The sequence below is a fragment of the Marinimicrobium alkaliphilum genome, from assembly GCF_003259155.1.
In the GTDB taxonomy this organism is placed as follows: domain Bacteria; phylum Pseudomonadota; class Gammaproteobacteria; order Pseudomonadales; family Cellvibrionaceae; genus Marinimicrobium_A; species Marinimicrobium_A alkaliphilum.
This window is the reverse complement of record NZ_QGMQ01000001.1, coordinates 575911-775393: the sequence shown is the minus strand read 5'-3', so window position 1 is coordinate 775393 and position 199483 is coordinate 575911. Positions and strand designations below refer to the sequence as shown.

The window sequence follows — 199483 nt, the reverse complement described above, 5'->3', positions numbered from 1 at the left end:
CCGGAAAGCGGCGCCGGGAGCGCCGATTGACAACGCAGTTGGCCCGCAGGGCCGAGCGCGGGAAGCGCGAGTCACCTGAACCGGGAACCGGTTCAAGGACGGAGCCAAGGGAGCTACGCAGTGCCGGGGTTCATTCGGAAATGCTGAAATTTGGTGCCCGGAGCCGGACTTGAACCGGCACGAACTTTCGTTCGAGGGATTTTAAATCCCTTGTGTCTACCAATTTCACCATCCGGGCCGGGGAGGAATAGGTGGAGGCGCGAGCCGGAATCGAACCGGCCTAGCTGGATTTGCAATCCAGAGCATAACCACTTTGCTATCGCGCCTTATTTGAGAGCGCGCATTCTAACGAAAAACTTTTGGAAATCCTAGCGGTGACGCTAAAAACCCGTGATAAATCGTAGGGCGCGCTCAAAAAGCCGTCAGCCTGGCTATTCGCCGTCCAGTTTGCTGCCGGCTTTCAGGTGTGGCCAGGCCGCTTTCAGGTACAAAATCATCGACCACAGGGTCAGTGCCGCCGCGCCCGCGAGGGCTACAAAGCCCAACAGCTGGAGTATCGCCAGATTGGTGAGCAGTACGATAATCGCGGTCATCTGCAGAGTGGTTTTGACTTTGCCGATATAGGACACCGCGACACTGGCGCTTTTACCCAGCGCCGCCATCCACTCGCGCAGCGCGGAAATGACAATCTCGCGCCCGACAATCACCGCCGCCGCCCCGGCAAACCAGGGTTTGTCGTGGTGCAGTCCCACCAGCAGCAACAGGGCAATAACCACCATCAACTTGTCGGCAACCGGATCCAGGAAGGCGCCAAACGCCGTGCTCTGATTATATTTGCGCGCCACATAGCCATCCAGCCAGTCAGTGATCGCGGCAATGCTAAATATTGCTGCGGCTGCCAGGTAGGCCCAGCTCACCGGAAGGTAGAAGACCACCACGAACAGAGGGATCAACACGATACGGATCAGTGTTAGCTGGTTGGCCAGGGTCAGAGTCATGTACAGCGGTCCCGGTTGTTGTGGCTGTGAACGTCAAGTCAGATTGCGGGGATGATACTACAGGACTCAGTCGTTGTGGAAAAACCCATGGATTTCCTCCGCCAGGTGCCGGCTGATGCCCTTGACCTTGGCCAGATCAGTGACGCTGGCGCGCTGGATCTCCTGCAGTCCGCCGAAGTGGCGCAGCAGCTCACGCCGCCGGGCGGCGCCCACGCCGGGCACATCCTCAAGCGTCGAGGTGCGGCGTTTTTTGTCCCGGCGCTGTTTGTGGCCGGTAATGGCAAACCGGTGCGCCTCATCGCGAATGTGTTGAATCAGATGCAGGGCCGAAGCGTCCGCCTTGAGGTTGATTTCGGCGCCGGTGTCAGCATTATACAGGGTTTCCAGACCCGCCTTACGGGTCGGCCCCTTCGCCACCCCGATGAGCAGAACACCGTTGACCCCGAGCTCTGCCAACACAGCCTCGGCCTTGCCCAATTGCCCCTTGCCACCATCGATCAGGAGAATGTCCGGCAGCTTGCCCTCACCTTTCTGCAGCCGGGTATAGCGCCGCTGCAGAGCCTGCTCCATGGCGGCATAGTCATCGCCGGGGGTAATGCCGTCGATATTAAAGCGCCGGTAATCGGACTTGAGCGGCCCCTGGGTATCAAACACCACACAAGAGGCCACCGTCAGTTCGCCGCTGCTGTGACTGATATCAAAACACTCCAGGCGTTGGGGCACTTCGTCCAGCCCCAGGGCCTCCTGGAGCGCCACAAACCGGTCGAGACTGCTCTTGCGGCTGCTGAGATACCCGGTCAGATTCTGCTGGGCGGCGGTGCGTGCCATCTCCAGCCAACTGGCCCGATGGGTGCGCACACTGTGGGTCACATGCACCTGGCGTCCCTGGGCCTGGTGCAAGGCATCGGCTATCACCTGGGCATCGCCGAGCGGATGACTGGTAATGATACTGCGGGGGATATCGCGCCCGGCACCCCCCAGATAGAATTGGGGTAAGAAGGCATCGAGCACTTCCGCCTCGGATTCCGCCAGCGACACTTTCGGGTAAAAACTGCGGCTGCCCAATATCCGCCCCTGGCGCACAAACAACATATGCACGCAGGCGATGCCCGCCTGAACCACGGCGGCAACCACATCCAGGTCACCGGTGCCCTCTTCCATCACCTGTTGCGACTGAATGGTGCGTAACGCGGTAATCTGATCGCGCAGCTGCGCCGCGCGCTCAAAGGCCAGATTGGCGGAGGCAGCCTCCATCTCATTGGCCAGCTCGCTCATCAGGGCATCGCTCTGCCCGGTGAGAAACATGCGCGTATGGCGCACGTCATCGGCGTAATCTTCCGGTGATATGAACTCAACACAAGGCGCCGTGCAGCGGTCGATCTGGTATTGCAGGCAGGGACGGGAGCGGTTGCGGAACACGCTGTCTTCGCACTGGCGCACCTTGAAGGTTTTCTGCAGAAAATTGAGGCTCTCGCGCACCGCACCCACATTGGGGAACGGCCCGAAAAATTCGCCCCGCTTTTTCTTCGCCCCCCGATGAAACGACAGGCGCGGATAAGGCTCGCCCGAGGACATGAAAATATAGGGGTAGGATTTGTCGTCGCGCAGCAGGATATTGTAGGGCGGCCGGTTGGCCTTGATCAGATTCTGTTCGAGAATCAGGGCCTCGGTTTCGCTCGCGGTAACCGTCACTTCAACATCGGCGATGCGACTGACCAGGGCCACCGTTTTGGGAGCCAGGCCGGTTTTGCGGAAGTAGCTCGCCAGGCGCTTCTTCAGGTTTTTGGCTTTGCCGATATAGAGAATATTGCCATCGGCGCCGAGCATCTGATAGATCCCCGGCTGCTGGGTTACGTTGGCGAGAAAGCGCGTCGGGTCAAAAGCGTCTGGGTCAGCGGAGTTACGCATAGAAAAAGGTCGCAGGCAGAACAGTCCCGCATTGTGACGGAAACCGCAAGGGAAGTGAAGACAGGCCGCCAGTCTTTGCGCATTGCCAGAATTGCCACTATTGTTAGGGTATGTTGATCACCAGTTTTCTCTTTTTTCTTCTGGTGTTCGTACTGATCGGAGCCCTGTCTGTCCTGGCCAGTAAGCGCACCACCGCCGACTATCTGACTGCGGGCCAGAGCATTAAACCGTGGTTGGTTGCACTGTCCGCCGTGGCCACCAATAACAGCGGCTATATGTTCACCGGCATGATCGGGTTTACCTACGTTAACGGCCTGTCCTCCATCTGGCTGATGATAGGCTGGATCTTCGGGGATTACATCGGCTCCCTCACCCTCTGGCGCTCGATTCGCGAAACCACCGGCAAGCGGAACCTGGACTCGTTCAGCGGTCTGATCAGCCGCTGGTGGGGTCAGAACTACAAACGTTTGCGCACCCTCAGCGGGTTGCTGATCCTCATTTTTCTCGGCGCCTACGCCGGCGCCCAGCTCAATGCCGGCAGCAAGGCCCTGCACGTGCTGCTGGATTGGGAGCTTTCCACCGGGGCCATCCTCGGGGCCGTGGTCGTATTGATCTACAGCTTCGCCGGCGGTATCCGCGCCTCCATCTGGACCGATGCCGCACAGTCGATGGTCATGGTCGTTGCCATGCCGCTGATGATGTGGATGGCCCTGGAACACATGGGCGGCTGGAGTCCGATGATGACATCGCTCCACGAGGTGGAAAACGGCTACATGAACTGGTTTCCCCCGGGGAGTACCTGGTACTCCGGCGCACTCTTCGTTCTGGGGTGGGTGTTTGCCGGTTTCGGGGTGGTCGGTCAGCCCCAGGTGATGGTCCGCTATATGAGCCTGACCGATGCCAGGTTGATCAATCAGGTCCGGGCCTACTACTACAGCTGGTTTATTTTTTTCTATGGCGCAACCATTGTCGTCGGCCTCCTGGCCCGACTGATCATCACCGACACGGATCAATTCGACAGTGAGCTTGCCCTGCCCACCATGGCGGTTGAATTGATGCCCGAGCTGTTGGCGGGGCTGGTGCTGGCGGGCCTGTTCGCCGCCACCATGTCAACCGCAGATTCGCTGGTCATCAGCTGTTCCGCGACCCTTTCACGAGACGTCCGCCCCGATAACCCGCTCAATTTTCTGTTCACTAAGTTTGCCACCTTCACCGTGGTGGCGGTGGCGCTGCTGATTGCGCTTTACGGGGAGGACAGCGTCTTCGAGTTGGTGATATTGGCTTGGGGACTGCTGGCCTCGGCCTTTGCACCTCTGCTGTTGATCTACCGATTCAACCGTCTGCCCACTGAAGGTCAATGCATCACCATCATGCTGGCGGGGGTGATTGCCTACCTGATCAGCCACTACACGGTAATCCAGGCGTACGTTTATGAGCTGATGCCCGCGATGCTGGTAGCGCTGGCCGTCTACGGGTTAATAGCCACCTTTGGCGGGGTGAAGGTCATGCGCGGGGAAACGGATTAAACCACCGCTTCGGGGTCGAGTACGTTGTGTTTGACCGCCAGGAGAGTCAGTTCAACATCACTGTTGATACCCAGCTTGTCGAATATCCGGTAGCGATAGCTGTTGACGGTTTTCGGGCTGACGCAGAAGGTATCGGCAATGTCCTGAGCGCGTTTACCGTTGGCAATCATCAGTGCCGTTTGCAGTTCGCGCTGGGAGAGCTTTTCAAAGGGCGATGCATCGGAACCACCCCCGCCGAAATTTTTGAGTGCCAACTGCTGGGCAATGCTGCTGCTCATATACAGCTCACCCGCCACCACTTTGTCGATGGCCTGGGTGATCTCCGTAAATTCTGCGCCCTTGGTGACGTAACCGACGGCACCGGCCTGCATCAGACGGGTGGGATACATATTGTCGTCGCAGGCGGTCACAGCCACAATTTTCATGGCCGGCTGAATCGCCAGCAACTTGCGCGTGGCTTCAAGCCCCCCCATACCCGGCATTTTGACATCCATCAGCACCACATCGGGCAGCAGCTCACGGGCCAGGCTCACCGCCTGCTCACCACTCTTGGCACTGCCTACCACGGCATAGCCCGGCACATCGGCAAGCATACGCACGATACCCATACGCACCAGGTCGTGGTCATCTACTACGAGAATCTTGGTCACGGCAGCCCCCAAATACTTGCTACGCTATTATAGAATTAACTTTTCTTAACATTCTAGTGACTTCCGGCTGTCGATGCCAGCAGATTAAACCGCCAGTGCCCTGCCCTTCAACCGGTGAATCTCATCACGCAGACGAGCGGCTTCCTCGAACTCCAAATCCTTGGCCGCCTGGAACATGGCCTGCTCAAGCTTTTCAAGCTGCTGCCAGACATCGCCACCGTCTTCAGGCTGTACAGCGTAGCGCCCCTTTCTTTCGGCCACGGCCGCCCGCCCCCTTCCATGGCGACCACCGCCAGCCCCCGGAATATGGGCACCTTCCATAATATCCGCGACCCGCTTTTTGATTCCGATGGGGGTCACATTGTGCTCTTCGTTGTGCGCCAGCTGCTTTTGCCGGCGCCGATCGGTTTCATCGATAGCCCGCTGCATAGAGCCGGTAATGCGGTCGGCGTAGAGAATGGCCTTGCCTTTGAGGTTGCGTGCCGCCCGACCAATGGTCTGAATCAACGATCGCTCGGAGCGCAAAAAGCCCTCTTTATCGGCATCGAGGATTGCCACCAGAGACACTTCCGGCATATCCAGCCCCTCGCGCAACAGGTTGATACCCACCAACACATCGAACTCCCCCATACGCAGGTCGCGGATGATCTCCACCCGCTCCACGGTGTCGATATCCGAGTGCAGATAGCGCACCCGGACCCCGTGCTCGCTCAGATAGTCGGTCAGGTCCTCTGCCATACGTTTGGTGAGCACCGTCACCAGAATGCGCTCGTCGGCGGAAGCGCGCAGCCGGATTTCCGAGAGCACGTCATCCACCTGGGTGCCCGCCGGGCGCACCTCGATTTCCGGATCGACCAGACCCGTCGGACGCACGACCTGTTCCACCACCTGACCGGCATGCTCCCCCTCGTACACGCCCGGCGTGGCCGAGACAAAGATCATCTGGGGTGCAATCCGTTCCCACTCATCGAAGCGCATGGGCCGGTTGTCGAGCGCCGAGGGCAAACGGAAACCGTATTCCACCAGGGTTTCCTTGCGCGAGCGGTCGCCTTTGTACATGGCCCCAATCTGCGGAATCGTGACGTGCGACTCGTCGATGACCAAGAGCGACTCCGGCGGCAAATAATCGAACAGGGTCGGCGGCGCCATACCCGGGTCGCGCCCGGACAGGTAGCGGGAGTAGTTTTCAATACCGTTGCAGTAACCCAGCTCCTGCATCATTTCCAGGTCATAGCGGGTGCGCTGCTCCAGGCGCTGGGCTTCCACCAGCTTGTCGTTGTCACGCAGCTGCTTCAGCCGCTCCTGCAGCTCCACCTTGATGTGTTCAATGGCGTCGAGAATCTGCTCGCGCGGGGTCACATAGTGGGATTTGGGGTATACAGTGAAGCGCGGCAGCTTGTGCCTTACCTCGCCGGTAAGCGGATCGAAGACACTGATCTGCTCGATTTCGTCGTCAAACAGCTCGACCCGCACCGCCTCTTCATCAGAGTCGGCCGGAAAGATATCGATCACATCGCCGCGCACCCGATAGGTGGCCCGGTGAAAATCCATGTCGTTGCGGGTGTACTGCAGCTCGGCCAGGCGGCGCAACAAGGTGCGCTGATCGACCCGTTCCCCGCGCACCAGGTGCAGCACCATCTTCAGGTAGGCTTCCGGGTCGCCCAGACCGTAGATGGACGATACCGTCGCCACCACAATCGCATCCTTGCGCTCCATCAGTGCCTTGGTGGCAGACAGGCGCATCTGCTCGATATGTTCGTTCACCGAGGCGTCTTTCTCGATAAAGGTATCCGACGAGGGCACGTAGGCCTCGGGCTGATAGTAATCGTAGTAGGAGACAAAATACTCGACCGCATTGTGCGGGAAGAACTCCTTGAACTCTCCATAGAGCTGAGCCGCAAGGGTTTTATTGTGTGCCATAATCAAAGTGGGACGCTGAACCGCCTCGATCACGTTGGCAATGGTGAAGGTTTTGCCTGAGCCGGTGACCCCCAGCAGGGTCTGGTGCGCCAGTCCGGCTTCGACGCCCTGGATCAACCCGGCGATGGCCTTGGGCTGATCCCCGGCAGGGTCAAATGGGCTGGCAACGGTAAACGGCTTGGACATACGGCAAAACTCCCCAAATACCTGAACGGCGCTAAGCCCCTAACCATACCATAAACCTGCGACTGACTGGCTAAAGGAGCCTGCCTGTGAGCCGAGAACTGACCCAGTGGCTGGCCGAAACCGGCCACGGGGATATCGTCGAGCGCCACCCGCTGTCGGGGGGCGACATCTGCCAGACCGAGCTGATTCGCACCAGTACGGGCGAAGACCTCTGCATCAAACAGGAACCCTCGGCCCCCGACCACTTCTTTGAGGCTGAGGCCACAGGCCTGCGCGCGATTGCCGCCACGGACTGCATTCGAGTACCGCAGGTTTACACCGTCACTCACAGTTTTATCGCGCTGGAATATATCGAGCCCAGTGGCACCGGCGGTCATTACTGGGAGCGGCTGGGCGAACAACTGGCGGCCCTTCACGCTCAGCCGGTACCAGGCTTCGGGTTCACGGGAGACAATTTTTGCGGGCGCACGCCTCAGCCCAACCCGCACACTCAGGATGGCTACCGTTTTTTTGCCGATTACCGGCTGCGCTACCAGGCCGGCATGGCACTGGAGTACGGTCGACTGAGCGAGGCGGAGGTCGAGGCCATCGAACGACTGTGCGAACGCCTGCCGTCATTGATCCCTGTGCAGCCCCCATCGCTGATCCACGGTGACCTCTGGGTGGGCAATATTCACAGCGACCCGGATGGCAACCCGGTGCTGATAGACCCGGCGGCCCACTGGGGCTGGGCCGAAGCAGAACTCGCCATGACCCGGCTGTTCGGCGGCTTCCACCCCCGCTTCTACCAGGCCTATCTGGCTCATCGCCCCTTGGCGCCGGATTGGGAGTCCCGTGTTCCGCTCTACAACCTCTACCACCTGCTCAATCATCTCAACCTGTTCGGCAGTAGCTACCACCCGCAGATCGTCAGCGTGTTAAACCGCTACACTCAGGTCTAGAGTCCAGCCACCTACACACCAGGAGCGTTCATGACCCAGTACCGCACCGAAACCGACAGCATGGGCGATGTCCAGGTCCCCCGAGACGCCCAATACGGGGCCCAAACCCAACGGGCCGTCGACAACTTCAAGCTCAGCGGCCAGCGTATGCCCCCGGGCTTTATTGCGGCGGTTGTGCAGATCAAAAAAGCCGCCGCCCAGGTGAACGCCGGCCTGGAACTGCTGGAGCCGCGCATCGCCGAAGCCATTGTCTGGGCTGCCGACTCGGTGCTGGCCGGGCGCCACGATGACCAGTTCCCCGTGGACGTGTTCCAGACCGGTTCCGGCACCAGCACCAACATGAACGTCAATGAGGTGCTCGCGCACCTGGCCAGCGGCCACGCCGGGCAACCGGTGAGCGCCAATGACCAGGTCAATATGAGCCAGAGCAGCAACGACACCATCCCTACGGCGATTCACCTGAGCGCGGCCCTGGCGCTCGAAAATGAACTTCAGCCGGCGTTGAAGTACCTTCAGGAAACCATTGAAAATAAAGCAGAATCTGTTGGCCATCAGGTCAAAACCGGACGCACTCATCTGATGGATGCCATGCCCGTAACCCTGGCTCAGGAGCTGGGTGGCTGGGCGGCGCAAATCGCCGACAACCGTACGCGCCTGAGCGCCCTCTTGCCGCAACTGCTGTGCCTCGCCCAAGGGGGCACCGCCGTGGGCACAGGTATCAATGCCCACCCGGCCTTTGCAGAGCGCTTTGCCCGGCAACTGAGCGAAAACTGCAAGCTGGCCCTCGCGCCCAACGATAACCTGTTTGCCGCTATCGCCAGCCAGGATACCGCTGTGGCCTTATCCGGCCACCTGAAAACCCTGGCGGTAAGCCTGATGAAAATCAGTAATGATCTGCGCTGGATGAATTCCGGCCCGCTCGCCGGGCTCGGCGAGATTGCCCTACCCGCTCTGCAGCCGGGCTCGTCAATCATGCCTGGCAAGGTCAACCCGGTTATTCCCGAGGCGGTCGCCATGACCGCCGCCCAGGTCATGGGCAACGACACGGCGATTACCGTCGCCGGTCAGTCCGGCAACTTCCAGCTGAATGTGATGCTACCGCTGGTGGCCCACAACCTGCTCCAGAGCGTCACCCTGCTGAGCAACGGCAGCCGGGCCCTGGCCGACAGCGCCATCGCCGGCTTTGAGGTCCGCACCGACAACCTCAACGCGCCGCTGGCGAAGAACCCGATTTTGGTCACCGCACTCAACCCGGTTATCGGCTATGCCAAAGCGGCCGCCATCGCCAAAAAAGCCTACAACGAAGGGCGTGCGATTGTCGAAGTGGCGGAAGAAGAGACCGACTTGAGCCGGGACGAGCTGGAGCGCCTGCTCGACCCGGCTCGACTTACCCGCGGCGGTATCCAGGAATAAACCGGCCGGTGGCGAGCAGCGCCAACAGGGCGAGAAACAGCACGTTGGTGCTGCCAGACGAGGATGAAGAGGGTTCATAGGTGGTGGGCATGGGGTCCAGATCAGCGGCGGTATCCGATGCGCCGTCGAGCACGACAATGGCGTTGACCATGACCAGATGCTCGTGGGTAATGGTGACCCCTTCCTCCAGCTCGTCATCACCGTAATCTCGCAAGGGCAAACTGTCGAACGGTACACCGGCGTTGACCAGATAAAGTTCGTTAATAGCCTCGAGAATTTCCAACCCCTCTTCGCTCACCTGACCAAACACGGTAAAACCTTCGTTCTGTCGGTCCAGGTTGGCGCTGTTGTTACCGAGATTAAAAAACCACTGCGAGGTGGCACTGTTGGGATTATTGCCCCGCTTGGCCATGGCGATGGTGCCTTTCTGATTCGACAGTAAGGGCTCGTTGACGACCGCTGGGCGAGCGTCTATCTCAGACACCTTGAGCGATTCCTCGGTATCCTGATCGTACAGATAGCCTCCGCCCTGAACAATAAATCCGGAGACGGAGCGATGGAAGAAACTTTCGGTGTAGGCCCCCTCCTCCACGTATTCGAGAAAGTTGCCCACGGTTTCCGGGGTGATTTCGTCAAACAGGTTGACCTCAAAGTCTCCAAGTACGGTTTGGAACTGAACAATGGTGGCATTGGCGGTCATCGCCACCAGTGACAGCACGCAGGCACCTGCCAAACGGGTTGTGATCTTCTTCATGGGTTAGCCCTTAAAAAAAAACGTTGATCCAGTGTTGCGCAGGCTAACAAATCCCCTCCCTCAAAGCTGTAAGTAATTGTACGCATTTGTCAGCGTTCCGCCGCGCTAATCGCGGCCTCGGTACGCTTTCGGGCCACCTCCACCAAGGCGCCAAACAGGCGCCGCTGACGGCGATTGAGAATCAGAAATTCCGGGTGCCACTGCACCCCAAGCAGAAAGGGGTAATCCGGTTGCTCCACCGACTGGACGATACCGTCGAGATCCCGACCAGTGACCATCAACCCTTCGCCCAACTGATCGATGCCCTGGTTGTGTAGACTGTTAATTTTGCAGCGCTCACAGTGCAGCAAACGCGCTAGCTTCGACGGCCCGCAAACCTTGAGGGTTTTCAGCGGCAGGATGGTCCAGCGATTCGAGGTCTTCTGGCGACGCGAGCGCAGTTCCTGAAACAGGCTTCCCCCCAGACGCACATTGAGCAGCTGTGCGCCCCGGCAAATACCCAGCAGCGGCAAGTGATGCTTTACCGCCCAATCGATGGCCTCGCTTTCGAAAGCGTCACGCTCCTGATCATAGCGCGGATGCACTTCCGGCTCCGCCGCGTAGAGCACCGGGTCGACATCGTGACCTCCGGTCACTACGATGCCGTCAAACTCACTGAAGTCCACCGGATCGCCGGGGCGCAACTGCACGGCCTTGGCCCCATACCAGCGGGTGACCAGCGCTACCAACAACCGGGGCATCAGAGCGCGCTTGCGCGGCCCGGTGATACCAATGACGGGCGTTACTTCAGCCATTGTTGCTCCAGGGTTTTGATCCATTGGGCAGAAAAATGCAGGGTTTGATCCAGGTGCTTGCTGTAGGCGGCGCAACAGCCTTGAAGGCGCGTCTTGTCTTCCGCCAAACGCTCTACCTCGACCCAGTCGTTCCACGCTTCGTAGAGCCCCCATCCGGGTTTTTCAATCTCGCAGTTGGGCAAGCGGTAGTGGAACGTTGGCCGGGCCTTGATAAGCGGGTCAGCGGCCTGGCGCCGGACCCGCTTATCATCCAGATGACTGAACAGCGGCAGCATATCCAGGGCCCGGTTTCGGGTCGGGTTGTCCGCCAGATAATCGTCGATAAGTCGTTCAAGGGTCGGGCTGTAATCGGGGTCGACCACCTGACGCACATAATCCGCAGGAAAAGGATCGACATAGGTGGTCAGGCGCCGGGTCAAGTTGACCTTGGCACGCTTGTGCAGCCAGTCGTAGAGGCACAGAAAGGCTTTCAGGTAATCCCTAATCGCCTCCGCCTTGAGTGAGGGCACCTCGGGGTTGAACTGCATTCCAAACGCATAGAGCATATTGCCCGCCGTCCCCAGGGCACCCTTTTCGCGCAGGCGCACAATAAGCCCCTCAACCTCGCCCAGACGACTGAGCGGCAGCGGCGGACTCACCACCTCGACCGGCACCAGCTGTTCCGCCCCCCAGTGCAACAGACTTTCAGCCGCCTCTTCCAGATCACTGATAAAGTCTTCCGGGTCGCGCTCCTCGCGGCCCATTTTTTTCAGTAAATCAAAATCCAGCTCAATGACCCAATCACCGGCCGGGTCACCACTCAGTACCCGCTCATAGCGACCTTTTTTACTTGCGTCCAACCCCAACTGGCGTGCCACGACGCGGGTGAGTTCATCCAATGATAACCCACTCATCTCCAATTCAATCCCGACCCGGCGTTCGGCGCCCTCTTCGGTCCGGCGCATCGGGGGCATTTGGAGTTCCTGCAAACCTGCTGCCATACTCAGTCCTGTACGTTTTTGCGGATTAACTATCATACACCACGGTTTCAAGGAGCCCCGTGTGCGACTCTCGAAACGCCTGACGGTCAGTCTCGTCATTCTAAGCCTAGCATTGATTTTAGCGGGTAACTGGTGGCGGGTCTTTATGAGCCCCTGGGGCTTTGACCATCCTGAGGATTTTATTCCCGTACAAAGCGACGAGCCACACAAGGTGTTTGTCTACGGCACCCTGACCTGGGCCCCGGTGCGCTGGCTCGTGACCGGGCGCGCCGGCAGCGCTGAACCGGCGGTACTCGACAACTATCGCCGCGATGGGCTGGATCTGACACCCGAGCCGGGCGCCAAAGTCGAAGGCTATATCCTGCGGGTCAGCAGCCGGGAGCTGCTGCGTCTGGACCGGTACGAACGCCTGGGTATCCGCTACAGCCGCGAGCCTGTCAGTTTGCGTGACCACAGCCTGGCGTGGGTCTATCGGCGTCTCGATCCGGACCTGGAAAGCGCGAGCGACTAGCCGCGGTTAGCCCGCAGCCAGCGCCCCTGGCTCTCGACAACCTCAAACCGCGCCCAGCGCTGAAACTCCGCACGCGAGCAGATACCGGTCGCATAAGCCCCATCGCCTGCCAGCACCTTGTAGATCAGCTGCTCCTGCTCAGGGTCATCGGTCACGGCGGCCGGCACATCAATCACTTGTCGAATGCTCCAGTACCGTCCAACCCGACCGTTGCTGTAACTGGCACCGGGTACAATCCCCTGCGGGTGCTCGCCGCTGACGCGGGCGTGTGCTTGCGCAGCGTGAAACAGCTCGACCAGATCCTCCGCGGTGATATCGAGATAGGAGTTGACCTCCGCCATCGCCGCTGCGAAGTCTTCGTGGGTAATCTGCTCTCCCGAGAGCGATTGTTCTGGCGCAGGGTGCACGCTCGCGCGACGGGCAAAATAGGCGGGATAGCGGCGCCAGGGGAACAAGCTGTTGAAAGCCGCGGCGACCAGCAAAATTGCCAGGATATTGAGTGCCAAAGGTGTCGCCAGAAACTGATAGCCGAGCGCGTGCACATCTGGCCCGCCAATCACTACCGTCAACGCCGTCGCCCCGCCGGGCGGGTGAATGCAACGCCCATAGTGCATCGCGGCGACCGCCAGGCCCACAGCCAGAGCCGGACTCCACGGCACATCGGGGAAAAGCTTCTGACAGCTGATCCCGACCGCCGCCGACAACAGATGGCCCATAGCAACCGACCACGGCTGAGACAGCTGACCGTGCGGCACCGCAAATACCAGCACCGCAGTGGCCCCCATAGACGCGACCATCAGCAAACTGCCCGTACTGTCGAGATACCAGCGCGACAGCCAGTAAACGGCGAGAATCCCAAGAGCCGCCCCCAGGGCCGAAATCAGTTTCTCGCCGTGACCCGTGGTGCTCGACTCCAAACCGAGCACGCTGCGCAGCCGCATTAACCAGTGGAGCATGGATCCTGTTCCTCACGCACTGCACCAAAGAAGTGCATCATCCTAGGCGCAGCCCGACAAAACTGCAACAGCGCTGCCGGGAGCCCGCGCTTTCAGGTAAAATGCCCACCGTTGTTTTTTTCCTGTCAATCAAGGCTGCCCATGCAATCCCAGGCTAATGCCATTACGCTGCCCTATCGACCCGACTCCCGGGACTGGTATGCCGCCCTGCGCCATCTGCCCCACCCGGTATGGCTGGACAGCGGTCGACCGGGCAGTAGCTATGGCCGTTACGACATTCTGGCGGCCGATCCGGAGCGCCTCCTGATTACCCGTGGCCCGTGTACCGAATTGCGCACACGTGGGCGCGCGACGAGCCAGACGCTGACCGGTGACCCTTTTGCGCTACTGCAGGCCCAGCTGCCGCCCCCCTGTGCCGGGCTGACCGAACTGCCCTTCTGCGGCGGAGCCATCGGGCTCTTCGGGTACGACCTCGGGCGGCACTTGGAGCGACTGCCTGATAAGGCTGTTCAGGATATTGATCAGCCGGATATGCAGGTAGGCATTTACCCTTGGGCAATCGTTCAGGATCACCGGGAAAAAGTTGCCTGGCTGGTGGCATTGCCAGGCACGGATGCGTCAGAAATCCGACGGTTCCACGACTTAAAACCCCTCTTAACTGATACCATAAATCCTTTTAATATCAGTGACTTTAAAAATAATATTAATGTCGAATATTACATGAAAAATATCGACCGTATCCGCGCCTACATTCACGCCGGAGACTGCTACCAAGTCAACTACGCCCAGCGCTTTAGCGCCCGCTTTGACGGCGACCCACTGACGGCTTTCCTGGCCTTGCGCGCCGCCTTACCCTCGCCTTTTTCGGGTTTTATGCCCCTCGATCAGGGCGCTGTGATCAGCCTATCACCTGAACGCTTTATCCAGTGCCGCGCCGGACAAGTGGAAACCCAGCCCATCAAGGGCACCCTGCCCCGAGGTAAAACCAGCGCCAGCGATCAGGCCAATGCCGAGTCTCTGCAGGCGAGCCTCAAGGACCGGGCGGAGAACCTGATGATCGTGGACCTGCTGCGCAACGACCTGAGCAAACACTGCCACACGGTACGCACACCCAGGCTGTTTGAGCTGCAAAGCTTTGCCAACGTCCACCACCTGGTGAGCACCGTCACCGGCGTGCTCAACCCGGGCGCGCAACCGCTGGACCTGTTGCGCGGCGCTTTTCCTGGCGGCTCCATCACTGGGGCACCCAAGATCCGCGCCATGGAAATCATCGAGGAGCTGGAGCCGACGCGGCGCCATGCCTACTGCGGTAGCCTGGGGTATCTGAGCGCCGACGGACAGATGGACACCAGCATCACCATCCGCACCCTGGTGTGTGACCGCGAGCGAATCCACTGTTGGGGCGGCGGCGGCATCGTCGCCGATTCCGTCGCCGAGCAGGAGTATCAGGAGAGCCTGGACAAGGTCTCCCTCCTGATGGACACCCTTACAAGCCTTCAGCCGGTATCCGGGTAACCTCCACATCTTCTTTGTTCGTGGTGTACGCCACGTAGATGACGCCCTGATGCACGTAGCTTTTGGGGTAACTGTAACCCTCGCGCTTGTAGCGTCCCGGGTAGCGCCAGGCTTGCATGTCTTCACCGCCAGCGCGTACCCAGTAGGCGCGATCAAAGGTATGACCGTCATCACTGAGGCTGATCACCAGGGGCAGTCGGTCGCGGCTATCGCGGGGATTATTGACCAGAAACACCCGCCCATCGGGCAGGTTGCCGGCGCTTTGCTTGGAGCGTGAGTCCGGGAAGTTGGTTTCCACCGGCTGGCTCCAGGTAGCGCCCAAATCGCGGCTTTCCGCCGCAAGAATCCGGTGGCTGCTGCCCTGATCGCGAAACACCATTACTATCGACTCATCTTCGCGCTGATACCAACTGGGCTCCAGCTCCCGACTTATTTCACCGTTGTGGGCCAGGTTCTCAAGCGCACCTGCACGCCAACCCCCAATCCCCAGCGGGTCATTGGTGTAGTAGGGTTTGAGAATCAGACCGGGCTGGGTGTGCACCGCCGTGAGAATACGGCCACAGGCCAGTGCTCGCATGTCCTGCTCAATAACGCCCAAGACGGGCTCGGCGTCAGCGCTCAACAGCGGGCGCGGCTCGCCCCAGTCGAGGCCATTCTCACTGAGCAGATACTCGGCGTGCCCGCCCCGGGGGGATTGATCGGCGGGCCAGATGTTGAGGTAGGCCACCAGGGTTTCACCGTCGCTCCACCAGCCGCCATTGGTGATTACCGTATCGGCTCGGGGGCCCGCCAACAAACGTGGCTCACTCCAGGTTTCGCCGCCGTCATCGCTGATCGCATAGCGCACCTCGGTTTCCGGCGCGTCCTCATCAGTGCGTGAACTCTGCCACTGCACGTACAGCCTGCCCCGAAAAGCGGTGAGCACCGCGCCGTGGTTATAGCGGTAATCGGACTCTCCCGGGCGGTAAACGGTGAACGTGCGCGCGCCAGGCGCAGCGCTGAGCCCCAGAGTGTCCGGTTGCTCCGGATCAAAAACGCCGGGCGCAAGACTCAGGGGTACCGGGTCCGCCGTGGCCAGGGGACCAGCCGTCGATAACAGCAAACACGCCAGCGCGCGTGAAAGAACGTTCATATACAATACAGCTCCTTGAAAGTTAAAACGGCAGTATAGCGGCACCGATAGCGCGGATGGATGCTTACAAACGCAAGTTTTTGCAAAGCCCACTGCCACAGACAGTGAATATCTGCTAATTTGACGCCGCTCGCGAACGCGAGTGACCGATACAATGGATAATAAGCCCTTTACGACAACAGGAGCCCCCATGTTGCAGACTCAATGGAAAGCCGCGGCCTTGGCCGGCCTGGTCACCCTTTTTAGCGCCTCAGCCGCACTTGCCGAACGCAGTGGCAGCGAGGTTTATCAACAATTCTGTGCCGCTTGCCACAACCCCGGCATTCTCAACGCCCCCAAACCCAACGACGCCGCCGATTGGCAGGATCGCCTGTCAGCAGGTAAGGACACCCTGCTCGCCAACACCATCAGCGGACTGCAAGCCATGCCCCCGCGCGGAGCTTGCGGCAACTGCAGCGATGCCGAACTCAAAGCCGCCATCGATCATATGGTCGGCGATCTCTGAGTCACCCCGCCGATCCGACGCCGGATCGGCTCCCCCCTGCCTACAGCAAATCCACTGGCCGAATACGACGCTCAAATTCCTCGGGCACCTGTGCGTGCGCCACACGCACGGCGGCACTGGCCTCGGCGGCCTGCGCCAGAGTCTGCTTCCGCAGGCGCTGAAGCTCCGCGAGCAATGCCTGCTCGTACTCATCGCGATTGAGCACCTCATCGGCGTAAATCAATGCCACCTCGGTAATAGCGATCGTAGCCACAAACACGGTACCAACACACACCGCGGCAGCCGGGCCCGTTGCCAGACAAGGCGTCGCAGCGGCAGCCCCAATACCCCGACTACCCGCGCGGGCGGCGGTACGGGAAGCCCCCGCAGCCCCTACCCTGACCGCCGCAGCCCGGGTCGCTCGGGCGGCCATCAAACGCTGGGCCACACCTGCCGACACCAGAAAACTGGCACCACCTGAGACGAATGCCCGATGGGCCGCTGCCTGAAACTCAAACATATCACCCTCGAACAACAGCGCCCGATTCAGGTCCAGCGTGACGCTCGCGTCCGTATCAGGTGCATCCTGACGAAACGGCGCCAGTTGTGTCTCGATCCAGTGCCGGGATTCGGAGGCATAGTCCCGTGCGACAGCCCGGTAGCCCTCCTCCACCTGATCCACAAGCCCCGCAACCTGCTGCTCCCAATGGTCGTCACCGCCCAGCAAACGCTCCCGATACACCGCGTCGGGGTAATCCCGCTCGCCAATACCGAGACGGGAAACGCCCCAGAGCGTCGCCCGGGTCACATTGCCGCGCACCGAATAATGCCAGTCCAGGTAATCGGGAATTCGCGCTTGCGCGGCGTCGTAGAGGGCATTGATAGAGCCCGCCAGCTCCTCGTCCAGGGCGGCGAGTTGCTGCTCGATAAAGTCGGGGTGATTCGCGGGGTTATCCTGCAGAATGCGCTGCAGTTCGGCTTCCGGCACGCGATAGTTCTGACCGTCCAGGGTGACCTGAATCATCGGCGGAAACAGCCAGCTGACGGGCCCCCGCCCCAGGCCCTCCCAGAACAATAGGCCCCCAAGCAGGAGCAGCAGCCCTACCAACAGGCGACGCCGCGCCCGGTAGCCACGGCGCGGGTCCGCTGAGTCAGTCTCGGTGTTCATGGCGGTGTCGGTCACGGTCATATACCCCAATGTAGCCCAACTGCAGGAGCAACAGCAGGGGCCAGATAAAGAGCCAATCTCTGAGGATCAGTATGCCCCAAATAAGCAATTTGAGTAACCAGATAGTATCGCGCGCAAGATTTTGCGCCAGCCAGTAGAGCGTGGTTTCCAATACCGTGAGTAATGCCAGAAGTTCCCCAAGCCACGGGCTATACACACTCACCTGACGGGTCGACCAAGCCAGCGCCGAGGCCAACTCAACCTCCTGCAGATCCGGCACCGGCGTGTAAAAACCCAGAATACCGATAGCGACCAGGACACCCATCCCCGTGCCCCAAAACAGCCATTGGGCCGTGATATAAACCAGAAAATAGCGCTGCACATGGTGTACCAGACGCCCGCGCACCAGTCCATGCAACTTCACCCAAAGCGGCGCCAATAGCAGCGCCAACCAAAACAACGCCACCGCTTCCATGCGTGCCAGTCCGGTCAGCAAGACCGCGCTCAACACCAACGCCAGCGAGAATCGCAGCAACAACATCAACACCCCACCCCGCAACCAGCGATACAGAGGGCTCCGAGGGCGAACAAAGGCCTTGAGCACGCCCCGACGCTTGCGCCGGGCCTTCCAAAGCAAGGGCACTGTGAGCGCTGCCGCCACCAACAACCAGAGCATAAGAACCCCAGCATTGGACACATCCGGGAGCAGACGAGCGGCCAACCCCAAAAACGCAATCAACGCCAGGGTGACCAACAGAAATGAAAGATCTTTCAGTGACCAGCGGGTCCAGAACACAAACGACACACCCAGCTCCTCGACAATATCGGGTCGCCACAGTATGCCATCAAGGGAAGGCTTGCAGGTAATAGCGGAGGTGCCCAGCGAATCGACAAGGCCGGGGGTCTACATCCGGGACCGTTTGCCGCACGACTGCATGGACGCAGGAGGTAGAGCGACGCAGGATGCCAAAGCCGAGGGATGCGGCAGTCGAGCCTACAGGGACGTATTCACGGCGTGTCCCGGATGTAGACCCCCGGCCTTGTCGATTCGCCCACTCCGAACCAAAAACTTAAAGACTCAATTCCCGATTACTGGCGGCGATAAACGCCTTTTTCAGGTCCTGGAAGTTATGGACGGCGGGAAATTGGGGGAACTCGTCGATGACGTTCTGCGGGGCATGAAACAGAATACCGGCATCCGCCTCACCCAACATGGTGGTGTCATTATAGGAGTCGCCCGCCGCGATAATGCGGTAGTACAGGGTTTTCAGAGCCAGCACCGACTGGCGCTTGGGATCGCGCTGGCGCAGGGTGTAATCGGTGACCTTGCCGCCCTCCCCGATCTCCAGACGGTGGCAGAACAGCGTCGGGAAACCCAGCTGACGCATCAGCGGCTGGGAGAATTCATAAAAAGTGTCCGACAGGATGATGACCTGGAAACGCTCCCGCAGCCAGTCCACAAACTCCCGTGCGCCGTCGAGCGGCTCCAGCGTAGCAATCACCTCCTGAATCTCGTTCAGGCCCAGGTTGTGCTCCTCCAGAATGCGCAGGCGCTGCTTCATCAGCACATCGTAGTCCGGAATATCCCGGGTGGTGGCTTTGAGCTCTTCAATGCCGGTTTTCTTCGCAAACTCAATCCAGATTTCCGGTACCAGAACCCCTTCCAGGTCAAGACAGGCTAGCTCCACTGTAAACCCCTTATATCGTCAGAATGTGAAAAATCGAACACCGTAAAATTGTTGAGCAATCTACCGCTTTCCCAAAGCGAAAGCAAACCGCTTGCACACCGGGTTTTCACGTGGAACATATAAGTACCTAAGGCACATTGGCTATTTTTTATTCATTAGCGCTATATTAAAAGAGGGCCGCAAATTGCTGATTTTTCTTAGTTTTTTGGCACATCTTGTGTCCCAGCGAAGAGTAAAACACCACAGGTTGTGCAAATTGCCGCCAAGCCGATGGATTTTTATTCAATGTTCCACGCGGGAGGGATGGCGCTTCTGTCGGATTACGCTTTCGACTAATCCGACCTACTGGGAGCATTGTGCCGTTGTTTTGGGGTTGGGTGGCGCTTTGTCGGATTACGCTGCGCTAATCCGACCTACTGGGGGCGTTGCCGTTATTTTGGGGGTGGTGCGTTTTGTCGGATTACGCCCTTTGGCCTGATCCGAGCTGCTGGGAGCATTGTGCCGTTGTTTGAGTAGGTCGGATTAGCGCAGCGTAATCCGACACCTGTGGCACCCCATCCTCCTGACAACGAACAACCGCCATCGGCTATAACCATATAACAGGACACTATTAGGCAGCGAATGTCCGATTCTGGTATTCTTCGCACCCTCCAATGAACCCCCAAAGGCGAGACTGTCTGCCATGAGCGAACTGCTGAACACTGTCGATCTGGATGCCAAACTCCAACAAGAAACGCCACAAGCCATTCTTCAATTCGCGTTGGACAATTTTGACAACCTCGCCCTGTCATTCAGCGGCGCCGAAGATGTCGTACTGATCGATATGGCACACCGGATTCGCCCCGATGTGAAGGCCTTCTGTCTCGATACCGGACGCCTGCATGCGGAAACCTACCGTTTTATCGAACGGGTACGGGAGCACTACGGCATTGAAATCGATATTCTGTTCCCCGATGCCGAGGCGGTACGCAAACTGACCACCGAAAAAGGTCTGTTCAGTTTTTACCGTGACAACCATCAGGAATGCTGCAGCATCCGCAAGATTACCCCGCTGCGCAAGAAACTGGTCACCCTCGACGCCTGGGTGACGGGCCAACGCCGGGATCAGAACCCGGGTACCCGCAGCGCCATTCCGGTCATCCAGGAAGACAAGCTGTTCGCTCGCCAGGGCGGAAGCCTGACCAAGTTCAACCCGCTGGCCAACTGGACCTCGGCCCAGGTGTGGGAGTATATCCGCGCGATGAATGTGCCTTATAATGAACTGCACGACCGCGGCTTTGTGTCCATCGGCTGCGAACCTTGCACCCGCCCCATCGGCCCAGGCCAACATGAGCGCGAGGGTCGCTGGTGGTGGGAAGAAGCCACAAAAAAGGAGTGCGGGCTGCACGCTCAAAACCTGAACGCGAAAGCCTGAGTCGCTCTGAACAACTGACGGGAACTGTTATGAAAATCACGCTGGTCAAAAAAATTCTGTCTGACGGATCACCCTGTAAGAAATGTGCCGATGTTCTGGACAAACTGGAAAGCTCAGGGCAGATGGCGCGCATTGATGAGGTGCTGGTAGCCGACGAGCGCGACCCCGAGAGTCCGGGCTTGAAGATCGCCGCTGAACACAGCGTCGATCGCGCACCCTTTTTTGTGGTGGAACGTGACGGCCAGGCACCAGAGATTTATACGGTGTATTTCAAGTTTGTCAAAGACGTGTTGGAGCAGGAAGAGGACGAGTCCGAGGCCTCGAAGGAGATTTTGCGGGACAATCCGGATCTGGACTTTTTATAAGTTCAGAGACAGGCGTTTTTTCTGGCTTGGCTGCCTCAGGTGTCGGATTACGCTGCGCTAATCCGACCTACTCAAACAATGCCACCATGTACCCAGTAGGTCGGATTAGCCGAAAGCGTAATCCGACAACCCGCACCCAAACCAAAAACACCGGCACAATGCCCCCAGTAGGTCGGATTAGCCGAAGGCGTAATCCGACAACCCGCACCCAAACCAAAACACCGGCACAATGCTCCCAGTAGGTCGGATTAGCCGAAGGCGTAATCCGACAACCCGCACCCCCGTTTGTCAGGTGTCCCCTACCGCAATCACTCCGGGTAATTCACGCCCGTGCCGCCCAGCCCGCAATAACCGCCCGGATTTTTGTGTAAATACTGCTGATGGTAATTTTCGGCATAGTAAAACGGGCCGGCACGCACAATCTCTGTGGTGATCTCCCCCAGACCGGCGGCTGTAAGCGCCGCCTGATAGCGGTCGCGACTGGCCTGCGCGAGTGCCAGGGACGCGTCATTATCCACATAAATGCCCGAGCGATACTGGGTTCCTGTGTCGTTGCCCTGGCGCATGCCCTGCGTAGGATTGTGTGCTGTCCAGAAGGTGGCGAGGATCGTTTCAAAGCTCACCTTCGCAGGATCGTACACCACGCGCACCACCTCATTATGCCCGGTCAGGCCGGAGCAGACTTCTTCGTAGGTCGGATTTGGGGTATAGCCACCACTGTAGCCCACGGCTGTTGTGTAGACGCCGGGCAAGGTCCAGAAACAACGCTCCGCCCCCCAAAAGCAGCCGAGCCCCACGATCACCTCGCGCATCTGTTCGGGAAAGGGTGGCTGGATCGGATGCCCCAGCAGCGCGTGCTCGTTGTGGACGGTGAGTGGCGCAGCCCGTCCAGGCAGCGCCTCCTCGGGCGAAGGCATCACTGTTTTGCGTCCCAGACCAAAAACCATGGACAACCTCCCAATAACATCAGAACCAACGGCTGTTGTTAAGCCGTGCCCACCAGGTCAGCAGCAACCTGTCTGCCGCCGCCTGAGCCGCAACACCCAGTTTTTCCGGCAGGGATTTTTTCACCACGTACTCGATCTCGTAAATGTCTGCGTCTTTGCTTTGATTCAATAAGTATTCATCACTGGTCTGCAAACCGTCAACCAGATTGACGTCTTGCGCTCGACGCCCGTACCAGACCTCACCGGTTGCCACCTTGTCGATGTCGACCGACGGACGGTGCTCACGCACAAACTCTTTAAACAGGACATGGGTATCTTCGAGGTCTTGGGTAAATTTTTCCCGCGCTTTGCGGGTATTCTCACCAAACATGGTGACGGTGCGCTTGTATTCACCCGCGGTGAACAACTCGAAATCGATGTCATTCTTTTTCAGCAACCGGTGAAAATTGGGTAACTGTGCCACAACGCCAATAGAACCCATCACGGCAAAAGGCGCCGCCAGGACTTTGTCCGCAACACACGCCATCATGTAGCCACCGCTCGCCGCCACTTTATCAACACAAGCCGTAAGCGGCACTTTTCGGTCAGCAATGCGCGCCAATTGACTGGACGCCAAACCGTAGCTGTGCACCATACCGCCACCACTTTCGAGACGCACGACGACTTCGTCATCAGACGTCGCGAGCGTGAGCACCGCCGTGACTTCCTCTCGCAATTGGTCGGTGGCCGAAGCCTTGATATCACCCTCAAAGTTCAACACAAAAACCCGCTTGCGGCCGGGCTTTGGGGGTGCTTCAGCATCCTCTTTGGCCATCTCCCGAGCGGCTTCCTTGGCTTTTTTCTTGCGCTCAGCCGCCTCTTTCTTCTCGTGCTTTTTCCGGGCTTTGTCTGCCAGCTTGCGGGCCTCGTCATCCAGAGTCGCGTGTTTGAGGGTGTCGCTCATATGTTCGTAGCGATCATTGAGTTTGGTTACCTCGATATGCCCGCGCTCCCCTTTCTTGCCTCGCTGACCCAGCGACACCATCAGGCTGACCACGACAAACACGGCCACCAGAAAGGTCGCCGTTTTGGCCAGAAAGAGGCCGTATTCACTGATAAATTCCAAAGTACTGTCTCCTAAATATCGCTATCGTTGGGTACCAGCCGACAGGTATCAATCGGCGAGCAGTGTTCGGGCTCGCTCGTTTAAACCGCGCGCCTCGAGCCCGGACGTATCCACCCGCACTTCGTACAGCGCACCATCGGCCATGGGCACAAAACTGACGCTGGCGGTACGCGCCTGCAGAACCGGCAAAAGCCAGGGGTAGCGCTCGAGCCATGCCCAAACATCGATACCGTACCCCGCTTGATCAAACCCGTAAAGCGTTCTTTGTTCGGTACGGTCCTGTGCCAGGGCGTAATACCGACCGCTGACCTGATTAAGCTGGTAGCCCGGATTGGCGCCGAGGCGTTCGAGGCTGCCGACCCATTGCACCAGACGTGCGTCCAGCTCCCATTGATCGCCGTGCAACTCAAACCGGTGCTCCTCTCCGGCGCGAGTATCCACCAGGGTCACACGAAAATGCTGCTCATCCACTCGCTCAAAGCCCAGGGTGGCAATCGCAGCCCCGGGTGAGGGCTGACGATAACCAAATAACGCCAGCGCTACCAGCGCTACCAGGAGCGCGCCCGCGAGCAGACCCAAGCCCGCGGTGCCTCGCACCCAGCCCCTGACCCAGGGCTGGCGCAAAAGGACCCGAACACCCGCAAATGCAATAACAGCGCACACAAGCAGGATAACGATTAACAACACGGAATAGATCATGAACACTTCCCCCTGTGATTCAAAGCCTCAAACGGCGGCATTGCACCGTTCGACAAAATCCCGAATCAACTGCCCCGAAAGCGTGGTCACAGGCGGCACATCGGGCAGCTGGTCAAAACGCCACCAACGGGCATCGACAATTTCCTCACCGTCTACGCAAATTTCACCACTGCGGTAGTCGGCGTGAAACCCGAGCATCAGCTGCCCGGGGAAAGGCCAGGACTGGCTGCCAAAATAACGCAACCGGTGCACCTTAAGCCCGACCTCTTCCATGACCTCCCGGCGCACCGTATCTTCCACCGCCTCCCCCGCTTCGATAAATCCCGCCAGCGCGGTGTACATCGGCCGCTGGCGCGCCCGCGCGTGAAGCGCCAAAAGGCACTCATCGCCACGGGTCACCAAGGTAATCATGCAGGGTGATAGACGTGGATAGTAGCGCTGCTCGCAAGCATCGCAGACTTTGGCGCGCTCGTCGGCAAGAGACCGGGTCGGCCGGCCACAGCGCCCGCAATAGCGATGATCGCGCTGCCATTGCGCCAACTGTAACGCGCGTCCGGCCAGACTGAAACAGGGATCGTCGAGTACGCCGAGCTGGGTGCGCAAGCCCAACCACTGGTAGCCGCTCAGCGCCAGCGCTTCATTGAGTACCCACACCCAACAGGGAGCGCCATCGAGGTAACCGACAAAATGCTCGTCGGTGACCGCCGCAGGCGGCACTGTCAGCTGCGCTTCGGGCACCGGCGCCCAGAGGCCCTGCTCCGGGCAGCATAGCAACCCTTCCGCAACCAACAGGTAGCGGGCGTCGACCCGAGACGAAGGCGGCAGGCTGGCGGCGATAAAACGACTCATTTAACCAGCCTGGTAGGCCTTGAAGCCCAGGGCTTCGAGACTTTCCTCGGCGATCTGAAGGGCTTTGTCGCTGTTCGAAACGCCGTTGCGCAGACTGTCCAGGTAGTGCTCAAGACTGATGACCGCATCGGCAAAAGTCTCCAGCCGGTGCTTTTCGGTGGCGGGCTGTTCGTTTTTGAGCAGGGCCTGATCGATAAACTGAATACTCTGATCGACGATATGGGCAGCGCGGGCGTAGTTCATCACCACCAGGCCACCCCTTACGCTGTTAAGCGTCGCATTGACATTCCGGATGTGACCCTTGTCGAACTGGCTCTCGACAAACGCATTCAGTGCTCGCTTGACCAGCACCAGACCGTTCTGCGCCTCTTCGAACACGACGCGCTGGGCCTCGGCCAGCTGGCTACTGCTGACCACCTCATCGCGGGAAATTGCATTGAGCGCGCGAATCTGATCGTCGCTCGGCTTGCTCCGGTGCAAACCGCCGATGGTGCTTTCGACATAGAGCAGACTGTCGGCGACTTCGAGCAGCTCCTCCGGCGCGACCGGCTCATCGCGCTGATGCCAGGCGAGAATCTTGGTCACCTCTTCATTCAGGCACTGACTGGGTGCGGACAGCCCTACAACCGAGAGAATCCCTGCCACTTTCTTCAGGGTATCCACAAGCTCCGGACTTTCTCGCAACATCTCGCTGCCGCCCTGCACGGCCCGTTCGAGAATCAGTTTGGCATTGCGCAGTTCACCGCGCAGCTCTTCACTCATTGAGGCAAAGGTATTGGCACTCGGGCCATTAAGGTGGCCCAGTTCGCGCGCCAACTCACCCTCAGTAAAAGGCAGTGCCGGCAATTCGTAAGCACTGATGACCGCTCCCGCCGTCGGGGACTCTGACCGCGACAAAGCAATGATATAGAGCAGCTCTTTAAGCAGATCCGGATCCGGCTCCGTATCCAGTTGTGCCTGACCGTCCTGCTGCAGCTGTTTGATTTTGCGGTCGAGTCGACCAATCAGACGCTTACGGCTATCGTTCAGGTCCATCTGCTCCGCGCGGATCACACTCAGCGCGACACTCGCGACCCACCAGAGATTGCCCGCCGGGCGCCCACCGGTGACCGAGGCCAAGCGTTCCAGCGCCCGCTCCATCATGCCCAACGCTGGCCGCAGCTGTGCGCCACGCAGAACCTGGACCAGACCCACCTGATACATATGTCGCAGGCGGCGCGTCAACGCGCCAAAATCCTCGCCCAACACGGCACTGCTCTGGCCCTTGCGCGGTCCCACCGACGGCAACTGGTAGTCAAAATAGTAACTCTCTGGCAGCGGCGGCGCCCGGCGCGCCTGGCGCAACTGGTTGATGTGGGGCAAAAGTACAACCGGCATGCTGCGCGCGCTCTGCAGGCAGTACTCAAAATAGCGGGGCAGAATGAAAAAAGCGGTGCTGATCAGCTCCAACTCTGAGTCAATGGAGTCATCACCCAGGGTAAATTCTGTGGTGTGCGCGACCAATTCATCCGCAAGCACATCGACACCACGCATTTGCAGCAAGCTGAGGGTGCCCTTGATCTGCTTGATGTAGTCGATACAAGCCTGGAGCAGCTCCGCATTGTTCCGATCGCGTGAGAACTGCTCAAGGCGGTTCGCTGCCTGCTCGATGGTTGCTACCAGCTCGTCCTGCACCAATTGCAGGGAGGCCAGGTTCAGGGGTTCTGCCATAGTCACTCTGAGACTCTCTTTGTGTTATATCCCGCTCTGGCGCCCAGTTTAACCGGTTGCGCGGCCCTGCGCTGCCAAGTGCTTCTCATTCATACCCTATTGCCACTGGCGCCAGACACACTCTCCACCAGCGGCCTTGTCCAGGGCATCAAGTTTACTTTGGTGCCGCGCCAGCTCCTCGGCGCTGGCGCGTACCACTGGCAGCGGCGCCCGATCCTGGGTCAAACGGCGAATCCGGTTGCCCCCACCCGTTTCGTCACCACTGTCACGCTCCTGCTGGCCACCGAGCGAAAGCGCGGTCTGGCCGCCGGTCATCAGCAGATAGACATCCGCCAGAATTTCGGCATCAAGCAAGGCCCCGTGCAGGTCCCGGTGCGAGTTATCGACGCCGTAGCGTTTACACAGGCTGTCGAGGTTGTTCTTCTGTCCCGGGTGTTTCTCCCGGGCCATCACCAGGCTGTCCACCACCGAGCAGCGGTCGGCAATACGGCCATGACGGCCGCCGAGCAGACTCAGCTCGTTATCCATAAAGCCCACATCGAAAGGCGCGTTGTGGATCACCAGCTGGGCACCGTCAATAAAAGCCAGAAATTCGTCGACAATGCGCGCAAATACCGGCTCGTTCACCAAGCGCTCATTGGTGATACCGTGCACCTCGATGGCCTCGGCCTCGATATCACGCTGCGGGTTGATGTACTGGTGGTAATGCCGCCCGGTCAACTTGCGATTGACCAGCTCGACACAGCCGATTTCAATAATTCTGTGGCCCTGCTGGGGATCCAGGCCTGTGGTTTCGGTATCCAGCACCACTTGTCGCATTAGTCACTATCCTCGCAATTCATCAATACCGCGGTTGGCAAGTTGATCCGCCAGCTCGTTCTCGCGGTGGCCGCTGTGTCCCTTCACCCACCGCCACTGTACCTGATGGCGGGCGTTCTCGGCATCCAGGCGCTGCCACAATTCGGCGTTTTTGACCGGTTTTTTCGCCGCTGTGCGCCAATTGTTACGCTTCCAGTTAACGAGCCACTCGGTAATGCCTTTACGCACATACTGGGAGTCCGTGGTCAGCACCACCTCGCAGGGCTCTCGCAAGGCACTCAGTCCCTCAATGGCCGCCTGTAACTCCATGCGGTTGTTGGTCGTCCCGGGTTCGCCACCGTAGAGCGATTTCTCTTCGCCATTGTAGCGCAGCAATGCACCCCAGCCACCCGGTCCCGGGTTACCCCGGCAGGCGCCATCGGTAAATATTTCAACTTTCTTCAAAGCCTTTCCTCTTGTAGCGATCATTGGCCGCCGACGCCTTGGGAGACCGCAATGGGCCCGCCGCCCCGAGGCCGTTGGCGACGCGGGTATCGCGCCACGCGGGCCGCAGCGGCGTCATGGCGCAGACATCTTTGCGCGCGACCACCTGGTAGAAGCCGCCGCCAGGCAGATGCAGCCTTTTACCCCAGCGATCCAACCATTGCAAATGGTTGAGGAATTTTTCATTGTTAACCGGCGGTCGGTAAAAGCCCCGCTCAAGGCTGACGAGATCCAGATCCAGCAGGGTCAGCCAGTCTTGCATGCGCCGCGGCCCCAGGGATTGGCGCCGCCACTGGGCGCTGCGACTGAACAACTGAGCGATACGCCCGCCCAGCCCCAGACTGCTGTAGGGGTTGCAGCCAATGATCACGAGATAGCCGTGGGGAATCAGCACCCGCTCCGCCTCGCGCAACAACTGGTGCGGGGTCGGGCTGTAGTCGAGTACATGGTGCAGAATAACCAGATCGACAGATTCGGACGGCAGCGGCAAGGCGTGGAAGTCCGCCTGCCCGGCAAGCCGACTCTGGCCGTTAAGTCCGCGGGGGCCCAAAGCAAAACGGTGTCCAATACGGCTACTTTCGCTCAGATCCAGGGACGGGCTGATACTCAGTTGCAACAGGTGGTAGCCGAACAGGTCTCGCAGCGCTGGCGCCAGCAGTGCCTGCTCCGCCTTGAGCAGCGCCTGCCCCAAGGGCGTTTGCAGCCAGGCATCGAGCTCAGCGACGGTTCGCGCCGGGGACAACACGCCAAACCGTCGTTGCCATTTGCGTTGCCAGTAGGTCAATGAACGCGGTGCAGCCATCCGCACTACCCTCCCATGCCAGCACGGCCGCGCCGTGACAGGTACCTTTTTGCTATCATGGCTCTAGTCTACATCATTCGCCTATGCAATCCCTCAACCAGAGGAGTCCCGAGTGTCTACCAGACCCCGGATCTACGCCCTGCCCGCCCTGGACAGCAATTACTTTTGGCTCCTGCAGCCCGACCCGGGCTCCCCCGACGCCTATATTATCGATCCGGGTGATGCCGAACCGGTGCTGACCGCCTTGACGCAAAGAGACCTGAAACTCAAAGGCATACTGATCACTCATCACCACTGGGATCACACCGACGGCTTGCCGGCCCTGCTGGCCCGCCACCCCGTGCCGGTCTGGGGGCCAGCGTCCGAACGCATCCCCCAGGTGACCCGCCCCCTCGCCGAGGGCGACCGGGTGGCGCTGCCGGGGATGCCTTTGACGGTGCTGGCGGTGCCCGGACACACCCTTGATCACATTGCCTACCTGCACCAACCCGCGCACGGGGCCGCTCAGCTGTTCTGCGGCGACGCCTTGTTTGCGGCCGGCTGTGGACGGATGTTCGAGGGCGAGCCCGCTCAGATGTTGAACTCCCTCGACAAGCTGGCCCAATTACCTGACGACACGCTGGTGTACTGCGCCCACGAATACACCCTCGCCAACCTGGACTTCGCCCGTACTGTCGAACCTGGCAACGACGCCATCAATGAGCGCTGCGTCACAGAAATGGCACGCCGACGGGAGGGTCAGGCAACCATACCGACTCGCGTAGGTCTTGAACGTCGCACCAACCCGTTTCTGCGTTGCCGGGAGCCGGCCGTGCAACGGGCTGCAGCAGACTACAGCGGCCAGGCGCTGCCGGATGCCGCCGCCGTGTTCGCCAGCCTGCGGCGCTGGAAGGACGGGCATAAGACTGGCACAGGATTCCTTGACCGCTACCCGCGCAATCCCTAGAATTCATACGCCTTTACGCACATTAATCGCAGCAGGACACCCGCAAGCCAATGACATCGCCAAAGTATGCCACCCTCGCCCTCGGGATCGCCCTGATCAGCGGCTGCAGCAGCCTGCAGCGCGACCCACAGATCAATCCCGACGCCCTCGATGCCCACCTGCTGATCGAACAGGCATACTGCCCTCTGGACGACGAGGAGCGGGCCAACTACGAGCTCGCGGGTGAAAACAACCTCTGGTGGCGCCTGCGCGCCGGGTATGGCTTCGACGACTACGACAACGACCGGATCGATACCTACCTGAGCTGGTATTCCCGCAATCAGCTGTACCTGGATCGGGTCACCGAGCGCGCGGGGCGCTACATGTATTACATCATCAGCGAGCTCGAAGCCAACGACATGCCCACCGAGCTGGCCCTGCTGCCCATCATTGAAAGTGCCTTTGATCCCTTCGCCTATTCCCATGGCCGGGCCTCCGGCATCTGGCAGTTCGTGCCCGCCACCGGGCGCCAATTTGGGCTCAAGCAAAACTGGTGGTATGACGGGCGCCGGGATATTGTCGCCTCGACCGACGCGGCCATCCGCTACCTGAAGTACCTGCACCAACGGTTTGACAACGATTGGCTGCTGGCCCTGGCGGCCTACAATACCGGCCAGGGCAACCTGCAACGGGCCATCAATCGCAACCGCCGCGAGGGACGCCCGACCGACTACTGGAACCTGCCCCTGCCCCGCGAAACCCGTAACTATGTACCACAACTGCTGGCCCTGGCCCAAGTGGTGGGCGATCCCGAAGCCTTCGGTGTGACCCTCAATCCGATCCCCAACCAACCGTTTTTCGCCCGAGTGGGCATCAACTCCCAGATTGATCTGGCTCAAGCTGCCGAGCTGGCCGAGATTGAGCTGGAAGACCTGTACCGCCTCAACCCGGCGTTCAATCGCTGGGCCACAGATCCCGAGGGCCCCCATGAGCTGCTGATCCCCCTGGCACAGGCCGAGACGTTCAGCGCAAAACTTGACGAACTCCCCAAAGACGGTCGCGTTGGCTGGGACCGCTATCGGGTGCGCGCGGGTGACACCCTGGGCGCTATCGCACGCCGCCACCGCACCAGCGTTTCCGCCCTACAGAGCACCAACAATCTGAATTCGCATATCATCCGCGAAGGCCAGACGTTATTGATCCCCACCGCCAGCCAACCCTCCAGCCACTACAGCTTGAGTGCCGACCAACGCCGCCAGCGCACCCAGGAGCGTTCCCAGGGTCGGGACGGCAGTCGCCGTGTGACCCACACTGTGCGCTCCGGAGACAGTTTCTGGCGCATTGCCAACCAGTATGGCGTGACCATTGGCGCCCTCACCAACTGGAACGGCATGGCGCCCAACGACACTATTCGCCCCGGCCAGGAACTGGTGGTCTGGACCCGCAACACCGAAGCCAGCGGCACTCAGGCCACCAACCGCGAGGGCATTGTGCGTCGGGTCAATTATCGGGTCCGGCGGGGCGATTCCCTGGCGCGGATAGCCAGTCGTTTCAATGTCAGTGTCCGGCAAATCGCAGATTGGAACTCGGTCAGCGCTGACGGCCTGATTCACCCTGGGCAGTCATTGACACTGTATGTGGATGTGACTCAATCGAACTGAGGATCGTGCGCGCCCCTTCAGCCCCACTGGGCCAAGGGTATAGAGGCAAGCAGCGACTGGGTATAGGGGTGCTCGGGTGCCGCAAACAGAGCCTCGGTGTCGGCAACCTCCACCAGTTGCCCGCGATGCATGACCGCCACCCGGTCGCAAATGTAACGAACCACCGCCAGATCGTGGGAAATAAACAACATGGTCAGGTGGTGTTTGCGACTGAGCGATAGCAGCAGATCCAGAATCTGCGCCTGAATGGTGACATCCAACGCCGACACAGGCTCATCCGCAACAATCAGCCTCGGCTGTAACGCAAGTGCCCGGGCAATGGCAATGCGCTGGCGCTGGCCCCCTGAAAACTCATGGGGATACTTACGCACAAACCGCCGATCCAGGCCCACGTCATCCATCAACTGATTGACCTGCTGCGCCAGGTTTTTCCGGCTCGCCAGACCGTGCACGCGCAACGGCTCCGCCAGCGTGTCGAACACCGTCATGCGCGGGTTGAGGGACGCGTAGGGATCCTGGAAAATCATCTGAACCTGTCGCCGCTGCTTTTTCAACGCTCCCCGAGGCAGCGCGCGGTAATCCACCCCATCGATAATCACCTCGCCGGACTGACTGTCCACCAGGCGAATCATACTCCGCCCCAGAGTAGACTTGCCCGAGCCCGACTCCCCCACCAGACCCAGAATTTCTCCTCGCGCTATCTCCAAGGAGACATCATCCACTGCCTTGAGCGGTTCCCCGCGCGGAGACAACAGGCCCTGCTGCGGGTAGAACCAGGTGCGCAGGTGATTGACCTTGACGAAGTTGTCGGTGGGATCCATCTCCGAAGGTACCGGCTTGGCCCCGGCGGGAATGGCACCAATCAGCTTGCGCGTATAAGGGTGGGCCTGAGCCGCAAACACACTCTTTGGCGTGCCCCGCTCCACCACCACGCCCTTCTCCATGATCAGCAACTCATCAGCCATTTGCGAGGCCACAGCCAGATCGTGGGTAATAAAAATGACCGCCAGACCATAGCTGGCCTGCAGGCTCTTGATCAGTGTCAGAATCTGCGCCTGTACCGTCACATCCAGCGCCGTCGTCGGCTCATCGGCAATCAGGATGTCCGGTTCGTTCACCAGTGCCATGGCAATCATGACCCGTTGGCGCATCCCGCCAGAGAATTCGTGCGGATAGGCATCAATACGCTCGGCGGCATCCTGAATACCTACCTCTTCCAGCATGGCCAGTGCTTTGACCCGGGCCGCCTTGCGAGACAGCCCCCGGTGCTCGCGCAGCGGCTCGATCAACTGCTCACCGATCCGCATATAAGGATTGAGCGAGGTCATGGGGTCCTGAAAAATCATGCCGATCCGTCGCCCGCGCACCGAGCGCAGAGCATGCTCACTCAGGCTCAAGAGGTCGCGCCCTTCAAGCAGCGCCCTTCCGCGTTCGATACGCCCGGGCGGGCAAGGAATCAAACCCAGAAGGCTGTAGCAGGACACGGATTTACCCGAACCTGACTCACCCACAATGCCCAGCACCTGACCGGGCATAAGCGTGAAACTCATATCGTCCACCGCTGTGGTGACCCCGTCGCGGCTGTGGAAAGCCACCCGGAGATTTTCAACCTGCAGTAGGGGCTGTTGCTCAGTCATCACTCAATCCTTGGAGGCGCGCGGGTCTAGCGCATCGCGCAACCCGTCGCCGAGAAAGTTTAACGCGAACAAGGTAACCGACAGGGTCAGTGCCGGATAGATCAGCAGCCAGGGATAAAGCTCCATATTTTCGACCCCGGCGGAAATCAACGAGCCCCAGGAACTTTGCGGTGGCTGAATCCCCAGGCCAAGAAAACTCAAAAAGGACTCCAATAAAATCACGCTGGGAATCGTCAACGTCGTGTACACAATAATGGGCCCCACCGCATTGGGAATCACATGGCGCCGAATAATTCGCCAACTGGACAGCCCCATAGCCACCGCGGCCTCAATATACTCCTGTCGGCGTACAGTGAGCACCTGGCCCCGCACAATGCGCGCCATGGTCAACCACTCGACGGCACCAATCACTAGAAACAGTAACAACAGGCTACTGCCGAAGATCACTGTCAACAAAATAATGAACACAGCGAACGGCAAACCGTAGAGGACATCGACAAAACGCATCATCGCGTTATCGACTCGCCCACCGAGGTAACCCGCCGTCGCGCCCCAGAGCACACCGATTAGCAGGGCGACCGCCGTGGCAATAAAGCCCACCATCAAGGAAATGCGGCTGCCGTAAAGAATGCGAGTGAACTGATCGCGTCCGAGGGTATCAGTGCCCAGCCAGTGGTCACTGGATGGCGGCGATGCCCCCAACAGCAAGTTCTGCTCCTGGTATTCATAGGGCGCAATCCAGGGCGTCAAGAGTGCCAGAAGTACCAGGCACAACAGAAACACAAGACTTACCATAGCCAGGTGATTTTTGCGCAACCGCCGCCAGGCGTCACGCATCAACGAACTGCCGGGCTCGGGCGTCAGAGATTCTTGCGCAACTGCGGATTCAGCCATACCAACACAACATCTGCGAGAAGGTTAAATAAAATGATCAAGGCGGACAGAAACACGGTAGTACCCAAAATCATGGTGTAGTCGCGATTAAAGGCCGCCTGAATATAAAAACGCCCAAGACCGGGAATCTGGAAAATGGTTTCCACAACGAAAGAACCCGCCAGCAAGCCCGCCAGCGCCGGCCCGAGAAAAGACACCACGGGCGCCACGCCTCCGCGCAGCGCGTGTACGCGCACGATACGCCAGGTGGACAAACCTTTGGCACGGGCCGTACGAATAAAATCCTGTGACAGGATATCGAGCATCCCCCCGCGGGTGATACGGGCGATGTAGGCGGCATAGGTGGAACCCAGGGTAATCGCTGGCAGGACCTTGTCTCCGGGGTTAATGCCCCACCCCGACACCGGCAGCCAACCCAACCAGATCCCGAACACCAGAATCAGCATGGGCCCCAATACAAACGAAGGCAGGCAAATGCCAATCATCGCAGCCGACATGGGGACATAATCCTGGGCACTATTGGGTCTGAGCGAAGCCAGTATGCCGGCGGGCATACCGACCAGCAGTGCAAACAGAATCGCGTACAGGCCCAACTCCAGGGTGATCGGAAAGCCCGCGCCGATCATTTCGTTGACCGAACGGCTGGCGTAGCGAAACGAGGGCCCAAAATCACCGCGGGCCAGATCACCGAGGTAGTCCACGTACTGGCGCCACAGGGGAGCGTCCAGATTGTATTGCGCGTTGAGGTTGGCTGTGACCTCGGCGGGCACATTGCGCTCCATATCGAAAGGCCCACCCGGGGCCAACCGCACCATAAAAAAGGTGATGGTCACCACCGCCAGCAACACGGGGATCGCCAACGCCAGGCGCTTGAGCAGATAGCGCCCCATGACTTACGGCTGTGCCTCGAGACGTACACCCTTGTAGGAGTAATGATCCATGGCGTTGCTGTGCCAGCCCTGCACCGACGGCGCAACCAGGTGGTTGCGATAATAAAAATAAATCGGAATGATGGGCACCTCCTCCATCAGAATCGCCTCGGCTTCCTGAAAATAGTTCAGGCGCTGCTGCTCATCATCCGCATTGGCTGCGCGTGCGATCAGCTCATCGTAGCGGGCATGAGACCAGCCAGTATCATTGTTGCCGCCGTCGGCAACAAACAAATCGAGAAAGGTATTCGGGTCATAGTAATCCCCTACCCAGCCGGCTCGGGCAATATCGTGCTCACCGGAGCGTTTGCTGGCCAGAAACACTCGCCAGTCCTGATTGCGCAAGTTGATGTCGATGCCGAGTTCGCGCTTCCACATTTGCTGAATCACCACCGCGATACGTTGGTGGCTTTCCATGGTGTTGTAGAGCAGTGTCAACGACGGAAAGTTCTGCCCGCCGGGGTAACCGGCCTCAGCCAACAACGCGCGCGCGCGCCCCGGGTCATAAGGCACTCTCGCCTCAGCTTCGTATCCCGCCGCGCCAGGCGGGGTCATATGAAAGGCCGGCGTCTGCCCGCCCTGCAACAATTGATCGGTAATCTGCTCGCGGTTGAGGGAGTAGGCCAGAGCCTGACGCACCCGCACATCATCGAGTGGCGGCTTTTGAGTGTTGAACTCGTAGTAATAGGTGGCATAGAAAGGAAAACTGCGCAGCGCCGGGTGATCCTGTCCCCGGTAGCGCGGAATCAGTTCCTCGGGCAAGGTGTTGGTGATATGCAACTGCCCTGCCCGATACATGCGCTCCTCAGTAGACGGCTGCTGCACTGGGTGAAAATGGATTTCGTTCAGGTGTACCGACTCGGCATCCCAGTAGCCGGGATTGCGCGCGACTACGACCACCTGATTAGGCACCCAGCGTTTGAGCACAAAGGGGCCGTTGCCCACAAAATTCTCTGGTCGGCTCCAACGACTGCCGCGCTGATCTTCACGGCCGTGAGCTTCAATGGTGGCCCGATGTACCGGATACATACTGTGATGATCAAGCAGCTCCAGAAAATAGGGTACTGGCCGGGTCAACTCGACTTTCAACTCACGCTCACCCAGCGCGCTGACACCAACCTCGCTGAAATCATCCAGCTCACCGCGATTAAACGCTTCCGCATTGCGTACACTGTAGAGTGAATAAGCGTACTGATTACCCAGGGCGGGCAACAATGCGCGGCGCCAGGACCACACGAAATCCTCGGCGGTGAGAGGATCGCCATTGGACCAGCGCGCATTCTCGCGCAACTGGAAACGGTAGGTCAGACCGTCCTCGGACACCTCCCAGGATTCCGCCGCTGCCGGAACGATGTCCAGGGTTTCCGGGTCCTTGCCCACCAAGCCCTCAAACAGCGCCACCTGGATATTGCGCTCGGGAATACCGGTAGTGGTATGCGGATCCACATCCGAGGGCTCGTCGCCGTTACCCATATGCAGGATCTGCTGCTCATTGCCCAGCTCCACCGGCGTTTTCTGGTCATCGGAACAGGCCGCCAGCCCCAGCACTACCAAAGTACTCAATACGCAAAAAAAGTAACGCTTAATCATGGCTCGGACCATCCTCCAACATCTCGGCAAACGCATCAAAACTGTAGGGGCGGCCCAGAAAATCCTCGACCAGATCAGCCGCGTCGCGGCTGCCGCCAGGTGCCAGTACCTTATCCCGGTAACGTTGTGCCACCTCGGTATTGAGCATACCGTGAGTCTTGAACTCGCTGAACTTATCCATGGCCATCACCAGTGACCACATATAGGTGTAGTAGATGGCGGAGTAGCCGTAAAGGTGCCCAAAGGTGGCGTGAAAATAAGTGTCATCCACATAGCGGAACGGTGAATACTCCGCCTGCAGATCGCGCGACATGGCTGTCAGATCCATCCCCTCGGGATCGCGATTATAGTAATTTAATGACAGGGCGGCGTAGAACATCTGGTGCTGCACCCAGAGTCCGCGACCAAAGTCACGCCCAGCATTCATACGCTCAACCAGGTCTGCCGGAATCACCTCTCCCTGTTCATTGCGTGCGAAGTTGCTCAAGGTTTCGCTGTCCCAGACCCATTCCTCCAGCATCTGGGACGGAGCCTCGACAAAATCCCATTCCGTACGAATACCCGACATACTCAGCCTGGGCTGGTGACCGCCAAAAATGGCGTGCAACAGGTGACCAAATTCGTGTAGGAAGGTCTTCACATCCGAGTGTTCCATATAGCCGGAACTGCCCTCCCCCCCCGGGAAGTTGCACACCAGCGCCACAAGCGGCAACTGACGACCTTCTACGCCACTGCGTTTGGTAAACGCCGCCGCATGGTTGAACTTGCCCGAGCGCGGGTGCATATCCAGGTAAAACTGCCCCAGTACCTGATCGCCGTCGCGAATCTCATAGGCACTGACTGACTCGTGCCAGGTGTCCGTCTCCCAGGGATGAATCGTCACCCCAAAGAGTGTTTCGGTCAGGTCAAAAATGCCCTGCTTGACCTTATCGTAATGGAAGTAGCCACGCAGCTCGCGCGAGTCGATATCGAACCTTTCCTGCTTGATCAGTTCTTCGAGATAGGTTTTCTGCCAGTCCTCGACTCGTTCTGCCTGTGGATCGATCTCGCGCAGACGCTCGAGCAGCACCTGGTAATCCCGTTGAGCGCGGGGCTCAGCGATTCCGCTGATACGGTCAATAAACGCCTGGGCATTCTCAGGCGTTTCGATCATCTTGTCTTCGGTAACATAGTGCGCATAGCTGTCATAGCCCAACAGCGTGGCCAACTCGTGACGGGCCGCGAACAGTTCACTTAGCACCTCATCGTTTTCCGGGTAAGCCCGCTGGCGGAACAGCAGGTACAGTTCACGGCGCAGCTCATCCTCCTCGGCATAACGCATCACGGGAAAGTAGTCGGGGTAATCGGTACTGACCACAACTTTGCCATCGTCGTTGAGGCGCGACTCGATGAAGTCCTCGGGCACACCGCTCAGGCGCTCCGGCTCAATCAGCAGCTGTCGGGTATCCTCGCGGATGTTGCGATTGAAATCTTGGCCCAGCTGGTTGATACGCTCGTTGAGCGCCCTGATTCTCTGGCGGGTAGTCTCGTCCCGATCAACACCGGAACGCTGATAGCCTTGGAGCATTTTCTCGACAAACCGGCGATCCAGCGTCGACAGCGGCTCAAGGTCAACCTGGCTCAGGCGCTGATAGAGGGGGCGCGATAAACTGATATCACTGCCCAGGGGCACGAGATTTTGTTGGCAGGCATCGGCAGCGGAACGCACTTGCTCATCGGGGTGGACGTTGCGCATCAGGCTGGAGCGCCCCGAGATGCGGTTGACCACGATATCCAAATCGTTAATGGCCTCCAGCAAGCCTAAATCACTGAGCGGCGTTTGCGGGTCTTCCAGTGCAGCAAGCTGCCCGCGCGCCAACACCAGGTCTGCCTCACACCGGGCGACAAACTCCTGTGCCTCAGCGTTCTCAAGGTCTGGCCACGAAAGCGCCTCAGGCGATGACTCACCCCTGGGCTGTTGTGCACAGCCCGCAGCCAATGCCAGCATCCCTGTCAAAACCAGCAACCTGGCCATTGGCCCCTTCCCGCTATTGGCAAACATTGTTGTTATCCCCTCAAAGCAAATATGTGACAGTTCGATCCGGTAAAAAGCTATTCTATGCACACTGGTTAAACTAACACAAGCACTCACAAAAAAGCCCCGCCAGCATGTTGCTGGCGGGGCTTTTGGGCGATCACTTGGGCCAACCCTTAGCGGCTGATTTCAACCCGTTCACGCAGCGCCGTCTGGAAGCTGCTGTAATCGGAAGAACCGACCTGACTGCTCAAGCGAGCACGCAGTGACTCGATCTCCTCAGGCTCACGCTCCTCCATCCGGCCGTCTTCCACAGCGGTCAACTCGATCACCGCGTAGTTGCCGCCGTTCAGGTGCTGACCGGCGACCGAGGGCGTTGCACTCGGCCGTGGCAAAGCGAAAGCATGGCGCAAGAGTGCACGTCCCGGCTCGCCGGCATCACGGGTCACACCGGAAACAGTGCGCACCTCCAGGCCCGCCTCTTCAGCGGCCTGTGCAAGGCTCTGACCGGACGCCAGAGCCTGTTTGAGGGCTTCGCCCCGGCTCGCCACCTGCTCGCGTACACGCTCGTCCCGAAGCATCTCCAGGGCCTGTTCACGCACGTCGTCCAGCGATTGCACATAGGAGTCCTGGAAGTCCGTCTTTTTAACCACAACAACGCGGTCCGGGCCAAGCTCGATGGCGTCGCTCGCCTCACCGTACTCCAGAACCACGTCCGAGAACGCGGCGTCGATCACCTGACGCTGCGCAGCCACGCCTTGACCACCTGAGCGCGGGAAAAGACCGGTATTGCCAACCTCAAGTCCCAATTCATCCGCCACCTCAGCCAGATCCTCGGCCACGTAGGCCAGATCGCGAAGGCGCTCCAGAAGCACAGCGAACTCACCTTCGGCACGAGCGCGACGCAGCTGGCGGGCGATACGCTCGCGCTGCTCTTCAAAACTGGGGGCTTCGCCACCGCGCTCGTCGAGCAGCTTGATCAGGTGGATGCCCGCTTCCGTGCTCACGGGCTCGGATACGTCGCCAACACTCAAGTCCGCCAGCGCAGATTCAAAGGCATCCGGGAACATGTCGCCCGCGGTATAGCCCAACTCGCCGCCCTGGTTGCGGCTGCCGGAATCCACTGAGTACTCAGCCGCCAAGGCGGCAAAATCCTCACCTTGCGCCAGCCGCTGGTAAAGCTCGTCGGCCAGCGCGCGATCGCCGTCATCCAGCAGGATGTGCGCAGCGTTGCGCTCGGCAGCACCGGCGTAGTTCGCGGCTTCTTGCTCATACTGCTCGCGGATCTGGCGCTCGGGAACATCCATGGTCGCGGCAATGTTCTCAACGCTCAGGTCGATATAATCAACGGCCACCCGCTCGGGCTGGGTAAAAACCTCAGGGCTGCCCTGGTAGAATGCTTCCAGCTCAGCGTCGGAAATCTCCAGGCTGGCACGAACCTCATCTCCCGCAATGGTCACGTAGCTGAAATCGCGGGTCTGGTAGTTCAGGGCAACAGCCCTTGCCAACTCGGCCTCAGTGATAAAGCTCGAGCCGGCGATACCGGCCACCAATTGCTCAATCAGAAGATCCTCACGCAGTGCTGCGCGATAAGTCGACGGGGTAAAGCCCTGGGCTCGCAGGATTTGCTGGAAGCGCTGGCTGTCAAAGCTGTCATCCTCACCCCGAAACATCGGCTCAGCCAGAATAATCTGGTTGACCTGATCATCGCTCACCGACATTCCCGCACTGCGCGCCGCCACGGCCATCGCCTTGCGCTGGATCAGGCTTTCGACAACCGGCTCCCGCAGGCGCTCATCAGAGAGAAACTCGGACGGCACAGAGTCGCCGTACATGTTGCGCAGCTGCTGGCGCTGCATATTTACGGCGCGATTGATATCAATCTCGCTGATGCGTTCACCGTCGACGCTGACCTCCACGCCCTCGCCACTGCTACCGCCCATGAAAAGGGCTTCCGAGCCGGATAACGCGAAAATAATAACGAGAAAACCGATCAAAAGGCCGGCCACCAGCCCTTTACTGTTTTCCCGGAGATTCTGCAACATGCTGCGCTCCTACCATCTACTGAGAGTCTTGTACCGGACCTGCGCCCGGGGATTTTATGATTCTTACAATCTAACGAAAAAAGGCGCACCATCAAGATGCGCCTTCATTAACACCGCTTGCTTGCCGACAGTCTCGCGCAGAGCCTGCGTCAGGTTTGCCGCGTCAATACGCTGCTTAGCTGTTTACGGCGTCTTTCAGCGCTTTACCTGCTTTGAAGCCAGGTACTTTAGCCGCAGGGATTTTGATCTCTGCGCCGGTTTGCGGGTTGCGACCGGTACGCGCGGCACGCTCTTTAACAGCAAAGGTACCAAAACCAACCAGTACAACCTGGTCACCACTTTTCAGGGCGCCGGTGATGTTGTCTACCATGGCGTCCAAGGCACGGCCAGCTGCCGCTTTCGGAATGTCTGCAGAAGCGGCGATGGCTTCGATAAGCTCGGATTTATTCACACTTTACCCCTTTTGATTTTCAGTTCAGAAATCGACGTAGTTTATTCTGTCAGTTGTTAAATTGGCCTCAACGCAGTAATGCGATCCGACCTATCGGTAATTTCTCCGGGTGCGCTAATTCTCCGGCGCCCCAGCAAGGCTGACGAATTGCGATTTATACCAACTGTGCATGGGCGGGTCAAGCAACCACTGAGGGTTTATGCCGCCTGGCGCCCGTTTTGGGCACTTTTTGACCATAAAATGCCCACCGGTTCACAATCCGCTCGCCGACGGCTCGGAATCACTGCAAAACAGGGGCCAATCACCGACACCCCTGAAACGCCCTTTAATGGGTGTTAATGCGTTTGTCATCCGCCCGTCTTTGTGCTTCCTGCTCCAACGCCTGATACTCCTCATCAGAGAGCGGTTTGGGCATATCCTGCAAGGCGACCTGCAGAACATCATCAATCCATTTGACCGGCTTGATGACCAGATCCTGTTTGATATTGTCGGGGATCTCTTTCAGGTCGCGCTCGTTGTCGGCTGGAATAATCACCGTTTTGATGCCGCCACGGTGTGCCGCGAGAAGCTTCTCTTTCAGCCCACCAATGCGCAACACCTCGCCCCGCAGGGTGATCTCGCCGGTCATGGCAACATCGGCCCGCACTGGAATTCGGGTGAGCACAGACACCAACGCGGTACACATACCAACACCCGCGCTCGGGCCGTCTTTGGGTGTGGCGCCCTCAGGCACATGAATGTGCAAATCGGTTTTTTCGTGATAATCCGGCGCGATACCGAGCACCTGGGCGCGCGAACGCACCACAGTCAAAGCCGCTTGAATTGACTCCTGCATTACATCGCCCAGCGAACCGGTTTTGATCACCCGGCCTTTACCTTTTACCGCCGAGGTTTCAATGGTCAGCAACTCGCCACCTACCTGGGTCCAGGCCAGGCCGGTCACCTGCCCTACCTGGTTGTTGACCTCCGCGCGCCCGAAATCGAACTTACGCACGCCCAGAAAATCTTCAATCAGCTCGCTGGTGATCTGATCCTTGGTCACGCGCTTGTCGCGCACATGGCGGGTAACCACCTTGCGGCACAGCTTGGCAATTTCCCGCTCCAGCCCGCGCACGCCCGCTTCACGGGTGTAATAACGGACGATGTCGAGCACCGCCTGATCATCCACTTTGAGCTCGTTTTCCTTCAAGCCATTGAGCCGCATCTGTTTCGGAACCAAGTAGCGTTTGGCGATATTGAGCTTCTCGTCCTCGGTATAACCCGGGATACGAATCACCTCCATTCGATCGAGCAGCGGTGCCGGAATATTCATGGAGTTGGAGGTGCACACAAACATCACATCCGACAGGTCGTAATCCACTTCCAGGTAGTGATCATTGAAGTGATTGTTCTGCTCCGGATCGAGCACTTCGAGCAGTGCCGACGCAGGGTCGCCACGATTGTCCATGCCCATTTTGTCAATCTCGTCGAGCAGGAACAACGGGTTTTTAACCCCGACCTTGGCCATTTTTTGCACCAGCTTGCCCGGCAGGGAGCCAATGTAGGTGCGGCGATGCCCGCGAATCTCAGCTTCGTCGCGCACACCGCCGAGGGCCATGCGCACAAATTGACGATTGGTTGCGCGTGCGATCGACTCACCCAAGGACGTTTTACCGACCCCCGGGGGGCCTACCAGACACAGGATCGGGCCCTTGATTTTCTTGACCCGTTTCTGCACGGCCAAGTATTCAAGAATGCGTTCTTTGACTTCGTCCAGACCGTAATGGTCTTTTTCCAGGACGCTCTCGGCGCGCACCAGGTCGTGGCGCACCTTACTGCGTTTTTTCCAGGGCACCTTGAGCATCCAGTCGATGTAGGCCCGCAGTACCGACGCCTCGGCCGACATGGGCGACATCATTTTAAGCTTGTTCAGCTCTGCCAGCGTTTTCTCTTCGGCATCCTTGGGCATACCGGCATCGGCAATTTTATGCTCGAGATCTTCGGCTTCGTTATGCTCGTCTCCCATCTCGCCAAGCTCTTTCTGAATCGCTTTCATTTGCTCGTTCAGATAGTACTCGCGCTGGCTTTTCTCCATCTGCTTTTTGACCCGGCCGCGAATTTTCTTCTCGACCTGGAACAAATCAATTTCCGCCTCAATCAAGCCCAGCAAGTGCTCGATGCGCGCACGCACATCGGTCATTTCCAACACGGCCTGTTTCTGCTGTAGCTCCAATGCCATGTGCGCGGCCATGGTATCCGCCAAACGACTCGGCTCATCGATTCCGGTAAGCGAATTCATAACCTCGCCGGGCACTTTTTTACTCAGGCCCACATACTCTTCGAACTGATTCATGGCAGACTGAACCAGAACCTCTGACTCCTTACCTTCAAGTGCCTCGTCGGGCATGGCGCTGGTTTGTGCGCGAAAATAGCCCTGGTCTTCCGTGATTTTTTCAATACGCGCACGCTCACCACCCTCGACCAACACTTTTACCGTGCCGTCGGGCAGCTTCAACAATTGCAGAACAGTCGCTACAGTGCCCACCGAAAACAGGTCTTTGGCACCAGGGTCATCTACCGATGGATTCTTTTGGGCCACCAGTAATACCTGCTTGTCAGTCGCCATGGCATTTTCCAACGCCGCTATCGACTTGTCCCGGCCGACAAACAACGGAATGACCATATGCGGATACACCACGACATCGCGCAGTGGCAGCAAAGGCAGCTCATTGGTGGCGGATACTGATACGTCTGTGTGATCCATTGATAAACCCTCGTTTCGCTATGTCTATAAGATTGGGGGCAGTAGGCGGGAATTACAAGCTGAAAGGCCCAAAAAAACGCAAAGAGCGCCCCGCGGGGCGCTCTTTGGTCACACGCTGGCCAAAAGGCTCAGGGTTTGATCGCTCAGTCTTCTTTCGCGACCTTGGCCGGCTTATCGTTGCTGGCGTAGACCAATAACGGCTCCGACTCACCCTTGATCACCGACTCGTCGATCACCACCTTGTTGACACCTTCCTCGGACGGGATGCGGTACATGGTTTCAAGCAGTACGCCCTCCAGGATGGAGCGCAGACCCCGAGCACCGGTTTTCCGATCCATCGCCTTTTGCGCCACAGCCTGCAGCGCGTCCGGCCGGAAGTCGATTTCAACGCCTTCCATCTCGAACAACCGACCGTACTGCTTGGTCAGCGCGTTCTTGGGCTGCGTCAAAATCTCGATCAGCGCTTCCTGATCCAGCTCATCCAACGTGGCAATCACCGGCAGGCGACCCACAAACTCGGGGATCAGACCATACCGGACCAAATCCTCGGCTTCCAGATCGTGCAGGGTGTCGCCCAAATTACGGTTCTCATCCTTGCTTTTGACTTCTGCGCCAAAACCGATGCCACCCTTTTCTGAGCGCTCACGAATGACCTTATCCAGTCCGGCAAAAGCCCCGCCACAAATGAACAGGATGCTCCCGGTATCCACCTGCAGGAATTCCTGCTGGGGATGCTTGCGCCCGCCCTGAGGGGGTACGGAAGCCACGGTGCCTTCGATCAGTTTGAGCAGTGCCTGCTGCACGCCCTCCCCGGACACATCACGCGTGATTGACGGGTTGTCAGACTTGCGCGAAATTTTGTCGATTTCATCAATATAAACAATGCCTTGCTGGGCCTTTTCGACGTCGTAATCACACTTCTGCAGAAGCTTCTGAATGATGTTTTCAACGTCTTCACCCACATAACCGGCTTCGGTCAGGGTGGTGGCATCGGCAATGGTAAAGGGCACGTCCAGCAGGCGCGCCAAGGTCTCGGCAAGCAGGGTTTTACCGCTACCGGTGGGACCGACCAGCAGAATGTTGCTTTTGCCCAGTTCCACCGGCTCTTTATCTTTACCCTTCGCTTTGTCCATACCGCGCAGGCGCTTGTAGTGGTTGTATACCGCTACCGCCAGGACTTTTTTGGCGCGCCGCTGACCAATAACATACTGATCCAGAATCGCGGCAATTTCGTGAGGTTTGGGCAGACGATCGGGCCCACCTTCACTGGCGCTTTCCTGGATTTCTTCGCGAATAATGTCATTACACAGGTCGACACATTCGTCACAAATAAACACCGACGGCCCGGCAATCAGCTTGCGCACTTCATGCTGGCTCTTGCCACAGAAGGAGCAATACAGCAGTTTGCCGTTTTTATCGCCGCTATCACTGGTGTGATCGGTCATTAAACCACTCCAAACATAAACATTCAGGGTACAAGATGGTGTCCTATACCCGTATTTTCAAGCACTGGTGTCCATTTTATCCGGATTTACCGGCCACCGACACCCCCGCATTCACCTTTGAGCGGGCTATTTCGCCGCCGCTGCCCGGCTCTCTACGACGGTGTCCACCAAACCATAGTCTCTGGCCTGTTGCGCACTCATGAAGTTGTCGCGCTCAGTATCCAGAGTGATCTTCTCGAGACTCTGACCCGTGTGGAAGGCCATCAGCTCATTGAGATGGGAGCGAATCTTCAGGATTTCCTGGGCATGAATATGAATATCCGATGCCTGGCCCTGAGCGCCACCACTGGGCTGATGAATCATCACCCGGGAGTTGGGCAGCGCAAAACGCTTCCCGCTGGCGCCTGCGGTCAGCAAAAACGCCCCCATGCTGCAAGCCTGACCGATACACATGGTGCTGACATCGGGCTTGATAAACTGCATGGTGTCGTAAATCGACATTCCTGCGGTCACGGAACCACCCGGCGAATTGATGTACAGGTGGATATCCTTGTCCGGATTTTCAGCTTCCAGAAACAGGAGCTGAGCCACCACCACATTAGCCATGTAATCTTCGACCGGCCCGGTCAGAAAGATCACCCGCTCTTTGAGCAAGCGAGAATAGATATCGTAGGAGCGCTCACCGCGGGCAGTCTGCTCAACCACCATCGGGATCAGGCCGCTATTGAAAACCTCGGGAGCTTGATTAGATGAATCATACGCCATACTGATCAATTATCCTTGTGCAAATTCGTCATCAGGAGTAACCAGATACGTGGTTCTCCTCGTTTGGGATCGCTTTAGGGGAGAGCTTAACCTGAGAATCAGCGTTATGCCAGTTTCACGGAAGATCAGGGGCGGGAAATGGCCGCGAAACAGACGTTTCGCGGCATTTTTGACCAAAACGGTCAGATTTAACCCTGCTGGGCCTTGGACTTGACCACGTCCTCGTAGGTGCTTTCTTCGTCGGTGACTTTCGCTTTCTCGACGATATACTCCACCACCTGATCTTCCAGGGCGGCGGACTCAATATTACCCAGCATCTGGCGATTGCTGTAGTAATAGTCGATCACCTCTTGCGGATCCTGATAGGTTGAAGCCATTTCTTCGACCATCTCGCGCACGCGCTCGGCATCCGGCTTGATCTCGGCGGTCTTGATGATCTCGCCCACGATCAGACCCAAGGCTACACGACGCTTGGCCTCTTCTTCAAACATGGTATCCGGCAGCAGGGACTTGACGTCAAAGTTCTGCTGCTGACCGCCAAAACGCTGCATCATCTGGTTGCGCAGGTTCTCGATCTCGGAACCGACCAACGCCTTGGGGATATCGGTCTCGTGAGACTCGACCAGTTTGTCCATCACCTGGGTCTTGACCTGAGCGCGCAGGGCGTTTTTCAGCTCGCGCTCCATATTGGCTTTCACTTCTTTACGGAAAGCGGTCTTACCGCCCTTTTCGATACCGAACTTGGCGTAGAACTCTTTGTTCAGCTCCGGCAACTCCTGCTCGGCCACTTCGCTCACCTTGATGGTGAACTCGGCTTTGGCGCCTTTCAGCTCCTCAGCCTGATAATCCTCGGGGAAGGTCACTTCGATCACTTTCTCGTCACCGGCCTTCATGCCCACAATGCCGTCTTCGAAGCCGGGAATCATGCTGCCAGAGCCCAGAACCAACTTGTGGTCTTCGCCCTTACCACCCTCAAACTCCTCGCCGTCTTTACGGCCGACAAAGTCGATGGTGACCTGATCGCCGTCGGCCGCTGCGCGCTCAACTGCTTTCCAGGTCGCCTGGTGTCTGCGCAACTCGTCGATCATGGTTTCGATATCGTCCTCGGTCACCTTGGCGGTTTTCCGGGTCAGTTCGTAGCCAGAGAAGTCGCCCAGCTCAACGCTCGGGTACACCTCAAAGGTCGCGATGTATTCCAGGTCCTTGCCTTCTTCTACCTGCTTGGGTTCGATCGAGGGCTGGCCGGCCGGCTTGACTGACTCTTTCTGCACGGCTTCGTAGAAGGACCGGCTGATCACTTCGCCCACCACTTCCTGGCGGACGCTGGCGCCGTAACGCTGCTTGACGACTTTCATGGGCACTTTGCCCTTGCGGAAGCCGTTGATGCGGATGTTTTTAGCCGCTTGCTGAAGGCGCTTCTGCACCTCGCCCTCAACCTGGTCCGCGGGAACTCCTACGGTCAGGCGACGCTCCAGACCAGACGTTGTTTCGATTGAAACCTGCATATTTTCCTCGTGACTATTCGAATGATGCGAATGATGTCGTTGCATCTACCGCCTCGGCTCGGGCCGAGACCTGAATAAATATGGTGCGGTCGGAGAGACTCGAACTCTCACACCTTACGGCACCAGAACCTAAATCTGGCGTGTCTACCAATTCCACCACGACCGCTCTTATCAAACCGTTTTGCGCCGGCATTTGCCGTTATAAAACCTGGCTAAGCTACTGTTTTTACAGAATTTTTCTGCAAAATCGTGGCGTCAGCTGCGTTTGGAGGCTGGAGATTGTGCCACAGTCAGGAGAGGTGTTCAACAAAAGCCGGTGACCGCCACCCCAGGCGAGGCGGCGGCTTCACTGGCCTGGCGAGGGTTTCAGCGTCAGTTAAGGCGTTCCAGCAGGGTACTGATCCCCTGCCCGTAGCCAATGCACATGGTGGCGACGCCCAGCGTCATATCCCGCTGGCCCATCACGGTCAACAGTGACCCGGTAATCCGGGTACCCGAACAGCCGAAGGGGTGGCCCAGGGCGATCGCCCCACCGTGAAGATTGACCTTGTCATCCATGGCGTCCAGCAGTTTAAGATCCTTGAGCACCGGCAGAGCCTGGGCGGCAAAAGCCTCGTTAAGTTCGACACAGTCAATATCGTTGATACTCAGTTTGTGTGCCTTGAGAACCCGCTCGGTGGACGGCACCGGGCCATAGCCCATGATTGAGGGGTCGACCCCGGCGACCGCCAGACCCACCACCCGCGCCACCGGTGTCAGGCCCAGGGCCTGTGCCCGCTCAGCCGACATCACCAGCATCGCCGAGGCACCGTCGGTGACCTGAGAAGAGGTTCCCGCAGTCACTTTGCCGTTTTTGGGATCGAATACCGGCTTCAGGGCCGCGAGTCCCTCCAGGGTGGTCTCCGGACGGATGGTTTCGTCGTCCGCCATCAACCCCGGCACCCCGTCGGCATCGTGCCCCAGCACCGGAATGATCTCCCCTTTGAATTCACCCCGCTCACGCGCCTTGGCCGCCAGCTGGTGTGAGCGGACGCTGAAGGCATCCATCTGCTCGCGCTCTATGCCGTGCAGGCGCGCCAGATACTCGGCGGTAATGCCCATATTACCGGCGGCCTTGGCCAGGCTCAGACCCAGACGCGGATTGGGGTCGATATTGTCGTACATGGGCAGGTGTCCCATGTGTTCGGATCCGCCAATCAGGTAGACATCACCCAGGCCCGCGCGGATATTGGCCGTGGCGATATGCAGCGCCGACATGGACGAACCACACAGACGATTGATGGTCTGGGCCGGCACGCTGTGAGGCAGGCCGGCACGCAACAGAATGTTGCGCGCGACGTTAAAGGCCTGCTCGCCCCGCTGCATCACACAACCCCAGATCAGGTCGTCAATCTCGTTCGGGTCGAGCGCCTCGTTGCGCGCCAGCAACCCCTGGATCAGTGCTGCGGCAAAGTCGTCGCCCCGGGTGTGGCGGTACATCCCCTGCTTGGCTCGCCCCATGGCAGTGCGGCCAAAGTCAACAATGACAGCATCTCTCGGGTCTAGACTCACAACTGCTCTCCTTCTTGTCCGGTGTGTGACAGGGCGTGAAAACGGTCGCCTTCGCGGGCCAGGCTTTTAAGCATAGCCGGCGGCTCGTAGAGCGGCCCGAGCCCTGCCAGGGTTGCGGCGCTGTCACACAGTGCCTGCGCCCCCTCGGTATCGGCCCAGTGCAGCAGGCCGCCCCTGAAAGGCGGAAAGCCCACGCCGTACACCAAGGCCATATCCGCCTCGGCGGCACTGGCAACGATGCCCTCCTCCAGGCAGCGCACCAACTCGGTCAGCATAGGCAGCAACATCCGCAGGACTATCTCTTCGTCGCTGGTCTCCGGGGCGCGGGTGACGTGAGGCTTGATCAGCTCGTGAGCACGTGCACTCGGGGTTTTGCGCGGCTTGCCCTTTTTGTCCTCTTCGTAATCGTAAAAGCCCGCCCCGTTTTTCTGGCCATAACGCTCGGCTTTGAACAGCGCCGCAATCGCCGACGTGTAGCCCTGGCGCATGCGCTCCGGGTAGCCCTCAGCCATGACCTCATGGGCGTGCACGGCCGTGTCGATACCCACCACATCGAGCAGATAGGCGGGCCCCATGGGCCAGCCCCAGCGCTCCATCACCTTGTCAATTCGCTCAAAATCCACACCGTCGCGCACCAGGAGCGAAAAACCTTCGAAATAGGGAAAAAGCACCCGGTTCACCAGAAATCCCGGGCAATCCTTGACCACCACGGGTTTTTTACCGAGTGCCAGGGCATAAGCCACCGTGCGCGCCACTGCGGCATCGCTGGTCTTGCGGCCGCGGATCACCTCCACCAACGGCATTACCGGCACCGGGTTAAAAAAGTGCATACCGCAAAAATTTTCCGGACGATTGAGCGCGCCTGCCAGGTGGTCGATGGAAATGGTTGAGGTGTTACTGGTGAGTACGGTATCGCCCGTCACCTGCTTTTCCGTTTCCGCCAATACCGAGCGTTTAACCTTGGCATTTTCAACCACCGCCTCGACCACCAGATCCACCTGATCAAAAGCATCGTAACTCAGCGCCGGCTTGATGCGGGTCAAACCCTCAGCTTGCTCGGCGGCAGACATCTTGCCCCGCTCGACCCGTTTACCGAACAGCTTGCGCGCTTCCTTCAGGCCCAGATCCAGGCCCTCCTGAGCAATGTCCTTCATGGTTACCGGAACCCCGCGCAGGGCCGACTGGTAGGCGATGCCGCCACCCATAATGCCCGCGCCCAACACCGCCGCACGCTCGACCTTGGCATCGGCTTTACCGGCCAAGCCTTTGGCTTTTTTCATCATGGCCTGATCATTGACGAATATACCCACCAACGCATGCGCGGTGCCGGTCACTGCCATATCGGCAAAGGTTTCCGCTTCCAGTGCCAGGGCGTCATCCCGGCCCTTATCCGCCGCCGCACGCATCACCTTGATCGCCGCCACCGGTGACGGGTAGTTCGGTCCAGCCTTGGCCGCGACAAAACCGATGGACGACTCGAACGCCAAGCCCGCCTCAATGGCGTTATGACGCAAGGGGGACGTTTTCGCCTGACGCCGAGCCCGATAATCCAGCTTGCCCTCAATACAATGGTGCAAGGTTTTGAGCGCCGCCTGGCGCAGCACATCGGGCTCGACCACAGCATCCACGACCCCGGCAGTGAGCGCCGCCTGCGCCTTATTGTCCTGACCCGAGGCGATCCATTCCACGGCGGTATCCAGCCCTGCCAGGCGCGGCAGGCGCACGGTCCCCCCCCAGCCTGGGAGAATACCGAGTTTGGTTTCGGGTAATCCGACATTGGCGTTAGTGTCCGCCACCCGAAAATCGCAGGCCAGACAAAACTCCATGCCGCCCCCAAGCGCGTGGCCGTTAATGGCCACGACCGTGGGCACTGGCAGATCTTCGAGGCGATTGAGATTGGTGTTATTGAGCTTGAGATAATCAATGACCGCTTGGCGGCCGCCGGCAAAAACACTGGAAAATTCGGTGATATCGGCACCGACGATAAAGGCCGCCTTGGCACTGGTCACCAAAAGCCCTTTAACCCCCGAGGCGCCGCCGAGTGCATCAAGCGCTTCGCCCAACTCCTTAACCGCCCGCTTATTGAATTTATTAACCGACTCGTTCTTGAGATCAACGATCAACTCGGCGATGCCGTCGTCATGCAGCGCCAGCTTAAAAGCGTTTCCTTGATAGATCATTGCGCGCCTCTTTAAGTAACTGCGTTAATGCCTGTTAGACAGAGTGTTGCTCTGCCTAACAGCATAGCCGCAATTTGCGCACGAAGGGAAATTATCCAGGGTGAATCAGCAGCAACCGCGCAGGCTCGGCGGACGCATTGAGACAGCGGTAAGCGGTACCCGGCCACAGACGTGCACCCTGCCCAGCCGAGAGCGTGCGCACCGTTTGCCCAAGGCTCAGGCGCAACTCACCCTCGAGCACCAGGACCAGCACCGATGGCATCCAGCGCGCCACGCATTCGCCCGAGTCCTGGCCCGGCGCAAACTGCCGCAGCTCGATACCGGGTCCGCACAGCGTGTCGGGGTTGGCCTCGGACAGGTCAAAAAAGTCGGGACCGCTCAGGGAATCAGAAAAAAAATGCGCCAGACTCATGGGCAGCGCTGCCAACAGTCGGCTGAGCATATCGACACTGGGACTGACGCGACCCTGCTCGATGTTGGACACACTGCTGTTGGGGACACCCGCGCGCCGGGCCAGCTCACGCTGAGAAAGGCCGGCGCGCTCGCGCACCTTGCGCAAGCGCTCGCCCAGCTCGGGCGATCCGTCCGCAGGCGCGGCTGGGGTCGATGAATACTCCATGCGCGCGCCGGTTAAAACGACGTCCGGCGGTAGTCGCGGTATTCAGGCTCCCAGAAGTTGCGCTCGATGGCTTCATCGATGACTGACTCCGGCACCGGCAGGGCCACACCCTCCTCCATGGCCTGAATAAACACCGCTCGGGCAATGGCTTTACTCACCGAACGAATGTCATTAAGCGGCGGCAACAGCGCGCCCTCCCCGGTTTGCACCATGGGGGACTGCGCCGCCAGCGCCTCACTCGCGGCCATCATCATCTTGTCGGTGATACGCTTGGCCTTCGCCGCTACAACACCCAGACCTACGCCGGGGAAGATATAGCTGTTGTTGCACTGGGCAATCTCGTGCCGCTGTCCGGCCATATCCACCGGATCAAAGGGACTACCGGTCGCCACGATCGCTTTGCCGCTGGTCCAACGCAAAATGTTGACCGGTTGTGCCTCCACCTGCGATGTCGGGTTAGACAAAGGCAGAATGATCGGCCGCTCGCAATGCAGCTGCATGGTTTCGACAACGGATTTACTGAACATACCCGGCTGACCAGAGACACCGACCAGCACCGTGGGCTTGGCATTGGCCACCACGTCCTGCAAACCGATGCCGCCATCGGCCTTGCTCAAGGTCCAGCTCTTCACCTCGGCATCGGTGCGACACAGCGGCTTCTGAAAACTGCGCACCCCGTCGGTGCTCGTGGTCAGCAGGCCACGGCTGTTAAGCAAATAAATGCGCGAACGCGCCTCGGCATCGCTCAAGCCCTCAGCCACCATATGCATGATCACCTGCTCGGCGATACCGCAGCCGGCGGAACCCGCCCCGGCAAACACCAGGCGCTGATCACCCAGGCGCTCGCCTTTGGCGTGACACGCGGCCAGGAGCGTGCCCACGGTAACCGCTGCGGTGCCCTGAATATCATCGTTAAAGCAGCAGAGCTGATCGCGGTAACGATCCAACAGCGGTGTTGCATTACCCTGAGCAAAGTCCTCAAACTGCAGCAGCGCGTCCGGCCAGCGCACCTTGACCGCCTGAATAAACTGATCGACAAAATCGTAGTACTCATCACCACTGATACGCTCGTGGCGCCAGCCCATATACATGGGGTCGTCGATCAGGTCCGGGTTGTTGGTCCCCACATCCAATACCACCGGCAAGGTGTAAGCCGGGCTGATGCCGCCACACGCGGTGTACAGAGCCAGCTTGCCGATGGGAATCCCCATACCGCCGATACCCTGGTCGCCCAAGCCCAGAATGCGCTCGCCGTCGGTCACCACGATCACTTTGACGTTCTGCTTAGTCGCGTTCTGCAGCATATCGTCGATGCGATCACGATCCGGGTGAGTAATGAACAAACCGCGTTTGCGCCGATAGATCTTCGAGAACTGCTGACAGGCCTGACCCACTGTCGGGGTGTAAATCAGCGGCATCACTTCCTGCAGGTGTTTGGTCACCAACCGAAAATACAGCGTCTCATTGGTGTCCTGAATATTGCGCAGGTATATGTGCTTGTCGATGTCGGTTTTGAACGACAGGAACTGCTCGTAAGCGCGCGCCTCCTGCTCATCGATAGTCTCAATCGCATAGGGCAACAAGCCTTCGAGATTGAACTGTTGACGTTCGGCGCGGCTGAAAGCGCTGCCTTTATTCAGGAGCGGCGCTTCAAGGAGCGCTGGCCCCGCAAAAGGGATATAAATCGGTCTTTTTTTCACAGTAATTCCATTCGCTTTTTACAAACTGATGACAATAAACGCTACATACTAACATAGACGACCGCGGGGCCACCTGCTAAGTTTAGACCTGACGCCGCGGCCGCGGCACCAGCCAGTTGACACACGAGCCCGCTATGATCCGGATTTCAAACCCCTTTTGGCGCACCTGTTTACTCCTGCCGGTGATCGCTCTGCTCGGTGCCTGCCAAAGCCCCGGCAATGAGCCCGACACCGAGGCTTGGGTAGCACACCTGGAAACCCGGACCGAGAACGGCTTTACCCGCTGCGAGAGTCCGCGGCCAGAAATGTGCACAATGATTTACCAGCCGGTATGCGGCCTGGTAGAAGATGACAAGGCGTGTCTGGAGCCACCCTGCAGCCCCTTCCAATATCGAACGCTGGGCAACAGCTGCTCAGCCTGCGGGTTGGACGAGGTGGTCGGTCATGTGGACGATGAATGCCCGGACGACCTGGGAACCCCGGAGACCTGACAGCCGCTCAGGACGACTGATCGGGTACCGCGCGCAGCAGAACCCGATCGGCTTCATCAAGCAACAGCAGTTGGCCCGCCTTGACCTCGGCGCGGTCAACCTGAATCAGACTTTCAAGGACCTGGGTTTCCTGTGTCATCAGATGCGGCAAGCACATCATTTTGGTGGCGCCTGGCGGCCCGAGCAGGCGCAGCTTGCCCTGGGCGTGCTCATACTCACCAAAAAACCGGTTGCAGCTGGCATTGCCGTTGACCTTGCCATTGTCGGAAAACTGAATCCGCGCAGGACTGTTCTGAACCACAGGCGAATCACCGATGCGGGTCACGCGCCACACCACAGCCTGCAACTCAGCGCTGCTGGCGGGCTCGGAGAGAATGGGGGGCAAACTGGTGGCACGCTGCGCTTCGGCCTGACAACCTGCTGCGAGCAGTGCCCAAAGGCAGATCAATAACGCGTTGAGAAGTTTCATAAGGCCCGAATCCGTGCTTATTATTGGGAGTTGCTACGGATTCAGAGCCCCGAGGTGGGAAAAAATTCCCCGGGGCCGATAAAATTGTTTAACGGCGCGGGGGGCCACCAGGGGGCAACCCGCCCGCACCGCCCATGCCACCGCCGGGCATCATGCCGCCCAGACCGCGCATCATCTTGTTCATACCACCGCCTTTCATCTTTTTCATCATCTTGGCCATTTGCTTATACTGCTTGAGCAAACGGTTGAGATCCTGAATCTGGGTGCCCGACCCCTGAGTAATCCGGCGCTTGCGCGAACCGTTAAGGTTGTCCGGGTTGCGCCGCTCATCCGGGGTCATGGAGTTGATCAAGGCTTCCATGGACTTGAACTGGTTGGTCATATTGGACTGCTGAGCGAGCTGGGCCACATTGCCCATGCCGGGCAACTTGTCGAGCATCTCCGTCATGCCGCCCATGCTTTGCATCTGCTGGAGCTGGTCGCGCAGATCCTCCAGATCAAAGCGCTGTCCTTTCTTGACCTTTTTGACCAGTCGATCGGCCTTGACCTTGTCGATTTTGCGCTCGGCATCCTCAATCAGCGAGAGCACGTCGCCCATGCCCAGAATGCGGGAGGCAATCCGGTCCGGGTGGAAAGCCTCAAGGGCATCGGTCTTCTCGCCCATACCCATAAATTTGATCGGCTTGCCGGTAATGTGGCGTACTGACAGCGCCGCACCACCGCGGGCATCGCCGTCGGCCTTGGTCAGTATCACCCCGGTGAGCGGCAGTGCATCGTTGAACGCCTTGGCGGTATTGACCGCATCCTGACCGATCATGGCGTCGATCACGAACAGGGTTTCCACGGGGTTAATCGCCTTGTGCAGCCCCTGGATTTCATCCATAAGTGCGTCGTCAATATGCAGCCGGCCGGCGGTATCGACGATCACCACATCGGCAAATTGGCGCTTGGCCTGATCAATCGCACCCTTGGCAATGACCTCAGGCTTCTGATCGGCACTGGACGGGAAAAACTCGACGCCCACCTCGCTCGCCAGGGTTTCCAACTGCTGAATCGCCGCCGGGCGGTAAATATCGGCACTGACCACCAGCACCTTTTTCTTTTCCCGCTCCTTCAGAAAGCGCGCCAGCTTCGCTACCGATGTGGTTTTACCCGCCCCTTGAAGGCCGGCCATCAAAATGACCGCAGGCGGCTTGGCCGCCAGGTTCAGGCCCTCGTTGGCCTCCCCCATCACGGACACCAGCTCCTGCTCGACCAACTTGATAAACTGCTGGCCCGGATTGAGCGCTTTGCTGATCTGCTGACCCAAGGCCTTGCTGCGTACCTGATCGACAAAGGCCTTGACCACCGGCAGTGCCACGTCGGCCTCCAGCAGCGCTTTGCGTACCTCGCGCAAGGTATCCTTGATATTGTCGTCGGTCAGCCGTGCTTTGCCCGTGACCTTGCGCAACGTCTGGGACAGGCGATCCGTTAAATTATCAAACATGAGGACTCTCGAGGCTAAATTGGGGTTGATGAAGCAAATAGTGGCCGGGATTATACCTTGAACGGCGGGGGCTCTAAACCCCCGCCGCACAGGTTATTCCGCCTGTGGCAACAGGAACTCTTCTCATTTTCCGCGCCTTGTGACACACTTCCGACCATGATTACCAGCGCTACGCCCACAAGGAAGCCATGACTCTTACCCTGATTGGCAGTTTGATCGCCATCCTCTTGTACGCCTCTGCCAGCGCCTATCTGGCCGTGAGGTTCTATCGCCAGCATCCGGCGCAACCGCCGCTCTCGCGCGTCATCGCCGCGCTCGCACTGATCGTGCACGGCGCTTCGATCTACGGCCTGAGTGTCGATGCGGAGGGTTTGCGCCTCGGCTTTTTCCAGTCGGCCTCGCTGATCTTCTGGGTCATCAACTGTGTGGTACTACTCAGCAGCCTGAAAAAGCCCCTGCACAACCTGTTTATCCCGCTGTTCGCATTCTCGGCACTGGCCGTCAGTGCCGCTCTGCTCGGGCGCGAGAGCGGGCGCCTACTGCCCTTCGATCTGGGCCTGTACAGCCATATTCTGCTATCGATTACCGCCTACAGCCTGCTCACCATCGCGACCCTGCAGGCCTTGATGCTGGCGTGGCAGCACTACCAACTCAAGCACAAGCACGCCACCGGTAAAGTCCGCCTGCTGCCGCCGCTGCAGACCATGGAAGCACTGCTATTCGAATTGCTCTGGGCCGGTCAGATCCTGCTGACACTCTCGATCCTTTCCGGTTTCTGGTTTCTGGACAACCTCTTCGGTCAGCACCTGGCCCACAAAAGCGTGTTTTCGATTGCCGCCTGGACGATCTACGCGGTCCTCCTCTGGGGCCGTCATCGGCTGGGCTGGCGCGGTTACACCGCAATCCGCTGGACCCTGGTGGGTTTCTCCCTCCTGATGCTCGCCTACTTCGGCAGCAAACTGGTTCTGGAACTGATTCTCGAACGCGCCTGACCGGCGCTAAATTCACCGGGCCGCTATTGATTAACCCCGCTTTCTGCTTCAAGATAAGCGGCCCGATCGCAACAGGGTATCTCCCGTCTTGAACGAGGCACCGCTAGAACTACTCTTCGCCATCGTGCTCGGCCTGCTATTTGTGTCCGCGTTTTTTTCCGGCTCAGAAACCGGCATGATGTCGCTCAACCGCTACCGGCTCAAACACCTGACCAATAAGGGCGACCGCAATGCACTGCGGGTTGCTGCCCTTCTGCGCCGCCCGGATCGCCTGCTCGGTCTGATCCTGATCGGCAACAACCTGGTCAACGTCTTCGCCGCCTCGGTGGCCACCATTATCGGCATGCGCCTCTTCGGTGATGCGGGGGTGGCCTTGGCAGGCATCTTACTGACCCTCGCCATGCTGGTGTTCGCTGAAGTGACCCCCAAAACCGTCGCTGCCCTGCACCCGGAACGGGTCGCCTTTGCCGCCAGCTGGGTGCTCCGGCCACTGTCATACGTGTTGCACCCCTTCGTACTGCTGGTCAATGGCATTTCCAATGGCATCACCAAATTGGTAGGCATCGATGCCAAGGCCCACAAACATGTGGAACACCTGGACCCGGATGAACTGCGCACGGTTGTCGACGAAGCCGGCGACCTGATACCCGACCAACACCAGGGCATGCTGCTGAACGTGCTCGACCTGGAAAAATCCACGGTCGAAGACATCATGATCCCGCGCAGCGAAGTCGTCGGGCTGAACCTGGAAGACAGCGTCAGCGAGTTACTTGAGCAGATTCGCACCAGTGAGTACACCCGCCTGCCGGTGTACGAAGGCGACCTCAACAATGTGGTGGGTCTACTGCACCTACGTAAGGCGGCGCGGATTATTCGCGGCGAGGATGACACGGTGACTCACCAGGCCATTCGCGAGGAAATCAGCGAGCCCTACTTTGTACCCGAGTCGACCAAACTGCACACCCAGCTGTTCAACTTCCAGCAACAGAAGTCGCGCATGGCGCTGGTGGTGGATGAATACGGTGAGGTGCAGGGCATCGTCACCCTGGAAGATTTGCTCGAAGAGATTGTCGGCGACTTTACCACTAACAGTGCCGAGGAGGATGCCGAAGACATTCTGCCCCAGGACGACGGCAGCTACCTGATTGACGGCGGGACCTTCATCCGCGACATCAATCGCGCCCTCAACTGGGAGCTGCCCACGGACGGTCCAAAAACCCTTAACGGGCTGGCCATGGAAATTCTGGAAAATATTCCCGACGGCAATATCGGCTTTATCGTGGCGGGCTACTATATCGAAACCACGGAAATTTCTGACAAGATGATCAGCTGGTTGAGGGTCTCCGTCACCGAGCGTGAACACGACCCCGACAACGAAGAAGACGGTTAAAGCTTATCCGACGAATCGCGGCTCCGCTGGCGCACCTTGTGCAGCAACCAACCGGCCAAAGCAGCGGCGCCGACGATGGTACCCAAGAGCACCACAGTGATCAGTAAGTACAGCCCCATATCCTGCCAGGACACACCCCAGCCCCAGAGGGCCAAGGCCAGAAAACCTGCGCAAGCCATCAAACTGACATTCGCGGCTCGGTGCTTACGATACCATCGGCTGAAAGACATAATACTCCGCTCGTTACCCGGTTACGCTCGGCGCCAAGTGGTTCCGCCGCGAGAATCTTCCAGCTCGACCCCCTGCTCAATCAAATACGCGCGAATCTCATCCGCGCGGGCGTAATTTTTGTCCGCTTTGGCTTGGACACGCTCGGCCAGCAGCTGTTCAATCGCATCCGCACTGATCGCGCCCTGCTCACCCGCCTGTAAAAACGCCACCGGGTCCGCTTGCAGAATACCGAGGATATTCCCCATGGCCTTGAGCGCCGCCGCATCAGCACGACTCTTTGCGGGATCGCCTTTACCCGCGTTGAGCTCGCGCACCAGATCGTACATGGCTGCCAGCGCAACCCGGGTATTGAAGTCATCGTTCATGGCCGCGACGAACTGCTGGTAGTGCGGATTACTTGCTAACGCCTCAAGCGGTGCCGGTTCGACGTCCGCGTAGTCGCGCAGCGCCCCGTAAAAACGCTCAAGCCCGGTGCGCGCCTCAATCAGGCTGTCTTCGGCGTAATTGATCGGGCTGCGATAGTGGCTGCCCACCAATAAAAAGCGCACCACCTCCGGGTGATACTTTTCCAGCACATCGCGAATGGTAAAAAAGTTGCCCAGGGACTTGGACATCTTTTCACCGTCCACGCGCACGGCACCGGCATGCATCCAGTAGTTCACGTAAGTGCAGCCGTTGGCCGCTTCGCTCTGGGCAATTTCGTTTTCGTGGTGGGGAAAGGGCAAGTCCGGGCCGCCACCGTGAATATCGAAGGTATTGCCCAGGCAGCACTTGCTCATGGCCGAGCACTCGATATGCCAACCCGGGCGCCCTGCGCCCCATGGCGAATCCCAGGCCACTTCACCCGGTTTCGCGCCCTTCCAGAGGGCGAAGTCACGGGGGTCTTCCTTCGCTTCGTCAACACCGATGCGCGCACCCGCCAGCAGCTCCTCCGGGTTCATACCGGAAAGCTGACCGTAGTGGGCAAAGCGTTTGACCCGGTAGTAGACATCGCCGTTGCTCGCAGCGTAAGCGTAGCCTTTCTCGATCAGGGTGTTCACCAACGCAAGAATATCGTCGATATGAGCCGTCGCACGCGGCTCCTGATCCGGACGAGCAATACCCAGACGAGCCTCGTCTTCGCGCATGGCGTCGATAAAGTACTCGGTCAGCTCTTCGTAGGGCACCTTGCGCTCATCGGCACGCTTGAGGATTTTGTCATCGATGTCAGTAATATTGCGGACGTAGTCTACCGCCCAGCCCTGACTGCGCAAAAACCGGGTGATCACATCAAACGCCACCAACACGCGACCGTGCCCCACGTGGCAATAATCGTAAACAGTAATGCCACACACATACAGCGCGATCTTGCCGGGTTGCAGCGGCTTAAAGGTTTCTTTCTTGCGCGTCAGCGTATTGTAAATCTGTAATGCCATAACTGATTCAGCTCTTATCCTTGATCCATTTTGGCCCAGCTGTCACGCAGGCCGATGGTGCGGTTGAACACCCAACGCGTGGGTGAGGCGTGCTTGCTGTCGAGGCAGAAGTAACCTTCCCGCTCAAACTGGAAGCGCTGCTCGCTGCTGGCCGCCGCCAAACTGATTTCCGCCTTACAGTTGCTCAGAATTTCGAGACTGTTGGGATTGATATGCTCAAGGAAATTGCGGCCACCGGCGTCCGGCGCCTCGTGTTCAAACAAGCGGTCGTAGAGGCGCACTTCGCAATCCAGGTTGTGCACCGCCGACACCCAGTGAATAACACCTTTAGGTTTGATGCCATCTTCCGGATCGTTGCCCACGGTGTTTTCGATCACCCGCGCGCGCACCTCAACGATTTCGCCCAGCTCGTTCTTGATCGCCTCGTCGGCTTCAATGACGTAAGCGTTGCGCAAACGTACGCGCTTGCCAATCACCAGGCGTTTGTATTTCTTGTTGGCTTCTTCGCGAAAATCCTCTACATCAATATACAGCTCGCGCGTGAAAGGTAATACGCGTTCGGTAAACTCTTCGCGGTTTGGATGGCCCGGGGCACGCATCTCTTCCACCTGCTCCTGCGGGTAGTTGGTCAGCACCACTTTCAACGGCCGCAATACACACATGGCCCGGGGCGCATTTTTATCGAGATCATCGCGAATGGCGTACTCGAGCATTCCCATATCCACCACACTGTCGGAGCGGGTCACGCCGATCATATCGCAAAACTGACGGATCGCGCTCGCCGTAAAGCCGCGCCGACGCAGCCCCGAGATTGTGGGCATACGCGGGTCGTTCCAGCCGTCCACATAAGCTTCATCCACCAGCTGCTTCAGCTTGCGTTTGCTGGTCACCGTGTAGTTGAGATTCAACCGGGCGAATTCGTACTGGCGCGGCTTGGCCGGCACCGGCAGGTTTTCGATAAACCAGTCGTATAACGGCCGATGATCCTCGAACTCCAGTGTGCAGATCGAGTGACTGATACCCTCAATCGCATCGCTCTGCCCGTGGGCAAAATCGTATGACGGGTAGATACACCAGGTATCACCGGTCTGGTGGTGGCGGGCTTTGCGAATGCGGTAGATGATCGGGTCACGCAGGTTGATATTGGGCGCCGCCATATCAATTTTGGCGCGCAACACACAGGCACCATCGGCGAACTCACCGGCGCGCATACGCGCGAACAGGTCCAGGTTTTCCTCGACGCTGCGTTCGCGATACGGACTGTTCTTGCCCGGCTCGGTGAGAGTGCCCCGGTGCTCGCGCGCCTGCTCGGCGCTCAACTCACACACATAGGCTTTACCCGCTTCAATGAGGTGTACCGCCCAAGCGTGAAGTTGCTCGAAGTAATCCGAGGTGTAGCGCACATTGCCCGCCCACTGAAAGCCCAGCCAGCTGACATCTTCCTTGATCGCATTGACGTACTCTTCGCTCTCTTTTTCCGGATTGGTATCATCAAAGCGCAGATGGCAGTCACCGCCAAACTCTTCGGCCATACCGAAGTTCAGACAGATGGACTTGGCGTGACCAATATGCAGGTAACCGTTGGGCTCGGGCGGAAAGCGGGTGACGATGTTATCGGCACGACCGGCTTGCAGGTCCTTGCGAATGATTTGCTGAATAAAATGGTCTGGTTTGCTGGCCGGCTTATCGGCCACCTTGGCGGACTGATGTTCACTCATGGGGCGATGCTATCCCGAATTCAGAGAGGTGACGAGGGCGCTGTGCTCAGCGCCCCGCGTAAAAGCCCGCTATTGTAACCAGTCGCCGACGCTTTTCCCAGTCGCCTATCCCTCAGGCTCGTCGCCGGCCTCGGCTTCCGGCGGCGCGGCATCCGGATCCAGGGTCGAACGATAGCCTTCGCGACGCTGCCGCTGGTAGCGATTGACCGCCCGGTTGTGGTCTTCCAGGGTATCCGAGAACACGTGGGTACCATCCCCGCGCGCGACAAAGTACAGGGCTGTGCCCTCGGAGGGGTTGAGTGCCGCCCAGAGCGCATCGCGTCCGGGCAGCGCGATCGGCGTGGGCGGCAAGCCCCGGATGGTATAGGTGTTATAGGGTGTCGGGCGACGCAGGTCCGCACGGGTGATGCGCCCCTGGTAGTCTTCGCCCATGCCATAGATGACCGTAGGGTCGGTTTGCAGGCGCATTCCCTGCTCCAGACGCCGCACAAATACCCCGGCAATGTCCTGGCGCTCCCAGGGGGCGCCGGTTTCGCGCTCGATAATCGAGGCCATGATCAGCGCTTCATAGGCGTTGTCGTAAGGTAGCCCCCCTGCCCGCTCATCCCAGAACTCGTCCACAAAACCACGCATTTGGCGGTGTGCCCGACGCAGAATATCGACATCAGTGGTACCGCGGGCAAACCGGTAAGTGTCCGGAAAAAACCAGCCTTCCGGATGCTCGATATCCAGATCGAGCAGTGCCAACTGCTCGTCCTCATCAAGCCCCGCCAGCAAGGGTCTGATGCTCGGCAGCGCATGCATTGCCGTCAGGGCCTGCTGAAAGGTCCAACCTTCAACCAGGGTCACGGTGTGCAGCACCACGTCCCCCTGCGCCAGCTTGTCGAGCAGCTGGCGCGGACTGGTATCGGCGCCGAATCGGTACTCCCCGGCCTGCACCCGCTCTACTCCCATCAAACGCGCGTATTCAATCAATAAGCGCGGATGATCGAGCACGCCTTCGCCCCCGAGGTCCCTCGCCAAATGGTGCAGGCTACGCCCCTGCGCCAACTCGTAGGTCATCCCCTCAGCCGGGAGGTTGAGGGGGCGGTCGACCCAGCGCCAGACATAGGCGACCCCCGCCAGCGCGACGATGATCGCGCACAGGGTCAGCGCCACAACGCCGTTGACAACATGTCTTACCATGATGATTACTTACCTCTACAACTCGTTTTATAACACGGTAACCCGCGGCTACAGCGCGGATGGCGCCAAATAATCCGCCTCGGGCACGCCTTGCGCCCACAGAGGCACCAGTGCTTGCGCCAAGGCTCGAGTCACCGGGCCAACCGGCCAGTGATAACGGCCCAGTCCCTGATCGTCAGCGTCGAGCGCCACCACGGCCTTGATCCCGTAACTACTGTTGCAGACCAGTACCTCATCGGCCTGGGCCAGCGCTTCCAGCCGTAAGGGCGCCTCGCTGACCGGCAACTGCAGCTCGGGCGCCAAGCGGGTAAGGATCAACTCCCGCATGACTCCGGCCACACCATTGCGATCCAACACCGGCGTAACCAGACGACCGGCGCGCACCGCAAACACGTTGCTCACGGTCGCCTCCACCAGTCGCTCATCCAGGTCCAGCAGCAACCCCTCACCGTAGGCGTTACCCTCCCACTCGGCGCGTGCCAACACGTGCTCGAGGCGATTGAGGTGCTTCAGGCCCGCCAATGCCGGTGAGACCGACAGACGCTGATGACACAGGTAGGTGGTGATGGCCTCCGGTTCCGCCGACTCCGCTCCGGGGGTTGTCGGGTAGACCAATATACACAGTGTGGGCTCGACCTGCTCCGGCAACCGATAACCGCGCCCGCCCGGCCCCCGGGTAAGAATGATTTTGACCGTCCCGTCGCTCACACCACTGGTTGCGGCCTGCACCAGGAGCGCATCGACGCAAGCCTGTACCCAGACAGTATCACAGGGGATTTTCAGCCGTTCGCAGGCACGCGCCAGACGCGACCGGTGCAGCGGCCAGAGAGGCACCTGTCCGGCGCGCAGGCGACAGGTCTCAAAGAGACCGTCACCATAGGCCAGGCCGCGCTCAAAGGGCGAGAGTGCGCCGTCGATACGGCCGTTAATGGACACCAGTGGTTGAATCGTCATAAGCCCCATTGTAACCAAAAACGCCGACCTGATACCTCAGGTCGGCGTTAGCGTCGACAGCGTGCGGATCAGGTCACCTTGCGGAACAGCAGTGAGCCGTTGGTACCGCCAAAGCCGAAGGAGTTGGACAAGACCGCGTCGATGGCCATCTCCTGGGCCGTATGGGGCACCAGGTTGACGCCCCGGCAGTCCTCATCGACGTTGTCCAGGTTGATGGTCGGCGGCGCGACCTGGTCGCGGATCGCGAGCACACTGAAGATCGCCTCCACCGCACCGGCGGCGCCCAGCAGGTGGCCAATCATGGACTTGGTAGAGCTCACCGCCACTTGATCCACGGCGCTGCCCATAATCGATTTCACCGCCTGACACTCGGCGCGGTCACCCGCCTGGGTCGAGGTACCGTGGGCATTGATGTAGTTGATCGCGTCCACCGGAATGCCCGCATCCTTGACCGCATTGCGCATGGAGGCCGCAGCGCCGGCGCCGTTTTCCGGCGGCGAGGTCATGTGGTAGGCGTCGCCGCTCATGCCAAAGCCCACCAATTCGGCGTAGATCTTGGCGCCGCGCGCCTTGGCGCGCTCGTATTCTTCAAGTACCAGCACACCCGCGCCGTCGCCCAGCACAAAGCCGTCCCGGTCCTTGTCCCAGGGGCGGCTCGCGGCCTTCGGGTCGTCGTTGCGTGTGGACAGTGCCCGTGCCGCGGCAAAGCCGCCCAGGCCCACCGGGGTGGTCGCCATTTCGGCACCGCCCGCGACCATGACATCGGCTTCGCCATGCATGATCATACGTGCGGCGAAACCAATGCTGTGGGTACCGGTAGTACAGGCCGTGGTAATGGCGATGTTCGGACCCTGCATCCCATACATGATCGACAGGTTACCGGCAATCATGTTGATAATGGCACCGGGCACAAAAAAGGGCGAAATCCGTCGCGGCCCCTTGGTATCAATCGTATGGGTTCCGTCTTCGATGGAGCCGATACCGCCAATACCTGAACCGATGGACAGACCCATGCGTGGGGCGTCTTCCTCGGTCACTTCCAGGCCGGCATCGCGAATGGCCTGGATACCGGCCACCATCCCGAACTGGATGAAGGGGTCCATCTTGCGCGCATCCTTGACCGGGTAGTAGCCCTCTACGGAAAAATCCTTCACCGAGGCACTGAACTGGGTGGTAAAGGCCGAGGCATCAAACTGCGTGATCGGTGCCATACCGCTCTTACCGTTAACAATACCGTCCCAGGTATCGGCAACGGTATTACCCAGTGCACTCACCATCCCCAAACCGGTTACCACAACTCTTCTACGCGACACGTCTGTTACTCCGCAACTATAAATAGCGACTATTGGCTGCCACTATGGGCCAATATCAACCAATAGCTGGGCTGAGTAGCACCCGGCCCAAAAGAAAAAGCCGTACTATTTCTCAATAATACGGCTTCGGGAAGTTTGGCAATCAGCTTGCCAGCAACTTACGCCAGATTGGCATTGATGTAATCGATGGCCAACTGAACGGTGGTGATCTTCTCGGCTTCTTCGTCCGGAATCTCGGTTTCAAACTCTTCTTCCAGAGCCATTACCAGCTCTACGGTATCCAGAGAATCGGCACCAAGGTCTTCAACAAAAGAAGCTTCGTTCTTAACTTCGTCTTCTTTTACACCCAGTTGCTCAGCAACGATTTTTTTAACGCGTTCTTCAATGCTGCTCATGACTTATATAAACTCCTAGTAGGTAGTATCGACGAGCCGTTCCCCGATCCGAGCCGGGTAAGGCTCCTGAACTTGCTACGGCCAAAATCGACGCGCATTTTACATCGAATTTAACCCGGTTGTAATGCGTCCAACCAAAAAACTTGGAAAGTTTCGCAAAAAACCAGCAAAAACAGGCACTTGCGATTGTTCAGCAAGCCCTTTCCAACACCCCGACAGCGCCTGCCGGGGCATCTCGGCCATCACGACATATACATGCCGCCATTGACCTGAATAGTTTCACCGCTGATGTAACCGCCGGCATCGCTGGCCAGAAAGACCACCACAGACGCAATTTCCTCCGGTTTACCCAGACGCCCTAAGGGAATCTTAGCCAATAACTGCGCTTTTTGCTCGTCCGGCAGCCCCTTGGTCATATCGGTATCGATAAAACCCGGTGCAACGGTGTTAACGGTGATATTACGCGAACCCACTTCAGCCGCAAGGGAGCGCGCAAACCCGGACACACCGGCTTTGGTGGCGGCGTAATTGGATTGGCCCGGATTGCCCATGGAACCCACCACCGAGCTGATATTGATGATGCGGCCCCAGCGGTTTTTCATCATGCCCCGCAGCACCGCTTTGCTCAAGCGGTAAATCGAGCTGAGATTGGTATTGATCACATCAAACCACTCATCTTCGCTCATGCGCATCAAAATATTGTCTTTGGTGATCCCGGCATTGTTAACCAGAATCTCGGGCGTTCCGAACTGCGCCTGAACCTCTTTCAGCAGTGCCGCGACCGAGTCAGCGTCGGTGACGTTGAGCACCATACCGACACCGGTAATGCCGTTTTCTTTCAGGCGCTCAGAAATTTTTTGTGCACCATTTTCACTGGTGGCCGTTCCAATGACCACAGCACCGGCTGCACCCAATTGATCCGCAATGGCGGCGCCGATACCACGACTGGCACCGGTCACAACAGCCACTTTGTTGTCCAATTTAAACATGACTTTTCCTCAAAGGATTTAGGCGTTTTCCAAAACCGCTTGCACCTCGTCCGCTGTTTCCATGGACAGAGCATTAAGACTTTTATCGATGCGCTTGGCCAAACCGGACAATACTTTTCCAGGGCCACACTCTACGGTAGTCGTCACGCCTTTAGCCTGCAAAGTTTGCACGCACTCGACCCAACGCACCGGGCTGTAAATCTGTTCAATCATCAGCGCCTTGATGGCCGCTGGATCCTGCTCCGTTTGGGCAGTCACATTGTGCACCACCGGCGTTTGCGGCGCCGAAAATTCGGTCGCTTCAATTTGTGCCGCCAGGTTATCCGCCGCCGGACGCATCAGTGCCGTATGGAAGGGCGCACTCACAGGCAAAGCCAGAGCGCGCTTGGCACCCGCTTCTTTGCACAGCGCAATGGCGCGATCAACTGCCGCCGCCGCCCCGGCAATCACCACTTGGCCGGGAGAGTTGAAGTTGACCGCAGAGACCACTTCACCTTCCGCCGCCTGCTCACAGGCCGAGACAATCTGCTCGTCGCTCAAACCGATAATAGCTGCCATAGCGCCCTTGCCAGCGGGCACAGCCTCCTGCATAAATTTGCCGCGCTGCTGCACCAGTTTCACGGCATCTTTGAACGCGACCACACCGGCGCACACCAACGCGGACCACTCGCCCAGGCTGTGCCCCGCCATCAGCGCCGGTTGCGCACCACCCTGAACTTGCCAGACGCGCCATACTGCAACGCTGGCAGTCAACAACAGGGGCTGGGTACGCTCGGTCAAATTGATCGCATCCTGGTCGCCATTCTGTACCAGATCCCACAAATCGTAACCCAGCACCTCGGAGGCCTCGGCAAAGGTCTCGGTGACCACCGGATAGTTCGCCGCAAGATCTGCGAGCATGCCAATTTTTTGGGAGCCCTGCCCCGGAAAAACAAAAGCAAGATTGTCTTGTGTCATATGTGCTCTTCTTTTGGTTTATCAACTAACGTATCGAAAATAGGTCGTCCGTTACGCGCTGTGCAAACGTTGCCGAATCAGCCCGGGCAGATCGCGCGCGACTTGCTCACGGGCCACTTGCAGCGCCTGGAAAAAACTGTCCGGGTCCGCACTGCCGTGACTTTTCACCACGGTGCGGCGCAAACCCAAAAAACTCGCGCCGTTGTAACTGCCCGGGTTCAGCTCTGCGCGCAATCGGCGCAATGCCGGGCGCAGGGCCAGCGCCAGCATACGGTAGATCCAGCGGCGGGAAAGATGGTGCTCCACCTTCCTGGCAATCAGCCGCGCCACACCTTCGCTTGCCTTGAGCGCGATATTGCCCGAGAGTCCATCGCACACCACCACATCCACGGCGCCACTATAAAGGCTATTAGCTTCAATATAGCCCGTATAATTCAATCGCGCATCAGCGCGCAACGCTCTGTCTGCGGCCTGCACCAACGGTGTACCCTTGCCGTTCTCAACCCCGATATTGAGCAGGGCCACCTTGGGCGATGTCACACCTGACGCCGCAGCAAGCACACTACCCATCAAGGCGAACTGATGCAACTGCTCGCAGGTGCACACCAGATTGGCGCCCAGATCAAGCATATAGCAATCGCCCACCTCGACTGGCATGGACTTGCAGATCGCCGGCCGGTCGACGCCGTCAAAGGTTTTCAGCAGATAGCGGCTCATGGCCGCCAGCGCGCCGGTGTTACCGGCACTGACACAGCCATCGGCCTCACCATCACGGACCAGCTCCAGGGAGCGCCACATGGACGAGCTGTGCTGATGACGCAGGGCGTAAAGGGGATCGGCATCCATCGCGACCACATCGGGTGCATGGACGATTCGCAAACGGGAAGGGAGAACAGCGCAATGGGGCTGAAGCTCTCGCTCAAGCAGGGCTTTATCGCCTACCAGGGAGATTTCAAGCAGCGGACAGGCGTCAACCGCCCGCAGCGCTGCCGGAATAGTACTGCGGGGACCGAAGTCCCCGCTCATAGCATCGATCGCTATGCGAATTGCTGCAGTCAAGAGGTCAGCATCCTGACCTGCCAGCGGCAGGAATGTTACTCGTCGTTGCCAGTATCCACGACCTTGCGGCCACGGTAAAAGCCATCGGCAGTCACGTGGTGACGCAGGTGCTTCTCACCGGTGGTGGAATCGACGGACAGAGTCGGTCCAGTCAGCGCGTCGTGTGAACGACGCATACCGCGTCTGGAACGGGTTTTCTTGCTTTTCTGAACGGCCATGATGTGCTCCTATACAAAGTAAGACTGAAGCCGGGGCGCCTCAGGATTTCGGCGAGCCCTTAAGTTGCTCCAGAATGTGAAACGGGTTCTTTTCCGACGCTTGCTCTACCACTGGCTCGCCACTACTGAACAGTGCATCGTCGATACACGGCTCCTCATGATAAGCCACGACAGGCATCGCCAATAACAATTCTTCTTCGACCACCACGTAAAGATCCGTCTGCCCTTCGCCCACTTGCCAGGGCTCCAGGTATTTGGGCAACGCCTTGGCCTGCTCTTCGGTCCAGACGATCGCCAGTGTGGTCTCGGCCTCGATAGGGACCGTTACCGACTCCAGGCAACGCTGGCACTCGAGATTGAGCTCGGCCGCAACATGGCTGGTCATCACGCGCTTGCCCTCTTCACTGAACCCGAACGCCAGGGTGACACGCACCGGGCTCTGGGCGCCGTCTACCACATCGGCAATCCGGGGCAGCTTCTCCACCGGAATAACACCGGTCAAGGTGATGCCCTGCTGCGCAAATTTGCGCGGGTCAGCCTGGCGCGGTAACAGCTTGTCAGAGGGGGTCTTCAACATAAGCGCGCAATAATAGGGATCTGCCCTGCATCTGTCAAAAGAAAAAACGCACAAACGCCGCTCAAATGGGCTTTTCCGCTAAAATACCGGCATTTGGTCGACTCGCGCCCCATTTGCCATAGGAGTTTTGCTTGTGCCGCTGATTCTCGCCTCCGGCTCCCCTTACCGCCGCCAGCTGCTGGAGCGTCTGGGACTGGCCTTCGAGTGCCACTCTCCGGACGTCGATGAGCGCCCCCAAGCCAGCGAAGCGCCGGACGCCCTCGCCCGCCGCCTGGCCGAGCGCAAGGCGCGGGCTCTCGCACCGCTTTACCCCGACAGCCTGATTATCGGCTCCGACCAGGTCGCCGCCCTGGATGACGGACGACCGCTGGGCAAACCCGGCTCACCTGAGCGGGCCCGGTCGCAACTGCGCGCCGCCCGCGGCCGCTGGCAGACGTTTTACACCGGTCTGTGCCTGCTGGACACCGGCAGGGACACTGCACACACCCTGTGCGAGACCTTCAAGGTCAAATTTCTGCCCCTGACTGACGCTCAAATCGACGCCTATATTGCGCGCGAGCAGCCCCTGGACTGTGCCGGCAGTTTTAAAGCAGAAGGTCTGGGAATTGCGCTGTTTGAGCGCATGGAAGGGCGCGACCCCAGCACCCTGATCGGATTGCCGCTGATCGCGCTGGTCGAGCTGTTGCGCCAGGCGGGTATCGACCCGCTTCTAGCTCCCTGAGCCGGCTAGCCGCTCCCAGGCCGCCAACTCAGCAAAGACATCCATACACAGGGCGGGCTCATAGGGTCTGAGCCGGTCGATATGGTGGGCCCCGTAGCTGACCGCAATCCGGGGCATCGCCACCCGGCGCGCCATATCCATATCGTATTCCGTATCACCCACCATCACCGCCTCGCCCGCGGGCCGACCAAAGTGCGCTAACAACTCCTCCAGCATCTGGGGCTGAGGCTTGGAAGCGGTTTCGTCCGCGCAGCGGGTCTCGTGGAAAAAGCCGTCCAGATCCAGCTGCGTCAGAATCCGGTCCAGGCCGCGCCGGCTCTTGCCGGTAGCCACCGCCAGGGTGTAGCCGTCATCACGCAGGCGGGTCAGGGTTTCCATGACGCCGGGGAAGAAGGCCGAAGGCCGGGCGGTGTCCTCGGTGACAAAATTGTGCGCGTAGCGCTCGCGCAGTGCACCCCAGGCCTCCGGGCCATGCTCGGGAAACAGCTCGGTGAGCGCCTCGGGCAGTCCCAGACCGATAATGTTGTGGACCTGATGGTCCTCGGGCACCCGCCACCCCAGATCCCGGGCCGACTGCTGCATCACCTGGGTGATCTTGCCGGTGGAATCGCTCAGGGTGCCATCCCAATCAAAAATCAATAACACATCTCACCTCAAAAACTTCGCCAACGCCGCTGCCAGATCCTCTGCCAAAGGCGCCTCCACCCAGGTCAGCTGCTCCTCGCCCGGCAGATAAAAGCCCAGCGCCGCCGCATGCAGAAACAAACGCTTGACCCCCTGGGACTTGAGGGCCCGATTGACCGCGTCATCACCGTACTTCTCATCCCCGGCCAGACTGTGCCCCACGTACTGCGCATGCACCCGAATCTGATGGGTGCGCCCGGTGATCGGTTGAGCCTCCACCAGGGTAAAGCCCGGATAGGCCTGCAACACCTTAAAGCGTGTCAGACTCGGCTTGCCCTCCGGATGCACCTTGACGATACGATCGCCGGCGGCCGTTTCCATGCGCTTGAGCGGCGCCTTGACCTGGGTCTTACGCGCAGGCCAGTCCCCGATCACCAGGGCCTGGTAATGCTTGCGAATGCCACTGGCATCCTTATTCCGGAACGCCGCCTGCAAATGGCGCAGCATACTGCGCTTCTTGGCCACCATGATGCAGCCCGAGGTATCCCGATCGAGCCGGTGCACCAACTCCAGAAACCGCGCCTCCGGGCGCATCTGTCGCAACACCTCAATCAACCCCAGGCTCACGCCACTGCCGCCGTGCACCGCCAGCCCCGGAGGCTTGTTGACGATCAGCAGACCGTCATTCTCAAACACAATGGCGTCCTGCAACTGCCGGGTCAGCTGGTCGCTGGGCTTGGCCGGCGGCGCCCGCTCAGGCAGACGCGCCGGCGGCACGCGCACCACATCGCCAGCCTGAAGCCGGTAGTCGGGCTTGATGCGACCTTTATTCACCCGCACCTCGCCCTTGCGCACCATATTATAGACGCGCGCCTTGGGCAGCCCCTTGAGACGGGCCATCAGAAAGTTGTCCAGGCGCTGCCCCGCCTGATCGGCGTCTATCTCCAGCCATTGCACCTGACTGATGGCGCCAGAGCTGGCGGGAGGCTTGGGGGCAGCACGGGACTTGGATGAATGCGGTCGGGATGTCATAGCCCGGCATGATACCGCAAAATACTCAGTGCCGGTGAGTCCGGTGTCGGGGAGCGGGTAGGCTCTTCCAGGACCGTCTGCCGGCTGGACGACCCACAGGGACCGGGTTCACGGCGTGTCCCGGAAAGGTATACCCGCTCCCGACGCCCCGCAAAAAACTCCGGCAGTGAGCGATAAATAGCCGAAAACATTGAAGATTCTTGGCTTAACTGCTATATTCCAGCGTGCTGGGACAGGCAGGTTTCCGGACAACGCGTGAAAGTAAGAGGCGTGTCGCTAGGAAATACCGCTGACAGCACCGAGGTTGCACCGATGAGTTATCCAAGCCGGGCACCTACCCAGAACTGACAAACGGTGTTATCGCAATGAAGCGCTAATACCCCTTTTGACGATTGTGCCCACAAGCCAGTAGCCAATCGCCAGTACTCTGTACGTGTTTTGTAGAATCGCTTTTAGGAGCTTGCGGTGCCCGCACGGTGCCCACTAGGCCAGGACGAAAGGCCGCGCACGGCGCTGATTCAAGCCCGACGCCGCCCCGCCTGTGAAGTCGTCAACCGACGCGCCCGCAAGATCAACCACCAACGCCCTGCCCCACACGCGGCAGCGCAAGGCGCCTCAGGGCGAGACTAAAGTGAAAAATGGGAACAGCATTGTCTAATCAGAGCCGACAAGACCACCTGCCACCGGGGGCGACTGTGCCTACCGGGCAGCGCCTGAGCCGATAACACTGCCCCGCCAACCGCTGGCGCGAGCGGATGATCGTAGCGCGCCAGTCCATACGGTTGCACAAAACACCGCAGTACCTGCCGATTGATTACCCGGCTGTTGGGCACCTTAACCAACAACTAGGTAACACATGAAAAGAATGCTTATCAATGCAACTCAGCCCGAAGAGTTGCGCGTTGCGCTGGTCGATGGCCAATGGCTGTACGACCTCGACATCGAAAACCGCAATCGCCAAACCAAAAAATCCAACATCTATAAAGGTCGCATCACCCGCGTCGAGCCCAGCCTCGAAGCCGCCTTCGTCGACTACGGCGCCGAGCGCCACGGCTTTTTGCCGCTCAAGGAAATCGCCCGCGAATACTTCTACAAGAACCCCGGTGAACTCGACGGCCGCCTGAAAATCAAGGACGTGGTCAAGGAAGGCACCGAGGTCATTGTCCAGGTCGACAAGGAAGAGCGCGGCAATAAAGGTGCCGCCCTCACCACCTTCGTCAGCCTCGCCGGACGCTACCTGGTCCTGATGCCCAACAACCCCCGTGCCGGCGGTATTTCCCGCCGTATTGAGGGCGAAGACCGCGCCGAGCTGCGCGACGCCCTGTCCGCCATTGAGATGCCCCAGGGCATGGGCGTGATCATTCGCACCGCCGGTGTCGGTCGCAGCGCCGAAGAACTGCAGTGGGACCTCAACTACCTGCTGCACCTGTGGAGCTCCATCGACGACGCCGCCAAGGACGCCAAAGCGCCCGCCTTCCTGTTCCAGGAAAGCAACGTCATCATCCGCGCCATCCGCGACTACCTGCGCCAGGACGTAGGCGAAGTGATCGTGGACAACAAAGAGGCCTACGACCTGGCCTCCACCTTTGTTGAGCAGGTCATGCCCAACTTCCGCAGCAAGGTCAAGCTGTACGAAGACGACATCCCCCTGTTCAATCGTTACCAGATCGAGAGCCAGATCGAGACCGCCTTCCAGCGCGAAGTCAAACTGCCCTCGGGCGGCTCCATTGTGATCGACGTCACCGAGGCTCTGGTGTCTATCGACATTAACTCCTCGCGCGCCACCAAGGGCAGCGACATCGAAGAAACCGCGCTGCAGACCAACGTGGAAGCGGCCGACGAAATCGCCCGCCAGCTGCGCCTGCGCGATATGGGCGGCTTGGTAGTCATCGACTTTATCGACATGCAGCCGGTGCGCAACCAGCGCGAAGTGGAAACCCGCATGCGCGACGCCCTGGCCATGGATCGTGCCCGGGTCCAGATTGGTCGCATCTCCCGTTTTGGTCTGCTGGAGATGTCCCGTCAGCGCCTGCGCCCGTCCCTCGGCGAAGTACACTCCAAGGTCTGCCCGCGCTGTAACGGCCAAGGCACCATTCGCGGTACCCGTTCACTCGCCCTGTCCATCCTGCGTCTGGTGGAAGAGGAAGCGCAGAAAGAGCGCAGCGCCGAGATCCGCGCCATTGCGCCGGTGACTGTGGCCACCTACCTGCTGAATGAAAAACGCAAAACCATTTCCAACATCGAGCAGCGCAACAAGACCCGTGTTGTGATCGTGCCCAATGCCGAAATGATGACCCCGCACTTTGAAGTCCAGCGCTTGCGTGACGACGACGAAGGCACCCTGGAAACCAGCTACAAAATTGTCGTGAGTCTGGACGAGCACACCGGTGAAGAAGTGGTTAACGACAGCAAACCGCTGCCGGTCGCTCAGCCGCTGGTTCAGCCTACGGCACCGACTCAGCCCGCGCCCGAGCCGACACCACCGAAACCGGAGCCCGGCCTGTTCTCGCGTCTTATAGCGGCAATCAAGGCGTTGTTCAAAAGCGAAGAAGAGGAAGCGCCCAAAAAACGCAACCAAAGCCGTCGCAACGAACGTGGCGGTCGCAACAGCGGCAACAACAATAGCCGTCGCCGTGGCGGCCGTCGCAACAACAGCGAAGGCCGCAACGACAACCGCAGCAATAAGCGCGACGACCAGAACACAGCCGACAACAAGGCCAACACTGAGAACAAAGGCAACGCAGACAACAAGGGCAATGCCGAGAACAAGGGCGACAAACCATCCGAAAACCGTGAAGGCGGCAATCGCCGTGGCGGACGCAATCGCCGCCGCGGTGGACGTCGTGACGGCAATGAGGCCAACCGCAACGAGCCGCGCGACAACAATCGCACGGATCAGCGCGACGAGCAGGAAAAGGACAAGCAGAAGCAGGTCGCTCAAGCCGACGAGCCTGCCGCGCAAAGTACGCCTGAAAGCAATGAACAAGAGCAAGGTGGAGACAACCAACCGCCAAAACGCCCGTCAGGTCGTAAGCCTCGCCAACGCCGTCGTCGTCGCGATCAAAGCGATGGCCGTGATCTGGAAAAGGTAGGCAACAAAGCAGCCGAAGCGGAGATTGAAGCGCAGGCACAGGAAGAAGCAACCAAAGCTGAGCAGCCCAAGGCTGAGACCGCACAAACGCCCCGGAGCGAGACCGCCGAAAGCGCCAAGCAGGCCGAGTCCAAGGCGGATTCCAAACCGGAGTCCAAGCCGAAAACCGAGCAGGCTTCAGAAGCTCGTCAGGCTCTGCCTCGGGTCAGTCAACGTCAGGTCAATGAGCCGCGCCGCGAGGCCGAAGCGAAGACCAGCGATGCAGCACCTGAGCAGCCCAAGGCGACAGAACCTGCTCCGGCGCAACCGGAAACCAGCGCGCCGGAAGTGAACAAGGACGCGCCGGTAGCCGACGCCGATGACGACAAAATCCGCGAAGCCAATGCCCAGGAGTTGCGCGCATTGGCCGAGCAGGTGAACCAGGCGATCAACGCTCAGCGCGAAACCATGGGAGACCCCGAGGCGGAAGAAGCCCCGGTAGTCCCCGCTGCCGATAGCGCTGCCGAGGTTCAAGCGGAGTCCGCTGTCGCCCGTGCCGCGCGACTGGCATCGCGCCCGGAAGCTGAAGATCAGGCCGAAGTGCAGCCTGAAGTCGAAGCCGAGCCCGAAGCGGATGCACAACCGAAAGCTCAGGCTGACGCGCAAGCGGATAGTGCTGTTGAAGCCGACGTCGAGGCAGAGCCCGTGGCCGAGCCTGAGGCAGACGTGGTCACGCCGACTCCGAAGGCGGCCCCGACAGCACCTCAAGCCAAGGTTGATGGCAAGGCGCCACGCGCCAGCAATGATCCACGCCTGGCCCCGAAACCGCTGAGCAAGGTCGAGATTGTCACCGAGACCCTCGAACGCCCTCAGGCGCAGGCACTGGACACCAGCCAGCCGCCCGCCGTTGAGTATCAGCCGCGCCCCGTCGCCCGGCCTACCAACGATCCGCGCAAGAAGAACGAAGAGGCTTGATTACCCGTTGATCAAGATGCTCAGGTAACGCACGAGCAGACCGAAAAAGGTGAATAAGATCGCGATTTTATTCACCTTTTCTCTTGTGCAACAGCCTGAGGCATGTATAATTTGCCCCGTTCGGAAGGGTGGCAGAGCGGTTGAATGCAGCGGTCTTGAAAACCGCCGTAGGTTAATAGCCTACCCAGGGTTCGAATCCCTGCCCTTCCGCCATACAGAAAACCGCCGCACGCGAGTGCGGCGGTTTTTTTATGCGCGAACTCTTGCCACAATGCCTGTCTAAGCCCCTGACGACCTTGGCTTTTCCCGGCCAGCTTAGGTATGATTAGCCCAGACATTGATACTCAAAACGGAGATTTGCCATGCAAGAACTCTACAACACACAGTCGGCCACCAGCGAGCAACAACTCGCGGTCAGTCGGGTGCTGCGCAACACCTACATGCTGTTGGCCATGACCCTGGCATTCAGCGCCGTCACCGCTGGTGCCGCCATGGCTATGAACGTCGGCTTCCTCGGCCTGTGGATGTTACTGCCCTACTTCGTTTGTCTGTTTATGGTCGAGAAAACCAAAAACAGCACCGCTGGCCTCTTCTGGGTCTTTGCCCTCACCGGTTGGCTCGGTTTCAGCATCGGCCCGATGATCAACTACGTCGCTGCCAACGCCGGCTATGAACCCATTATCATGGCACTGGGCGGTACCGCCCTGATTTTCTTCGCCATGTCCGGCTATGTGCTGACCACCCGCAAGGACTTGTCCTTTATGGGCGGCTTCCTGACCATTGGTATTCTGGTGGCCTTTATCGCCGCTATCGCCAACTACTTTTTCCAGATTCAGGGCATGTCACTGGCCATCAGCAGCATGTTCCTGCTGCTCGGTTCAGCCATCATCGCCTGGCAGACCAGCGCGATCATTCACGGCGGTGAGCGCAACTACATCTCCGCCACCGTGACTCTGTTCGTCATGCTGTACAACATCTTCTCCAGTCTGTTGCACCTGATCATGAGTTTCTCGCGCGACTGAGCCCGGGCAGCGCTTCAGACAGACCTGAAAGACAAGCCCCGCATCGTCGGGGCTTTTTTGTGGACCAGCCCATGAAATTTGCCATCGCCGTTCACGGCGCCCCCCATACCAGCCAGGCCAGTGCCAGCGCCTACCGGTTCGCCCGCGCCCTTCTTGACGAAGGCCACGAACTCTACCGGGTATTCTTTTACCGCGATGGCGTACACAACGGCAGTGCTCTGGCCGCACCACCCCAGGACGAACAGGACCTGACCGCAGACTGGCAGACACTGGCGCGCACCCACAACGTCGACTTGCTGGTCTGTATCGCCGCCGCCCTGCGCCGGGGCATACTCAATGCCGATGAAGCCGAGCGCTATGCCAAACCGGCCGCGAACCTCGCTCAGGGCTTTGAACTCGGCGGCCTGGGGCAACTGGTGGACGCCGCCGTGCACGTCGATCGCCTGATCACCTTTGGAGCCTGAGCCATGCGCCGTCAACTCCTGTTTATCAATCGTCATTCGCCCTACGGGGAGAGTGTCGCGCGCGACGCCCTCGACGCGGTAATGACCGCCGCCGCCTACGACCAGCACATCAGCCTGCTGTTTTTGGACGACGGGGTCTTCCAACTGCTCGTCGGACAGGCGCCCGGAAGTATCGCCCAAAAGAGCCTGGGAGCGAGCCTACCAGCCCTCCCCCTATACGAGGTTGAGGATATTTATGTACACTTGGGGTCTCTTCAAGCCCGTGGCCTGTCGCCCGAGGACCTGATTCTCGAGTCCGTGACCCTGCTTGACGACGCCGCCGTACAGGCGCTGAGGGCGCGTCAGGACCACATTCTGAGTTTTTGAAATGAGCACTTTACACACGGTCAACAAGTCGCCGTTCAACCACGCGACCCTGAGTCAGTGCGCACGCCTGTGCCACGATCAGGATGCCATTGTACTGCTCGAAGACGGTGTCTACGGTGCCCTCACCAGCTCCCCGTGCGCCACCGACCTGGCGAGCCTATTGGCCCGCGGCGTCGCCCTGTTCGCCCTGGAGTGTGACCTCAGGGCTCGCGGCCTGGAGGCTCGCTTGCTGCCCGGCATTCAGGTTACCGACGAGCGCGGCTTCGTACGCCTCAGCCTTGAGCACAAAACCTTGCAGAGTTGGTATTGAGCGTGGTGTTGATTGTGGATGCGCGCGAGATTGCCACCGACAAGGATGGCTATTTGAAGCGACTGGAGGACTGGGATCCCGAAGTTGCGGAGCAGTTGGCACGCGCGGAGGGCATTACCCTCAGTCCTGCCCATTGGGAAGTGATTACGCTGCTACAGGATTTTTACCGGGAGTTTGAAATCGCCCCGGCCATGCGTCCGCTGGTAAAGCGCACCCGGCAGGTCTTGGGGGACGACAAAGGCAACAGTATTTATTTACAGCAGCTGTTTCCCCCCAGCCCCGCGCGTATTGCCAGTAAAATTGCCGGGTTGCCGCGCCCGGCGAATTGTTTGTAGAACCGTTGGTTTTGCAGGGTCGGCGCGACAGGAGTCCATGGTGATGAGGCCGCTGCCTCAGGTGTCGGATTACGCTGCGCTAATCCGACCTACTGGATGCATTGTGCCATTGGTATGGCGGCGTGCTGCTTCTGTCGGATTACGCCCTGCGGGCTAATCCGACCTACTGGATGCATTGTGCCATTGGTCTGGCCTGATGGCATTTTCTGTCGGATTACGCTGCGCTAATCCGACCTACTGGGTGCATTGTGCCATTGTTCGAGTAGGTCGGATTAGCCGAAGGCGTAATCCGACAATGCGGCACCACACGCCCAAACGCGCGCCCGCTTCACCCAACCTAAACCTTCTTATTTCCGGGCGGAAAAATACCCGCGACTCAAACGCATCACCACCGGACTCAATAACAACAACGCGATCAGGTTGGGCAAGGCCATCAAACCATTAAGCGTATCCGCCAGCAACCAGACAAACTCCAGCGTCGCCAAAGCCCCGCCCATAATCGCCACCACCCACAACACCCGGAACGGTGTAATCGCCTTACGACCCACCAGATATTCCCAGCAGCGCTCGCCAAAATAACTCCACCCCAACAGCGTACTGAACGCAAACACCACCAGTGCCACCGTCATAATTTCCGCGCCCACCGAGGGCAGCGCCGCGCGGAATGCCATGGCCGTCAACTCGGCGCCACTGGCTCCAGAATCCCAGACACCGGATGCAATAATTGCAAGTGCAGTCATCGTGCAAACAACAATGGTATCGATAAAGGTACCGGTCATGCCGATCAGACCCGAGCGCACCGGGCTATTCGTAGTTCCTGCAGCCTGCGCAATACCTGCCGTACCGAGACCGGCTTCATTGGAAAAGATCCCCCGGGCGACCCCAAACTGGATCGCCACAATCACCGCAGCACCGGCAAAACCGCCGGTGGCGGCTGCGGGCGTAAAGGCATGGGTCACAATCAACGCCAGGGCCGACGGAATATTCTGCACAAAAATGCCCAACACCACGAGGGTCGCTGCCATATAGGCGAGGCACATAAACGGCACCAGCCAGGCCGCCACCTGACCGATCCGGCGAATGCCGCCCAGGATGACCAGGCCCACCAACACCGTTACCACTACACCGGTCAGCCACGGTGGAATAGCAAAGGTCGACGCCAGCGCGTCGGCCATGCTGTTGACCTGCACCATATTGCCGATCCCGAACCCGGCCAAACCGCCGAACACCGCAAACAGACCACCGAGCCATAGCCAGCGCCGCCCCAAACCATTCTTGATGGCGTACATGGGTCCACCCACCGGATCGCCCTCGGCGTTCTTCTCCCGGTAGTGCACCGCCAAAACCACCTCGGCATACTTGGTGGCCATACCCACCAGAGCGGTGCACCACATCCAGAAAATCGCCCCCGGGCCACCCCAGGTGATCGCCGTCGCCACACCCGCGATATTACCCGTGCCCACCGTTGCCGCGAGCGATGTCATCAGCGCCTGAAAGGGACTGATCGCACCCAGTTTGTCATCGTCCGCTTTGCGATCCTGCCAGACCAGGCTCAGCGCCAGCCACAGGCGCCGTAGCGATAAAAAGCGCAGTGCCAGGGTCAGAAACAGCCCCGTCCCCAGAATCATAATCAACATGGGTGGGCCCCAGACCCAACCATTGAGGGTCGACACCGCGTTATTCAGCCAGGCCATTTATCATCCTTTGTCGTTTAGAGGTAAACCTTAGCGACGCCACCAACCCAATGCGTCGGCCAGTTGTTCGCGCTGCGGAAACAACCCGAAGACGCCGCCGGTGTGCACAAACACCAGATGTTCAGCACCGCCAAAGCGTCCGGCCTTCAACTCCTGGAGCAACCCATGAAAGGCCTTACCGGTGTATACCGGATCGAGCACCAGGCCTTCGGTGCGCGCCAATAACGCGATAGTGTCAAAGACCTCGGGCTCGGCGAGCCCGTATCCCGGGCCAATGTAAGCGTCATTGATCTCAGGGTCCCGCCAACCGCCGTCGGGGGTGGCCGGTGTAAAACGGGCCTCCCAGGCCTCCACATCTTCCCGGTAGCGGCGCTGGAAGTATTTACGGTCATCACACACCGCCATACCCAGCACCGGCACATCGGGACAATAGACCTGGTGCCCCAGCGTCAGACCCGCGTGGGTGCCCCCTGAGCCTGTGGCGCAGATGACGGCGTCAGGCCTAAAGCCCGCCGCCCGGTAGTCCTCGGCCAGCTCGGCACTAGCGTTGATATAGCCCCACAGGCCCCAGGCGTCACTGGCGCCCGTCGGAATCACCCAGGCTTTACCGCCTTTCGCCTCGGTCTCCCTGGCAATGGCGGCCATACGCTCATCGCGCTCCAGGGCATAGCGTGCCGGGGCCAGACAATGGACCTGTGCCCCTGCGAGCTGACTGAGCAGCAGGTTGCCGTCCACCACGCCGCTCCGACGCAAGCCCCGTAACACCAGGTGTACCTTGAGCCCGAGCTGAGCGCCGAGCAGCGCCGTCGCTCGGCAATGGTTGGATTGCAGACCACCGCAGGTAATCAGGGTATCGCAGCCCTCAGCCAGCGCCTGAGCCAGTACGAATTCAAGTTTACGGACTTTGTTGCCGGACAAGAGCGAACCGGTCAGGTCATCGCGTTTAACCCAAAGTCGGGGACCACCGAGTTGGCTCGACAGACGTTCAAGGGGTTGCAAGGGGGTCGGCAATTGCGCGAAGGCGCGCCGGGGAGGCATTTCAAAGGGCGTTGGCGATGCACTGGATTCGACCATGATCACACACCGGAAAAGTTATCGCACCGCCCGCAGGCGGTGCTCTCGGCCAGCCAAAGCTGGCGCCTTATACAGACTTGATGGTGCCTTTGGGCAGTACCGCGTGTACGGCGACCTTCTGGAACTTGAGCTCAACATTGTTGCCCACGTCCAGAATGATGTAGTCCTCGTCCACCTTGGTGATTTTACCCAGCATACCACTGCTCATTACGATTTCGTCGCCCTTGTTCAGGGAGCCGACCAGCGCCTGGTGCTCTTTTTGACGCTTGCGCTGCGGACGGATAATAAAGAACCACATAAAGACAAACAGACCCACAAACATGATCACGGTGATCATCGGGTTGCCTTGGGGGGCGGCCCCGTCTTGTGCCATTGCAGCAGGAATCAAAAACTCCATCAATCTAACCTCTTGTCGTTAAGTCGCTTGTTACAGGGGGAATTGCAAACGCGTTTACTCTACCCTGTTTGGTCCGGGCAGGCAATCGAAAGACAGGCAGGAGAGTTCCGCAAGACATTGAATGCAGAGCTAAAAACGCTGACGGCCCATCAGGGCCGTCAGTGGGAAAGGATCAGGCGTAGTCGCGAAACAGCTTGCGAAACACACTCGGCGATAGGCCGGTCCAGCGCTTGAACGCATTGGTGAAACTGGTGCGATCGGAAAAATCCAGGGCCTTGGACACCGCATCGACACTCATATGCTGGTCAATCAGAAACTTGATCGCATAATGAAAGCGCAACGAGTCGCGCAACTGGGCAAAGTTCTCACCCTGTTGCTGCAAGCGGCGTTGCAGGGTGCGTTTGGACATGTCCATATCCTGGGCAATCACGTCGATCGCCAGGGACTGGGTGCCAATGCGCTTTTGCAGGGCTTCAAGCACGTCAGTACCCACACCGTCGGTGCGCGGTATCTCTGCCAACTCCACGTACTCGTGGTAGGAACGAATTCCCGGCGTTGCAAAGCTGTTTTCTGAAAATCCAGGATCCATATCCTGAATACGCTGTAATTGAATCATACAGGCCTCTCCTTATGCCAAAATAGGGCATGGTTTTGACTCGGTTAAAGAACTAACGCCGCCTCCGGCGACTCTTCATCTGAGTGGGCGATAACCCATACCTCAACACCCGCTCAGTCCCTCGCAATGCCAGCGCGCCCAAGAGCCCGTTAACATATAACGCCAAGTATAGGGTAATATGCGCCAGGATACAGGGGCGATTTTGTAAAAAAGTGTCCCACGTTACGACGAACATCACATTTTGAACAAAAAACCACTATACGCCGCTTCTCGGCAGGGCTAAAGGTTCTCTTTGATATAAGCAAGCACGTCCTGGTCATGGGTTTTGGTCTTAACCTTATCCATCACATGCTGCAACCGCCCTTCCTTGTCGATGATAAAGCTGGTGCGCAAAATCCCCATGAACTCACGCCCCATAAACTTCTTCAGGCCCCAGACCCCGTACTTTTCGGCCACCGCAAGATCCGGGTCGGACAGCAGGGTGAAATTCAGGTCCTGCTTGTCCGTAAACTTCTGCAGCTTGGCGGGCTCGTCCGGGCTGATCCCGAGAACCACCGTATTCAGGGCCTCGAACTCAGCTTTGGTGTCGCGAATACCGCAGGCCTGCACCGTGCAGCCGGGGGTAGAGGCCTTGGGGTAGAAGTAGACCACCACGTTCTTGCCCCGGAAGTCCTTCAGGCTCACCTTGTCGCCCTGCTGATCGTTGAGGGTGAAGGCCGGTGCCAGATTACCCACTTTCGGAAATGCCATAATCAGATAACTCCTTGAATGTGTTGATTTATACGCCGCAAGCACCCACGACAGATCAATCGCGATAGATTTTAAGCAGATCGCCGTAGTGATCCACGCGCCGATCCCGCAAATAGGGCCATATGCGCCGGACTTGCTCGCTCCGCGCCAGGTCGATGCTGACCACCTCGGTCACCTCAGACTCAGTGCCGGACTGGAACAGGAACTCACCCTGGGGCCCGGCCACAAAGCTCGTGCCCCAAAACTGGATACCCGCGCCGCCGTTGGGATCGGCCTCGTGCCCGACCCGGTTGACGCTGACCACGGGTACGCCGTTGGCAACGGCATGGGCACGCTGGATGGTCACCCAGGCATCGCGCTGGCGCGCCTGCTCCTCGGCGGTATCGTTGGGATCCCAACCGATCGCCGTCGGGTAAATCAGCAGCTCGGCGCCGGCCATGGCCATCAGGCGTGCACCTTCCGGAAACCACTGATCCCAACACACCAGCACTCCCAACTTGCCCACGGAGGTCTGGATCGGTTCAAAACCCAGGTCGCCGGGCGTGAAGTAGAACTTTTCATAAAACCCCGGATCGTCCGGAATATGCATTTTGCGGTACTTGCCCGCAATCTCACCGGTTTTTTCCAGCACCACCGCGGTGTTGTGGTAGAGCCCGGCGGCACGCTTCTCGAACAGGGAGGTGACGATCACCACCCCCAGCTCCTTCGCCAGCGCGCCCAGCTCATCGGTGCTGGGGCCGGGAATGGTCTCGGCCAGATCAAATTCATCGGTGGACTCGTGCTGGCAAAAGTACAGGCCCCGGTGCAGCTCCTGCAACACCACCAGGTCAGCGCCGTCGGCCGCGGCGGCGCGAATACCGGCGATGGATTTATCCAGATTGGCTCGGGTATCCGCCGTACAGGCGTGCTGAACCAGGCCCACAGTCAATTCAGTCATGGCGCGTAGAGAACTCCTTCAGGAATTTGCATGGTAGAACAGTGCAGGCTGCCGCCCTGCTCAATGAGCGTAGCACAGGGAATACCCAGGATCTCGTAGCCCGGGAAAGCTTGCGAGACCTGTTCCAAGGCATCATCGTCGCTCGGGCAGTCGTACAGCGGTACCAACACCGCACCGTTGATAATCAGAAAATTGGCGTAAGTGGCGGGCAGCCGTCCCCCGTCCTCCCGTTCACTCAGGTGAACGCCGGGCCAGGGCAGCGGCACCAGGGTATAGGGCTCGCCGTCAGCGTTGGTCATGGCCTTGAGCTCCTCTTCCATGGCGCTCAGCTCGGCATAGTGGCTGTCGTCCGGGTCATCGCACTGCACGTAGGCGATGACATTGCCCGGACACAGGCGCGCCAGGGTATCGATATGACTGTCAGTATCGTCCCCTTCCAGGTGCCCGTGGCGCAGCCAGTTGACTTTGCGGACGCCAAAAGCCGCCTTCAGCCGCGCTTCGATGGCTTCGCGGCTAAGTCCGGGGTTGCGATTGGGGTTGAGCAGGCAGACCTCGGTGGTAAGCAGGGTCCCCTGCCCGTCCACCTCGATGGACCCACCTTCAAGGACCCAGTCCTGCTCGGCCCGCTCGGCGCCCGGGAAGGCGCCCCGATCGGACAATTCGCCGGTGATGCGATTGTCCAGCTCAGCGGCAAACTTGCCCCCCCAGCCATTGAAACCAAAATCCAGCAAACGTGGACCGTCCGGCGTGAGCACCGTCAGCGGCCCGTGATCGCGCGCCCAGGTGTCGTTGCTCGGTACCGGATACAGGTGCACCGACTCCATGGGCACGGTCATGGCCTCCAGGCGTGCGCGAATGGCATCCTCCTCGCCCTCGGGCACGGCGAGGATCACATCCGCATAGTCGACAATCACCGTCACCAGTGCCTCGTACAGGGGCAGCACGTCGTCGAGCAGCCAGTCCCAATCGGTGCCAGCATGGGGCCAGGTCAGCAAAACCGCATCCTGGGGCTCCCACTCGGCGGGCAGGCGCTGAGCCGGGGTTTCGGCGGTAGCCGGTGGAGTCACCATCAATACAACCTCGTGCGGATAAAAGGCGGCATTATACAGGCAGATACCTCGCAATGTTCAGCGCATCGATTCGGGTTGGGGACAAATACCTCGTTGTGACTTCTCAGACACAGTAAGACCGTTATAATGGCCGCACACCCACCGCCCCGAACAGAGCTTCTATGATTCAGCTGATTGGTATCGCCCTACTGATATTCGCCTTCTTTATGGCGCGCCGTCGCTATTACAGCCTGCCGCCCAAGGAACGGCGGGCGTATCTGGTGCAATACGGGCTGATTGTCATCTTCCTGGTACTGGTCTTGCTGACCGCCACCGGACGCATCCACTGGATCGGCGCGGCCATCGGCGGCCTGCTCCTGTTTGTGAAAAGTAGCGCGGGCCTGCTGATGCAGCTTTACCCGCTGTGGCAGGCCCGGCGCCAGAAAAAACAGCAATCCGGTGCGGGCGGCAATGCCGTCGTCTCCAGCAGTACCCAGGAGGCCATGGATGTGTTGGGATTGAAAGGCAATATCAAGAACGGCGAAATCACCCGCGAGATGATCATCGACGCCCACCGCCGGTTGATGCAGAAGCTGCACCCCGATCGCGGCGGCAACGACTACCTGGCGGCAAAGATCAACGATGCCAAAGAGACGTTATTGAAGGCCGTTGAGGGCTAAACCCGCCTCGCCACCACATGCTGATAGCGCCCCAACGACCGGTAGGGCTCCTGATCCGAATACTCCACCTCCAGCGCCAGTAAATCCTCCGGGCTGCGCTCCAGAATCTCGCGCCCGGCGATGTAGTCGTGGAACACCCGCACGCCGCTGACACTCAACACCTCAAGCGGCTGTATCGCCAGCCAGCCCTGAACCTCAACCGGGTCGAGCGGATGCAAAGGCGTCAGGCTGCGTGGATCACCCCGGTAAGTCTTGCTCGCCACCTTGCGAAAATTGCCCCGCAACAAATTGCGGTACACCAGCGAATGGCGGTTATAGAAGGTCAACGACAGATAGCCGCCGGGGCACAGGTGGGGCATCAATGTCGGCAACAGGGTCTCAGGCTCCGCCAGCCACTCCATCAGCGCGTGTGCCAGCACCAGGTCAAAGGGCTGCGCGTCGGGCAGAAGCGTCCCCAACGATTGCACCGAACCGTGTACCAACTGGACCCGATCTTCCAGTCCTTCCTGAGCCACCTTGTCGGCGGCCAGGTCGAGCATCTTGCGGGAGATATCGCAGATCACCACCGAGTGTCCGGCCCGCGCCAGAGCCAAAGAAAATGCGCCCGAACCACCCCCAGCGTCCAGCACCCGCCAGGGGCGCGCAGGTACCGAGTCCGCAAAGGGCGTCACCGGCACCTGTCGGGCAAAATCCCGCTCCAGCACCGCCAGGCGAATCCGGCCCTTGAGCCCGCCGTAAATTTTGCGTTCAAAGCGCTCGGCCAGATCGTCAAAATTGCGATCCTGGGGAGACTCTGGAGGAACAACAGCCATGGCAACAACCCGCGAGAAAACGTGGCCCGGATTATCCCCAAAGGTCCGCACCCACACAAGCTATGGTAAGCTTCGGCCATGAGTCACGAGTGGCAGGTTTACATCATTCTCAGCAGCGACAATCAGCTCTACACCGGTATCACCACCGACATCGAGCGGCGCTGGCGCGAGCACACCCGGGGTAAGGCCGGCGCACGCTATTTTCGCGGGCGGACGCCAGCGCAGCTGTGCTACCTGGAAACCGGCCACGACCGGAGCAGCGCCAGCCAGCGGGAAGCCGCCATCAAGAAACTGAGCCGCGCACAGAAAAACACCCTGATTGCCAGCCGTCCGCGCCCGACCCAACCCGGGACGGCCGACATGCCCACCGCCGAGGCCGTGGCCGGGTGAGTCGCGCCCTCTGCCCGCGCTGCGAGCGCCCCGCCAAAACCTGCCTGTGCGACTGGATTACCTCAGCGGCCAATAAGGTGGAGTTGCTGATCATCCAGCACCCGCTGGAGACTCGCCAGGCGAAAAACACCGCCGCCCTGCTGCACCTGAGTCTGGCGCACAGTGAAGTACTGGTGGGAGAAGCCTTCGACCCGGACGCGCTCGCCGGGCACCTTGAGCGCGACGGGAAAACCAGCGTGCTCCTTTATCCGGGCGAACCGGAAGGATTGGATGGTTTGGGTGCCTCAGTGTCGGATTACGCGCTGCGCGCTAATCCGACCTACTCAAACATCGGCGCACCCTGTCGGATTACGCCTTCGGCTAATCCGACCTACTCGCACACTGGCACCCTGTTTCCAGTAGGTCGGATTAGCCCGCAGGGCGTAATCCGACAACCCGCATCCAACCCCAACACTGGCACCCCGTCCCCCGTAGGTCGGATTAGCCCAGAGGGCGTAATCCGACAAGACGCCGCCCATCTCCGCCTGGTGGTGCTCGATGCCACCTGGCGCAAAAGCCGCAAACTCTTGCACCTCAACCCGGCGCTAGGACGACTGCCCCGGCTCAGCCTCGAGCACACCCCGCCCTCGCGCTACCGCATCCGCAAGGCGCACCAGCCGAATCAGCTTTCCACTTTGGAGGCAAGTTGTTACGCTCTCTCTCTTTTGGAACAAGGCGCGGTGGATTACACGCCTTTGCTGGACCGGTTTGAGGATTACATGGCCCGCTTGGCGGGATTCGGGTTTGGTGGCGCCTCGGAAACCTAGGGTGCCTCATTGTCGGATTACGCCCTCTGGGCTAATCCGACCTACTGGGGACGATGTCCCCCTAACGGGCATTGGGTGCGCTTTGTCGGATTACGCTCCGCTAATCCGACCTACTGGAAACAGGGTGCCAGTGTGCGAGTAGGTCGGATTAGCGCGCAGCGCGTAATCCGACAATATGGCACCCAACCATCGCGAAGGCGATCACCGGGGCCAGGGTGGCGGACCGTCACGCCCGGGATGGGCGTGCAGAGCCCCAGGGAGGGGTTCACCGTGTCCGCCGCCCTGGCCCCGGTGATCGCCATGACCGATCGCGACGAACACACGAAACGACACCAACAACGCAGACAACCAAGAGACACTATGACCCACAACGCCTTCGAACACCTCCGCAGCCAACGCCTCGACGCCCTCAACCTCACCGTCGAAGAATACCGCCACAAAAAAACCGGCGCCCAGCACATTCACCTGGCGGCGGACAACGATGAAAACGTCTTTCTGGTGGCGCTGCGCACCGTGCCCCACGACCACACCGGCGTGGCTCACATCCTCGAACACACTGCCCTGTGCGGGAGCGAAAAATACCCAGTGCGCGATCCCTTCTTCATGATGATCCGCCGCTCGCTCAACACCTTTATGAACGCCTTTACCAGCTCTGACTGGACCGCCTACCCCTTTGCCAGCCAGAACCGCAAAGACTTCGACAACCTGCTCGACGTCTACCTGGACGCGGTCTTCTTTTCCAAACTGGACGAACTGGACTTCGCCCAGGAAGGCCATCGGGTCGACTTTGCCGAGCCCGGCAACCCGGACAGCCCACTGGTGTTCAAAGGCGTGGTCTACAACGAAATGAAAGGCGCCATGAGTTCCGTGAGCTCACAACTGTGGCAGGTCCTGAGCAAATACCTCTACCCCAACAGCACCTACCACTACAACAGTGGCGGCGAGCCGGAGCACATCCCGGACCTCACCTACGACCAACTGGTGGCTTTTTACAAAACCCACTACCACCCGAGCAACGCCATCTTCATGACCTACGGCGACATTCCCGCCGCCGAGCATCAGGCCAAGTTCGAAGCTCACGCCCTGCACCGCTTCGACGCCCTCGATCACCAGATCGGCGTTACCGAAGAGAAGCGCTACCACGCCCCGGTCTACGTCGAAGAAGCGTACCCGCTGGACGAGGGCGAAGACCCGGCGCGCAAAAGCCATCTGGTCATGGGCTGGCTGCTGGGCAAGTCCACGGATCTGGAAGGCAACCTGGCCGCCCAGCTGCTGGCCAACGTGCTCCTCGACAACAGCGCCTCACCGCTGCTGCAGGTCCTGGAAACCAGCGATCTGGGCCAGGCGCCCTCGCCCCTGTGCGGCATGGACGACTCCCAGTATGAGATGGCTTTTGTCTGCGGCCTGGAAGGCTGCCGGAAAGAGGACGCCGATGCGATCGAACAGCTGATCCTGGGCACGCTGCAGAAGGTCGCCGACGAAGGGGTACCCGCCGATCTGGTGGAAGCTGCCCTGCACCAGCTCGAACTGCAACAGCGGGAAATCACCGGCGACGGCTTCCCCTATGGCCTGCACCTGATCATGACCGGCCTTACCGCTGCCACCCATCGGGGCGATACCCTGGCCATCCTGGACCTGGACAGCGCCCTGGCAAGCCTGCGCGCCAAGGTCGAGGATCCGGACTACATCCAGCGTCTCACCCGCGAGCTGCTGCTCGACAACCCCCACCGGATACGGCTGACCCTGCGCCCGGATACCCACTTCAACGCCCACCGCGACCAGGCCGAACAGGACCGTCTGGCCGCCATCAAGGCGACCCTGAGCGATGCCGACAAGCAGCGCATCATCGAGCGCGCCGAGGCGCTGGATGCGCGCCAGAACCGCAAGGACGACGACAGCATTCTGCCCAAAGTGGGCCTTGAGGATATCCCGGCGCAACTGCACTACACCCCCGGCGAACAGACCGCGATCAACGGCTATCCCACCAGCCGCTATACCGCCGGCACCAACGGCCTGGCCTATCAACAGGTGATCTGCAAGCTGCCTGCGCTGGAGCCCGAGTTGCGCGCCCTGCTGCCGTTCTACAACCATTGCCTGACCGAGCTGGGGATTGGCGCCAAGGACTACCTCGCCACCCAACGCTGGCAAGCCAGCACCGTGGGCGCGCTCAGCGCCGCCACTGCCGTGCGCGGGGCGCCGGACGACGTTCAGGCGATCGATGCCTATATGACCCTGTCATCAAAAGCCCTGAGCCGCCAACAGGACGCCATGGACGACCTGATTCACGCCACCCTACACGACGTCCGCTTTGACGAACTCGACCGCATCCGCGAACTCATGGCCCAGACCCGGGCCCGGCGCGAGCAGAGCATCACCGGCGGCGGGCACGGCCTGGCCATGGGTGCCGCCAGTGCCGGTTTGGCCCCGGCCGCACGTCTGAGTCACGAGCTGGGCGGTCTGGCGGGCATTGCCGCGCTGAAAAAACTCGACGACAACCTGAGCGAGCGCAGCGCCCTGGCCCAGCTGGCGGAGGGCTTTGCCGAAATTCACCGGCGGGTACAGGCCGCGCCCAAGCAGTTCCTGCTGGTGGGCGAAGCCGCCACGCTGGAGGCCCACAGCCAGAGCCTCGCCGCTCGCTGGCAGGCACAAAGCCCCGCCAACGGCTTCGACCGCTTTGCCCTGGACCCGGTCCATGAACAGGTGCGCGAAGGCTGGTTGACCAACACCCAGGTCAACTTCTGCGCCAAGGCCTACCCCACCGTCCCCGGCGACCTCCCGGACGCGCCCGCCCTGAGCGTGCTCGGCGGCGTGCTGCGCAACGGCTTCCTCCATCGGGCGATTCGCGAACAGGGCGGTGCCTACGGCGGCGGTGCCAGTCAGGACAGCAATATCGCAGCCTTCCGTTTCTTCTCCTACCGTGACCCGCGCCTGAGCGAAACGCTGGACGACTTCGACCGGGCCATCGACTGGCTGCTGGGGGAGTCCCTGGACTGGCAGGCCGTGGAAGAGGCCATCCTGGGGGTGATCAGCAGCATCGATAAACCCGCCTCCCCGGCCGGCGAAGCCAAAAAGACCTTCCATGCTGAGTTGTTCCAGCGCACCCGCGCGCGGCGTGAGCGCTTCCGCGAAGGCGTGTTGCGCGTGACCCAGGCCGATCTGCGCCGGGTAGCAGAGACCTACCTGAAGCCCGAACAGGCCAGTATTGCGGTGGTGACGCACAGCGGCCAGAAAGCGGCCCTGACCGGGTTGGGGTTGGATATTCGCAGTTTATGACGTCAGAATCTGCGCTGAATCGTGGTTCTTTTGCGGAATAATCGGGTAAGATTCCGGGCGGACAAGAACACCCTGTTAGGCGATGGCGGTGCCTCAGGTGTCGGATTACGCCTTCGGCTAATCCGACCTACTCGGACAATGGCACGGTGTTTACAGTAGGTCGGATTAGCCTCAGGCGTAATCCGACAAAGCGGCACCCAACCCAAAACAATGGCACGGTGTCTACAGTAGGTCGGATTAGCCCGCAGGGCGTAATCCGACAAAGCGGCACCCAACCCAAAACGATGGCACGGTGTCTACAGTAGGTCGGATTAGCCCGAAGGGCGTAATCCGACGATGAGGCACCGAACCCAAAATCCGGCACCGGACGCCATCCGACTCACTTAAAAAACGGACTCTGCCCATAAAAATGGCAAAACGGCTATACACCTACAGCGCCGCCACCAACTCGGGACTGGCGCGCGATAACAACGAGGACACCTACCTGAGTGAGCCCGACCACGGCCTGTGGCTGGTGGCCGACGGCATGGGTGGCCACGAAGCCGGTGAAGTGGCCAGCGCCATCGTCCGTGACAGCTTTCGCGAGCGCGCCGGCGCCATCGGCAGCAACCAACTCGAAGCCCGTATCCACGCCGCACACCGCGCCATTCTCACAGCCGTCGACGCCGGTGAAGGCGCGCCGGGCATGGGTTCCACCCTGGTCCTCCTGACCAGCACGCGCACTGACTACCGGGTCTTCTGGGTCGGCGATAGCCGGGCTTATCTGTGGAGCCGGGGGGAAGACGGCGGTCAACTTGAACGCCTCACCCACGACCACTCCCACGTCCAGAAGCTGGTCGACTCGGGCGCGATCGACAGCGACGAAGCCCAACACCACCCGCAAAAAAACATCATCACCCAGTGCCTGGGGTTTGCCCTCCAACCCATCGATGTCGATCAGGTCGCGGGCGAATGGCGGGAGAACCAATGGATTCTCCTGTGCAGTGATGGCCTGACCGACGAACTCGACGACCGGGAAATGGCCGAAATCCTGTGCGCCAGTCGCAGCCCGAAAGCCGCGGTCGACAAACTCATGGGCGCCGCCCTGGCCAAGGGTGGGCGGGACAACATCACCCTGCAGATCGTCCAGTCCCCGCGCTACCGGCGCAGCCTGGCGAGCAGCCTCTGGCAGTGGCTGCCTCCCATCACCGGGCAGCGCTATCTGGACCTGGGCCTGAGTGCCCTGGCCTTGTTGTGCCTCGGGCTGGCCCTTTACTGGATCGGGAGCTGACGCCATGCAGATTCCCGGTTATCGCATCATTCGCAAAGTCGCCCAGGGCGGCATGTCCACCGTTTACCTGGCCATTCAGCTCAGCGTCGGGCGCGAGGTTGCACTCAAAGTCATGTCGCCGGTGCTCAACCGCGACCCGGTGTTCAGCGAGCGCTTTCAGCGCGAGGCCAATATCGTCGGCCAGCTCTCGCACCCCAATATCGTGTCCATCTACGATATCGGCTGCCACGAAAACCTCAACTACATCGCCATGGATTACCTGCCCGGTGGCTCGGCACACGACAAAATGGTCGAGGGTCTGAGTCCGCCGGACGTGCTGCGCATCATCCGGGAAGTGGCGGCGGCGCTCGATCATGCCCACGACAAAGGCTATATCCACCGGGATATCAAACCGGAAAACATCCTGTTCCGCGAAGACGGCTCCGCCGTGGTCACCGACTTTGGTGTCGCCAAGGCCATCAGCAGCGCCTCGCGCATGACCAATGCCGGCAGTGTTGTCGGCACGCCCCACTACATGAGCCCGGAACAGACCCGGGGCAAAACCCTGGACGGGCGCGCCGACATCTACAGCCTGGGCGTAGTGTTCTACGAAATGCTCACCGGCAGCGTGCCCTTTCACGCCGACGATGCCGTGGCCATTGCGATCAAACACCTGACCGCGCCTATTCCCAAGCTGCCGCCCCATTACGGCCGTTACCAGAAACTGCTCAACCAGCTGCTCGCCAAAGATCCGCACAAGCGCTTTCAGCGCGGCCGGCAGGTGGTGGCGGCCATCGACGACCTGTTGGGCAAAAGCCTGCCCGGAATGGCCACGCCCACCGGCGATCCAACCCAGGTCCAGATACTCTCGCTGTTCAAGGCCCTACTATCCGCCAGCTACATCGCGATCCGAATTCAGCTGGGCAAGGCGAGCCAGGCGGTATGGCAGTGGCTCAGTGCCTGGCGCTGGACACCTCAGCGCGGCATCTACCGCCGTCCACTGGTGAACGTCACCGAAATCACCGGCCGGGCCGTGACCGGCGAGCAGTGGCCTACCCTCGTGGCCACCCGTGTTCAGACCGCCGCACACTTCCGCCCCATGCGACCTCGCAGCCTGCGCCTGCCGGCTCGACTGTTGGTGTCAGTGCTGATTCTGGGAGCAGTCTGGAGCGCCCTAAGCTTGGCGATTTTTCAGGACAGGCTACCCGGGCAAGGCGAATTGCCTACAACACTGATTCAGGCAGGAAACAGTACCGGCGCCCTGATACAGCGTCTCACCCGGCGGACGCCCACCGAATCCGAGGCGCCTTGGGTGCCCCAGGCGCCCATTGTCGAATTGACGGCGCCCGAAGATGACCTCGACGTGTCGGTGGAGACCTTTGACGTTACCGCACAGGCCGAGACAGCCGCCGAACCAGACGAGGAATCGGTCCCGCTACCCCCGCGCTTTCCGTTGACGGTCAACCCGCAACCGGAAAACGCCCGCATCCGGATTCTGAATATTCGTCCGCCCTATTACCCGGGCATCGAATTGCTCCCCGGGCGCTACCATATTGAAGTGAGTCACGCGGGTTACGACACCCACACCCGCTGGGTCGAGCTGACACGCGAACCGCTCGAGTTAAGCGTGGACCTGCGGCGCACACCGCGCCCGGGCACCACCTTTTTTAATGCCCTGGACAGCGGCGGCCAGGGACCGGAGATGGTGATCATCCCCGCCGGGCAATTCACCATGGGCAGTGCCCGCACCACCCACACCAGTCCAGAGCGCGAGGTGCGTTTCGAGGAGCCCTTTGCCATCAGCCAATATGAAATCACTTTTGCAGACTACGCCCGCTTTGCCGAAGACACAGAGCGCGGCTTGCCGAGTGACAACCGCTGGGGTCACGGCAGCCGACCGGTCATCAATGTCAGCTGGAGCGATGCCAGCGCCTACGCCGCCTGGCTCGCCGAGCGTACCGGGCGCCGATACCGCCTGGCCACCGAGGCTGAGTGGGAGTACGCGGCACGCGCAGGCACACAAACGCTGTTCTGGTGGGGTGATGACGCCGAAGATGCGCGCGGACGCGCCAACTGCCGGCGCGGCTGCGACAGCGATCACGCCGGCTTTTTCGCCAGCCGCAGCGCACCGGTGGGCAGCTACCCGCCCAACCCGTTTGGCGTCTACGACACCGCGGGCAACCTCGGGGAGTGGGTACAGGATTGTTACCGGGATCACTTCCTGAACGCGCCGCGCGATGGCAGCGCGGTGAATGAAGAGGCCTGTTCGCACCGGGTAGTGCGCGGCGGTGGACTCAACAGCGGCACCGATGCGTTGATGTCCCACGTGCGCCGAGGCGAGAGCGTCGACAACGCACGTTCCAATATCGGTTTTCGGGTCGTCGTCGAGTTATATTGAGGGAAAACAATGACACGTTGATCGGTTTGGGCGCCTCACTGATCGACATCGGTGCGCCATTGTCGGATTACGCTGCGCTAGTCCGACCTACTCGAACAATGGCACGGAGTCTCCAGTAGGTCGGATTAGCCCGCAGGGCGTAATCCGACAGAAATGCACCAATCCCAAAACAACGGCATCTATCCCGCTAAAAATCCCGTCCCTGAATCCGCTCTGCCGCTTCCAACACAAACTCGCGGTACTGGGTTTCCTGGGTTTCACGCTCGCGGTCATATTGAACCTGTTCCTGCCGGCTCAACTGCTTCCAACCCTCCAGAAACGGAATGTGGCTGGTGGCTTCGGTCAACTGATAAAACGCCGAAAACTCCTCGCGCACCGGATCTTCCACACCCAGACTGTCGAGCAACACACTGATGCGAATGCTCGCCTCGGTGAGCGTCAGCTCCTCATCGTTACCGACCGCCCGAGCGAGAATCTGGATACTCTGATTCACCCGCGCCCGCTGCTCGCGCCCCGCCTTCGCCTGCTGTTCCTGAACCGCTTGATGCTGCTGGTTTTGCCGGTGCAATTTGTAATGCAGCCACCCGGCAACGCCCGCAAGCGCCAGGATAATGATGACAGCCAGAATGATCAGTGTGGTGGTTAAGGTCATGTTACCTCTCTTTGTGAATACAATTAGATACGCGGTGCCGCAGGTGTCGGATTACACCCGGCATAGGGCCGGTTCGGTGCCTCAGGTGTCGGATTACGCCTTCGGCTAATCCGACCTACTGGAGACTCCGTGCCGTTGTTTGGGGTTTGGTGCATTTCTGTCGGATTACGCCCTGCGGGCTAATCCGACCTACTGGAAACACCGTGCCATTGTTCATGCCGGATAAACCGTGCCATTGTTCGAGTAGGTCGGATTAGCGCAGCGTAATCCGACAATGAGGCACCCAACCCCTTCAGGCCGATGAACCCTCGCCATCGTCGTCATCCTGCCCGTCAATCAACAACACCTCATCGTCGATATCGTCGGCCACATCCAGCCGCTCCCGACCCAACGACTTTTTGGTCTTGGCGCCCAACTTGCGCAAATCATCCACGCGTTTGAATACGTTGCCCTTGCCGGTGCGCAAACGTTTGTGGGCCAGATCATAAGCATCCCGCGCCTTGTCAATCTGGGTCCCTACCGTTTCCAACGACTCCAACACCAACACAAACTGGTCGTGCAAACCGCCCGCCGTCCGGGCAATTTTTTCAGCGTTGCGGTTCTGCTTCTCGTAACGCCAGATATTCTCCACCGTACGCAAAATTGCCAACAGCGTGGTCGGGCTCGCCAGAATAATATGCCGGTCGTAAGCCTCCCGGTACAACTCCGGATCATGCTGCAATGCCAGCATAAAAGCCGCTTCAATGGGCACAAAGATAAATACGAAATCGAGGGTGCGCACGCCCTCAAGCTTCTCGTAACCCTTGATATTCAAGCCCTTGATATGGGCGCGCATGGACTGCACGTGCTGGTTCAGATACTGCTCGCGTTCGGCCGCGTCATCGCTCGAACAGAACTTCTCGTAATCCACCAACGACACCTTGGCGTCGATGATGATGTCCTTTTCCTCGGGCAGGCGCACAATCACATCGGGCATGCGCCTGCGCCCCGCTTCGTCCGACAGGCTCACCTGGGTGTCGTACTCGCGCCCCTTCTGCAGGCCCGACTGCTCCAGCAGCCGTTCCAGCACCACCTCGCCCCAGTTACCCTGGCTCTTGGTATTGCCCTTGAGCGCCTGGGCGAGATTGACCGCATCCTCGCCAATTTTCTGCGCCTGCTTCTGCAGCTCTTGCACCTGCCCGGACAGCCGGTTGCGCTCGGCGTTTTCCTTTTCGTAGACCTCCTCCACCTTGCGCCGAAAGTCCGTCAACTGGGTTTTGAGCGGGTCGAGGGTGGTTTCCAGCAGGCTCTTGCTGCTCTGGGAAAACTGTTGCTGTTTGTGTTCAAAAATCTTGTTGGCGACATTCTCAAAGTCCTTGGTCAACTCCGCGCGCGCATCGCGCAGAGTCGCCAACTGTTCCTGAAAGCGCTGGCCTTGCTCTTCCAGGCGGGTCTTGTAGGTCGCCACTTCCTGGCGACTGTCGCTGTGCTGGCCCTGAAGCGCGCGATACTCGCCCTGAGCCTGGGTCAGCTCCTCACGCAAACGCGCTGCCTGACTCTCGGCCGAGCGCTGTTCGTGCTCCAGGCGCGAGCGCTCCAGCGCCCAATCGTTGACCGCCTGTTGGTTCGCCGCCTCCAGTTCACGGGTGCGCTTGAGCACCGCGTCCTCGACCCGCCGCCGGTTGATCAGCGCCAGCGCACCGCCCCCCGCGAGCAAACCGCCCGCAAACACCAGAAGATAAAGCCATTCAGTCAACAAACGTCGATCCCTATTACCGGAAAATTCACACCGCTCAGGCGCGGCTGCTACAATGCCGCTCATTCTAGCATCAAATAAAAGGAGCCAGCAGGACCCGGGCATGACCAGCGAGCCGCGCAACCCGCGCATCCTCATTTTTGACTCCGGTGTCGGCGGCCTCAGTATCGCGCGCGAAGTGCGCGCACGCCTGCCGGGTTGCGATCTGATCTATGCCTCGGACAACGCCGCCTTCCCCTACGGCACCAAAACCGAAGATGAGCTGGTCAGCCGCGTGGACGCCGTGCTCAAGGCGCTTTTGGCACACTACCCCGCCGATATCGTCGTGGTCGCCTGCAACAGCGCCAGCACCCTGGCCCTGCCCCACATTCGGGCACACTTCAGCCAACCCATTGTGGGCGTGGTGCCCGCCATCAAGCCCGCCGCCGAGCGCAGTCAAAGCCGGGTGATCGGGCTGCTGGCAACGCCGGGCACCGTCAGCCGGGCCTACACCCGTGAGCTGATCGAGAGCTTCGCCAGTGAGTGCACCGTGATTTCCGTAGGCAGTAGCGAGTTGGTGACCCTGGCCGAACAGCAATTGCGCGGGCAGATACCCGGTCACGCCGCGATTCAGACAATTCTGGCGCCGTTCCGGGAGCACCCTCGAGGCCCCCTGATGGACACCCTGGTGCTCGCCTGCACCCATTTTCCGCTGTTGCGCGAGCAGATTGCCGCTAACCTCCCCGGGGGTGTGACCCTGATCGACTCGGGCGAAGCCATCGCCCGGCGCACCGGTTATTGGGTGGAGCAGCTGGGGCTGAATCCGGGCAGCACACCGGTGCAGCAGGTGGCGCTGTTTACCCGGGAGGATGCCGGTATCGAGCCCCTTAAGCCGGCCCTGGCAGCGTTTGGGTTTGAGCATGTGGATTACGTCGAGGTAGGATGGCATTGATCAGGTTGGGTGCCTTATTGTCGGATTGTATTGTTCCGGTTTGGGTGCCTCAGGTGTCGGATTACGCTGCGCTAATCCGACCTACTCGTACATTGGCACGCTGCTTCCAGTAGGTCGGATTAGGCGAAGCCGTAATCCGACAGAAGTGCACCAAGCGCCGAACACTGGCACGGCGTCTCCAGTAGGTCGGATTAGCCCGCAGGGCGTAATCCGACACCTGAGGCAGAGAATTCAAAACCCGCGGCACCCAACCAAAAACTCAACACCGGACACACACAACCATGCCCACGGCGCTTTTCGACATCACCGACCTGCAACCGGCCCTCGAACAGGGCGCCGAGATCGTGACCGCGAACGACCGCCTGCGTCGGCACATCCTCGCCAGTTGGAACCAGCACCAACAAGCGCGGGGCCTGTCCGCCTGGCGTGCGCCGCGCCTTGCGCCCCTCAACCGCTGGCTGGAAAACCACTGGCAACAACTGCTCGAACGGGGCTACCCGGGCTGCACCGGCATCATTGCCACCCGTCACCAACGCCAACTCATCTGGGAACAGATCATCGCCGACAGCCCGGACACCCAGGGCTTACTGCAACCGGAGCCGCTCGCGCAGCAGGCGGACGCCGCCCTGACCAGCCTGCAACTCTGGCGTATCGACCCCAAGAGCCTGCGCGACGACAGCTTTATCAACAGCAATACCCAGTGCTTCCTCAACTGGCTCGACGCCTTCGAAAAGCGTCTGCAGCTGCGCGGCATGATCACCCCGCAAACGGCCCAAGCCATCGTCGGTGACGCCTTTGCCGACGGCACCCTGCCCACTTACCCGATCCTGCACCTGGTGGGCTTTGACGACTTACCGCCGCTGCACCAGGCAATCCTTGAACAGGCCAGCGCACAACAGATCGAACATCGCGATGCCGGCGCACCGGACAACCAGTGTCGGCGCACCAGCGCCCCGGACAGCGACAGCGAAGTCCGCGCCGCCGCCCTCTGGGCCCTGGAACAACTGCAACGCCAACCAGAGGCCAGCATCGGCATCATCGTGCCCGACCTGGGTCAACGGCGCGATCAGATCGAACGCATTTTTTGCGAGGTCTTCGAGCCCGCCGCCGCGCTCCCGGATGTGCCCCGCTATACCTTGCCGTTCAACTTTTCCGCCGGTGTCCCGCTCGGCAACACCGCGCTGATTCACAGCGCCCTCGGTCTGCTCGGCTTGCTCAAAGACCACTGGCCCCTGGCGCACATATGCAGCCTGATGCACTCGCTCTTCTGGAGCGACGCCGACGCCGAGCTGACCCTGCGCACCGCGCTCACCAGTCGCCTGCGCGATCTGGGCAAATTTGAGATCAGCGGCAGCGACCTGCGCTATCACGCGCAACGGCTGTCCGAAGCGCTCTCCCCCGAGGATGCAGCGCCGATGGCTACGGATCTGGCGCGCCGCCTACAACACATCGACGAACAACGCCACCGCCTGCCCCGCAGTGCCAGCGCCCGTTACTGGGCCAGCGCATTCACGCACCACCTGACGTTGCTCGGCTGGCCCGGCAGCCGCCGCCCGGACAGTCAGGAATACCAACAACTGGGGCTCTGGTACGAACTGCTGGAGACCTTTGCCGGACTCGATGCCACCGGCAGCGATCTGACCCTCAGTCAGGCACTGCGCCAGCTCGCACAGCTGGCCGGTCAGACGCCTTTTCAGGCGCAGACGCCCGACTCACCGATCCAGATTCTCGGTGTACTCGAAGGCGCTGGCCTGCGCTTCAGCCACTGCTGGGTGCTCGGTCTGCACCATCGCCAATGGCCGCCGGTGCCGGCGCCCAACCCGCTGTTGCCGCTCGATCTGCAACGCCGGGAGCAGATGCCCCACGCCACCGCCGAGCGCGAACTCACCTTCGCCCGCAGCCTGACCGACAACTACCGCCGGTGTGCAACCGACGTGATTGTGAGCTCCCCCCACGGCGACGATCAGGGCGACGCCACGCCCAGCCCACTGATTCGCGCACTGCCGGAAACACCCATGGTCGAGCTACTGGGCGAACACAGCAGCGCCTTTGAGCGCTACCAACAGGCCTTGGCCGAGGCCCAAGAGCTCGAAGCTGTCCCCACCGCCAACGGGCCGCGCTTTATCAGCAGCGATAAAGCGCCGGGCGGCAGCAGCCTGTTCAAACAACAGGCCGCCTGCCCCTTCAACGCCTTCGCCCAATTGCGCCTCGGCGCGCGCCAACCGGACCCACCGGTCGCTGGGCTCTCGCCCGCCGAACGCGGTAGCATTCTGCACGAAGTGCTCGCCACCCTGTGGACGCAACTGCGCAACTCCGACACCCTGGCGGGCACCGACGACGACACGCTTGCAGACATGATTCGCACCGCCACGGCGGCCAGCGTTCAAACCGTACAACAGCGCCGCCCGCGCGAGCTGGGGCCGGTGTATTGCGCGTTGGAGCAGGAACGGCTGCAACGTATTATTGGCCGCTGGATGGCACTGGAGCGGGAACGTCCGGCGTTTGAAGTGATCGCAACAGAGAAGATCGACGTCGTGGAATTTGCGGGCCTCAAACTCAAGCTCATCATCGACCGCATCGACCGCCTGCCCAACGGCGAACTGCTGCTGATCGACTACAAAACCGGCGCTTCACTGTCCGCCAAACAATGGCACAGCGAACGCCCGGACGAGCCGCAACTGCCACTCTACGCCGTCACCCAGGGCACCGACGTGCACGCCATCGCCTTCGCACAACTCAACCCCAAGGCCCTGCAATGGATCGGCCTGGGCGACCTCCAGAGTCCCCTGCCCGGCCTCCACCCGCCAAGCACCGACTGGGATGAACAGCTGGGCGAATGGCAAAGCGTCCTGGAAAAACTTGCCCGGGATTTCATCGACGGCGACGCCCGCGTCGACTTCAAGGATGCCACCGCCCAGCGTTACAGCGAAGAGCTCTTACCCCTGAACCGCGCGCTGGAAAAACCCAAGGGGTCAGAGCCACTGGGTATCAAATGACTCGGCTCCCAATGACGCACATGCCCCGGTGGTTTTGCGTTAGCTACCTGCTGGTGGTCCTGGCACTGCCAAAGCGCCCCTGAAATACCTCGCCAACCGACTCGCGACCGCTTCGCTGGCCCCCCTGCCCGCCGACAAACACTCTTGACCTTCCCGCGGAGGAAAGCTTTAGCGTGGATGACGCTCGACAATCACACAAAAACTTTACACTGTAAACTTAACAGGGTTAATATTGCTTCGCTTGATGAAAGGAGACTCCTATGAAGCAGTTCATTCACTTTTGGGCACGGAGCGTTATTCGGGGCCGCTGGCTGGTACTCGGCCAGTCCGCCCTGCTCGCCGGACTGGCGTTGCTGCCAGCGCAGAATATCGGTTACGACAATTCCAACGAGAGCTATTTTGTTAAAGGCGACCCCAATCTGGCGGCCTTTGACCAGTTGCTGGATCTGTTTGGTGACGTCGAATACCTCTCCATCGGCATAGAAGCCCCGCGCGGGCAGCCGGATGTGTTCACCCCCGAGACACTGGCCGTGGTCGACAACCTGACCCGGTTTCTGGAAAACCGGCCGGAAGTTACCCAGGTACGCTCGCTCTCCAAGTACGAATACACCCATTCCGGCGACGGCATGCTCGCCACCGATCCACTGATTGAAGATCCCGGTGATCCGCACAGCCTGGCCAGCGCCCGGGAGCAGATTCCCCACGAGGCCATGGCCATGGGCTCGCTGATCACCGAGGACCTGCTCCACACCCAGGTGGTGGCACGGGTCCGCTATGAGGTGGGCGCCAGCGACATCAAAATGAGCCTGATGAGCGCCGTGCGCGAACATATCGCCGCGCAGGATTTTGACGCCCGGGGCTACCCCCTGCGCCTGAGTGGGCAGCCGGTATTCACCGAGCAGTTCGAAGTACTGACCAAGCGGGATCAACGCTGGATCAATCCCACCATGGCGCTGATCATGCTCGCCATCCTCTTCGCCAGCTTCCGTTCGTTCAGCGGCATGCTTCTGCCCTGGGCAGTGATCGGCACCGGCATCCTCTGGGTCAGTGGCCTACAGGGCCTTCTGGGATGGCCCCACACGGTGGTGGAATCAGCTCTGGTGCCGGCGCTGATCATTATCGGCGTCGGCATTTCCGTGCATGTGCTGGTGGAGTTCTACCACTTCCGCCACGCCGGCCAGGATCCCAAGGCCGCCGCCACCAGCGCTGTTGAGCACCTGTGGACACCGGCCTTCTACACGGCCCTGACCACCGCCGCCGGCTTTCTCGCGCTGGGCATCACCGAACTGGTGCCGGTTCGGCACTTTGCCTGGCTGGGCGCCATCGGTGCGCTGACGCTGTTCGTCCTGGCCATGACGCTACTTCCCGCCCTGCTCTCCTTTGTCTCGGCCTTTTCGGCGCGTACCGCCCGGGCCGTGGACAGCGGTCTGATCGCCCGCCTGACGCTACGCCTGCCGGCATTCACCCGACGCTGGTCCCGGCCGCTGACGCTCCTGGGCGGCGCACTCCTGGCCATCAGCCTGGCGCTGATTCCCCGGTTGAACGTGGACTCCAACTTCATTACCTATTTCAAGCAGGACAACCCCACCCGCGCCGACTTGGCGTACTTCGACCGACACTACAACGGTATTGATAATATCGACTTTGTCATCGACAGCGGCGAGGAGGGCGGCATTCACAACCCCGACTTTCTTGAAGACGTGGACAGGCTGCAAGCCTGGCTCGCACAACAGCCGGAAGCCGGTGCCATCAACTCGTTGATAGACGTTCACAAAGAAATCCATCAGGCCCTGCAGAACGACGACCCCCAGTGGTATCAACTGCCGGACTCACCGGAAATGGCCGCGCAATTTCTGTTGCTGTACGACAACACCGGGCCGGAGGAAGACCTGACCGACGCCAAAGATTTCTACGAACGCTACCTGCGGGTAGCAGTTCCCATTCGCAATATGTCGGCGAGTGAGACCCACGCACTGCTAGCCCGGATAGACACACACCTGGCGCAACACCACCCGGATCTGGCGGTGGACAAGACCGGCAGCCTGGTCATGTACAACGCTCAGGATGCCTATATCAATGCCGGCATGGTGCGCTCCTTTCTGATCGCACTGATCATCATCGGCGCCAGCTTTATGGTGCTGTTCCGCTCGATCAAATACGGATTGATTGCGCTGATTCCCAGCGTTGTGCCCATCCTGATGACCGGTGCGCTCCTGGTGGTGCTCGGCATCAACCTCAACCTGGGCACCCTGATCGTGGGCGCCATGACCATGGGCATTGCCGTGGACGATGCCATTCACGTGATGAACCGCTACCTGTTGGCACGCCGCCTCGGGGCCAACACCCACGCCGCCATCACCCGGGCCATGACCGAATCCGGTCGCGCCGTGGTGTTCACTTCCCTGGTGTTGGTGAGCGGCTTCAGTGTCATGTTACTGGGCTCCTTTATCCCCTACATCTACACCGGCCTGTTTGCCGCCACCATCATGGCCCTGGCCCTGCTGGGCGATCTGATTTTTCTGCCCGCCCTGCTCTACTGGATCGATGGCCGGAAAGCCGACAGGAACCTCACCGAATCGGAACTCACAACGCTGGAGGCACAACGCGTATGAACACTTTGCAACGTTTGGCATTCACCCTTGTACTGCTGTCGACTCCCCTGACCGCCGCTGTAGCCGATGAGCTCAGCGCCTATGACATCGTCAGGAAAATGGACCAACGCTACACCGGCGAGTCATCGCGCGCCGATGCCAAACTGATCCTGATTGATCGCCGGGATCGGGAACGAGTGCGGGATCTGCGCCTGTACTCGCTCGAGCAAGACGATATGGAAAAATCCATTGTGTTTTTCCGATCGCCGTCCGACGTTGCCGGCACCAGCTACATGAACTACGACTACGACGACGACCGCAGTGACGACTCCTGGCTCTACCTGCCCGCGCTCAGGCAAGTGCGGCGGGTAGCCTCCGGCGATCGATCCGGCTCATTTATGGGCAGTGACTTCAGCTACTCGGACATCAACGGCGTGACCATCGACTGGTACGACTACGAACTGCTTGATGCCGACGCCGAAGTCGGCGGCGAACCGGCCTGGCTGATCCAGTCCACACCCAAACCGGCATTCGCCGACAGGGTGCAGGAGGAAACCGGGTATGAGAAATCTCACCTCTGGATTCGCAAGGATAACTTTGTGCAGGTGCAGGGAAAAATCTGGGTCACGCGGGGCAACCGCATCAAATTTTTCAGCGCCACAGAGCTGAAAGAAATCGATGGCATCTGGACAGCCATGCGCCTGCAGATGATCACCACCCGCAACGGCGAACGGGAGCACGCCAGCGTCTTTGAGTTCAGCGAGGTGGTTTACAACGAGGACACCGACGAAAGTCTGTTTACCACTCAGGCAATGCAGCGGGGATTGTAAATGGCACGTGCATGGCTCCTTGGTTTGTTGATTCTCGTCGCCCTGCCCGCGCGCGCCGATGATTTTTTCGGCACGGTGGAAACCCGGGCCTCGGCCGAACCGGCATCGGACGATTCCCCCTGGCGTCACCGGGGTTGGTTGAACCAACGCATCGGCTACGGCTACCGGGCGCCCGCCGCACCGGTAGCCCGGGACGGCGCCGACCTGACCCGGGTGGAGACCGAAGTCTACAGTCAATGGGACTGGCGTCGCGGCCCCTGGCGTGCGCGTCTGTCCGGTACCCTTACCCAGGACTGGCTGCCGGACATGAACAGCGCCGGCCTCTGGTCCGGGTACGACTTTACCGATGAACAATCCAGTCAGCGCCGCTGGCGCGCGGAAATCTCGGACAGCTACCTGTCCTGGGAATCCGGTGACTGGTGGCTGCTGGGGGGTTACCAGACCCTCGCCTGGGGTGAGGCGGAAAGCCTGCGGGTCACCGATGTCCTGTCCCGCCGGGATCAGCGCTGGCCCGGCCAGGAGGAGCTGGACGACCTGCGCCAACCGGTGCCGGCAGTGCGCGCCACCTGGGGTGGACGCCTGGACCTGGTGCTATTGCCGGAAACGCCCCCGGACCGCCTGCCCGCGGCTGGCGATGAATTTGATCCCTACCTGGCTTGGCGCGATGCCGACACACCCACGCTCCACATGCGCCGGCGCCACGACGTCGGCTGGGCCCTGCGCTGGCAGACCCAAAGGCCCGGGTGGGACATGCAGTGGCTACTGGCGGAGGTGAACAGCGTCGACCGCTACCCCCATGTTCAGCGCCAGGAGGGAGACGAAACGGTGATTGAGCTGGCGCCCTGGCGCCAACAGGTGGCCGGACTGGCCCTGCAGACCACCCGGGGCGCCTGGGTACTGCGCACGGAGCAGGCCCTGCACCGCAAGCTGCCGCTGATGCCCGAGGACCCGACCGGGCGCTGGCCCGAGCACGACCAGTGGCGCGCCATGGTCTCCGCCGAGTACGCGGGCATCCGCGACCTGACCCTGACCCTGGAACTGAGCGAAAGCTACACCCGGGATCACAGCGCCGAACTCGCCCAGGATCAGTGGCAGACCGGCGCCAGCGCGCGGGTGCACTACACCCTGCTCAACGAACGCCTGGCCCTGACCGGCCAGGCCGTGCGCCTGCCCGGGGGCGAAGGCGAGGTGTTGCGCCTGTCGGCGGACTGGACCCTGTCGGACCGGCTCAGCCTGGGGGCGTCCTTGGTCGACTACTCGGCCCGTGCGGCGAGCGATCAGCTCTACCCCTATCGACACAATGACACCCTGTTGCTGTCGGTTCAGTGGAATCTGTAAGCGAACGCCAGCGTAGGCGGATCTGGTATAGTGTCGTCCATGACCGACTCGACACAAAAAACCGCCTACCATCACGGCAACCTGCGTGAAGCACTGCTGGACAGCGCCCTGCTGGCAGTGGAAAGCGGTGGGCTCGACAAGCTCAGCCTGCGCGGGCTGGCAAAGTCTGTGGGGGTTACACCCACGGCGGTATACAGTCACTTCAAGGACAAGAACGACCTGTTGATTGCCGTCCATACTGTCGGTTTCAAGCAACTACGGGAAGCCATGGAACAGTCATTGACCGCTTTGCCCAAGGCGGCGCGAGGGGAAGACAAAGTCCGTGCGTTGGGGCTGTCCTACATGCACTTTGCCCAGACGCAGCCACACCTGTTCGACGCCATGTTCTTCCGCCCACCGGACCTCTCCCAGGTCACCAAAGAGAAGATCGAAGAAGGCGTGGGCAGCGAGCGGTTGTTGCGGGACACACTGATCGAGATGCTGGAAGAATCCCAGGGCGCCCGCCTGAGCGATGCCCAGGCGGCAGTGGCTGCATTCAGCGCCTGGGCGCTGGTGCACGGGGTGAGTACCCTGCTGCGCAATGGCTGTGTGGACGCCGCCATTTTCTGTGAAAGCTGGCCGGAAGACTTCTCCGACCAACACCCTCAAAGCCGCCAAGCCGAGATCATTGAACAACTGTTAGATATCCAGATTGCCGGATTGAAGGCCAGTGTTCAGGCAATACGCAAAAACCCCTGATGCCCCCGGTCGGACTGAGCCTGGTGGCACAGGTCACGGCGCATATGATGCTGATCGTTCTGCCCGCGATCTTCAAAATCAGCTACCTGGTTCGGCTGACGGCCTTGAAACAGCTGGGGCTGCCCGTCAACTGAGAATCCCCAAAACGCACTGAAATCGTGCACAAATCGACCGACGAGCACGTATTGGGTGCTTCTTGGTGCGTTTTCACACCCGCAGGCCGCACTAACTTGGCGCAATAGCTGGCACCGGGATTGCAGGATACTTTGGCTGTGCAGACCAGGGGCGCCGAGTTGCTGCGCGCCCGAATGATCAACCAATGGAAACTGATTCTATGAGCACCGATATCCTGTCCCAGTTAACCGCAAAAGATATCATGCAAGGCGATTTGCTGACCGCCTACGAAGGCTGGACCATTCACCGCCTGGCGGAATTTTTTATCAATCGGCAGATTTCAGCCGCACCGGTCATCGCGTCGGATCACGAGCTGGTCGGCGTGGTCAGCGTCAGCGACGTGGTGCGCTTCAATACCATGGATGACGATCAGCGCAGTGACGCCCTGCGCAATCTGTACCGCGACAGCTGCGGCCAGGACATCAACGAATCGGATCTGCGCAACTGGGTCAAAGTCGCCGACCGCAACTGCACCGTGCATCAGATCATGATCCCCGAGGTCATTACCGTGGATGTGAATACCCCCCTCACCAAAGTGACCGACACTTTGGTGACACACCATATTCACCGGGTGTTTGTCACTGACGACAATAAAATTACCGGTGTGATTACCGCCATGGATATTCTCGGTGCGGTGCACTCCCGTATGGAACATTAAGCTCAGCCTTTTCAAGCCGTCGTAACAGTAAAAAATCTTCTCGGCTATTGTCCCGCTCGATCACATTCAGCGGGACCCCGTCGAATTGAACGTCAACAGCGCGTGAACCTGTTCACACTTTTCCCCTTGCCACAAAAAATCGATCGCCTGACCTTTCTTCTTGCGTATTAGTCTGCTATCACTTGACTATCCTATTCCACAATAAATTTTCAGACGACAACCTAAAAATCTAATAAATACTCAAGGAGGGGTTACCATGACCATTACACTATCCCAGCTAGGACAAGCTTCAGCCGACGACAATCAGATAAGTGAAACCGAGCTTCCGAACATGTTGACAGTAGGCGACTCTCTGATGTGGGGGCAAGGACTCAGCCCCGAGAATCGTTTTAGAGAGCTTGTCCGGCAAAGGCTATCTCAGGAGGGACAAACTGTCAGGGAGCTTTCTATGGCGAGATCCGGCGCCAAAATGCACCCGGCACTCCCCCCTGATACCGACGACCACAACCTGGCAGGAAGTGACAGTCAGATTGTGGGCTCCTTCGAAAACGGAACGATTTTACCAAAATACTCACCCGAAGCCTTTGCCCGGGAAATACCCCACCAGTCACTGTCAACTATCGAACAGCTCCGCACTGCCTACGCACTGCTCGGAGGAACAAATTCAGAAACCGGCGAAAATTCAATTCCCGCACTATCAGAAAGTGAGACTCCCAATAATATTCGTTGGATGTTGCTAAACGGTGGCATAAACGACTTTAACTTTAACAACCTCCTGGCCCCGGTGTTCATCGGTGATGCCTGGCACAATGACATCCTCGCAGGCTGGATCGCCTTCATCGAAGAAGAGGCCGCCAAGCTCGGTCCAAAGATGGAGGCAACCTTAAGAGAGGCCGCCACTCTTTTCCCCAATGCGACAATTGTCGTCAACGGTTATTTTCCAATATTCTCCGCGTTCTCCCTCGGGCACAAACTCGACTGGTACTCTGTGACCCTCGGCCATGCTGATAATTGGGGGGCTCAATGGACAGAACGACTGGCAACTAATCCGATCACAAAGCCAATGCTTATTGAGGTGTCCAATGCTTTTCGCTGGGCAAGCGACATTCATATTCAGAATGCTGTAGAAAAGGTCAACCAAGAAGTATCAGCCAGCGAATCAGAAGCACAGCAGCCTAGAATACTATTTGCCTACTCAAATATCGAAAAGCATCGGTGCCTGTTTGCGCCGAGGTCATGGCTTTGGGGTTTCGCTCGAAGACCAAGCCAAGTACTTGAAATCATTGATGTCATACGAAACCCACGACCTTTTAACCTGCTTCTTGAGGATCTTTTCCATATCGCGCCGAATCTTTTGCCGGAAGATGAAGTCATCCAGGAGAGAAGAGCTCAGTGTATCAACCAACTCGATGACAGCTTTGCAGATAGAATAATATGCCGACTCGCTTCACTCGGACACCCCAACAGGGGCGGCGCCCAAGGATATGCCAACTCGATCATCGAAACACTGGAAATGTTTGGCGCCATAAGCTCGGATCACCATCGATGCACGTTAGGTCATCGCCGGAGACGCAGAAGCTGCCGAAACTTCGCGAGCCGCCTCGGCCTTAGGCGCGTCGAAATAGAGGCAAATATGGGGCGGGCCTGCAGCTCTGGAACTCAAGCTATTTTTGGCGCAGCCACGTCTCACTGGAATGCGGCTATCGATCATGCGACGACGGTAGCGTCTAATCTCCAAGATGCAGCTGCATGCTTCGACGGCGCTGCCGGCTCCATGGCATCAGCGTCCCAGCAATTTTTTGCGAATGCCTCGAACAGATTCAGTAATGTCGCCGACAACCTGGGCGAAGCCGTGGAATGCTGGGATCAAACCGCGCTAGACATGCAAGCTTGCGACGACCAACGTGCCGGTGAAATCGCTCAGTGTGAGGCAAACCACCAGAATCGGTTGGATAATGAGTGCAACATTCAATGCAATAGTTTTACCAACTGCTCAGACTACGGTTTTATTCGCCGAGCTGCTTGCAGAACCGCCCGCGCGGGCTGCGTAGCCCTGGCGGCAACGGCCAGAGTCACGTGCAGGGCCGGGTCGGCGACACTCAGGGAGGCATGTAAAGCCGCAGCACATGCTAAAAGTGCTGTCTGCAAAGGCGCTGTTGCACTAAACAATACGGTTTGCACTGTAAGCCGTATTGGGGCGGCTATTGGAAATACATTCGCCGGCGCGGCGCAAGTGATAGTAGGTATCGGCGCAGGCATTGCCTCACTATCGTCAAATATTGGCTGCGCACTTGGTAATGTCGGTCGCGCGTTTGTCAATATCGGCCGCGGTATAGTTCGAGGGGCAATAGGAACACTGGTTGCCGCTGGCGCGGTGATATTCTTCGCAGGCTGCACAATCCTAAGGCGCGTAACCGCCTCACTGATCAATGGCATTCACAGGATTCTCGATTATGGATGCAGAATCGGTAATGGTGGAATATCCGGGCTTTGCTGGATAACCTCTATTTTTTCGCTCAGCAGTAGCGGGAACAGCAATGCCCGAGCATAGTACACACCATAGAATCGAGACCCCAAAAGATGTGGATGATTTTTTGGCATCCAGGCCGGACAGACTCATACGGATAGCCGCCCATTCCCCGCAAGATAGCGAAGGTGACCTTGCCGGTCTGGAATCAAAAATCAACCACCACCTCACTGCGTGCGGGTGTGAAGCCGCTACAGTAGCAGCAATTATTGGACTGGCGGCGTCTGTAGCCTGGCTCATGATTCGGCCCCAAGGCTTATGGCCGCTGGGCTTTAGGGATATCATGCTCCTGATCTCGGCGTTCGTTATTCCGGCAACTGCCACCAAAGGTCTTAGCAACCTGTGGCACCAGAGACAGGCAAAGCGGGCGCTTATTCAGCTCAAGTCACACTACAGGGAAACGAAAGTGACTAGTTGAGGACCTTTCTGCTATGATTCAAGCCATAGTCAACCAGCAAGGCCGCTCCTCTCAGTCATGACCATCGCCCCCGAAGAAGCGCTCCACGACCTCCCCCACGGACAGTTCCCGGCCGACAATCCGCCCGATGCAGCGGCGCGGCAGCGGGCGCTTGATCCGGCGAGGTCGTTTGCGGTGGCGGCGCCGGCGGGTTCGGGCAAAACCGGGCTGCTGACCCAGCGGGTGCTGACGCTGTTGGCCGGCTGCGAGCAGCCGGAGGAGGTGCTGGCGATCACCTTTACCCGCAAGGCAGCGGGTGAGATGCAGGAGCGCATCATGGAGGCCCTGCGCGAGGCCAGCGAAACACCGGAGCCGAGTGATCCGCACAAGCGGCGCACCTGGCGGCTCGCGAGCGCTGTGCTCAAGCGTGATGCCGAATGTCACTGGCAACTGTTGATGAGCCCGCAGCGATTGCGCATTCAGACCATCGACAGTCTGTGCCGCGCCATCACCAAACAACTGCCGCTGGAAAGCCAGCTCGGCGCCCAGCCGGATACCCTCGACAACCCGTCCCTGGCTTACCGCCAGGCGGTACACAACCTGTTTGCCCTGCTCGAAAGCGACGGTCAGATCAGCCGCGACCTGCAACACCTGCTGCGCCACCTCGACACCAATATGTCCGCCGCCGAAAAACTGCTGGTCAGCTTGCTCGCCAAACGTGATCAGTGGTTGGGCGTCATGTTGGAGGCCGGTCAACAGCACGCGCGCGAGTACCTGGAAGCGGTGCTAGAACAGGTGATTCACGAGCATCTGGACACCCTGGCCGAGAGCATCGGCCACCACGCCAGCGATCTGTGCCTGCTCGCCGATAAGGCCGCCGCCAATGTCCTGGAAGAAAATCCCGAGAGCGATATCCGCGGCCTTCACGGCATCACCGACTTACCCGAGCCAGGCCCCGACGGATTGCCGCTCTGGTGCGCACTGGCAAATCTGATGCTCACCGCCGGTGGCGACTGGCGCAAGCGGCTCACCAAGAACGAAGGTTTCCCCGCCGGCAAGGCCCATGCGCCGCTCAAGGAGGCTTACGCCCATCTGGTCGCGATACTACAGGAAGACGGCCCCGAAGATTTGACGCAACAGCTGCACGCCGTGCGCCAACTGCCTCCACCGACCTACACCGACGATCAGTGGCAACTGCTCGATTGTCTAACCCGCATCCTGCCGCACTTGGCCGCGCAACTGACGCTGGTGTTCAAACAACTGGGCGCGACTGACTACAGCGCCATCGCCCAGGCCGCCACCGCCGCCCTGGGCGATGAAGACAACCCCAGTGACATTGCGCTTAAACTGGATTACCGCATTCAACACATTCTCGTGGACGAATTTCAGGACACCGCCGCGCCGCAGTTGCGACTGCTGGAATTGCTCACCGCTGGCTGGCAACCGGGCGATGGTCGCACCCTGTTTATTGTCGGCGACGGAATGCAATCCTGTTACGGTTTTCGCGATGCCAACGTCGGCCTGTTTCTAGATGCGCGCCAGCACGGTATTGGCGAAGTGGCGCTCGAAGCGCTCGACCTGACCGTGAACTTCCGCTCCCAGGCCAATGTGGTGCGTTGGGTCAACGACGTTTTTCACGGGGCGTTTCCCTCGCGCGATGATATCGGTCGCGGCGCAGTGCGCTACTCGCCCTCGGTGGCCTTCAACCAACCGCTCGACGACGATGCGGTGCGCTGTTACGCCTGCCTGCATCAAAGTGAAGACGCCGAAGAGGACGCCGCGCACCCGGATGCCAGCCCCGACAGAACTCTGGCGCAACTGCGCGAAGCGGAAAGCGTCGCGCAGTTGGCAGAACAAGCTTTAGAAGAAGACCCAAACGGCAGTGTCGCCATTCTGGTGCGCGGGCGCAATCACCTCGCCCACGTCCTGCCCGCCCTCGCCCGGCGCCAACTGTTCTGGCAGGCCACCGACATCGACCCGCTCAGCAGCCGCATGGCCATCGTCGATGCCATGTCCCTGACTCGCGCCCTGCTCAACCCGGACGACCGCATCGCCTGGCTGTCCATTTTACGGGCGCCCTGGTGCGGCCTGGACCTTCACGATTTACACACGCTGGTGACCTTCGACCTGGGGGACGTCAGCCCGCGCTGTCAACGGGGCTGGCCCGTGATTTGGCAACAGCTACAGCACTGGCAAGCCATCGAGGGGTTGAGCGACGCCGGGCAAGCCTGTCTGCAGCGGTTGATGGCCGTGCTCACCCAGGCCTGGGGTGAACGTGCGCGCAAACCCTTGCGGCAATGGCTCGAGGGCGTCTGGCTGGCCCTGGGCGGCCCGGCATTGCTCACCGACGCCAGTGACCGCGCCAATATGCCCAGTTATTTCAATCTGCTTGAGCGCCACCAACTGGGCGGCGGCCTGCGCGATTGGGACAACTTTCAACGCGCAGTGGAGAGCCTGTTTGCAGCCCCGCGCTCCGACGCGGACCCGCGCTTGCAAGTAATGACCCTGCACAAATCCAAAGGCCTGGAATTTGATACCGTCATCATTCCCGGTCTGGATCGCGTCGGCATGAGTGACGACAGCGAACTTCTGCTCTGGCAACAGCGCGTCAGCGCCGGCGGCGAACGGCAACTGTTGTTGGGGCCGCTCGCGCCCACCGGCCAGGACAAGGACGCGCTCTACGGCTTTATGCGTAACGAAGCCAAGCTGCGCAATGCCTACGAAGCCACACGGCTTTTGTATGTGGGCTGTACCCGCGCCGTCAAACGCCTGCACCTGATCGGATGCCTGGGCGTGGACGCCAAAAAAGGCACGATCAAAGCGCCGGTACCGGCATCGCTGATGCGCACCATCTGGGATCAGATTGAAGACCGGATACTCCCACCACCCGCCGAAAATCCGACGCCCGTCATCGAGTCCGTAGACGACGATCAACGTCCGGGCTTGCAGCACCTGCTGCGCCTACCGCCCCACTGGCGTGCACCCTCACCGGAAAGCGTTGACACCCTCGCCGACTATCGCGGCAAAGAGCACGACGACGATGAAGAGAATATTCCCGAGCCGGAACCCCGAGCCAACCGCCTGGCGCGTCATACCGGCACGGTGTTGCACGGGCAACTGCAGCTGTTTACCGAAAAGGGAATCACAGAATGGCAACCGGACTGGGCTGAAAAGCAGCGCGATTTTTGGGCGCTTCAGTTGCGCCAGCACGGCTGGGAAGGAGAAGAACTGAACAAAGGGCTGGACAAAATCGCGGCCGGCCTGGAACTCACCCTCGCCGATGAACAGGGCCGCTGGCTACTGGATGGCAACCACCAGGACAGTCAGTGCGAGCTGGTGATTCACCACAGAATAGGCAAGGACGTGCGCGAGTCGATCATCGACCGGACCTTCATCGCCGATGGCGTTCGCTGGATTATTGATTACAAAAGCAGCCGCCCGGAAGAAGGCCAAGACCGCGCACAATTCCTCGCCCAGGAAATCGCCGAGTATCAGCCCCAGCTATCACGCTACGCCAAAGTGTTTCAGGCGCTGGAAGCCCTACCGATCAAAACCGCCCTGTATTTCCCGTTGCTGGAGGGGGATGAGCGGTTGGTGGAAGTGGCGGTCGCTGATTTGTAAGCGAGGCCCTTTGAAGGGGATTGGGTGCCTCACTGTCGGATTACGCCCTACGGGCTAATCCGACCTACACGATACAGCGCACCATTGCTCAAGTAGGTCGGATTAGGCGCAGCCGTAATCCGACAAAACCACACCAAACCCAACCCAACGCACCAATGCCCAAGTAGGTCGGATTAGGCGCAGCCGTAATCCGACAATACCGCACCAAACCCAATCCAACGAGCCAATGTTCATGTAGGTCGGATTAGCGAAGCGTAATCCGACACCTGAGGCACAAAACCCGCTAAAATCCCCCAACGACTTTTCATACCCAACCCCAAAGGACCCCCATGGCCCTGAAATCAACCATCCTCAAAGCCCGGCTCGATATCGCCGATATGGATCGCGGCTACTACCAGACCCATGACCTCACCCTGGCGCAACATCCCTCGGAGAACGACCGGCGGGTAATGGTCCGTCTATTGGCGTTTGCGCTTAACGCCTCGGAAGATCTCGCATTTACCAGCGGTTTGAGCGGAGACGATGAGGAGCCGGAGCTGGCAGACAAGGACCTGACCGGCGCCATTCGCCTATGGGTGGCGTTTGGGACGCCGGACGAAAAGTGGCTGCGTAAGGCCAGTCGACGGGCGGGACAGGTGAAGCTGTATACCTATGGCCAGAACTCAGTGCCGGTGTGGTGGCAACAGAATCGCGAATTATTGTCGCGCCTGAAGAACCTGGAAGTGTGGCAGTTACCGGAAGAACCGCTCGATGCCCTGGCGTTGTTGGTAAGCCGAAATATGCAGTTGCAGTTCAGTGTGAGTGATGGCGAGGTCTGGGTGTCCGGTGACGAGCACAGTGCCCCGATCGGCTTGGAGCAGTTGCAATAGAGGTATTGGTTGGATGGGTGCCGCTTTGTCGGATTACACGGCCTCTTGAAGGCTGGGTACCGTTTTTGTCGGATTACGCTTCGCTAATCCGACCTACTGGATGCAGCGTGCCATTGTTCATGTAGGTCGGATTAGCCCGAAGGGCGTAATCCGACACCTGAGGCACCAAACCCAAAATTTGCGTACCACATATCGAACTGCCCCACCGATCACTCCCTCCCAACCCCAACCAAATCCGGCACCCGACCACCCCAATCCACCGGATACACCCCCTCCCCCACCCACCGATGAAAACTGGAAAATGGCCAATCGGCCACCGCCTTCACCATTCCATGCTTCACCGGATTGAAATGCACATAATCCACATGTCGACGATAGTCGAGGTCATCGCGCAGGAAATGCTCCCAATACCTTTTCTGCCACAAGGCCTGGCCGTAAGCCTTTACAACATGCGACTTGATCAACCGCCAGCGTGTCGCGAAATTCGAATCACCTTCCGGCAAGGTCCAGATCGTATGCAGATGGTCCGGCAGCAACACCATCGCATCGATGTGAAATGGGCGATCCACTCGTACCGATGCGAGAGCCTCGCGCAGCAGGGTGCGAACCGGTTCAGTTGTCAGCACCGGTTGACGATCTCGGGTAACCAGAGTGAAGAAATAGGATGCACCGGGGTGGCGATAGCGCCGGTATTCCATAAACCCTCCGTGGTTTGGATAAACAACAAGTGCGGTATTCGTTGAGGCGAGTGCATCAATGGCAGTATTTGTTGAGCCGGTGCCTCAATGTCAGTATTCGTCGAGCCGGTACCTCAATGGCAGTATTCGCCGAACAGGGGTGCCTCAGGTGTCGGATTACGCTACGCTAATCCGACCTACTGGATGCATCGAACCCCTGTTCATGTAGGTCGGATTAGCGCAGCGTAATCCGACAAAGCGGCACCCAACCCAGTCCAGCGCGCCAACGCCCAAGTAGGTCGGATTAGCCCGAAGGGCGTAATCCGACAAAGCGGCACCCAACCCAGTCCAACGTGCCAACGCCCAAGTAGGTCGGATTAGTCCGAAGGGCGTAATCCGACAAAACGGCACCCAACCCAGTCCAGCGCGCCAACGCCCAAGTAGGTCGGATTAGCCCGAAGGGCGTAATCCGACAAAAACGCGACAAATCCAGCCTGAAAGCACCTAGCCAAAAAATAATACCCCCAACAATCCAACCGGTCAACGTGCCCAAATCCGCCACATCTGCTAAAATTCGGGCATCAATGCACACAATCCACAGGCAAACGAATGGCGAAAAAGAAACCCGAAGTCAGAATCAAAAGCTGGGGCATCTACACCCAGTGGGACCCAAGCTCAAAGGCTCTGCCGGAGATCGTTAAGGTCACCCGGGAAGTGCCCTGCGAGCTGGACATCGAATTCGGATATGTCGCCAACATCAAGAAGGCCAAAAACAAAAAAGTTCGCTACTGCATCTACCACCCGGATATTCCCGATGAAGAGGGCACGCCCCGGCCACCCTTTTGCGGCGAGGAATACATTCGTCAAAACGATTGGGATTTTTTTATTGGCGACACCATTTGGGCGCCGGTAGAAAACAAGCAGGGACCGTGGCGGATTACGTTGGAGATTGACGATCAGTTGGTGGCAGACGAAACGTTTATGGTACGGTTGTGAAATGGCACGCTGGATTGGATGGGGTACCGTTTTGTCGGATTACGGCTTCGCCTAATCCGACCTACACGAGCAATGGCACGATGTTTCCAGTAGGTCGGATTAGCCCGCAGGGCGTAATCCGACAAAACGCACCCACCCCAACCAACCGCACGATACACCCAGTAGGTCGGATTAGCCCGAAGGGCGTAATCCGACAAAACGCACCCACCCCAACCAACCGCACGATACACCCAGTAGGTCGGATTAGCCCGAAGGGCGTAATCCGACAAAACGCACCCACCCCAACCAAGCGCACGATACACCCAGTAGGTCGGATTAGCCCGAAGGGCGTAATCCGACACCTGAGGCACAAAGCCATCTACCCATTCCCTGGCAACACCACCTCAACCGATTTTCCCTGCTCCGCTGCCATTGCCTCAACAGCGGCTTTAAAACCTGCGCGAGCCCGGCGGTCGCCGTGTACGACGCGCACCTGCTTGGGCCAATGGCGCATGCGCCGGATAAAATTCAACAAATCCTGACGCCCGGCGTGGGCTGAATACCCGCCAATAGTCGTCACACCCGCACGAATGGTATAGCGCTGGCCATCCAGCTCAACCCAACCGCCGCGGGGACCATAGGTCTGAATCGCGCGGCCGGGTGTTCCCTGGGCCTGGTAGCCGACAAACAGCACATGGTGATGCTCATCTTCCAGCATCGCCTTCAGGTAGTTCACCACGCGACCGCCCGCCGCCATGCCGCTCGCGGCAATCACCACCGCCGGGCGCTGGGTACGCGCCAGGTACTCCACCGCACGCTCATGCTCTTCATGACTGTCCACGGTATAAAGGTTTTCAAAACTCAAGGGGTGCCGCCCCGCGCGCACCCGGCGCTGAGCTTCCGCATCCCAAAAGGGCTTAAGGTCCCGATACACTTGCGTGAAGCGTGACGCCAGCGGCGAATCGACGACGACTTCCAGATCCTGCCAGCGCGAACCACCCGAATGGATCAGCCCTTCCAGTTCATACAACAGTTCTTGCGTGCGCCCAATACTGAACGCCGGGATTACCACCGTACCCCCGTTGGCCAATGCGGACTCGATGGCGGCTTTTAACCGCAAGCGCCGATCGCGCCGACTCTCGTGATCACGATCGCCGTAGGTGCTTTCGATCACCAGGGTATCGGCTTGATAAGGCGCCACCGGTGCGGGCAACAGCGGCGCATAAGGCGCACCCAGGTCACCGGAAAACACGGCACGGTGAGTGGCCTTATCCGCCTTACGCAACAGATCGACTTCGACATAGGCCGAGCCCAGAATATGCCCCGCCCGCTTCAACTTGATCCGCACCCGCCAATCGGCATCATCAACCAGCGTGTACCACTGTTTATAGGGTACCGGCACCAACAGATCATGAACGCGATCCTGAAACTGTTCGATCAACCGGCGATCGCGGGTAAAGCCGATCTTCAGCGCATCTTCGATCACCAAAGGTAACAGGCGCGCGCTCGGCTCAGAACAGATAATCGGGCCATTAAAACCAGCCGCCATCAAATACGGCAAGCGCCCGATGTGGTCGATATGCACATGCGTAACCACCAATGCGAGGACATCCTCAAGCGGAAAACTCACTTGATGTTGAGCCAGTTCATCCGTGCCCGCATCCTCGCCCTGGAACAGACCGCAGTCGATCAACAGGGATGAGTCCGGCTGCCAGGTCAGACGGTGGCAACTACCGGTGACGCCGTCAGCGCCGCCGTGGTGGGTGAAGGTGGGCGAAAAGTCCATTGTGCTGTTACGGCCATTCGCCTAACAACAAGGGCTCCAACTTACCCGACCACGACGGCATATCGGTGTTGGCAGACACGCGGCTCGGTCGGGCGGCTTTGCTGTCATCTTTAATGACGCGCGCGCCCCATACCAGTTGATACAACCCGGTCAGAATTTCGGACGCCGCTCCGGCGCGCGAGAAGTGGATAAGGTCGTACGGATTTTCAACCACAAACGTCAGCGCGGCGCGTACAAACTTCGCGCGATCTTGCTTCGATGGTTTATCAGACGACAACAGCTTCAACACAGGCTCGAGGTGCGGACCGCACACACCAACACTCGGCGGTTGCCCTACCCGGCTGCGCTGCCAGCGTCCACGCGCCAGTGCGAGGTTGAATTCAAATTGGTGATAAAGGCCGCCGAGTTCTTCGGCCGACGCAATAAAGCAGGGAATGGCCTTGCCGGGTTTTCCGGTAAGAATCGCGCGGCAACCGGCGCGGAAAATGGAGGGAGATTCTTCGAGCTTTAACGCTTCCATCGCAACAGTCCTCTTGCATCCATGTTGGCCTCATGCCAACGGTTTGTTTTAAGGGCGCAATGGTATCACCGCGGCGCTGGAGCGCCAATATTCCGGTCGACCATAACCGGCTGAAAAAAGTGACAGAGGTCACAGTTTTGGAGTGCTTCGGAAGGATTGATAGCCCACTTCAGCTGGTTGCGTGCCTCATGTGTCGGATTACGCTGCGCTAATCCGACCTACTCGAACAACGGCATGCTGAATCGAGGGGGGTGCCGCTTTGTCGGATTACGGCTGCGCCTAATCCGACCTACTTGAGCAATGGCACGCTGTATCGAGGGGGTGCCGCTTTGTCGGATTACGGCTGCGCCTAATCCGACCTACTTGAGCAATGGCACGCTGCATCGGAGGGGGGTGCCGCTTTGTCGGATTACGGCTGCGTCTAATCCGACCTACTTGAGCAATGGCACGCTGTATCGGAGGGGGGTGCCGCTTTGCCGGATTACGGCTGCGCCTAATCCGACCTACTCGAACAACGGCATGCTGAATCGAGGGGGTGCCGCTTTGTCGGATTACGGCTGCGCCTAATCCGACCTACTCGACCAATGGCACGTTGTATCGCGTAGGTCGGATTAGCCCACAGGGCGTAATCCGACACCTGAGGCACCCAACCATACCGACTAGCACGACCAAAACCGTCTTGTTTCTGTCTAATCTATATGATAATTTCGATGCCTAGGGACGCATGCCACCTCTCGCTGTCAGGACGCATAGCCCGCCATTAAGAACAATCACACTAATTTTTTGGCGTAACGACCGATGATGATCTCAACCTCTGCCCGTTGGCTTGGCCTCGCCGGCCTGATCCTGTGTGTCTCACTGTTAACCGCCTGCGGTGGCGGAGGCGACGATACCCCGCCCAACACGCCCCCACCGACCACAGCGCCAACCAACGGCAATAGCGAAGACAATGACACCGATCCCGGCGACACCGACCCGGAAACCACGCCCCCGGAAGAAGAGCCTGAGCCCGAACCGGAACCTGAGCCGGAGCCGGAACCCGAAGACGTCGACCCCTCGCGTCAGGTCATCACCACGCTCAACCTCAACCCGGCGGACCTGACCCAGACCCTGGCGGACCCGCATCGGCGCTGGTTGTTTGTACTCTCGGCACACCACAAGCAGCTCGACATCATCGACATGATGACCGGTGATGACATCGCCCAACTCAGCTTCGAGGACACCCCGGAGCGGATGGCCATCAGCCCCAACGGCGAGCATTTTTACGTTGCCCATATCACCGATGACCACAGTTCCTACCGCTGGGAGGAAGACCAGCAAGGCTACATCACGCCAATTGACCTCAGCACCCTGGAAGCAGGCGACCCCCGCGAAGTCGATCTGGACCCTTTCGATATGGTCGCGCTCGACGATGGCAGCTATGTGGTCACCTCCGGCTCCGGCCAGTGGACCCGCATCAAACACTACAACCGCAATGGCACCACGCGTACCGAAGGCAGTGTCTACCAACGCTCCAGTCTGAGCCTGCACCCGAGTCAGCAAGCGGTCTACGTCGCCACCAACGGACTGTCGCCCTCCAAGTTCTATCGCACCAACCTCGGTGGCAGCCATTTGTCTGAGAACCGCAGCTCGCCCCACGGCGGCCCCTCGCGCGTCCAAGGCCGAGCCTGGCCGTCCACCAACGGCAGCTTTGCGCTCACCCGCGGCGGCGACGTCTTTAATGACAGCGACTTGCAGGTCAATCACAGCCTCACGGATTCCAACCAGCGTATCGAGCATGTGTTTAATGATGACTACCAGCGGGTCATGATTACCGTTACCTCGGACAATAAAATTATTGCCCTCAACGGCACTACCCTGCACCCCATCAGCACCATCGAGTTGATGGGCGACATCGAAAGCGCCTACCTGGCCGGACCCTACGCCTTTTATCTGACCAACATCGGCGAAGACCTGACCCTGATTCGCGAAGGTCACCCCTGCCCGGACTGCCGCAACAACACCGCCCCGCGCGCCAACTTCAGCATCAGTCCGGACGCACCCGATACCGGGACCACGGTAGTCCTCGATGCCAGCACCAGTACCGATGACGAAACCCCTGAGCAGCTACAATACCGCTGGGATCTCAACGGCGACGGTCAGTGGGACACGGCCTTCAGCAGCGACCCCCAACACCAGCACCGCTACGACATTCCCGGCCAATACCTGGTACGCGTTCAAGTGCGCGACCCGCAGGGACTGCGCCACGCCCACCCCCGCATCATTGACGTCGCCCAGGGCAGTGACAGCGGCACGCCTATCGACGACGCCGATGCAAGCCTGCTCGCCAGCATCGACCACACCCTGGCCGACCCCGACCGCGGCCTGCTCTACCAGGTCGACGAGAGCAACCAGCGCCTGTACTTCGTCAGCACCGAGAGCGGGCAGCCCGTCCACTATTTCAGCTTCAACCGCTACCCCGGGCGCATGGCGCTCAATCCCGAGGGCAACAAACTCTATCTGGCACTCAACCGGGAACCGCAAACGTCGTATCAATACGACAACCACCCCGGACACGTGGCCGTGTTCGACCTGGAGCAACGGGTGTACAACCAGACCATCAACACCGAGGTCAGCCCGTACGATCTGGTCGTTACCCGCAACAACAAGCTGATCGTATCCACCAGCCTCAGCTACGACGGGCAACTCATTGCCTACAACGCCACCAGCGGCGTTCGCCTGGGCGCGGTCAACGCGCAGGGCCGCAGCCGATTTGCGCTGCACCCGACGCTCGATCGCGTCTACGCCATACCCCGTAATGGTCACGACCGCATCAACATCTACAACGTGGGCGGTACCGGCATTACCCTGCAAAGCTCGAACCGCATCACAGACCTCGATATCAGCATCGGTGACCGACTCTGGTTTACCGCCGACGGCCGTCACCTGATCACCGAAGGCGGGCATTTTATCGACAGCAACACCCTCAGCCAGGCCGGGTTCGTGGGCCACAACTGGCACTACCTGGACGCGGTCATGATCGACTCCGAGCAAGGTGTATTCACCATCGTGCTCGACAATACCGCCATTACCTACAATGAAATCTCTCTGCAGGAAATCGCCCGCACAGAATTCACCGGCCTGATGAGTGGCTACTACCACAACGGCGCGCTCTACTATTACATCGACACCACCGAAGGGCCGACTCTGGTTCAGGGCAGCCACCCCTGCCCCACCTGCGCCAGTAATACCGCGCCTCAGGCGAGTTTTACCTACACACCCGCACCCGGAACCACCGCTGACACGCTCCACTTTGATGCCAGCGCGAGCACCGATGCCGAGGACGGCGATAGCCTGCTGTACCGCTGGGCCATCGACGGCCAGTGGTACACCGGATTCACCGACAACACCCTGTTCACCCATCGCTTCACCGTCGCCGGCAATTACCAGGTCAGCGTCCAGGTCAAAGACAGCGGTGGCCTGATCGGCGTTGACCAGAAAACCCTCACCCTCACGACCGGCACGGTCGATGCCACACCCGTCCTCGATGGAACCGAAGGCGTTCTCGATTTTGAATTCGCCGCGTTCACCGCCGATCTCGACAACGGCATACTCTACGCCGCCGACCGCAATCGCCAGCGGGTGTACGCCATCGATCTGCCCACGCGCACGGCCAGCCACTACTACGAGTTCACCGTGGCGCCCATAAGGCTTGCCCGCTCGGCCGATGGCGCAACGCTGTATGCACTGCTCAGTGACCAAGCGGCCGGCGGCTACAACGACGACGCCCGCTACTACATCGCGGTCATCGATCTGCTGACACAAGCCCACGTCGATACGGTGAGCATCGACTTTCCGGTCTTCAGCATTGAGGCGACCCACGATGGCCGCCTGGCAATGACCCAACAGATGCAATACCAGAGCAAGCTCGTGGTACTCGACCTGGCCACCGGCGATCGACAAACCGCCGACACAGTCCTGGGCCTTGGACACGTGCGCCGGCATCCGAGTGACGACACCCTGTATGTCAGCCACAACAGCAGTTACATCACCAGCCTCGAGCGCTTTCGACTCGAGAGCAACGGCTTGACCCGCCTCAACGCCGCGACGCCTTACGTCTCCACCGACGGCGTCAGCTGGTTCGCCGGCGCAGGTGACCGCCTCATTACCCGCTCGGGAAACATCTTCGACAGCGAACAGCTGACACTGGTGCGGCACTTACAGGAGACCCCGAACCCGCAGCGGATTGAGCACCTGAGCATCGACCCGGCACAAGGAGTTTTCTTTGCCACTTACCATGACTGGCGCATAGCGATTTACAACAGTGAAACCCTGGAGCTGATTGAAAGCGAAGCCTACCCCGCAGCCATCCGTGCGGCACTGCCCTATCAGGACCAGGTCTACTACATCCTGCCGAGTGACGGCTATACCGACATCCTCGCACTGCCTCACCCGTGCGCCGACTGCGGCAGCAACACACCGCCCCAGGCATCACTCAGCGTTGACGCCGGCCCCGGCACCACCGCCGAGGCTGTACACTTCGACGCTTCGGGCAGCACCGACGCCGAAGACGGCAGCGATCTCCAGTACCGCTGGGACATCGGCAACAACGGCGAATGGCTCGGTGCCTACACCACCAACGCTGAACTTGAGCACCGCTTCTTCTTACCCGGCACCTACGACGTCCGTTTGCGGGTCAAAGACAGTGGCGGCGCCATCGACGAGATCGTGCACACCCTGGACATTACCGAGGGAGCCTACGAGGGCGTCAGCGTTACCGATGCCACCTCCTATCAATTGGGGTTCAGCGTCGATGAAACCCTGGTCGACAGCACCCGCAACCAGCTCTTTGCCATCGACCGGCAACAACAGCGCCTGTACCGGATGAACCTGGACGACGGCCAGGTCGACCGTTACTACGACTTCCCGTATACACCGCACCGACTGGTGCTAGCCCCTGACGGCGACACCCTCTACCTGGCGCTGACCACAACCAGCGTCAACAACTACAGTTACTCGGGCTTTGAGAACGAGCACGGCTACATCGTCGCCCTCGATCTGGACAGCGGTGCCCAAGTCAAAACTCTGCTGATCGATATCAACCCCCATGACCTGGCTGTCACCGGCCCGGACACCTTCGTTGCCACCTCAGCCAATCGCGGGGTCAACGGTTTGAATACCTACGACATCAACACCGGCGCCAGGCTGAACAGCTTCCGAAACGAATGGGGCTTCCGGATTACCCTGATGCCAGACGGCAACTTTGGCTACGCCCTGAGCGACCGGTGGAATGAGCGCGCCCGCCTGACCCTCTCTGGCGGCCTGCTCTCCAGTGTCGAGCACTTCTACCACTACACGCCGGACATCCGCTTCGGCAGGCGACTCTGGGCGACGCCTGACGGCGCCTACCTGATCACCGGCGGTGGCGATGTCCTGTACAACGACCTCACCCTCGCGACTCCGTTGTTCGATCAGGACATCGAGCAGGTGGTATTTGCGCCGAACGGGGAAAGCATGGTGGTGCTGGGAAGTGATAACAAGATCTATCAGCTATCGGTGGGCAGTTGGGAAGAAACCGGAAAGGTTGAATCGGTGGTTAACCCGAAACACATCATCGACAATGGTACACCGATGGTCATCAAAGGCGGCGGAACGACGTTTACGTTGGAAGCGTTGGTGTTTTAAATCAATACAGCCGGTGGCGACATGGGTCGTTTACCGGTGTCGCCGATGGAAACATCGTGCCGCTTTGTCGGATTACGGCTTTGCCTAATCCGACCTACTCAAACATTGGCACGCTGAGCCCGACAAGAACAACGCCCGCTACGAACAATGCCACGATGCACCCACCTATTAACCGACAATTGTCAACATGGCTTTTCTATTAAGTCGTCAAAATCTATAGTCTTTAACTTTCTAATAGAATATTATCTAAGCTTGAGAACTACCTTATATTGATATAGCCTTATCGCTCTTGCAATCTGATAGCATTCATCCAGGGATGATTCGTACGACGGGTAAGCAGTTATCAAGGAAGAGCTCAGCCTGAAAAACATCTATTTCTAAGCACGCCCTTCCATGCCCCTCAAATTTATCCTCATCACCCGAGATGATTCCTATGCGAAAAGCAAGGTAGAAGGACATATCTTTAAACCGTATAGCGAAAGGCTTAGAAATGAAATACGCAAACTGGGTTATCACCCTGATTTTGACGAGCGCTGTCCTAGCGGCCTCGGCTAACGCGACAGTTACCGGCCATGTTAGAGCGCCTGATTCTTATAGTAGAAGTTACGCCATCAGCGGCTGGGCCTGCGAAATAGGCTCAAATCAATCTATCGACGTGCATATATACCTAGGAGGAGCGGCAGGAAGCGGGCAACTATTTAAAGTCGTGAAGGCAGATCGCTCCTCTGAGCCGGCAGTTGCAAATGCGTGTCAATCCAACGGCACAGCTTACCGCTACAGAGTTCCCATGAGCTATCAACAAGCGCTGGCACACAAAGGGAAACGAATATATGCTCACGGGATATCAAGGCCCGGGCAGCCAAACCCTCTACTTATTGGCTCAGGTGACTACCGAGTGCCCAACCCGCCCGCTCCTAATGTAATTGGGCACATTGAAGGAATTTATAGCTCCAATGGTCAATATTCTGTGCAAGGGTGGGCCTGCCAAGTAGGCAATCCAGACCCCATTGATGTCCACCTATTTGCGGGCGGACCAGTCGGAAGCGGTACCGTCCTTCGAAGCTCAAAAGCTAATCGCAGCTCTAACCAAGCTATTGCTAATGCCTGTTACACAAACTCGCGGAACTATAGATTTCGAATACCTGTCAGGGGAAGCGATATAGTCGACCACCACAACGAAAGAATCTATGTCCACGGAATATCCCAAAACGGAACACCCAACAATCTGCTAACACGCTCCGGAAATGAGCGCTTCCCCTCCGAAGTGAACCTTAGCGACCTGGTTGATCACAAGGGAAGTGGAAATATAATCATACCGCGAGAGCTAACTGTCATAATTGATCAGTCAGTGGATATTTCTCTGCTTAAGGTAGAAGGAAAACTCCTCTGCCGAAACAATGGAGAATACGAAATAAAAACAGAAGGCATTCTTGTCGAGGGAGCCAGTGCGAGACTCCAATGCGGTACAGAATCCTCTCCGTTCACAGGAAATCTAGATTTCATCTTCAAAGGCAAGAAATCGATAGACAATCTTTCGTCAAGCGGACACCACATGGGCAGTAAAGCTTTTGTGGCTCACAATGGTGGCACCATCAGACTTCACGGCGCACCGGGAAACGAAGGTTTTACTCACTTGGACCAAACCGCACGCCCCGGAGACAAAAGCATCTACCTAGATCGCGCCGTCTCGTGGAAACCCGGCGATACGATAGTCGTGACATCATCAAGCTTTGATCCAAAAGACGCGACAACCTTTACCATCAAGGCAATTTCAAATGGAGGACGGCGTATTGATCTTGAAGAAACGGTCGAGCACTTGCACTGGGGGGAGACAAAGTATTACCACAACGACAGAGGGAACAGCTGGACGCTTGACCAGCGAGCAAAAGTAGCGAACTTATCTCGCAACATATCAATCTCATCAGCAAACGATAGTCACGTTCAGAATAATTTCGGTGCCCACATGATGATCGCTGGGAACAACAGTAAAGCCTTCATCGATAATGTAGAGTTCAATCGTGTCGGCCAAATGGGGAAAATCGGAAAGTACCCTTTTCACTGGCATCTAATGGGAGATGTATCAGGTCAATTCATAAGAAACTCAAGTATTCACGACTCCTATCATCGCTGCTTAACAATTCATGGAACTCACCATGCCCGAGTAGAAGGAAACACATGTTATGACCACTATGGGCACGGATATTTCATGGAGCTCGGAAATGAAACACACAACATAATTCGCGGGAACATTGGAATACTGTCTAAACGCATTCCAGAAGAGGATGACGCCCTACTGATTAGTGAGCACCGAGGTGACAACTTTAGATACGCCGCACCCGCCACTTTCTGGGTAACAAATCCTGCCAACTATATCTATGACAATGTGGCAGCAGGGTCAGAAGGCACTGGATTCTGGATGTCATTCAAGAAAAGGATGCAGTGCAACGCTAGCGACTGTCTACACAGAGCTAGCGGAGGAAATACGTTTCCCGCCTACACTAACACTTTTCGATTTGATAACAATATCGCTCATAGTAGTAAAGTTGGCATCACTCACGATGGCGCCCATGAAGGCGCGCCAATCAGGGGGAGCGACCACAACCGACGTCTTGATGGAGTTGTTTACGAGCCGTCTGACTATCCCATCTTCAAAAACCTCGTAGCCTATATGAATCTGAATACAGGAATATATTACCGAGGATCACGAGCAGTTTATGAAAACGCTATTTTGGCAGACAATGGGGCCTCTGCATTCTTTGCATTTGATCAGGAGTTGATTGACAGTTTGATTGTTGGCTACAGCGACAACCTGCGAGAATTAGGGGGCGACTATTACGTACGCAATACAAACTGGGACCGTCGAGAGCCGATGTCAGGTGTTCGCGTTTACGACGGACCATTTTATTTGAACGGCGTTCACTTTGCCGATTTTCCAGAAACTGAAAAAAGGGCGAATGGCAGAGATATCACACCAACAGCATTTCTACTGATGGGCGGAGCAGCAAGATATGTTAACCAAACAGAGAATCTAACATTTTCTCCTAGTCTAATTGCAAGGAAAGTTGATCTAACTTCGACTACACAAAACTGGAAAGACTCCTATACGGCTGCAATACTTGACAAAGATGGTAGCCTTCTTGGCACACCCAACAGACTCTTAAGACCAGACCACCGTATAAATAGAGTTGACAACCGCTGCAACCTCGCAAGCGGCTATGGAGAGGTCTCGACCCTCAAGTGTGACTACAGAATTAGTCACGCACGCTTTGTACTGGGCACAGAGAACACTATCCCGTTCAGAGTAAATAGAATTTCTCCCAATGAAGGCGACGTTCGACATGAGCACGAAATAGACGAGACGAAGACTGAATTTTACAATAAGTTTTCAATGATCATGGATGAAGGCTATGAGTATCACGTCCGAAACTTAAACCAGGGAAATCTTAGTAACTTGAGCATTAACTATTCAGCTGATAGCGCGTCAGATATATCGCCCGTAATTGTTCTAATCAGTTCGGGAAAATGCTCGATCGACAACGCCACAAGAGTCGGCTCAATTGAGGAGCTTGAAAATGTAACAACATCTTCATACTTTAGTGGACCCTCTCACTTCTTCATGAGATTGAAAGGTGAAAGAATCGAAAAAATGAGAGACGACCTCCCAAACGCTCGCCAAAGCTTCAAGCTTAACTGCGGATAGTGCCCGATATCTCCAGGGGGCTTAGCTTCCTGGAGGTTTATCCCCCCCTCGACCGCCTACGGAAAAGCGCGCACATGACAACACTGATAGAGATGTGCCAGGCCAACCACATCCGTTCGAGAAACATGCTGCTCTCTCCACGCTCCAACGCCAGAATGAGCGCGCCCGCCTGACTCTCTCTAGCTGCCTACTTTCCAGCGTCGAGCACTTCTATCACTACACGCCATACTTTATCAAATTCATAGATCATTCCTTGGCTAAAGAGATAAAGGTATAACATCAGCCAAAAGGCCACCTTATACATTCAAAGCCTACTCCATTACCAGGTGGCAGTAGACCCGAGCTTGCTTTTTGTATCGGCGTCACACTACTGCCGAATCTGTATGGAGCGGATACTGATACTGTCGCCACTACAGCCATACTAGCTAGTATCGGACTGGCACATCCCCCATATGGACAGCCATAATCACGGCCATTCTCGCTTCATATGCGCTGCCCGTCCGGATTACAAAGATATCGCTATTACAGCCTGACCGATTATTAGAAGAACCTTCCAACCTCACTTCGATGCTTCCTCCATTAAGCATCTTAATGTTCTCAATCTTGCTATAAGCGGTCCAATTAGCCGATGCTTGACTGCTCAAAATAATCAGGGTCAAAGCAATCCCAATTTTCTAAATAGTATTCATAACCACTTCCTTTTATAAATAAATGAGGCCTATAACGGCTGTATGAGCGCCATCGAATGGGAAAAATTACCAGCGAGTGATAATAACGGTCGTGACGCACGTCACAATTCTAATGCTACGAGATTGGATCGCTGTACTCCAAGAACCTAAAGAGACCTACAAAATTAGCTTATACATGCTAAAATCGACGCAAATACAGCGACAGTTGACCTGAAATGCACGTAAAGTACGAAACTATAATCTGCACCTACAACGGCGAAGCGTACATTGAGGCGCAGCTCTGCAGCATACTCCAGCAGAGCCCTCCACCAATCGCCATCTGGGTAAGTGATGATGGTTCAACCGACAAGACAGAACAAATAGTGACCAGCACTGGTCGCCAATCAACCGTCCCCATTCACTGGGTCCGGGGGCCGGGCCAAGGCATCGTGAAAAACGTATTTTCAGCACTGCGAAAAACAGTAGCTGATTACGTTTTCCTGGCCGACCAGGATGACATATGGCTAGAAAACAAAGTGGCAATATTTTCAGAGGAGATGTACAGCGCAGAAGACGAGCGCACAAAGTTTCCTCACCTTATATTTTCTGATGCGTGGGTCTGGCATCCCCAGAGTGAGAAGCGAAAGTCGTTCTGGATGGCCAATAACATCAACCCCAGCAATGCGAACATGCTCTCTCATACCGCATTCTATAACAGCGTTCAGGGCGCCTCATCATGCGTTAATCGCGCGATGATTGATTGCATCAAGGATCATGACGCCATCATTATGCACGACTGGTGGATGGCCCTGATAGCTGCTTCTTTTGGCAGTATTACGCATATAGATGAACCGACGATGCTTTACAGGCAACACCGCAGTAATCTGGTGGGCTCTAGCAAACCCAGGCTCAAGAAACTAATGGCGGCAAAGAATAATATTTCACGATCAGCCAGACAGCTGGAAGCGTTCCGAAGCCACTATCTCGACAAGCTTAGCGATGATAAGCGTGATTTTTTCACCGATTTTCACAAAAGCGTAAAGAAAGGAGGCATATCCAGAATGTCCTTCATATCCAAGCACAAAATAAAACACAAAACCCTTCCAAAAACACTGATGCTTTGGGCAGGATATCTCACCAAATGAAAGAAAGAGCCATCATCTTTGCGCATTATGATCCGGAAGGAATCGTTGACCCTTACGTTATTGCTTTGCTGGAGAACCTTAGGCCATACTGCAGAACACTTATTCTGGTGAGCGCCAGCGGAAGCTTGCACAACGAGAATGAAATTTCCGGGCTATGCAGCCATTTACTCGTTCGCGAGAACAGCGGGTATGATTTTGGAAGCTGGAAGGAAGGGCTAAGCACCCTACTTAAGGAAGAAAGAGTTGAAGGCTACGAGGAAGTGGTTTTTATCAATGATAGCGTTTACGGGCCAATCAGCCCTTTGGAAAACCTCTTTTCATGGGCAGAAAAACACGATTATGATTTATGGGGGGTAACATCAAGCGCCGAAAGGCAACACCACATCCAGTCGTACTGTTTTGGCATCCGCATTAGCGCTTTCAAAAATGGAAAGTTCAACAAAGTTTGGGGCGCCATTAAACCCAACTCTGATAGAGATGCGTCTATAACCCAGTGCGAAATACAGTTGACGCAAGAGGCCCTGAGACAAGGCTTAACTGTAGGCACTTACATTGACCCGAACAGTTTCTCACTAAAACAACGCATAGCTTCCGCACTAAAGCTAAGAAGCACTCGCGCAAAAGCGGTCATCAAAACGTTACGCTATGCACTGCTCAACAAGCCTATAAACCCTACCCAGCTACTGTGGCAAACAACCGTAGAACTGGGCAGCCCTTTTATAAAAGCCGAGCTCTTTAAAAGAAACCCTGAAAGGGTCTCACATAGATCGATAGAGCGGTTTCTGACAAGTCGAACCCATTACCCGTCAACCCTTATCAGAAACCACATCACTCGCACGTACAAACAGAAACAGGATTAACGCTCAGCAACAAACGTACACGTTCTAGGCCCTCTGCGGCCCTCCAGCGACAGGCGACCATCACCAAGCTCGCCTTCCATCGATATGACTTTAACGTCGTTCGAGCCTTCGGTATACCATCCCTCCAGAACAACATGACCATTGCGAACCGCACCACGCCAATACTCAAACACGAAATCCAGTTTGGCCGGAATACCGCCAGTTTCAGAAATAATGGATAGCAGGCGATCACTTTCCCGCCGCTCCACACCAATAAGGTCATGCCCCACATACACCTCCCGAGCACGTTCGAATGGCTGCCATTGACCGGAAGGGCCACAGGCCAGAACGCCTTCCCAGCGCTCAAACGCCTCATTATCTGCCAAGCTTTCAAAGCGCAGCGGATGGATCGCCGGGTTGGGTGGGCCCGACTCTTCCCCAAACTCCATCGTCAGATACACATACAGGGCACCACAAACCAAAACCACTAGCACCAGTATCAGCGCTGTCGTCTTATCCATGAATCCCCGTTGTCCAAATAACGAACCGCTCATAAATTGCCTCTCTAGCTATCGCCTAAGCGTTGAAGTTTGTAATCGCCCGAAAGCACATTCTGCCACCAACTCTCGTTCTCCAGATACCACAGCACCGTCTTTCTTAAGCCAGACTCAAAAGTCTCCTCAGGCTTCCATCCAAGCTCCTGCTCAATCTTGCTTGCATCAATCGCATAGCGTCGGTCATGGCCGGGGCGATCGTTCACATAAGTGATCAAATCTGCGTATCGGGCTACATCGACTGGCTTGCGAGGCGAAAGTTCCTCAAGCAACTCGCAAATCGACAAAACGACATCCAGGTTTTTCAGCTCATTATGACCACCGATATTATAGGTACTGCCTACCTGCCCTGCAGACGCCACCCTCAGCAACGCCCTGGCATGATCCTCAACAAAAAGCCAGTCTCTCACCTGGCTTCCATCGCCATACACGGGCAGAGGCTTGCCGGCCAAGGCATTCAAAATCATATGGGGAATGAGCTTCTCGGGAAAGTGATACGGGCCATAGTTATTTGAGCAATTCGTTACAATAACGGGTAATCCGTAAGTGCGGCCCCACGCCCTCACCAAATGGTCAGATGCGGCCTTCGATGCAGAGTATGGCGAACTGGGAGCATAAGGTGTGACTTCGGTAAACAGCGCCTCATCCGAATCGAGATCGCCATAAACTTCGTCTGTAGAAACATGATGAAAACGAAAGCTCATCTTCCTGGCGGCCGGCAGAATCGCCCACCACTCCCTGGCGGCCTGCAACAAGTTGAAGGTACCCGTTATATTCGTGTCCAGAAACGCCTTCGGCCCCTCGATAGAGCGATCCACATGTGACTCTGCGGCTAAATGCATGACGATATCCGGCCCGAACCCTACTACCGTAGCGCGCACAGCCTCTGCATCGCGCAGATCGACATGAGCGAAATTCACCTTCGGATGGGCTTCATAACCGGGAATAGATTCAAGATTGCCCGCATAGGTCAGCGCATCGAGGATCATTACGTCGTGGACGTTTTCGTCCATCAATTGGCGGACAACCGCCGAGCCGATAAAGCCGGCACCGCCGGTGATCAGAAATTTCATGGGTTTGGTCATTTTTTTGGTTCAGTATTGATTCAATTTTTGAAGCGGCAGCTTACAGCAGCTTGGGTGCTTCAGGTGTCGGGTTACGCCCTACGCGTTAACCCGACAATCATCCACCTAAAGCTGAAAAACCTGACAAGCTCATTCCCTGTCTGTCTTTCTCTGACAATTTAACTTCCGCGATACCCTCCGACGGCCACGCAATACCCAACATCGGGTCATTCCATGCAATAGTCACTTCTGACTCAGGGTGGTAATAGTCTGTGCACTTGTAAACAAACTCTGCAGTCTCAGACAGCACGAGAAACCCATGTGCGAAACCCGCCGGCACCCACAGCTGATGCTTGTTGTCCGCGCTCAAATAGTCACCCACCCATTGACCGAAGGTAGGAGAACCCGGACGAACATCCACGGCCACATCGAACACCTCACCCGCAGTAACACGCACCAGCTTGCCTTGTGTCTGCTGAGTCTGAATATGCAGGCCACGCAGAGTCCCTCGGGCCGAGAGTGAATGGTTATCCTGCACGAACGCCACATCAGCAACGTACTCTCTGAACCATTGATCACGAAAGGTTTCCATAAAGAACCCCCGTTCATCGCCGAAAACGCGGGGCTTAAGGACTTTCACGTCCGGGATTTTTGTGTCGATTATTTCCATTGCTATATTGTTCGTTAATTTGAGTTTGATGCCTCAGGTGTCGGATTACGCTGCGCTAATCCGACCTACTTGAACAATTTCGCTCCACATCCAGTAGGTCAGATTAGCCCGAAGGGCGTAATCCGACACCTGTGGCACTGAGTACGCGCGGTGCGCTAATCCGACCTACTGGATAGGATTTTTAAGAGGTACTGGCCGTAACCACTTTTCAAATGCTCGTGGGCCAATGCTTCTAACTGCTCAGCGGAAATAAACCCCTGCTCGTAGGCAGCTTCCTCCGGGCAGCATACTTTCAACCCCTGGCGATGCTCAATGGTTTGAACATAGTGTGCCGCACTCAACAGGTTGTCGTGAGTGCCCGTATCCAGCCACGTGAACCCACGCCCCATGATCTCAACATTCAACTTATTGGCACGTAGGTAGGCCATATTCAAATCAGTGATTTCCAACTCACCCCGGTGCGAAGGCTTCAGATCCTTCGCCAGCGCACAAACATCGGCGTCGTAAAAATACAGCCCTGTGACAGCGTAGTTGGACTTGGGCACCTCGGGCTTCTCTTCAAGGCTGATCACCCTGCCTTCGCCATCAAACTCGGCCACACCGTACGCCTTAGGATTATCTACATGATAACCAAAGATAGTCGCACCATCGGTACGTACAGACGCGCGCTGCATCAACTCATTCAGACCATGACCGTAGAATATATTGTCCCCAAGGATCAGAGTGCTTGGGTGTCCCGCCAAGAACTCCTCACCCAAGATAAATGCCTGCGCCAAACCATCAGGGCTCACCTGCACCACGTATTCCAGGCGAATACCCCACTGGCTGCCATCCCCCAGCAGACGCTGAAAAGCCTCCTGATCGTGAGGGGTCGTAATAATGAGAATATCGCGAATCCCGGCCTCAATCAGTGTCGCCAATGGGTAATAAATCATCGGTTTGTCATAAACAGGCATAAGCTGCTTACTGGCGCCCAGCGTCAAGGGATAAAGCCGCGTGCCCGAGCCCCCTGCCAATATTATTCCTTTACGCGTCATTTGCTTTGCGCCCATGCAACATCGCCTCCCGACTCATCAAGCTTATCCATAAAACGCCGGTACTCGCGAGACACTTCCCGCGTATCACCTTCTGCCATAATTAATCCATCTTCGAGCCACAGCGCTCTACTGCAAACCTTTTCAACCTGTTTTCCGCTATGGCTTACAAAAACCACGGTCTGATTGCTGCTTACCTTCTCCATCATGGCCTTCTCGGCCTTGCGCTTGAAGTGCTGATCACCAACGCTCAGCGTCTCATCAATCAGCAGAAGATCCACATCTGTCTTCATTGCCGTCGCAAAACCCAAACGACTGCGCATGCCTGAAGAATAGGTTTTGACTGGACGCTCAAAAAAATCGCCCAGTTCGGAAAACTCCTTAATACTCTCCAGTGCCTCTCTGGCAGCCTGCCGATCGTAGCCCTGGAGCATTGCGCTCAGCATCGCATTGTCGCGACCGCTCAAGCTCTGGTCAAATCCCATACCCAGTGTCAACAGAATCCGGGAAATACGCTCGCTGGTCACCAATTCGCCACCGGTAGGAGCTACAACACCGTTGAGTATTCTCAATAAGGAGCTTTTTCCACAGCCATTTCTCCCCATAATTCCCAACGTTTCGCCTCGACGAATATCGAATGTCAGTCCCTTGAGCACCTTGTACTCAAAACGCCTGAAGCCCCATATCCTGCTGCGGTAGCTGAACTCCATGCTCCGAGCCGATAGTAAAATCTCTGAATTCATGCGTTAATCACCCGTGCCGCGATGTCCTGACTTTTGACATGATAGACCCAGTGCATAAAGACAATTCCAGCAAGGCAAACCACACCCAGCACGGCCAAGTGCCCCAAATCATAAAGCTCATTTCGGATGATGATGGCCCGGTAGGCGTCAATCAGATACGCCAACGGATTAAAGGTCAGCAACATATCCCGCCTAGCCGGGTCCTCAATCTGGCTGATATCCCAAAAAATGCCCGACATGAACATCAGGGACATCATGGCCATATTGATGAGAATCCGCATATCGCCAACATAGCTTACCGCCAAGGCAGCAATCAGTGTGCAGAGCGCGATCAAAAAGTACTGAACAACAAACAGCGGTAACAACCAAAACCATTGCCAATCAGGGAAATGCCCCCAGAAGGCAGCCAAACAAAACAGGACCAGGAACACCAGCCACTGCTTGTAGAGAACCACCTGAAGCTTGTGGTAGGGAAAAAATGCCTTCGGCATGTTGGTTTGGTTGATAAGCCCACGGCTGTTGGCAATGCTATCCGACCCAGACGTAACGGCTTTACTGAACCACAAAAAGACGACTTTACCACTCAGAATAAAGAAAAGATCTCGCCCAAAACTCAGCAGAATCTCAAATACAAAATAGAAGGACAACGCCCACAATAGTGGCTCAATCACCCACCACAAATAACTCAGGTAGAGCTTGGAAGCCTCGGACTTAAGCGACATTCGCGCTTTCAGGTCAAGTAGGCTGATAAACTGAAAAGGGGTCATTGGTTAATTTTTAACCTTAAACGAAAGGGATAGTGCACGCGTTCATTGACTGAACGCATGCTATATCCTTTATAGACACATGTAAACCTCAGACATCCAGGGAGAAATCTTCCCTTTTACGGCTAAGATTTGGGTTATAAGCGGGATCCTGATCAAGCGCACTGCCCCATCGCTCGCGCATCGTGCGGGTTTCGCGCAAGAAGCGATCCCGCTTCTCTCGGGTATCCTCCGCCCCGCGAGACACTGATTCATGGTGATAGAGCTCGGCGTAAGGCGTCCATAAGTTTCGATAACCCGCCTCACGTACTTTCAAGCAAAAATCGACATCATTAAACGCTATAGACAGATGCGCCTCATCCAAACCGCCAACCGCCTCAAACACCGACTTTCGCACCAGCAGGCAGGCCGCGGTAACCGCTGAAAGGTTCTGCACGAGTGTGAGGCGTGAAAAGTAACCATAGCTGGACTGAGGGAAGTACTTGTGCGAATGGCCAGCAACACCACCGATCCCCAAAATCACCCCGCCGTGCTGAAGCTTCCCGTCAGGATAATAAAGCTTGGCACCCACACAGCCAATCTCAGGCCTGATCGCATGGCTGACCATCTCGCGCAACCAATCACCGTTTATGGGTTCAATATCATTGTTCACCAACCCGAGGATGTCCCCAGTGGCCAACTTTGCGCCAAAATTATTGATCGCGGAAAAGTTAAACGGATGATCCCACCGGTGTATCGAAACCCGGCTATCACCACGAAGCTCATCAAAATAGGCCAGGGTTCTGGGGCAGGAAGTCTGGTTATCCAATATCAGCACCTCAAGTGCCGAGTAATCAGTTTTCTTTAGGATCGAATCAACACAAGGCTTCAGAATATCGACACCGTCCCGGGTGGGAATCAACAACGACACCTTGGGCAGCGGGTTGCTCAGGGGCCAGATGACCCGATAGCTATTGGGAACACGCCCCTCTACCGCGCGAGCGCCCAAACCCTGACCTTCGAGATAATCCGTCACCGCACGCAGGCCGGCACTGGCTGTATACGTCTTTCCTGAAGCGGCAGCCGCTGTAGAGCCTTCAATCATACGCCAATGGTAGAGGACATCCGGAATATGCACCACGGTCTCAGCCGTCAAATATGGCAGGCAACGGAGCAGTAAATCATGATCCTGACTGCCTTCGGTACCCGGGCGAAATCCTCCCACCTCACGAACAAGATCTGCAGCCAACACTGTCAGGTGGCAGATATAGTTTTGCCCCAAGAGCAAATCCGGATTCCAGTCTGGCTTGAAATGGGGATCCGAACGCTGCCCCTTCCCATCCACTTTATCTTCGTCAGAATAAACCAGTTTTAATGAAGGATCTTCTACCAGTCGTTCGGCCACTCTCAGCAACGCGTGAGGCGCGAGAAGGTCATCATGATCAAGGAGCGCCACATAATCACCCGCCGCCAACTCAAGCGCTGAATTACTGGCATTGACAATATGGCCGTTGTCTTCACGAAAGACCACGTTTATGCGTTTATCGTTTTCCGCATAAGACGCCAGGCACGCGCGCACGTCCGAGTTTGAAGATGCATCGTCTGCAATACAAAGCTGCCAATGCGGATACACCTGAGCAAGTACAGAATCAAGACATGCCCGCAGATACACTAGCGGCGTATTGTACACAGGAAGCACAATGGAAATGACCGGGAGCGTTTCCACATGCTTCGCCAACGTGCGGTACTCAGCAACGTAGGTCCCGACAGACTTGCTGCGCTCGCCCATCCACTGCTTATACTGTGCTGACTTCTTTGACGCTCCCAAACTGCCTGAAAAATAACGCCTCATCAACGCGGGCCGGCGGATGCCCATCTGGCGAGCCTTCGCCTTAATCGCCTCTTTGATCTCATCAATTGACTTGTTCATATACTCCATCTGGGCATCCGCCAGCCAACGATAGGCCGGAGATTCCACCAAAAAATAAGGTACTCTTATCAAACGAAACCGACGGACGCTGAATTCTCCCTCATCATCCATCGGTGAAAAGCGAATAGCTTTAGGCGTTGACTCAAAATAGCATATCCGACGAATTCTCTGACCGCTGGGCAGCGCTACGGTAAAGCTTGCACCCTGCTCAAACCCATAGCCATAATCAACCTCGATCCGCGCTGGCGCAATATCAACGGCATAGTCGACAGCCAGCTCAAGCAGATACCAGCCCTTTAACAGCCTGGGCCGCTGAGCAACAAATGCAGGTGAAATCGATAAAGATCGATACTGGCCCGCGGAACCGAGAGAATCAACCGACTCATTAGGCCTAAAAGCTGGCCACGCTAAATACATCAGCATTAAACGCTCTCACTTCCTGACACCGAAACCAGATAGCTCTCAACACGCCGAGTCAGCTCAGTCAAATCTTCACCCTCATAACAAATTTCATCGTCGGCCAACTGCCCGTACAACGAGAGGAAGTGAAAATAGATAGCCCTGTACTCCGCATCCGGTTTCTTTGGGTGAAAGCAGCCATCGGTGTTCTTTTTTTTCAAGTTCTCCAAGAACCGTACAAGTGAGCGATTCAAGAATACAAAACGAATTCCTTTTACCGAGGCATCTTCTCGATTTTTCAGAGCCGCGAGCTCTCGCAACACATCGGTATCGTTGGACAAAACAACTGGGCCAGGCGCACTGGCTGAACGCATCCAATCCAGGACCGCCGATGCACTCACCTTTCTCTTCTTCTTGAGAAAGTAGTAATCCATATCATGAACAGCCCGATCGAGGCCCAATTGTTCCAATACCGCGGATTTTCCTGACGCCGAGTGCCCCACCAAAGCCACTATCGGCACTTGCTCCGGCTGCACTTGCTGCTCACGGCGAAAAACAATTTTTGCCAGGTCACGGCGTCCTTTTCGGCCCTCCACATAAAGGGTTCCAGGCTGCTGTTGTCTACCTTTGAATTCAAAGCCATAGGCACCAGAGTCTTTGATACCCAGCTCTGAGAGGTGTTTGTTGACATCGGCGCGCTCCACATTGCGCACAGCCTGCCTGGGATTCTCTGACTTCGCATCAAAATACACATTGCCATCAAAAAAATCCGTCATGGCTGGTGTTATATACACCCATCCCGCCAAACGAAAGCCTTCACTATCCGCTCGATCGTCAGGTCTTGGGCTGTTTACCGAATACAAGAAGCGGCTGCGGTCATCACTAGCCTCTAACTTGACTACTTCAATGAATTTCATACTACACTTCCGTCGGTGGCAGTGGGCGGCATTTTGCGCAGCCCAATACTGCCATATACTAGGGGGTATTGTGTGGCGCTAAAATGTTAACTTTTTGTAGCGCTTCGACCAAACGCTTCTGAACAGCCTCCCGGCCATAATCACCGCTTTTGACTTTAGCGGCCCGCCCCATACTCATACGATGCTTCTCATCTGTCAGCCACTCTACCCTCTCCGCGACAGCAGCCACATCCCCTAGCGGCACCAGATAGCCCGTCTTGCCATCGTCAATCAACTCCGGCAAAGCTCCCCAGTCATACGCAATCACCGGACGCTGCGCCGCCATCGCCTCCAACACCGTCCGCCCGAAAGACTCCTGAAAACTCGACAGGTTCACCACAATATCGGCCATGGCCAGAGCATCGCGAGTATCAGGGATATAGCTCGCTACAACCAGGTTATCGGGCAACTGACCTTGCGCCTTCTGCCGGACAAACTCAGAAGTATGCTCGTTCTCAGGCCCAATCAACATACACCGAGCCTCCGAGCCACTTTCCGACAAGCTGACCGCTAGAGCCACAAAATCTCCAATGCCTTTCTTGGGCAAATTACTACTGATCATCGCAACAGTCAGCGGTGCTTTCCCTGGAGAAGGCGCTGGAATGTCACCAAAATCAACATCAGGCAAAGGGTTGGGGACCACAAAAGCATCTGGAGCACCCAGCTGCTTGGCCGTGAAGGATGAGTTCGCGAGTATAAGATCGGCCTGGCGATCAACTCTTTCGATAATCTCGGCAGGCGTTGCCCCGAGGGCTTCGCATAAAGCCCCATCGTGCGCCGGCAACTCACGCACGTGCACCACGCACGGAATACTGCAGGCTTCCGCGACCGCCAGAGGTTCATCCAGCACCAAGGTGTTTACGTAGACTGCGGATACCCGGTAACGCTCCACCAAATCTTTGAAATTATTCAACACAACGGGATTCGACGCCCGCCCTGACAACCACCAGCTGTAAGGCAGAACGGCCACCTTATGAGCGCGCTCTAACACCTGAGAAACGTATTCAGTGTTGACAGCACTCGGCAGCGTCACCACAAGGTTGAGCGGCAACGCCGCCAATAGACTCAGAATATCCAACAGGCTACGTTCGGCACCGTAGAGCTGGAGGCCCGCCTGATGGCCACAAATCAATAACGTCGGCGCACCCGGCTTGGAGGATTGCGCGCCATCCAGCTCGGGCAGCGGCAAATAGCCTCGCGCCTTTCCTACGGTCAAATAATGTCGCAAGGGTTGTTCATCGGCTCGAAGGCCATAGCGCAAGCGGTACCCGGAGCTGCTGAAGCCAGGGCCAGGATCACGCCCTTCAACAGCACCGCTGTGCCAATAGTGCCCCAGTGGATCTTCTACGGAGCGGATGTCCGGATACTGCTCCCGGTACCAACACGCATCAAACTCCGCAGGGCAAAACGGCAAACGCCCCTCATCCATACCGTGCGCCAAGTAATGCAGCGCCGGGTCAGCGCCAGCATGTCCCACATCCTTATAGTATTGGCTATACCACTGTTTATCGAAGCCTGACGGCACGCGTCGACCCCGCATGGCCCAGTAGGCGCGCTTAATCCAGCTCACCTACCCCACCGTTTAAAAAGTAATCCATTATTGCGCCGGCGCTCTCAAGCTCAAGGGTCTCAAGACTCTCTACCTGCTTAAGACCACTCAACTGCACACACTGCGTCGGCGGGTAATGCCACAGCTCCTCGCTGGCCAGTGTCACTACCGGGACCGACAAAAGCAGGCCGACATGGGCAAATCGCACACCGGACGCCTGACAAAACTCAAACACCTCATCCGCAATATGCGCTCCGTGCCAGCCCTGATAGTTTGGCCAATGGTAGAGGCACAGTTGTTCGCCCGCCGCGACCTGCTGCCGCAGATAATCCAGTACCGGCACCAACCGTTCGGACTCTTGGGTAAAGTCTGCCACCACCATCCGATCGAAGGCTGAGGGGCTGCCGCGGGTGATGCCCAAAGGCGCCGGAAACGCTCGCGCCACCTCAGAGAGCACGGGCTTTTCGCCTGCGTTCTTATGCCACCAGCGTGCCGCCTCCCGATAAAGGCGCCGCAAACCATAGTGAATGGTCTTTACATGTGTCGCCTTGGTGCGGGTGAGTGTCGAATCATCGGACAACGCAAATGATAAAGGCGTCCCCGGCAGCACATTCACCACCGCCGTGTGGCCAAAATGGCACTCCAGCCGCCACAAAAACTCCGTATCCGCTGCCACATTCACGCTGTCCCACAACCCCGTTGCCTCAAGCGCATGGCGCCTGATCAGGCAGGAGGAATGATTCGCTTCTACAAACTGGTCACTCAGTAACCAGGGGCCGACAAACTTCAAATCGTGGGTGACTCGCACCCAGTTACTACAGGAGGCAATCGCACTGGTATCATTCAACAAAGGTTGCAACTGCCGCTCAATCTTCTGCGGGTGCGACCAATCATCACTGTCATGTACCGTCACAAAGGCCCCAGTAGAGGCCCGCATGCCATTATTGCGTGTCGGGTAAGCGCCTAGATTCCGGGAATTACGCACATAACGAACACGGGAATCCCGCTCGCAATAGGCTTGCGCAACCTGCTCAGTATCATCGCTACTCGCATCATCGACAACAAGGATTTCGAGGCGTGGCCAGCTTTGCACCAAAAGGCTATCAAGTGCAATACCCAGTGTTTTGCTCGCGTTGTAAGCCGGAACAATAACGCTGACCAGAGGAAGATCTTCGGAAAACAAGGCGGCGGGAGGCGCTGACTCCGGCGCAAGGTTGTCGAGCGCCAAAGAGTTTTTTGAGTCTCTGCGCGCAACACCGACAAGCCCCGAGCGATAAAACAACGCATTCAACGCAGACAAGCGCTGGGCGTCATCGGCATACACCGCATTGGCACTGACATAGGGATATTCATTCCCCAGAATACGGACGTTCTCATCATCCGTCAAAAGGTCCGCGAGCGCCCGATAGTCCTGCAACAATGTATAGCACTTGACCAAGCCGATTAAGGCACGCTTGTTGATGCTGCCGTTCCCGTTGGCAATCGACTGTTCCACCCGCTCCAGGGCCTTCTCAGGATAGCCATGGGCGTAGTCCCAGGCGGCAAGATACCAGGCCGCCTGGCTATCGAACCATTCATCGCTGCGTGCCTCCAGTTCCGGCGCCGCCAAATGATAAAACCCGGTCCAGAGCTTTTTATTGAGCGCGGCACTGGTCGTGGGCAGACCTGAGCGCGACGCGGGCTTTGCGCCCCTATAGGGTAAGCGTCCCTCAGCCATCCCATGGTGGACATAGTGCACAAGCGGGTTGACGCCCACATTCTGCACATCAGGATTGACCCCCAGATACCAATCGGAATCGAAACCCGCACTCGGATCCAGGCCTTGAAAGCCACCGATTTCCAGGTAGTGTTTCAAAGGATCAGACTTTGCGATCGAAAGATCAGAGCGACCTGAAACCTGCTTTAAATAAAAGGTCTTATCAAACAGCCCACTCGCCAAAATGGACTGGCTCTCGGCATCAACCACCTCCGACTGGGCCGCCCTCCCTCCTAACTTAAGCAGCCGCGCCAACCCGAAACCACGAGACCAACCCGGGCGGTGCGATTGTTGATCGAGACGGGCCTCAAGCTCGGCAATTCTCAGTGCCTGGCGCTCGACGATCGCGATCGCCTCATCCAGAGTCTCAGGCCGTTTCACATCCGTCATGCCAGCTTACCTCTGACCCATCTTACGACGGCACGGGGCCTGGACTCGGAAAAGCGTAATACCGGCTCAGCATAACTTCTGTATCCGTGCCAAAGAAGCGTAGACGCCCGATCTGTTGGGCGAGGATTGGCTCGCCACGGCTTACGCGAACCGGCATAGTGGAGAACGGAGATGTCCTGGAGAAGTTCTCGCTGCTTACTGATAGACGCCTTCCAAAGGTACTCTTCCTGAAAGTTGTAGCGCGACGACACCATCTTGAGCCTACTCGTCTGCTGCTTAAAATAGTTGCTCAAGTGCGCCTGCTCGTGCAGATCCACTTTCTGCTTGGCAAAGTCCGTCACCTCGTTAAAAAAATTGCCTGACAAGAACTCCTTACCAATCAGCATCATACCGCTATTGATTCTCCAACCATGGCGTTCATCAAACTCACCATCCAACATAGCACTCAAATTGGTGTCGACTTCCATTTCAGTCCTGTCTTTACGTAGATAGTTCTGAAACTGTGGGCATGCCACCATAGAAGACCCACTCCCGAGCTTGACCAAAGGCTCCAATTTACTGAGCGCCAACATGTCCACATCGAGAAAAAGCAGGAGATCCGTATCCTGCTCCTCAAACACCGACCACTTCAGAAACGTTCCCTTATTCCATGCCGCACGCTCCTGACGTTTCACATTATTCTTCGCGAGATCATAAATCACATCGCGGCGTCGACCATCCAGAAGGACTTTCTTATCGGCAACCAACCTGACAACAGAGTCTTTAAAAACCTCCGGATCGTCTGAATAGATGGCGATAGGACAATCAAGCAACGTCTTACTACGCAGCAGGCTCACCAACATTACCTTAAAACATTCCAGGTAACCCCTATCAAAAGCAAATGCAATAGTAACAGGAGGCATGACGCCTTTATCAACCCCTATTCCCAAAAGCCCCTTTCTCTCAATATTCCGTATTGTCATAGCTTATCTAATCCGAAAGCGAAAATTTCTTAACGTAACCATTTTTCATTAACTTTTAAGGGCAGCAACCTATCTCGCCCTCATGAACAAGCTCACAAAGCTTACCGACACCTCCGTTGGGATAAGTATCAGAATTTTAAAAATACGGGAGGAGCCGCGGTAATCCCGCCTGAGGACAATCAGAGTCAAATGCCGTAACAATAGCAACAAGACGATCCGGATTATCGATCCGCATCACTGAGGCCGATAAATGCCATATCGATATAGATTCTTCCCGCCACTGCTCATGACGCGCCCAATTCACCCCAAACAAATTCAATAGCTTGATTACTCGAACCCTACGAGAGCAGCATTTACATTAATAGAGCGAAGGGGCGTCCGGAAACAGCTCCCAACTCTGTATCGAAATTGCATTGCCGTAGTCAGTAAAATTACGCCCCGCAGCAGGATAGGTGGTGTACTCCCCAAACATCGGGCCTTTGGTTGTGACGTAGAAATCCAACCTCAACATCTGCTGAGCATCCGAGGCTATTCTGTCTGCATACCTAACCAGATCGTTTAGACATTCGGGCACTGGAATATTCTTCCCCTCCGGATAGTCTGCAATAACGTGAGGTAAACGATCCCACTGCCTGGAATAGAATGACTGAGAACGCTGATCCTTGTTTCTATTAATCACCTGAAAAAATATTACACGCCCGCCATAGCAATGAGCCTTGTAGTCCAAAGGCACCATATCCGGGTATAGCGCATCGACAATAAACTCCTCAATCATGACTTTGGTGCTGGGGCTGGTGCCCGTTGCATTGAGAACAAAGTCGCGAAGATACATTTTAAATCCAGGCTCATTCCGGTCGATTCGACTTCCGCTCAGCTTGTCAATATCGCCATTCACAACCAGAACACCCTTGGAATCAGCACCATTGTGGGGCTTCGCGACGAAATTTCGAGGAAGACTCAGGACGTCAAGATCGTCTATATTTCTATCACAATAGTAGAGCTCAGGAAGAGGCACACCCAATGCCTCAACCTTTCCCCTCATTGTCAGCTTATTCACCAAACCAGCCACTCGAGTAAAGCGCTTATCACCCTCGCGATACCATATCTGCATACGCAATTGAAGCCTTTCAAACACTGTACTCGGCCTGACACCCGCATGCGCCAAGGCTTCCGCCAACCCGAAATCAAAGTAAATCCTATTAGGGTTTCGAGAGATGTACCATCTCAAAAATCTAACGGCCCTCTCATAAGCCTTGACACTTCTACAACGAACAATCCGCCGTTTTATAAACTCGTTCCTGGCTCGTGCGAATCGGGCCTTAGCTTTACAAAAAAACATTCGTAAGATCCTTAGTAAAACGATCAATCAAAAAAACACTCAGCTAACGAGCAAGCACTCCCCGTCGAGTCAAAACCTCGATTATCATAGAAGCGCTTGTTGATGGGTCTATTTTCTCTCCATCTATCGTCAAATCAGGATCTTTCGGTTCCTCGTAGGGCGAACTGATGCCCGTAAACTGATCAATCACACCCGCCCTGGCTTTTCGATAAAGGCCTTTAGGGTCCCGTTGCTCACATACGGCAAGCGATGTGCTGACATAAACCTCGACAAACTCCCCGTTCTCAAACAATCTTCTGACCAGTTGCCTTTCACGCTCAAATGGAGAAATGAACGAAGCGATGACTATCAGGCCTGCATCCACCATAAGGGCCGCAACTTCTCCCACCCGACGGATATTCTCTATTCTGTCAATTTCATCAAACCCCAAGTCCGAGCAAAGTCCTTGCCGGAGGTTATCTCCATCGAGCGAATACGTATGAAACCCTCTATCATATAGCGATTTTTCGAGGGCTGAGGCTATTGTTGACTTTCCGGATCCGGAAAGCCCTGTCAACCAGACCAACGAAGATCGCTGATTTTTAAGCAATGAACGTTGAGATCTATCTATAGACGGCTCATGAGAATAAACGTAGGCCACTAGACGTCGTCCTGATCAAAGTATGCCTTGGTGTTGTCGTGGACATTTTCCGAGGACAGTAGTTCATCAACACAAAACCACCTGTAATCTGCATGCTGGCTATCCGGAAGCTGCGACAAATCCGGATCAATAAAGACCTCATAAGCAATCACAACGTAGTGAGTACCAACGCTGTCATCAAAAGACGAATCGTCGTACAAGTGCTCAAAAACGCCAAGGGGCTTAGCGTCTTCCAACTTGATTACATTTCCAAACTCTGCAACGCTCAGGCGTTTGAATGCCTCACTCAACCGTTCACCTTTCAGAATGCGCCCCCCTGGGACAAACCAATAACCCTTTGCGGGCTTATTGGTGCGCTTCCCTAAAAGAACATCTCCGGCATTGTTGCGCGCCACAAAATCAATGGATACTAACGGCGCACTTCTCACCACAGCCATGAATGCTTCTTTAGACAGATACATCGCGAACTATACTCTCATCGTCACAAATTTCCCGAAACTCGTTCTCAATTTCATCAATTACCCGCTGACGCTCGCTGGCAAGCAACGCAGCAGAAGAAAACCGATTTGCCAGTTGGCTCTGAGCGTACTGATAGTACTCAAGAAACCTGGGAGTCACGTTAAAGGTCACCATCTTCTCCAAGGCGTCATCTACACTCAACCCAGAAAGGTTGATATACGACTCTCCAGGGAGCCAGCTGTGTAAACTATGATCAGGTTGAGCCACATACAGCGGAATACCCACACATGCGAACGCATCGAAGAGCTTCTCGGTAACGTACAGCCCCTGATGTGTATTCTCGATCGCGGAAATATAACGACATCCCTGATCCAGGGCAGCGAGCTTTTCAAGATGCCAATCAGGCAGTTTCTGACGTACAGCTCCGGGAACCCATCCTTTCCCAACCAACCGAACCCCATTTTCAACACGATAAGAAGATTCTTGCGCCAAACGCGATCGAAACTGGCACAATCCTTCGACACCGGTATCTTTATGAGAATACGAGAATTTGTCAGACAATCGCTTCTCAGCGTAAAAAGCCGCCCAAATTGGTGCTGCCTCCCATATACGGGCCAGTTCCGACGATGTTAAATTACTGTTCCGCCTAAAACATAGACTGTAGCGCGCAAAGAAACGGTCATCTGTTGTAATAAAGTAAGGAAGCGTTTCATACTTGTAAACACAGCTATTGACATGATTAATAGCGTAATAGTCAATCTCCTCACCACTCACATCTCGAGACAGCTTCTTCTTACGGTAGTCTCCGCTCCAAAGCGTGTCCCAAAAGGGTTCCTCAGAAAGCACCACGATTTTTACTGCTGGGTTTATGCGCCGGGCGGCCTGTATCGCTGGCAGGCTCTCATGAAAGTCTTGTACATAGCCAAAAACCAAAAGATCCGGGCCGTCCTCCAGAGCAACAGGAAGCATCCCTTGAGGAAGCATATTTTGATAGGGCGTGTAGGACAGGGGTGTTCTATGGGCGTGCTTTCCCGTTAGACAGTATTTAACAGGCATCAACGATCTCCCTCAAGAGATGACAACAACTCTCGATATAACTCCCGGTCGCGCTCATCTAAACCACTGAGGTAAGCCGCGATATTATCACTCAACTCCGCACCAGCGATGCTTTTGATGTGGCAACGGGTTTTCTCAGGCTCTAGCAATAGCGCGGTCACCATCGACTGCATATACAACGACCGCTGAGTTTTCTCCGCTACAGTAAAACCAGGAATATTGCGATCCGAGGGGGAATAGAAACACTGTTTTTCTGGCAGGATTTCGTTGGGTGCCAGCCAAACATCGGGATTGGAAAAAAAGGCAACCAAATCATAGACAAAGGTATTAATACCATAGCAGAAACGAATCTGACGCAGTGCGTCCAGGCGACGCTCCATATCACACGAGTTGGCGGCTATCTCCTTGAGACGATCCGGCAACTCAGTAATGGCCTCCCGAGACTCACCACAGAAAACGGCCGCTTGCTGCCAGAGTGATGGTAACCCTGGAGGGAGATAGGTATCGGACAGAATAACGGGAATTATTCCTGCATGCACGCACTCCCAAAGCCTAATCGAATTCGGACCTGTACCGGAGGGACAGAGTGCGAACTGAGAACGACTGAGGACATCCGCGTACTCGCGTGAGGCCGCCTCACTGGTTAGTGGTTCTTTTGCGTCATCTATGCGTGCGTGTATCTGGTGATCATAAACAACTTTGTTAAAATGCCACTTCTCCCGCAAACATATGTAACCCTCAGGGCTTTGTGACAGGCACTCCCCGATCCATGCACGACAGTGTGTCAAGTACCATTGATTGGACGCAGCTCCAACAAAAGAAAAGAGCAGGTCCCTGTCCTGCACGGGTAAAGCTGGAACCTTCTGCACGGGATAGAGCGGAAACGGCCATGAACGGATCGACGACCCAGGCAAAAAAGTACCTTTACCAACCGCATGACTCCAAAAAACATCAGTTATGCCAAAGTCAGACAGAATGTGTAAAAACTTGAGCAAATCGATATGCTGGCAGACTGTTACAACCCGTTTCCCAACTGGAATCTGCGATTTCAAGGCCAAGAGTTCATCTTTGAGGTGCGCTAAATGTACTGCACCTCGAGCCTCAGCATCAAACAACGTCGCCCAAGGAAACGCAACGTAAACCGCATTATCTGAGGTGGGCAGGTATTTAACCGCCTGGTGATACGCGTGCTGCTCGGTGATGGCCGGGAACTGCCACTCCGCATCATAAACTACAAACATAAATGGCTACTTTACCGACGAAAGCGATCCTGATGACCCAAGAACCACGCGTATGCGTCCTTCAAGCCCTCTTCGAGAGTAATCGACGCCTTCCACCCTAGAGCAGCAAGACGCGAAACATCCATTAACTTACGAGGAGCTCCGTCCGGCTTGGATGCATCCCATTCAATCGTACCTTCGTAACCGACGACGCGCGCAACGGTTTCCGTGAGTTCCCGAATCGTACAGTCCACGCCTGTGCCGACATTAATATGACTCAGCATAGGCTGAGTGTTCGCATTGTAGGCTTCATCGTCCAGGCACATAACAAATACGCTCGCTGCCGCCATATCGTCGACGTGCAAGAACTCCCGCATCGGCGTGCCTGTACCCCAAGCCGACACTGTTGGCGCATCAGCCAGTTTGGCTTCGTGAAACCGGCGCAATAACGCGGGGATTACATGACTATTATCGGGGTGAAAGTTATCATTCGGCCCATAAAGGTTGGTCGGCATCACACTCCTATAGTCCCTTCCGTACTGCCGATTATAACTCTCACATAGTTTAATACCCGCAATCTTGGCAATCGCATAGGGCTCATTGGTCGGCTCCAAAGTCCCTGTCAGCAGCGCATCTTCCCTCATTGGTTGTTCTGCAAGTTTCGGATAGATACAAGAAGACCCCAGAAACAGCAACTTCTGAACACCCGCCTGGTGGGCCGCGTGAATAATATTCGCCTGAATCATAAGGTTCTGGTAAATAAAATCCGCGGGATACTCATTGTTGGCATGAATGCCACCCACCTTTGCAGCCGCCAAGTAAACCTGATCAATATCGCGGGTCGCAAAGAACTGAGATACAGCGGTCTGATCCAACAAATCGAGTTCGTCTCGGCCTTGCGTGATAATATTCGTGTAACCCAAGCCCTCTAAATGACGAACGATCGCTGAGCCCACCATTCCACGATGCCCAGCGACGAAAATATTGGCTTCTTTATTGTCCGCCATTTCAATTCTCCACAGAAACCGTTACATGATGCCCGTGGGCCTTCAAGAAAGCATGCCGCTTAGAGACTTTCAAATCTTCCGAAACCATCTCCGCGCACATTTCCTGCACAGTGATCTCCGGCTCCCACCCCAAAACCTCTTTCGCTTTTGTCGGATCGCCCAGCAAGGTTTCAACCTCAGCCGGCCGGAAGTACCGTGGATCTACCTGGACAATGACGTCTCCAGCCTTAACGAATGGTGCAGCATCTCCCTCCACCCGCTCTACGATACCCTTTTCGTCGGCACCCACACCTTCAAAGCGCAAAGTAATACCCAGCTCCGCTGCCGACCACTCAATAAACTGACGCACCGAATATTGCACGCCCGTAGCAATGACGAAATCTTCGGGCTTATCCTGCTGCAGCATCATCCACTGCATACGGACATAGTCCTTGGCATGCCCCCAATCCCGCAGCGCATCCAGGTTACCCATGTAGAGCCTGTCCTCGAGGCCTTGCGCAATATTGGCCAGACCTCGTGTAATCTTACGGGTTACGAAGGTCTCACCACGACGTGGCGATTCGTGGTTAAAGAGAACACCATTGCAAGCATACATACCATAAGCTTCACGATAGTTTACGGTGATCCAATACGCGTAGAGCTTGGCTACGGCATAAGGCGACCGTGGATAAAAAGGTGTTGTTTCTTTCTGGGGTGTTTCTTGCACCAGACCATACAACTCTGAAGTAGATGCCTGGTAGAACTTGGTCTTTTTCTCCAAGCCACAGATACGAATCGCCTCTAGAATTCGTAATGCACCCAGTCCATCAACATCGGCGGTATACTCGGGCGCCTCAAATGATACTGCCACATGAGACTGAGCGCCAAGGTTGTAAATCTCGTCTGGCTGCACTTCCTGAATAATACGAATAAGGTTAGTCGAATCAGACAAATCGCCATAATGGAGCACGAAATGCTGGTTATCGACGTGAGGGTCCTCGTAAATATGATCGACACGCTGTGTGTTAAAAAGCGAGCCACGACGTTTGATACCATGAACTTGGTACCCTTTCTCTAATAGAAACTCGGCCAAATACGAACCATCTTGACCGGTTACTCCAGTGATAAGCGCTCTTTTCATCTATACCATAACCCCCGCAATCAAAAAATTAAACTCAACTGATTATATAGCTTAAAAGAGTCAATACTCGTGTCAGTGCCACCCAATGAATTTTTCGATGCTTGGTATTGTTAACTTAGAAAGTCCGCATAAACCGCTTCTAGTACAAGATTCGCGAACAACTAAAATTTATTACCTTGAAAGGAAATATCTTGGCCAACCAAAGATCTATAGTAACCCGGACATAGGCATTGACACTTTACCAGGAAGATTCTGAGGCCCATAAAACACAAGCCGTGAAAACCTACTTTAGGCCGAACCCTCTGGCTCGCGTTGCTGTGAAATAATAGACTCCAGATAATCCACCAAATCTTGAAGCTCATCAAACCAAACATCCTCTTTAGTTGACAGGTCTCCATAGCCCCAGTTTGCATAAACGAAGTGAACCCCGGCCCTATGAGCTGATTCCTTATCAACCTCCATATCACCGACATAAATAGTCTTGTAAGGATCCACGCCCACAGCGGCGCAAGATAGCAACAGAGGATCAGGACTGGGCTTACCTCTCCCAGAGGACACATCTTCGGGAGAAACATGACAGTCAAAAATCTCATCACCAAAGAAAGACCGAATTATCTCAACTGCCCTGGCCCTTTCCTTCGAAGTAACAACGGACAATTTTACACCCGACCGCTTCAGCCTTCCGAGCAACTCAATAATAGCCGGATTGATCTGAATCAAGTCTCTATTTTCCATTGAAAACTCGTTATAAAACATCCGGATATCGTCATGCTGCTTTTCCGGAATACCCATATCACTTAAGATATCGCCAAAAGGCTTCCCTATACCCTTTTTGTACTCATCAAATTTATAACCAAGAGACAATTTATTCATAGCGTGCATCCAGGATTTCTCCATTAAAGGAAGAGAATCAATTAACACACCATCAAGATCAAAGGCAACATGCTCAATTATTCCCTCAATTGAGCCCATGCTTGCCATATCAACATAAAATCGGTCTCCCGAAAAGTCAGCTTCTTCCTCAGGGTTGTATCCGAACATATGCATCGCAAGCTTAAAATCTTTAGGCTCATCGATATCAATAGCCTCCTTAAAGCCTACATCAACCAAAAACGGCTTTTCACCGATCCGAGTGCCTCGCTCCAAATAGTCACTCTTCCTAAAGATGTAAAAGCCGCTCGTTTCGCAGAAAACCGGATCAAGCAATTGCGTCTGAATCATATCAGAAGGGTCGTAATTTAACGGCTTTCCCTTGAACCAAGAATAGGTCTTGTGAGACTGCACAGAGAACGCACAATCATACTCCCCTGACATAACTGCCGAAAGTCCTCGAGAAATAGAGTCTGGAGAAATGTAGGGCCCAGTTGCATGGCAAAGCACAATTACTTCAGCATCAATCTTCTCTACCGCAAACTCAAACAACTCATTGGCCTTAACAGCATCTCCATCTAAGGATTTTGGCCTCATAAGAAGCTCGACTCCTTGAGGCAGAAGACCAAGGACTTGCGGCTGGCTCGTATAACAATAGACCGACGAAAGAGCCTGTACATTCGTTAACGTCTCAAATATGTGTGACGCCAAGGGCTTTCCACCCAACTTAAGAAAATTTTTATTCGGAAGCCTTCTGGAGTTTAGCTTCAGCGGAACAAACGCGGCCACACGCCCATAGGTAAGACTCATCAATAAACTCCTAATCAGTTTAGCTCTACAAGTTTCGCATCACATAACGCGATACTCCGCTCGTAAAGCGAATAGTTTTCCATAAAATGTAACAACTTATATATGCGCTTAGCTTCTTTGTAAAGACCTTGTCTAAACAAGTAGTTTGCATATCTATAGTTGATTGAATCGAAAGAAAATTCATTTATTATAAACTCGCTCAACATAAGCCATGAATTGTTCGCGTGATACGCTAAAGCTCGCTTAACAAGATCCTTCTGACTGAATTCAGTAGAGCCAATAATCTTACTGACAGCATCAACAACAGAAGCAGGATCGCTATCAACACAAAGACCAGACTTATAGTGAGAGACAACCTCTGACAACCACGTTCCGTCAATAGCAATAACAGGGATGCCCAAGTAGAGGGCATCAATCACTAGCCCTGACGTTCGATACCCGAAGCCTTCTGGCTGATATGGCAGCACTATAACTCCAGCACTCGCCAGAAAATTCTTGAACTCTTCGCTAGATAGCTCCTTTGGGATCAAACCTATACCTTCATCAATTTCATAGCCAGGCTCGTCTCTGACCCAGCAAGAGTATCCGAGAGATGAAAGCTGAGTCGCCGCCTCTAAACCTATTTCATACCCTTTGTGAATGGTAGACGCGCCAGGAAAGATCACTTCTTTATTACCTCCGCCTCGCTTGATCAGCTCTCGCTGATTGTCGATCTCCAGAATAATACTTGAGAGAGATGAAAACTCTGAATCCGACAGCGCGGTACAAGGATGCGGGGCTACTGGCACCAAAGCCCCACAAGCACTCTCGACTAAGCGTTGGACACCCGCCGTCGGAGCTGAAACAACTACTCTTCCCTTTAGCTTCTCCGCTTTATCAAAGGCCTCCCTTATGGCCGCTGAATACTCAACACTCCCAGTGTCTTTAATCATTTCCCAAAATAGGTTCAAGTGCACATATACTGATCCATGGTCTCTAGCGAGATCGCAAAGAACTGACAAATGATGAACACTTGCAGTATAAAAATACAGAATAATTTTAGACCCACGTGTACACTCTACGAGCTTTCTAAGACCCTCCTCCACCTCCCGACGAAAAACCTCCATATTTGTAGCGATAGTCCAAGAATTCTTATCAAAGCACTTAATATATCCCTCACCCCCGCCGTCATCACCTCCAACTTTAATGTCATTCCGGCAAAGTATCTTTGTTAGAATTCCTTTGGCATTAAAACTTTCTGACAACTTTGCATCATAAGCCAAATAATGCCCCCTATAATCAACGCCATCCGGGTCAAGAATGGCAACGACACTACCGCTTTCCCTCAAAAATTCTTCATTATGATCCGTTTTGGCATCCAAAGCCTTGTGAGCTAGTAAGTCTCCATGCTCGACCACCTTTTGTTTCGAAAGAAGTTCCGTTCCTACAGACCTAACACCCTCTATAAGAATTTTGTTATCTTCACTATCACCACCTAAGAACTCCAATCTACATCCGGTATGAATCTCAGAAAAATCAAACGATAACGATATACAGTTCTCGCCTTTGCTTACCGGGACGGAAAAATTTTTTGACTCAAACCTTGTTCCCCCGTCTCGACAAATTCTAAACCTAAGCCTGTCGTCATATCGAGACACAAGACTCAAATGAAACGAAATAGAAGATATGGCCGATATATCAAAACGGCACCTAAGGATTAAATCCAAGTCGGAAGGAGCTTGCTTCACACCTATGGGGTTAAATACGCCACTAAACTCATCACAAGAAATCAAACCATTATCAAGGACAATGGTTTCTGACTTCATGGAAGGCAATTCTAAAACGTTAGAATTGCCTTCACTCATAATGTATTTAAAAATAAGAAGAGCATCAGAGTGAGCAATTCTCTCTTCAACATCTGCACCATCAACATTCACAAAAGATTGCATTGGGTATGAGGAACAAAAATCTTTAAGCGAATAGGCCGCATTCAGGTTTGATAGAAAATTTTCATAGTTAAAGTCATCACCGAAACCTGAAACTTCCCACTCTATCATTCCCCCGCTTTCAGCATGAGAGCGGACTCTTGAAACAACTTCCTTTCCAACCCCAAATTCAGGTCCAGAGACCTTTACAGTAAGCACATCAAACGAGTATCTCCTCACACAACCCCTTGGCAAACAGAAAGCAATGGCCTCCTCAAACGACCTGACTGGATCATCGATTCCCGAGCTTCCTATCCAAACTTTTCCTTGAGAAAAACGTCTAATAGTTTCTTGAGAAACAGAGATCTGAGGAAAACTCTCAGAAAGTTCAGACAACAACCTCCAAACAAATTTACTATCCACAGCAGAGGCAATACCCCCAGCGCGACTGCAAGTCATCGAAAAATCGGAACCCACCACATTCGATCCAGAAACTCGCAACAAAGCGACAATGCTTTGACTCAAAGCCTCAGATATCGGGATATCACGGAAAGTCGCTGACAACTTCTCTAAGTTAAACCCTGCACCAACAACCTCCGCGCCACTCCCATCCACCCCTGAACTGGAGAGCGCCACAAGCGAAGTTCTTGGGTATAGAACACTCAAAAGCTGAAATTCCTTATTAAATGCCTTCGCGTCATTCAATGGATTTGCTAACGCAAGAACATTCTTAGCACAACTCGCATTTTCTAGGGAGTCCAATAAGTCACCAAAGGTTTCATCGCTCCCGATAGCTGTTACTCGGCAGCCAGCTGCTCCTGTAAACTCACAAATCCTGTACTCGCCGGACTTTGGAAGTATCAGATAAACATCGCCAAACAGCGATCGATTATTCTTACTAGCAATAAACCGCTTCGTCTCACTGTAGCCAAATCGCATAACATCAATGAGCACAACAGCTTCCGTTTTACTCTTAAACGAATGCAAACTTCCTTTTGGGAAAATTCCGTGACTACTAAGCGGACTCAAGTCGATAACTTCAGCTCTCAACGAATGACTTTGGCAATACCGATGCACCGACAGCAACGCGTCTTCGTGAAACTGCCGACCTTTAGCTTTTGCATAACCAGGATTGTTAGGTATCTGATACTCATCCCCCTTTTGCTGGTAGTCAGAAAAAAAGTAGTTTGGATTGAATTTTGGCGTTTCAGATACCCTTAACCCTAACTTTCCGAGACTTTCATCTTTTTCTGACTCAGAAATAATCTCAGTACTAATTCCGTCGATGCCAATAGTTGCGATGTATTCTGACCCTTTACTTAACATCCACCTTATTGCCCACCCCCCAGTACTAACTGGGCAATTTTGAAAAATAGAGTGCTCTCTTCTTGCCTGAGAATACCATACAATATTCTTATGGAGCTCCAGTTCAGGATACACCTCCCTTAAAGAATCTTTCAGGAAAAACTGCCGTATAAGACCCTCATCCACAAGCCTAACAATATCATGAGCGATATTTTTTATAACCACATCATCCATGCATATGTAGTATGTTGGCCTAAATCCCACCTTGTCCCAAAACCTGAATGCGGAGTTCATTCCTACCGTGGTAATACCTCTCAACCACGGCGAACTAAAATCAAGCAGTTTTGCAGACGGTCCATTACCAACAACCAAGACCGGACCACACAGTTTTTCTCCGTCACCCAAGCGCATAATATTTCTCAACAAGTAAACACTTTTCCCGCATAGCGGAGGCCTTTAAGTTCGACCCCACAGCTCATTACGACTTTCATAAATCTAGAAGACTTTCAGATTAACACACCTTTCTTCAAATCTCTAAGTTAGCCATTTTCTTCATCAAGCGCCGATAACCCTCTGAACGACATAGCTCCTTTTCCAACTCATCAGAGACAACTTCCCTCTTCCTCTCTGATATCAAATCTCCCTTTCTGCCGCTGTCACCCGACACGCGAAAAGCTCCAAATGTATCCTCAAAAGAGTCATCAAAGGGTAAAGACAGCGCTTCACACACCCCTAACATCACCTCTTGAGGACTATGTATAAACTTTTCATATGAAAAAATAGATGAATCATCCTGATCATCTATAAATTTCTCGTATCTTTTGCAATATTCATCAAAAGTTTTCGGACAAAAATGCAACCAGTTGTTTTTCCTTAGCCCCATAAAGGAATCTATGGGGTTCCTGACGGTAGTTACAACACTCAAATCAAAATCGTCTCTTAGCACTTCAGAGACGGAACAACCTTTTACATCATCGACGCAATAGTCCGAATGACTATGCGAACGGACGACGAGATAACCTCCAATTTGATCAACATGGTGACTTGCCAGCTTGACACTTTCGAGAAATATTTTTCCAGAAAGACTCTCAACCTCTGGAACACCTGAGTACCTTGCTTGAGTAACAACATCTGAAGGTGTAAATTTGGGGGTATCACCACTCATATGCAGAAGTGTTCTAGGGTTTAGCTCACTTAGCAAATATACATTCGGCATCGCCGATAGACATTTTGAAACTAAGGTTCCCCCACTGCAAGCCAAGTGCCTAATAACCCTGAGCTTTGGCTTACCAATAGATTTCGAGCGCAGAGCTACTGTCTCGCAACGATGCAAGAGACTACTCGCATCAATCAGCGATCTTACTTCAAAATGCACGTTCTTATTCTGCTCCCCCACACCCGAATGCCCCTCCAGCAACTCGAGCGCACGAACCAGTTCATCCTGCAACGAAAGTAGATCTACACGACCATTGAGATTCATACAGCTCAGTACTCACTCAATAGATTGGGGTGATCCTTCTGGAGACGCTTCAGAAAACCAGAGGCTTGCGTAAGCTTTTGATGCAACTCCATAATTAATTCAGTCAGCTCCCTCTCTCTAGTTTGAAGGGCGGAGTACCGCTGACTTAGCTCACTATGATCCGCCCGCATCTTGGTAAGCAGCTTAGCCTGAACACCGTTAGTTCTCTCCGAGTTCGAAAGGCGATCTTTCAAAGTCTCAGAATACTCACTTAAACTTCTCAATTTCTCTTCGCAATCTTTCAAGGATCTTTCGGCGTGTTGAAAAGCTTCTTCACCTTTAGTTTTCTGATCGATCAAGCTCAGAACTTTTGATTCAAGATCAACACAAGCCCTTTCTGCAGTTTCGGCCCTCATAGCCAGATCATTTATTTCATGTCTATGTTTCTCAACAAGATCTACTTGGACTTCTTTAAATTTTTCGATATCAGACTGGAGCAGCTTGTTCGTATCAGATTGAAGAGAAAGCTTTTCTTCCAGACACTCAACCTCTGCCACCAACTCTTCTCTCTCGGCCTCCGCACGCTCAACTTTATCTGAATACTCAGAAACCTCTTTTTCTAACGCATAGATATCTGCACAACTCGATTTTTTGTACTGTTCAAAATCAGTTTCAACTATTTTCTTCTCGTTTTCTAGATCAGAAACACGATTCTTAAGATCACCAACGAGCCTTTTATACGGGTTTAGTAAAAACACCCAAATTTTCGAGCCTGGAGCAGAACCCTCAGAAATCTCCACATCATAATCACTTATACTTACCTCTCCAGCGCCCTCTACAAACAAGCGCTCGTTTTGGTATAGAGAGTAGTCAGCTCTTCCAACCAGAACAATTTCACTAAACCTATTCTGATGCTTAATTTCGCACAACTGACGAAAGATGTTTACCTCTTCACCATTTGCTTGGATGACCAACTTATTTTTTCCTTCGCTTCCAAGCTGATATCGATCGACCAATTCATCTACAGCTAGTGTTTTAATCACGTGCTCATACTTCTGGCGCAAACCAACCATAATACTCTTCAGCCCACTAGGCTGACGGACACTTGAGTACTCCGGTAAGCTGAACTCGAAAAGCTGGTTTAAGGAGGGATCGGTAACCACCGCGAGCTCTTCGATTTGTACATTTTTTCGACCAACTGATTTCCTACGTAGCGCTTCAGCTGCCGAAGGTAGAGGCTCGATAAGCACTATACGCGAGTAATTTTCGTCAAAATAGGGCTCTGGATCGCTACCCGCACCGATTACAATGAGTGTATTTGTCATACCTTAATCGCCCTACTCTCATTAAGCTCTGACTTGGTTTGACGGCCTTCTTGTTTTCCATGGAGTATATAGTGTACCAGCGGATTCATTCCTGATTCAGCGACGTCAGGGTTCTGCGACAGATACCATTGGGTCGAGAAATTCGCACTGGGGTCACGTCCTTCTGAGGCACCGCAAACAATATAGTGCTCAATCGGCATAATGGGCTCCGCCGCCACATCGGGATATTGCTCCAGGTACCAACCGGCATCAAACATTTTCGAATTTTTGATCGCCCGCACCTGATCGTCAACATCGTGCTTTTGTCGAGCCCGCTTATAGGAACCAGTCGCTAGGGCGGTTACGCTGCGTACCGGCGCAACAATACGCCAGGATTTACTGTCCTTTAACTTTTCAATTTCGATACTCAGGACCCACTCAGCATGCTTTGACGCTTTTAGTTCTCGCTCCAGCTGTTCAGCACGCAGTGTGGCCGTGCGTTTTGCGTTGCTCAGAATTTTCAGTTTTCTGTTTTTTCCCGCAATACTACCCTGCGCCTCTTCCAGCATTTTTTCCGTGCGGCTACGGCTAACTTCCAACTGGGCTGACTTGGCACTGTAAGCTTTCAGATCTTCCTGAACCTTCGCGAGGTGATTTTTGACCAATTTTAGCTCGTCTTCTTTAGTACGAAGGTGTGCATCTCGCTCTTCGAGTTTTATGGCTGATGCTTCCAGTAATTCTTGCGTGTTTTGGAGGCGTTTCGCCTGCTCGTCATACCTGACTGCAGCCTCTTTGTTTTCCAGCTCTAGCGTTCCTAGCTCTTTTTGTGCGTCATTCTGCGATTTTTTTACAGCAATGAGTTCAGCTTTCAGCTTCTTTTCATTTTGAAAAAGATCTTCAAGATCTTCCTGCGTTTGATGAAGCTGAAGTAAAAGCAAGTCGTTTTCAGATTTCAAGGTATCACGCTCGTCGCGCCTCTCTTCAAACTCCCGCTTTTGGCTTTCAATTTCTCTACTCAAGGCAAGTTCTTTTTCTTCAAAGGCCCCATGAAGCAGGTCAACTTTCTGCTCTAAAGCACTGATTTTTTGAATAGCGTCTTCACGCTGCTTAGCCTCAATCTCCAGCTCCTCCTGTACTTTATGAAGCTGTATTTCAAGCGACTCCGCTTCGGCCTTAAGCGCATCCTGACTCCTCTTCGCTTGGGCCTCCGTGCGCCGCTTGATATCAGTCAGCGCATCCGACACATCTACAACGGGCGCACAATACCCTTCGTCATTCAAAGGTATACTCACTGCTTCGAGCAAAGAGCATAGACGCTCAACACCTTCCTGCTGCTGTGCATAAAAAGACCCTGCCATTAACATCAACGGAGAGGCACGAGGAAGATCAACTTGCTCAGCTTGATAGGCCGCCCCCCCCTTGTAGCCGACGCCGGAAAGCCACTGCTCCAACCCGGCCGGCTCCTGCGCCAAAGCAAACGCATCGACGAGCAACGTATTGGCTCGATTATCTTTCTGAAAAGTGAGCATATGCTGGACTGAATCGCACCACTCAGAAAGAGCACTTTCAATACTGGCGCCCTCCTCCAGTGCTGCGGCCAAGGCGCGCTCCGGCCTGATGTGTAGCAGTATATAGATTGCGTTTCCCTCAACCACTTTCTCGATATCTGACTTCCGATACCAGGTCTCTATGTCATCGTCCTTTGCGGACAACCCCAGCGGGGCCAAGACAGTCGAGAGCTCTTGCCAGGGGGTGTAAGGGGTTGCTCCGATGATTAAGGCCATTCCGGCTTGCTCCAAAATACGCAGTTAATGATTACACGCGGCCATACACGTCTTTGAATCGAACAATGTCGTCCTCGCCCAGGTATGAGCCACTCTGGACCTCGATAAGCTCAAGCGGGATTTTCCCGGGGTTTTCAAGTGCATGAATATGGCCAAGGGGGATATAGACGGATTGGTCCTCCGTAAGCAGTTGGGTCGTTTCACCAATGGTCACTTTGGCTGTGCCGGACACAACAATCCAATGCTCTGCACGGTGGTGATGCATTTGTACGGAGAGTTTTTCACCAGGTTTTACGGTAATACGCTTTACTTGGTAGCGCTGACCGTTATCGATGGAGTCGTATTTCCCCCAGGGACGGTATACTTCACGATGGAGCTTATGCTCGCTGCGCGCATTACCCCTGATTAGCTGAACGATATCTTTGACCGACTGCACATCGTTCTTGTCCGCTACAAGTACGGCATCTTTGGTTTGAACAATAACAAGGTCTTTGACACCTACTGTGGTAACCAAAGCGTTTTCGGCAAAAATCAGGTTGTCCTGGCTGTTGTGACTGATCACATCGCCCTGATTGGCATTACCCGCTTCATCTTTATCAGCAACCTCCCACAGGGCCGTCCATGAGCCAACATCGCTCCACCCAGCATCCATGGGTACGACAACGGCAGAATCTGTGAGCTCCATGACCGCATAGTCGACTGACTCTGCAGGGCACGCACTGAACTCTTGCTCATTCACTCGAATAAAATCGAGGTCAGCACCCACCTCGGCCATGGCACGCTCACAAGCTGCGTGAATGTCCGGCCGCAGCCGCTTCAACTCGTCCAGGTAGCGGGCCGCCTTGAAGACAAACATCCCGCTATTCCAGTAGTATCCGCCATCAGCGACATACTGTTTGGCCAGTTCGAGGTTGGGCTTTTCTACAAACTGCGCCACTTGAAAGGCCTTTTCACCCTTTTTATCCCCGCGCTGTATGTACCCGTAGCCGGTTTCCGGACCCTGGGGCACAATACCAAAGGTCACAAGAGCACCTTGCTCTGCTAACGGGAGGGCATTGCGTACAGCCTGCTGGAATGCCGGGGTAGATTTGACGACATGATCAGCTGCAAGCACCAGGATAATCGCATCCGGATTTTTCTTTGCGGCGGTCATCGCTGCCAAGGCAATAGCCGGCGCGGTATTTCTGCCCACAGGCTCCAGAATGATGTTGTGCCCTAAATGGCCGGATTGCCGCATTTGCTCGGCTGCGATAAAGCGATGCTCTTCGTTGCAGATCAAAAGCGGCTCTTCAAGTTCCAGTCCTTCAAGGCGCTCTACGGTTTGTTGGAGTAAAGTGCTGGTGCCGTTGAGTTTCAGGAATTGTTTTGGGTAGAGCTCACGGGACATGGGCCAAAGGCGGGTTCCGCTGCCCCCGGCCAGGATTACGGGATAGATCACTGCTATTCCTCGACTTCGATTCGTTGTTTTGTGGTTGTTTAATGATGTCTGGTTTGGTTGCCACAGGTGTCGGATTACGCCCTTTGGGCTAATCCGACCTACTGGGGGCATTGTGCCTTTGTTCCTGGTTTGGGTGCCTTGGGTGTCGGATTACGGCCTTTGGCCTAATCCGACCTACTGGGACCTTGTGCCGTCATGAATAGTGGAGATGGCGGCATTTTCTTCGAAGTTTGGTGTTTTTCCGGGCTTATGTTGCCTGGTTGCGCACGCTACCGCCTACCTTGTCGGTGGTATAACCAGGAGGGGGGCGCCAAATTTGTAAAGGGATTTTACAGACTGAGGGGCGGGGATGCTACCGGCATTTGCGGGTTGGCGGGTGCGGTGGTTTATTTGGCTTGGGTGCCTCAGGTGTCGGATTACGCCCTGCGGGCTAATCCGACCTACTGGGAGCATCGTTTTGTCTACTCGGGGCCTTGGACGTGGTATACGGCGCGATCGAACACCAGGAATTTGTCGCAGGTGTAGAGGTCGTCGCCCAGGCAGATGAGGCCGTCGCGCTGAAGCTGGCCCGGGAATACCTGGGATTCGCTGACGATTTTGCCTCGCTGTGAGTCGTATTCCGCAATGCGGATGTGGCCTGCGGGGACGCCTCGGCTGTGGGTGAAAATCAGGCGGTTGGAGCGATGGTCTGGCATGTTGAGCACTTTTTCGATTTCGTGCCCAATTGTAAACCGGTCAATGACGCCGAAATTCGCATTCATGACGATGATTTCCCCCGGGTAGCGTGAGCCCCAGACAATGACTTCCGGCACGCCATCGCCGGTGATGTCTTGCTGGGCGAGCTGTGCGTTATTGACGGAATTATTCAAGGGCAATTCAATGCTCGTGATGCCCTGCCCGCCCTGATGCTGGTATACCTCCAGGACCTGCTCATGATTAGGGGACGAAGGCCTTCTTGGCACCAGGAGTCTCGGCGGTACACTACCGCCGGCATCAACCAGCGTGATATCCCGCGGCCGGTAGGGTAGCTGATTTACCGGGCGCTCTCCCAGGACGCTGCGGGATAGGTCTGCAATGTCAATTTGCACAAAGCGGTCGTACGTTAAGCCAAACAGCTCTTCTCGCCCGTCGCCGCTGAGGTCGACGGCATAAAAGTGGTTGATATCGTCGCGGAGGCGATCGATCACGATCTCGCCGGTTTCAAAGTCGACTATTTTATGGCGCGTTAGGCTCTCGTACACCAACCGGGGCCGGGTTCCACCCTCGTGCGCGAGCAGCGCTGGCCGACCATCCCAGGACGCCCGCCCCCGAAAGCTCGGGTGGTTTTCCAGTGCGACGCGCTCGGCGTTTTTACCCAGTGTGATCCGGTTGGCACTGGCGCTTCGGGTTTCATTGGTGACTGCGTTAAAACCAATCACCTCCAATTCGCCGCTGTCGGGATCGGCGTGGAAGGGGATGAGCTGCTCGTGGCGTCCAAACGCCTGGGTGAGCACACCTCTGTTTCCTTCGCTGTCGAGCGTGAAGAGCCCTCCGTCGATGCTACTGCCCGCGTGGACCGCAAGTTTACCCTCACCAAAGGGCACGACTGTGCGCGGATTACTCTGGCCGCGGGAGGCGATCTGTTCCCGGCGCAGCCATTGGTAGCTGTCGCCTTGCTTTTCAAGAATGTGGAGCCATTGAGACGTGCCACGCTCGACAATGACGAGGCCTCGCTCGCTGCCATCACCCCGATCAAACGTCAATATTTCGGTATTGTCGGTGCTGAACGCGGGCGCACCCAGGATGGGGAGCGTGTCGCGAACACTGCCAATCCGGTGATCAAAAATCTCAAGGGTGCGCTCGGCATCAGCCTCCTGCGGTAGCTGGGGGCGAACGAGATCGGTAATGCCGTTGCCGGTAAGGTCGAGGGCGTAAACACCATAGGGAAACTCAACGGCGCGGCCCGGCAGATTCACCAGCCGCCCCTGCATTTGGTGCTGTTGGCCGTCGGCACGTTGATAGACGGATTCGTAGCCATCACCACTGAAATCGGCAACATGGTAGATGCGCGAATCGCTGGACGGGGTGTGCCAGACATAGCGGCTAACCTCATAGGTCCGCGACGGGATGTCGTAGCGCAGCGCCGATCGGGTCGGCATGCCCTCGCGCTGATGGTAACCCAGCAGGATGGCAGGCTCGACACCGCCAATCACCTTGGCTTGATTGGCGCGGGTTTTCACGAGCTCATCGGGGAAGGTGGTGTCGTGTTTTACCCGGAAGTCGTCCAGGGCAATGACGATATAGCGGTCCGGATACACCAGGACAAGGTCCGACTGGCCGTCGCCATCATAGTCCATGATCCGCCGCGTGAGCAGTTCGCCGGTCGAGAAGCCTCTCGCCTCGATGTAGGTGTAGTCGACACGCCCTTCTTTGGCTTCTATGACGGCATAGGTCTGGCCATAATCGATGACGTTCTGCAGATGACCGTCGCCATTGTAGTCGACCCAGGGCTGCTTAATGGCAGCGCTGAGGGGGCTCTCATCATAGACGTGCACGCTGGCGGCATCGGAACTGATGTCGATGGCGACGCTTTGAACAACGGAGCGCTCGTTACTGACCTCCACATCTAGGTGCAGGGTGCCCAGACCGCCGGGAATGAGCCGCGACGTGGTGCCACGGATGCGGCCGGTGTCGTCGATCTCTAACCCCTCGGGCGCATTGATGAGATTGTAGGTGAAAGGCCCATCGAGTTCGGTGTTGTCGACGACGACTTGCCATGACTCCGGCTCGTCCAGGTCGGCGGGCCGGTGACTGATGCCGGCCACGTCGGGTAGCTCTCCGATCGTTTGCACGCTGAATGTTTGATAGTACTGCTGGACGCCGTTGTCAGCCACCAGCCGCAGCTCGTGGGTGCCTCTGCAGTCCGCCGTGAAAGTTCTCTCGTTGACGCTGACAACCATCAAGTCCACGTTGCAGCCCGATGGGCCCGACAGGTATTCCCAGTCGTAGGTCAGAAAGCCCCGTGGCGCCGTGCCCGCGTAGTCGGCTGAGAAGCTCACGGTTTCTGAGCGCTTGAAGACATCGGGCGCCTTCAGAACAGCCACGGGTGTCCGGTCAGTGGTATAGGGCCATGCAAACAATTCCAGAATGGCGAGTTCGGCTCTATTCCGGACCCCTTGGGTGCCCGTTTGCACCAGCTCAAGAAAACTGCTTCCCGCTCTCGAGCGGCGCACAGCGGTGAGCTCGGTGGTGCGCGCTCCGAGCAGGCGGACGCCGCCTGGAGCTGCGCCTTCAAACAGCTCTACGGAACCCCAATCGCTGTGAAAAAAGGTGCCGGTATACTCTTGATCCAGGACGTTGATGACCATGTCATCGGTGTAAACGGAATAGCCCAAGGTGACATTTTCGTAGACGAAGTCGGTAAATCGCATGAGGCCGTAGCCACCCTGAAGCTCGCCATGGATCAGGATTTCTATATCGCCGTCCCGGAGGGTGATGTTACGGAGTCTGAATTCCGACCGGACAATTTCAGTGCCGGCGGTATTGAAGCGTAAATCGATGGTCTGCTGGCCGTGAATGCGTCCACCACTGGCGAGTTCACAATTGTGGTAGCTGCCGATAATAACAACACGCTGCTCCTCTTCGTGGAGCGAGTGTCGGTAATCGCCAGAAAGACACAGCGGCTCCTCATCTGGACTGGGGGGCGCCTGGTATAGCAGCAGATCGGGGTACGGCACGTTATAGAGTGTCAGAACGGAATCGGCCGCCGTCTCGAGCAGTATGTAAAACGCGTTCAGCAAGTCGAGCGAGTTGCCCTGGGTGATGATTGCCCGGTTTTGCAGCCCGGTGTATTGCGGCGCGGGGGAGATGGGCACGAAATCGCGCACGACGTCGAGGTCGTCAACGGCGATTCGGTCATCTGCCGGGTCATCGGTGATGTAATCTTCCGGGGGCCCTCCGCTTCTGCTGCCGCAGGCGGCGAGGAGGGTCAGGGCAAGCACGATCGTTATGGGTTTGGCCACGGCGGAGGTTCCTTGTGCTAAGACGTTCGGTTTTTTGTTGGTTATTTTGGTGTTCCGTTGTTTTTTTGGGTTCGGTGCCTCTGGTGTCGGATTACGGCTGCGCCTAATCCGACCTACTCGAAGCCCTGGACGTGGTATACGGCGCGGTCGAACACCAGGAATTTGTCGCAGGTGTAGAGGTCGTCGCCCATGCAGATGAGGCCGTCGCGCTGGAGCTTGCCCGGGAATATCTGGGATTCGCTGACGATTTTGCCGGCGACGGGATCGTATTCGGCGATGCGGATGGAGGCTGCGGACACACTCCAGCGGTGGGTGAAGATCAGGCGGTTGGAGCGGTGGTTGGGCATGTTGAGTACCTGGTCGACGTTAGACCCGAGTGCAAAGCGGTCAATGACGTCAAAATTTGCATTCAATACTATGACATCCCCGCCGCTTGAGCGACTCCACACAATGACCTCTGCTACGCCATCGCCGGTGATATCCTGCCGGGAATAGCTCACAGGACGAGTAAGCCCCGTGAGCACCAGCTCTGTGGCTCTGAGGCCCTGACCACCCTGGTCCTGGTAACGCTCCACGTGTAGCCTTGCCTCACCAATTGCTCCCTCTCGCGGCACCAGGAGGCTTGGCGCTGCACTTCCGACATCATCGAGCAGCAGTGCATCCTCGCGCTGGTACGCGGACTCGGGCCACACGCGCTCGCCCAATGGGGTGAACGACAGATCCGTGGTGTCGATTTGCACAAACCGCTGGCGCGCCAAACCGAACAGCGACTCTTGCCCATCGCCATTGAGGTCACCGGTATAAAAGTGGCTGATGTCGTCGCGACTGCGTTCAGCCACGACCTCGCCTGTTTCAAAGTCGACCAGCGTGATGTGGGTAAGACCTTCATACATCAGTCGCGGTCTGTTGCCCCCCTCGTGGGCGAGCAACGCCGGTCGCCCGGCCCACGGCCGGCCCTGAAAGGGTAAGTGGCTTTCCAGTGCGACGCGCTGGGCGTTCTCCCCCAGGGTGATCCGGTTGGTAATAACGTTTTGCGTTTCACTCGCGGTCGCGTTGAAGCCAATCAGCTCCAGCTCGCCACTGTCGGTATCGACATAAAAGGGCATGAGTTGATCGTGGTGCTCAAATTCCAGCGCCATCGCCTCCCGGTTACCTTCGCTGTCAATCGTGATAAGCCCGCCGTTGTTCCAGCCGGTGGTGTGGAGTGCAAGCTTGCCTTCACCAAAGGGCATCACGGTGGCCGGGTTGCCGTTATCGCTGGTGACGATGTCCTCTTGGCGCAGCCATTGGTAGCCGTCACCCTGCCTTTCCAGGAAGTGGAGCGCACGGTGCTCGACGATGACGAGGTATGGCTGACCGGAATCGCCCCGATCGAGTGTCATCACGCCCGACGACGAGAGGCTGAGCGCGGGAGCACCCACAATGGGGAGCGTATCGCGGACATCGCCGGTGAGCGGATCGAATACTTCCAGGGTGCGTTCGGCGTCGGCGCTGCGGGGCAGCTGGGGGCGAACGAGATCGGGAATGCCGTCACCCGCCAGGTCCAAAACATAGACGTTACCCGGAAACTCTACGGCCTCCCCCGCCGCTTGTATGAATTCACTCTTGTTCAGGGCCGAACGGTTTCCAGCGTGGTGAAAGATGGACTCGTTACCATCGCCGGTAAAATCCGCGACATAATAGATACGCGAGAATGTCGTCGCGCCGTACCAGACATAGGGAGCGGCCGTATAGCTGCCCGACGGGATATCGTAGCGCATAGCCGAGTATCCGCTGCCGCCTCTGCGGTAGTAGCCCAGAAGGATTGCCGGCGTATTCCCACCGATCACCAGAGCCTGTATGGCACCGGTCTCGACCAGCACATCGGGAAAGGCGATGTTGTGCTTTACACGAAAGTCGTCCAGAGCAATGACAAGGTACCGGTCCGGGTAGACCAGCACGATATCCTGCTGGCCGTCGCCGTCGTAGTCCACTACTCGTCGCGTGAGCCGATTGCCTTTGGAGAAACCTCTGGCCTCGATATAGCGATAAGCGACCTCGCCATCCTTCGCCTGAAGCACGGCAAACGTCTGGCCATAGTCAATAACGCTCTGAAGGTGGCCGTCATTGTGGTAATCAACCCAGACCTCCTCCTCGGGGGAGTTGAACTGACCCTGGTCATAGGCGTTAACAGTGCTCGCGTTTGAGATGGCGTCGGCAGTTACGCTCTGAACCATGGCGCGTTCGTTGCTGATTTCAACATCAAAATGAAAGGTGTTAAGCCCGGAGCGGATCAGCCCCTGGGGGGTGCCGCTGATTTGGCCGGTGTCGTCAATCTGGAGCCCCGGGGGCTCGTTGACTAGCCGGTAGGTGAATGGCCCGTCGCGATCGGCGTTGTCGACGATAAGTTGCATTGACAGGGCCTCGTCCGTGTCGGTGGGCTGCTGACTAATATCGGTGACCTGAGCCAGAGAGCCGACCGTTTGCACACTGAACGGATGGATGTACTGCTCGACGCCGTTGTCGGCGACCAGTTGCAGTTCGTGGGTGCCCCGGCAGTCTGCCTCGAAAGCCTGCTCGTTGAAGCCGCCGGCAGTCAGTTCCACGGCACACCCTGAGGGCCCCGACAGGTGCTCCCAGTGATAGCTTATAAATCCGCGCGACGACGTGCCCGCGTAGTCGGCTTTAAAGTTGACGGTTTGGTAGTGCTCGATAACGTCCGGCAGTTCGACCGCGGCGACGGGCTCCCGGTCACTGGCATTGGGCCAGGCGAACAATTCCAGGATGGGGAGCTCGGATTTTTTCTCGATGCCCTGGGCGGTCGTCAGTGTCAGCTCAAGCACACTGCCCTGCATTGTTGGGCGGCGCCTGGCAGAGAGCTCGCTGCTGTTCATCCCGAACAGGTGGACACCGCCAATGGAGACGCTTTCCTGCACCCGCACTTGGCCCCAGTCGCTGTGGTAGAAATAGCCGGAATAGTGTTGGTTATCGACGTCGATGGTCAGGTCATCAGCGTATGCGGTAAAGTCTTGGGTGACGTTTTTGTAGGTGAAATCGGTAAACTTTACTACACCAAAGTCTTCATGAAGTTGACCATGTATCACAGCTTCTAAGCCGTCGTCGCGTAGCATCAGATGGCGGAAGGTGAAATCCGCCCCAACAATCGCTGTGCCCCCGAGACTGAAACGGAAATCGATGATTTTCTGACCGTGAAGAATTTCGCCACTGGCGAGCTCGCAGTCGTCGTAGCTGCCGATAATGATGCGGCGCTGATCTTCTTCGTAGACGGTGTGTTGGTAGCGGCCGCTGACGCAGTCCGGACCATCGTCATCAGAGAGGGATGGCACTTCGTAGCGCAAGAGGTCGGGGTAGAACCGCTCACCGACGGCCAGCGCGGATTCAACCCCCGACTCGAGGAGCGTGTAAAACGCATCCAGCAGGTCCAGCGAGTTACCCTGGGTAATGGTCGCCGCGGTCTGCGGCCCGATGTATTGCGGCGCGGGGGCGATAGGCTGGAAGTCGCGGACGACGTCAAGGTCGTCAATCGTGATTGGCTCCACCGATTCATCGGGATCGGGATCAAGACCGGGATCGGGGTCAGGATCGGGTTGTGCGGGACCTGTGCCTCCGCTTCCGCAGGCGGCGAGGAGGGTCAGGGCGAGCACGATCGTTATGGGTTTGGCCACGGCGGAGGTTCCTTGTGCTAAGACGTTCGGTTTTTTGTTGGTTATTTTGGTGTTCCGTTGTTTTTTTGGGTTCGGTGCCTCAGGTGTCGGATTACGGCTGCGCCTAATCCGACCTACTCGAACATTGGTGCTTTGTGCCGGTTGGGTGCCACATTGTCGGATTACGCTGCGCTAATCCGACCTACGCGATGCAGCGTGCCATTGTTCATGTAGGTCGGATTAGCCCAAAGGGCGTAATCCGACAATCCGGCACCCACCCCAATCAATGCGCCATTGTTCAAGTAGGTCGGATTAGCGCAAAGCGCGTAATCCGACAATGAGGCACCCCACCCAATCCAGAGCGCCCACCCTATCAATCGCTACCAAACAAATCCCGGGTGTAAACCTTGTCTTGCACATCTTTCAGGTCATCGCTCAAACGGTTCGCAAGAATCACGTCGCATTCCTGCTTGAATGGTTCCAGATCCTTGAAGACTTTGGAGTTGTAAAAGGTGTCTTCTTCCAGCACCGGCTCGTACACGACGACGTTGATGCCTTTGGCTTTGATGCGCTTCATCACGCCCTGCATGGCGCTGGCGCGGAAGTTGTCGGAGCCGGTTTTCATGATCAGGCGGTAGATGCCGACGGTTTTGGGCTGGCGTTTGATCACACTGTTGGCGATAAAGTCCTTCCGCGTGGAGTTGGCGTCGACGACAGCCTGAATGAGGTTGTTGGGCACGTCGTCGTAGTTGGCCAGCAGCTGGCGGGTGTCTTTGGGCAGGCAGTAGCCGCCGTAGCCGAAGCTGGGGTTGTTGTAGTGCTTGCCGATGCGCGGGTCGAGCCCTACCCCTTCGATGATCTGTTTGGTGTTTAGACCCCGCGTTTCAGCGTAGGTATCCAGCTCGTTAAAGTAGGCGACGCGCATGGCCAGAAAGGTGTTGCTGAACAGCTTGATGGCTTCGGCTTCGGTGCTGTCGGTGAACAGGATGTCGATGTCTTTTTTGACGGCGCCCTGCTTGAGCAGTTCGGCAAATTTTTTCGCGCGCGGGCTCTGCTCGCCCACGATGATGCGGCTCGGGTAAAGGTTGTCGTGCAGGGCTTTGCCTTCGCGTAAGAATTCCGGCGAGAAGATGATGTTGTCCGAGCCCATGAGCGCGCGCACTTCGCGGGTGTAGCCCACAGGGATGGTGGATTTGATGACCATGGTTGCGTGGGGGTTGACGGCCATCACGTCTTTGATGACGGCTTCCACGCTGCTGGTGTTGAAGTAGTTGGTTTCCGGGTCGTAGTCGGTCGGGGTGGCAATGATGACGAACTCGGCGTCTTGGTAGGCTTCCTGCTTGTCGAGGGTGGCCTTGAAGTTGAGCTCCTTGTTTTGCAGAAAATCTTCGATCTCGACGTCAACGATGGGGGATTGTTTGTTGTTGAGGCGGTTGACCTTCTCTTCGATGATGTCGACGGCCACGACCTGGTTGTGTTGCGCCAGGAGCATGGCGTTGGAGAGGCCGACGTATCCAGTGCCGGCAACGGCGATTTTCATAGGGTTGTCCTTAATGTGATGGCATATCATTTCGGGCCTGGGTGCGGCGTGCCTCTGATTTTACAGGCTACCGGCCAGACACGCTACCGCCCTGCCCTGGTAGGATGGCATTGTAGAGTTGTTGTGGCATTTGGTGCCAACACGCATTGTACGGCAATGTGAACGAGGCCTCAATTTTGGGTTGGGTGCCTCAGGTGTCGGATTACGCCCTTCGGGCTAATCCGACCTACTCCACCAATGGCACCCTGCATCCAGTAGGTCGGATTAGGCGTAGCCGTAATCCGACAAAAACACCACCAATACACCTAATGGCACCCTGTTCTGGTTGGGTGCCTCGGGTGTCGGATTACGCCTTTGGCTAATCCGACCTACTCGTAACCATTCGGGTTTTGGGATTGCCAGCGCCAGGCGTCGGTCATCATTTGGGCGAGGTCGTGTTGGGCGTGCCAGTTGAGGTCGCGTTTGGCTTTTTCGGCGTTGGCGTAGCAGCTGGCGATATCACCGGGGCGGCGGGCGACGATTTTGTAGGGCACGGGTTTGCCGCTCGCGGCTTCGAAGGCGTTGACCATTTGCAGCACCGAGTAGCCGGTGCCGGTGCCGAGGTTATAGGCGCGGCAACCGGCGTCGGTTTTGGGCAGCGCTTGCAGGGCCGCGAGGTGGCCGCGGGCGAGATCGACGACGTGGATGTAGTCGCGCACGCCGGTGCCGTCGACGGTGTCGTAGTCATCACCAAAAACGCTGAGTGCTTCGAGCTTACCGATGGCCACTTGGGAGACGTAGGGCAGCAGGTTGTTGGGGATACCGCTGGGGTCTTCGCCGATCAGGCCGCTCTCGTGGGCACCCACCGGGTTGAAGTAGCGCAGCAGGCTGATGTTCCAGCGGTCGTTCGGTACGGCAGCGCAGTCTTGCATGATTTCTTCGATCATGAGTTTGCTGCGACCGTAGGCGTTGGTGGCACTGGTGGCAAAGCTTTCGTCGATGGGGACGCTCACCGGGTCACCGTAGACGGTAGCGGAGCTGCTGAAGATCAGCTGCCAGACGCTGTGGGCCTGCATCGCTTCCATGAGGGTGATGGTGCCGCTGACGTTTTCCCGGTAGTAGGTGAGCGGGATTTGTGTGGATTCGCCCACGGCCTTGAGGCCAGCGAAATGCATAACGGCGGTGATGGTGTGTTCGGTGAAGATGCGGTCGAGGGCGGCGCGGTCGGCGATGTCGGCCTGGTAGAAGGCGGGGCGCTGGCCAGCGATGCGCTCGATACGGTTGAGCACTTCGAGTTTGCTGTTGCAGAGATTGTCGATGATGACGGGCTGATAGCCGGCGTTGATCAGTTCGACGCAGACGTGGCTGCCGATGTAGCCGGCGCCGCCGGTGACGAGGATGCTTTGGGGCATGGTTGCGTCCTTTCGTGAAAGCAGTTTGAATGAGATGCAGTATTGTAGCTTTTTTTTGGGTTGGGTGCCTCAGGTGTCGGATTACGCTTCGCTAATCCGACCTACGCAGACATCGGCACGCTGTTTCCAGTAGGTCGGATTAGCCCGCAGGGCGTAATCCGACAAGAACACCACCATGCCCGCCATTGGCGCGCTGATTCGGGCTCGGTGCCGGATTGTCGGATTACGCTGCGCTAATCCGACCTACGCAGACATCGGCACGCTGTTTCCAGTAGGTCGGATTAGCCCGCAGGGCGTAATCCGACAATGTGGCACCCCGCATCAACAAAACCGATCAATCGCACGGTGTTCGAGTAGGTCGGATTAGCCCGCAGGGCGTAATCCGACAATGTGGCTCCGAGCCCGCCAACGGCACCCGAGCCGGATCGGCGCCTTACGCGCGGTGGGGGGACAACAACTCGGCGTAATCATCAGGGCTGGCGGTGCCGCCCAGGGCGAGGAATGCGGGGTTGAGCAATGAGGGTTTTTGATTGTAAGTCAACGGTTCGCCGGTGTGGGCGTTGATGATCTCGCCGCCGGCGCTGCGCAGGATGGCGTGGCCGGCGGCGGTGTCCCACTCGCTGGTGGGGCCGAGGCGCGGGTAGACGTGGGCTTTGCCTTCGGCGATGTGGCAGATTTTGAGCGAGCTGCCCATGTTGGTGATGTCCGGCTCGTTGAACTGCTCGACAAATTCCTTGAACGCCGTGCTGTGATGCGCCCGACTGCCCATGACGTGCCACCCTTCCCGGCCACCGGGTAAGCCCTCCACGGAGAGGGTGTCATTCTCGCCTTGCGCGTGCACTCGATAGGCCCCCTGCTCTGCCGGCCCGCCGGCGAAGGTCAACCCGAGCGCCGGCGCGTGCACCACGCCCCAGATGGCTTCCGCCCCGTCGATCAGGGCAATGTTGACGGTAAATTCGTCGTTGCGTTTGATAAATTCCTTGGTGCCGTCGAGCGGGTCGATCAGCCAGTAGCGCTGCCACTGCCGACGCTCATCCCAGGGCACGTGGGCACTCTCTTCTGACAGTTGCGGGATACCCGGCGTCAAAGCGCGCAGACCCGCTTCGATACAGTGGTGAGCGGCCATATCGGCCTCGGTCACGGGCGAGTCGTCGGCTTTTTGGGTGATGTTGAAGCCGTCGCGGTAGACGGTCATGATGGCCTGCCCGGCTTCTTCGGCCAGACGGATTATTTGAGCGTAAGGGAGAGTTGAGTCAATCATCGCATTTTACTGATGGCATGCACCGGCAGTGTGATCGGCTGGGTGCGGTTTAACAGGTTAAGCAGCAACACCACACGCTCGTCACCGCGCGCAGTTTGTACGATGGCTTCAAGGTCCTTGAAGCAGCCTTCGGTGATCATTACGCGCTCGCCGCTGGTAAAGATCGGTTCGGGCGCGCTGCCATCGAGTTGGGCGCACTGCCGTTTTAAGCCTTCGATGATTTCATCAGAGACGATCTGCGGCTGGCCATTAAAGCTGACCACGCGCGCGACACCCCGGGTGGAGCGAATCACTCGCCAGTTGCTGAATTCATCGAGGTTGATAAACAGATAGTAAGGGAACAGCGGCTCCACCACCCGGCAAAATTTACCGCTGCGCTTGCGCATCATCGGGTGCATGGGCAGGAAACAGTCGAAGTTCTGATTTTGCAGGTGCTCCTGGGCACGCTCGGCTTCGCGCGGCTTGCATTGCACCAGATACCAGGCGCTCAAGGCTCTACCTCCTCGGCGGCGCAGGTGTGCACCTCGCGCCGCAGCTGTTCAATTTCCTGTTGTAAGGCGGCATGCTCGGCCAGTTTCACTTTGAGAAACCGGGCGGTAACGCGCGCTTTGTCCTCGATGCCCTTGGGCGTCAGCAGATAGGCGTAGGCTTGCTTGTTGGCGCTGTTTTTGAAGTTGCTGGCCTTGATGATGCCCTTTTGTGCCAGGGCTTTAAGGCAGTAGTTGACCTTGCCGACGCTGATTCCCATTTTCCGGGCCAGCTCGCGTTGGCTTAAGCGAGGGTCTTCGTCCAGAAGTTTAAGGACTTTGTAGCGGCATTCGTCCGTAAGCATGGTAGCCCGCACATGTGTTCATTGATTGAACACAATCATACGGGCTTTGTACTGGGGGTTCAAGGCAGGCGCTGGCTCAGCTGATCAGGCGCAACTTGCTGTTGGTGTTGGACTGGCGCTGGAGCCAAACGGCGTCGCCCAGTTCCTCGTGGGTGTTGTACCCGGTGGGGGCGTTCATCAGCAGTTCGCGCACCTGGTCGCATTTGTAGGTATGGCAGGCTTTGTCCAGCTCGTCGAGCAGGGCCTTGGTGGACTCCCAGCTCATGCTCTGCTCTTCCGCGCGCATGATGCGCAGGTGGTCGGTGCCGGTGACATTGTCTCCAATGAGCAGCTCTTCGTAGAGTTTTTCACCCGGGCGCAGGCCCGTGTACTCGATAGCGATATCGCCGTTGGTGTGAACGTCGTCTTTCACTTCCAGGCCCGAGAGGTGGATCATGCGCCGGGCCAGGTCGACGATTTTGACTGGCTCGCCCATATCCAGTACGAACACGTCCCCGCCCTGACTCATGGCGCCGGCCTGAATGACCAGCTCGGCCGCCTCGGGAATGGTCATAAAGTAGCGGATGATTTCCGGGTGCGTAACCGTGACCGGGCCGCCGTTTTTGATTTGCTGACGAAACAGCGGCACCACCGACCCGGACGAGCCCAACACATTGCCAAAACGTACCATACTGAAGCGCGTGGCGCGCTGGCGCTGGGCAAGGCCCTGAAGCACCAGCTCGGCCATACGCTTGGAGGCGCCCATGACGTTGGTGGGGCGCACGGCCTTGTCGGTAGAGATCAGCACAAAGGATTCGACCTCGGCGCGAATGGCGGCCTCGGCGCAATACCAGGTACCGTAGACGTTGTTGCGCACGCCTTCGACCACGTTATGCTCGACCAGCGGCACGTGTTTATAGGCGGCGGCGTGGTAGACCGTCTGCACGCCAAAGGTGCGCATGATGGTTTCCAGGCGATTTTCTTTTTGTACCGAGCCAATCAGAGGCACCAGCTTGATCTCGACATCGGGCATGGCAGCGATTTCGTCGCGCAGCTCCTGGTCGAGTTCGTACAGGCGGGATTCGTTCAACTCGAACAAAATCAGGCACTTGGGCTCCTGACGCAGGATCTGACGGCAGAGCTCAGAGCCGATTGAGCCCCCGGCTCCGGTCACCATCACCACCTTGCCGGTAATACAGGCGTTCAGAAGGGTCGGGTTGGCCCGCACCGGGTCGCGCCCGAGCAGGTCTTCGATGTCGACGTCGCGGATGTGTTCGATACGCGCCTTGCCACTGACGATGTCCGGAATGGCGGGCACGGTCATCACTTCCACTTGCAGCGGCTCCAGGCGCTTGATCACCCGCGCCCGCGCCGAGTTGGGACTGCCACCCAGGGCCAGCAGCACCCGGTTGCTGTTGTGGGCGCGCAGCAGCGGCTCAATCATGTAGGGCGGGTGGACCTTGATGTTGGCGAGGACGGTACCGTGCAGGGTCGGGTTGTCATCCACAAACGCGACCACTTTAAAGGGGGAGTTCTGCAGCGCCTGGGTGAGCTGGTGGGCGGTGTACCCTGCCCCGTAGACCACCACGGGCTGCTTGTTGCCCCCGGTGCGCCGGTTGAGCATCAGAATGATGTTGCGCACCAGCAGACGCGGCCCGCCCATAATGATCAGCGCCAGGGCAACATAGATAAAGGGCACTGAGCGGGGAATAAAGGCGTAGGTCAGAAAGGCGGCGAAGGCGAGCACCAGGCCCGAGACGCAAATGCAGCCCACAATGGTGAGCATGGCGCGGGTGCCCATGTAGCGCAGGATCGCCCGGTACATACCCATGCGAATAAACAGCAGCAGGGTCACCGTGAGGGTGATCAGTAAGGTGGTGGCTTCTTTGGTGGTAAAGGGAATGGCGACGGTGCCCAGCCGCAGGGTCATGGCAGCGTAGAACGCTAGAGCAATAGCGGCCGTGTCGTAAACGATCGAGATAACGCGCTTGGTGGTTCTCGACGACTCGAAGAGGGCTTCCAGCATTACCGGGTGTCTCCTTGGGGTCAGCAACAGGCGATGATTCCGTCCGCCCTGGCTGATGTACCGTTCAATGTGCGCCAGTATAAAGCAAGGTTGTGCTCATTGTGCACCGATTTAACAAGCTTTTGATGGGTTTTAACAAACTTATGACAAATTGATACAAGAAATATGCCATCAAGCACTGAACGATCTTTAGGTGAGCAGGTTTTGGGGTTTTCTGGGATAACAGGCATCGGGGAATGGTAGGACCAGGCGGATTCGAACCGCCGACCTCTACCATGTCAAGGTAGCGCTCTAACCAACTGAGCTATGGTCCTGTCCCGATGTGGCGCGCACTTTACCAAGGTCTTTGGGATTGCTCAAGTGTTTTTTGTGGTTGGATGTTCAGAAAAGAATTGGGTGCCTCAGGTGTCGGATTACGGCTTCGCCTAATCCGACCTACTCGAACATTGGCACGCTGGGCCGGGTTGGGTGCCGCTTTGTCGGATTACGGCTTCCCTAATCCGACCTACTCTTACATTGGCACGTTGTATCCAGTAGGTCGGATTAGCCCGCAGGGCGTAATCCGACGATGAGGCACTGCACATGGGTGCGGCTTTGTCGGATTACGGCTTCGCCTAATCCGACCTACTTGGACATCTTGGCGACGTCGAAGGTTTTGGTCAACGCCGCTACGGCGCCGCCGATGTTGGACAACTCGGCGGGCAGAATCATGGTGTTGGTCTCTTTCGCCAGCTTGCCGAACTCGCGCACGTACTGCTCGGCGACGCGCAGGGACACGGCTTCCTGACCACCCTCGTTGTTAATGGCTTCGGCAACGCGACGGATACCGTCGGCGGTGGCTTCGGCGATCAGCTGGATCTCGCGGGCTTTACCTTCCGCTTCGTTGATCTGGCGCTGCTTCTCGGCTTCGGACAGGTTGATGGTTTCCTGCTTCTGGCCTTCTGACACGTTGATTTTGGACTGACGCTCACCCTCAGACTGAGCAACCACGGCGCGACGCTCACGCTCGGCGCGCATCTGCTTCTCGAGCGCGTCCAGGATGGTGGCGGGCAGCTCGATGTCGGCGATCTCGTAACGCAGCACTTTCACGCCCCAGGGCTTGGCCGCTTCGTCCAGCGCCAGCACGACCTGTTCGTTTATGGTCTCGCGCTCTTCAAAGGTCTTGTCCAGGTCGATCTTACCCACCACCGAACGCAGGGTGGTCTGGGCCAGCTGCATACCGGCGTAGCGGTAGTCGTTGATGCCGTAGCTGGCCGCTTTGGGGTCAACCACTTGCAGATAGATGATGCCGTTGACCACCACCTGAATGTTGTCTTTGGTGACACAGGCCTGACGTGGCACGTCGATGGCTTCTTCTTTCAGGGTGTGGCGGTAGGTGATTTTGTCCACGAACGGGATCAGGATGTGAAAGCCCGCTTCCAGGGTCTTGGCGTACTTACCCAACCGCTCCACCACAAAGGCCGAGCGCTGGGGCACGATCTGGATGGTCTTGACGAGGGTGAGGACGACCAGAAAAAGAAAGACAAAAGCAATAATTGTTGCAATTTCCATGCATTAGCTCCAAAAGTTCAGTTTATTAAGGGTGTTACTGTGGTTCGTTGTTTTGAGGCGCCTGGCCGCTGACGGTGAGCTGGATGCCCTTGTTGCGCAGTACCCAGGCCGCATCGCCGGCCTTGAGCGGCTCGTCGGACTCGGCGTCCCACTTGGCGCCGTGCAGTTGGACGGTGCCCGTCCCCTGAACAAAGTCCGACAGCACCTTGACCCGGGTGCCCACAAAGCCGGTGTCGTCCAGGTTCTTACTGGAACGGCCAAATACTCCGCCATGCATCCAGCGCTTGCACTGGCGGCGCAGGCCGAAGAGCGCGGCAAGGCTCAGCAGGGAAAACACCACCAGCTGCGACGCCAGGGAGTCCAGTACACCGACGGCCACCAGGAGGCCCACGATCAGCGCGCCGATGCCGAAGAAGATGGCGATCAGCCCCGGGGCAAACAGCTCGGAGATCAACAGCACCAAGCCAATCAGTATCCACAATGCATAATCCGGCATAAATCATCCTTCCGTTGATAAGCGAGGCGGTAGTATAACGCGGGAGTGTCACTTTGGGGGCGGGCTTGTGCGCCAACGGTTCTTAACACTTTTTGAGGGGGGCATGGGGTTTACTTGAACCGCCGGTCGGCTTAGTGTTGACACTGTTTTGCCCGGTGATCTCGGGGGTAGAATAAATAATATTTATCTTTATAATCAGAACCGGATCAGGAGACCTGCAGTAGGCAGCCAAAAATAAGCACCACCATAAAGAAGTTCTGCATCACTAATAAGTTGGGAATACCGGAAAGCTGGCTTTTTACCCACACGAAAAGACAGCGCTGACTTCCCGGATTCCCCTGACCGATTAATTGGGAGCGACTAATGAAGACAATCAAAGGGCCCGCACTCTTTCTAGCGCAGTTCTGCGGTGACGAAGCACCGTTCAATACCCTGGAAAACATTGCCAAATGGGCTGGGGATCTGGGTTACAAAGGGGTTCAGATTCCGTCCTGGGACAAGCGTATCTTCGATCTGGAGCGCGCCGCCAACGACCTGGACTACTGCAAACAGGTACAAGACACTCTGGCCAAAAACGGCCTGCAAATCACCGAATTGAGTACCCACCTGCAGGGCCAGCTGGTCGCCGTGCACCCGGTGTACGACGAGATGTTCGACGCCTTTGCCCCGCCCGAGGTACACAACAACCCGGACGCGCGCCAAAAATGGGCGGTCGAGCAGATGATGTTTGCCGCCAAGGCCAGTAAAAACCTGGGCCTGACCGCTCACGCCACCTTCTCTGGCGCCCTGGCATGGCCCTTTGTCTATCCTTGGCCCCAGCGCCCGGCGGGCCTGGTAGAAGAAGCCTTTAAAGAGCTGGCCAACCGCTGGAAGCCGATTCTGGACGCCTTCGACAAGGCCGGCGTGGACGTCTGCTACGAGATCCACCCGGGTGAAGACCTGCACGACGGCGCCACCTTTGAGCGTTTCCTGGCCGCAGTGGACAACCACCCGCGCTGCCACATCCTCTACGATCCCAGCCACCTGATTCTGCAACAGCTGGATTACATTGCCTTCCTGGAGAAGTACAAGGATCGCATCAAGTTGTTCCACGTCAAAGATGCCGAGTTCAACGCCACCGCCGAGCAGGGCGTTTACGGCGGCTACGAGGGCTGGGTCGAGCGCGCCGGTCGCTTCCGCTCCCTGGGCGATGGCCAGATCGACTTTAAACGCATTTTCTCCATCCTGACCGCCAACGATTTTGACGGCTGGGCCGTGATCGAGTGGGAATGCTGCCTGAAACACCCGGAAGCCGGTGCCGAGGAAGGTGTGAAGTTTGTTAACGAGCACATCATCCGCGTGACCGAGAAAGCCTTTGACGACTTTGCCGGTGGTCAGACGGATGCCCAGCGCAATCGCCGTATTCTCGGCTTGGGAGGCAAGTAATGGCAGACGCACGCGTACGACTGGGGATGGTCGGCGGCGGCCAGGGCGCCTTTATTGGCGGCGTCCACCGCATTGCCGCGCGTATTGATGACCGCTACGAGCTGGTGGCCGGTGCCCTCTCCTCCAAGCCTGAGGTCGCCAAAGCCTCGGCTGAGGAGCTGCACATTGCCCTCGACCGCTCCTATGATTCTTACGAGGCCATGTTCAAAGCCGAGGCGGCGCGCGAAGACGGCATTGAGGCGGTCGCCATTGTGACCCCCAACCATATGCACTTCCCGGTAGCCAAGGCCGCGCTTGAGGCGGGCATCAATGTGATCTGCGATAAGCCGGTCACCCGCACGCTCGAGGAAGCGGAAGAACTGGCACAGATTTGTGCGAAAAGTGATGCCTTCTTTGCCCTGACCCACAACTACAGCGCCTACCCGCTGGTGCGCTATGCGCGCGAGCTGGTGGAGCAAGGCAAGCTGGGCAATGTGCGCCTGGTGCAGGTTGAATACCCGCAGGAATGGTTGACTCAGGCGTCCGAGCCGGGCAACAAGCAAGCCGACTGGCGCACCGACCCCAAGCGTTCCGGTAAAGCCGGTTGCCTGGGCGATATCGGCACCCACGCCTTCCAGTTGGCGACTTTTATCTCGCAGCTGGAGCTGGATGCGGTGAGCGCGGATCTGACCGCGTTTGTCGAGGGCCGCGCAGTGGACGATAACGTCCACGCGATGCTGCGCTTTAAAGGCGGTGCCAAGGGCATGCTCTGGTCAAGCCAGGTGGCCCCGGGTTGTGAGAACGGCCTGCGCATTCGGATCTTTGGCGATAAGGCCGGGCTCGAATGGGCGCAAGAGAAACCCAACGAGCTGTGGCTGACGCCGCTGGCCGGACACCATCAGCGCATCACCCGCCGGGACGACAATATCGACAGTGATATTGCCGCCCGCGGCATCCGTATTCCCTTTGGTCATCCCGAGGGTTATCTGGAAGCGTTTGCGAACCTGTATACTGACGTCGCTGACGTGCTGGTGGCCAAGCGCAAAGGTGAAAAACACCCGATTGAGGCCTGGATTCCCGGCATCAACACCGGGGTGATGGGTATGCGCTTTATCGACGCCGTGCTGCGTTCGTCAGACGACGACGGACGCTGGACAACCATGAAAAACAACAAACAATAACCCAGAGGATTACCTGCTATGAATACAGCTAAACTGGATGCCAACGGTATCCATCGTTCACGTTTGTTTGCCGGGGTGTGCCTTGCACTGTTCCCCACGGCCTTCTCGTTTGCCCTGGTGGGCGGGATTCTGGGCCAACTGAAAACCGAGTTCATTTTGACCAACGCCGACGTCGGCTTTATCGGCGGCGCGGTACTTTGGGGCATGGCCCTGTCACTGATTGCGGTAGCACCGGTGCTGGAAAAAATCGGCCTACGGGTCGCCGCTGCCGGCGCCTTTGTCGGCCACCTGGTCGGTGTCTCGCTGTTGTTGCTGGCCTACTTCTCGGCCGGTTCACCGTCAGGCTTTTGGATCCTGTTCCTCGGCGCCATCTGTCTGGGTATCGGTAACGGCCTGATTGAAGCCGCCGGTAACCCGATGACCGCTGCACTCTATCCGGAGCGGAAGACCGTCAAGCTCAACCACTTCCACGCCTTCTTCCCGGGCGGCATGGTGGTCGGTGCCCTGCTCGGCTGGTTGATGTTCCAGATCGGTTCTATCGGTGCACTCAACCTGGGTCACTGGACTGTGCATATTGCGGTCATGTACATCCCGATTATTGTTTACGGTGCGATGATTCTGCCGCTCAAGTTCCCCAAAACCGAAACCGCCGAAGCGGGCGTACCGGTGGGTGAAATCCTGCGCTATACCCTGACCCACCCCATTGTGTTGCTGCTGATCTTGATCAAAATGATCACACTGTCACTGGAGCTGGGCCCCATGCGTTGGATTCCGGACGTGTTGGAAAACGCCGGCATGCACGGACTGTTGGTATTTGCCTGGATCACCGGTTTGATGGCTGTGCTGCGTCTGTTTGCCGGCCCGGTTGTTGAGCGCCTGGCGCCGACCGGCATGCTGTTTTGTTCAGCGGTATTGACCGGCCTGGGTCTGATCATGTTCGCCAGCTTTGAGACCGGTATCGTCAAACTGCTGTTTGCCGCCACCGTCTTCGCCTTTGGTGTGGCCTTCTTCTTCCCCACCATGGTGGGCTTGATGAGCGAGCGCTTCCCGAAAGCCGGTTCTGTGGGCATCGTACTGATGATCGGTGCCGGTATGGCCGCCTCCGGTACGCTGCAAGGTCAGATGGGTGTGATTGCCGACCGTTACATGCCGGATGCGTTGGATGAACAACGCACTGTGCGCGTAATGGAGCAAGTGCAAGAGCGCTTCCCGGCCTATGTGGATCAGGCCCGCGCCGCAGGCGATGATCTCGATGAGCTGGCGAGACTGGGCTTCCTCCCCGAAGACCTGGAGAACGTTATCGGACACAACGAGCGCGCTCTGAGCTACTACCGCAGCAACAACGAGCTGGACGGCCAGCTGACCGGTAATGCCCTGCGCTCACTGCTCGACAGTGGCCTGGCAGAAGAAGGTGAGCTGATTGAAGAAGCTGGCGCTGTGCTGCGCCCTGCTGACAACTACGGCGGCCGTATGGCATTCCGCTGGGTCGCACCGGTAGCCCTGATTGTTGCCGCGTTCTTCGCCATCATGTTCCTGCAAGATCGCAAGCGCGGTGGTTACCGTGCAGTAAAGTTGGATGAGAACACCGGCGCACAATAACCGCCCCGGTTGTTTACAACGAAAAACGGCGCCCTCAGGGCGCCGTTTTTTTATGACCTACTTAAACAATGGCACGCTGTGCCCAACCCGAAACACCGTGCCGACGCTTATGTAGGTCGGATTAGGCCAAAGGCCGTAATCCGACAAAACGGCACCTTGTCGATATTTGCGTGCTTCATTGTCGGATTACGCTGCGCTAATCCGACCTACTGGATACAACGCGCCAATCGTTCGGGGTTGGATGTTTTTGTCGTATTACAATTTGCGATTGTTCGAGTAGGTCGGATTAGCCGCAGGCGTAATCCGACACTTGAGGCACCAAACCAGATTCACACCTGGCGATTAATGCTGACGTTCAACATGCCGGCGGACCGCGTCCATCCCACCTTCTAGCCCATAGTGCCTAAGCAACTCAGACACTCTGGGATCTTCACAGATTTCCCGCGTTTGGGTCCACATCGACTGATGCCATTGGCTACGCCCCAGCAGCTGGTAGGATGAGCAGCGTTCGTAGCCTTTGGAGCTCATATGGGCGCTCCAGTAAAGAGCGCCGATTGGTCTGCCTGCTAAAACTACAAACAACGCAACATAGCAAATGTAGATCGACAGTTTATAAGGTCTAGAACTCGAAAGTCGCTCTTTACTATAGAAGGGAATGCTAGCTGTCAGAACCATCAACCCTAGACCAGTAAGAAACACTCCCGGTGCAATTGTATGAAGGTAGTGAACAACAACGACCGGCGGTGAAACAGCGAGAGTTTTTAAGAGCGGAACCAGCTGGTAATGAATCGCCCACAGACCAGCCGCCATAAGAGGCACCCCAAAGGCTGAAAAACCCAAAAAAGCTTTTATTTTTCTCACATAGATCTCCTCAAATACTTTTGGCGATAGATTTTGAGTCGTGAAAAAATCAGCCTTTTACCCTCAGAGCTCAACGTTCGAATAACACGACCCGCCAAGCCGTAAATCTCACCTGTAATCTCATTCCCTTTTTTCGCGACGCTCTCCTCTACATCATCCATTAAAGACAATATGTACTTACTTAGCCTATCGTCAGAGTCGACTAGGCTCAAAGAAAGCCCAACAAAAAAAGCGAACTAATACCTGCCACAATAGGAATGACGACAGGAACTGCTACGGCAGTTGCAGCCCCAAGAGCAATAACTCCCGTTGCAGCCAAATATCCCGAAAAGCCGGCAATCGCTAATTTAATCAGGTCGGCGCTCAAGTTAGAAACCCAATGCGCCCAGCGATATTCTTCTTTAAAAAACCATTCATAGGTTCTCAGGGTCAAGGACATGACCGCCGTTATCACGAAACTGGTTTTTGCTGCCGCACGGATACCCTTTCCGCCGATGCCAAGCTTTAACATTTGGGTATTGGACGCCAGATATCGGGTACCTCTGATGATTCTTCGCAGTCGGTGATTACCTTTGAAAACGATATACTCTTGTCCGTTTCTTACTGTTGTGTAGTATTCCGTCAACAGCCCACCTGACCGCATCAGGTCTCTGGCAAGTACAGACAGCAATGCGATATCTCTCGTTAAGGCCGCATGGTCCTTGGCAACATCCAACGTTGAGCTGATCAACTCAACGCCGGTAAGGCGGCTGAGCTTTTCTTCGATCTGGGCGGGGGACTTCCCGAGGTCTTTTTGCGTGTATATCCACATCGTGAGAAACTCCTTCTGATTCAGGATGTAGATATCAACCTCTTTGGCGGCTTGGTGCTGGCGTTGTGCGTGGTAGGAATAGTAATGGGAATTGCCGTAAAGCATTTTGATCCTCCTTGATCTTGCGCAGCTCAGTTCCCTAAAAACTTGGAGCCTGCAGTAGGTGATGAGTAGACGGTAATGCTAGCAAGCGACGGCAATTAGGCCAAGCTCGGGAAAAACTTAAAATCGCGATTAGTGACTCACGTCACATATTGTGTCTTCGGCAACAGCGCCGGATTAGGCCAAAGGCCGTAATCCGACAGAACGGCACCTTGTCGATATTTGCGTGCCTCATTGTCGGATTACGCTGCGCTAATCCGACCTACTCAAACAGTGGCACGTTGTGCCCAACCCGAAACACCGTGCCGACGCTTATGTAGGTCGGATTAGGCCAAAGGCCGTAATCCGACAGAACGGCACGTTGTACCCGCATATAATGGCATCTTGCTTTATCCACCTAACCGGGTTTTGAAATCCTCGTACCCAAACTCGCGCACAACCTGCAACTCATCGGTACGGGAGTCCCAAATCGCGATGCTAGGCAGGCGGATGCCGTTGAAGGTGGTGGTTTTGACCATGGTGTAGTGGGCCATGTCATCGAACACCAAACGCTGGCCAACCTGCAACGGCTGGGCGAAGCTGTAATCGCCGATGACGTCACCCGCCAGGCAGGTCATGCCGCCCAGGCGGTAGGTGTGCGGTTTTTCCTGCGGCTCCCCTGCCCCGAAAATATCGGCGCGGTAAGGCATTTCCAGGGTGTCGGGCATATGGCAGGTGGCGGAGGTATCGAGAATCGCCTGATCCAACCCGTTCCAGATCAGATCCAGCACTTCGGCCACCAGCACGCCGCTGCGAATGGCGACCGCCTCGCCCGGTTCGATATACACTTGCACGTCGTAGCGTTGGGCAAAGTCTTTGATGGTCTGAATCAAGTCATCGACTTGATAGTCTTCTCGGCTGACATGGTGTCCGCCACCAAAATTGATCCACTCCATTTTGTGCAGGTAGGGGCCGAACTTTTCTTCCACCGCTTTGAGGGTACGCTGGAGCGGCGGCAGGTCTTGCTCGCACAGGGTGTGAAAGTGCAAGCCGGTGATACCGTCGAGGGCGTCGGGATCAAACTGGGAGATCGGCGTACCCATGCGCGAGCAAGGCGCGCAGGGATCGTACAGGGGCACGTCGCCTTCCGAGTGTTCCGGGTTGATGCGCATGCCGAAATGCAACTCGGGGCGCTGCTTTTGGGCCTCAAGGGCGAGCCCTTTAAAGCGCTGCCATTGGCTGAAGGAGTTGAAAACGACGTGGTCGGAAATTTTCAGAATTTCAACCAGGTCTTCTTCCTTGAAGGCCGCAGAATAGGTGTGGACTTCGCCGCCGAAGTATTCGCGCCCCAGTTGAGCTTCATGCAAGCCGCTGGCGCAGACACCGCTCAGGTATTGCTGGAACAATGGTGCCAGGTTCCAGGCGGAGAAGGCTTTGAGGGCGGCCAGAACCTTGGCGCCGCTTTCGCGCTGGACGCGGTTGAGGATTTTGAGGTTGTCCTCGACCGCCGCCCGGTCGATCACGTAACAGGGAGATGGCACGCGGATGGGGTCAAAGCGATCGAAATAGCGGCGTTTTTGCATGGTTGTTTCGGGGACCATAATTAGATTAAGTTAATACGATTTACCGTTGTTCAAGTAGGTCGGATTAGCGCGAAGGGCGTAATCCGACAAAGCGGTACGTTGTCGATGGTGAGGTGCCTCAGGTGTCGGATTACGCTTCGCTAATCCGACCTACGCGATACACCGTGCCAATTTTCTGTGTCCCGTGCCGTTGTTCAAGTAGGTCGGATTAGCGCGAAGGGCGTAATCCGACAAAACGGCACGTTGTCGATGGTGAGGTGCCTATACTACTCGGGACGTTCGCGCGACAGCTCTACTTCCCACGGGAGGCCGTGCTTGTTGAGCGCTTCCATAAACGGATCCGGGTCGAGTTGTTCCATGTTCCACACGCCCTTCTGCATCCATTTGCCTTGCAGCATCATCTTGGCGCCGATCATGGCCGGGACGCCGGTGGTGTAGGAAATCGCCTGGGATTTCACTTCCCGGTAGCACTCTTCGTGGTCGCAGATGTTGTAGATGTACACAGACTCTTTCTTGCCGTCTTTAAGGCCGTGGGCCACGATACCGATACAGGTCTTGCCCTTGGTGCGCGGGCCGAGGCTGGCGGGATCGGGCAGCAGCGCCTTGAGGAACTGCAGCGGAATGATTTTGTGACCTTCAAACTCGACCGGCTCAATGCCGGTCATGCCGACATTTTCCAGCACCTCAAGGTGCTTGAGGTAGCTGTCACCAAAGGTCATCCAGAAACGCGCCTGTTTGATTTCCGGGAAGTGCTTGGTGATGGACTCCAGCTCTTCGTGGTACATCAGGTACATTTTCTTGGGGCCAATACCGCCCGGGAAGTCGAACTCGCGGCATTCGCTCAGGGGCGGCGTCTCGACCCAGTCGCCGTCTTTCCAGAAGCGACCGTTGGCGGTGACTTCACGGATATTGATCTCCGGGTTGAAGTTGGTGGCAAACGGATAGCCGTGATCGCCCGCGTTACAGTCGATGATGTCCAGGGTGTGGATTTCATCCAGATAGTGCTTTTTGACGTAGGCGGTGTAAACGTTGGTCACACCCGGGTCAAAACCTGAGCCCAGCAGCGCCATCAGGCCCGCCTTTTCAAATTTTTCCTGGTAGGCCCACTGCCATTTGTACTCGAACTTGGCTTCATTCGGCGGTTCGTAGTTGGCCGTGTCCATGTAATGCACGCCCGCTTCCAGGCAGGCATCCATGATGGTCAGATCCTGGTACGGCAGCGCCACGTTAATGACCAGCGAGGGCTTCTCTGCTTCGATCAGTGCCACCAGCTCGGGGACGTTATCCGCGTCGACTTTGGCCGTTTTAATCGGGCGATCCAGTTGCGCGGCAATCGCATCGCACTTGGACTGGGTACGGCTGGCGAGCACGATTTCGGAAAAAACCTCCGGCACCTGCGCACATTTATGGGTGACAACACCGCCGACACCGCCGGCACCGATAATCAATACTTTAGACATGCGTCTCTCCTGTTAACGCTCGAAATAGGTGTAGCCGCGCAGGCTCTCGGTAAATGCACTCAACATCTGCTGGCGTTCGCTCACGCTGATACGGCCGTCGCGCACCGCCTGCTCGGCGGTTTTACGAAACTCTTTGAACATCGCCTGCGGATCGTATTCCACATAGCTTAGTACATCGGCAACGCTGTCGCCGTGAAGTTCATGGACAAAGTCCAGGGTGCCGTCGGCATTGATGCGCACGCTCGCCACGTTGGTGTCACCAAACAGGTTGTGCAGATCGCCGAGGGTTTCCTGATAGGCACCGACCAGGAACACACCCAGATAATATTCTTCACCCTCTTTGAGCGGGTGCAGGCTGACGGTGCTGCTCTCCCCTTCCGGGCCGGCAAACTTGCTGAGCTTGCCATCGCAGTCACAGGTCAGATCGGCAATGATCGCCTGCCGTGTGGGCTCTTCATCCAGCCGGTGTATGGGCATCACCGGGAATACCTGAGAAATGGCCCAAGCATCCGGCAGCGACTGAAACACACTGAAGTTGCCGTAATAGATGTCCGCCAGTTGCTGCGGCAGCACTTCCAGCTCCTGCGGGATACGCTTCATCTGCGGCAGCAGGCTGATGATTTTTTGCAGGCCGGCCAGACACAGGTTTTCGGCCAGCGCACGCATGCGCAGGCTGACATCGCCCCGGTGAAACGCCTCACGCACCTGGTCGCGGTAGTAGAGCACGTCGTTGTAACTTTCGTGCAGGCCTTCCAGCGTAATTTTGTTGACGATGTGCCACAGGTTGGTGACCTGCTCGTGCCACTCTTCCGACAGTTCACTTGGCGTCGGCGCGGGGTCGAAGTTGCTGACGTCGAGTACGTTGAACAGCAGTACGGCGGTGTGTGCGACGGTCGCCCGACCGGACTCGGTCACGATGGTGGGGTGCGCAATGTCGTGGGCATCCAGGGACTCCTGAATGGCTTCCACCACGTCGACACAGTACTCCTTGATGCCGTAGTTGCGGCTGTAGCCGCTCACGGTGCTGCCCGTACCGTCGTAATCAATCGCAAGACCGCCGCCCAGATCGATATAGCCCAGGGGCGCGCCCTCTTCCACCAGATCGATGTAATAGCGGCAGGCTTCGAGCACACCGGCGCGGATGCTGCGGATGTTGGGAATCTGTGAGCCCAAATGAAAGTGCAGCAGCTGTAGGCAGTGCAGCAGACCGGCATCGCGCAGGGTGTCGATAACACTGACCAACTGGATCGTGGACAGACCGAAGAGACTGCGATCGCCGCTGTCTTCAGCCCAGTGGCCTTCGACTTTGGTGGACAGTTTGAGGCGCACGCCGATCAGCGGGTCTACACCCAGCTCGCGGCTGCGCTCGATGATGATGGGCACTTCGGCCAGAGTTTCCACCACAAAAAAGCATTTGAAACCGAGCCGCCGCGCCTGCAGCCCCAGATCGATAAACTCGGCGTCTTTATAGCCGTTGCAGATGATCAGGCTTTCGCGATTGCTCAAGCTCGACATGGCGATCATCAGCTCGGCTTTACTGCCGGCTTCCAGACCGTGGTTGTAGCGCTCGCCAAAGCGGGCAATTTCCGCCACCACATGGCTTTGCTGATTCACTTTGATGGGAAAAGCACCGCGGTACTCGCCCTGATAGCCACAGGCACCGATGGCTTCCGCGAAGGAGTCGTTGAGGGCGCTGATGCGTCCGTCGATCAGGTTTTCGACCCGCAGCAATACCGGCATGTCCAGCCCGCGTTGTTGCAGGCCCTGGATAACCTGGGGGATGGATACGGCGGTGTGATGGCCGTTATGGGGTGCTTTGACGACGACATCGCCGTCGTCATCGATACCAAAATAACCACCGCCCCACTCATCGATGCCGTACAGTTCGGCCGATTTTCGGGGAGACCACGGGGAGGTGTTGGAGGAGTCAGTCAATGATGCCACCTGTTCTGTCTGTGCACAGGCGTTTGCCTGCTCGGGGTGGATTAAAAGCGCGCAATGTTCCACATTTCCGGGGAAAAGGAAAGCATTTGCCGGTTAAATATTTGTGGGCATCATAATAGCAGGGATTAGCGGGGTTCGCAGGGATGTTGGGGCGGGGTTTGGGAACATGTCGCGGATGGGTGTTGCGGGATGGGTGTGGTTGGCGGGTTCGGTCGGGATGGGTGCCTCAGGTGTCGGATTACGGCCCTTGGCCTAATCCGACCTACGTGAACAATGGCACGCTGTATCCTGTAGGTCGGATTAGCGCGCAGCGCGTAATCCGACAAAACGGCACCCAACCCGACACCTGAGGCACCTAAATTGAATCTGACCGGCTATTCGGCGACCAAATAGTGAATCAACGTGGCCATGTTCTCGATATACGCGCGGGTACTGATCCCCATCTCCGGCTCTTCAACCCGGTAAGGCGAGGTATCCCACTGATCACCCACATCGCGGCTGGCGAAATCACCGGGGGTCGGCTCGTCGCTCGGCGGCGCGCCGATGTAGGGGTTGGAGGTATGGGTCAGCGGCGTCGGCCAGTAGCCTTCGTCATTGAGCTCGCCCTGGAGCGCCTGCACGCGCCGACGCAGTTCGCGCGGGTCGCGCTCGGGCAAGGCACGGCTCTCCGGGTTGAGTGCGCTCACATCCCCTCGCAGAGTGAAGTACGGGGGCAAGCCCACGGCGTCGGGGTTACGCAGAGGCGACCCTTTGACCGCTTCTTCCGGCGGGGTGGCACGGGCCTGCTCATACGCTTCACGCAGGGCATCGACGTCGACATAACGCGCGGCCCGATAATGCGACAGGGTGTTTTCCGGGTCGTAGTCAACATAGTACTCGCCCGCAACGACGTTGGAACCGCGTCGATGCACGTACAAGGGCCTGTCGGTGCCCACTTCGTAGAAGGTGGCGTGGGTCCGTCCGCCCTCGGCGCGGATCCGGTCCTCCGGCAGGCGCACACGGTCAAGCCAGTCCAGGGCCTCGGGGATGCGCGCCAGGAACTTGGTGTCGCCAGTCAGGTAGTAAAAATGCAACAGCACCTCAACCTGGTCGGCGGTGTAATGGGGTGAGAGGCTTTTGGGCTCGTAGGTACGCGCCCCGGCCGGCTTGAGGTCGTCCGGGGTGTACTGCATGGCCCAGCCCGGCTGGGGAGAACCCTGTTGAAGCAACAAAATGGTGTGCATGGCACGGTTGATCGGCTCCAGCACGCGCTGCTCGCCCAAGACCTGATAGGTCATCAACAGGAAGTCGATATTTTCCCGCGAGACGTCGTCGTTGAGCGTGATAAAGGAGGTGTAGTCCGGCTGACCGCCTTTGCTGAACTCGTTGCGCAGGGGGTAGCGCTGAGGCCAACCGCCCACCGGGTACTGGCTGTCGAGCACGAATTGTACGGCCTGCATCAACGGCGCTCGGTAGCGCGCGTCGAGCTTTTCCATATACAGGCGCAGCAGAAACTTGGCAGAGATGCTGGTGACATGGTCGTCGAAGGTGGCGTTGCCATAGTAATGGTGGTATTCCTCCAGGCGCCAACCGTGCTTGGCGATGGTGCTGTACCACTGCTTGAGCGATGCCTCGCCGCCCCAATCCGCCATATAGTGCCAGCCACCGCTGGGGTGTTGAGCCCAGATCAGGGCACCGGCGACCTGCTCGGCGGCCTGGTAGTAGTATTCGTCCCCGGTCGCCTTGTAGGCATCCAGAAACAGGTGCCCCATGTGCGGGGTACCGCCGTTGGGCTCAATCCAGAACTGGCTTGGGTAGGCTTCCATTTCGCCCCACATACGGGAGAAATCAGACTTATACGTGTATAAATATCCCCCGCGATTGCTGACCTTCTCCACCATAAACTCGGTGGCCTGGCGCATGGTCGCTTCTACGCTCTGGGGATCGGGTTGGGCGCTGACACAGGCACTCAGCAGCGGGTACAGGAGCAACGCACCGACAAAACGGCGGTAGTAACGGTTTATCATTATTGGTCTCTCTCTCGGACTATTGGTTGTTATTGGCACCAGCCTACCGCGCGCGGGGCTCCCGCGATAGAGAGTTAACGATTTTTAACTCTGCTTTATGGTCCCTTTAAAAATATGCTTTAACTATCGAAGACGCCATCCAAATAATGCCGGCCTATCAAAACTATAGTCAAAATCATCCCAAAAGTGCGGCGTTTTTGAGTAGAATAGGCACGAACTCGCCCTAACTATTGGATAGGAAGTAATGACTGAGACTCAAGTAGACGATCTTAATGTGGTCTCCCAGGAGCTGCTGATTTCCCCGGCGGAGCTCAAAGGCGCACTGCCCCTGAGCGACAAGGCCCGGAAAGTGGTAACTGAAGGCCGCCAGACCATCCGCAATATCCTCGATCGTAAAGATCATCGGATTTTTGTGGTCATTGGCCCCTGCTCCATTCACGACGTGGATGCCGCCATGGACTATGCCCAGCGCCTGAAAAAGCTGGCAGATGAAGTGAGCGATTCCATCTATGTGGTGATGCGCGTCTATTTTGAGAAACCTCGCACAACCACCGGCTGGAAAGGCCTGATCAACGACCCGCATCTGGACGACTCCTTCAAGATTGAAGAGGGTTTGCATACCGGTCGCAAACTGTTGCTGGATATTTCCGAATTGGGCCTGCCCACCGCCACTGAGGCACTGGACCCGATTTCGCCCCAGTACCTGCAGGATCTGATCAGCTGGTCAGCCATTGGCGCGCGCACCACCGAGTCCCAGACTCACCGGGAAATGGCCAGTGGCCTGTCGTCGGCCGTCGGATTCAAAAACGGTACCGATGGCGGCATGACCGTGGCCATCAACGCGCTGCAGTCGACGTCCAAACCGCACCGTTTTCTGGGTATCAACACCCAGGGTCAGGTCTCGATCATCCACACCCGCGGCAACCCTTACGGACACGTGGTGCTGCGCGGCGGCAATGGCAAGCCCAATTACGATTCGGTGAGCGTTGCCATGTGCGAGGAAGAGCTGACCAAGGCCAAGGTCCCGGGCAATATCATGGTTGATTGCAGCCACGCCAACTCGAACAAAAATCACGAGTTGCAGGCGCTGGTGATGGATAACGTCGCCAACCAGATTATGGAAGGCAATCAGTCCATTATCGGTTTGATGGTGGAAAGCCACATCAATGCCGGCAATCAGAAGATTCCGGAAAACCTGGCGGATCTGAAGTACGGCGTGTCGGTGACCGATGCCTGTATCGATTGGGAAACCACCGAAACCGCGCTGCGCAGTATGCGTGACAAGATCAAAGATGCGTTGAAAGCCCGGGGTTGATGGGATTGAAAGTTCTTCTGGTCGTTGACACCCTGCCCGTCGCTGCGACCGAGCGTCTGCGCGATATCTACCTGGCCGCGATCAAGGCTCATGTAGCACTGGGTTACGAGACGTTTGTGGTGCAATCACGGGCGCCCTGGCGTCAGGATACCGCGGACTTTCTCGCCGCCATGGGCGCCACTCTGGTGCCCGATGGCGATGAGCCCGCACCCCGCCCGAGCTTGTTGACACTTGTACGCGATCCGCTGTACATCAAACCGAACCGGATGTTTCAGCGTTTGATGCACGCAGTAACGACCTATTTCGCGCGCGATGGACTACCCGATGTGATCACCGGGCTGATGAGCACCAAGTACACCGGGGTGCCCGCCTTTATGCTCTCGCAATCACTGGGTGTGCCCTTCACCATCTGGGAGCATTTAACCCATTACCAGCGCCCGCAACTGGGGTTTACCACCAAGCGCCGCGTGCGTCGCGCGCAGGCGGCCAGCGATCGGTTGTTTACCGTTTCACAGCCGCTGCTGGAGAACATTCGCCGGTGCATGTCGTTGCCGCTGCCCCAGGGTCGGGTGCTGCCCAATCCGATTCTCGATGGATTTTTTGAACCACCGACCACAGCCCTGCCGGAGATCGAAACCTTTCGGCGCGGCCGGTACTTGTGCGCTGGCTGGACCAACTGGCGTGACATCAAACGGGCGGACATTTTCTTGCGCGCGATCGCAAAACTGCCTGAGGATGTTTGTGCGGTCATTGCCGGGCCGACGCTGAAAAGTGCTCGCCGGTTGCTCGAAGAACTCGGTTTGCAGGACCGGGTTTTGATGACCGGATCGCTCGATCGCGCCCAAATTCACGCCCTGGCCTATATGACCGACTGCTGCATTCTGCCCAGTGATCACGAGACCTTCGGGATGCCCGCGCTGGAGGCCATGGCGGCGGGTAAGCCGGTGGTCACCACCGTCAGTGGTGGCCCGGAAACGCTGATCAGCGAGCCGTGGTTGGGGCGCGTTGTCGCGCCCAGGGACCCGGCGGCCATCGCCGAGGCGGTGTTGGAGATCAAAGCGGATCCGACCGCTTTTCCGGCCGAAAAAATTCGCGCGCACACCAAATCGACCTATGCCGAGACCGCTTTCAGTGGCTATTGGCAGGCGCATTACGAGGAGTTGTTGGGGTAAACACCTCACCGAATCTCGAACTGCACCCGCCACACCATTTCCAATACCTCGCCCGGTACATCGTCGGGCGGTTCCGGGAGGGGCTGGGCGCGACGCACGACGGCCTGCACCTCCCGATCCAACAGAAAGTAGCCGGAGCTTTGATCCAGATCGGCCTCAATCACCCGCCCTCGCCTGTCCATACTGAAACGCACCCGCGCCTCTCCCTGCTCGCGCCGCGAACGGGCGGCGTGCGGGTAACGCTTGTGACGTTCGAGATGGGCATTGACGCGCCCCTGCCAGCTAGTGCGCGCACTGGCCACACGCACAGCCTGTTCCAAGCCCTGAATCGGTGCCTGTAAATTCTCCTGTACCGGTGCGCTGCTGTCCTGTTCTACCCCCGGGTTGTCGGCGACTGTTGGCGGTTGTTTCGGGTCCGGGGTTCGCTCAGGTACAGGTTCGGGTTCCGCGACCGCTGGCTCGGGCTGGGGTTCTGGCTCTGGCTCGGGTTCAACCTCGGCAATAGCGGGAACCGGTTCGGGTTCAGGCTCGGTCGCCGGCTCAGGAATTGGCTCGCTGACGGGTCCCCCCGATGGCGGCGCACCGACAAACGCCGCCAGTTCCACCACCATGGGCGCGCCCTCGCCCACCCTCGGTTCGGGCCCACTCCCCGCCTTGAGCAATCCGACGCCCAACGCCAAATGCACAGCGGCGACCAGGGCAAAACTGCTGCTCCATCGACGCCGATGACTCATCCGCTGGTCTCCTGTCCCACCAACGCAATTTTCAGGTAACCGGCGCTGCGCAGCAGGTTCATCAGATCCATGAGCTCACCGTAGTCCACGCTGCGATCGGCGCGCAGATAGATACGCTGCCCCTTGTCGCCGCCACTGGCGGTGTTGAGGGTGTCGGTCAGCTGGCCGCGTTCGACCTGTTCATTGCCCAGACGCAAATCCAGGGTTTCGGTCAGGGTCAGGTAAAGCGGTTCGTCCGGACGCTCCTGGGGCTGAGCCTGTGTCGATGGCAGGTCGACGGCAACATCGACCGTAGACAGAGGCGCCGCCACCATAAAGATAATCAATAGCACGAGGACCACATCAATAAAGGGCGTGACGTTGATGTCGTGGCTCTCCGCCATGTCATCGCTATCGGGATTGGGAAGTTGCGCAGCCATCAGGCGGCCTCCTCGTCCTGATGGCTATCGCCAAAAACCGATTGTCGATCCAGATCCAGCGATACCAGACGCAACAATTCTCCCGCCATGGTGCTGATCACTGCGCGATAGTCGCTGACTTTGCGGGCAAACTGGTTGTACATCATCACCGCCGGAATGGCGGCAACCAGACCCAGGGCGGTGGCCAGCAACGCCTCGGCGATACCCGGGGCGACCACGGCCAGGTTGGTGGTCTGGGCGTCTGCTATGCCAATAAAGCTGTTCATAATGCCCCAAACCGTGCCGAACAGCCCGATAAACGGCGCGGTGGAGCCGACACTGGCGAGAATCCCGGTGTGTGCTTTGGCGCGCCGGGCTTCGCTGGCTTCAATGCGCGCAAAGCGTCCGGTCAGACGCTCCTTGATGCCTTCAGTGGGTAGCTGGCGGGATTGTTTGCGCTCCAGGTCTGTTACCCAGAGCAGCTGTTTGATGGGGCCGGTACTGCCGGTATTGAGGCGGACGGCTTCGTGCAACGAGCCGGCCCGCTGTAAACGGGCCAAGGGCTCGCGGCAGTCGCGCCGGGCCCTGGCCAGCTCCAGGGTTTTGACCAGCCAGATGGTCCAGGTGAGCACGGAGGCGAAAACCAGACCGATCATGACGGATTTGACGACCCAGTCGGCCATCATAAACATGCCCCAAGGCGACAGATCGTGCCCGGCCGCAAGGGAGGTGGCGGCCGAGGCCGCAAATAGGGAGGTGCTCATGTCGCATTCCTTCGTGTAAAGGTGAACCTTTTTCGAGAGAATGAGACTTTATATTAAATGATAATAATTATCAATACGGGTTTTGAAGATGGCGGGTCTCGCGGGTTGGGCGTCTCAGGTGTCGGATTACGCCCTCCGGGCTAATCCGACCTACTGGATACACCGTGCCATCGTTTACGTAGGTCGGATTAGGCACAGCCGTAATCCGACAATAAGGCACCCAACCCAGTACAACGTGCCATCGTTTACGTAGGTCGGATTAGGCGCAGCCGTAATCCGACAATGAGGCACCCAACCCAGTACAACGTGTCATCGTTTACGTAGGTCGGATTAGGCACAGCCGTAATCCGACAATGGGGCACCAACCCACTACAACGTGCCATCGTTTACGTAGGTCGGATTAGGCGCAGCCGTAATCCGACACCTGAGGCTCCCAAACTACTCTACCGGATGCCAGCCGCCGCCGAGGGCTTTGTAGAGGTCAACAGCGGCGATCAGGCGACTCAGGCGCGCCTGGATTAGCTGCTCCCGTGCCTGAAACACGCTGCGTTGGGCATCGATGAGGGTCAGCAGTTCGTCGCTGCCCTCGCGGTAACGCACTTCGGTCAGGTGCAGCGTGCGCTCGGCCTGTTCGAGAATATCCGCCTGGCTTTGCTCCTGGGTTTCATTCAGCTGCACCCGGCCCAACGCATCGTCGGTTTCCCGCAGGGCATCGAGAATCGCACCGCGATATTGCGCCACCAACTCCCGCTGCTGGGATTCACTGATGCCTCGCTGCGCCCGACGCTGACCACCGTCAAAAATCGCCTGGCTCAACGACAGACTGACATTGCGCGACTGGTTGGCGTCACTCAGCGTGAACAGCCCCGAAGCCCCTAGCCCCGCCATGGCACTCAGGCTTACGCTCGGCAGAAAGGCCGTGCGCGCAACGGCGACATTGGCGTCTGCACTCTGTAATTGCGCTTCGGCGCGCGCCAGATCCGGACGGCGCAATAGCAGCTCGGCCGGGGCAATGGGATCAATCGTGGGCACCTGTAAATCAGCCAGGGGCTCGGCCTGCCAGTCGTTGTCCTGCGGCACCCGTCCAAGCAGTACCGCGAGCGCACGCCGGGTCTGCTTGGCCTGGAATTCCAGCGGTGGCAAATTGGCGCGTTGCGACAACACATTGGTCTGTTGGCGCGCGAGGTCTGCGGCACTGGCAGCGCCGTTGCGGTAACGCGCATCGACCACTTGCAACACCCGCTCACTCAACGCCAGGTTTTCCCGGGCAACCGCGACGCGTTCGGCCAGCGCCAACCACTCAAACCAGGCGCTGGCAACCGCACCGGTCAGACTCAGGTTGGCCGCGACGTAGTCGTACTCGCTCGCCATAAACGAGGCTTCGGCCGCGCGTCGACTCGCTGCCACGCCGCCCCACAAATCCAGTTCATAACTCACACCGAGATTGGCGGACGTGGTTTCATTGCTGAACCAGCCACCCTGCAATGGATCCTGATCCCGACGGTAGCTGGTGCCGGCACCAAGGTTAAGACTGGGGAACAGACTGCTGCCAGCACTGCGCGCGCGCAGCTGCGCCTGGCGCAGTCGCTCATAAGCCACATCCAGTTCCGGGCTTTGCGCCTGGGCTTCCTCGATCAACGCATTGAGCTGAGACGAACCAAAATCCGTCCACCACTGAGGGTCGATATGATGCTCGCCAGCGTCCGTTAAAGCCACAGCCGATTGCCAGGACGCGGGGGTATCCACTACCGGGCGCTCAATCGGGTCAATGCGCGCACAGCCTGCGCTGATTGCAAGCATTGCCGCAGCCAACGTCAGATAACGAGCGGTAAACATTTTGCGCATGTGTTACTCCGTTGCCAGCGCCGCGACGGGATCGAGCCGCGCGGCTTTGCGGGCGGGCAAGTACCCGAAAACCAGACCGGCGGCAAAGGCACAACCAAAGGCCAACAGCACCGGCATCAAAGAATAGAAAATGGGCGTACCGAACGTGCCGACCACCGCCGCAGCGCCCAGGCCGATCGCGACACCGATCACACCCCCGAGCGATGACACCACCAGGGCTTCAATCAGAAACTGTTGCAGAATATGACGGGTGCGTGCACCGGTCGCCATACGCACACCTATTTCGCGCGTACGCTCGGTGACACTCACCAGCATAATGTTCATTACGCCAATACCACCGACCAACAGGGATATCGCGGCGATCGACCCGAGCAGCCAGGTCAGCGTGTCCTGGGTTTCAGAAATGGTATCGATCAGAGACGCCATATTGCGGATCTGAAAATCCTCAATGCCGTGACGGTCCAGTAACACCTGATGTACCGCATCCTGGGTCGCATCCATCAGCCGCGTGTCGTCGACCGCAACCGTAACGTTGCGCAAATGACGCTGACCAAAAATCCGCAAACTCCCTGTGGTATAGGGTACAAACACCACGTCGTCCTGATCCTGCCCCATGGGCGAGGCGCCCCGTGCACTCATGACACCCACGACCTGAAACAGGATACTGTCGACCATGATGTACTCGCCCAAGGGGTCCTCGCGCCCAAACAGAGAGTCGACGACGGTTTGCCCAAGCACCGCGACCGAAGAGTAGTTGACCTGATCCTCTTCGCTGAAGAACGTCCCGCGTGCGATCGGCCACTGACGCGCCTGCGGAAACTGAAAGGAGGTGGCATTCACTTCGGCGCGATGGTCAAGGTTGCCATAGCGGAGCGTGTTACCGCCGGTCAGCTCGGGAATTGCCGCAATTAAATTGGGCACACTGGTGTTGATCGCATCGACGTCTTCAGGCACCAGCGTGGTCACATTCCAACGACCGCCCCGCTGCCCCGGCCCGCCTGGACGCACCAGCAACAGGTTGCTACCCATGGCGCTGATACGGTCCACCACTTCCTGGCGGGCACCATCGCCAATGGCGAGCATGGTGATCACGGAAGCAACGCCAATGACAATCCCCAGCAGCGTCAGAACCGTGCGGAAAATATTGCTGCTCAGTGATCGAAAAGCGGTTTTTGTGCCTTCGAAAATTTCGTTGCGAAACGGGGGCTCGCCGTGCAGCGCCTGCGCGTCTGCCAGATTTTTAGCCGCACGAGGCGGCGTGGTCTGGGGGCCAGAATCGCCCACGACCTTGCCATCGCTGACTTCAATCAGACGATCGGCATGGGCGGCCACTTCCGGATCGTGGGTAATAAGGACAATGGTATGGCCATCTGCCGAGAGCTGCTTAAGCAGCTTCATGACTTCGGCACCGCTGTGGCTGTCGAGTGCGCCCGTGGGCTCGTCGGCGAGAATGATCTGGCCGCCGTTCATCAGCGCCCGGGCGATAGACACCCGCTGCTGCTGGCCCCCGGACAACTGGTTGGGCTTGTGGCTCATTCGATCCTGCAACCCCAGGGTCGTGAGCAACGACTCCGCCCGTGTGCGGCGCTCACGGGCGCTAAAGGCTGAGTAGGTTGCCGGCATCTCGACGTTTTCGCGCGCGGTTACGCCGGGCAACAGATTGTAGCTTTGAAAGACGAACCCGAAGGCTTCCCGGCGCAGTTGGGCTAAACCGTCACGGTCGAGTTCGGATACGCTTTGGCCGTTGAAGCAGTATTCGCCACCTGTTGGCTTATCCAGACACCCGATGATATTCATCAGGGTGGATTTGCCGGAGCCCGATGCCCCCATGATCGCGACGAATTCCCCCGGGTAGACCTGCAGATCAATGCCGTGCAACACCCGGGTTTCCAGTTCACCGTTGCGGTAACTTTTGGTCACTCCGCGCAGATCCAGCAGCGGTGTGCGGGTGTCGCTCGCCGGTTGGGCAGCGGTCATCAGCGCAGCCTCCGGGGAATACGCTCGTCGCCGCCTGAGCTTTGCCCGGTTGCGCGCAGGGTGATGGCAATCCGTTCACCCTCGCGCAAGCCGTCGAGAATTTCTGCCTGTACCCGGTCAGTGACACCGACAGTCACTTGGCGGGTTTCGAGTTGACCGTTGCTGCCAATCACCTGGACCTGAGCGGGCCGTTCAGTGGGCGCTTCCTCTGAACGAGCCGGTCGGCCGCGTTGCTCGAACCGCAATGCCGACACCGGCACTACCAACGCATCTTCAGCTTGAGCCGTAATGAAAAATACTTGTGCCGTCATTTGCGGCAACAGCTGGCCACCGCGATTGGGCACATCAAACAGGGCGTTGTAGAGCACAACGTTGTTTTCGATCGTCGGCGTCGGCTCGATCCGGGTCAACTCACCGTGCCAGCGTTGCGCCTGATTGCCCATGGTCATAAAGTAAACGGGCATGCCGGTGTCGAGTTTACCAATATCCGCCTCCGAGACCTGCGCCTGCACGGTCATGGTGTCCAGGTCGGCAATACGCATCAGAATCGGTGTTTGCTGGGAGGCGTTGAGGGTTTGGCCCTGGCGGGCGTCAATGGATACCACGGTGCCGTCCATGGGTGCGTAGATGCGGGCGTAATCGAGGTTGGCTTCCTCGGCGCGCAAGGTCGATTCGGTTTGTTCTATCTGTGCTGCCAGGGCATCCCGTTGCGCGCTGGCGGAGCGCAAGCTCGATTCGGCGGTTTGCAGGGATTCGCGGGTGGTGGCGTCCTCGTCGAACAGGTTGCGCTGACGGCGCACCTGGATTTCTGCCAGTTCCATCTGGGCTTCACGATCGCGCAGTTGCGCGCGCTGGTTGCGCAGCTGGGCGCGGGTGG

The 199483-nt window shown here is 57.4% G+C and carries 157 protein-coding genes and 5 tRNA genes (1 of these 162 cut by a window edge); 48 read left to right on the top strand and 114 right to left on the bottom strand.

Translation table 11 applies throughout. The features are described from left to right. Positions 1 to 151 precede the first annotated feature (151 nt). The 4 genes from DKW72_RS03415 to uvrC form a co-directional block, all read right to left on the bottom strand. Positions 152 to 238 (bottom strand) — tRNA-Leu (locus DKW72_RS03415). Positions 239 to 252: 14 nt separating this feature from the next. Then, a tRNA-Cys gene (locus tag DKW72_RS03410) sits at positions 253 to 326 on the bottom strand. A 105-nt stretch (positions 327 to 431) separates the two neighbouring features. Then, on the bottom strand, positions 432 to 992 hold the full coding sequence (pgsA, locus tag DKW72_RS03405; RefSeq protein ID WP_111640938.1) for a CDP-diacylglycerol--glycerol-3-phosphate 3-phosphatidyltransferase: 561 nt from the start codon (positions 990 to 992) through the stop codon (positions 432 to 434). A gap of 72 nt (positions 993 to 1064) precedes the next feature. After that, positions 1065 to 2906, bottom strand: a complete 1842-nt coding sequence (uvrC, locus tag DKW72_RS03400; RefSeq protein WP_111640885.1) for an excinuclease ABC subunit UvrC — start codon at positions 2904 to 2906, stop codon at positions 1065 to 1067. 110 nt (positions 2907 to 3016) lie between these two features. Between uvrC and DKW72_RS03395 the strand changes: the two genes are divergently transcribed. Next, positions 3017 to 4432, top strand: coding sequence for a sodium/proline symporter (locus DKW72_RS03395; protein ID WP_111640884.1), 1416 nt, complete (start codon positions 3017 to 3019; stop codon positions 4430 to 4432). Here DKW72_RS03395 and DKW72_RS03390 read toward each other — a convergent pair. Beyond that, positions 4429 to 5082: a response regulator gene (locus DKW72_RS03390; protein ID WP_111640883.1), complete on the bottom strand. Its 654-nt coding sequence runs from the start codon at positions 5080 to 5082 to the stop codon at positions 4429 to 4431. The genes DKW72_RS03395 and DKW72_RS03390 overlap by 4 nt on opposite strands. 84 nt (positions 5083 to 5166) lie before the next feature. Next, positions 5167 to 7188 (bottom strand): excinuclease ABC subunit UvrB, encoded by a 2022-nt coding sequence (gene uvrB / locus DKW72_RS03385; protein WP_111640882.1) that lies wholly within the window; start codon positions 7186 to 7188, stop codon positions 5167 to 5169. Positions 7189 to 7274: 86 nt separating this feature from the next. Between uvrB and DKW72_RS03380 the strand changes: the two genes are divergently transcribed. Both DKW72_RS03380 and DKW72_RS03375 read left to right on the top strand, forming a co-directional pair. Continuing rightward, the gene (locus DKW72_RS03380) at positions 7275 to 8129 is read left to right on the top strand and encodes a fructosamine kinase family protein (RefSeq protein WP_157960381.1); all 855 of its coding nucleotides are present in this window, start codon (positions 7275 to 7277) and stop codon (positions 8127 to 8129) included. Positions 8130 to 8159: 30 nt separating this feature from the next. Continuing rightward, positions 8160 to 9542: a class II fumarate hydratase gene (locus DKW72_RS03375; protein ID WP_111640880.1), complete on the top strand. Its 1383-nt coding sequence runs from the start codon at positions 8160 to 8162 to the stop codon at positions 9540 to 9542. Here the strand turns inward: DKW72_RS03375 and DKW72_RS03370 are convergent. The 3 genes from DKW72_RS03370 to DKW72_RS03360 form a co-directional block, all read right to left on the bottom strand. Next, positions 9517 to 10296 carry a peptidylprolyl isomerase gene (locus DKW72_RS03370; protein ID WP_111640879.1) on the bottom strand — a complete coding sequence of 260 codons (780 nt, stop codon included), beginning with the start codon at positions 10294 to 10296 and terminating at the stop codon, positions 9517 to 9519. The two genes, DKW72_RS03375 and DKW72_RS03370, sit on opposite strands and share 26 nt — an antisense overlap. A gap of 89 nt (positions 10297 to 10385) precedes the next feature. After that, positions 10386 to 11090: a gamma-glutamyl-gamma-aminobutyrate hydrolase family protein gene (locus DKW72_RS03365; protein ID WP_111640878.1), complete on the bottom strand. Its 705-nt coding sequence runs from the start codon at positions 11088 to 11090 to the stop codon at positions 10386 to 10388. After that, positions 11078 to 12070, bottom strand: coding sequence for an amidoligase family protein (locus tag DKW72_RS03360; protein ID WP_111640877.1), 993 nt, complete (start codon positions 12068 to 12070; stop codon positions 11078 to 11080). Before DKW72_RS03360 ends, DKW72_RS03365 begins: the two co-directional genes overlap by 13 nt. Before the next feature lie 61 nt (positions 12071 to 12131). On the opposite strand from DKW72_RS03360, the gene DKW72_RS03355 reads away from it, so the two are divergent. Further along, positions 12132 to 12581, top strand: a complete 450-nt coding sequence (locus DKW72_RS03355) for a gamma-glutamylcyclotransferase family protein (RefSeq protein ID WP_198411198.1) — start codon at positions 12132 to 12134, stop codon at positions 12579 to 12581. Here the strand turns inward: DKW72_RS03355 and DKW72_RS03350 are convergent. Then, the gene (locus DKW72_RS03350; protein WP_198411197.1) at positions 12578 to 13537 is read right to left on the bottom strand and encodes an HPP family protein; all 960 of its coding nucleotides are present in this window, start codon (positions 13535 to 13537) and stop codon (positions 12578 to 12580) included. The two genes, DKW72_RS03355 and DKW72_RS03350, sit on opposite strands and share 4 nt — an antisense overlap. A 141-nt stretch (positions 13538 to 13678) precedes the next feature. On the opposite strand from DKW72_RS03350, the gene pabB reads away from it, so the two are divergent. Then, positions 13679 to 15052, top strand: coding sequence for an aminodeoxychorismate synthase component I (pabB, locus tag DKW72_RS03345; protein ID WP_111640874.1), 1374 nt, complete (start codon positions 13679 to 13681; stop codon positions 15050 to 15052). On the opposite strand, the gene DKW72_RS03340 is transcribed toward pabB, so the two are convergent. Beyond that, positions 15024 to 16184, bottom strand: coding sequence for a sialidase family protein (locus tag DKW72_RS03340; protein WP_111640873.1), 1161 nt, complete (start codon positions 16182 to 16184; stop codon positions 15024 to 15026). The genes pabB and DKW72_RS03340 overlap by 29 nt on opposite strands. Positions 16185 to 16374: 190 nt before the next feature. Between DKW72_RS03340 and DKW72_RS03335 the strand changes: the two genes are divergently transcribed. Further along, positions 16375 to 16689, top strand: coding sequence for a c-type cytochrome (locus DKW72_RS03335; protein ID WP_157960380.1), 315 nt, complete (start codon positions 16375 to 16377; stop codon positions 16687 to 16689). Between the two features lie 40 nt (positions 16690 to 16729). On the opposite strand, the gene DKW72_RS03330 is transcribed toward DKW72_RS03335, so the two are convergent. The 3 genes from DKW72_RS03330 to thrH form a co-directional block, all read right to left on the bottom strand. Next, positions 16730 to 17851, bottom strand: coding sequence for a hypothetical protein (locus DKW72_RS03330; RefSeq protein WP_198411196.1), 1122 nt, complete (start codon positions 17849 to 17851; stop codon positions 16730 to 16732). Further along, on the bottom strand, positions 17820 to 18641 hold the full coding sequence (locus tag DKW72_RS03325; RefSeq protein WP_157960379.1) for a hypothetical protein: 822 nt from the start codon (positions 18639 to 18641) through the stop codon (positions 17820 to 17822). Before DKW72_RS03325 ends, DKW72_RS03330 begins: the two co-directional genes overlap by 32 nt. Before the next feature lie 265 nt (positions 18642 to 18906). Next, entirely contained in the window at positions 18907 to 19524 is a 618-nt protein-coding gene (gene thrH / locus DKW72_RS03320) for a bifunctional phosphoserine phosphatase/homoserine phosphotransferase ThrH (protein ID WP_111640869.1), read from the bottom strand. A gap of 682 nt (positions 19525 to 20206) precedes the next feature. On the opposite strand from thrH, the gene DKW72_RS03315 reads away from it, so the two are divergent. Both DKW72_RS03315 and DKW72_RS03310 read left to right on the top strand, forming a co-directional pair. Next, positions 20207 to 20938: a phosphoadenylyl-sulfate reductase gene (locus DKW72_RS03315; RefSeq protein ID WP_111640868.1), complete on the top strand. Its 732-nt coding sequence runs from the start codon at positions 20207 to 20209 to the stop codon at positions 20936 to 20938. Between the two features lie 29 nt (positions 20939 to 20967). Further along, the gene (locus DKW72_RS03310) at positions 20968 to 21303 is read left to right on the top strand and encodes a hypothetical protein (RefSeq protein WP_111640867.1); all 336 of its coding nucleotides are present in this window, start codon (positions 20968 to 20970) and stop codon (positions 21301 to 21303) included. A gap of 308 nt (positions 21304 to 21611) precedes the next feature. On the opposite strand, the gene msrA is transcribed toward DKW72_RS03310, so the two are convergent. The 8 genes from msrA to DKW72_RS03270 all read right to left on the bottom strand — a co-directional run bounded on the left by msrA (position 21612) and on the right by DKW72_RS03270 (position 28717). Continuing rightward, positions 21612 to 22250, bottom strand: a complete 639-nt coding sequence (gene msrA, locus DKW72_RS03305) for a peptide-methionine (S)-S-oxide reductase MsrA (RefSeq protein WP_198411195.1) — start codon at positions 22248 to 22250, stop codon at positions 21612 to 21614. 19 nt (positions 22251 to 22269) lie between these two features. Continuing rightward, complete coding sequence (gene sohB, locus DKW72_RS03300; RefSeq protein WP_111640866.1) at positions 22270 to 23355, bottom strand: protease SohB; 1086 nt, start codon at positions 23353 to 23355, stop codon at positions 22270 to 22272. A gap of 48 nt (positions 23356 to 23403) precedes the next feature. Continuing rightward, positions 23404 to 24054, bottom strand: a complete 651-nt coding sequence (locus DKW72_RS03295; protein ID WP_111640865.1) for a cation/multidrug efflux pump — start codon at positions 24052 to 24054, stop codon at positions 23404 to 23406. Between the two features lie 27 nt (positions 24055 to 24081). Next, positions 24082 to 24903, bottom strand: a complete 822-nt coding sequence (nudC, locus tag DKW72_RS03290) for an NAD(+) diphosphatase (protein ID WP_111640864.1) — start codon at positions 24901 to 24903, stop codon at positions 24082 to 24084. Further along, a complete protein-coding gene (locus DKW72_RS03285) occupies positions 24904 to 26613 on the bottom strand; it encodes a pilus assembly protein (protein ID WP_198411194.1) in 1710 nt (569 codons plus the stop codon). Between the two features lie 96 nt (positions 26614 to 26709). After that, a complete protein-coding gene (dnaQ, locus tag DKW72_RS03280; protein WP_111640862.1) occupies positions 26710 to 27432 on the bottom strand; it encodes a DNA polymerase III subunit epsilon in 723 nt (240 codons plus the stop codon). Positions 27433 to 27438: 6 nt separating this feature from the next. Continuing rightward, positions 27439 to 27876, bottom strand: a complete 438-nt coding sequence (rnhA, locus tag DKW72_RS03275) for a ribonuclease HI (protein ID WP_111640861.1) — start codon at positions 27874 to 27876, stop codon at positions 27439 to 27441. Next, positions 27863 to 28717 carry a class I SAM-dependent methyltransferase gene (locus DKW72_RS03270; RefSeq protein ID WP_111640860.1) on the bottom strand — a complete coding sequence of 285 codons (855 nt, stop codon included), beginning with the start codon at positions 28715 to 28717 and terminating at the stop codon, positions 27863 to 27865. Before DKW72_RS03270 ends, rnhA begins: the two co-directional genes overlap by 14 nt. Before the next feature lie 112 nt (positions 28718 to 28829). On the opposite strand from DKW72_RS03270, the gene gloB reads away from it, so the two are divergent. Together gloB and DKW72_RS03260 are read left to right on the top strand one after the other, a co-directional pair. After that, positions 28830 to 29663: a hydroxyacylglutathione hydrolase gene (gene gloB, locus DKW72_RS03265; protein ID WP_111640859.1), complete on the top strand. Its 834-nt coding sequence runs from the start codon at positions 28830 to 28832 to the stop codon at positions 29661 to 29663. Positions 29664 to 29713: 50 nt separating this feature from the next. Next, the gene (locus tag DKW72_RS03260) at positions 29714 to 31303 is read left to right on the top strand and encodes a LysM peptidoglycan-binding domain-containing protein (RefSeq protein ID WP_111640858.1); all 1590 of its coding nucleotides are present in this window, start codon (positions 29714 to 29716) and stop codon (positions 31301 to 31303) included. A 17-nt stretch (positions 31304 to 31320) separates the two neighbouring features. Here the strand turns inward: DKW72_RS03260 and DKW72_RS03255 are convergent, their stop codons facing one another. The 16 genes from DKW72_RS03255 to DKW72_RS03180 form a co-directional block, all read right to left on the bottom strand. Next, a complete protein-coding gene (locus DKW72_RS03255; RefSeq protein ID WP_111640857.1) occupies positions 31321 to 32940 on the bottom strand; it encodes an ABC transporter ATP-binding protein in 1620 nt (539 codons plus the stop codon). Between the two features lie 3 nt (positions 32941 to 32943). Continuing rightward, positions 32944 to 33834 (bottom strand): ABC transporter permease, encoded by an 891-nt coding sequence (locus tag DKW72_RS03250; RefSeq protein WP_111640856.1) that lies wholly within the window; start codon positions 33832 to 33834, stop codon positions 32944 to 32946. Next, positions 33801 to 34724 (bottom strand): ABC transporter permease, encoded by a 924-nt coding sequence (locus DKW72_RS03245; RefSeq protein ID WP_111640855.1) that lies wholly within the window; start codon positions 34722 to 34724, stop codon positions 33801 to 33803. The genes DKW72_RS03250 and DKW72_RS03245 overlap by 34 nt, the downstream gene beginning before the upstream one ends. Positions 34725 to 34727: 3 nt before the next feature. Further along, positions 34728 to 36353, bottom strand: coding sequence for a peptide ABC transporter substrate-binding protein (locus DKW72_RS03240; protein ID WP_111640854.1), 1626 nt, complete (start codon positions 36351 to 36353; stop codon positions 34728 to 34730). Further along, the gene (locus DKW72_RS03235; protein ID WP_232522294.1) at positions 36346 to 38367 is read right to left on the bottom strand and encodes a M3 family metallopeptidase; all 2022 of its coding nucleotides are present in this window, start codon (positions 38365 to 38367) and stop codon (positions 36346 to 36348) included. Before DKW72_RS03235 ends, DKW72_RS03240 begins: the two co-directional genes overlap by 8 nt. Positions 38368 to 38543: 176 nt before the next feature. Continuing rightward, a complete protein-coding gene (locus DKW72_RS03230) occupies positions 38544 to 40412 on the bottom strand; it encodes a SurA N-terminal domain-containing protein (protein WP_111640852.1) in 1869 nt (622 codons plus the stop codon). Positions 40413 to 40587: 175 nt separating this feature from the next. Beyond that, positions 40588 to 40863, bottom strand: a complete 276-nt coding sequence (locus tag DKW72_RS03225; RefSeq protein ID WP_111640851.1) for an HU family DNA-binding protein — start codon at positions 40861 to 40863, stop codon at positions 40588 to 40590. Between the two features lie 325 nt (positions 40864 to 41188). Continuing rightward, complete coding sequence (gene lon, locus DKW72_RS03220) at positions 41189 to 43606, bottom strand: endopeptidase La (RefSeq protein ID WP_111640850.1); 2418 nt, start codon at positions 43604 to 43606, stop codon at positions 41189 to 41191. Between the two features lie 143 nt (positions 43607 to 43749). Next, a complete protein-coding gene (clpX, locus tag DKW72_RS03215; RefSeq protein WP_111640849.1) occupies positions 43750 to 45051 on the bottom strand; it encodes an ATP-dependent Clp protease ATP-binding subunit ClpX in 1302 nt (433 codons plus the stop codon). Positions 45052 to 45177: 126 nt separating this feature from the next. Continuing rightward, entirely contained in the window at positions 45178 to 45816 is a 639-nt protein-coding gene (clpP, locus tag DKW72_RS03210) for an ATP-dependent Clp endopeptidase proteolytic subunit ClpP (RefSeq protein WP_111640848.1), read from the bottom strand. Between the two features lie 188 nt (positions 45817 to 46004). Continuing rightward, positions 46005 to 47321 (bottom strand): trigger factor, encoded by a 1317-nt coding sequence (gene tig / locus DKW72_RS03205; protein ID WP_111640847.1) that lies wholly within the window; start codon positions 47319 to 47321, stop codon positions 46005 to 46007. A gap of 81 nt (positions 47322 to 47402) precedes the next feature. After that, positions 47403 to 47487, bottom strand: a tRNA-Leu gene (locus DKW72_RS03200). Between the two features lie 206 nt (positions 47488 to 47693). Then, a complete protein-coding gene (fadA, locus tag DKW72_RS03195) occupies positions 47694 to 48872 on the bottom strand; it encodes an acetyl-CoA C-acyltransferase FadA (RefSeq protein WP_111640846.1) in 1179 nt (392 codons plus the stop codon). Next, the gene (gene fadB / locus DKW72_RS03190; RefSeq protein ID WP_111640845.1) at positions 48869 to 51052 is read right to left on the bottom strand and encodes a fatty acid oxidation complex subunit alpha FadB; all 2184 of its coding nucleotides are present in this window, start codon (positions 51050 to 51052) and stop codon (positions 48869 to 48871) included. The genes fadA and fadB overlap by 4 nt, the downstream gene beginning before the upstream one ends. 91 nt (positions 51053 to 51143) lie before the next feature. Then, positions 51144 to 51671, bottom strand: a complete 528-nt coding sequence (locus DKW72_RS16745) for a helix-turn-helix domain-containing protein (protein ID WP_111640844.1) — start codon at positions 51669 to 51671, stop codon at positions 51144 to 51146. Between the two features lie 11 nt (positions 51672 to 51682). Continuing rightward, positions 51683 to 53371, bottom strand: coding sequence for an NAD-dependent malic enzyme (locus DKW72_RS03180; protein WP_269777872.1), 1689 nt, complete (start codon positions 53369 to 53371; stop codon positions 51683 to 51685). Positions 53372 to 53505: 134 nt separating this feature from the next. On the opposite strand from DKW72_RS03180, the gene DKW72_RS03175 reads away from it, so the two are divergent. Beyond that, positions 53506 to 53862 (top strand): hypothetical protein, encoded by a 357-nt coding sequence (locus DKW72_RS03175; protein WP_111640842.1) that lies wholly within the window; start codon positions 53506 to 53508, stop codon positions 53860 to 53862. 7 nt (positions 53863 to 53869) lie between these two features. On the opposite strand, the gene DKW72_RS03170 is transcribed toward DKW72_RS03175, so the two are convergent. Beyond that, entirely contained in the window at positions 53870 to 54331 is a 462-nt protein-coding gene (locus tag DKW72_RS03170) for an META domain-containing protein (RefSeq protein ID WP_111640841.1), read from the bottom strand. A gap of 88 nt (positions 54332 to 54419) precedes the next feature. Beyond that, positions 54420 to 55817, bottom strand: a complete 1398-nt coding sequence (gene ffh / locus DKW72_RS03165) for a signal recognition particle protein (protein WP_111640840.1) — start codon at positions 55815 to 55817, stop codon at positions 54420 to 54422. 188 nt (positions 55818 to 56005) lie between these two features. Between ffh and DKW72_RS03160 the strand changes: the two genes are divergently transcribed. Further along, entirely contained in the window at positions 56006 to 56809 is an 804-nt protein-coding gene (locus DKW72_RS03160) for a cytochrome C assembly family protein (protein WP_111640839.1), read from the top strand. 88 nt (positions 56810 to 56897) lie between these two features. Next, on the top strand, positions 56898 to 58199 hold the full coding sequence (locus DKW72_RS03155; RefSeq protein WP_111640838.1) for an HlyC/CorC family transporter: 1302 nt from the start codon (positions 56898 to 56900) through the stop codon (positions 58197 to 58199). Here the strand turns inward: DKW72_RS03155 and DKW72_RS03150 are convergent. From DKW72_RS03150 to DKW72_RS03095, 12 genes are all read right to left on the bottom strand, one after another. Further along, a complete protein-coding gene (locus DKW72_RS03150) occupies positions 58196 to 58429 on the bottom strand; it encodes a hypothetical protein (RefSeq protein WP_111640837.1) in 234 nt (77 codons plus the stop codon). The two genes, DKW72_RS03155 and DKW72_RS03150, sit on opposite strands and share 4 nt — an antisense overlap. Positions 58430 to 58450: 21 nt before the next feature. Then, positions 58451 to 59845 (bottom strand): cysteine--tRNA ligase, encoded by a 1395-nt coding sequence (cysS, locus tag DKW72_RS03145; protein ID WP_111640836.1) that lies wholly within the window; start codon positions 59843 to 59845, stop codon positions 58451 to 58453. Between the two features lie 14 nt (positions 59846 to 59859). Continuing rightward, positions 59860 to 61563 carry a glutamine--tRNA ligase/YqeY domain fusion protein gene (locus tag DKW72_RS03140; protein WP_111640835.1) on the bottom strand — a complete coding sequence of 568 codons (1704 nt, stop codon included), beginning with the start codon at positions 61561 to 61563 and terminating at the stop codon, positions 59860 to 59862. Positions 61564 to 61668: 105 nt separating this feature from the next. Continuing rightward, a complete protein-coding gene (gene mltG, locus DKW72_RS03135; RefSeq protein WP_111640834.1) occupies positions 61669 to 62748 on the bottom strand; it encodes an endolytic transglycosylase MltG in 1080 nt (359 codons plus the stop codon). 48 nt (positions 62749 to 62796) lie between these two features. Then, positions 62797 to 63702, bottom strand: coding sequence for an aminodeoxychorismate lyase (gene pabC, locus DKW72_RS03130; RefSeq protein WP_111640833.1), 906 nt, complete (start codon positions 63700 to 63702; stop codon positions 62797 to 62799). A gap of 68 nt (positions 63703 to 63770) precedes the next feature. After that, positions 63771 to 65015 (bottom strand): beta-ketoacyl-ACP synthase II, encoded by a 1245-nt coding sequence (fabF, locus tag DKW72_RS03125; protein ID WP_111640832.1) that lies wholly within the window; start codon positions 65013 to 65015, stop codon positions 63771 to 63773. A gap of 158 nt (positions 65016 to 65173) precedes the next feature. Then, positions 65174 to 65410 (bottom strand): acyl carrier protein, encoded by a 237-nt coding sequence (gene acpP, locus DKW72_RS03120; RefSeq protein ID WP_007640684.1) that lies wholly within the window; start codon positions 65408 to 65410, stop codon positions 65174 to 65176. A 242-nt stretch (positions 65411 to 65652) separates the two neighbouring features. Beyond that, a complete protein-coding gene (fabG, locus tag DKW72_RS03115; protein ID WP_111640831.1) occupies positions 65653 to 66399 on the bottom strand; it encodes a 3-oxoacyl-ACP reductase FabG in 747 nt (248 codons plus the stop codon). An 18-nt stretch (positions 66400 to 66417) separates the two neighbouring features. Beyond that, entirely contained in the window at positions 66418 to 67356 is a 939-nt protein-coding gene (fabD, locus tag DKW72_RS03110) for an ACP S-malonyltransferase (RefSeq protein WP_111640830.1), read from the bottom strand. 51 nt (positions 67357 to 67407) lie between these two features. Beyond that, positions 67408 to 68415, bottom strand: coding sequence for a phosphate acyltransferase PlsX (gene plsX / locus DKW72_RS03105; RefSeq protein WP_111640829.1), 1008 nt, complete (start codon positions 68413 to 68415; stop codon positions 67408 to 67410). Positions 68416 to 68450: 35 nt separating this feature from the next. Further along, positions 68451 to 68633, bottom strand: a complete 183-nt coding sequence (rpmF, locus tag DKW72_RS03100; RefSeq protein WP_111640828.1) for a 50S ribosomal protein L32 — start codon at positions 68631 to 68633, stop codon at positions 68451 to 68453. A gap of 40 nt (positions 68634 to 68673) precedes the next feature. Beyond that, positions 68674 to 69210 (bottom strand): YceD family protein, encoded by a 537-nt coding sequence (locus tag DKW72_RS03095; protein WP_111640827.1) that lies wholly within the window; start codon positions 69208 to 69210, stop codon positions 68674 to 68676. 133 nt (positions 69211 to 69343) lie between these two features. Between DKW72_RS03095 and DKW72_RS03090 the strand changes: the two genes are divergently transcribed. Further along, positions 69344 to 69931, top strand: a complete 588-nt coding sequence (locus DKW72_RS03090) for a Maf family protein (protein WP_332835782.1) — start codon at positions 69344 to 69346, stop codon at positions 69929 to 69931. Here the strand turns inward: DKW72_RS03090 and DKW72_RS03085 are convergent. Both DKW72_RS03085 and rluC read right to left on the bottom strand, forming a co-directional pair. After that, on the bottom strand, positions 69920 to 70576 hold the full coding sequence (locus DKW72_RS03085; protein WP_111640825.1) for an HAD-IIIA family hydrolase: 657 nt from the start codon (positions 70574 to 70576) through the stop codon (positions 69920 to 69922). The two genes, DKW72_RS03090 and DKW72_RS03085, sit on opposite strands and share 12 nt — an antisense overlap. Positions 70577 to 70579: 3 nt before the next feature. After that, a complete protein-coding gene (gene rluC, locus DKW72_RS03080) occupies positions 70580 to 71587 on the bottom strand; it encodes a 23S rRNA pseudouridine(955/2504/2580) synthase RluC (protein ID WP_111640824.1) in 1008 nt (335 codons plus the stop codon). Positions 71588 to 72443: 856 nt separating this feature from the next. On the opposite strand from rluC, the gene rne reads away from it, so the two are divergent. From rne to DKW72_RS03045, 7 genes are all read left to right on the top strand, one after another. After that, positions 72444 to 75632: a ribonuclease E gene (gene rne / locus DKW72_RS03075; RefSeq protein WP_111640823.1), complete on the top strand. Its 3189-nt coding sequence runs from the start codon at positions 72444 to 72446 to the stop codon at positions 75630 to 75632. A gap of 122 nt (positions 75633 to 75754) precedes the next feature. Next, a tRNA-Ser gene (locus DKW72_RS03070) sits at positions 75755 to 75845 on the top strand. 149 nt (positions 75846 to 75994) lie between these two features. Next, positions 75995 to 76654, top strand: a complete 660-nt coding sequence (locus DKW72_RS03065) for a Bax inhibitor-1/YccA family protein (RefSeq protein ID WP_111640822.1) — start codon at positions 75995 to 75997, stop codon at positions 76652 to 76654. 71 nt (positions 76655 to 76725) lie between these two features. After that, a complete protein-coding gene (tusD, locus tag DKW72_RS03060; RefSeq protein ID WP_111640821.1) occupies positions 76726 to 77118 on the top strand; it encodes a sulfurtransferase complex subunit TusD in 393 nt (130 codons plus the stop codon). A gap of 3 nt (positions 77119 to 77121) precedes the next feature. Next, complete coding sequence (tusC, locus tag DKW72_RS03055; protein WP_111640820.1) at positions 77122 to 77484, top strand: sulfurtransferase complex subunit TusC; 363 nt, start codon at positions 77122 to 77124, stop codon at positions 77482 to 77484. A gap of 1 nt (position 77485) precedes the next feature. Then, positions 77486 to 77794 carry a sulfurtransferase complex subunit TusB gene (gene tusB, locus DKW72_RS03050; protein ID WP_111640819.1) on the top strand — a complete coding sequence of 103 codons (309 nt, stop codon included), beginning with the start codon at positions 77486 to 77488 and terminating at the stop codon, positions 77792 to 77794. Further along, entirely contained in the window at positions 77791 to 78129 is a 339-nt protein-coding gene (locus DKW72_RS03045) for a TusE/DsrC/DsvC family sulfur relay protein (protein ID WP_408631097.1), read from the top strand. The genes tusB and DKW72_RS03045 overlap by 4 nt, the downstream gene beginning before the upstream one ends. A gap of 347 nt (positions 78130 to 78476) precedes the next feature. Here DKW72_RS03045 and DKW72_RS03040 read toward each other — a convergent pair whose 3' ends face one another. From DKW72_RS03040 to DKW72_RS03010, 7 genes are all read right to left on the bottom strand, one after another. After that, complete coding sequence (locus DKW72_RS03040; RefSeq protein WP_111640818.1) at positions 78477 to 79823, bottom strand: alanine/glycine:cation symporter family protein; 1347 nt, start codon at positions 79821 to 79823, stop codon at positions 78477 to 78479. A 30-nt stretch (positions 79824 to 79853) separates the two neighbouring features. Then, complete coding sequence (locus tag DKW72_RS03035; RefSeq protein WP_232522293.1) at positions 79854 to 80897, bottom strand: D-cysteine desulfhydrase family protein; 1044 nt, start codon at positions 80895 to 80897, stop codon at positions 79854 to 79856. A 67-nt stretch (positions 80898 to 80964) separates the two neighbouring features. Then, the gene (gene yajC / locus DKW72_RS03030) at positions 80965 to 81294 is read right to left on the bottom strand and encodes a preprotein translocase subunit YajC (protein ID WP_111640817.1); all 330 of its coding nucleotides are present in this window, start codon (positions 81292 to 81294) and stop codon (positions 80965 to 80967) included. Positions 81295 to 81466: 172 nt separating this feature from the next. Beyond that, positions 81467 to 81910, bottom strand: a complete 444-nt coding sequence (locus tag DKW72_RS03025) for a helix-turn-helix domain-containing protein (RefSeq protein WP_111640816.1) — start codon at positions 81908 to 81910, stop codon at positions 81467 to 81469. Positions 81911 to 82189: 279 nt separating this feature from the next. After that, positions 82190 to 82660, bottom strand: a complete 471-nt coding sequence (gene bcp / locus DKW72_RS03020; protein WP_111640815.1) for a thioredoxin-dependent thiol peroxidase — start codon at positions 82658 to 82660, stop codon at positions 82190 to 82192. 55 nt (positions 82661 to 82715) lie between these two features. After that, positions 82716 to 83597, bottom strand: coding sequence for a carbon-nitrogen hydrolase (locus DKW72_RS03015; RefSeq protein WP_111640814.1), 882 nt, complete (start codon positions 83595 to 83597; stop codon positions 82716 to 82718). Next, positions 83594 to 84667: an agmatine deiminase family protein gene (locus DKW72_RS03010; RefSeq protein WP_111640813.1), complete on the bottom strand. Its 1074-nt coding sequence runs from the start codon at positions 84665 to 84667 to the stop codon at positions 83594 to 83596. Before DKW72_RS03010 ends, DKW72_RS03015 begins: the two co-directional genes overlap by 4 nt. Before the next feature lie 161 nt (positions 84668 to 84828). Between DKW72_RS03010 and DKW72_RS03005 the strand changes: the two genes are divergently transcribed. Continuing rightward, positions 84829 to 85326, top strand: a complete 498-nt coding sequence (locus DKW72_RS03005) for a J domain-containing protein (RefSeq protein WP_111640812.1) — start codon at positions 84829 to 84831, stop codon at positions 85324 to 85326. Here the strand turns inward: DKW72_RS03005 and DKW72_RS03000 are convergent. After that, a complete protein-coding gene (locus DKW72_RS03000; protein WP_111640811.1) occupies positions 85323 to 86138 on the bottom strand; it encodes a methyltransferase domain-containing protein in 816 nt (271 codons plus the stop codon). The genes DKW72_RS03005 and DKW72_RS03000 overlap by 4 nt on opposite strands. 78 nt (positions 86139 to 86216) lie before the next feature. On the opposite strand from DKW72_RS03000, the gene DKW72_RS02995 reads away from it, so the two are divergent. From DKW72_RS02995 to DKW72_RS02975, 5 genes are all read left to right on the top strand, one after another. Further along, the gene (locus DKW72_RS02995; protein WP_111640810.1) at positions 86217 to 86528 is read left to right on the top strand and encodes a GIY-YIG nuclease family protein; all 312 of its coding nucleotides are present in this window, start codon (positions 86217 to 86219) and stop codon (positions 86526 to 86528) included. Further along, positions 86525 to 87334 (top strand): tRNA-uridine aminocarboxypropyltransferase, encoded by an 810-nt coding sequence (locus DKW72_RS02990; protein WP_157960378.1) that lies wholly within the window; start codon positions 86525 to 86527, stop codon positions 87332 to 87334. The genes DKW72_RS02995 and DKW72_RS02990 overlap by 4 nt, the downstream gene beginning before the upstream one ends. A gap of 360 nt (positions 87335 to 87694) precedes the next feature. Continuing rightward, the gene (locus DKW72_RS02985) at positions 87695 to 90607 is read left to right on the top strand and encodes an insulinase family protein (RefSeq protein ID WP_111640808.1); all 2913 of its coding nucleotides are present in this window, start codon (positions 87695 to 87697) and stop codon (positions 90605 to 90607) included. 409 nt (positions 90608 to 91016) lie between these two features. Continuing rightward, positions 91017 to 91877, top strand: coding sequence for a PP2C family protein-serine/threonine phosphatase (locus DKW72_RS02980; protein ID WP_111640807.1), 861 nt, complete (start codon positions 91017 to 91019; stop codon positions 91875 to 91877). Positions 91878 to 91881: 4 nt separating this feature from the next. Beyond that, a complete protein-coding gene (locus tag DKW72_RS02975) occupies positions 91882 to 94254 on the top strand; it encodes a bifunctional serine/threonine-protein kinase/formylglycine-generating enzyme family protein (protein ID WP_111640806.1) in 2373 nt (790 codons plus the stop codon). 187 nt (positions 94255 to 94441) lie between these two features. On the opposite strand, the gene DKW72_RS02970 is transcribed toward DKW72_RS02975, so the two are convergent. Together DKW72_RS02970 and rmuC are read right to left on the bottom strand one after the other, a co-directional pair. Continuing rightward, positions 94442 to 94906 (bottom strand): DUF2489 domain-containing protein, encoded by a 465-nt coding sequence (locus tag DKW72_RS02970; RefSeq protein WP_111640805.1) that lies wholly within the window; start codon positions 94904 to 94906, stop codon positions 94442 to 94444. A 292-nt stretch (positions 94907 to 95198) separates the two neighbouring features. Next, the gene (rmuC, locus tag DKW72_RS02965) at positions 95199 to 96644 is read right to left on the bottom strand and encodes a DNA recombination protein RmuC (protein ID WP_232522292.1); all 1446 of its coding nucleotides are present in this window, start codon (positions 96642 to 96644) and stop codon (positions 95199 to 95201) included. A 100-nt stretch (positions 96645 to 96744) separates the two neighbouring features. Here rmuC and murI point away from each other — a divergent pair, with 100 nt between their 5' ends. The 11 genes from murI (at position 96745) to DKW72_RS02910 (ending at position 114311) form a co-directional block, all read left to right on the top strand. Further along, the gene (gene murI / locus DKW72_RS02960; protein WP_111640803.1) at positions 96745 to 97572 is read left to right on the top strand and encodes a glutamate racemase; all 828 of its coding nucleotides are present in this window, start codon (positions 96745 to 96747) and stop codon (positions 97570 to 97572) included. Between the two features lie 281 nt (positions 97573 to 97853). After that, positions 97854 to 100568, top strand: coding sequence for a PD-(D/E)XK nuclease family protein (locus tag DKW72_RS02955; protein ID WP_111640802.1), 2715 nt, complete (start codon positions 97854 to 97856; stop codon positions 100566 to 100568). 260 nt (positions 100569 to 100828) lie between these two features. After that, positions 100829 to 103180, top strand: a complete 2352-nt coding sequence (locus DKW72_RS02950) for an efflux RND transporter permease subunit (RefSeq protein WP_111640801.1) — start codon at positions 100829 to 100831, stop codon at positions 103178 to 103180. Further along, entirely contained in the window at positions 103177 to 103989 is an 813-nt protein-coding gene (locus DKW72_RS02945; RefSeq protein WP_111640800.1) for an outer membrane lipoprotein-sorting protein, read from the top strand. The genes DKW72_RS02950 and DKW72_RS02945 overlap by 4 nt, the downstream gene beginning before the upstream one ends. Beyond that, positions 103990 to 105327: a DUF1302 family protein gene (locus tag DKW72_RS02940; RefSeq protein ID WP_111640799.1), complete on the top strand. Its 1338-nt coding sequence runs from the start codon at positions 103990 to 103992 to the stop codon at positions 105325 to 105327. A gap of 39 nt (positions 105328 to 105366) precedes the next feature. After that, positions 105367 to 106065 carry a TetR/AcrR family transcriptional regulator gene (locus DKW72_RS02935; RefSeq protein WP_111640798.1) on the top strand — a complete coding sequence of 233 codons (699 nt, stop codon included), beginning with the start codon at positions 105367 to 105369 and terminating at the stop codon, positions 106063 to 106065. Next, positions 106065 to 106199, top strand: a complete 135-nt coding sequence (locus tag DKW72_RS16665; protein ID WP_269777871.1) for a hypothetical protein — start codon at positions 106065 to 106067, stop codon at positions 106197 to 106199. Before DKW72_RS02935 ends, DKW72_RS16665 begins: the two co-directional genes overlap by 1 nt. Positions 106200 to 106399: 200 nt before the next feature. Further along, on the top strand, positions 106400 to 106897 hold the full coding sequence (locus tag DKW72_RS02930; RefSeq protein ID WP_111640797.1) for a CBS domain-containing protein: 498 nt from the start codon (positions 106400 to 106402) through the stop codon (positions 106895 to 106897). Positions 106898 to 107153: 256 nt separating this feature from the next. Next, entirely contained in the window at positions 107154 to 109448 is a 2295-nt protein-coding gene (locus tag DKW72_RS02925) for a hypothetical protein (RefSeq protein WP_111640796.1), read from the top strand. A gap of 451 nt (positions 109449 to 109899) precedes the next feature. Beyond that, the gene (locus DKW72_RS02915) at positions 109900 to 113442 is read left to right on the top strand and encodes a UvrD-helicase domain-containing protein (protein WP_111640794.1); all 3543 of its coding nucleotides are present in this window, start codon (positions 109900 to 109902) and stop codon (positions 113440 to 113442) included. Positions 113443 to 113771: 329 nt separating this feature from the next. After that, entirely contained in the window at positions 113772 to 114311 is a 540-nt protein-coding gene (locus DKW72_RS02910; RefSeq protein ID WP_111640793.1) for a YaeQ family protein, read from the top strand. 209 nt (positions 114312 to 114520) lie between these two features. Here the strand turns inward: DKW72_RS02910 and DKW72_RS02905 are convergent, their stop codons facing one another. Then, positions 114521 to 115009, bottom strand: coding sequence for an REP-associated tyrosine transposase (locus tag DKW72_RS02905; RefSeq protein ID WP_111640792.1), 489 nt, complete (start codon positions 115007 to 115009; stop codon positions 114521 to 114523). Between the two features lie 588 nt (positions 115010 to 115597). Between DKW72_RS02905 and DKW72_RS02900 the strand changes: the two genes are divergently transcribed. Beyond that, on the top strand, positions 115598 to 115984 hold the full coding sequence (locus tag DKW72_RS02900; protein WP_111640791.1) for a DUF3859 domain-containing protein: 387 nt from the start codon (positions 115598 to 115600) through the stop codon (positions 115982 to 115984). A gap of 358 nt (positions 115985 to 116342) precedes the next feature. Here DKW72_RS02900 and DKW72_RS02895 read toward each other — a convergent pair whose 3' ends face one another. Both DKW72_RS02895 and DKW72_RS02890 read right to left on the bottom strand, forming a co-directional pair. After that, positions 116343 to 117749 carry an MBL fold metallo-hydrolase RNA specificity domain-containing protein gene (locus tag DKW72_RS02895; RefSeq protein ID WP_111640790.1) on the bottom strand — a complete coding sequence of 469 codons (1407 nt, stop codon included), beginning with the start codon at positions 117747 to 117749 and terminating at the stop codon, positions 116343 to 116345. Positions 117750 to 117756: 7 nt separating this feature from the next. Beyond that, the gene (locus DKW72_RS02890; protein ID WP_111640789.1) at positions 117757 to 118269 is read right to left on the bottom strand and encodes a hypothetical protein; all 513 of its coding nucleotides are present in this window, start codon (positions 118267 to 118269) and stop codon (positions 117757 to 117759) included. Between the two features lie 801 nt (positions 118270 to 119070). Here DKW72_RS02890 and DKW72_RS02885 point away from each other — a divergent pair. From DKW72_RS02885 to DKW72_RS02870, 4 genes are all read left to right on the top strand, one after another. After that, positions 119071 to 123933: a PKD domain-containing protein gene (locus DKW72_RS02885; RefSeq protein ID WP_111640788.1), complete on the top strand. Its 4863-nt coding sequence runs from the start codon at positions 119071 to 119073 to the stop codon at positions 123931 to 123933. Positions 123934 to 124423: 490 nt separating this feature from the next. Further along, positions 124424 to 127633: a G8 domain-containing protein gene (locus DKW72_RS02880; RefSeq protein ID WP_111640787.1), complete on the top strand. Its 3210-nt coding sequence runs from the start codon at positions 124424 to 124426 to the stop codon at positions 127631 to 127633. 904 nt (positions 127634 to 128537) lie between these two features. After that, the gene (locus DKW72_RS02875) at positions 128538 to 129446 is read left to right on the top strand and encodes a glycosyltransferase family 2 protein (protein WP_111640786.1); all 909 of its coding nucleotides are present in this window, start codon (positions 128538 to 128540) and stop codon (positions 129444 to 129446) included. After that, entirely contained in the window at positions 129443 to 130306 is an 864-nt protein-coding gene (locus DKW72_RS02870; RefSeq protein WP_111640785.1) for a rhamnan synthesis F family protein, read from the top strand. Before DKW72_RS02875 ends, DKW72_RS02870 begins: the two co-directional genes overlap by 4 nt. Here DKW72_RS02870 and DKW72_RS02865 read toward each other — a convergent pair. The 35 genes from DKW72_RS02865 to DKW72_RS02695 form a co-directional block, all read right to left on the bottom strand. Beyond that, positions 130303 to 130839 carry a hypothetical protein gene (locus DKW72_RS02865; RefSeq protein WP_157960377.1) on the bottom strand — a complete coding sequence of 179 codons (537 nt, stop codon included), beginning with the start codon at positions 130837 to 130839 and terminating at the stop codon, positions 130303 to 130305. The genes DKW72_RS02870 and DKW72_RS02865 overlap by 4 nt on opposite strands. A gap of 11 nt (positions 130840 to 130850) precedes the next feature. Next, a complete protein-coding gene (rfbB, locus tag DKW72_RS02860; RefSeq protein ID WP_111640783.1) occupies positions 130851 to 131912 on the bottom strand; it encodes a dTDP-glucose 4,6-dehydratase in 1062 nt (353 codons plus the stop codon). A 109-nt stretch (positions 131913 to 132021) separates the two neighbouring features. Next, positions 132022 to 132573, bottom strand: a complete 552-nt coding sequence (rfbC, locus tag DKW72_RS02855; RefSeq protein ID WP_111640782.1) for a dTDP-4-dehydrorhamnose 3,5-epimerase — start codon at positions 132571 to 132573, stop codon at positions 132022 to 132024. Positions 132574 to 132728: 155 nt separating this feature from the next. Then, positions 132729 to 133625, bottom strand: coding sequence for a glucose-1-phosphate thymidylyltransferase RfbA (gene rfbA, locus DKW72_RS02850; RefSeq protein WP_232522291.1), 897 nt, complete (start codon positions 133623 to 133625; stop codon positions 132729 to 132731). Beyond that, positions 133607 to 134350: an ABC transporter ATP-binding protein gene (locus tag DKW72_RS02845; protein WP_111640781.1), complete on the bottom strand. Its 744-nt coding sequence runs from the start codon at positions 134348 to 134350 to the stop codon at positions 133607 to 133609. Before DKW72_RS02845 ends, rfbA begins: the two co-directional genes overlap by 19 nt. Beyond that, positions 134347 to 135117 (bottom strand): ABC transporter permease, encoded by a 771-nt coding sequence (locus DKW72_RS02840; RefSeq protein ID WP_111640780.1) that lies wholly within the window; start codon positions 135115 to 135117, stop codon positions 134347 to 134349. Before DKW72_RS02840 ends, DKW72_RS02845 begins: the two co-directional genes overlap by 4 nt. Before the next feature lie 88 nt (positions 135118 to 135205). After that, positions 135206 to 137446, bottom strand: coding sequence for a glycosyltransferase family 2 protein (locus DKW72_RS02835; RefSeq protein ID WP_111640779.1), 2241 nt, complete (start codon positions 137444 to 137446; stop codon positions 135206 to 135208). Next, complete coding sequence (locus DKW72_RS02830) at positions 137446 to 138339, bottom strand: hypothetical protein (RefSeq protein WP_111640778.1); 894 nt, start codon at positions 138337 to 138339, stop codon at positions 137446 to 137448. The genes DKW72_RS02835 and DKW72_RS02830 overlap by 1 nt, the downstream gene beginning before the upstream one ends. Positions 138340 to 138397: 58 nt before the next feature. Then, on the bottom strand, positions 138398 to 139948 hold the full coding sequence (locus tag DKW72_RS02825; protein WP_111640777.1) for a glycosyltransferase family 4 protein: 1551 nt from the start codon (positions 139946 to 139948) through the stop codon (positions 138398 to 138400). Next, the gene (locus DKW72_RS02820) at positions 139935 to 142073 is read right to left on the bottom strand and encodes a glycosyltransferase family 2 protein (protein WP_111640776.1); all 2139 of its coding nucleotides are present in this window, start codon (positions 142071 to 142073) and stop codon (positions 139935 to 139937) included. Before DKW72_RS02820 ends, DKW72_RS02825 begins: the two co-directional genes overlap by 14 nt. Continuing rightward, a complete protein-coding gene (locus DKW72_RS02815; RefSeq protein WP_111640775.1) occupies positions 142070 to 143035 on the bottom strand; it encodes a glycosyltransferase in 966 nt (321 codons plus the stop codon). Before DKW72_RS02815 ends, DKW72_RS02820 begins: the two co-directional genes overlap by 4 nt. 358 nt (positions 143036 to 143393) lie before the next feature. Next, on the bottom strand, positions 143394 to 144092 hold the full coding sequence (locus tag DKW72_RS02810; protein WP_198411193.1) for an ATP-grasp fold amidoligase family protein: 699 nt from the start codon (positions 144090 to 144092) through the stop codon (positions 143394 to 143396). Positions 144093 to 144417: 325 nt separating this feature from the next. Beyond that, on the bottom strand, positions 144418 to 145014 hold the full coding sequence (gene cysC, locus DKW72_RS02805) for an adenylyl-sulfate kinase (protein WP_111640773.1): 597 nt from the start codon (positions 145012 to 145014) through the stop codon (positions 144418 to 144420). After that, complete coding sequence (locus tag DKW72_RS02800; protein WP_232522290.1) at positions 145014 to 145451, bottom strand: GDP-mannose mannosyl hydrolase; 438 nt, start codon at positions 145449 to 145451, stop codon at positions 145014 to 145016. The genes cysC and DKW72_RS02800 overlap by 1 nt, the downstream gene beginning before the upstream one ends. Positions 145452 to 145461: 10 nt before the next feature. Continuing rightward, the gene (locus DKW72_RS02795; RefSeq protein ID WP_111640771.1) at positions 145462 to 146529 is read right to left on the bottom strand and encodes a glycosyltransferase family 10 domain-containing protein; all 1068 of its coding nucleotides are present in this window, start codon (positions 146527 to 146529) and stop codon (positions 145462 to 145464) included. Beyond that, a complete protein-coding gene (locus DKW72_RS02790; protein WP_111640770.1) occupies positions 146529 to 147770 on the bottom strand; it encodes an exostosin domain-containing protein in 1242 nt (413 codons plus the stop codon). The genes DKW72_RS02795 and DKW72_RS02790 overlap by 1 nt, the downstream gene beginning before the upstream one ends. A gap of 11 nt (positions 147771 to 147781) precedes the next feature. Next, complete coding sequence (gene fcl, locus DKW72_RS02785) at positions 147782 to 148756, bottom strand: GDP-L-fucose synthase (protein ID WP_111640769.1); 975 nt, start codon at positions 148754 to 148756, stop codon at positions 147782 to 147784. A 1-nt stretch (position 148757) separates the two neighbouring features. After that, a complete protein-coding gene (gene gmd / locus DKW72_RS02780; RefSeq protein WP_111640768.1) occupies positions 148758 to 149876 on the bottom strand; it encodes a GDP-mannose 4,6-dehydratase in 1119 nt (372 codons plus the stop codon). Between the two features lie 288 nt (positions 149877 to 150164). Then, positions 150165 to 151556, bottom strand: coding sequence for an HAD hydrolase-like protein (locus tag DKW72_RS02775; RefSeq protein ID WP_111640767.1), 1392 nt, complete (start codon positions 151554 to 151556; stop codon positions 150165 to 150167). A 14-nt stretch (positions 151557 to 151570) separates the two neighbouring features. Further along, a complete protein-coding gene (locus DKW72_RS02770; RefSeq protein WP_111640766.1) occupies positions 151571 to 155176 on the bottom strand; it encodes a glycosyltransferase in 3606 nt (1201 codons plus the stop codon). Between the two features lie 115 nt (positions 155177 to 155291). Beyond that, a complete protein-coding gene (locus DKW72_RS16325; protein WP_157960375.1) occupies positions 155292 to 156245 on the bottom strand; it encodes a hypothetical protein in 954 nt (317 codons plus the stop codon). 5 nt (positions 156246 to 156250) lie between these two features. After that, positions 156251 to 157549, bottom strand: coding sequence for a hypothetical protein (locus DKW72_RS02760; RefSeq protein ID WP_111640764.1), 1299 nt, complete (start codon positions 157547 to 157549; stop codon positions 156251 to 156253). Next, positions 157546 to 159312 (bottom strand): coiled-coil domain-containing protein, encoded by a 1767-nt coding sequence (locus tag DKW72_RS02755; RefSeq protein WP_111640763.1) that lies wholly within the window; start codon positions 159310 to 159312, stop codon positions 157546 to 157548. Before DKW72_RS02755 ends, DKW72_RS02760 begins: the two co-directional genes overlap by 4 nt. Positions 159313 to 159343: 31 nt before the next feature. Beyond that, positions 159344 to 160750 carry a mannose-1-phosphate guanylyltransferase/mannose-6-phosphate isomerase gene (locus DKW72_RS02750; RefSeq protein ID WP_269777870.1) on the bottom strand — a complete coding sequence of 469 codons (1407 nt, stop codon included), beginning with the start codon at positions 160748 to 160750 and terminating at the stop codon, positions 159344 to 159346. Positions 160751 to 161211: 461 nt separating this feature from the next. Continuing rightward, positions 161212 to 164751 carry a hypothetical protein gene (locus DKW72_RS02745; RefSeq protein WP_111640761.1) on the bottom strand — a complete coding sequence of 1180 codons (3540 nt, stop codon included), beginning with the start codon at positions 164749 to 164751 and terminating at the stop codon, positions 161212 to 161214. A 113-nt stretch (positions 164752 to 164864) separates the two neighbouring features. Then, complete coding sequence (locus DKW72_RS02740; RefSeq protein ID WP_111640760.1) at positions 164865 to 168416, bottom strand: hypothetical protein; 3552 nt, start codon at positions 168414 to 168416, stop codon at positions 164865 to 164867. 352 nt (positions 168417 to 168768) lie between these two features. Next, a complete protein-coding gene (locus tag DKW72_RS02735; protein ID WP_111640759.1) occupies positions 168769 to 169935 on the bottom strand; it encodes a nucleotide sugar dehydrogenase in 1167 nt (388 codons plus the stop codon). 368 nt (positions 169936 to 170303) lie between these two features. Further along, positions 170304 to 171326 (bottom strand): UDP-glucose 4-epimerase GalE, encoded by a 1023-nt coding sequence (galE, locus tag DKW72_RS02730; RefSeq protein WP_111640758.1) that lies wholly within the window; start codon positions 171324 to 171326, stop codon positions 170304 to 170306. Positions 171327 to 171759: 433 nt separating this feature from the next. Then, positions 171760 to 172587 (bottom strand): 3'(2'),5'-bisphosphate nucleotidase CysQ, encoded by an 828-nt coding sequence (gene cysQ / locus DKW72_RS02725; protein ID WP_111640757.1) that lies wholly within the window; start codon positions 172585 to 172587, stop codon positions 171760 to 171762. Beyond that, entirely contained in the window at positions 172584 to 173078 is a 495-nt protein-coding gene (gene rfaH, locus DKW72_RS02720) for a transcription/translation regulatory transformer protein RfaH (RefSeq protein WP_198411192.1), read from the bottom strand. Before rfaH ends, cysQ begins: the two co-directional genes overlap by 4 nt. Continuing rightward, entirely contained in the window at positions 173075 to 173419 is a 345-nt protein-coding gene (locus DKW72_RS02715; RefSeq protein ID WP_111640755.1) for a MarR family EPS-associated transcriptional regulator, read from the bottom strand. The genes rfaH and DKW72_RS02715 overlap by 4 nt, the downstream gene beginning before the upstream one ends. A gap of 76 nt (positions 173420 to 173495) precedes the next feature. Further along, positions 173496 to 175424: a polysaccharide biosynthesis protein gene (locus tag DKW72_RS02710; RefSeq protein WP_111640754.1), complete on the bottom strand. Its 1929-nt coding sequence runs from the start codon at positions 175422 to 175424 to the stop codon at positions 173496 to 173498. Between the two features lie 237 nt (positions 175425 to 175661). Beyond that, a tRNA-Val gene (locus tag DKW72_RS02705) sits at positions 175662 to 175738 on the bottom strand. A 310-nt stretch (positions 175739 to 176048) separates the two neighbouring features. Beyond that, positions 176049 to 176975: a stomatin-like protein gene (locus DKW72_RS02700; protein WP_111640753.1), complete on the bottom strand. Its 927-nt coding sequence runs from the start codon at positions 176973 to 176975 to the stop codon at positions 176049 to 176051. A 34-nt stretch (positions 176976 to 177009) separates the two neighbouring features. After that, complete coding sequence (locus DKW72_RS02695; RefSeq protein ID WP_111640752.1) at positions 177010 to 177471, bottom strand: NfeD family protein; 462 nt, start codon at positions 177469 to 177471, stop codon at positions 177010 to 177012. 363 nt (positions 177472 to 177834) lie between these two features. Between DKW72_RS02695 and DKW72_RS02690 the strand changes: the two genes are divergently transcribed. From DKW72_RS02690 to DKW72_RS02680, 3 genes are read left to right on the top strand one after another with little or no spacing between them, the layout of a single operon-like run. Beyond that, complete coding sequence (locus tag DKW72_RS02690; protein WP_111640751.1) at positions 177835 to 178896, top strand: sugar phosphate isomerase/epimerase family protein; 1062 nt, start codon at positions 177835 to 177837, stop codon at positions 178894 to 178896. Then, entirely contained in the window at positions 178896 to 180056 is a 1161-nt protein-coding gene (locus DKW72_RS02685; protein WP_111640750.1) for a Gfo/Idh/MocA family protein, read from the top strand. Before DKW72_RS02690 ends, DKW72_RS02685 begins: the two co-directional genes overlap by 1 nt. Before the next feature lie 18 nt (positions 180057 to 180074). Further along, complete coding sequence (locus tag DKW72_RS02680; RefSeq protein ID WP_111640749.1) at positions 180075 to 181655, top strand: MFS transporter; 1581 nt, start codon at positions 180075 to 180077, stop codon at positions 181653 to 181655. Between the two features lie 342 nt (positions 181656 to 181997). Here DKW72_RS02680 and DKW72_RS16320 read toward each other — a convergent pair whose 3' ends face one another. The 6 genes from DKW72_RS16320 to DKW72_RS02655 all read right to left on the bottom strand — a co-directional run bounded on the left by DKW72_RS16320 (position 181998) and on the right by DKW72_RS02655 (position 190401). Then, positions 181998 to 182516 carry a hypothetical protein gene (locus DKW72_RS16320; protein WP_157960374.1) on the bottom strand — a complete coding sequence of 173 codons (519 nt, stop codon included), beginning with the start codon at positions 182514 to 182516 and terminating at the stop codon, positions 181998 to 182000. A gap of 208 nt (positions 182517 to 182724) precedes the next feature. Then, positions 182725 to 183432: a hypothetical protein gene (locus tag DKW72_RS02675; RefSeq protein WP_111640748.1), complete on the bottom strand. Its 708-nt coding sequence runs from the start codon at positions 183430 to 183432 to the stop codon at positions 182725 to 182727. Between the two features lie 386 nt (positions 183433 to 183818). Further along, positions 183819 to 184991 (bottom strand): carboxynorspermidine decarboxylase, encoded by a 1173-nt coding sequence (nspC, locus tag DKW72_RS02670; RefSeq protein WP_111640747.1) that lies wholly within the window; start codon positions 184989 to 184991, stop codon positions 183819 to 183821. 266 nt (positions 184992 to 185257) lie between these two features. Then, positions 185258 to 186451, bottom strand: a complete 1194-nt coding sequence (locus tag DKW72_RS02665) for a saccharopine dehydrogenase family protein (RefSeq protein WP_111640746.1) — start codon at positions 186449 to 186451, stop codon at positions 185258 to 185260. Between the two features lie 12 nt (positions 186452 to 186463). Beyond that, the gene (gene speA, locus DKW72_RS02660; RefSeq protein ID WP_111640745.1) at positions 186464 to 188386 is read right to left on the bottom strand and encodes a biosynthetic arginine decarboxylase; all 1923 of its coding nucleotides are present in this window, start codon (positions 188384 to 188386) and stop codon (positions 186464 to 186466) included. Between the two features lie 383 nt (positions 188387 to 188769). Next, positions 188770 to 190401: a pectate lyase gene (locus tag DKW72_RS02655; RefSeq protein WP_111640744.1), complete on the bottom strand. Its 1632-nt coding sequence runs from the start codon at positions 190399 to 190401 to the stop codon at positions 188770 to 188772. A 244-nt stretch (positions 190402 to 190645) separates the two neighbouring features. Here DKW72_RS02655 and DKW72_RS02650 point away from each other — a divergent pair, with 244 nt between their 5' ends. Then, positions 190646 to 191716 (top strand): 3-deoxy-7-phosphoheptulonate synthase, encoded by a 1071-nt coding sequence (locus tag DKW72_RS02650; protein ID WP_111640743.1) that lies wholly within the window; start codon positions 190646 to 190648, stop codon positions 191714 to 191716. A 5-nt stretch (positions 191717 to 191721) separates the two neighbouring features. Continuing rightward, entirely contained in the window at positions 191722 to 192888 is a 1167-nt protein-coding gene (locus DKW72_RS02645; RefSeq protein ID WP_157960373.1) for a glycosyltransferase family 4 protein, read from the top strand. A gap of 5 nt (positions 192889 to 192893) precedes the next feature. Here the strand turns inward: DKW72_RS02645 and DKW72_RS02640 are convergent, their stop codons facing one another. The 6 genes from DKW72_RS02640 to DKW72_RS02615 all read right to left on the bottom strand — a co-directional run. Continuing rightward, on the bottom strand, positions 192894 to 193622 hold the full coding sequence (locus DKW72_RS02640) for an energy transducer TonB (RefSeq protein ID WP_111640741.1): 729 nt from the start codon (positions 193620 to 193622) through the stop codon (positions 192894 to 192896). Further along, positions 193619 to 194041, bottom strand: a complete 423-nt coding sequence (gene exbD / locus DKW72_RS02635) for a TonB system transport protein ExbD (RefSeq protein ID WP_111640740.1) — start codon at positions 194039 to 194041, stop codon at positions 193619 to 193621. Before exbD ends, DKW72_RS02640 begins: the two co-directional genes overlap by 4 nt. Continuing rightward, the gene (exbB, locus tag DKW72_RS02630) at positions 194041 to 194784 is read right to left on the bottom strand and encodes a tonB-system energizer ExbB (RefSeq protein ID WP_111640739.1); all 744 of its coding nucleotides are present in this window, start codon (positions 194782 to 194784) and stop codon (positions 194041 to 194043) included. Before exbB ends, exbD begins: the two co-directional genes overlap by 1 nt. 438 nt (positions 194785 to 195222) lie before the next feature. Further along, the gene (locus DKW72_RS02625; RefSeq protein ID WP_232522289.1) at positions 195223 to 196629 is read right to left on the bottom strand and encodes an efflux transporter outer membrane subunit; all 1407 of its coding nucleotides are present in this window, start codon (positions 196627 to 196629) and stop codon (positions 195223 to 195225) included. 3 nt (positions 196630 to 196632) lie between these two features. Next, a complete protein-coding gene (locus tag DKW72_RS02620; protein WP_111640738.1) occupies positions 196633 to 198606 on the bottom strand; it encodes a MacB family efflux pump subunit in 1974 nt (657 codons plus the stop codon). Then, on the bottom strand, positions 198606 to 199483 hold the 3' portion of the coding sequence (locus DKW72_RS02615; protein ID WP_232522288.1) for an efflux RND transporter periplasmic adaptor subunit. It continues 310 nt past the right edge of the window; the window shows 878 of its 1188 coding nt (coding positions 311–1188); its start codon lies beyond the right edge, outside the window; the stop codon is at positions 198606 to 198608. Before DKW72_RS02615 ends, DKW72_RS02620 begins: the two co-directional genes overlap by 1 nt.

Bases quoted from the DNA above. Each gene is read 5' to 3' on its own strand.
- uvrC (WP_111640885.1), bottom strand. From the start codon at position 2,906: ATGCGTAACTCCGCTGACCCAGACGCTTTTGACCCGACGCGCTTTCTC.
- DKW72_RS03395 (WP_111640884.1), top strand. From the start codon at position 3,017: ATGTTGATCACCAGTTTTCTCTTTTTTCTTCTGGTGTTCGTACTGATC.
- uvrB (WP_111640882.1), bottom strand. From the start codon at position 7,188: ATGTCCAAGCCGTTTACCGTTGCCAGCCCATTTGACCCTGCCGGGGAT.
- DKW72_RS03375 (WP_111640880.1), top strand. From the start codon at position 8,160: ATGACCCAGTACCGCACCGAAACCGACAGCATGGGCGATGTCCAGGTC.
- DKW72_RS03370 (WP_111640879.1), bottom strand. From the start codon at position 10,296: ATGAAGAAGATCACAACCCGTTTGGCAGGTGCCTGCGTGCTGTCACTG.
- DKW72_RS03365 (WP_111640878.1), bottom strand. From the start codon at position 11,090: ATGGCTGAAGTAACGCCCGTCATTGGTATCACCGGGCCGCGCAAGCGC.
- DKW72_RS03360 (WP_111640877.1), bottom strand. From the start codon at position 12,070: ATGGCAGCAGGTTTGCAGGAACTCCAAATGCCCCCGATGCGCCGGACC.
- DKW72_RS03350 (WP_198411197.1), bottom strand. From the start codon at position 13,537: ATGCTCCACTGGTTAATGCGGCTGCGCAGCGTGCTCGGTTTGGAGTCG.
- pabB (WP_111640874.1), top strand. From the start codon at position 13,679: ATGCAATCCCAGGCTAATGCCATTACGCTGCCCTATCGACCCGACTCC.
- DKW72_RS03340 (WP_111640873.1), bottom strand. From the start codon at position 16,184: ATGAACGTTCTTTCACGCGCGCTGGCGTGTTTGCTGTTATCGACGGCT.
- DKW72_RS03335 (WP_157960380.1), top strand. From the start codon at position 16,375: ATGTTGCAGACTCAATGGAAAGCCGCGGCCTTGGCCGGCCTGGTCACC.
- DKW72_RS03315 (WP_111640868.1), top strand. From the start codon at position 20,207: ATGAGCGAACTGCTGAACACTGTCGATCTGGATGCCAAACTCCAACAA.
- DKW72_RS03310 (WP_111640867.1), top strand. From the start codon at position 20,968: ATGAAAATCACGCTGGTCAAAAAAATTCTGTCTGACGGATCACCCTGT.
- msrA (WP_198411195.1), bottom strand. From the start codon at position 22,250: ATGGTTTTTGGTCTGGGACGCAAAACAGTGATGCCTTCGCCCGAGGAG.
- DKW72_RS03295 (WP_111640865.1), bottom strand. From the start codon at position 24,054: ATGATCTATTCCGTGTTGTTAATCGTTATCCTGCTTGTGTGCGCTGTT.
- nudC (WP_111640864.1), bottom strand. From the start codon at position 24,903: ATGAGTCGTTTTATCGCCGCCAGCCTGCCGCCTTCGTCTCGGGTCGAC.
- DKW72_RS03285 (WP_198411194.1), bottom strand. From the start codon at position 26,613: ATGGCAGAACCCCTGAACCTGGCCTCCCTGCAATTGGTGCAGGACGAG.
- dnaQ (WP_111640862.1), bottom strand. From the start codon at position 27,432: ATGCGACAAGTGGTGCTGGATACCGAAACCACAGGCCTGGATCCCCAG.
- DKW72_RS03270 (WP_111640860.1), bottom strand. From the start codon at position 28,717: ATGGCTGCACCGCGTTCATTGACCTACTGGCAACGCAAATGGCAACGA.
- DKW72_RS03260 (WP_111640858.1), top strand. From the start codon at position 29,714: ATGACATCGCCAAAGTATGCCACCCTCGCCCTCGGGATCGCCCTGATC.
- DKW72_RS03255 (WP_111640857.1), bottom strand. From the start codon at position 32,940: ATGACTGAGCAACAGCCCCTACTGCAGGTTGAAAATCTCCGGGTGGCT.
- DKW72_RS03250 (WP_111640856.1), bottom strand. From the start codon at position 33,834: ATGGCTGAATCCGCAGTTGCGCAAGAATCTCTGACGCCCGAGCCCGGC.
- DKW72_RS03245 (WP_111640855.1), bottom strand. From the start codon at position 34,724: ATGGGGCGCTATCTGCTCAAGCGCCTGGCGTTGGCGATCCCCGTGTTG.
- DKW72_RS03240 (WP_111640854.1), bottom strand. From the start codon at position 36,353: ATGATTAAGCGTTACTTTTTTTGCGTATTGAGTACTTTGGTAGTGCTG.
- DKW72_RS03235 (WP_232522294.1), bottom strand. From the start codon at position 38,367: ATGGCCAGGTTGCTGGTTTTGACAGGGATGCTGGCATTGGCTGCGGGC.
- DKW72_RS03230 (WP_111640852.1), bottom strand. From the start codon at position 40,412: ATGTTGCAGAATCTCCGGGAAAACAGTAAAGGGCTGGTGGCCGGCCTT.
- lon (WP_111640850.1), bottom strand. From the start codon at position 43,606: ATGGATCACACAGACGTATCAGTATCCGCCACCAATGAGCTGCCTTTG.
- clpX (WP_111640849.1), bottom strand. From the start codon at position 45,051: ATGACCGATCACACCAGTGATAGCGGCGATAAAAACGGCAAACTGCTG.
- clpP (WP_111640848.1), bottom strand. From the start codon at position 45,816: ATGGCGTATGATTCATCTAATCAAGCTCCCGAGGTTTTCAATAGCGGC.
- tig (WP_111640847.1), bottom strand. From the start codon at position 47,321: ATGCAGGTTTCAATCGAAACAACGTCTGGTCTGGAGCGTCGCCTGACC.
- fadB (WP_111640845.1), bottom strand. From the start codon at position 51,052: ATGATCTATCAAGGAAACGCTTTTAAGCTGGCGCTGCATGACGACGGC.
- DKW72_RS16745 (WP_111640844.1), bottom strand. From the start codon at position 51,671: ATGGAGTATTCATCGACCCCAGCCGCGCCTGCGGACGGATCGCCCGAG.
- DKW72_RS03175 (WP_111640842.1), top strand. From the start codon at position 53,506: ATGATCCGGATTTCAAACCCCTTTTGGCGCACCTGTTTACTCCTGCCG.
- DKW72_RS03170 (WP_111640841.1), bottom strand. From the start codon at position 54,331: ATGAAACTTCTCAACGCGTTATTGATCTGCCTTTGGGCACTGCTCGCA.
- ffh (WP_111640840.1), bottom strand. From the start codon at position 55,817: ATGTTTGATAATTTAACGGATCGCCTGTCCCAGACGTTGCGCAAGGTC.
- DKW72_RS03160 (WP_111640839.1), top strand. From the start codon at position 56,006: ATGACTCTTACCCTGATTGGCAGTTTGATCGCCATCCTCTTGTACGCC.
- DKW72_RS03150 (WP_111640837.1), bottom strand. From the start codon at position 58,429: ATGTCTTTCAGCCGATGGTATCGTAAGCACCGAGCCGCGAATGTCAGT.
- cysS (WP_111640836.1), bottom strand. From the start codon at position 59,845: ATGGCATTACAGATTTACAATACGCTGACGCGCAAGAAAGAAACCTTT.
- DKW72_RS03140 (WP_111640835.1), bottom strand. From the start codon at position 61,563: ATGAGTGAACATCAGTCCGCCAAGGTGGCCGATAAGCCGGCCAGCAAA.
- mltG (WP_111640834.1), bottom strand. From the start codon at position 62,748: ATGGTAAGACATGTTGTCAACGGCGTTGTGGCGCTGACCCTGTGCGCG.
- pabC (WP_111640833.1), bottom strand. From the start codon at position 63,702: ATGACGATTCAACCACTGGTGTCCATTAACGGCCGTATCGACGGCGCA.
- acpP (WP_007640684.1), bottom strand. From the start codon at position 65,410: ATGAGCAGCATTGAAGAACGCGTTAAAAAAATCGTTGCTGAGCAACTG.
- fabG (WP_111640831.1), bottom strand. From the start codon at position 66,399: ATGTTTAAATTGGACAACAAAGTGGCTGTTGTGACCGGTGCCAGTCGT.
- fabD (WP_111640830.1), bottom strand. From the start codon at position 67,356: ATGACACAAGACAATCTTGCTTTTGTTTTTCCGGGGCAGGGCTCCCAA.
- rpmF (WP_111640828.1), bottom strand. From the start codon at position 68,633: ATGGCCGTTCAGAAAAGCAAGAAAACCCGTTCCAGACGCGGTATGCGT.
- DKW72_RS03095 (WP_111640827.1), bottom strand. From the start codon at position 69,210: ATGTTGAAGACCCCCTCTGACAAGCTGTTACCGCGCCAGGCTGACCCG.
- rluC (WP_111640824.1), bottom strand. From the start codon at position 71,587: ATGACATCCCGACCGCATTCATCCAAGTCCCGTGCTGCCCCCAAGCCT.
- rne (WP_111640823.1), top strand. From the start codon at position 72,444: ATGAAAAGAATGCTTATCAATGCAACTCAGCCCGAAGAGTTGCGCGTT.
- DKW72_RS03065 (WP_111640822.1), top strand. From the start codon at position 75,995: ATGCAAGAACTCTACAACACACAGTCGGCCACCAGCGAGCAACAACTC.
- tusD (WP_111640821.1), top strand. From the start codon at position 76,726: ATGAAATTTGCCATCGCCGTTCACGGCGCCCCCCATACCAGCCAGGCC.
- tusC (WP_111640820.1), top strand. From the start codon at position 77,122: ATGCGCCGTCAACTCCTGTTTATCAATCGTCATTCGCCCTACGGGGAG.
- tusB (WP_111640819.1), top strand. From the start codon at position 77,486: ATGAGCACTTTACACACGGTCAACAAGTCGCCGTTCAACCACGCGACC.
- DKW72_RS03040 (WP_111640818.1), bottom strand. From the start codon at position 79,823: ATGGCCTGGCTGAATAACGCGGTGTCGACCCTCAATGGTTGGGTCTGG.
- DKW72_RS03035 (WP_232522293.1), bottom strand. From the start codon at position 80,897: ATGGTCGAATCCAGTGCATCGCCAACGCCCTTTGAAATGCCTCCCCGG.
- yajC (WP_111640817.1), bottom strand. From the start codon at position 81,294: ATGGAGTTTTTGATTCCTGCTGCAATGGCACAAGACGGGGCCGCCCCC.
- DKW72_RS03025 (WP_111640816.1), bottom strand. From the start codon at position 81,910: ATGATTCAATTACAGCGTATTCAGGATATGGATCCTGGATTTTCAGAA.
- bcp (WP_111640815.1), bottom strand. From the start codon at position 82,660: ATGGCATTTCCGAAAGTGGGTAATCTGGCACCGGCCTTCACCCTCAAC.
- DKW72_RS03015 (WP_111640814.1), bottom strand. From the start codon at position 83,597: ATGACTGAATTGACTGTGGGCCTGGTTCAGCACGCCTGTACGGCGGAT.
- DKW72_RS03010 (WP_111640813.1), bottom strand. From the start codon at position 84,667: ATGGTGACTCCACCGGCTACCGCCGAAACCCCGGCTCAGCGCCTGCCC.
- DKW72_RS03005 (WP_111640812.1), top strand. From the start codon at position 84,829: ATGATTCAGCTGATTGGTATCGCCCTACTGATATTCGCCTTCTTTATG.
- DKW72_RS03000 (WP_111640811.1), bottom strand. From the start codon at position 86,138: ATGGCTGTTGTTCCTCCAGAGTCTCCCCAGGATCGCAATTTTGACGAT.
- DKW72_RS02995 (WP_111640810.1), top strand. From the start codon at position 86,217: ATGAGTCACGAGTGGCAGGTTTACATCATTCTCAGCAGCGACAATCAG.
- DKW72_RS02985 (WP_111640808.1), top strand. From the start codon at position 87,695: ATGACCCACAACGCCTTCGAACACCTCCGCAGCCAACGCCTCGACGCC.
- DKW72_RS02980 (WP_111640807.1), top strand. From the start codon at position 91,017: ATGGCAAAACGGCTATACACCTACAGCGCCGCCACCAACTCGGGACTG.
- DKW72_RS02975 (WP_111640806.1), top strand. From the start codon at position 91,882: ATGCAGATTCCCGGTTATCGCATCATTCGCAAAGTCGCCCAGGGCGGC.
- DKW72_RS02970 (WP_111640805.1), bottom strand. From the start codon at position 94,906: ATGACCTTAACCACCACACTGATCATTCTGGCTGTCATCATTATCCTG.
- murI (WP_111640803.1), top strand. From the start codon at position 96,745: ATGACCAGCGAGCCGCGCAACCCGCGCATCCTCATTTTTGACTCCGGT.
- DKW72_RS02955 (WP_111640802.1), top strand. From the start codon at position 97,854: ATGCCCACGGCGCTTTTCGACATCACCGACCTGCAACCGGCCCTCGAA.
- DKW72_RS02950 (WP_111640801.1), top strand. From the start codon at position 100,829: ATGAAGCAGTTCATTCACTTTTGGGCACGGAGCGTTATTCGGGGCCGC.
- DKW72_RS02945 (WP_111640800.1), top strand. From the start codon at position 103,177: ATGAACACTTTGCAACGTTTGGCATTCACCCTTGTACTGCTGTCGACT.
- DKW72_RS02940 (WP_111640799.1), top strand. From the start codon at position 103,990: ATGGCACGTGCATGGCTCCTTGGTTTGTTGATTCTCGTCGCCCTGCCC.
- DKW72_RS02935 (WP_111640798.1), top strand. From the start codon at position 105,367: ATGACCGACTCGACACAAAAAACCGCCTACCATCACGGCAACCTGCGT.
- DKW72_RS16665 (WP_269777871.1), top strand. From the start codon at position 106,065: ATGCCCCCGGTCGGACTGAGCCTGGTGGCACAGGTCACGGCGCATATG.
- DKW72_RS02930 (WP_111640797.1), top strand. From the start codon at position 106,400: ATGAGCACCGATATCCTGTCCCAGTTAACCGCAAAAGATATCATGCAA.
- DKW72_RS02925 (WP_111640796.1), top strand. From the start codon at position 107,154: ATGACCATTACACTATCCCAGCTAGGACAAGCTTCAGCCGACGACAAT.
- DKW72_RS02915 (WP_111640794.1), top strand. From the start codon at position 109,900: ATGACCATCGCCCCCGAAGAAGCGCTCCACGACCTCCCCCACGGACAG.
- DKW72_RS02910 (WP_111640793.1), top strand. From the start codon at position 113,772: ATGGCCCTGAAATCAACCATCCTCAAAGCCCGGCTCGATATCGCCGAT.
- DKW72_RS02905 (WP_111640792.1), bottom strand. From the start codon at position 115,009: ATGGAATACCGGCGCTATCGCCACCCCGGTGCATCCTATTTCTTCACT.
- DKW72_RS02900 (WP_111640791.1), top strand. From the start codon at position 115,598: ATGGCGAAAAAGAAACCCGAAGTCAGAATCAAAAGCTGGGGCATCTAC.
- DKW72_RS02895 (WP_111640790.1), bottom strand. From the start codon at position 117,749: ATGGACTTTTCGCCCACCTTCACCCACCACGGCGGCGCTGACGGCGTC.
- DKW72_RS02890 (WP_111640789.1), bottom strand. From the start codon at position 118,269: ATGGAAGCGTTAAAGCTCGAAGAATCTCCCTCCATTTTCCGCGCCGGT.
- DKW72_RS02885 (WP_111640788.1), top strand. From the start codon at position 119,071: ATGATCTCAACCTCTGCCCGTTGGCTTGGCCTCGCCGGCCTGATCCTG.
- DKW72_RS02880 (WP_111640787.1), top strand. From the start codon at position 124,424: ATGAAATACGCAAACTGGGTTATCACCCTGATTTTGACGAGCGCTGTC.
- DKW72_RS02875 (WP_111640786.1), top strand. From the start codon at position 128,538: ATGCACGTAAAGTACGAAACTATAATCTGCACCTACAACGGCGAAGCG.
- DKW72_RS02870 (WP_111640785.1), top strand. From the start codon at position 129,443: ATGAAAGAAAGAGCCATCATCTTTGCGCATTATGATCCGGAAGGAATC.
- DKW72_RS02865 (WP_157960377.1), bottom strand. From the start codon at position 130,839: ATGAGCGGTTCGTTATTTGGACAACGGGGATTCATGGATAAGACGACA.
- rfbB (WP_111640783.1), bottom strand. From the start codon at position 131,912: ATGAAATTTCTGATCACCGGCGGTGCCGGCTTTATCGGCTCGGCGGTT.
- rfbC (WP_111640782.1), bottom strand. From the start codon at position 132,573: ATGGAAATAATCGACACAAAAATCCCGGACGTGAAAGTCCTTAAGCCC.
- rfbA (WP_232522291.1), bottom strand. From the start codon at position 133,625: ATGGGCGCAAAGCAAATGACGCGTAAAGGAATAATATTGGCAGGGGGC.
- DKW72_RS02845 (WP_111640781.1), bottom strand. From the start codon at position 134,350: ATGAATTCAGAGATTTTACTATCGGCTCGGAGCATGGAGTTCAGCTAC.
- DKW72_RS02840 (WP_111640780.1), bottom strand. From the start codon at position 135,117: ATGACCCCTTTTCAGTTTATCAGCCTACTTGACCTGAAAGCGCGAATG.
- DKW72_RS02835 (WP_111640779.1), bottom strand. From the start codon at position 137,446: ATGCTGATGTATTTAGCGTGGCCAGCTTTTAGGCCTAATGAGTCGGTT.
- DKW72_RS02830 (WP_111640778.1), bottom strand. From the start codon at position 138,339: ATGAAATTCATTGAAGTAGTCAAGTTAGAGGCTAGTGATGACCGCAGC.
- DKW72_RS02820 (WP_111640776.1), bottom strand. From the start codon at position 142,073: ATGACGGATGTGAAACGGCCTGAGACTCTGGATGAGGCGATCGCGATC.
- DKW72_RS02815 (WP_111640775.1), bottom strand. From the start codon at position 143,035: ATGACAATACGGAATATTGAGAGAAAGGGGCTTTTGGGAATAGGGGTT.
- DKW72_RS02800 (WP_232522290.1), bottom strand. From the start codon at position 145,451: ATGGCTGTGGTGAGAAGTGCGCCGTTAGTATCCATTGATTTTGTGGCG.
- DKW72_RS02795 (WP_111640771.1), bottom strand. From the start codon at position 146,529: ATGCCTGTTAAATACTGTCTAACGGGAAAGCACGCCCATAGAACACCC.
- DKW72_RS02790 (WP_111640770.1), bottom strand. From the start codon at position 147,770: ATGTTTGTAGTTTATGATGCGGAGTGGCAGTTCCCGGCCATCACCGAG.
- fcl (WP_111640769.1), bottom strand. From the start codon at position 148,756: ATGGCGGACAATAAAGAAGCCAATATTTTCGTCGCTGGGCATCGTGGA.
- gmd (WP_111640768.1), bottom strand. From the start codon at position 149,876: ATGAAAAGAGCGCTTATCACTGGAGTAACCGGTCAAGATGGTTCGTAT.
- DKW72_RS02775 (WP_111640767.1), bottom strand. From the start codon at position 151,556: ATGAGTCTTACCTATGGGCGTGTGGCCGCGTTTGTTCCGCTGAAGCTA.
- DKW72_RS02770 (WP_111640766.1), bottom strand. From the start codon at position 155,176: ATGCGCTTGGGTGACGGAGAAAAACTGTGTGGTCCGGTCTTGGTTGTT.
- DKW72_RS16325 (WP_157960375.1), bottom strand. From the start codon at position 156,245: ATGAATCTCAATGGTCGTGTAGATCTACTTTCGTTGCAGGATGAACTG.
- DKW72_RS02760 (WP_111640764.1), bottom strand. From the start codon at position 157,549: ATGACAAATACACTCATTGTAATCGGTGCGGGTAGCGATCCAGAGCCC.
- DKW72_RS02755 (WP_111640763.1), bottom strand. From the start codon at position 159,312: ATGGCCTTAATCATCGGAGCAACCCCTTACACCCCCTGGCAAGAGCTC.
- DKW72_RS02735 (WP_111640759.1), bottom strand. From the start codon at position 169,935: ATGAAAATCGCCGTTGCCGGCACTGGATACGTCGGCCTCTCCAACGCC.
- galE (WP_111640758.1), bottom strand. From the start codon at position 171,326: ATGCCCCAAAGCATCCTCGTCACCGGCGGCGCCGGCTACATCGGCAGC.
- cysQ (WP_111640757.1), bottom strand. From the start codon at position 172,587: ATGATTGACTCAACTCTCCCTTACGCTCAAATAATCCGTCTGGCCGAA.
- DKW72_RS02715 (WP_111640755.1), bottom strand. From the start codon at position 173,419: ATGCTTACGGACGAATGCCGCTACAAAGTCCTTAAACTTCTGGACGAA.
- DKW72_RS02710 (WP_111640754.1), bottom strand. From the start codon at position 175,424: ATGCTGGAAGCCCTCTTCGAGTCGTCGAGAACCACCAAGCGCGTTATC.
- DKW72_RS02700 (WP_111640753.1), bottom strand. From the start codon at position 176,975: ATGGAAATTGCAACAATTATTGCTTTTGTCTTTCTTTTTCTGGTCGTC.
- DKW72_RS02695 (WP_111640752.1), bottom strand. From the start codon at position 177,471: ATGCCGGATTATGCATTGTGGATACTGATTGGCTTGGTGCTGTTGATC.
- DKW72_RS02690 (WP_111640751.1), top strand. From the start codon at position 177,835: ATGAAGACAATCAAAGGGCCCGCACTCTTTCTAGCGCAGTTCTGCGGT.
- DKW72_RS02685 (WP_111640750.1), top strand. From the start codon at position 178,896: ATGGCAGACGCACGCGTACGACTGGGGATGGTCGGCGGCGGCCAGGGC.
- DKW72_RS02680 (WP_111640749.1), top strand. From the start codon at position 180,075: ATGAATACAGCTAAACTGGATGCCAACGGTATCCATCGTTCACGTTTG.
- DKW72_RS02675 (WP_111640748.1), bottom strand. From the start codon at position 183,432: ATGCTTTACGGCAATTCCCATTACTATTCCTACCACGCACAACGCCAG.
- nspC (WP_111640747.1), bottom strand. From the start codon at position 184,991: ATGCAAAAACGCCGCTATTTCGATCGCTTTGACCCCATCCGCGTGCCA.
- DKW72_RS02665 (WP_111640746.1), bottom strand. From the start codon at position 186,451: ATGTCTAAAGTATTGATTATCGGTGCCGGCGGTGTCGGCGGTGTTGTC.
- DKW72_RS02655 (WP_111640744.1), bottom strand. From the start codon at position 190,401: ATGATAAACCGTTACTACCGCCGTTTTGTCGGTGCGTTGCTCCTGTAC.
- DKW72_RS02650 (WP_111640743.1), top strand. From the start codon at position 190,646: ATGACTGAGACTCAAGTAGACGATCTTAATGTGGTCTCCCAGGAGCTG.
- DKW72_RS02640 (WP_111640741.1), bottom strand. From the start codon at position 193,622: ATGAGTCATCGGCGTCGATGGAGCAGCAGTTTTGCCCTGGTCGCCGCT.
- exbD (WP_111640740.1), bottom strand. From the start codon at position 194,041: ATGGCTGCGCAACTTCCCAATCCCGATAGCGATGACATGGCGGAGAGC.
- exbB (WP_111640739.1), bottom strand. From the start codon at position 194,784: ATGAGCACCTCCCTATTTGCGGCCTCGGCCGCCACCTCCCTTGCGGCC.
- DKW72_RS02625 (WP_232522289.1), bottom strand. From the start codon at position 196,629: ATGCGCAAAATGTTTACCGCTCGTTATCTGACGTTGGCTGCGGCAATG.
- DKW72_RS02620 (WP_111640738.1), bottom strand. From the start codon at position 198,606: ATGACCGCTGCCCAACCGGCGAGCGACACCCGCACACCGCTGCTGGAT.